This window comes from Variovorax nivicola (genome assembly GCF_051216475.1).
GTDB lineage: Bacteria > Pseudomonadota > Gammaproteobacteria > Burkholderiales > Burkholderiaceae_C > Variovorax.
In genome coordinates this window covers 612,033-838,379 of sequence record NZ_JBPJZK010000002.1, presented here as the reverse complement: position 1 = coordinate 838,379, position 226,347 = coordinate 612,033, and the positions used below count along the sequence as shown (strand labels likewise).

Genomic DNA, 226,347 nt, shown 5'->3' with positions numbered 1-226,347 from the left:
TTCGAGGTCATCTCCTCGGGCGCCTTCGTCACCAAGTACAAGCTGGTGGGCCATCGCGAGAACTTCGGCATCCTCGACTACACGCCCGCCGCCACCGACATCAAGCACTTCGACAAGCACGGGCTCGAGATGCACAACATCATCGACAACGCAACCTTCGAGCACCGCGAGGTGCGCTAGCGGCTCATTCCTGAAGAGCCATCACCCGCTGTATTCTTCGCCTTTCGAATCCGGCGCCTCGCGGGTTATCGGCATCCCGTTCCGCGAGCAGCACTTCCGAGAGAGAACGAAGCCCCTTGCCCCCAACCAAAGCCAGCGCTGCCGCCCCCCTCACCCGCCCCGCGACGATGGCCGACGTGGCCGCGCGCGTCGGCGTGTCGAAGATGACGGTGTCGCGCGCGCTCAACCGGGGCGCGAGCAGCGACCGCGTGACCTCCGAGGCGCTGCGCCAGCGCATCCTGCAGGCCTGCGAGGAGATGGGCTACGTCATCGACCAGACGGCGCGCACCTTCTCCAGCAAGCGTTCGGGCTTCATCGCGGTGCTGATTCCCTCGCTCAACAACTCCAATTTTTCAGAAACCGCGCAGGGCATCACCGCGGCAGTGGAAGCACGCGGCCTGCAACTGCTGCTGGGCTACACCGACTACCGCGTGGAAACCGAAGAGCGCCTGCTGCGCGCCATGCTCGCGCGCCGGCCCGAAGGCGTGATCCTCACGGGCGGCTCGCACACACCCGCCGCGCGCTCGATGCTGCAGGCCGCCGGCGTGCCGGTGGTCGAGACATGGGACCTGCCCGCCACACCCATCGAACACACGGTCGGCTTCTCGAATGCGGAGGCCGCCGCCGCGATGGTGCGGCACCTGCACGGCAAGGGCTACCGGCGCATCGCCTTCATCGGCGGCACGTCGAACCGCGACACGCGCGGCGCAGACCGGCAACGCGGCTACGCGGAGGCAATCCGCGAACTGGGCCTGCCCGACGGACGCGTCATCAGCTTCGGCCAGCCGCCGATCTCGATGGCCCAAGGCGGTGAGGCGGTGGTGCAACTGGTGCGGCAGTGGCCCGACGTGGATGCGGTGATCTGCGTGTCCGACCTGTCGGCCTTCGGCGCGCTGATGGAATGCCAGCGCCGCGGCTGGAACGTGCCGGGCCGCATCGCGATCGCAGGCTTCGGCGACTTCGAGGTGGCGCGCGCCTGCCATCCGCGCATCACCACCGTGGCGGTGGATTGCGTGGGCATCGGCAAGGCGGCGGGCGAACTGCTGCTGCGTGTGATCGACGGTGCGCGCGAAGGCCATCGGCCGCCTGCGGAGACGGTGATGATCCCGTTCCGCATCGAGCAGCGCGAAAGCTCCTAGTACCGGGTTCTTCCCGGGTCAGCGCACGCCGGCCATCAGCCGCGCCTCGCTGCACAGCCGCGCGCCGAAGTCCTCGCAGCGCACCTCGAACCCGTACGCCGCCGCCCGGCGCAGCGCGAAGGCAGTCACGTCGCGCAGGTAGGTGCGCTCCGGCCTGCGGCCGGCCGCGGTGCGGGCCTCGAAGTCGGCCTGGAAATCGCGCGCCCACTCCTCGTAGAGCCGGTAGCGGTCGCAACGGTTGCCGGGGCAGCCGGCCCGCGCCAGCGTCTGCGCGATGTCGACCAGCGGAACCGTGATTGGCATGTCGTGTCCTTCGCGCATGGCACGGGCTTCGTCAGAACTTGCCGAGCACGTTCAGGAACCACCCCTTGCTGCGGTAGCTCATGTCGGTGAGGTTGTCGGAGTAGTCGGTGAAGTTGTAGCCCACGCCCACCTTCAGGTTCTCGTTGACGTGGTAGTACGCGGCGGTGACCCAGCCGCTCTTGCGGTCCTTGAGTTCCTTGGCGCGCAGCGTGCGCCACTCGAGCATCCAGTCCCAGTTGCGCACCAGCTTCCAGTCGACGCGCAGCACGGCGAGTTCGGCCGAGCTCTTGAACCACGGCGACGAGTTGTCGCGGCTCGCGCGCAACTCGCCGCGGCGCCGGGCGTACTTGCCGCCGAGGGTCCAGCGCGGGTCGATGTCGTAGGTGGCGTCGATGGCGAAGACGTGGCTGCGCTGCTGGTAGTCGATGCCGGTGGTCGACACGGTGCCCAGGCTCGAGTCGACACCGCCGGACACCACCTGGCCCGGCGACGACAGGTCGTACAGGTAGGTGTACTTGAAGAGCAGGTTGAGCCGGTCGTTCAGCGCCGGGCGCAGCGCGTAGCCGAGCATGGCTTCGGTGTACTTGGCGGCGGCCAGCGTGCCGGTGGTGCTGTCGCTGTCGGCCCAGTTGAACTTGCCGACCCAGCGCGCGTCGTCGTCCACCTTCCAGCTGAATGAGTTCTTCACCAGCCAGCTGGTGCGCGTCTCGGCCGTGGTGCGGTCCTTGCGGTATTCGAGGCCGCCGCTGTACTTCATGCGCTCGCTCGAATAGCCGGTGGTGAAGGCCACGGCCTCGCGGCGCGTGGCACCCAGGGTCTCGGCGCCGATCCAGCCGTTTTCGAAGTTGACGCCGAAGGTCCAGCGCGTGTCGGGCGCGTACTGCACGCCGTAGGCATGCGTGAGGCCCGGCTGGGTGCCGGTGGCCTGGCGATGTTCGGTGAACATGGTCAGGCCGTCGCCCACACGGGAGCGCACGCCGGTCACGAGGCTGCCGCCGCGGCCGATGAGGTTCTCGTCGGTGCGGCCGGTGTCGGCCACGTAGGTCATGTAGAGGTTGGAGCGGTCGTCGTACTGGTAGTCGACGCCCGCCTTGCCGGCCAGTCCGCCGTCGCCGGTGGAGACCTCGCCGCGCAGCGCGAGCTTGTCGTTGACGCGGTAGCGCCCGCCGAAGCCCAGGCGGTCGTTCTCCAGCCGCGTGCCGGTGCGCCGCAGCGTCTTCTGCGCAAAGCCGTAGGCGCTCCAGCGGTCGCTGCCGGTGTATTCGAGCTGCACGGCCGCGTCGGCGCGCTCGCCCGACACCGCCTGCGTGGTCGGCAGCGACGGGCTGGTGATGAGCGCGTCGCCGGTCTTGTCGTCGTAGCGCAGGCCGAGGCCGAGCTTCCACTCGGGCGACAGGGTCAGGGCGTACTGCGCGTCGAGCACGCTGCTGTTGTAGCCGTCGCGCTCGTCGCGGCGGTCGGCCTTCAGGCGCAACTCGCCCGCCCCGCTCTGGCCCTTCTCGCCGAAGGGCACGGTGGCCTGCACGCCGGTCTGGCGCGTGGCGTTGCTCGCGTACTGGCCTGGCGCGGAGAAGCCCGCGTCGCGCGACTGCGCATAGGCGCTCACGCGCCCGCCGCCGCGAATGTCGAAGTCGCCCAGGTCGGCCTGCCCTTCGAGGCGCCATGCGTTGGCATTGCCGGTGGGTCCGTTGCCCAGCGTGTTGCCGATGGTGCCGTTGCGGCCGGTGAAGCTGAAGCCGCCGTCCAGCGAGTCGAGCTGGCTGGTGCCCGGGCCCTTGCTGCGCGCGAACTCGCCCTTGAAGTAGGTGTTCTCGGTCTTGCGCAGCGTGATGTCGGCGCCGGCCAGGCGCTGGTCGCCGCCGATCTGGTCCTGCCGCGACGCGGTCACGCCCACGCCCACGTGGTCGTTGGCCCACCACGACACACGGCCGCCCACGGCGAGCGTGTCGAGCGAGGAAGTCAGCGGCGTGTATTCGTAGTCCACCACCAGGTAGGTCGGCATGCCGGTGAAGCCGCCGGCGCGCACCAGCGAGCCGTCGTCCGACAGGCTGGGCAGCGGCGCCGACAGCAGCACGCGGCCCTGCAGGTAGTCGATCTCGTAGTCGGAACTCGGCACGAGCTGCGTGCGCTTGAGCACGAAGCCGGAGTCGCGGTCGCGGATTTCCAGCGTCACGCGCTCGGCGCCGCGCGTGATGTCCTGGTTGCGCAGGTAGTAGAGCGAGCCGCCGGTGCCGCGGAATTCCTCGCGCGCGGCCAGCGTACCGGGCTCGGCCGCGAAGGCGTCGACCTTCAGGCGCGCTTCGCCGAACGAAGTCGATTCCTCGCCCAGGTAGCGGCCATGAAAGCCGTAGAGCCCGCGGCTCACGCGGGTGAGTTCGGTGTCGCCGAAGTTGAGCTTGAAGTTGCCCCACATGGCCTGCGAGCGGCCGTCGTCCACGCGCAGGTAGAAGCGGCCCTGCGTGGGCGCGTCCTCGATGGTGGTGGAGTCGTCGCCGAAGGTGCTCCACGAATCCTCGGGGTCGAAGCGGCGGAACAGCGAAGTCGGGTCCTTGCGGTCGAGGTTGCGGAACAGTTCCTTCAGCGGGCGCTCTTCCGTGTCGACGCTGGCCGTGAGCGTCCAGCGGTCGTTGAGCTGGCCCTTGGCATAGCCGGCAATGCGGCCTTCGCTCCAGCCGCCACCGCCGTAGCGGTTCTTGTCGTTGGTCATGATCGCGGCCGGCCCGCTCACGCTGTTGCTGCCCACGGTGAGGTCGGCCTGGCCCACGAAGAACCAGTCGCTCGCGGGCAGTTCGAAGTCGCGGCGGTAGGCACGCGTGGCGCCCTGCGCGTCGGTGACGGCGATCTCGCCGGTCTGCACGCGGCGCGGCACCAGCTGCTGGAACACGAAGCGGCCGCTCTCGTCCACCGGCACCGCGAAGCCGAGCGCGCGCACGCTCTCGCCGGGGCGGATGGCTGCGCCGCTGGCGGTAACGGTGCCGGCGCTCAACGGAATGTTGGCGATGGCGATGTTGTTCTGGCCGTAGCCGCGCAGCAGCTCGCGCGCCGGGTCGGGCGGCGTGCCGGTCTCGGGCTTGTGGCGCTGGGCCAGCGTGAGCGAGAGGTCGTCGGTTTCGTCGAAGCGGCCCTGGCGGTCGTACACGCGCACGCGGTAGTACAGCTTGCCGCTCGCGCCTTCCGCGAGGCGGTTCAGCAGGCCTTCGGGCACCTGCCATTCGCCGCGCAATGCGGCGTCCAGCGGCACGGTCGCGACCAGGCGGCGCTGCATCACGTCGTTGGCGGTGAACACGCGCAGCTCCGCCTTGCTGGTGAACAGCAGGTAGTTGCTGTAGCCGGCAAAGCGCACGGTGTCGCCCGCCACCACGGTGGTGGGCCAGGCGCTGGCGCTCAGGCGGCGCGGCTGCGAGAGGTTGTCGTACTGCAGGCGCAGCTGGTTGCGCTCCAGCTGCACGTCGACGCAGCGCTGGCGGTCGGCACTCGTCGTGCCGTCGCCGGACGGGAGCTTGCCGTCGGCGGACAGCAGCTGGCCGTCCACGCTCAGGCGCAGCGGCGCGTCGTCGGTGCCGAAGGCGGTGAAGGTGCGGCACACGCCGGGGTCGGCCGGTGCGGGGGCCGGCGCGGCGATTGCATCGCGCCAGTACACGCGCACTTCCACGCGCCGGTTGGCAGCCCAGTTGCCGGGGTCGGCGGCGGGCGTGGCCACGGGTGCATCGGGGCCGCGCGACGTGGCGGAGGCCGCGGCCTCCGGCAGGCCCAGGCGCTGCGTAAGGTAGCGACCGGCCTGCTGCGCGCGGGCCAGACCCAGCGCGTGGTTGTCGGCGAAGCGCTCGCGCGACTTCGCGCTCAGGGGCTGCGTATCGGTGTGGCCGACGATCTCGAAACGCAGGCCGTCACGGCCCTTCACCTGGTCGGCGATGCGGTCGAGCTGCGCGCGGTCGGCGGGCAGCAGGCCGTCTGCGCCGGAATCGAAATGCGGCGTGCTGGTGTCGCTGCGTTCGGCGGGCCTGGTGGCGGACGATGCCGCCACGGCGACGGGCGCCGCACGCTCGTCGCCGAGCACGAAGGTGGCCTTGGGCAGCTCGCGCTCGCTGCTGCGCGGCAGGCGGCGCGCGCCGTCGATGTCCACAGCGCGCGGGTCGGCCGTGGCCTGGTCGAGCATGCGGCCGCGCACCGCGGTTTCCTGCGCGGCGGCCAGCCCCATGCTCAGGCAGGCGGCGGTCACGGCGCCTGCAAGGGCCATGCGCTTCGGAAGCGTCTTTCTTCTTCTCATGTTGGCTCGCTGGATCGGGTTCGGTGTCTGTGGGCGGGTCATGGCTTCGCCTCGTCCGAGGCGGCGGTGGCGGGCACCAGCTCGACCTCGATGTCCAGGTTGAAAAGCGGCGGCTCGTTGCGCCCGGCGCGTTGTTCGCCAAGCTGCTTCCAGCGCGCGAGCACCGCGGCCTTCACCGCGTCGGTGCGCTGGCGGCCCAGCGATGCGGGCTCGCCCGGCGCAGCCTTGTAGGCCAGCCGCAGCACCGCCGTCTTTTCGGCAAGCACGCTCACGGTGCGGTCGAGTTCGCCCGCGAAGCCGGCGCGCAGCGCGGCGGCGCCTTCGTCGAAGGCCGCGCCCTGCAGCGCGAGCCGCACCACGCGGTGCACGGTGGCGCCGAAGTTGATCTTCAGCACCTTGCCGCGCGTGGCGCGCTCGGCCGCCGGGTTCTCGCTGGTGGTGCGATAGCCCGAGGGCAGCGTGCGCTCGTCGAGCTTGAGCACCAGGTTGCTGCCGGTGCCTTCCTTCGGAATGGCGGCGCAGGCGATGTGGTAGCGGCCTTCGGTGTCGGTGGTGGCCAGCACGCCGTTGACCGTTGCGATGCGCACGTTGGCAAGGCCCGGTTCGCCGTCGTCCTGATAGCCGTTGGCGTTTTTGTCGTCGTAGACCTTGCCGATCACGTCGGTGCAGTCGAACAGCGCGTCGGGCACCACGCGCACGGTGGCGGTGGCAAGGTTCGACAGCGTGCGGCCGCCCACGCCCTGCAGTGCGACGACCTGGTTGACGAACTCGCCCTCGCCCACGCCGACCCCCACGCCCGCGACCATCAGGTATTCCTTGGTCTCGTTGGGCGCGAAGTTCTGGCCGGGCACGACGACCTGGCGGCCGTTGATCTGCGGCACCACCGGCAGCGCCACGCCGCCGGGCATCGTGCGCACGGTGAGCGAGCCCTGGATGTAGCGGAAGCCCGGCGGCAGCGTGTCGACCACGGCCACGCCCGGCACGGGGTTGCCGCGCGTGTTGCGCGCCGTGATGCGGTACGGCAGCAACTCGCCCTTCTTCACGGTGAGCTTCGAGGTCGTCTTGCGCAGCTCGATGAGCGTGGCGTCCGACGGGTCGAGCGGGATGTTGTTGGCCACCACGTGCTGGCCGCCGCCTCCCGGCACCTTGAACATCAGGTAGTAGCCCGCGCCGGTGACCAGCGCCGCGCCGGGGCTCACCACACAGGGGTTGGTCTGCGCGGGTGCCGGGCCGTTGGCGGGCGCCGAGCACGACTGCGTGCCCAGCGCGCCGGACGCGGCCGGGTACATCGACGACGGCAGGTAGGCGCCCGGCGGCGTGATGGCCAGGCGGTAGTCGCCGGCCGGTGCGCCCGGCAGCAGGAAGAAGTCGTAGTAACCGTTGGGGCCGGTCGTGTAGCTGTCGCGCCCGTCCAGCAGATGCTGCGCGGGGTCGAAGCCGGGCGGGCCGACCAGGCGCACCACGGCGCCCGGCACCGGCGTGCCGCTGACGCTGTCGTACACCACGCCGCCCGGGTCGTACGGCAGGTCCTGCTTCTGCACGTTGGCGCCTGCGTTCACGCGCACCTTGATGGTGAAGCGCGGGTCGCTCGCGGGGGGCGTGGGATACGGGCCGCCCGCGCCGTTCTGCGACGCATCGGTCGGCCACACGCCGCCCACGACGCGGCCGTCGGGCGAGCGGAAGCGCACGCGGTATTCGCCGGGCACGAGGTCGCCGAAGCGGTAGCTGCCATTGGCGCTGGTGGTCACGGTGTAGAGCACGGTGGCCGCGGTTTCCGCGCAGGCGTTGCCGCCGTCGGCGCAGCGCAGCAGCTCGACCGTCCAGCCTTCGCCCTGGCCTTCGCCCGACTCGCGGCTGCGGTTGTGGTTCTGGTCGAACCACACGGTGCCGGTGAGCGAGGCTGGCTGGTTGCTGTGCTCGTTGAAGTCATAGCCGGTGCCGTGCGCGTCCAGGCCGGTGAAGTTCACGCGGATCTGGTTCGGCCCCTGCGCGGTGCCGCCCAGCGTGCCGGGCACGGCGATGCCTTCGTCGTAGCCGGTGGGTTGCGTTTCGGTAACGGTGTAGCCGCCGCTACCGGGCAACGGCAGGCCGGGCAGTTCGTAGCGGCCGTTGGCGTCGGTGACGGCGGTGCGCGTCACAGGCTGGCCCGCGGCATCGGTGCCGGTGAGCGTGATGGTCACGCCCGGAATCGGCAAGTCCTGCGGCTCGCGCGTGCCGTTGCGGTTGGCGTCGTTGTAGACGGTGCCCGCCAGCGATGCGCCGCGTTCGCCGAAGTTGTAGTTGTCGCCGTTGCCGCCGCGGTACGCGATGGCGCCGATGACGTCGTTGCCCAGCGCGCCGCTGGCCGTGCCTTCGAGCGTGCCCACGGCGTCGAGGCCGTCGGCATACGTCACGGGCTGCGTCTCGCGGATGGTGTAGCCCGCGGCGTCGGCCGGCAGCAGGCCGGTGAAGACGTAGCGGCCGCTGGCGTCGGTGACCACGGTGGCGTTCACCACCAGGCCGCTGGCGGAGCGGCCGGTGATCGTGAGCGTCACGCCGGGAATGCCGACCTCGGTGGGCTGGCGCACGCCGTCGTTGTTGGTGTCGACGTACACCCAGCCGGCGATCTGACCGCCGCGCTCGCCGAAGTTGTAGTCGATGCCCAGGTCTTCCGACACCAGCGTGAGGCCGCCGAAGCGGTCGTTGGTGCCGCCGGGGTTGGCGGTGCCACGCGGCGCGCCGCCCACGGTGCCGAGCGACTCGGTGCCGTCGGCCACGCCGGCGGGTTGCGTCTCGTCGATCTGGTAGGTGCCGGGCGTGAGCGCGTCGACCAGGTAGCGGCCATCGGCAGCGGTCTGCACCGTGCGATCGACGGCGTTGCCCTGGAAGTCGGTGCCGGTCACGCGGATGGTGGTGCCGGCGATGCCGGGCTCGCCGCTGTCCTTGGTGCCGTTGGACGGCGCCACGTCGGCATACACGTAGCCCGAGAGGCTGGCGGGCTTCACGGCCGAGAAGTTGTTGCCGGCCGAGCCCGAGCCCACGGCGCCGAGCACGATGTTCTGGATGACGTTGGCGGTCGAGCCGTTGGGGCCGTTGGTCACGCCGGTCCCGCTGGTCGGCACGGCGCCGGGCGTGCTGCCCGCGCCGCTGACGTTGCCTGCGCGCGTGATGCCGGGCAGGTAGCCCGCCGGCCGCGTCTCGGTCACGGTGTAGCTGCCGGGCGCGAGGTTCGGAAAGCTGTAGTCGCCGCTGGCGTCAGTGGTGGTGGTGCGCGACACCGTCTGGCCGTTGACGTCAGTGCCCGTGAGCGTGATCGTCACGCCCGCCAGGCCCGGCTCGGTGGCCGGTGCGCCCTGCGCGCCGCTGCCGTCGCGGTCGTAGTACACGCGGCCCGAGATGCCGCCGGGCAGCAGCTCGCCGAACCAGTACTCGCCCTGCGTGAGCGGCACATTGGTGCCCGAGACGGTCACGCCCGTGATGACGTTGCCGCCGCCCTGCGGCGTGCCGGGTTGGCCGTTGTTGTTGGCCTTGCCCGGCGCATAGTTGGCCGGCTGCGTCTCGGTGATGGTGTAGCCGCCCGCACCCGACGGGGGCACGTTGCGGAACTCGTAGCCGCCGACCGTGCCGGTGGGCACAGCGAGGATGTTCACCGCATTGCCCGCGGCGTCTGTGCCCGTGAGGCGCAGTTCGACGTTCGGGATGCCGGTGTCGCCCGCCTGCGGCGTGCCGTCGTTGTTGGCGTCGACGAACACGCGCGTCGTGATGCGGGTGAGCAGCTCGCCGAAGTCATAGCCGGTGCCCGTGACGTTGGAGCGCAGCGCGATCGCGTCCACCACGTCGTTGCCCGCGGTGCCGCCTGCGGTGCCGGCCGCGTCGCTGCCGTCGGCGAAGGCCGCGGGCTGCGTTTCGGTCAGCTTGTAGCTGCCGGGCGTGAGGTTGTTGAAGGCGTAGTTGCCGGTGGTCGCGGCCGTGGTGGTGGTCAGCGACACCGGGTTGCCGAACATGTCGGTGCCGGTGAGCGCGACGGTCACGCCGGCGATGCCGGGGTCACCCGCGCTGGCGGCGCCGTTGTAGTCGGCGTCCTGGTACACGCGGCCGGCCAGGCTGGACAGGCGCACCTCGCCGAAGTTGTTGGCCGTGGAAGCGCCGCCCGTGCCGAGCACGATGTTGTCGATGCGGTTGGCATTGGAGCCGTTCGGGCCGTTGCTGGCGCCGGGCGGCACGGTACCCATCGTGCTGCCCACACCGCTGACGGTGCCAGCACGCGTGATGCCGGGCTGGTAGGCAGCGGGCTGGTCTTCCACCACGTTGTAGGTGCCTGCGGGCACGGTGAAGCCCCAGTTGCCGTTGGCGTCGGTGGTGGTCGTCATGGCGACCGCATTGCCCGCGCTGTCGGTGCCGTTCAGGCGGATGGTGACGCCGGCGATGTTGGGCTCGCCGCCGTCGATCAGGCCGTTGCCGTTCAGGTCTTCGTACACGCGGCCGGACAGCGCGCTGTTCTGCACCGTGACCTGGCCGTCGTTGAAATTGTTGCCGCCGTCCGGATCGGTGCCGCCGTTGGTGTCGCCCGAGCCGGTGGTGATGATGTGCGCGCGGTTCGTGAGCACGGTGCCGTTGGCTGGCGCTGCGCCGCTGAAGCGCACTGGAATGCGCACGGTGGCGGTGCCGTTGGCCGGCATCGAGGTAATGGCACAGCTCACGGCCGTGCCGCCGGCAGCGCCGGTGCAGGTGGGCGCGACGGGCGTGAAGGCACCGCCGGTGACGGTGAACACGGGCGTGCCCGTCAGCACCAGCGGCGCGGGCAGCGTGTCGGTGAAGCTGGTGGTCTCTGCGCTGTCGGGGCCGTTGTTGCGCAGCTGCACGAGCCAGTCGAAGGTCTGGGCAGACGACACGGTAGCCAGCGGCGTGGCGGTGCCGGTCGTGACGGCGGCCTTGGAAACCACCTGCACGTCGGCCTTGAAGCGGAAGGTGGTGTTCTCGGCCACCGCGTTGTTGCCCTGCACGGTGTCGAAGGCATTGCGCGTGGCGTCGAAGAAGTCGACCTTCGCGTTGTTCTGGAAGGTGCCGCGCGACGTGCCCCTGAGCACCACGCGGAACTGCAGCGAACTGAGCTCGCCGGTAGACGTGGGGCCCGTGCCGCCCAGCGTCGGGATGGTGAACACGATCTGCCCGCCGGCCGAGCCGATGGCCGCGCCGCCGGCCAGCGCGAAGCTGGTGCCCGTCGGGGCATTCGACGGGATGCTCACCGACACCAGCGTGGGCGGTGTCTCGCCGCCGGGGCCGGGCAACGGCAGCGTGTCGACCAGGCGCACGTCTTCCGCCGTCGACGCGCTGTTGTTCGACACGGTGATGGTGTAGCCCACGTCGTCGCCCACGTTCACCGGGTCGGCGTCGTCGCGCTTGGTGACGACCAGGTCGTACACCGGCGCGGTGACGGTCGCGGGCACGGCGGCGTCGTTGTTGGTGGTGAGCAGCTCGGGCGTGTCGGTGGCAACGTGCGCGCCGTTGGTCACAGCGGTGCCGTTGAGCGCGTACAGCGGCCGCACGCGCACCGTGACGGTCTGCTGCACGCTGCGGTTGAGCGAGTTCCAGCTGCACACGAGCTGGTTGTTGGTGGTGCCGGTGCCCGTGGGCTGCGTGGTGACCGGCGTCGTACCGCAAGTACCTCCGCCGGAGGCAACGGCCGTGAGGAACATCAGGTTGGCCGGCAACGTGTCGGTCACGCTCACGGCGTATGCACGGCTCAGGCTGTCCGGTACGTTCCGGTTGACGACGGTCAGCGTGTAGGTGAGCAGCTGGCCGACCGGCACCGTGGCCGGGCTGGCCGACTTGGTGACCGTCACGTCGGTGCGGGCCAGGAGGTAGGCGGTGGTGCTGCCGTCGTTGTTGGCCAGGTTCGGGTCGGCCGGTGTGACCGCCAGGGCATTCGCCGTGTTGTTGATTTCGAAGCCGTGGTCGGTGGCCGAGCGGCCGTCGCCGTAGTGCGACGCAACGACGCGTATCACCGGGCACAGCGGCAGCGCGCTGGTGGCGTCGGTGCTCGCGCGGCAGACCGGCAGTGTCGACAGCGTGCAGTTGGAGAGCGAAGCCTGGCCGAAGCCGCCGCCGTTGGCCGGCAGCGCGCAGGTGCCGGCGAAGGTGCCGCCGTTGGGCGTCTGCGTGACGTTGCCGGCGCCTATCACCTGCGCGAAGCTGTCGGTGATGACCACGTTCTGCGCTTCGGAAGGCCCGGTGTTGACCACCTCGATTTCCCACGTGACAGGCTGGCCCGCGATCTGGCGGTTGCCGGCGCTGTCGCCGATGCCCACCACGCGCTTGAGCACCTTCACGTCGGCGGCGGTGGCTGTGTCGTCCACGCCGGTGCCGAGGTTCACGCAGTCGTTGCCGGTGTTGGCGTCCGGGTCGGCGCCGAGCGTGGGCGCGCTCGCGGGCAGCGCCACGTTCACGCACATCCTGTTGACGATCTGGCCGCCGCCCGAGGGCAGCGCCGGAATGGTGGCGTTCACGATGATGTAGCCGCCGTTGCGCGCGCTGGCGCCGTTCGACAGGTCGACATCGATGTCGGTGGCGAGCGTGCGCGTGCAGGTCACGGTCGCGGGGCCGGGCACTGGCGTGGCGGGCGTGGGGACGACGGTGGTGCCGCCCTGGGTCACCGTGCAGGTGTAGCCGTCGCGCTGCGTGACGCTGTTGATCTGCACGCCGGCCGGCAGGTCGTCCACCAGCTGGATGGTGCTGCCTGCCAGCAGGCGCGTGCTGCCGAGGTTGGTGCTGCCGACCTGGTAGTCGAAGGCCTGGCCCAGCGGCACGTTGTTCTGCGGCCAGCCGCGTCGCTTGTCGGCGCGGAAGTCGGTGGCGGAGACCGCAACGTCGGCCGGCACGCTGCCGGTGGCGGAGTTGGCGATAGGGCCGGTCGCGCTCACGGTGGCCTGGTTGACGACGCCGGTGCCGGCGGACGAGGCGATCACGGGAACGAGGATGTCGCCGAGCGCCACGTTGGCGCCGCCGGTGCCGCCGATGTCGGTGCGCGTGCAGCTCACCGTCTGGCCGGCGACCGAGCAGGTCCAGCCGCCGCCCGCGGAGAACGGCTGGATCGTGAAGTTGGCCGGCAGCGTGTCGGTCAGCGTGACGCCCGTGGGAGCGGTGCCGCTGAAGCTCGGGCTCAGCCTGAAGTTGAAGCGCTGGCCCACCAGCAGCTGGCCGCCGTCATGGCTCTTGGCGAGCGCGAGCACGTAGCCCGCCGTCACGGTGGTGTTGGCGGTGGCGCTGTTGTTGGTGGAAACGCCGTCGCCGATCGAACCCGCCGGCGCCACGGCCGGCTGGTGCGTGATGGTGGAGCCCGCGCCCGCGGTGACCACGCCGTTGACGGTGAAGGTGCGCGTGTTGCTGCCCGCGGTGGCAGGCGTGGCCGGCACGTTGCAGGTCAGCTGGCTGCCGCTGATCGAGCAGCCCGAGGGCAGGCCGCTGCCCGAGACCGACAGGCCCGTGGGAATGGAATAGGTCAGCGTCGAGCCCGAGCTGGCGTCGGGGCCGTTGTTGGTGATCGTGAAGACGATCGGCACCGTGCTGCCGCTCGGCGCGGTGGCCGGCGCGCTGATGGCCACCGACACGTCGGCACCCTGGTTCACCGTGATGATCTTGGTTTCGCTCGAGCTCCCCCCACTGATCGCGGCGGTGACGCTCAGCGTGCCCTGGACGGTGGTGCGCAGCAGCACCTGGAAGTCGCGCAACTGGTTGGCGCCGAGCGTGATGCCCGAGCAGGTCAGCGTGCCCGGGCCGGCGGCGCCCACGACCACGTCGGCCGAGCAACTGCCCACGGGGACCGAGCCGGTGCCCATGTAGATCGCGTTCGCGGGGATCGTGTAGGTGAACGAGGCGCCCGGCGCGCCGATCGGCAGGCTGTCGGTCTCTGCGATGGTGACGGTACTGGTCACCGTGCCGCCGGCGGGAAGGATGTCGGGCGAATGAACCAGGCTCGACACCTGCGGCACGGCATGCGCGGCCGCGGCGAATAGCAGCCCCGCCAGAGGCGCGGCCACGCGCGCCAGGCAGCGGCGCAAGCGCGCGGCGTTGGAAAGCACGTCGCGGCGCGCCGACGCGTGCGACAGATTCGTTGGGGTCCTGAACATCCCGTCCCTCGTGATTGCTCTGATGGACCGGGCACCGTTTCTTTTGTCGCCGCTGCATGCGGCGGGGTGCTCCGGAAAGGGCGCGATTCTTGGACCCCACTCACCGGTGCACTTTTGGCATTCAGGACAAAAACTTTGCTGTTAATGACATTTGTTTACGAATGCAACATAATGTGAACTAAATCACACAGCGTTTCGGTGACGCACTCCTACGCTCGACGCCCATGTCTTATTGGTCGACCTCGCCGCCCCGGCGCGCGCACATCCTCGTCATAGACGACAACATCGAAGAGCTGCAGTTGCTGCTGGGAGCACTGCGCGAAGCGGGACACCGCATCAGCCTGGCGTTCGACGCCCTGGAGGGCTACCGCAGGGCGACTGCGCTGCAGCCTGACCTGGTGCTGCTGGACGTGCGCATGGGCGCCACCGACGGCTACGCGACCTGCCGGCTGCTGAAGGCCGACCGCGCGACGACACGCATCCCGGTGATCTTCGTGACCTCGTCGAGCTCGGTGCAAGAGCGGCTCACCGGCCTGCGCGAAGGCGCGGTCGACTACATCCTGAAGCCCTTCGAGCCCGCGGAAGTGCTGGCGCGCGTGGCTGTGCACCTTGCGCTGTCAAGCAGCCGGCAACAGGCGCAGGCCTGCATCGCGCAGGCCGAGAGCGCAGTGGAAAACGCGAAACGGGAACGCGGCGCCAGCACCCCGGGCGCCGACCACACCGACCGCGTGCTCGCGCAGGCCGTCGAACACCTGGTGCGCGCCGACCTGGCGAACGTGCCTGCCCTGCCCGAGCTGGCGGCGCGCGTGGGCACGCACGAAAAGCGGCTGTCGCGCGTGTTCCGCGAACAGACGGGCCGCACGGTGTTCGAGTTCGCGCGCGAGGCGCGCCTCGCCGAGGCGCAGCGGCTGCTCGCGGAGTCGGCGCTCAGCGTGGAAGAGGTCGCGCTGGCCGTGGGCTTCTCCAGCGCGGCCAACTTCTCGACCGCATTCCGCGAGCGCTTCGGCCGCACGCCTACGGCGTTTCGCCAGGCGCCTGGCACCTCGACTTCTCCGCCATCGGTGCCGTCGGCCTGATGCGGCGCTGAGAAGGCGGTGACCACCCCGGCCCTGCGCGGCATCCGCACGTTGCTGCTGTGCGCTGCCTTCTGGCTGGCGGGGTGGCCCGCGGCGCAGGCGGACATGCTGCGCGTCGACGACGCGACCCGCTGGCCGGTGGCACTCGACACGCACGTCGAGGTGTTCGAGGACACCAGCACGCAGTTGTCGCTCGACGAGGTCGATGCCTTGGAGAGCGGCGTGCCCGGCGGCTTCCAGCCCGGCAGCGCGGCGCGCATGCGGCCGGGCTTTTCGCGTTCGGCCTTCTGGCTGCGGCTCACGCTGGTGAACGACACCGGCGCGATCCAGCCGCTTCGGCTGGTGCTCGACGCCACGTGGCTGCAGCACGTTGATTTCCATGCGCGCCGCGAGCTGGCGGGCTGGGCCACGTGGACACATGAACAGGCCGGCGTGTCGGTGCCGTCGAAAGCCGCACGGGACCGCGAGCGCGTGCCGACGCTGTCCCTCGACCTGCGGCCCGGCGAGCAGGCGCATGTGCTGGTGCGGGTCCAGACGAACAGCAGCGTCAAGCTCGCGCCAGCGCTGTACTCGGCCGATGCCTGGCGCAAAGCAGAAAGCAGCCATGCGCTGCTCGACGGCCTGCTGATTGGCGGGCTGCTCGTGCTCTCCGTGTATTCGCTGGCGCTGTGGTTCATCTCGCGCGACCTCGCAACGGCACTGCAGAGCCTGGGCTTTGCGCTCGTGGCGCTCTACGAGGCCGCCTACCGCGGCCACGCACGGCTCGCGCTGTGGCCCGACAGCATCGAATGGAGCTACCGCGCGGCCGGTGTTACCGCGGGCTGCTGTGTGCTCTCGCTGATGTTCTACCTGTACGCGGTGTCGCGGCGCAGCCCGGTGCGCACACCTGGCCTGTTGCTGTTCGCGCTGCTCGCGGTGGCGCAATGCGTCGTGGTGCTGGGCACGCTGCTGGGGCCGTACGCGCCCTTCGCGCGGGCCGGCACGCTGAGCGCGCCGGTGGTGGTTCTCGCGCTGACCGCCGGCACTTTCATCTACATGCGGCGCGCCGGACCGGGCGGGCGGCTGGCCTTTCCGGTGATGAGCATCGTCACCGTCGGCGTGTGCCTGCGGCTCACCGAGCTCGCGATGCCGGCGCACGTGATCCCCGGCTTCGACGCCTATGCGCTGGGCTTCCCGGGCATGCTGGTCGGCCTGGTGGCGCTGGCGGCGTGGGCGCACCACCTGTCGCGGCAGCGGCGCGTCGCGCAGCGCACGCTGGTGCACTGGCAGGCCGAGGAACAGCAACGGCTGCAGGAAGAAGTGAAGCGCAAGACGCACGCACTGAATGCTGCGCTGGAGCAGGCCGAGCACCAGGCGCGCGAGCAGACGCAGCTGCTGGCCTACATCAGCCACGACCTGCGCGCGCCGCTGTCGACCATCATCGGCAACGCGCGCCTGCTGCATGGCGACAGCTCGCCGCCGCCCGAGCGGCTGCAGGCCATCGAGCGCAGCGTGGCCTACCAGCTCGCGCTGATCGACGACCTGCTCGACTACGCGAAGAGCGAGCTGCTGCCCTTCGCCTTCGAGCCCCGGCCGGTGCACCTGCGCGCGCTGATCGACGACGTGGCGCAGTACGCCGACACGCTCGCGCAACGGCAGCACAACCGGTTCGAGCTGGAAGTGCTGGGCGCGCTGCCGGTCGCGGTGTACCTCGACAGCAAGCGCTTCCAGCAGCTGCTGCTGAATCTTCTGTCGAATGCCGCGAAGTTCACGCGCGACGGCAAGATCGGCCTGCGCGTGCAGGCACGGCCGCGCGCGGACTCATGGCGCCTCAGGTTCGACGTGTGGGACAGCGGCATCGGCATCGACAAGGAAGAGCAGGCGCGCATCGTCCAGGCCATCGCGCAGGGCGCGCCGAGTGCCAACGGCCACGGGCTCGGGCTGGCGATCGCGCGACGCATCGTGCAGCACATGGGCGGGCGCCTGCTGCTGGAGAGCCACCGCAACCTGGGAACGCGTGTGCACTTCTCGGTGATCGTGAAGGACGCGCCCAAAGAATTGCTGCCCCTTGCCCCGAAGCCGCAACCGCCGCGCCCTGCACCACTGCACAGGCCGGGACGCCCGCCGGTGCCCGCAATCGCCCCGCTGCCCGCGGCGGTGCGCGAAGAACTCGAAATGCTCGCACGCGACGGCCGCTGGAGTGACCTGCACGAATGGGTCGACCGGCTCTCGGCCGACGCGCGCCACAGGGCGCTGGTCGACGCGGTGCGGCATGCGCTGGACATGCTGGACTTCGAACACATCCGCCTGCTGGCGCGCGCAACGCCGAACGCGAGTCAGTGACGCTGCGCGGCAGGCGTCTCCGGGAAACCCGTCAGGCCGCTACAGCCTCTGCGCCCGTATCCGCAAAATCGATCAGCACCTTCATCGCCTTCTGCCTGTCGCTCGCCAGCTCGAAGGCCTGCCGCGCCTGCAGCATCGGGAAGGTGTGCGTCACCACCGGCGACAGATCCACGCGCCCTTCGTTGATGAGCCGCACCGCGAGCGCGAACTCCGCATGGAAGCGGAACGAGCCGCAGATGCTGAGCTCCTTCGCCACCACCATGTTCTGCGGAATGCTCACGTCACCGCCCAGCCCCAGCTGCACAACCACGCCGCGCGGGCGCATCACCTCCAGCCCGTCGCGCAGCGCGCGCTCGTTGCCCGAGCATTCGAGCATCACGTCGAAGGTGCCCTTGTCGGCCGAGTAGCGCGACACCCAGGTCTTGTCCTGCGCGACGTTGATGACGTTGTCGGCGCCCATGGCACGCGCAATGGCCAGCGGCTCGTCGACCACGTCGGTAGCGGTGATCTCGGCCGCGCCATGCGCGCGCGCCGCCGCAATGGCCAGCACGCCGATGGGCCCGCAGCCCGACACCAGCACGCGCTTGCCCAGCAGCGGCCCGGCGCGCGACACGCCGTGCAGCCCCACCGAGAACGGCTCGGCCAGCGCGGCCAGCCGCAGCGGCACGTGCTCAGCCACCTTCACGCACTGCGTGGCCTCGCACAGCAGCATGTTGCGGAACGCGCCCTGCACGTGCGGCGTGCGCATGGCGCTGCCGTAGAAGCGCATGTCGAGGCACTGGTTGGGCAGGCCTTCGAGGCAGAACTTGCAGGCGCCGCAGGGGCGGCTCGGATTGATGGCTACCTTGTCGCCGATGCGCACGCTGTCGACGCCGGGCGCCACCGCCACCACGGTGCCGGCCACCTCGTGGCCCAGCACCATCGGCTCCTTGATGCGCACGGTGCCGAAGCCGCCGTTGTGAAAGTAATGCAGGTCGGAGCCGCAGATGCCGCCCATGCCGACCTTCACCAGCACCTGGCCGGGGCCGATTTCGCCGGCGTCCTGCTCGTCCAGACGCAGGTCGTCAGGAGCGTGGATCACGAGGCACATACAACGCAAACGCATGATTCTTTCCTTCGGGCAGTCAGGGCACGGGGGTAATGAGAAGCTGGCCCGCAAAGTGGGCCTCGAGGTTGCGGCGCACCAGCTCGCCCATGGCGCGGCGCGTCTGTTCGGTACCGCTGCCATGGTGCGGGGTCAGCACCACGTTGTCGAGCGCGGCAAAGCGCGGGTCGATGCGCGGCTCGTTGAGGAACACGTCGAGCGCCGCGCCGGCAATGCCGCGCGCCTCCAGCGCCTGCAGCAGCGCGCCTTCATCGACGGTGGTGCCGCGCGACACGTTCACGAGCCAGCCCTTGGGCCCCAGCGCCTGCAGCACCTCGGCATTGACGATGCCGCGCGTGGCCTCGCCGCCGGGCAGGATGACGATGAGCACGTCGCACCAGTCGGCCATGGCGCTCAGGCTGGCGAAGTGACGGTGCGGGCTGTCGGCCTTCGGCGTGCGGCTGAAATAGCCCAGCTCCACGTCGAAGCCCGAGAACCGCTTGGCGATGGTGCTGCCGATGCGGCCAAAGCCCGCGATGCCGATGCGCTGGCCGAAGACGCGCGTAGCCAGCGGCAGGCCTCCATCGGCCCACGCACCGCTGCGCACGAAAGCATCGCCCGCCGGAATGCGTCGCTGCACCGCCAGCGTGAGCCCCACGGCGAGGTCGGCCACGTCGCCGTTGAGCACGTCGGGCGTGTTGCTCACGCGGATGCCGCGCGCGCGGCAGGCGGCGAGGTCGATGGCGTCGGTGCCCACGCCATAGCAGGCGATCAGCTCCAGTTTGGGCAGCGCAGCGATCAGCTCGGCGCTCGCGCCCAGCTCGCCGCGCGTCGCGATCGCGCGGATGTTGGGCGCGTGCTCGGCGATGAAGGCCTGCCGGTCCGTCGCTTCCCAGAGGCGATGCAGCGTGTAGGCCGCCTGCATCGGCACCATGTCCCATTCCGGGTAGGTGCCGAGCATCAGCACGTGCGGGGATGAAGCGGTAGCGGTCAAGCGGGTGTCTCCTGCGAGTGGCGGTCAGGGTTCAATTTGATACCGGTAACTTTAATCGACGAAAGAAGATAACGCCAGCGAAGGTTTTACCCATTGACGAAACCAAAAGATACCGGTAACTTATCCATTAGTCACGATCCAGGAACTCCCCCTTGAAACTGTTCGATCTTTCCGGGCGCACCGCCCTCGTCACCGGCTCCAGCAAAGGCATCGGCTTTGCGCTGGCGACAGCGCTCGGCAACGCCGGCGCGCGCGTGGTGCTCAACGCACGCGATGCCGCATCGCTCACCGCCGCCCGCGACGCCCTGCGCGCCAAGGGCATCGCGGCCGAGGCCATGGCCTTCGACGTGACCGACGCCGCTGCGGTCGAGGCCGGCGTGGCCGCCATCGAGGCCGACATCGGCGCCATCGACATCCTCGTGAACAACGCCGGCATGCAGCACCGCGGCGCGTTCGCCGAATTCCCGATCGACGCGTGGCACAAGATCACCACCACCAACATCGACAGCGTGTTCCTGGTCGGCCGCTTCGTCGCGCAACGCATGATCGAGCGCAAGCGCGGCAAGATCATCAACGTGTGCTCGGTGCAAAGCGAGCTGGGCCGTCCGGGCATCGCACCTTACGCGGCCACCAAGGGCGCGGTGAAGATGCTCACCAAGGGCATGGCGATCGACCTCGGCAAATACGGCATCCAGGTCAACGGCCTCGGCCCGGGCTACTTCAAGACCGAACTCACGCAGGCGCTGGTGGCCGACGAAGCCTTCACCGCGTGGCTCTCGGGCCGCACGCCCGCCGGCCGCTGGGGCGACGTGGAAGAGCTGGGCGGCGCGGCCATCTTCCTGGCCTCGGATGCGTCGAGCTTCGTCAATGGCCACATCCTGTACGTGGATGGCGGCATCACCTCGAGCCTGTAGCACCGTGCAGCATCCAGAGCAGCCGCAACGCCTGAGCGTGGTGGTGATGGGCGTGTCGGGCACCGGCAAGAGCAGCGTGGCCGCCGGGCTGGCGCAGTTGTTCGGCCTGCCGTGGGTCGACGCCGACGACCTGCACATGCCCGAGGCCGTGGCCCGCATGCGCGCCGGCCTGCCGCTCGCCGACGAAGACCGCTGGCCCTGGCTCGACCGCGTTGGTGCAAGCCTTGCCGATTGCACGGCCGCGCCGCGCGGCGTGGTGGTGGCCTGCTCTGCCCTGCGGCGCGCCTACCGCGACCGGCTGCGCGCCGCGTCGCCCGAACTGCAATTCGTGTTTCTCGACGGGCCGCCCGCGCTCGTGCGGCAGCGAATGGAACAACGCACCGGGCACTACATGCCTGCAGCGCTGCTCGACAGCCAGCTGCAGACACTGGAAAAGCCCGAAGCCACCGAAGCCGACGTGCTGCGCGCCGACATCGACGTACCGGTGCCGCTCATCGTCGCCAACATAGGCGCGCGGCTCATTCAGCGCTCGAAGAACGCCTGCGTGAAAGTCTCCGCCTGACCGGCGCTTTCTTTGCCACCTTCTTTGCTGTCTTCTTCGACGCCGCCTTGCCATCGAGGTCCGCCAGCTCCCACACGCCACCGGCCGCCGACACCAGCGCATGCGCGCTGTTGATCAGCCCGATGTGCGAAAACGCCTGCGGAAAATTGCCGAGCTGCCGCTGCGCCACTGGGTCGTATTCCTCGGCAAACAGGCCCAGGTCGTTGCCCAGCGCCAGCAGGCGCTTGAACAGGGCCCGCGCCTTGCGCAGCTTGCCCATGGCCACGTACACGTTCGACAGCCAGAAGCTGCACGCGAGAAACGCTCCCTCCCCGCCTTCGAGGCCGTCCACGCCTTTTTCGGTGCGATAGCGGTACACCAGCCCATTGAAGATCAGCTCCTTTTCGATGCGCGCGATGGTGCCTTGCACGCGTGCGTCGTGAATCGGCAGAAAGCCGATCAGCGGCATCCACAGTAGCGCCGCATCCACCGTGTCGGCGCCGTAGTACTGCACGAATGAATTGCTCGCGGCGTCGTAGCCGCGCGCGCAGACCTCGGCGTGGATCTCGTCGCGCACCTCGCGCCAGCGCTCGACAGGGCCTTCGAGCCCGTACTCCGTCGCGCTCGCGATCATCCGGTCGAAGGCCAGCCAGCACATGATCTTGGAATGCACGAAGTGGCGCGGCTCGCCGCGCACTTCCCACAGGCTGCAGTCGGGCTCCTTCCACAGCACCATCAGGTGCTTCGCGATGGCGCGCTCCAGCGGCCACACCTTGTCCATGTCCGCCAGCCCGGCCTTGCGCGCCGCATGAAAGGCCGCGATGACCGAGCCGTACACATCGAGCTGCCGCTGCCCGTGCGCGCCATTGCCGATGCGCACCGGGCGGCTGTCTTCGTAGCCCGGCAGCCAGCCGAGCTCGAGCTCGGTGAGCGAGCGTTCGCCGTGCAGGCCGTACATCACCTGCAGCTCTTCGGGCGAACCGCCCACCGCGCGCATCAGCCACCAGCGCCAGGCGCTGGCTTCCTCTACATAGCCCGAACCGATCAGCGCGTAGAGCGTGAGCGCCGCGTCGCGCAGCCAGCAGAAGCGGTAGTCCCAGTTGCGCTCGCCGCCCGGCAGCTCGGGCAGCGAGGTGCTCGGCGCGGCGACGATGCCGCCGGTGGGCTCGTAGGTGAGCGCCTTGAGCGTGAGCAGCGAGCGCATCACCGGCTCGCGAAACTCGCCTTGGTAGCCGCAGCGACCGGTCCACGCGCTCCACTCGGCGACGGTGCGTGCCAGCAGCGCGCTGGCGTCGCGCGTTACCGGCGGCTTCAGGTGCGAGGGAAACCAGTCGAGGCTGAATGCGATGGCCTGCCCCGCGGACACGGTGAAGTCGGCAAAGCTCGCGAAGTTCTCGTTGGTCAGCGGCACGCCGGAGCTGATGCGCACCGAGTCCGGCCCGGCCGTGGCAAACACCGCGCCGTCCCGCCGCTCCATCCAGGGGCACCACCCGCCGTAGTTGAAGCGGATGCGGAACTCGGTGTGCATGGCGACCGTGCCGCGCACGCCCTGCACGATGCGCACCACCTCATGCGTGCCATCGAGCGCGGGGCGCGGCATGAAGTCGGTGACGATGGCCGTCCCCTGGGCCGTGCGGATCGTGGTTTCGAGCACCACGGTGCCGGGCAGATAGCGCCGCGTGACGCGCGCCTTGCGGTCTTTGGCGCGCATCGTCCAGTGGCCGTTGCGCTCATCGCCGAGCAGGCTGGCGAACATCGCGGCCGAATCGAAGCGCGGCAGGCACAGCCATTCGATGTCGCCGCCGCGATGCACCAGCGCCGCGCTGTGGGTCGAGCCGATGAGCGCGTAGTCGCCGATGGGGCGATCAGGGCGGTCGGGGCGGTCGGCGTGGAGCCGTGCAGAGGGTTGCTTGGGAGTCTTTGGCAAGGGCCCGAGCTTTGCCGCTCGAGCGGGCATGGCGCGCCAGCGATGGGCGCGGATGGCTGACGGACAACGCCTAATGGCGAACGGCGTGACCTCTAGAGCACATCCTTCAGCTTCGCCCGCAGCCTGCTGATCGCCTGGCTGTGCAACTGGCACACGCGCGACTGGCTCACCTCCAGGATCGCGCCGATCTCCCGCAGGTTCAGCTCTTCCTCGTAGTAGAGATTCAGCAGCAGCTGGTCGCGCTCCGGCAGCGCACCGATGGCGTCCACCAGCTGATGCCGGAAGCCGCTTTCCAGCAACTGCTCGAGCGGATCGTCGCTGCCGCGCCGGTCCTTGCGCGCATCTTGCGAATGGCTGTCGAGAAACGGGCTGTCCGGGTCGTCCTTGGAGAAGTCTTCGACGTACACCAACTGGCAGCCCTGGATCTCCTGCAGCAGCGACTGATACGCCTCCAGGTCCATCTTCAGCTCCTTGGCAATCTCCCCCTCAGTGGGAGAACGCCCGAGCTTGTGGCCCAGTGCCTGGATCGCCTTCTCGACGCCGCGCGCCGACTGGCGCAGGCCGCGCGAGCCCCAGTCGTTGGCGCGCAACTCGTCGAGCATGGCGCCGCGGATGCGCTGGCTGACGAAGGTCTCGAACTGCGCGCCGCGGTTGTCCTGGTAGCGGCTGGAGGCGTCCAGCAGGCCCAGCATGCCGGCCTGGATCAGGTCGTCCAGCTCCACGCTGGCCGGCAGCTTGGCCATCATCTGCAGCGCGATGCGGCGCACCAGCGGCTGGTGCTGCGCCAGCAGATGTGATTTCTCGATGGTTCCCTGTGCGGTGTACACGGCCGTCCTTCTTGGGTTGTCCGGGTCGGCGGGCTCAGGCCACGGCCTGCAGCGGCTCGACCGCGCGCCACGGCCAGCGGTCCATCTCGCCGGCAATGCGCCGGAAGTCGACAGCGGCATGGCTCGCGGGAAAGGCCTCGACGATGGTCTGCTTCAGGCGCCACGCGTCGGCAACGAGCGGGTCGAAGCGCACCCAGCCCGCGGGCTGCAACAGCAGCGCGAGATAGCGGCTGGCGGCATGCGCGAGGTTGCTCATGATCTGGCGCGCAGCCACCACATCGGCCGCGCCGTTGACCAGGAAGCGCATCTGCTTGAGGCCGTGCGCGTGGTGCAGCCGCTTGATGCCCGCATAGGCCGCGGTGATGGAGGCTGGGTGCGGCTGCAGCACCAGCAGCAGATCGTCCGCGCCCTGCGCGAGTGCCGACAGCCGGCCCTCGGCGTCGAAAGCCGCATCGACGATGACCACGCCGTCGTGCCAGAACTTGCGCGGGTCGATCGCGTCGTCCATCACACCGTCCACCACATCAGGCGGCGCGGGCAGCACGTGCACGCCGCAAGCTGCCTTGACATTGGCGCCGTCCAGCGTCAGGCGCTGGCTCACTACATCGGCCAGATTCCCCAGCGGATCGATGTCCCACACCTCGCAGGCCGAACCCACGGTCGGGCAATGCTCGTCCAGCAGCAGCACGTTGCGACCCTGCAGGGTCAGTGCCACACCGAGATTCATCGCGGCCGTGGTGCTCCCCGCGCCCTGCCCCAGGCCGGCGACGGCAACCACGCGCGCATGCGTCGGTGCGAGCATGCGCCGCAGTCCGTCGGCCTGATCCGCAACCAGCTTGTTCATTCCTGCGCCCTCAACCCAATCTCTCCAATTTCTCCGACTTCTCCAGCGCACGCGACGCCTGCACGGGAGCGGTCGACTCGGTGCCCAGCGCCTCCAGCAGCAGAAAGAGCTTGCCCACGCCCGCATACAGCGCACTGCCGCTCATGGCCCGACCGTTGCGCGCCGGGCGCCCCGTGAGCTGGCCCAGCAACGCGCGCGTGCGGTCGGCCCAATCGCCTTCGGCCTGCAGCAGACGCCACACGGTGGTGGTCATCTGCCCGGCGATCAGCAGCCGCTTCATGATGTCCGGATCGCCCAGCTCGCCGATGCCGCCGACCATCTGCACACCGTCGCGCAGCAGTCGGAAGCAGGGCTCGGCGTCGCTGGCCCAGCCCTGCCATTGCGCGAGCTGCTGCGTGGAAACGTCCATGCCGATGTTCGACAGCGCATGACCCTGCGCCAGCACGTTGCCGGTGCGCGCATCGACCACCCGCGTGGCGACGCAGCGCAGCGCGGGCATCGCATCGCGCCCGATGCCCGCCGCCATGGCGGCTGCGTTGAAGCGCAGCACCACGTCGGCATGCGCCTCGCTCCGCAACGCGGCCTTGCCGCGAAAGTGCACGGGCCGCTCCTCGCCGAATTCGAAGTCCATGCGCGCGAGCGTGTCGGGTGCGCCGGTGCGCACGTCGATCACCGCGGTGGAGCCCGGCGCGCGTGCCAACCAGCGCTGGCCCACGGCCTGCCACTGCACCATGGCCTCGATGCCGGGCAGCCTCGTCAGCAAGTGCACCAGCGGCTTGTGGCCGAAGTCCTGCTGGCGCAGCCACGGCACCTGGCGCGCGCCGGGCTTGCGCGCGGCGTCCTTCATGCCGCGCGTGGCGGCGGTCGACAGCCACTGGTTCGGCGCTGCCAGCGGCAGGCCCGTGCGGTCCGACAGCAGCAGGCTGCCATGGCATTCATAAGCGTCGCCGCCTTCGTTCGAGCGCAGCCCGACTTGGCCGCACAGCGCGAGCACATGGGTCTCGCAGCCGGCGGCCACTTCGCTGCGCGCGTGCACCATCAGGTCGTGCAGCACGGCCTTCTGGCCAGTGCCTTCGTCGCCGGCCTGGCGCCAGAGTGCGCGCGAACGCTCGAAGCCGATCTGCGCGCCGGCCAGCGCGCTCGCGGTGGTGGCGAGCTCTTGCGCGTCGTGCGCCATGGCGCGAATCAGGTTCTGGTACTTCAGCCGCAGGCGATCGGTCTCGCCCTGCGCCTGCACAACTTGCGCCGATGGGCCTGCGCCCGTTGGCTCTTCGTGCAGATCGTTTTCCGCGGGCACGAACAGCGGGCTGTGCTGGCGCGGCTGGAACACGCTGTCCACCAGCTGCGCGCGGTCGGCCTGCATCAGGTTCTCGGGCACCTTCTGGCCGCTGGAGATGTAGTGCACCGGCAGGCGGTGGCGAATCACGGTGTCGATCAGCGCGCCCGGATGCGTGGCCTCGTCGACCTTGGTGAAGATGCAGCCGGTGAGCTCGTTGCCGTGGCGGTAGGCGTGCACCACCTCGTTGAGCGTGTCGCCGTGGCTGGTGGCGTTGAGCAGCAGCAGCCGCTTCACGGGCCGCTGGCTCTGGCCCAGCATCGCGATCTGTTCCGATACGGCACGGTCGCGCTGGCTCATGCCGACGGTGTCTATCAACACCATGTGCTTGTCGCGCAGGTCCTGCAGCACCAGGTGCAGGTCGGCCGCATCCTTCACGGCGTACACCGGCACGTTGAGGATCTGGCCGTAGATGCGCAGCTGCTCGTAGGCGCCGATGCGGTAGCTGTCGGTGGTCACCAGCGCGAGCTTGTCGGCACCGAAGCGCATCACGCAGCGCGCGGCGAGCTTGGCGGTGGTGGTGGTCTTGCCTACGCCGGTCGGGCCCATCAGGGCATACACGCCGCCCTGCGCGAACAGCGCGTCTTCGTCTTCATGCACTGGCACGGCGCGGATCAGTTCCGAACGCACATAGGCCATGCCTTCGGCGTAGGTCTGGCCCGTGGGCATCTTCTCCAGCATGGCCTTCGACAGGCCCGCGCTGAAGCCCGCGCCGAGCAGCGTGCGCAGCAAGCGGCCGCGCACCGGGTCGCGGCGCTGCTTGTCGTTCCACACGACGCTGGCGAGTTGCTCTTCGATCATTCCGCGCATGGAGTGCAGTTCGGTGAGCACGCTGTCGGCGGGTGCGGGTACCGGGACCGGCGCCGCAGGCGCAGCCGGTGCGGCAGGCGCCGCGATCGCCACGGGCTTCGCGGGCGCATGTGCAGGCGCAGGTGCGGTGTCTTTCAACACTCCCTGCACTTCGCCTTCGACCATGGCGACGATTTCCACTCCCTCGGCCATCTGCCGATGCGTCAGCACGATGGCGTCGGCGCCCAGCGCCTCCCTCACCATCCTCAGGGCTTCGCGGCTGGTGGCCGCGACGAATTTGCGCGCGGTGGTGCGCACGTCGGTCTGCTTGGAATTCAACCTCGTCCTCCGATGGCGGTGGTGATCTTGATGGTGCGGGAGTCAGGAATCTCCGCATGCGAAAGCACTTTCAGCTGCGGCAGGCTGCGCCGCAGGAATCTCGACAGCAGCACGCGCAGCGCGTGCTGCACCACAAGCACCGGCGCCAGGCCCATCTGCTCCTGGCGCACGATTGCGGCCTGCGCCTGCCGCAGCAGGTTGTCGGCAATGCCCGGCTCGATGCCACTGCTGTTGGTAAGGGCCTGCTGCAGCACGCCGTCGAGCGAGCCGTCGAGGCCAATCACCTGCATTTCGGTGTCGCCCGGGAACAGCTGCTGCGTGATGGCGCGGCCCAGCGCCAGGCGCGTGAGCGTGGTCAGTTCGGTCGGGTCCTTGATGGTCGGCGCGTGCTCGGCCATCACATCGAGAATGGTGCGCATGTCGCGGATGGGCACCTCTTCGTCGAGCAGGTTCTGCAGCACCTTGTGCAGCGTGCTCAGCGACAGCACCTTGGGCACCAGGTCTTCCGTGAGCTTGGGCGCGGTCTTGGCGATCTGGTCGAGCAGTTGCTGCACTTCCTGGCGGCCCAGCAGTTCCGCAGCATGCGTCTGTATCAGGTGGTTCAGGTGCGTGGCCATCACCGTGCAGGCATCGACCACCGTGTAGCCCTGCACCTGCGCCTGCTGGCGCAGGCTGGCGTCGATCCACACCGCCGCGAGGCCGAAGGCCGGGTCGCGCGTGGGCGTGCCGGGCAGCGTGCCCGTCACCTGCCCCGGGTTGATGGCCATCCACTGGTTGGGGAAGGCCTCGCCGCGCCCGATCTCCACGTCCTTCAGGCTGATGACGTAGGTGTTGGGCTTGATCTCCAGGTTGTCGCGGATGTGCACCACCGGCACCAGGAAGCCGACTTCCTGCGCAATCTTCTTGCGAATGCTCTTGATGCGGCCCAGCAGCTCACCCTGCTGCGACTGGTCCACCAGCGGAATGAGGCGGTAGCCGACCTGCATGCCCAGCGGGTCGACCATTGCAACGTCGTCCCACGTCGCTTCTTCCATCTCGGCCGAGGGCGCGGGGTTCGCGGCCTGCGCTGCGGCGGCTGCCTTCTGCGCGGCTTCCTGCGGCTTGCGCAGCACCAGCCGGCGGCCCAGCCACACCAGGCCGCCCGCGATCAGCAGGAAGGCCAGGTTCGGCATGCCCGGGATCATGCCCAGCAGGCCGACGATGCCGGCCGTGAGAAACAGCACCTGCGGGTTGGAAAACAGCTGGCCCGTGAGCTGGCTGCCCACGTCTTCATCGGTGGTCACGCGCGACACGATCACGCCGGCGGCGGTGGAAATCACGAGCGCCGGAATCTGCGCCACCAGGCCGTCGCCGATGGCCAGCAGCGTGTAGGTCTTGCCGGCGGTGGAAAAGTCGAGCCCGTGCTGCAGCATGCCGACCACCAGCCCGCCGATGATGTTGATCACCATGATGAGCAGGCCCGCGATCGCGTCGCCGCGCACGAACTTGCTGGCGCCGTCCATCGAGCCGTAGAAGTCGGCCTCTTGCGCAACCTCGGTGCGGCGCTTGCGAGCCACGTCCTCGCCGATCAGGCCGGCGTTGAGGTCGGCGTCGATGGCCATCTGCTTGCCCGGCATCGCGTCGAGCATGAAGCGCGCGCCCACCTCGGCAATGCGCCCCGCGCCCTTGGTGATCACCATGAAGTTGATGAGCACGAGGATGATGAAGACCATCACGCCCACCGCGAAATTGCCGCCCACAAGGAAGTGCCCGAAGGCCTCGATCACCTTGCCCGCCGCATCGGGCCCGGTGTGGCCGTGCATCAGCACCACGCGCGTGGACGCCACGTTCAGCGACAGGCGCAGCAGCGTCGAGAACAGCAGCACGGCAGGGAAGGCCGCGAAGTCCAGCGCCTTCATCGTGTACATGCTCACCAGCAGCACCATCACCGACATGGCGATGTTGAAGGTGAACAGCAGGTCGAGCAGGAAGGGCGGCAGCGGCAGCACCATCATGCTCAGGATGAGGATGATGAGAATCGGCCCGGCCAACCCCTTGAACTGCGAGCCGGAGAACAGACGCGTCGGCAGACGCATCAGGTTTGTCATCGCGTTCATGCGGCTTCCACTGTGTATTGAAGGTCTTCGGGCACCGGCAGGTCGGTCGGCGTGCGCGGGGCGTCGCCGCCCTCGGTCTTCCAGCGCCTGAGCTGGTACACCCAGGCCAGCACCTCGGCCACCGCGGTGTACAGGCCCGCCGGGATCTCATCGCCCAGCTTCGTGTGCTTGTAGAGCGCACGCGTGAGCGGCGGCGCTTCGAGAATCGCAACCTTGTGCTCCATCGCCAGCTCGCGGATGCGCGCGGCCACCAGCTCGGTGCCCTTGGCCACCACGCGCGGCGCGCGCATGCCGCTGTCGGTGTACTTGAGCGCCACCGCAAAGTGCGTGGGGTTGGTCAGCACGATGTCTGCCTTGGGCACCTCGGCCATCATCCGGCGGCGTGCCATCTGCTGTTGCTGGCGGCGGATCGCTGCCTTGATGTGCGGATCGCCTTCGCTTTCCTTGTGCTCCTGGCGCAGGTCTTCGCGCGACATGCGCAGCTTGCGGTAGTAGCTCCAGAGCTGGAAGGGCACGTCGATCAGCGCCACGAGAAAGAGCGTGGCCGCGATCAGCGCGCAGTGCTTGGCCACCAGCACCATTGCATGCGGCAGAGCGTAGTGCGCGGGCTGCGCCATCAGGTCCATCAGCGCGCCGATGTCGCGCGACACCACCCACCACGCCACGCCGCCGATCAGCGCCGACTTGGCCAGCGCCTTGAACAGCTCGGCCAGCGACTGCGCAGAAAACATGCGGCCGATGCCGGCCAGCGGATTGAGCTTGCTGAAGTTCGGCCCCACCGATTTGGTGGAGAACAGCCAGCCGCCGAGCATCAGCGGCGCGACCACGGCGGCGACGATCATCATCGCGAACAGCGGGCCGATGGCCGTCAGCGTGTGCATCGCCATCAGCCCGGTCTGGGCCAGCATGTGCGAGGGATCGAAGGCGCTGGCGCGGTCGAACTGCAGGCCGCGGTGCAGCGCACCGCTCATGCTCGTGCCCAGCGACTCCCCTGCGAACCACAGCCCCGCGCATGCGGTGCCCAGCATGACGAAGGTGGTGAGCTCGCGCGAACGGGCTACGTTGCCTTCCTCGCGCGCCTTTTCCAGGCGTCGCTCGGAGGCGGGTTCCGTTTTTTCGAGATCGCTTTCCTCAGCCATTCATGCTCCGAACCAGCAGTGGCGAAGTACGCCTTGCTCATGACCAAATTATTGAATTCGGTCGTCCGGAACAATCTGCCGATAAGGGCCCTTATCGCCCTGCTATTCGGACAATAGGCAGGGCTTGGAAACTCAAAATCCGAGGCTCTCCAGCAGGTCGTCGACCTGCGCCTGGTCGGTCACCGCATCGGGGTTGCCGGGCTTGACCTGCGGGCCGTTCTGCAGGCTGTGCGCAGCCTCCTGGCGCTTCTCGGGCGCGGAGTTGTCGATCAGCACTTGGAGCAATTGCGTCTCGACGTCGTTGACCACTTCCATCATCTTCTTGATGACCTGGCCGGTCAGATCCTGGAAGTCTTGCGCCATCAGGATTTCCATCAGCTGCGAGTTGATCGCGCCGGCACGCTCCGGCACCTCGTTGAGGTAGCTGCGCGTGTCGAGCACGAGTTCGCGCGCATGGTCGAGCTCGATGGGGTTTTCGAACCACAGGTCCCAGCGCTTGCTGAGGCCCTTGGCATCGCTGGCCAGTGCTTCCTGCAGCGGCTGTGCAACGTCGATGGCGTTCAGTGCACGGTGCGCGGCACGCTCGGTGGTGGCGGCTACGTAGCTCAGGCGGTCGCGCGCATCCGGAATGGCTTGCGCGGCCTTGGCCACCTGCTTGTCGAGGCCCAGCTCGCGCAGGCCTTCGCGCAGCTGGCGCGTGAGCTGGCCGATGCGGCCCAGCAGTTCTTCGGCGGTGTTGGTGGGGTCCGCGGCCCCGGCAGCGTTCTGGCTCATGTCAGGCCGCTTCCTTGGCAAGCTTCTCGAAGATCTTGGTGATCTTCTCTTCGAGCGTGGCAGCGGTGAATGGCTTGACCACATAGCCGTTGGCGCCAGCCTGCGCGGCCGCCACGATGTTCTCTTTCTTCGCCTCGGCCGTGACCATCAGCACCGGCAGCTTTTTCAGCTCGGGGTCGGCGCGGATGGTCTGCAGCATGGTCAGGCCGTCCATGTTCGGCATGTTCCAGTCGGACACCACGAAGCCGAAGTTGCCGCCGCGCAGCTTCTCGATGCCGGCCGCGCCGTCTTCCGCCTCGTCGACGTTGAGGAACTCCAGTTCCTTCAGCAGGTTGCGCACGATGCGGCGCATGGTCGGGAAGTCGTCCACAACCAGGATTTTGATGCTCTTGTCGATCACGATATTTCCAACTCCAACAGGTCGTTTTTCAAACTCGGTTCGCACGTTCGCCGAACGTGCGAAGGTGCGCCATCACCCGGCGGCTCACTTCGCTCAGCGGAGACACATCGTCCACCGCGCCCAGTGCGATGGCTTCGCGCGGCATGCCGAAGACAACGCAGCTGGCTTCGTCCTGCGCCAGCGTGTGCGCCCCCGCGCGCTTCATGCGCAGCAGGCCTTCGGCGCCGTCCCTGCCCATGCCGGTCAGGATGATTCCGATGGCGTTCTTGCCCGCGTGCTTGGCCGCCGAATCGAACAGCACATCGATCGACGGCCGGTGGCGGTTCACCGGTGGCTCCTGGTCAAGGTGAGCCACGTAGTTGGCACCGCTGCGCGCCAGCGACAGGTGAAAGCCACCGGGCGCGATGTAGGCATAGCCAGGCAGCACGCGCTCGCCATGCTCGGCCTCTTTCACGTTGATACGGCACAGGCCGTCGAGCCGCTGCGCGAACGAGCGCGTGAAGCCGGCCGGCATGTGCTGCGCGATCATCACCGCGGGCGAATCGGGCGGCAGCGGCTGCAGCACTTCGCGGATGGCCTCGGTGCCACCGGTGGAGGCGCCGATGATGATGAGTTTTTCGGTGCTCAGCAGCGGGCTGCGCAGCAGCGATTCATGTGGCACGTCACTGCCGGGGCGCGGGGCTGCGGCATGCCGGCTGGGCAGCAGCCGCGCGCTCGCGGCCGTGCGGATCTTGCCGGCGATCAGTTCGGTGTAGTTGAGCAGGCCGTCGCGCACGCCCAGGCGAGGCTTGGTCACGAAGTCGATGGCGCCCAGCTCGAGCGCACGCAGCGCGATCTCCGACCCGCGCTCGGTCAGCGACGACACCATGACCACGGGCATGGGCCGCAGCCGCATGAGCTTTTCGAGAAACTCCAGCCCGTCCATACGCGGCATTTCCACGTCGAGCGTGAGCACGTCGGGGTTCGTGACCTTGATGAGGTCGCGCGCCACCAGCGGATCGGCCGCGGTACCCACCACGGTCATGTCGCTCTGGCTGTTGATGATCTCCGTCATCACGCTGCGGATCAGTGCCGAATCGTCGACACACAGCACCTTGATTTTTTTAATGCTCACGGGTTTCCCTTGGTTGCGGCAGCCGGCGCCGCGCGAAGGCCGGACAGCCTGCGCAGCAACTCGCCCTCTTCGTTCTGCACCTGCGCCACTTCTGTCTGCGCGCGCAGCTTGCGCACGATGGCTTTGCCGGTCGCCGGCACGAAGCACACGCGGCGCGCATGCGGCCCGCGCAGGTCTTGCGCGGCGACTTCGATGCGCTCGTTGCGCAGGTAGCGCAGCACGAAGTCGGCGTTGCGGTCGCCGATGTTGAGCGTGGTCATGTTGGCCAGCACCGCGCCGCCGCCGAAGACCTTGGCGCGCAGCCTGTCGCGGCGCGCGCCCGCGCGCACCAGTTCGCGGATCAGGGTGTCCATGGCGTAGGCGCCATAACGCATCGACTCGGAGGCGTCGCGCGTGCCGGTGCTGGCTGCTTCGCCGTCGTCGGGCAGCATGAAATGGTTCATGCCGGCCACGCCGGCTTCCCTGTCGTGCAGGCATGCGGCCACGCACGAGCCGAGCACCGTGCTCAGCACGGTGTTGCTCGAAGTCACGTAGTACTCGGAGGGCAACAGCTTCACGGCCATGAGGCCGACGTCGCGGTCGAAGTAGTGGTGGCTGGCCACCGAGTCCGGTGCGGCGGGGTTCGAGGCCATCATGGAACGCCCGTGGCACGCGCGCGCGCCAGCTCGTACACGGTCTGGCCCAACGGACGGAAGGCCTGGTTGACGAGCGACGCGTTCTCCGAATGCCCCGCGAACAGCAGGCCGTTCGGCTTGAGCAGCGGCGCAAAGCGATCGAGCACCTTCTTTTGCGTGGGCTTGTCGAAATAGATCATCACGTTGCGGCAGAAGATCGCGTCCACCGGCTCCTTCACCGCCCACGCGCTGTCGAGCAGGTTGAGCCGCGAGAACTTCACCAGCGCCGCCACCTCGGGGCGAATGCGCGCCTTGCCCGCGTTCGCCCCGGTGCCCTTGTTGAAGAAGCGCCGCAGCCGATCGGGCGCGAGCCTGCGCACCTGCTCGGCGGTGAACACGCCGGTGGCGGCCTTGGCCAGCACCGAGGTGTCGATGTCGGTGGCGATCACGCGCGACGAGCCCGCCTTGTCGCCCAGCGCCTCCATCAGCGTGATGGCAATCGAATAGGGCTCCTCGCCCGTCGAGGCCGCCGCGCACCACACGGTGACGGGCTGCTTCGCCTTGCGCACGTGCTCCGCCAGCGTGGGAAAGTGATGGGCCTCGCGGAAGAACGAGGTCAGGTTGGTGGTGAGCGAGTTGATGAACAACTGCCACTCCTCGCCGTCCTGCCGCCCTTCGAGCCAGTCGAGGTAGGTGGCGAAGTCGGGCACCTGGAGCTCCCTCAGCCGGCGCGAGAGCCGGCTGTACACCATCTGCCGCTTCTGCTCGCCCAGGGCGATGCCGGCGCGGCGGTGGATGAGGGTGCGGATCCGGGAGAAGTCGCTGTCGGTGAAAAGGAACTCGGTAGTCACGGCCATCCTGGAAGCTTGGCTTTCAATGTACATAGCGCTCGCCGTTTCCAATGGGCCAATCAGACACACAAATGCCTTGCACTTCCGGCCTCGCGCGCGTTCAGGGGCCGGCCGCGGCCGGGCTCGCGTCCTGCGCCCACACCAGTGCCGACAGCTGCGCCGCATTGACCTGGGCCGCGCTCAGGAACAGCGCTTCCGACAGGCGCGAAGCCTCTGCGTCGTCGAGCTCGCAGCTTTCGGCCAGCGCCACGAAGGGGCCGTACAGGCCGCCGCGCGAAAGAATGGCCTGCTGCACCGACTCGGTGAGCTGCACCTTGCGCAGCACGCCTTCCATCGACACGCCAAGCAGTTGGTCGAGCAGCGAGAACATGCCGGCCACGAACAGGTTGTCGGCCTCGCTGGCCGGCAGCATGCCCTGCCCCATCAGCTCGACGAAGCGCCCGCGCAGGATCGCCTTCTTCATCATGAAGGGCGAGCCACCCTTGTTGCTGGTGGCCAGCAGCAGCGACAGCCAGCGGTACAACGGCGAGTAGCCGAGCATGGCCACCGCATGGCGCAGCGAATGGATTTCCACCGCCATGCCGACGGAGGGCGAGTTGATATAGCGCAGCAGCCGGTAGGTAAGTGCGGCGTCGTGCTTGAGCGCGGCCTCGATGGCGCGCACGTCTTCGTTGCGCTGGAGCATCTGCATCAGCTGCACGATCAGCAGCGACTCGGGCTGCAGCGCGTCTTCGGTCTCGCGCACCGGCGGGTTGCGGAACGCGCCTTCGATGAACACGTTCACGCGGCGCCCGGCGCAGGCGTCGAATTCGTCCCAGTTCTCCACGCGCGAGGCGATCGGTTCGACCGTCGGATGGCCCAGCTCCGCGTCCCGGCGCAGCCGTGCCACGGTGTCGGCGTCGCGCGCAGCCACCTCGAAGTGGGTGACGATGGCGCGCAGCTCGGGGTCTTCGGGTAGCGCAGTGGCGCCGCACAGCATGAAGCCGAAACCCTGCTCGCGCAGGAACAGAAGGATGGAACGCATGTCCGCGTCCATCAGTTCGTCCACGCCCATGCACAGCACCATGTGCTGTGGCGGCAGCGATTGCAGCTCGCTCTGAAACAGCGCATCGACCGTCACGTCGACAAACACCAGCTGCGGCCCCAGCAGCCAGCCCGCGGGCGTGGGGTTGAGGTGCATGGCGAGCGTGTCCATCAGCGCCTTGACGCCAGCAGCTCCCGACACGCCGGAGCCCTCGCCGCCCGTCGCGCGCCAGGCCATGCGATAGCCCATAACGCGTCGCTGCGCGTCGAGCAGCATGGCGTAGGCCACGCGGCCTTCGGGTCCCGCGTCGGGCTGTGCCGGCAGGTCAGCGCCGGGATCGGGATTGGCCCCTGTGTCGCCGGAGGACCGCCGGAAGAAATCAAACCGCATTCAGCTGTCTCCGTGGGGTGTCAGAGCGATCAAAGCGCGATGGCGTCGGTGGCAGTCCTCCGGGCAGCGCCCGCCAACGCGGCCGTGCTCGCGGCCTGCGCGCGCTGGATGCGCGGCATGGCGCCCACGTCGATGATGAAGGCCACGCTGCCGTCGCCGAGGATGGTCGCGGCGGAAATGCCGGGCACCTTGCGGTAGTTGGTTTCCAGGTTCTTCACCACCACCTGGTGCTGCCCGAGCAGTTCGTCCACCAGCAGCGCGAAGCGGCTGTCGTCGGCCTGCACGATCACCAAAATACCCTGCGTGGGATGCGTCTGCGCGCCCGTCACGTCGAACACGCGGTGCAGCTCGATCAGCGGCAGGTACTCACCGCGCACGCGGATCACGTGGCCGTCGGCGGTAATGGAATGCAGGTGCTCCGGCAGCGGCTGCAGCGACTCGATGACGTAGCTCAGCGGGAGGATGTAGGCCTCGGTGCCCACCTTGACCGACATGCCGTTGAGGATGGCCAGCGTCAGCGGCAGCACGATGCGCGTGGTGGTGCCCTGCCCGCCGCGCGAATGGATCTCCACGTGGCCGCCCATCTCCTGGATGTTGCGCTTGACCACGTCCATGCCCACGCCGCGGCCCGAGATGTCGGTGACCTGCTCGGCGGTGGAGAAGCCGGGCGCGAAGATGAGCTGCCACACCTCTTCGTCGGGCATCGTCTCGCTGACCGGCATGCCCTGCTGCATGGCCTTGGCCAGGATGCGCTCGCGGTTGAGGCCGGCGCCGTCGTCGCTCACCTCGATCACGATGTTGCCACCGTGGTGCTGCGCCGACAGCAGCAACTGGCCAGTGGCGTCCTTGCCCTTGGCCAGGCGCACTTCGGGTGTCTCGATGCCGTGGTCGAGGCTATTGCGCACCAGGTGCGTGAGCGGGTCGACGATGCGCTCGATAAGGCCCTTGTCGAGCTCGGTTTCCTTGCCGTAGGTGTCCAGGCGAACCTGCTTGCCGAGCTTGGCGCTCACGTCGCGGATCACGCGCGGGAAGCGGCTGAATACATAGTCCATCGGCATCATGCGGATGGACATGACCGACTCCTGCAGGTCGCGCGCATTGCGCTCCAGGTGGCCGAGGCCGCTCAGGAAGCGCTCGTAGGCCACCGGGTCGAGCATGGTCGCGGCCTGCGTGAGCATCGACTGCGTGATGACGAGTTCGCCCACGAGGTTGATGAGCTGGTCGACTTTTTCGACATCGACGCGGATGGAGCTGGATTCCTTGGCGGCGGGCGCAGCAGCCGATGCCGCTGCCTGCGGCTTCGATGCCTCGGCGACTACAGCCGGTTCGGGCACTGGTGCGGCCACGGGTGCTGGCGCTTCGACCACGGCCGGAGCCTCTGCGGCGACAGCAGCGGCTTCATGCGTGATGTCGATCTGCGACTCGTCGATGACGAAGCAGCAGACCGCGACGATGTCATCGGGCGCGCAGGTGGTTTCCAGCAGCACGGTCAGCTGGTCGTTGCTGCGCGTGCGCGACAGCATCTTGCCGAGGTTGGCCAGCTCGCCCGCGAGCAGATCGCATTCGCTGTCGGACAGGCGTGCGAAGCGGATGCGCAGCGCGCCGCTGCCGCCAGACGCGGACGATGCGACTGGCGCTGCGGGCGCAGCCACAGGCGCAGGAGCGGGAGCAGGCGCCGGTGCAGACACATGCGCCACCGCGCTGTCGTCGCCGCTTTCCAGCGCGAGTTGCTGAAGCACGCCACAGATGTGCGCGACCATGTCCGGGTCCGGCTCCTTGCCGGCCTGGTAGGCAGTGAGTTGTTCTTGCAAGGCGTCCTTCGTTTCCAGGAATGCATCGATCATTCGGCCGTTCAGGCGCAGCTGCCCGTGGCGGGCGCGGTCCAGAAGCGACTCGAGAACGTGCGTGGTGTTGGTCAGTGCGACGAAACCGAAAGTCGCGGCGCCGCCCTTGATCGAGTGCGCCGCGCGGAAGATGGCGTTGAGCTGTTCGCTGTCGGGCGCCTCGACGTCGAGCTCCAGCAGCAGCTGCTCCATCTCCGCGAGCAACTCGACGGCTTCGACAAAAAAGGCTTGGGTGAATTGACTGAGGTCCATCTCTTGAGCTCTTGTTGTTTTGTTGTTACGGCGCCTTCGCGGCCGCCTTGCCGATGCGCGTGCCAGCAGGCTCGACGCTGTTCTCGCGCTCGATGCGCTCCTGCGTGCGGTGGTTGAGCAGGATGATGCTGATGCGCCGGTTGATGGGGTTGCGCGGGTCGGCCTTGTCCAGGTGCATGCTGTCGGCCAGGCCGATCACGCGCAGCACCTTGCCCTCGGTCATGCCGCCGGCCACGAGCTCGCGCCGCGAGGCGTTGGCGCGGTCGGACGACAGCTCCCAGTTGCCGTAAGAGCGGTCGTTGGTGTAGACGATGGCGTCGGTGTGGCCCGACAGCGTGATCTTGTTGGGCAGGCCGTTGAGCGCAGGCGCCAGCTCGCGCAGGATGGCGCGCATGTGCGGCACCACGCGGGCGCTGGCCAGCTCGAACATCGGGCGGTTCTCGGTGTCGACGATCTGCAGGCGCAGGCCCTCGGTGGTGATGTCGATCAGGATCTGCGAGCGGAACTGCTGGAACACCGGGCTCTTCTCGATCAGCTCGTCGAGCTTCTTCTTCATCTCGGCCAGGCGGCTCGCGTCGGCCTCTTCCTCGGCGTCGGCCTGCCTGACCTCGCCCTCGACGTGCATCACGTCGGCGCCGCCGCCGGGAATCATGCTGGTGCTCAGGCTGGACTTGTCGCCGCCCGACAGCGCCACGCGCAGCGGCATGCGGAAGTGCTCGGCAATGCCTTCGCGCTGCTTCGGGCTCGAGATGGAGAGCAGCCACATCACGAGGAAGAAAGCCATCATGGCGGTCATGAAGTCGGCATAGGCGATCTTCCAGCCACCGCCCGCATGGCCGCCGCCGCGCGCGCCCGCGTGCACGCGCTTGACGATGATCTGGGGCTTCGAGTCGCTCATGGCCGTGTGTGCGTCAGCGCGCCTTGACTTCGCGGACGTGGTTGTCCAGCTCGGTGAAAGACGGGCGCTCGGTAGAGAACAGCACCTTGCGGCCGAACTCCACCGCGAGCTGCGGCGCGTAGCCGTTGAGGTTGGCCAGCAGCGTGACCTTGGCGCACTGATAGATCTTCATGCCCTCTTCCACCTTCTGCTCGATCAGCGAGGCCAGCGGCGACACGAAGCCGTAGGCCAGCAGCACGCCGAGGAAGGTGCCCACCATCGCGTGCGCGATGAGCGCGCCCATCTCGGAGGGCGGCAGATTGGCCGAGCCGAGCGCGTGCACCACGCCCATCACGGCCGCGACGATGCCCAGCGCGGGCAGTGCGTCGCCCACGCGCGAGAGGCTGTGGCCGGGCACTGCGGCCTCGTGGCGGATGGTTTCGATCTCGTGGTCCATCAGCGCCTCGATCTCGTGCGCGTCGGTGTTGCCGCTGATGACCAGGCGCAGGTAGTCGCACAGGAAGACGGTGATGCCCTCGTGCGCCATGATGCTCGGGTAGCGCATGAAGATCTCGCTCTGAGCCGGGTCTTCGACGTCGGACTCCAGCTTCATCATCCCTTCCTTGCGGGCCTTGGCGAGCAGCTCGTACAGCAGCGCCATCAGGTCCATGTAGAGCTGGCGGTTGTGCTTCGAAGTGCGCAGCAGCAGCGGCAGCTCCTTGATGGTGGCCTTGATGGTCTTGCCGTTGTTGCCGGCAATGAATGCGCCCAGCGCGGAGCCGCCGATCATGAGCAACTCCACCGGCTGGAACAGGACGCCGAAGTGCCCGCCCATGAGGCCGTAGCCACCGAACACGGCACCTATCACTACGAGATATCCAGCCAGAACCAGCACGCGCTTCCCCTATCGCCCTGCGGCGTCGATTCAACAAACCCCAAGCCTCCGGACACCGGAGGCGGGGCACTTTTTTCCTAGACGGCGCCGCCGATGTCGAGCACCGGCGCCACGGCGACGAGCCCAACCCGGCGCACCTCGGACAGCTTTGGCTTGCGCGCCTTGCCCGCGCGCGAAGGCGGGCGGCACAGCACGCACACGTAGCCGTTCTTGTTGTCATGTGCATGGGCCACGAAGTGGCCGCCGCAGCGGCTGCAGGTGCTCAGCTGCAGCATGTCGCTGTCGAAGAAGCGCACCATGGTCTCGGCGCGGGTGAAATCGAGCACCACCTCGCCGCCTTGCGATTCGACCTGCTCGGTATAGAGGCGGTAGGCCTTGATGAGCGCGGGCAATTCGTTCTCATCGGCTTCGTCGAGCATGAAGCGGTAGATGTTGTAGAACATCGACGAGTGGATGTTGGCCAGCCACGTCATGTACCAGTCGGTAGAGAACGGCAGCAGGCCCTTGGGCGGAGAAACGCCCTTGAGTTCCTTGTAGAGGCGTATCAGGCGCTCCCGGCTCAGCTTGACGGCCGCCTCCAGGAACTGCAGCCGGGCGCCGAGACCGATCAGCTCGATCGCGAGCTGGACCTGCCGGACCTCGCCCAGAACGCTCTTGCTGCTCACGCCGCGCTCGCTCCGCGCATCGGCGCCTGGGCCTGCGCCTGTCGCGCGGCCATCAGGATCGACATATGCGCCTGCTGCAGCGCCGGCTCCTTGCCCTCGCCGACCACCGCGAACATCGGTCGGTCGTCCAGGCGGAAGCTGCACAGCAGGAAGTTGGAAGCGGCCAGCTTCACGATCTGGCTGAGCGACATGTTCGCCAGCAGATCGGCAAGCTCGCGCCCCACTCCCAGGCGGAACATGGCCTCGGCCCGATCCTGCTTGACCAGCTTCTGCGCCAGCAGCATATAGGCCAGATTTATCTCGCCGATTTCTCTCGAAATCACGCCGTTAGCGGTGATGTTGCAATTTTCCACGTCTGATCCCATTTCCGATTCAAAGCTCACTTCGTGCTCCTATCAATCGTGTATACATTATATACACAAAGTTTTACATGTTGAAGTGTTTTGTATGACAGGGGGCCAAAAAAAGTAGGAAGCGTCCGACAGAAACGCCACTTGTCCCCACGGAGAGTGAGGGTCATAGAGGTTACACAATCGCGTAACAAGTTGTTCCAGTCTCGATATTTCAGGCAGTAATTTATTCATCTGCGGCATCGAATTAATAAATACTATGGCCCTATTTCGATTTACTGATAAATCTCTTGCATGAATATTCGTATTCATGATTTGCCATTGATTTGTTGTTCAATTAGTCGCCTGCGCGACCTTCGAGGCCGTAGATCCATGCCATGACCTCGGCCACCGCGAGGTACAGCTGCGGCGGGATCTGCTGATCGAGATCAACCTGCATCAGCAGCTTCACGAGGTCGGCCGACGAATGCACGTACAGCCCGTTCTCGCGCGCCTCGCGCATGATCGATTCGGCCACCACGCCATAGCCCTTGGCCACGACAACCGGGGCACGTGTCTTGTCCGCATACGAGAGCGCGACGGCGCTGTTGCGGTTGTCGAGCACTTCGTTCATGCCGCCGCCTTCGCCATGACCTGCACTTGCTGCAGCTGCAAGCCCGCTGCGTCGAAGCGCTTCACGAGCCGGCCCGTGTCACCGCGCAAGCGCGCCATGGTGGAAGTCTCGCGCGCAAAGAGATGCGCCTGCACGGCGGCGCCGTCGAGGCTCAGGCGCAGGTCGACTTCGCCGAGCCGCGGCAGTGCCAGCGACACCGTGGTCGACCAGCGGCGCGTGCCCTCTTCTTCCACCGCGTTGCCATCGCGCGCATCGCGCTGCTGCGCCTGCTCTTCCTCGATGGACCAGCTCATCGGCACGTCGGGCCAGGCCTGGCCATTCCAGCGGAAGACTGCGCTGGCCAGCAGGTCGAGCTGCTGGTGCACGATCGTGACGGCTTGCGGATGGATCACTTCGGCGCCGCGCGATGCTGATGCGACAGCGGCGCTGTCGGCCTGGCGTGCGGATTCGCCGGCACGATGCGCAGGCATCGAGTCGAGCACGCCGCCGACCTGCGCGCTCTCGGGTTGGCGATAGGCCGCCTGCACGCGCGCGGCATCGTTCGAGGCGGCTTGCCCGGGAGCCTGGGCGGGGTCTTGTGCGGAGCGTGCAGCTTCTTGTGGCTGTGCATCGGTAGCGGGCGCCTGCGGCACGGGCGCATTCTCAACAGTGCGGAATGCATCGCCCTGTGGTACCGATACCACCATGGCTTGCACTAAGAGCGCCGGCGACACGCCGGACACCCCCACGGAGGTCACGGAGGCCGGCGCCTGCACAACCGTAGCCACGGCAGCAGCCGATGCCGCCACATCGGGCCTCGCAGCCACCGGCGCCGACCAGCGCGCCTGCGGCTCCTGCGTCATCTGCGCGAGCGTGCGGCCACCGGCCGCGAACTCCGCCAGATGCGATTCATAGAAGAGACCGCTGTCCGACACCGTCTGCGCCAGCGCACCGGCCAGCGCCGCGGCGCTCGCGGGCTGCGCGCGCGAAGGCAGCAGCGGCGCCGCGCCGCGCACCGGCCCCGGCTGCGCCTGCAGGTCGGCCAGCACCGCGCCGATGACGCGCGCCGCCACCGACAGCCGCGTGGCCACCGATGGCGCCGCACCCGCGCCCCCATGCGCCGCGCCGCCGGCTATCGCGCCCGGCAGTTGCCTGTCGAGCGCGGCATTGGAAGGCAGCCGCACGTCGTTGTCGACTCTGCCAACCGGCGCGGCCGGCCCCGGCGCGCCGATGACGGCCTCTGCCTTGATGCCCAGCACGTCGAGCCGCGGCGCCAGCCTTGCGGCCAGCAGCGCATCGAGTAGTCCGGCGAGTGCAGTCATGGTGCGGCTTCTTCGGCGTTTGTTCGGGCCGCGCTCAGTGCGGCGGCCCGTAGGCTCTGCCGAGGTTCTTCTGCTGGGTGAGGTACCCCATCCGGCCGATCAGGTCCTCGATCTGCGGCTTGATGAGGCCCGACACCTCGGCCTGGTCCGAGCGGATGCGTTCGAGCAAATCGAGCACGTGCTCGACCTGCATCGCATCCAGCGTCTCGAACGGCTCGATGGCGCGCAATCGCTCGACCATGGACGCGCAACGCTCTTCGAGCGCGGGGAGCCGGCCCCATTCCTTGGCGCGTGCCAGCACCAGCATCGATGCAATGCTGGTTGCCAGCTCCTCGTAGCAATGAACAACCTCACTCCGGAATGCCATGTTTTCCTGTCTCATTTTTGCGGTTGCATTTCAGCTGCGGGCCCGGTCGTCGATCTCCCGCCAGGCGGAAGCGATGTTCTCGAGCAGCCGGTCGGCCTCGTCCAGGGCCTGCGCGTCGTTGTGCAGGTTGGCGCGGAAGAGCCGCTGCACGATGTAGTCGTACAGCGCCGACAGGTTGCGCACGAGTTCGGCGCCGGCATCGCCGGCGGCCTGGGCGTCGAGCCCGGCCTTCAGGCCGTTGTCGACGATGCCGATGGCCTTGGAGATCGCGTTGCCCTTGGCTTCGATATCGCCGGCCGCCATGTGGTGGCGGGCCATGCCGATGGCGGTCTTCGCGCCATCGAAGAGCATCACGATGAGCTGGTGCGGCGACGCGCTCATCGCGGTCGTTTCCACACCGACGCGCGCATAAGCGCCGGCGCCGGTGCGCATGTTGTGGGGGGTGTACATCGGCTGGTGCTCCGTGCGTCTTCTGTGTGCCTGCTTACTTGCTGCTGTTCGTCATCGCTTCGAACTGCTGCGTGAGGTAAGTCTTCGTGTTGTTCATGCTGTTGATCAGCACGTCGAGCTGGTTGAACTGCTTGCGGTAGCGGTCGACCGTGGCGTCCACGCGCAGCTGCATCGCGTCGTACTGGTCGTCGAGCTGTTTGATCGTGGAGGTCACGCCGTCGCTGGCCACCTTCAGGGCGCCGGTGTTGAGGTCGTCCACCATCGCATCGATCTGCTTGCCGTAGCCGGCTGTGCTGCCGGTGGCGCTCGAGAAGAGGTTTGCCACGCCCTTCAGGTTGTCGGCGAGGGCCTTGTCGAGCTTGTCGGAATCCACGGCCAAGGTGCCGTCCTTCTGGAAGGCCACGCCGATCTCGGTGAGCACCTTCATGTCGTTGGTGCCGCCAGCCTGCGGCGTGGTGAGCGCCTGGCGGATGCGCGTCTGCAGGTTGCGCAGCGTGCTGTCGCCGACCAGCGCGGCAGCAGTGTTGGTGTCAGCGTCGTACGAAGTCAGCGTCTTGGCGGTGCTCTGAAGGCTGTTGTAGGCCTTCACGAAATCGTTGATCGCCGTCTTCACGCCGGCCGTGTTTTCCTTCATCGACAGGCCGGTCTTGCCGGTGTTCACCAGCGTCAGCGTGGCGCCCTGGATGGCTTCCTTCACGGTGTTGCTCGCGCTGGTGACGTCGATGCCGTTGACGTTGAGCTTGGCGTTCTGTGCCGCTGCCGTCTGCTTCAGGTTCTGCGTGCCGGCCGGGTCGTTGTTCAGCAGGTTCTGCAGCGCCGCGTCGCCGTCGACAGAGATGCGCATGCTCGACTTCTCGCCGGTCTGCGCGGAGGTCAGCACCAGGCGGTTGGGCGAACCGCTGCCGTCGTTCACGATGGTGGCCGTCACGCCGGCACTGGCGCTGTTGATCGCGTTGCGAATGCCTTCCAGCGTGTTGTTGGTCGGGTCGATGGTGATCGACTTCGCGGTCTGGCTCGCATCCGCGGTGAACGTGGCGCCGGTGTACTGGCCGGTCGTGGCGTTGAGCGTGCCGCCCGTGATGGCGCCGAAGTCGATGGTGATCTTGCCGTTGCCGATCGCGGTCTTGGTGTCGACCTGGCCCGCCGTGATGACGGTCTGCGCCTGCGCGAGCTGCGACACGTCGATGGTGTAGTTGCCGGCGGCGCTCACGTCCGTGGCGGATGCGGAAAGGATGCCGCTGACCGTCGGCGTGCCGGTCACGCTCTGGAACAGCGTCGGGTCACCCAGCTTCTTGGCGGCCGTCTGCAGCGTGCTGAGCGCGCTCTGGATCGTGCCGTAGGCGGACAACTTGCTCGTGTAGCTCTTGGCCTTCGCCTGCAGCGCCACCAGGGGCTGGCTCTCGGCAGTCTGGAGCTGCGTGAGCAAGGAGGCAAGGTCGAGGTTGGAGCCGACGCCGAGGCTGCTGATGGTTGCCATGTGAATGCTTTCCTGTCCTGTATTGAAAGTGCTGCTGCCGGAGATGAGGAACCGGATGCGGCCTCAGGCCGCGTGGTCCACCAGCAGGCCGTTGCCGTCGCTCATCAGCTTCGCGATGCGCACGACGTCTTCATTGGGAATCTGGCGGATGACCTCGCCGCTGGCGCGATCCACCACCTTGACGATGACCTTGTCGGTGTCCTTGTCGACCTCGAACTGCAGGCCGACCTCGCGCAGCGCGAACGCCTCGTTCACCTGGTGCACCGCCTGCTCGACCTGCACCGGCGTTGCGTCTTCCTTCGCGTCGGCCGCAGCGTCGCCCTTCGCACCGGCCACCAGGCCCCGCACGGCCGCGGCGCCGCCGACGAGCAGCTGCGTCCACTGGTTCTCCATCACGGGGGTAGCCGGCACGGGGTTCAACATCATTTCCACCTTGTTTTGCTGGTTCGCTGTCCTCTGCGGCCTCGCCCCAACCCACGGGGGCAGGGGCATGGCCGCAGAGGACAGCGCAGGCACCTCCGGCTTGCTCCGGGGACCTGCGCCAGCCGGACTCCACCCTTGCGGGAGGGGCCCGGCATTCCTTTGCTTCTGACTAACTAACTAGACCTCTTCGATCAACGCAGGAGCGACAGCACGCCTTGCGTGGTCTGGTTGGCTTGCGACAGCACCGAGGTACCAGCTTGTTGCAGGATCTGGGCGCGTGTCATGTTCGACACTTCGACGGCGTAGTCAGCGTCTTCGATGCGCGAACGCGACGAGGACAGGTTGGTCACCGTGGTGCCGAGGTTGGCGATCACCGAGTCGAAACGGTTCTGCACCGCACCCAGCGAGCTGCGCAGCTTGTCGACTTGCGACAGGGCGGCGTCCAGGGCCTTCAGCGGGTCGACGGTCGACTTTGCATCGCTGACGGCGTTGGTCGTCAGCTTGCCGGGCTTGGTCGAATCGGCGTACACGGTGCTGCCTTGCGAATCGGTCACCACGCCGTTGGCGTTCAGGTTGATCGATTCGGCGGCGGTCGTCGTCAGGCCGCTCACGCCCATGTAGGCGCCGGTCACGGCACCGCCGGCTGCAGCCACCGCGTAGGCAGCGGTAGCGCCACCGCCGTCGATGTCGATGGAACCTGCACCTGCGTTGATCTTGGCTGCGACCTGGTCGGCCGTGGCGCGCTCGCCGGCAACCGCGAAGGTGCTGGCGCCGGCAGCTGCCGTCACCACGGTGTACGAAGCGCCGGTCGCGCCGATGGTGATCGAGTCGCCAGTCGCGGCCATGCCGGTGGCTTGCTCGAGCACTGCCGACAGCGTGGCGGCGGAAGTCGCGCCAGCGCCCGTCTTGGTCAGGTTCTTCGAAGCGTCGAGGTACAGAGCCGAGCCGTCGGCAGCGTCGGTCATTGCACCGTTGCTGTCGATCTTGACGTCCATCGAACGGGTGCCGAGCTTGACCGTGGCGGTCACGCTGGTGCCGGCCGGCGGGGTCAGCGAAGCGAGCGTGTTGGCCTGGCTGCGGGTAGCTTCCGTGGCGGTGTAGCTCTTGGTCGCTGCGCTGTAGGTGTAGGTTGCGCCGCCGGTCATCGTGACCGTGCCGCCGTCCTGCATCTTGGCCAGCACGTCGTTGGCCGTGGCGCCGTTGGCGGCCGTGGTCAGCGTGCGGGTGTAGGGCGTGACGCCGTTGGACGTCGTGCCTGCGGCGAAGCCTGCGATCAGCAGGTCGGAAGCCGTGGCAGTCTTGTTCTTCGAACCGGTGTTGTTGACGTTGAAGCCGTCCAGACCGAGGGTCTTGGCGCTGATTTCTTGCAGGTCGATGTCGATGGTTTCGCCATCGTTCGCGCCGACTTGAACGGTCAGCTTGCCAGCGTCAGCCGACAGGACCTTCACGCCGTTGAACTGGGTCTGTTCCGACACGCGGTTGATTTCGTCCAGGCGCTGGCCGATTTCCGACTGGATGGAGTCCAGGTCGGTTGCCGAGTTCGTGCCCGTGGCGGCTTGCACCGACAGTTCGCGGATGCGTTGCAGGTTGTTGTTGACTTCGGTCAGCGCGCCTTCGGTCGTTTGAGCGATCGAGATACCGTCGTTGGCGTTGCGCGTTGCTTGCGTCAGGCCCTTGATGTTGGCCGTGAAGCGGTTGGCAATGGCTTGGCCGGCAGCGTCATCCTTGGCGCTGTTGATGCGCATGCCCGAAGACAGGCGCTCGATGGCGCTGTTCAACGCCGACTGCGACTTGTTGAGGTTGTTTTGCGTGACCAGCGAGAGGCTGTTCGTGTTGATGACTTGCGCCATGTTCGACTCCTGATTGAAAAAAGGTTGTGGACTCCGGCCTTCGGCCGTAACGCTGGACCCGCTTCCACTGTGAGACTCAAGCCATCGTTGACTTGGTTATCGGCGGGGTCTCACGAACCTTTAGGGCCACGTACAAAAAAGTTGCACAGGCGGCCCACGCCAGCAGCCCACACCCTCAGGCCTGCAGGTTCATCACTTCCTGATAGGCAGTCACCAGGCGGTTGCGCACCTGCAGCCCGGTCTGGAAGGCGACGTTGGCCTTCTGCAGGTCGACCATCACGTCGTTGAGCGCGACACCGGGCTTGCCCAGTTCGAACGACTCGGCCTGCGCATAGGCCTGCTGCTGCGCGCCGCTGATGTTGGCGAGCGAGCGCTGGAGCTCGGCTGCGAAACCGCCGGCTTCCACCGGCGTACCGGCAGCGGCCGCTGGCGCGATGCCCGTGTGCAGCGCGGTGGCGCGCATCTGCTGCAGGACCGATTCGATGGCACTGATCGACATGGGGGGACCCTCTTCCTTTGTTTGTCTGAACACTTCTGCGTGACTTGACATGGAGGGTCAAAAGCCCTCCTGCCTGCTTGCAGCGTATCAAGGGAAGACCCCGATTCAAGCGCGCAACTGAGGGCAAAAACCCCGGCTGTTCGGGCATTCGAATTCCGGGTGACTGTTGACAATCGTCGGCGAAACGAACAGGCCGCGGACGACTTCACGGGCCATCCGGAATGAAATCTCTACACCGAATCTCCTCTCTCACCATGGCAACGGCCACGACGAAAGTGCACCCATGAGTACGGCGGCGCCCGCGGGTGTCTTGCCTGCGGCCGGCGACGGCCAGCCCGCGCTACTGGACCGCATGCGCGCACAGCCCCGGCTGCCGCTGATCATCGGCGGCGCGGCCCTGGTGGCCGCCGCAGCCGCGTTCATGCTCTGGAGCCGCGCGCCCGACTACAAGGTGCTCTACACCAACGTGTCGGACCGCGACGGCGGCGCGATCATCGCGTCGCTGCAGCAGATGAACGTGCCTTACAAGTTCGCCGATGGCGGCGGCGCGATCCTGATCGCGGGCGACAAGGTGGCCGAGACGCGCCTGAAGCTCGCGGCGCAGGGCCTGCCCAAGGCCGGCGGCGTGGGCTTCGAACTGATGGACAACCAGAAGTTCGGCACCAGCCAGTTCGCCGAGCAGGTCAACTACCAGCGCGGGCTCGAAGGCGAGCTGGCGCGCTCCATCGAATCCATCGGCGCCATCGAGTCGGCCCGCGTGCACCTGGCGCTGCCCAAGCCGTCGCTCTTCGTGCGCGACCAGAAGAAGCCTTCGGCCTCGGTGGTGCTCGCGCTCGCACGCGGGCGCAGCATCGACGAGGGCCAGGTCAGCGCCATCGTGCACATGGTGTCCAGCAGCGTGCCTGACCTCGACGCCAAGAGCGTGACCGTGGTCGACCAGCGCGGCAACCTGCTGTCTTCAGCGCGCGGCGGCGACCGCGGGCTGGACGTGAGCCAGCTCAAGTACGCGCAGGAGATCGAGCAGGGCTACATCCGCCGCATCGAGGCGATCCTGCAGCCCATCGTGGGCACGAACAATGTGCGTGCGCAGGTGGCGGCCGACATCGACTTCTCGGTGGTCGAGCACACCGACGAGAAATACAAGCCCAACCAGGACCCGACGCAGGTCGCCATCCGCAGCCAGCAGAGCAGCGAATCGGCGCAGCACGGCGGCGGGCAGCCCGGCGGCGTGCCGGGCGCGCTGTCGAACCAGCCGCCGGTGAACCCGACCGCGCCCATCACCGGGCCACGTGCGCCGAACGCACCGGGCACGCCGCCCGCGCCGGGGACACCCGGCGCTCCGGGTGCACAGGGCGTGGCGGCCTCCACGGCCAGCACCGCCCCCACCGGCCCGAGCAGCACGCGCAAGGACACCACCACCAACTACGAGCTCGACCGCACCATCCGCCACGTGCAGCAGGCTGCCGGCGGCGTGAAGCGCCTGTCGGTCGCCGTGGTGGTGAACAACCGCGATGCGGTGGACGCGAGCGGCAAGAGCAGCCCCCGCGCGCTGACCCCGGCCGAGCTGGAGCAGATCCGCAACCTCGCGAAGGAAGCCATGGGCTTCAGCCAGGATCGCGGCGACTCGCTCAACGTGGTCAACAGCGCCTTCGCCCGCGATGCCGAAAGCGCCCCCGCGCCCGAGGTGCCGTTCTGGCGCGACCGCGAGAACATCGAACTCGGCAAGACGATGGGCCAGTACCTGCTGTATGCGCTGCTCGCACTCTTCGTCTGGCTGGCCGTGCTGCGCCCGCTGATGCGCAGGCACCTGGCCCCCGCGCCTGGGCCCGCGGCGTCCTCCGGCCCCGCCTTCGTGCCGGTCGCCGAACCAGACCCGAACGCGCCCTCCCCCGACGAAAGCCTGCGTGAACGCGAGGCCAACCGCCGCAAGGCCGACATGGAATACGCCCACCAGGCCGCCGACAAGGACCCGAAGCTGGTGTCCACACTGATCCAGCACTGGATGCACAACAATGAATAGCGAACAGGGAACCCGCAAGAGCGCCATCCTGCTGATGGCGCTGGGCGAAGACCGCGCCGCCGCCGCGCTGCACCAGCTGCCCACCTCCGAGGTGCAGGCGCTGGGCCTCGCGATGTCGAAGCTCAGCTCCGTCTCCAAGGACGAGCTGGCCGCAGTGCTCTCCGAATTCCGCCACGAAACCGAGCAGCTGTCGGCCCTGCACCTGGGCTCGACCAGCTACATCCGCGCCGTGCTGAAGAAGGCGCTGGGCGACGACCGCGCCAGCAACCTGCTCGAAGACATCCTGCAGCCCGACGAGCCGCACGGCGGCATCGAGCGGCTCAACGAGCTCGAGGCCGGCGAAGTGGCCGAGCTCATTCGCGACGAGCACCCGCAGATCCTGGCAACGCTGCTCGTGCACCTGGACCGCATGAAGGCATCGGAAGTGCTGGAGAAGCTGCCGGCGCGGCTGCGCCACGACGTGATCATGCGCGTGGCCACCTTCGGCGGCGTGCAGCCGTCGGCGCTGAACGAGCTGACCGACGTGCTCACCGAGATGCTCGCGGGCCAGGGTGTGCGCCGCAGCCGCCTGGGCGGCGTGCGCACCGCGGCCGAGATCGTCAACCTCATGAGCACCGGCGTGGAAGAAGAAGCCATCGCCCATGTGCGCGAGCAGGACGAGGCGCTGGCCCAGCGCATCGTCGACGAGATGTTCGTGTTCGAGAACCTGCTGGGCCTCGAAGACCGCAGCATCCAGCGCCTGCTCAAGGACATCGAGTCCGACTCGCTCATCATCGCGCTCAAGGGCGCGCCGATGGAGCTGCGCGACAAGTTCCTCAACAACATGTCGCAGCGCGCCGCCGAGACGCTGCGCGAAGACATGGAGCTGCGCGGACCCGTGCGCGTATCACAGGTCGAGACCGAGCAGAAGGCCATCCTGCAAGTCGCCCGCCGTCTGGCGGAGGCTGGCGAAATCGTGATCGCGGCGCCTGGCACCGATGACTTCGTCTGACACCAACGGCGCCTTCGGCGAGTCGCGCGAACGGCTTGCCGCCATCCATGCCGCCGCGCGCCATGCGGCGGCCGGACCGAAGCCCGCCCCATCGCCCACGCTTTCAGCCTGGGAGCGCTGGGAGATGGGCACCATCGACGGCAAGCCGCAAGCGCCCACCGGCCGCAACAAGGCCTCCGAACGCAACGGCGCGCCGCCGGCGCCCCCCGCACCAAAGATCGACCTTGCCGACATCGCGCGCATCCGCAGGGAAGCCCGCATCGACGGCGAAGCCGAGGGCCGCGCCGCCGGGCTTGCCGAAGGCCGCAAGGTCGGCCACACCGAAGGGCTGGCCACCGGCCTCGCGGCTGCCAGCGTGCATGCCGAGCGCCTGCGCGCGCTGGCCCAGTCGCTGCCCGACGCCTTGCGCCGCGCCGAAGAAGAACTTTCGCGCACCGTGCTCGCGCTCGCGCTCGACGTGGCCCGCCAGGTGGTGCACCGCACGCTGAAGGCCGAGCCCGAATGGGTGCTGCCCGTGGTGCGCGACCTGCTCAACACCGAGCCCGCGCTGCGCGGCGAACCGCGCCTGCTGCTGAACCCCGACGACGTGGCACTGGTGAAGAACAGCCTCGGCAACGAGATCGAAGCCGCCGGCTGGCAGGTGCGCGCCGACGACACCATCGCGCGTGGTGGCTGCCGCGTGCAGTCGGCCACCGGCGAACTCGACGGCACGGTCGGCACCCGCTGGAAGCGCGTGACCGCGGCGCTGCACGGCGACGCCGACGGACAGGCCGACTCGCTCTGACGCCCATGCAAACCACCGCCGACTCCAACGCCCATCTGCAAGCAGTGCGCGCCGCGCTGGAGAAAGCGCGCGCCAACGTCGCGCATTGCGAGACCACCATTGCCTCAGGCCGCCTCACGCGCGCCGTCGGGCTGGTGCTCGAGGCCGTGGGCTTGCAACTGCCCGTGGGCAGCGACTGTTTGATCGAACTGCCGCCCGGTCATCCGCAGCGCCACGCCGAAGCCGAGGTCGTGGGCTTCGCAGGCGACCGCCTGTTTTTGATGTCGCAGACCGAAGTGGCGGGCCTGGTGCCCGGAGCGCGCGTGTTCGCGCGGCCCGGTGCGGCGGAGCCCGATGCAGCCGGCATGGCCGGCAACGCACACACCAAACGCCTGCCAGTGGGCGAAGGCATGCTCGGCCGCGTGGTCGATGCGGCCGGCCGTCCGCTCGACGGGCTCGGCCCGCTCGACATTGCGCGCAAGGTGCCGCTGAGTTCGCCGCCAGTCAACCCGCTGTCGCGCGCGCCCATCGACTCGGTGCTCGACGTGGGCGTGCGCGCCATCAACGCGATGCTCACCGTCGGCCGCGGCCAGCGCATGGGCCTGTTCGCCGGCTCCGGCGTGGGCAAGAGCGTGCTGCTGGGCATGATGGCCCGCTACACCAGCGCCGAGGTCATCGTCGTCGGCCTGATCGGCGAACGCGGCCGCGAGGTGAAGGACTTCATCGAGAACACGCTGGGCGAAGAGGGCCTGGCCCGTGCGGTGGTGGTGGCCGCGCCCGCCGACAACTCGCCGCTGCTTCGCCTGCAGGGCGCGGCCTATGCGACCTGCCTGGCCGAATACTTCCGCGACCGCGGCAAGGACGTGCTGCTCATCATGGACTCGCTCACCCGCTACGCCATGGCGCAGCGCGAGATTGCGCTGGCTGTGGGCGAGCCACCCGCCACCAAGGGCTATCCGCCGTCGGTGTTCGCCAAGCTGCCAGCATTGGTGGAACGCGCGGGCAACGGCGCGCGCGACGCGCAGGGGCGCGGCGGCTCGATCACCGCCTTCTACACGGTGCTGTCCGAGGGCGACGACCAGCAGGACCCGATTGCCGACTCGGCGCGCGCGATTCTCGACGGCCACGTGGTGCTCTCGCGCACGCTGGCCGAGGCCGGGCACTACCCTGCCATCGACATCGAGGCCTCCATCAGCCGCGCAATGACCGCGCTGATTCCGTCTTCGCAATACGACTCGGTGCGCCGCTTCAAACAGATGCTCTCGCGCTACCAGCGCAACCGCGACCTGATCAGCGTGGGCGCATACGCGCCCGGGCACGACCTGCAGCTCGACCAGGCAATTGCGATGTACCCGCGCATCGAAGGCTTCCTGCAGCAGTCGATGGACGAACGCGCGGGCTACGCCGAGTCGATCGCGCACCTCGAAGGCCTGTTCGCGCCCGAGCAGCGCGCACCCACGACAACAACACCGCAGAGATTCACGAAATGACACGCAAGCTCCCTCTCGGCATGCTGATCGACCTGGCGCACACGCAGACCGACGACGCCGCACGGCGCCTGGGCGCGCTGCAGAACGCGCACCTCAACGCCAGCCAGAAGCTCGAACTGCTGCTGCAGTACCGGCAGGACTACCACGACCAGCTCGACGCATTGATGCGCGACGGCCTGCCCTCGTCGCAGTGGCGCAACTACCGCAACTTCCTGGGCACGCTGGACGGCGCCATCGATCAGCAGCGCGCCATCGCGGCGCAGACCGAGACCCGGCTCGACACCGGCCGCACCGACTGGCAGCAGCAAAAGCGCCGCCTGAGCTCTTTCGACACGCTGGCCGAGCGCGTGCGCATGCAGGAAATGATGGCCGAGGCCAAGCGCGAGCAGCGCGACAGCGACGAGCGCTCGGCGCGCAAGTTCTTCGACCGCACCTCGCACCCGACTCTTTGATCTCCACGCAGGAACCGACATGACTCCCATGATCACGCCCCCCGTCATGACGAACGCCACCAGCCAGCCTGCCGCGCAGGCCGGCGTGCGCGGCCGCAGCGCGGACGAAGACCAGGGCCGCAGCTTTGGCGCGGCGCTGGAGCGTTCGCGCGCGAACAACGGCAGCCATGGCGACGCGACGCCGAAGGACGACACGGCGGATGTCGCCGCCATCGACCGCAAGCCCGTGCGTAAGCCTGGCGCGGATGAAGACACGAAGAAAGAAGACGCGCTGCCCGCCGACCCGAACCTCGCCTTTCTCGCGACGGCGCACACGCCGCTGCACGCGCTGACGCTCGCGGGGCGCTCGGCGCAGCAGCAACAGGGTGAAGGCGCGACCGATGCCACCGCCGCAGCGGCGCCCGCCGGTGCGGCGGCAGACATTCCGCTGGACCCGGCCCTGCAGGCCGCTGCCGCGAAGACGCTTGGCGCCGATGTAGCCGTCGCCGATGCATCGGCCGCACCCGAAGCCGCCGTGGCCTCGAGAGATGCCGCGAAAGACGCCGCAGCGAAGCCGGCGACGCCCGCCCTGTCGGCCGCACCTCTCCAGGACAACGCCGCGCCGGCCGCCTCGCTGCACGAACTTGCCCGCGCCGCCATCGCGGCACAGACCATGGCTGTCGGCATCGCGAAGCCCGCGTCCGCTCCCGCCGGTTCGCCGATCGGCACCGCTGCGACCGGCCGCGCCACCGCATCGCGCGCCCCCGTGAGCGCCACCACCGCCGAGCAACTGGCCAGCGCCGCGCAGCAACCCGAGGCGGCCGACGACGCGCAAGCCAAGGCCGCGCCCATTGCGGCAGTAGCAGCCGCAGCCGCAACCTCTGGCAACGCAGACAACCAGCCACCCGTGGCACCCATCGCACTCCAGCAGCCCGCCGCGATAGCAACCGCTTCATCAGACAGCGCGAACGACACGGCCACCACGCGCGCGCCCGTGCACACCATCGCCCCCGAAGTCGGCAGCGACAAGTGGGCGCCAGCCCTCGGCCAGCAACTGGCGCGCATGAGCACCAGCGGCAATCACACGGCCGAGCTCAACCTGAACCCCGCCGGCCTGGGCCCGCTCAAGGTCACGCTGTCGATGGGTGACAACCAGGCGCAGGCCATGTTCGTATCGGCCCATGAAAGCGTGCGCAAGGCCATCGAGGCCGCGCTGCCGCAGCTGCGCAATTCGCTGTCGGAGCAGGGCATCACGCTGGGCCAGGCCTCGGTCGGCGCGGAAACCCGCCAGCCCTTCGGCAACGACGCCGCCTTCGCTCAGCAACAAAGCCAGCAACAGCAGCAGAACGCCGCGCGGCAGCAGGCGGCCTCCCCTTACCCCGGCACAGGCCGCGCCACGGCCAGCGCTCCGGTGGCGCCCCTCGCCGCCGTGCGCACGGGCGCCTCCAACAACGCAGCAGGGGTAGACACCTTCGCCTGAGGCCCGGCAACACATACACGCCCCCGCCCGCGACGGCGCCCTGTGCGGCGCCCCGCAATGAACGGATATGAAACGCCTTTGTGCGCTTGTTCGGCCGTTCGTCAGCGAGGGACTTCGCAAAGAATAGATCGGACAAGAAAAACCGCTTAACCATGGCTACCTCATCACCCGCCGCAACCGTCGCACCGGCCATCTCCGCAACGCTGGCCCCACGCCGCTCCTCGAAGCTGCTGATCGGAATCGTGATCGCCGTCGGCCTGATCGCTGCCGGCGGCGCGGCCGCGTATGTCTTTTTGCCCCGCTTCATGGGCGCCGCTTCCACCGAAACGGCCAAGGCGCCGACGCCCGAGAAACCCATCTTCCTCACGCTCGAGCCGCTGACCGTCAACCTGCAGTCGGAGGGCCGCGGCCGCTTCCTGCAGATCGGCATGGCGCTGCGCGTGCGCGACGAGCACACCAAGGCGCAGCTCGTCGAGTTCATGCCCGAAGTGCGCAGCCGCCTGCTGCTCCTGCTGTCGAACCGCGCACCCGAATCGGTGGTGTCGCCGGAAGACAAGGCCAAACTGGCCGAGGAGATCCGCAAGGCGCTGAGCACACCGCTCGCGCCGGACACGCCCGAGCTGGGCATCTCCAGCGTCTCTTTCAACACGTTCGTCGTGCAGTGACCACCTCTTCCTTCGGACAAGCGATCCATGGCGTATGAACAGGTGCTCTCCCAGGACGAGGTCGATGCGCTTCTGCAAGGCGTCACCGGCGGAGACCTCGACCAGGCGACCTCTCCCGCACCGCCGAAGGACGGCCTGCCGGCCTACGACCTCGGTGCGCCCGACCGAGTGGTGCGCAACCGCATGCACACGCTGGAGGTCATCAACGACCGCTTTGCGCGCGGCCTGCGCGCCGCGCTGCTGAACTTCATGCGCCGCAGCCCCGACATCTCGGTGGGGCCCGTGCAAATTCAGCAGTACGGCGAGTTCGTGCGGCACCTGCCGGTGCCCGCGAACATCAACATGATCCACATGAAGCCGCTGCGCGGCACCGCCCTCTTCGTGTTCGACCCGAAGCTGGTGTTTCTCGTGGTGGACAACCTGTTCGGCAGCGACGGGCGCTACCACGTACGCGTGGAAGGCCGCGACTTCACGCGCACCGAGCAGCGCATCATCAAGCGCCTGCTCGACCTGTCGCTGCAGTGCTATGGCGATGCATGGCAGCCGGTGTTCCCGCTCGACTTCGACTACGTGCGCGCCGAAATGCACGGCAAGCTCGCCAACATCGTCGCGCCCAACGAAGTGGTGATCAACACCACGCTGCAGATCGAGTTCGGCCCGGTGGGCGGCTTCCTGCACGTGTGCATTCCCTACTCGATGATCGAGCCGATCCGCGACCTGCTGTCCAACCCGATCCAGGACGAGGTCGAGGTAGACAAGCGCTGGGTCAAGCAGATGTCGCGCCAGATGCAGGCCGCCGACGTCGAGCTGGTGGCCGACTTCGTGACCATGCCCTCGACGCTGGGCGAAGTGATGAAGCTGCAGATCGGCGACGTCATTCCCATCGAGCTGCCCGAGACGGTCGTCGCCAAGGTCGGCGGCGTGCCGGTGATGGAGTGCGGCTACGGCACCTCCAACGAGCGCTATGCACTGCGCGTGCAACACATGATCTCCCACCAAGACAGCGATTTGAAGAACGACCATGACTGACAACACCTCTTCCGGCAGCAGCGACGCGGACGACTGGGCCAGCGCCCTGGCCGAGCAGACGGCCGCCTCGGCCCCTGCCGCCGCCGAACCCGCCCCCGCACCCACATTCGCGCCCGCCACCGCGCAGGTCTTTCAGCAGATCCAGGACGCGCCGGCCCCCGCGCACTCGTCCTCCACGCCGGTGGACATCGCGCGCGTGCTCGACGTACCGGTGCAGCTCACCGCCGAGATCGGCCGCACGCGCATCACCATCAAGAACCTGCTTCAGCTGTCGCAGGGCTCGGTGGTGGAGCTCGACGGCCTGGCCGGCCAGCCGCTGGACGTGCTGATCAACGGCTACCTCATTGCGCAAGGCGAAGTGGTGGTAGTGAACGAGAAGTACGGCATTCGCCTGACCGACATCGTCACGCCCTCCGAGCGCATGCAGAAGCTCGCGCGCGCATGAGCCTGCCAACAGTGCCAACGCCCGTTCACGACGTGGCTCCGGCCGCGGTCGGCGCATCGGGCCTGCTGCAGGCCGGCTTCGGCATGGCGGCGGTGATCGGCCTGATCTTCTTGTGCGCCTGGCTGGCGCGGCGCTTCGGCCTTCAGCGCCTGGGCAGCGGCCAGCTGGTGAAGGTGGTGTCGAGCGCCGCGGTCGGCCAGCGCGAGCGCGTGGTCGTGGTGGAAGTGGGCGGCACCTGGCTGGTGCTCGGCGTCACGCCGAGCCAGGTCAACACGCTGCACACGCTGCCGGCGCAGGCCCATGCGGCTACTACAGCACCCGCGTCGCCCTCGGTCGCGCCCACACCTGTCGAACTCTTTGCCCGCAAGCTGCGCGAAGCCCTCTCGGGCAAGCCGCACCGTCCCGCCCCATGAAGCACCCCGCATTGCGCCGCGGCATGCGCGCCGCGCTGCTGTTGCTCGCCGCCACGCTGCTGCCCGCCGTTGCATGGACGCAGGGCCTGCCCGGCATCACCAGCACGCCCGGCCCCGGCGGCAGCCAGACCTGGTCGCTGAGCGTGCAGACCATGGTGCTGCTGACCTCGCTCACCTTCTTGCCCGCGCTGCTGCTGTCGATGACCAGCTTCACGCGCATCCTCATCGTGCTGGGCCTGCTGCGCACCGCCATCGGCACGCAGACATCGCCGCCCAACCAGATTCTGGTGGGGCTGTCGCTGTTCCTCACCTTCTTCGTGATGGCGCCGGTGCTCGACAAGGCCTACACCGAGGCCTACCAGCCCTTCTCGGAAAACAAGATCAGCGCAGACAAGGCACTGGAGCGCGGCATTGCGCCCTTCAAGACCTTCATGCTCAAGCAGACCCGCGAGAACGACCTGGCCCTGTTCGCCCGGCTCGCCAAGGTGCCCGAGATGCAGGGCCCCGAAGACGTGCCGCTGCGCATACTGCTGCCGTCCTTCGTTATCAGCGAGCTGAAGACCGCGTTCCAGATCGGCTTCACCATCTTCATACCGTTTCTCATCATCGACCTCGTGGTGGCCAGCGTGCTGATGTCCATGGGCATGATGATGGTGCCGCCTGCTTCCATTGCGCTGCCCTTCAAGCTGATGCTCTTCGTGCTGGCCGACGGCTGGCAACTGCTGATAGGCGCGCTCGCACAAAGCTTCTACCTCTAGGTACGCAGAGATGACCCCCGAATCCGTCATGACCATGGGCTACCGGGCCATGGAAATCTCGCTGCTCATCGGTGCGCCGCTGCTGCTGGTGGCGCTGATCATCGGCCTGATCGTGAGCATCTTCCAGGCGGCCACGCAGATCAACGAAGCCACGCTGTCATTCATTCCCAAGCTGCTGGCCGTGTTTGCGACGCTGGTGATCGCAGGGCCGTGGATGTTGGACCGCATGCTCGACTACATCCGCGCGCTGTTCGCCGGCATTCCGCAGATGCTGGCGTGACGTGACTTGACGTGACCCCGTCGATCATCTCGGTCACCTCGGCCCAGCTCGAGGGCTGGATGGTGGCCTTTCTCTGGCCCTTTGTGCGCATGCTCGCACTGGTGAGCACCGCGCCGATCTTCGGCGAAGCATGGGTGCCACGGCCCGTGAAGGTGGCCATTGCCGCCATGCTGGCCTTCGTGATCTCGCCCACCATCGGGCCGTTGCCGGCGGTGCCGGTGGTGTCCGCCGGCGGCGTGTGGATCATCGTGCAGCAGGTGCTGATCGGCGTGGCCATGGGGTTCACCGTGCGGCTCGTGTTCACCGCCGTGCTGGCCGCTGGCGAATACATCGGGCTGCAAATGGGCTTGTCGTTCGCATCGTTCTTCGATCCGATGAGCCATGGCAGCACCATGGTGGTGTCGCGCCTGCTGAACATGCTGGCGATGCTGATCTTCCTGGCGCTGGACGGGCATCTGCTGATGGTGAATGCGCTGGCTGAGAGCTTTCACACGCTGCCGATTGCCGATGCGCCGCTGGCTTCTGGCGGGTGGATGTTTCTGGTGCTGGCCGGGGGCGACATCTTTGCCAGCGGGCTGATGCTGGCGCTGCCGCTGATTACCGCGCTGCTTACGCTGAACCTGGCGATGGGCATATTGAACCGGGCATCGCCGCAGTTCAGCATCTTTGCGGTGGGGTTCCCGCTGACGCTGCTGGCGGGGATTTTCATGATGCAGTTGTTGATGCCGAATCTGGGGGCGTTTCTGGAGCCGAGGTTTGGGGAGGCTGTGGGGAATATGTTGCGGGTTACGCAGGGGCTGCGGCCTTGATTCGAAGGTAATGCAAAGGCCCCGGATCGCATAAAGATCCAAACAGGTGCATCAAACTGATTAATCAGTTGGCATGAGATCTGCTTGATCAGATGCATGTCATCTTCCACCGACATCAGCGAGCGCATCGTCGAGGCGGTCCTCGCCAAGAAGCTCGCACCGGGCGCCCGCCTCGGAGAACAGCAACTGTGCGATCTCTTCGATGCACCGCGCGCGGTAGTGCGCGAGGCGCTCACCGCCTTGTCGGTCCGCGGCATGGTGAAGGCCAGCGCGCGTCGCGGGTGGTACCTGGTCGAGCTGTCCCAAGAGGAAGCCCAGGCCGCTTTCGACGCGCGCCTCGTGATCGAGACCGGCCTCATCCGGTGCAGCAAGCCTCCGGCCTCCAAGGCGCTGCAGCGGCTGCGCACGCACCTGAAGCGTCAGCGCGAAGCGGTCGAAGGCACCGATGTGGGAGCGCGCAGCTTCCTGCTGGGAGACTTTCACGTCTGCCTGGCCGAATGCCTGGGGAACAACGTGCTCGCAGCCACGGTTCGCGACCTCACCGCACGCACGATGCTGATCGCCTTGCGCTACCAGTCGGAGGACGAGGCTGTGCACTCCTTCAGCGAGCACAGCGCCATCGTCGAGGCGCTGGGAGCCGGCGACATGGCCCTGGCCGAACAGCGCGTCTTCGCCCACCTGTCGACCTGGCAACTCAAGCTGCGGGTGCCCGCTGACCAGACGCCCGACCCGTTGGCCGAACTGCGGCTCGCGCTCACGCCGCTGTCTGCGCCCCGATGAAGCATCCGTCGCCACGCGCCCCCGATTTCCCCGCCGACTTCTTCTCAACGCCCATGCCAACCTTGGAGCACACCATCATGTTCAGCAAACGCCACCTTTCCCTCGGCCTCGCAGCCGCTCTGACCTTTCTCGCCGCCGGCGCCTCGCACGCACAGAACGCGCTGGAGACGATCACGAAGAGCAAGACGGTCCGGATCGCGATTCCCACCGACTTTCCGCCCTACGGCTCGGTCGGACCGGACATGGCGCCCCAGGGGCTGGACGTCGAAGTCGCGCGGCTGATCGCCGGCAAGCTCGGCGCCAAGGTCGAATTGATTCCGGTCTCGACGGCGAACCGCATTCCTTATCTGCAGACCAAGAAGGCCGACCTCGTGATCTCCACGCTGGGCAAGAACCCGGAGCGCGAGAAGGTCATCGACTTCACGGTGGCCTACTCGCCCTTCTTCATCGCCGTGTTCGGCCCGAAGACGCTGTCCGTGAAAGCGCCGGCCGAGCTCGCGGGCAAGTCCATCTCCGTCACGCGCGGCTCCGTGGACGACGCGGAACTCACCAAGGTGGCGCCGGCCTCCGTGGAGTTGCGCCGCTTCGAGGACAACAACGCGACCATCTCGGCCTTTGTCGCCGGACAGACGCAGCTGGTGGCGACCAGCGCCCAGGTGGCGAGCACCATGATGGCGAAGAACCCGCAACTTGGGAGCGAGCTCAAGTTCGTGCTGAAGGATTCCCCGAACTTCGTCGGCGTGGCCAAGGGAGAGGACGCGCTGCGGCTCAAGGTCAACGAGATCTTGCTCGACGCGAGGAAGAGCGGCGAACTCGACAAGCTGGCTGTCAAGTGGCTGGGCCGCCCCGCCGGCGATTTGCCGCAGTAAGGCGCGCCTCGTATCTTCATCACGCCCACGACATGAACGAGCCATGGCGCCTCAGTGCAGCGCAGTTGACCGCCGGGTACGCAAAGCAGTTGTTCACGCCCCTCGACGCGCTGCAGGCGTGCCTGGCACGCACCGAGGTTTGCGAGCCGTCGCTCAACGCCTTCGTGGCACTCGACCGGGAAGGTGCGCGGCGCGCGGCGGCGTCCAGCGCGGCACGCTGGGCCACCGGCCGGCCGCTGGGCCCGCTCGACGGCGTACCGGTGAGCGTCAAGGACAACATGCACGTCGCGGGTTTTCCCACGTCGTGGGGAAGCAGGCTGCTGCAGGGCTTTGTCGCGTCGCACGACGAGCTGCCCGTGGCGCGCCTGCGCGCGGCAGGCGCCGTGCTGTTCGGCAAATCGAACCTGCCTGAATTCGCGATGCAGGGCTACACCTCCAACGCCCTGCACGGCACGACCCGGAACCCCTGGGACACCGCGCTGACGCCGGGCGGATCGTCGGGCGGTGCCGCGGCGGCGGTCGCGGCGGGCTTGGGGCCGCTGGCCCTGGCCACCGATGGCGGCGGCTCCATCCGCCGGCCTGCATCGCATTGCGGTCTTGTGGGATTCAAGCCTTCGCGCGGCCTCGTGCGCAGGGAACGCGGCTTGCCCGAGATATTCCTCGACTACGAAGTGGCCGGCGGAATCGGTCGCTGCGTGAAAGACGTACAGCATCTGACGTCGGCGATCGCGGGATCGCGCCTGGAGGCCGGCCAGCCCTCGCCGTCTCGCATTCTTTTCGTGCCCCGGTTCGGCACCCATGCCGTCGACCCCCGCATCGCCGCGTCGGTGCGTCGCGCGGCCGAGGGTTTCGCCGCGTTGGGGCATGCGGTGGACGAAGCGCAGCAGGTGAACTGGTCGGAGGCAATCAACGCGCTGTGGCTGACGCTTTCCAATGCAGGGCTCGCCTGGATGCTCCAGCGCGCATGGCAATGGCCCGAGTTCGGATTGCCCGAGGGCGTTCACCCGGATCTCTCACGCTGCGGCGCGGTCGCGCAGGCGAATTTCGACGCCGGCCTGAAGCTCGATGCATCCGGCCTGTTCGATGTACTGGCGGAAGTGCGTGAACTCGAGCGACAGATGGAAGTCGTCTTCGCCCGCTACGACTTCATCCTCACACCGGCGACGGCCGCCCTGCCCTGGCCCTGCGAGCAGAGCCACCCCGAGCGGATTGCGGACACGGAAGTCGGCCCGCGCGGGCATGCCGTCTTCACCGCCTTCGCCAATGCCGCGGGCTTGCCGGCCATTGCATTGCCAAGCGCGCATGCAAAGGGCCTGCCGACTGGCATTCAGTTGGTCGCACCGGTCGGCCACGATGCCGAATTGCTGGCATTGGCCATGCAGTATGAGGAGGCCTTTCCGTGGCTTGCGCTGTGGGATCAGGAAACTGAAAGACCGCATGCAGACAACGACAAGTTGGTGGCACGAAGGGCTCACTCAACGGGCTGAAAAAAGAGGAGGCCCCATCCGGCATTTGGGTTGGAACTGCGGGCAATAGGGGCATCCCGCTCCCCTCGATCGCAGATGTCTGCATGGCTATACTGCGCCCGTCATGTCAAAAACAGGCGTGATCGGGATTGGCGTCCCGCTGAAATCACTGCGACGAAAGCCGCAGTCACCCGCAGGGTCTGCGGCTTTGTCGTTCGTGCCTCCAGTTTTGGCGGCTCGATGGGCGGGCGCGAGCCCGGCCGGTTTCACGCAAGTGGTTTCCCGGTACGCCAACCCGTCGAGCCGCCGCCCTCAATTGGCGTTGAGTGCGTCGGTTTCAGCAAACCGAAACCCTTGGAGGCCATTCATGGCTGCATCCGCTCGCGCGTCCGCGCACGTTCACTCACTTCCCGAATCTTCTGAAGCCGCCAGCGTTGAATCGCTTGTGCTGCAGGCATGCGATGACATCGACAGCCTTCACGAGGTGCAGCACGCGTATGTCGGTCTCGAAAAGCTCATCGTTCCACAGGGAGCGAACGATACGGAAGAGGTTTATCCGACACGCACTGAACTCGGTGCGCTGGTGCGGGTGGTCAATGAGGAATTGCAGCGGCGGATCGCAGCAGCCGATACCACAATTCAATCGTTGCGTGCTGCCTTGAGCGAAGGCTGTGCGCAGTGAATTTTTTCAAGACTGTCGATGCTCAGCTACATCATTCCGATACGGTTCGAGAAAGCCCAAGAAGCTTAGGTCGGTGCCCACTAAACCAGCAGCAGCCCAACACATTAAGGTGATCGCTGTGCTCTATCGCCTCAGTCGGTAGTAGAGCCAGGCGGCTTCCATCAGCGTGACGAAGCCCAGACCCGCAATCAAAGGCACCCATGTCCCTTCGCGCAAAGAGAAGTAACCCGCCGCGCACGCGATACCCAAAGCCGCAATATGCGTGACGAAGGCAATCAACGGGTTATCAAATGGATTCCGGCGACGTGGTGTGCTGAACTTCATTTTGAACATCCGCATCTTGTACGTGGAACTTCAGGTAGGTGAGGCATCTTGTCCCCCAGAATACCTCGCAACACAGCTTCTGGATTGTCAGCACCACGGTCAATGTTGTTGAGCGCATCGCCCATCCCTGCAACGAGTCCGAGCGATATCCCTCCATAAGGTCCTGTTCTCGTGATGGTGCCTGTCGCACCCCCAGCAGAAAAACGGCCGGAGAGATAGGCCTTGTGATTCGACGCCCAATCTTTGGCGCCTTTGAATGCCTTTTTGGCTACTGCGGGATCGGCGAGTGCCAGTAAGGCCGCTCCAAAAATCTCCTCGTCCTCAGTCGCTCGCTGTTGCATGCATTCACCATCAAATCCTGCTCGCCTGTACATGTGCTTGCCAGCATTAGCCAATCCGCCAAAGTAGGAGCCAAAGCCCGAGGAGTAGTCAACCAGCCCCTGCGGCAGCGGGTCACCCAAGGCCCACAATCCAAGCGGATCGGTCAGTGCCAATGGATTTCCATCTACATATCCAAATCGATTCCACCCTCCATCGAGCCCGATCGGATCAGGCTGGCTGTACCGCCCCGTTCTACTGTCGTAGCTGCGGAAGTAGTTGTAGAACAGCCCCGACTCCTCATCCGCATACTGCCCCGGATACCTCAGGTTGAACTTCACCTCGGAGATGCTTGTGGTGCCCGGGTTCGGCGCTGTGTCGAGGTTGGCAAAGCGGTTCTTTGCTGTCGTGGGCTTGTCTTCCCCGAACGCGCTGTAGCCCCACTGCCAGACCGCCTGCCCGTCTACATTGGTCAACTTCCTCGGGGTGTTCAGGTGATCGCTGTGGATCGCGTAGGTGGTGCCATTGATCACCGCCGCAATCGGCATCGGCCCATTGCCCGTCGGCAGGTAGACGTACTGGCTCTGCCCCGCACTGTTCGTGCCCCCGCTGCCCACCTCCGCAATCAGCGTGCCCTGCTCGTCGTACACGTAGGCGTAGCCCAGTTGCTCGGCCTGCGTGGTGCTCGGGCTCCACAGCTTCGTGAAGAACGCGATCAGGCTCTGCATGAAGCCCGGGTCGGCTTCATCGCCCTGGCTGGGCGGGTACAGCGGCTCGGTCTTGAACACCCGCTGCCCCAGCGCGTTGTGCGCATAGCGCGTGGTCGGGCTGACATCGGTCGCACCCGTCGTCGCCGCGGCAAGCCGCCCTTCGGCGTCGTAGGTGTAGCTGCGCAGGCCATCCGTGAGCAGGTCGCCGTTGGCGTTGTAGCCGTAGGTGACGCTCGTGCTGCTCGCGCCGTTGATGGTCTGGGTGAAGCCCGTGAGCTGGTTGCTCGCCGAGCCCACCGTGTAGGTGCGACTGGTGCTCGTGCCATTGAGCGCCCGGGTGGTGCTGCTGCGGTTGCCGTTGGCGTCGTAGCCGAAGCCTGCGGTGTTGCCCGCGGCGTTGAAACTCACGATGCGCCCCACCGCGCTGTAGCCCACGCTCCAGGTGACGTTGGCATTGGCGATGGTGCTGTGGGTCGGGTCGGTGTCGCCGGGCTGGTAGAGGTTCTGCGTCAGGCTGGTGATGCGCCCGGCTGCGTCGTAGGCGTAGCTGCTGAACTCGGTGGCGGTCAGGCGGCCTGCGGTGTCGTAGCTGCGGCTGGCTGCGATGGACGGGCTCGCGAACGCCCAGCTCCACGCCGTGGGCTGGCCCAGCGGGTTCCAGGCGAGGCCGGTGACCAGCGGGTTGCCGTTCCAGTTCAGGCCCGTGAGACGGCCGGTGGCGTCGTAGACATGGGACAGGGTTCCGCCGTTGGGGTAGCCGATGCTCGCGAGCGCGCCGTTGGGGTTGTAGGCGTAGCTGACCTGCTGGATGCTTCCATTGATCAGGGTCTGCTTCTTGAGGGTGACGCGGCCGAAGGTGTCGCGGGTGTACTCGGTGGTGCCGCTGCGGTCGATGATCTCGGAGAGGTACCCCTTGCTGTTGGCCGTGAGGTCGTAGCGCAGGGTGGTGGTCTTGCCGTCGGCGAAGACCAGGCTTGTCGGACGACCCAAGGCATCGCGGGTGATGGTTGTCGCTTGGCCCAACGCATCGGTGATCTGGCTGGGCAGGCCGAGGTTGTCGTACTGGGTGCTGGCGGTGCCGACATCAGTGCTGCTCTCGACCGTCGCGTTCCCTTGGGCGTCGCGGGTATAGGCAGTGGCCACGCCCTTGAAGTCCTTGGCTTCGGTGACGGCGTCGAGGGCGTTGTATTTGAGAGTGGCTGTCGTGTTGGTCGCATCGGTCACGGTCTTGATGCGGCGCAGGCCATCGAGGCCGTAGTTGGTGTGCTGGCTCAGGCCATTGGTGATGCGGGTCAGTTCGCCGTTGACGTCGTAGGCGAAGGTGCTGGTCTGGTTCGGGCCTTCGGTCTTGGCGCTGAGACGGTTGATGTTGTTGATTGTGCGAGCTGCGTTCCACGCCACGTTGCCGGCGCTGTCCTTGATCTGCTCGGCAGTGCGGTTGCCCATGCCATCGAGGGTGTAGGAGCCCGATTCGCCTCGGTTGTTGCCCCAGCCTGTGAGGCGGTGGGCCGCGTCGTAGGTGTAGGTCAGCACGAGGCCAGTGGGCAGCGTGATGGTTTCGACGGTGCCGTAGGGCTTGTAGGTGAGGGTAGTGGTTTGGCCGCCGACGGTCTGGGTCAGCAAGCGATCTCGCAAGTCGTAGGTGTAGGTGGTGACGAGGCTGTTGGGGGCAGTGGTACTGACGACGCGATTGGCGGTGTCGTAGGTGTAGCTGGTGACGTGGCCCAGCGCATTCTTCGATGTGAGGACGTTGCCTCGGGTGTCGTAGGTGTAGCTCGTGGCTGCGCCGTTGGGCTCTGTCGCTGTGTCGACCAACTGCGATGTGTTGTAGGTCCGCTGCCAGAGTTGGGCTTTGTTGGTGGCTGTGTCTGTGATGGTCTTCGACAGAGTGTTGCCCAAGGCGTCGTAGGTGTACGCGGTAGTACGGCCGGACTCTGTGATCAGTACGGGGAGGCTGAACGTGGGATGCCACTGAGTGGTCACCGTCTGGGCATCGGGGGTGCCTGAAGCTTGGATCACGGTGGTGGGCAGTCGGCGAGTGCTGTCCCAGGTCGTGGTGGTGACGATGCCGTTGAAGTCAATTTCGCTGGCAATCAAACCATTGGCATCTTGTACACGGCTGGCGGCATCACCATTGCCTTCGCCCGAGGGCCGTGAGCCCGATGTGATAGCGAGTTTGCCCTTGGTTGTGCTGTAGCTGTAGCTGCGGCTCGTACCCAGGGGGTCGAGCACCGTTGCGAGACCTGCCGATGGATAGCTGACCTGATAGCTCTCGACGGTTCCTGCGAGCTGAGTGCTGATCGCACGGCCGGCGCTGTCGTATGCGAACGTGCCCCAGCGAACGCCAGCTTCATCGAAGATGCCTGTCAGGCCTTGGGGGATCGAGGTGTTCTCGTAGACGAAATTGCGGCCCTTGCCGTCGGGGTACAGGACCGAGGACAGGCGACCAGCAGTGTCGTAGGCGTACGCGATGAAACGTCCATCCGGTGTCGTGACGCTGGTCAGTTGGCCTGCGCCGTTGTACGCAAACGCGAGGGTACGCCCGAAGCCGTTCGTGACGGAAGCCAGTTGGCCAGCGCCGTTGTAGGTGTACGCGGTGACCCAGCCGTTGCGCTTCGCTTCGGTCTGCAGCTTGCCGGAGCCGTCGAAGTTGAAGGTGGTGTCGTCGTCGGCGCGGTGGTAGCTCCAAGCACCGGAGGGCAGTTGCGTCAACGTATCGGCGCTGTTGCTGGCGCTCCAGGTGGTGGTGCCTGCAGCCTTGCCAAAGGTCCGCACATAACCTTCGCCAGTGGTGATGGCCACAGCCACGGGGGCCGTGCTGGGCGTGGCGACCAGCTTGGCGCTGAAGTTGTGCGACCAGACTTGGCCAAGTGGGTTGCTAGCCCTGGTCGAATCGCTCGCCCAATTGCTGCGGTAGGTACGCGTGAAGGACAAGGCTTCAGGTCCGGGGTCGGACCAGTCGGTCTCGGATCTATATTTCTCTGCAGTCGCAGGAAGAATGGGATTGCGAGTGCTAGCACCGTCCGGAATCTTGCAAGACTGGCTTGCTGTAGGCTGAGGAGCAGCCGGAAGGCAGGACGTTTGAGAGCCATCCTCTTGAGCGCCGTCTTTGCACTTGCAGCCACCAGTTACAGCGGTGCTGTTTGCGGGACAGCCGTTCGTCACGGCCTGCATGGATAGCCATCCATTGAACATCCCGGTGGGAGCGTATGCAGGATGGACTACCCAAACGCGGCATTCAGACGTATCCCAGCGCGCTTCGCCAGAGACCCACCCGACAGCACGGGCACGAGTGTTCGCTAAATTCTGCGCAAAATCGTCAGCACACGCTTGCTGCTTCGTTGCCAAGATGGGGCCAACAGCACCATCCTGAGAAATTCGATAACCCAAGATAGGAACAGGAAAATCCGCTTGAGCACTGCTGCACCAAAAGGCCAAGACTATGGCCGCCAGTTGACAAACATAAGTAGTGCGGCTCGCGAATTCGCGAGGGATGGCAATCTCATTCAGCCGTCGTCCTCGGGAGATGACTCCAATGAGTGGTGCCTTCGCGACTGTCCTTTTGACCAGCGAAACTAGCTGATCGAGGCGCCGCAGCGTCTTCAATACCCGCATTGCACACTCTCCCTCGTTTTCCTTGTTGGTGCGCCCGAGCATCAATGGCCGATGGCCGTGATGATCACTATTTTTTGAACGATCAATCACCCCTCAGGTGACGCGCACTGCAACGCAGCGCGCTCCGTACAAGTTGTTTCAGGCTAGCTGAAAGGCCACATGCAGACAACGACAGATCGATGGCACGACGGGTTTAGTTGATGCGCTGAATGGGAAAGTACGCAGTAGCCAAGGCTTGCTGTTGTCGATGAGCGACTGCTCACAGGCAAGCGACCGTGTCGCCAAAATCCTGTCCGTATGGTCATGGCGATCGGCGCCGATGTTCCAAGAGGCGTTGGCATAGCGGCGCGAGGCGCCATGCATCCCAAGGTGATGAGACCATTTCCACTTTTTGGTCTAGCCTAAGGTCTAGACCAAGGTCGTCTGCGCCAGCAGGGTGAAGGAGCGAAGCGACGGAGTTACACAGAGATAGATCTCGACGATGAATCTCCAACACATTCGGGGTCAGAGTCGAATCGACCTCTTCGGGATCAGACCGCCGCCAGGCACGCCACCCCGCCTCCCACTACAAATAGTTAAACAACGAAATGCTATTCAACTTAGCAAACGTCATCTGCGTAGCCTGCAACGAAGACTGCCGCTGATAGAACTCCGCAATCGCGCTATACGGATCCAGGTCTTCAATGGAAGACAGATAAGACTCCTCCTGCAGCTTCCGATCCCCACCACCCGAGTCCAGCGCATCGATCTCGCTCTGCCTTGAGCCCACCGACGACAGCACGGTCAGCACGTTGTCGTGCGCGTTCGTCACCTTCACATTGGCTGTGGCCAGCGCGTTCTGCAGCTTCGCCTGCGCAGCCGCACCGCCGCCGCTCAGCGGCGTGCGCAGCGCACTCACCAGTTCGCCAATCGCAGCAAACACATCAGTGCCAGCGTTCTTCGCAGTAGACACGTCGAAGCTGTCGCCAGCCGCCGGCGTGCCGGTAATCTTGATCTGCACGCCGCCGAAGTTGATGGGCGTGTCCGCCGCGATCGGGCCGGTGGCTGCCACCACTGGCGGGGTGTCCTTGGTCGTCACCGTGTAGTCGGTGGCGGTGAAGGTGATGGTGAAGTCCTTGCCGTAGTTCGCCGCGGTGGCGTCGGTCACGCTGACAGAGCCGAACACGCCGGTGCCGGTGTTGCCTGCGGCGCCCGACGCCACATAGCCCGCGCCGCCCTGCACCGACTGGAAGACGCTGCGGCCGTCGTCCGATGTGGACATCTGGCGCGCCACGTCGACCTGCATCAGCCGCTGGCCCTGGTCGCCCACGTACTGCACGCCGCCGCTGGCCGTGGCCACGAAGGGCGGGGAGCCGCTCTTGAAGCCCGCGAACAGGTACTGGCCGTTGCCGTCGTCGGAGTTGGCGATGCCCACCAGCTGGTCGTAGCTGCTCTGGATGGTGGTGGCGAGCGAGGCGCGGTCGGCGTCCGACAGCGTGCCGTTGCCGGCCTGCACGGTGAGGGCCTTGATGTTCTGCAGGATCGAGGTCACCGAGTTGAGCGCGTTCTCTTCGGTGGAGAGCGAGCGCGACGCGCGCTGGCGGCTGGTGGCGTACTGCGAGATTTCCGACAGCGTCTGGCTGACGCCAAGCGCGCGTGCCGCGCCCACCGGGTCGTCGCCGGCCGTGAGGAACTTCGAGTTGGTAGCCAGCTGCTGCTGGACCCTGAACAGTTTCTGCTGCTGCTGGCCCATGGCCAGTACGTTCTGTTCGTAGAAGGATTGGGTGCTGATGCGCATCGCTTTGCCTTGTTGGATCTGCTGGACGTTGGGCAGGCTCAGCTGCCGATGCCGAGGATGGTGTCGAAGATGGTCGAGGCGGTCTGGATCACCTTCGCATTGGCCTGGTACATCTGCTGGAACATCAGCAGGTTGGCGGTTTCTTCGTCCTGGTTCACACCGGAGATGGCCTGCTGGCTGGCCTTGATCTGGCTGGTAACGCTGTCTTGCGTGGTGCCCGCCACCTTCACGGCCATGGCGCGGTTGCCGACCTCGCTCACGATCTGCGAGTAGGCGCCGTTGAAGGTGGCCGTGCCGCCGGCCATGGTGGTCTTGCGCTGCAGCGCGCCCAGCAGCAGCGCGTTGCTGCCGTCGGACACGCCCGAGGTGTTCTTGCCGATGGTGAAGGTGTCGCCCTGTGCGGGCGCGCCGGTCATGGCAACGGTGACGCCGTCGAAGCTCATCTTCGCGCCGGCGGTGTAGGGCACGGGCGTGCCGGCCGCGTAGCTGGTGCTGGTGCCATCGGCCAGCGTGACGGTCACGGCCGAGGTGGCCGGAAAGCCCGTGAGGTTGCCTGTGGTGGCGTCGTAGCTCAGCGTGACGGCGCCGCCCAGCGGCGTTGCGGGGTAGCTCGCATCCACCGTGGCTGCGCCCAGCGCGCCGGTGCCCTTGTTGCCGGCGGTGTTGCCGGTGACGATGGGCGATGCGGCGGCCACCTTGGCGGGGTCGAGCGTCAACACGTCGAGGTCGCGCGCACCGGTGCGCGTGGGCTGCACCAGGAACGAGTCGCCAGCCTGCGCGGTGCCGCTGGCGGCGGTGAGGCTCACGCCGTCGAACGTAATCGGGAAGGTGGTGAAGCTGCCCATCGACTGCTTGTCCGACAGGCGGGTGACCGAGTAGGTCAGCGTGCCGGCCACGTCGGTAACGCTCACGTTGTAGTCGCTGGTCGTGAGTTGCGACGCGTTCGAGAGCGTGCCGGTGAGCTCGAGGTTGCCCGTGTTCTTGGCGTTGGAGAGCACGCCCGGCACGGCCTGCGTGAAGAAGTCCTGGCCCAGCGCACCGTTCAGGTCCACGCCCAGCTTGTGCTGCGCGTTCACCTGGTCGGCCACGGACATGGCGAGCCGGCCGATGGCGTTCTGCGTGGGAATGAGCGTGTCGCGGCGAAAGCTCATGAGCCCGCCCAACACACCACCGGTGATGACGCCATCGGACAGCTCGGTCGTGTTGCCTGCAAAGCCCTGCAGAGCCACGGCCTTGCGCGACGGGTCGGCGGCGGAGTTCACCGCGGCCATGGTGGAGGCGTAGTCGCCCGTCACCAAAGACTGGCCGGTGGCGATGAACACGTTGTACTTGCCGTTGTCCTGCTGCAGCACCTTCACGTCGACCACCTGGCTCAGGTCGCTCACGAGCTGGTCGCGCTGGTCGAGCAGGTCGTTGGGCGGCTGGCCACCGGCCATGGCGCTGATCTGGCTGATCTGCTGGTTGAGGCTGGCGATCTTGCTGGCGTAGGTGTTGATCTGGTCCACGCTGCCGACGATCTGCTCGTTGACGGAGGAGTTCAGGTCCGACAGGTACTGGTCGGTCGCGCGGAACTTGCTGGCCAGCGCCTGCGCCGAGCTGATCATCTGCTGGCGCGCGGCCGGGTCGGCCGGTGTGTTGGCCACGCCCTGCACGCTGGTGAAAAAGCTCTGCATCAGCGGCGCGATGCCCGATGTCTTGTCGGCAAGCAGGGTGTCGATGCGGTTGATCTGCGTGCTGTTGGTGGCAAGCGCGGCCGAGGCCGACTGCGCAATGGAAAGCTGCGCCGTCAGGTAGCGGTCGTAGCTGCGCGAGACGGTCGTGACGTTGGCGCCCGAGCCGATGAAGCCCGAGCCGGTGCCGGTGGCGCCGCCGGTCGCGATCTCGGCCACCTGGCGGCTGTAGCCGGCGGTGTACACGTTGGCTGTGTTGTGGGCCGTGGTCATCAGCGCGGTGCGTGCAACGCCGAGGCCGCTCAGACCCGTGTAGAACAAACTTCCGGACATATGGCTTTACCTGTCGATGAGGTGTGTGAAATGGGGTGGCATCGCCTGGATGCCTCTGGGTCTATATCGGCAGCGCCGGCCGAAAGTTGAGGGTCGATCGGGTCAGAACTCGGTCCAGTCGCCCTTGGCGTCGTTGGCCATGGCGAGTTGGGGGGCTGCTGCGGGTCCGCGGCGGGTAGGCAAGGCCTTGGCGGGGCGCTTCGGTGCAGGCTTGGCGGGCTTCGGAATCGGCGTGATGCGCGTAAAGCCGGGGCGCGTGTTCGCGACTGCGTTGGCGTCGAGCTTGAAGACGCTGACTGCGTGCACGAGGCTGCCGGCTTGCTCTTGCAGCGACTGGGCGGCTGCTGAGGCTTCTTCGACGAGAGCGGCGTTCTGCTGCGTGACCTGGTCCATCTGCGTGATGGCCTGGTTGATCTGTTCGATGCCTGACGTTTGTTCCTGGCTAGCAGCGGTGATCTCGCCCATGATGTCCGTCACGCGCTTCACGCTGCCGACGATCTCTTCCATCGTACGGCCAGCCTCTGCGACCTGCTTGCTGCCCTCTTCGACCTTCTCGACCGAGTCGCCGATCAGCGTCTTGATTTCTTTGGCTGCTGCGGCCGAGCGTTGTGCGAGGCTGCGGACTTCCGATGCCACCACGGCAAAGCCACGGCCTTGTTCACCAGCACGTGCGGCTTCGACTGCCGCGTTCAGCGCGAGGATGTTTGTCTGGAAGGCGATGCCGTCGATCACACCGATGATGTCGACGATCTTCTTGGACGACGCATTGATCGAACCCATCGTGTCGACCACCTGGGAGACAACGCTGCCGCCCTTCACGGCCACTTCCGAAGCAGAGACTGCCAGTTGGTTCGCCTGACGCGCGTTGTCCGCGTTCTGCTTCACCGTCGAGGTCAGCTCTTCCATCGAAGCAGCCGTCTGCTCCAGCGAGCTCGCCTGCTCTTCGGTGCGCGAAGACAGATCCTGGTTCCCCGAAGCAATCTGCCCCGAAGCCGTCGCAATCGTCTCCGTGCCCGTGCGCACCTCACCAACCACCTTCGCCAGGCTCGCGTTCATCTCGCGCAGCGCATGCATCAGCTGCCCCGTCTCATCGCGGCTTTCCACCTCGATGTGCGTGCTCAGGTCACCGGCAGCCACCGTCTCGGCCACCACCACCGCATGCCCCAGCGGGCGCACGATGCCCAGCGTCAGGCGCCATGCAAACAATGCACCCAGCACCAGCGCGATGCCCGACAGCACCATCAGCGTGGTCTCGCCGGTCGAATGGGCGACCTCGATGCCTTGCGCCAGTGCGTCGATGCGGTCGCGCTGGTATGCCGCGAGCTTGGCCACGGCTTCCTCGTAGACGGTCAGCGCGGCCGCAAACTGGGTGTCGGCCATCTCCATGGCCTCTTCGTTCTTGCCCTCGGCCTTGAGCTTGTTGATCTTCCCGATGATCACCAGCACCTGCGCGCGCGGATCGGCCACGCCGGCATACAGCTTCTTTTCTTCCGGGGAGGTCAACAGCTCTTCGAGCTTCTTCTGCACCGGGTTGATCAGCGCCGACTTGTCGGCCCGCGCCTTCTCGAAGTACGCGACCACCTTGGGGTCGTTCGCCTTGGCCATCGCGAACGAGTTCGCAATGGCCGGCCCGAGCAGGTTGGACCACTGGTTGGCCAGTCGCTCCTTGACCAGCGCGTTCTGCATCACGTCTTCCGTGGCCTTGCCCACGCTCGCAAGGCGCATCACGCCGGTGGCGGCGATGACCAGCATCAGGAGCAGCACGACCGCGAAGCCGAGGCCCAGTCGGGTGCCGATTTTCAGGTTCTTCAGATTCATTTGGTTTGCTCCTTCGGACTCAGAATTCCGTCCAGTCGCCCTTCGCATCCCCAGCCATGGAAAGCTGTGGGGCGGCGGAGGATTCGCGGCGGGTGGGCAAGGCCTTGGCGGGACGCTTCGGCGTGGGTTTGGCGGGTTTCGGAATCGGCGTGATGCGGGTGAAGCCGGTGCGCTCGGCCGTGGCGCCCGCGCCGAGCTTGAAGATGCTGACGGACTGCACGAGGCTGCCGGCCTGCTCTTGCAGCGACTGGGCTGCTGCTGAAGCCTCTTCGACGAGTGCGGCGTTCTGTTGCGTGACCTGGTCCATCTGCGTGATGGCCTGGTTGATCTGCTCGATGCCGGAGGTTTGCTCCTGGCTCGCTGCTGTGATCTCGCCCATGATGTCCGTCACGCGGCGGACACTGCCGACGATTTCGTCCATCGTGCGGCCAGCCTCTGCAACCTGCTTGCTGCCCTCTTCGACCTTTTCGACCGAGTCGCCGATCAGGGTCTTGATTTCCTTGGCTGCAGCAGCGGAGCGTTGTGCGAGGCTGCGCACTTCCGAGGCCACCACTGCAAAGCCACGGCCCTGCTCGCCTGCACGGGCCGCTTCGACCGCTGCGTTCAAGGCGAGGATGTTGGTCTGGAACGCAATGCCGTCGATCACGCCGATGATGTCGACGATCTTTTTCGACGACGCATTGATCGAACCCATCGTGTCGACCACCTGCGACACGACGCTGCCGCCCTTCACCGCAACTTCCGAGGCAGACACAGCCAGCTGGTTCGCCTGCCGTGCGTTATCCGCGTTCTGCTTCACCGTCGAAGTCAGCTCTTCCATTGAAGCCGCCGTCTGCTCCAGCGAACTGGCCTGCTCTTCGGTACGCGAAGACAGATCCTGATTCCCCGAAGCAATCTGGCTCGAAGCCGTGGCAATGGTGTCGGTCCCCGTGCGCACTTCACTGACGATCTTCACGAGGCTGTCGTTCATGCCCTTCAGGGCCTCGAGCAGTTGCCCGGTTTCGTCCGTCGTCCGCGCCTCGATTCGGCTGGTCAGGTCGCCCGCGGCCACCGACTGCGCCACCTTCACGGCTTCGGCCAGTGGCCGCGCGACGATGCGTGCAATCCACAGCGCCAGCCCCAGGCCGAGCGCCATGCTGCCCAGCAGCAGGCCAAACACCCAGAGCCTGGCTCGCCCGTGCACCGCATCGGCCGTCTGGCCCGCGCGAAGGGCGCCCGCCAGGTTCACCTGCGTCAGCTTGTCCAGCGTCTCGTTCATTTCACGGCTCAGCTGCTGCGACTTGCCGCGGATCATGTTGCTCGCCTGGTCGGTGTCCTGCGTTTGCGAAATGGCGACGATCTTGTTGTGCTCGAGCGCGTACTGCGCCAGCAGCTTCTCGAACACCGGGTAGATCTCGCGCTCTTCGGGCTCCGAGATGAGCGCCGCGTATTCGGTGCGCTTTTTCTGCAGCACCGCCCACGAGGCGTCCATCGCCTTCTCGTATTCGGCCATCTCGGTGAACGAGCCCGACAGGGCGTGCGCCAGCTCCTGGGCGCGGTAGCCCGCCACCAGGGTCTTCAGCTCCAGCAGCGAGCGCGTGGCCGGCAGCCAGTTGGTCGAGAGGTCCGTGGACATCTGATGGACCTTGCCGAGCTGCACTACAGAAATCACGCCGAGGCAGGCCGTCAGCACAAGGACGGCGATGAACGACACAAGCAGCTTGGTCGCAATCTTGAGGTTGTAGAAAGACTTGATCATTTTTCAGGCCGTAAAGGCCAATACCGTGTGTTGCCGGCCTTCGCCGAGCTTGAAGATGCTGACGGCCTGCACGAGGCTGCCGGCCTGTTCCTGCAGCGACTGGGCTGCGGCCGAGGCTTCCTCGACCAGCGCCGCGTTCTGCTGCGTGACCTCGTCCATCTGCGTGATGGCCTGGTTGATCTGTTCGATGCCTGATGTCTGCTCGTGGCTCGCAGCGCTGATCTCTCCGATGATGTCGGTCACCCGCTTCACGCTGCCTACGATCTCTTCCATGGTTCTTCCGGCCTCGCCCACAAGGGCAGTGCCTGCGCCGACCTTGCCGACGGAGTCGTCGATCAGGCCCTTGATTTCCTTGGCCGCGGCAGCGGAGCGCTGCGCGAGGTTGCGCACTTCGGCGGCCACCACGGCGAAGCCCCTGCCCTGCTCGCCCGCACGCGCGGCTTCCACCGCGGCGTTGAGCGCCAGGATGTTGGTCTGGAAGGCGATGCCATCGATCACGCCGGTGATGTCCACGATCTTCTTCGACGAGGCATGGATCGAGGCCATGGTGTCCACCACCTGGCTGACCACATCGCCGCCCTTGAGCGCCACCTCGGAGGCCGACAGCGCCAGTTGGTTGGCCTGCCGCGCGTTGTCTGCGTTCTGCTTGACGGTGCTGGTGAGCTCCTCCATCGACGCAGCGGTCTGCTGCAGCGAGCTCGCCTGTTCCTCGGTGCGCGTCGAAAGGTTCTGGTTGCCGGCCGAGATCTGGCCCGAGGCGGTGGCGATGGCATCGGTGCCCTCGCGCACGCCGCCCACCACGCCGGCCAGGTTTTCTCGCATGCTCTCCACGGCGCGGGTGATCACGCCCATCTCGTCGCGGCGGTCCGAGGCCAGTTGCTTCGACAGGTCACCTTGGCCCAGCGCCTGCACATGCTCGCTCAGCAAGCCCAGTGGCCGCACGGTGCGGCGGATGAAGACGATCAACGCCGCCCCCAATACCAGAGCCGCCAGCGCAATGCAGGCGCCGATCCAGGCCATCTGGTGATAGAGCCCGGCGAGCACCTCCGAAGCGGGAAGCTCGGCTACCACCAGCCAGCCAGTCGCTTCGCTCCTGGCCACCGAGGCATAGCGCCGCTGCCCGTTCGCTGACGCAAGCACCGCCCGCGCGTCGTCGATCCACATCGCATCCGGAGCCGAGATCCGCGACAGCCAGGCGGCCGATTCGTCGCCCGGCAGAAGCTCGCTCAGCTTCTTGCCGGCCGCCACCGGATGAAAGACCAGCGTCGCCGCATCAGCGCCGCCGCTGGGGTTGACGATGTAGAGCCCACCGGTCTCGAAGATTCGCGTCTTGCCCACGGCTTCGCCGAAGGAAGCCTGCTGCCGGGAGATGTCCAGCCCGATGTAGAGCACCGCGACGACGCGGCCGGCCGCATCGCGCACCGGCTCATAGACCGTCATGTACGGGCGCCCGAACAGCATGACGCGGCCCACGAAGCGCTTGCCCTCGCGCAGCACCGGATAGGCTCCGCTCTTGCGGTCCAGCAGCGTGCCGACGGCCCGCTCGCCGCTCTCCTTCTTCACCGAGGTGGTGACGCGGCGGAAATCTTCGCCCTGCGCCACGAACACCGTGGCGTTGGCGCCGGGGAAATCGCGCGCGAAGGCATCCACCTCCGCGATGCGCGCGGCGTCGATGGGCGTGCCGTCGCTGGTCAATGTTCCTTGCGCCGCCCCGTCGAGAACGAGGCTGGACGCAAACTGGCGCCGGAAGACGCCGAAAGCGTTCTCCGCCGTGAGGCGCATGGTCTGGTCGAAGATGTCCAGCGAGCGGGCGATGGCCTCTGCCTTGGCGTTGGCGTACTGCGCGGCGCTGCGCTGCTGCTGCGAGGAAGCCAGCGCGTAGAAGACTGCCAGCACCAGCGTTACCACCAGGAGCATGCCCGCGACGGTGCCGAGGGTCATGGTGCGAGCCAGGGAGACGAAGGCGGGATCACGCCTCGCGGGGTTCGCAGTTTTCATAACTACAGAGGACCTATGGCTCAGAACTCGCGCCAGTCGCCGGCACCGGCCACCGCGAGCTGCGGCGTCGCTGGCAACGATGGCTTGATGCGCGCAGCCGGCTGCGTCCTGGCCTGCGCGCGGGGCGCAGCCTGCTGGCCTTCGCCGAGCTTGAAGATGCTGACGGCCTGCACGAGGGCGCCGGCTTGCTCTTGCAGTGATTGAGCTGCGGCCGAAGCCTCTTCGACCAGTGCGGCGTTCTGCTGCGTGACCTGGTCCATCTGCGTGATGGCCTGGTTGATCTGCTCGATGCCGGAGGTTTGCTCCTGGCTCGCTGCTGTGATCTCGCCCATGATGTCCGTCACGCGGCGGACACTGCCGACGATTTCGTCCATCGTGCGGCCAGCCTCTGCAACCTGCTTGCTGCCCTCTTCGACCTTTTCGACCGAGTCGCCGATCAGGGTCTTGATTTCCTTGGCGGCTGCGGCAGAGCGTTGTGCGAGGCTGCGGACTTCCGAAGCCACCACTGCGAAGCCACGGCCTTGTTCGCCGGCGCGTGCCGCTTCCACCGCCGCGTTCAGCGCGAGGATGTTGGTCTGGAAGGCAATGCCATCGATCACGCCGATGATGTCGACGATCTTCTTGGACGATGCATTGATCGAGCCCATCGTGTCGACCACTTGGGAGACAACACTGCCGCCCTTCACTGCAACTTCCGAAGCAGAAACAGCCAACTGGTTTGCCTGCCGCGCGTTATCCGCGTTCTGCTTCACCGTCGAGGTCAGCTCTTCCATCGAAGCCGCCGTCTGCTCCAGCGAGCTGGCCTGCTCTTCCGTGCGCGAAGACAGATCCTGATTCCCCGAAGCAATCTGCCCCGAAGCCGTCGCGATCGTCTCTGTGCCCGTGCGCACCTCGCCGACAACCTTTGCCAGGTTGGCATTCATGTTCTTCAGCGCCTGCATGAGCTGCCCCGCCTCATCGCGGCTTTCCACCTCGATGTGCGCGCTCAAATCGCCCGAGGCCACCGTCTCGGCCACCTGCACGGCCTGCGCCAGCGGGCGCACGATGCTGCGCGAGATGAAGAACGCGAAGATGCCGCCGCTGACCACCGTCAGCACCGTCAGTAGCAATTGCAGGTTGAAGCTGCGCGTGTTCGCCGCGTCGATGGCCTGGCTCATGTCGTCGATGGCCTTGCGTTCCATCGACAGCAGTTCGAATACGCGGGTTTCATAGGCCTTGGCGGCCGGCTGGAACAATTCCTTGAAGGCGCGCTCGGTGTCCACCGCATTGCCGCTGGCCTTGGCCTTGCTCACTTCGTCCTTGGCGGCCTGGTACTTCGCGCGCAGTTCGACGATGGACTTGTACGTCGCCTTTTCCTCGTCCGTCACCAGCAGCTTCTCGATCTTCGCCATGGTCTCGCTGCCCTTCTTCACGCTGTCGGAGATCACGTCGGCAAAAACGACCGGTAGGGCCTCGTCGGTCGTGCGGGCGATCATCGAGGTGCGGGCGATGGCCGAGTAGATGAGCACATACCAGTCGGAGATGAGCCGCTCCTTCGCGAGCGGGCTCTGCATCATGACCCGGGTGGCTTCCGCGTTGCTGCGCGCGGAGACCAGCGCGATGGCGGTCGAGATGATGGTCAGGCCCAGGACGATGGCGAAGGCCATGGCCAGCCGGTTGCCGATGCGGAGGTTGGAGAGGAATTTCATGGTGCAGGCGTTGAAATGTGAGGTTGTGGAACCGAACCAGGCCGTGCGGCCATGGCGCAAGGGTCAGGTGGTTGCGGCAGCTTCGACGAGGCCCATTTCTTCACTGGACATCAGCCGGTCGATGTCCACCAGGATCAGCATCCGCTCTTCCAGCGTGCCCAGCCCGATCAGGTAGTCGGCGTCCAGCACCGAGCCCATCTCCGGCGCAGGCTTGATCTGGTCGCCTGTGAGCGTGATCACGTCCGACACGCTGTCCACCACCATGCCCACCACGCGCCCTGCGATGTTCAGCACGATCACCACCGTGAACTGGTCGTACGTCGGGTCGCCCAGCTTGAACTTGATGCGCATGTCGATGATCGGAACGATGATCCCGCGCAGGTTCACCACGCCCTTGATGTATTCCGGTGCATTGGCGATGCGCGTCACCGCGTCGTAGCCGCGCAGCTCCTGCACCTTCTGGATGTCTATGCCGTATTCCTCTTCGCCGAGCTTGAAGGTCACGACCTCAAGACGGTTCACGCCGGCGGACGCAGGCGAAGCCGAGGTGGCTTGTTGCAGTGGATCTCTTGCCTTGTTCAGACTCATTGCTCTCTTCCTTCGATAACAGGGAACGGGTTCATCCTGTTATCGGCATCGGATCGCTGAACTTGAGTCCTTTTTTCTCAAAATTCGGTCCAATCGCCCTTGGCATTACCGGCCATGGCGAGTTGTGGCGCTGCTGCAGGTTCGCGTCGGGTAGGCAAGGCCTTGGCCGGGCGCTTCGGTGCGGGCTTGGCTGGCTTGGGGATCGGCGTGATGCGCGTGAAGCTGGGGCGCACGGTAGCCACGGCGTTGGCGTCGAGCTTGAAGACGCTCACAGCGCGCACGAGGCTGCTGGCCTGCTCCTGCAGCGATTGGGCGGCGGCCGAAGCCTCTTCGACCAGTGCAGCGTTCTGTTGCGTGACCTGGTCCATCTGCGTGATGGCCTGGTTGATCTGTTCGATGCCTGACGTTTGTTCCTGGCTCGCGGCGGTGATCTCACCCATGATGTCCGTCACGCGCTTCACGCTGCCTACGATCTCGTCCATCGTGCGGCCGGCCTCTTCCACCTGCTTGCTGCCTTCTTCGACCTTCTCGACCGAGTCGCCAATCAGGGTCTTGATTTCCTTGGCTGCAGCAGCCGAGCGCTGTGCAAGGCTGCGCACTTCGGATGCGACGACTGCAAAGCCACGGCCTTGTTCACCGGCGCGTGCCGCTTCCACCGCCGCGTTCAGCGCGAGGATGTTTGTCTGGAAGGCAATGCCGTCGATCACGCCGATGATGTCGACGATCTTCTTGGACGATGCATTGATCGAACCCATCGTGTCGACTACCTGGGAGACAACACTGCCGCCCTTCACCGCAACCTCGGAGGCAGACACAGCCAGCTGGTTCGCCTGCCGCGCGTTATCTGCATTCTGTTTGACGGTGCTGGTCAGTTCCTCCATCGAAGCAGCCGTCTGCTCCAGCGAACTCGCCTGCTCTTCGGTACGTGAAGACAGATCCTGATTCCCTGAGGCAATCTGGTTCGAAGCCGTCGCAATCGTGTCCGTGCCCGTGCGCACTTCGCCCACGATCTTCACCAGGCTCTCGTTCATCTCCTTGAGCGCGAGCATCAGCCGGCCGGTCTCGTCCTTCGACTGCACCTCGATGCGCGAGCTGATGTCGCCCGCCGCCACCTTCTCGGCCACTTGCACGGCTTCGCCGATCGGCCGGGTGATCGAACGCGTGATGAGCCATGCAATGGCGGCACCGAGCAGAACCGCAAGGCTGCCCAGCGCCAGCATCAGGTTGCGCGACCATGCGTAGCCCGCGCCGGCTTCCTCGTTGGCCTTCAGCGACAGCTTGTTTTCGTGCACGCCCAAGGCGTCGAGCTCTGCCAGCAGCGCCCGCGCGGCCGGCTGGAACTTCGAGATGAAAACTGCCGTCGCTTCCTCGTTCTTGTTCTGCAATGCGAATTCGGAGAGCTGGGCGCTCAGCGGCACGAGCACGGCCACTTTCTCGTCCACGCTCGCGAGCAGAGCCTTGCCCGCTGGCGTGATCATCATCTTGACCAGCACGGCACGGCTTTCGGTGAAGCGGTCACGCGCGGCGGCGACCTTCTTCGACTCTTCGCGCATGGCAGCGTCTTCGGACAGCAGGATCAGATTGCCGTCGAGGATGGCGATGTCGCGGACCGCGTCCAGCATCTTGTTGATCGAGGCCACCTTGACGTTGTTGCCGTTGACGATGCCGTTCAGCCGCGACTGGATGTCGGACATCGCAGTGAGGCCAAGGCCGGCGATGCCGGCCAGCAGCAGGAGCACGGTGGCAAAGCCCGCGCCAAGACGCGTGCCGATCTTGAGATTGATGAATGAGTTCATGGGGTGGGGAGCTTGTTTTCAGGAATCCTGGGCATTGACGTGCTGGAAGACTCTGTCGAGCCGGTCGGAGACCTTCGCGGCGTCGTGGGTCGAACGGGTGACCGAACTCGTGACGAGCCATACGACGACACCGCTGGTGAGCAATGCGGCCACGCCCAATGCGCACACCGTCAGGCGCGCCCATTCGTAGCCGGCGCCAGCCTTGAAGCCGAGGCTCAGCGAGACGGCCAGCAAGAGCAACAGAATGGCGAAGCCCACGCCGAGGCGCAGGGCAAGCCTGGGGCTGAGACGTGTGCGCATGGGTGCTTCAGACCGTCTCTACTTCTTCGACGTCAGCGTCGAGCTTGAAAGTGCTCACGGCGCGCACGAGGTTGTCGGCCTGCTCCTGCAACGATTGAGCGGCTGCCGAAGCCTCTTCGACCAGCGTGGCGTTCTGCTGCGTGACCTGGTCCATCTGCGTGATGGCCTGGTTGATCTGCTCGATGCCTGAGGTCTGCTCTTGGCTCGCGGCGGTGATCTCGCCCATGATGTCGGTCACGCGGCGCACGCTGCCCACGATTTCCTGCATCGTGCGGCCGGCTTCACCAACTTGCTTGCTGCCGGCCTCGACCTTTTCGACCGAGTCGCTGATGAGCGTCTTGATTTCCTTGGCCGCTGCTGCCGAACGCTGCGCCAGGTTTCGCACTTCGGACGCGACAACGGCAAAGCCCTTGCCCTGCTCGCCAGCGCGGGCGGCTTCGACCGCTGCGTTCAGCGCGAGGATGTTTGTCTGGAAGGCGATGCCGTCGATCACGCCAATGATGTCGACGATCTTCTTCGACGACGCATTGATCGAGCTCATGGTGTCGACCACTTGCGAGACGACGCTGCCGCCCTTCACTGCAACTTCCGAAGCGGAGACCGCAAGCTGGTTCGCTTGCCGCGCGTTGTCGGCGTTCTGCTTCACCGTCGAAGTCAACTCTTCCATCGAAGCGGCCGTCTGCTCCAGCGAACTAGCCTGCTCTTCAGTACGCGAAGACAGATCCTGATTGCCCGCCGCAATCTGCCGCGAGGCCACCGCGATCGAATCAGTCGAGGCCTTGATGCGCGTCACCAGATCGGTGAGCGTGTCTTCCATCTCGCCCATGCCGCGCAGCAGCCGGCCGAAGTCGCCTCCGCGCTCGGTCTCGAATTCCTGGCTCAGGTCGCCCGAGGCCACGGTCTCGGCGATCAGCAGCGCCTCGGCGATGGGCTGCACGATGCTGCGCGTCAGCAGCCACGCAATCACCGATCCGGCAACGACCGCGAAAGCAGCCAGCCCGACGAGCCAAGCCCGGCCCGACCGGTATTGCGTGCCGATGCCGGCAGCGGTCTTGTCGATCTCCTTCTGCTGGTGGCCCACCATGGCACGGATGCTCGCGTCGTAGCCGTCGAGCGCAGGCAGCAGCTGCGTGTCGGTCAGCTTCGCGGCCTCTTCCTTGCGGCCGTCGGCCTTGAGCTTGAGGATCTGGTTGCGCAGCTCGACGTAGTCGCCGCGCTTCTTCTTGATGTCGGCACTCAGCGCCAGCTCTTCCGGCGACTCCAGCATGGCCTCGAGCTTCTTCTGCGTTTCGGTGATGACGGCGCTGGTGGCCGTGATGTTCTTCTGCAGATATTCCTGCACAGCCGCGTCGTTACTCTTGAGCAGGGAGAAGGTGCGAACGCTGTTGGTGTTGGTGCCCAGCTGCCAGGCGGCTGCCAGCCGCTCCTTGGCCAGCGAATGCGCGGCCAGGCTCTCCGTCGCATCGCCCACGCCCTGCAGGCGCAGCACACCGATGGCCGCGGTGATGACCACCAGCGCCAGCACCAGTGCAAAGCCGGCACCCAGGCGCCGTCCGATCTTCCAGTCTTTCATGTGCGTCTCCTCGCGGGATCTCTGTGTCGTTGTTCTGATTGGCGTTGGCGTGCGCGCCCGGCCGTCAGGCGGCGATCTTTTCGACGAGACCCATCTCGTCGCTGGACATCAGCCGGTCGATGTCCACCAGGATCAGCATCCGCTCTTCCAGCGTGCCCAGCCCGATCAGGTAGTCGGCATCCAGCACCGAGCCCATCTCCGGCGCTGGCTTGATCTGGTCGCCTGTGAGCGTGATCACGTCCGACACGCTGTCCACCACCATGCCCACCACGCGCCCGCCGATGTTCAGCACGATCACCACCGTGAACTGGTCATACGTCGGGTCGCCCAGCTTGAACTTGATGCGCATGTCGATGATCGGCACGATGATTCCGCGCAGGTTCACCACGCCCTTGATGTATTCCGGTGCATTCGCAATGCGCGTCACCGCGTCGTAGCCGCGCAGCTCCTGCACCTTCTGGATGTCTATGCCGTATTCCTCTTCGCCGAGCTTGAAGGTCACGACCTCAAGACGGTTGCTTGCCAGGTTGTCTGTCATGGGAGTTCCTTGATGTGGTGGGCGCGAGCGCGGCTCAGCCGAATTTCTGCATGATGCGAACGAGCTTCTCGCCGTAGCGCGGATCGGTGGCGTAGCCCGCGCGCTGCAGGCCGTGCGCGGCCTCGGTCGGGTCGTCGGTGGCCAGCACGTTTGCGTAGCGCGGGTTGCGGGTAATGAAGCGTGCGTAGTCGGTGAAGGCTTCTTCGTACGAGCCGTAGGCGCGGAACTTGGCGCGCACCTTCTGCGGCTCGCCGTCGACGTATTCGGTGGTGGTGGTCTCGACCGTTGCGCCCTTCCAGCTTCGGTCTGCCTTGATGCCGAACAGGTTGAAGCTCTGCGTGCCGTCGTCGGCACGAATCTCTCGCTTGCCCCAGCCGGATTCGAGCGCGGCCTGCGCGAGGATGAGCGGTGCGGGCACACCGCTGGCCGTGCTGGCGGCCTGCGCGGAAGCACCCATGCGGCCCACGAAATCGTCGACCTGGCCTTGCAGCGATGCATTCGCACCAGCACCGGGTGCGCGGCGCTCGCTGTTGAATTGATAGACGCTGAGATCGGCACCCACGCGGGCAGTCGGCGCCGAGCCAATGGGAATGCCTGCGCGCGGACCGTACGGCAAACCGCCACGCGGTTCGAGCGACATGGGCTTGGTGCCGATCTCGGCGTCGGCATCCGCATCAGGCGTGCCTGACGGCATGCTGCGCCGCAGCTGCGCGAGCATGGCCTCGGCCAGCCCTACGCCGCGCCCCGAAAGGTTCTGCGTGAGCTGCTGGTCGAACATCGAGAGATAAACCTTCTGGTCCTGGCTTTCGAAGAGGCCACTGGAGGGCGTTGCCTCGCGCATGCTCTTGAGCACCATGTTCATGAACAGCGCCTCGAACTGCCGCGAGACCTGCTGCAGGCCTTCTTCAGGCGAGGCGCGCACGGTGCGGCGCAGGGCATCGACGCCCTGCACGTCGAGAGCAAAACGTTGGTCGAGCGCGCCGCTGCGGTCGGTGGCGGATACGGTCATCGCACCGGCCTCAGATGATTTCCAGCTCGGCGCTCAATGCACCGGCCGACTTCATGGCCTGGAGGATGGACACCAGGTCCTGCGGATTCGCACCCAGGCTGTTGAGGCCCTTGACCACGTCCGACAGCGATGCGCCACCGCGCACCATCTGGATCGCGCCGCCGCCCTGGTTCACCGATATCTGCGAGGTCTGCGCCACCACCGTGCTGCCGCCCGAGAGCGCCCCCGGCTGGCTGATGACCGGCTCGGTGTTGATGACCACCGACAGGTTACCGTGCGCAACGGCGCAGTCCTTCACGCGAACGGCCTGGTTCATCACCACCGACCCGGTACGCGCATTGACCACCACCCGTGCCCCGGCTTGCGTAGGCGTCACTTCAATATCTTCGAGCCGCGCGAGAAAACCCACGCGCTGCTGCGGCTCCGGCGCACGCACGCGAATCGACCGCGCATCGACCGCCTCCGCCGTGCCCGACCCGAACTGCCGGTTGATTGCATCGACCGCGCGCTGCGTGGTGCCGAAGTCCGACCGGTTGAGCTCGATGGAGAACGTGCCTTCCGCGCCCACCGGTGCTTCCACCGTGCGCTCCACCAGCGCCCCGGCGGGAATGCGCCCCGAGCTCAGCTGGTTGACCTGCACCTTGCTCCCGTTGGCCGCGGCACCCGCACCGCCGACCACCATGTTCCCCTGCGCCACTGCATAGGTCGCGCCATCGACACCCTTCAACGGCGTCATCAGCAGCGTGCCCCCGCGCAGACTCTTCGCATTGCCCATCGAAGACACCGTCACGTCGATGTTCTGCCCCGGCCGCGCAAACGAAGGCAGCGTGGCCGTGACCATCACCGCCGCCACGTTCTTCAGCTGCATGTTCACGCCCTGAGGGATCGTGATGCCCAGCTGCTGCAGCATGTTGTTCAGGCTCTGCGTGGTGAACGGCGTCTGCATCGTCTGGTCGCCAGTGCCGTCGAGCCCCACCATCAGCCCGTAGCCGATCAACGGGTTGTCCCGCACCCCCTGAATGCTCGCCAGCTCCTTCAGCCGCTCCGCATGCACAGGCGCAAAAAACAAAGACGCCACCATCCCAATCGCGGCGATGCGCAAGCGAGCCCGAACGTTCGGGGAATGCCGCGGAACCGGCTTCGCCGGGCCGCAGGCGTTGCCCCCTGCAAGGGGGGAGGAGTAGCGACACGAAGTGCGCGAAGCCTGGGGGTTTTTCATATTCAAAATGGCATGACGTTGAGGAAGATGCGCTGCATCCATCCCATGGTCTGCGCCTCGTCGATGTAGCCTTTGGCCGAGTACTCGATGCGCGCGTCAGCCACCAGCGTCGATGGCACTGTGTTGTTGCCCGAGACGGTGCGCGGGTTCACCACGCCGGAGAAGCGGATGTACTCCGTGCCCTGGTTGATGCCCATCTGCTTTTCGCCGCTCACCAGCAGGTTGCCGTTGCCCATCACGTCCGTCACCGTGACCGTGATCACGCCGTTGAAGGTGTTGTTGGCGTTGGCTCCGCCCTTGGCGTCGAGCTTGTTGGTGCCCGAGAGATTCGTGCCCTGCCCGTCGAGCAGGCCGCCAATGAGCTTCGGAATCGCGGAGAACACGCCCGTCGTGCTGCCCGTGCGGCTCGCATTCGCGCCGGAATTCTTGGTGGCGTTGACCTTCTCGCTGATGACGATGGTCAGGATGTCGCCGACGTTGCGCGGGCGGCGGTCTTCGAACAGCGCATTGGCGCCAGGGCCGTCCTGGAAGATTGCGCCGGGCGCGCGGCGCGGCTGCATTGCCGCGTAGTTGTCGGCGCGCGCGGTCATCGGCTGGTGCACCAGCGGCTCGCGCGGAATCTGCGCGCAGCCCGTGGCCAGCACCGCAGCGGCAAGAAGCAGCAGCGCCCTCGCGGCCGCGCCACTCCCACGAAGAAGACGCACACCCCGCAACATCACAGCTGGGCCAGGCGCTGCAGCATCTGGTCCGAAGTCTGGACCGCCTTGCTGTTGATTTCGTACGAACGCTGCGTCGCGATCATGTTGACCAGCTCTTCCACCACGTTCACGTTCGAGGCTTCGACGTAGCCTTGGCTCAGCACGCCAGCGCCGTCGATGCCGGGGTTCACCTGGTTGGGTGCGCCCGAGGCATCGGTTTCGGCATACAGGTTCTCGCCCTTGCTCTGCAGGCCCGTTGGGTTGACGAAAGTCGCGAGCTGCAGCTGGCCGACCTGCACGGTGTTCGTGCTGCCCGCTTGCACCACCGAGACGATGCCGTCGCGGCCCACGGTGATGCTGGTGGCGTTGGCCGGAATGGTGATGGCCGGCTGCACGGGGAAGCCGCTGGCGGTGACGAGCTGGCCGTCGCGGTCGGTCTGGAACGAGCCGTCGCGCGTGTACGAGGTGGTGCCGTCGGGCATCAGCACCTGGAAGAAGCCGCTGCCGTTGATGGCCACGTCGGTGGGCTTGTCGGTCTTGGTGAGGTTGCCCTGCGAGTGGATGCGCTCGGTAGCAACCACGTGCACGCCGGTGCCGACCTGCAGGCCCGAAGGCAGGCGGGTCTGGTCCGACGACTGGCCGCCGACCTGGCGCAGGTTCTGGTAGACCAGGTCTTCGAACACGGCGCGGCTGCGCTTGAAGCCGGTGGTCCCGACGTTGGCGAGGTTGTTGGAAACCACGTCGAGCTGCGTCTGCTGCGCGTCGAGGCCGGTCTTGGCGATGTAGAGGGAGCGAATCATTTTGTGAGGAGTCCTGCGGGTGTGTTGCGGGGCGGGCGGCTACGGATCGGCGGATTAGCCGTAGGCCAGCAGCTTGTTGGCGGCCTGCGCGTTGGTGTCGGCGGTCTGCAGCGACTTCATCTGCATCTCGAAGCTGCGTGCGTTGGCGATCATTGCCACCATGGCCTCGACCGGATTGACGTTGCTGCCCTCGACCACGCCGGTGACCAGCGTGACGGCCTCGTCGGCCTCGGCGGGCGGCTGGCCGGCGCGCATGCGGAACAGGCCGTCGTCGCCGCGTTCGAGATCGGCGACCGGCGGGTTGACCAGCTTGAGGCGGCCGACTTCGGCAATGCCCGTGAGCGTGGTCGAGGCCGCGTCGCGCGAACCCACCAGCCCGTTGGTGGCAATGCTCACGCTGGAGCCGGGCGGCACGGTCAGCGCGCCGTTGTCGCCCACCACCGGGCGCCCGCCCATGGTGGTGAGCTGGCCGTCGGCGCTGATCTGCAGGTTGCCCACGCGGGTGTAGGCCTCGCCGCCGTCGGCCGTCTGCACCACCAGCCAGCCCTCGCCGCTCACGGCCACGTCGAGCTCGCGGCCGGTTTCGGTCAGCGGGCCGTGGGTGAAGTCGGCGCCGGGCGTGGTGGCCGCCACGAAGGCGCGCGTGGGCGCCTCCTGGCCGACCACGGGCACCGCGCGGAAGTTGGCGATCTGCGCGCGGAAGCCCGGCGTCGAGACGTTCGCCATGTTGTTGGCAACCGAGGCCTGCTGTTCCATGACCTGCTTGGCGCCGCTCATGGCGACATACAACATTCGATCCACTGGGTGCTCCTGGTGTCAGTCGTTCTGCGTTGCTGTTGCCGCGTCAGCGGATGTTCATCAGCGTCTGCATGACCTGGTCCTGCGTCTTCACGGTCTGCGCATTGGCCTGGTAGTTGCGCTGCGCGACGATCAGGTTGACCAGCTCGGAGGTGAGGTCGACGTTGGACGACTCGAGCGCGCCCGACTGCAGCGCGCCGAGCTTGGTGCCTTCGCCCGGGGTGCCGGTGAGTGCGTTGCCCGAGGCCTGCGTTTCGGCCCACACGTTGTCGCCCTTGGGCTCCAGGCCGTTCGGGTTGGCGAACGACGACAGCACGATCTGGCCCAGCAGCTTGGTCTGTTCGTTGGAGAACTTGCCGGTGATGGTGCCGTCGGCGTTGATCGAGAACGAGGTGAGTTCGCCCGAACGGTAGCCGTCTTGTGCGAGCTTGCTCATGGCATTGGCCGCGCCGAACTGCGTGGTGCCCGAAAGGTCGACCGTGGCGCTCAGCGCCGCGGCGCCGTTGGTGAAGGTGATGGGGCCGATGTTCAGCTGGCCGTTGGCAGGCGCGGTCATCTTGCCGCTGGAGTCGAAGGTCAGCGTGGTGAGCGCGGCACCGGCGTTGAGCGCTGCGCCGTCGGAGGTGCCGTACACGCTCCAGGTGTTGGCGGGGGTGGCGCTCTTCACGAAGTACACGGACACGTCGTGCGGGTTGCCCAGCGAGTCGTAGATGGGACCGACGGCGTTCGAGTAGTTGAAGGTGTCGGAGTCGGCCGCGTTGAAAGGCGTCTTGGTGGGCGTGGTGAGGCGCGCATCGAGGTTGAACTCGGCGTTGATGCCGCTCGTGGCCTTGGGCGTCATGGCCGCGGTCGGGATCTGGATGGCCGCCGGCGTGCCGCCGCTGATGCCGCCGCTGGCGTTCACGCCGAAGCCGGTGAGGCGCAGGCCCGATGCGTTGACGATGTAGCCGTCCTTGTCGCGCGTGAACTGGCCGTTGCGCGAGTACATGACTTCGCCGCTGGGACTGCTCAGGCGGAAGAATCCGTCGCCGTTGAGGATGGCCACGTCCAGCGGACGGCTGCTCGACTGCGTCACGCCCTGCGTGAAGTTCTGCGTTACGCCCGACACCGATGCGCCCAGGCCGACGCGCGAGCCGGCGTACACGTCCTGGAAGGTGGCGGCGGCCGACTTGAAGCCGACGGTGCCCGAGTTGGCGATGTTGTTGCCGATGACGTCGAGGTTGGCTGCGGCCACGCCGAGTCCGCTGATGCCCTGGGAAAAAGCCATGTTGGTTCCTTGGTTCGATGCTGCGTTGAATGCGTTTTGAGGAAAAAGCTCAGAGGAACAGCCGCACGTCGGACAGGCTGATGTTGTTGCCCGTCATCAGTTCGAGCGAGACCCCGCTGGTGCCCTGCTTGACCGCGGCCACCTGCGAGAAGGTGAGCGCGGTGGCCTTCACGGCGGCGCTGCCGTTGGTGGCGTCTACGGTGAAGCGGTAGGAACCTGCGGGCACCACGGCGCCCGCGTCGTCCTTGCCGTCCCAGGTGACGGCGTTGACGCCTTCGGTCATGGAGCCGGCGCTGATGGTGCGCACGACCTTGCCGGTGCCGTCGACGATCTTGATATCGACGTCGGAGGCGGTGCCGGGCAGCTCAACGGCAAAGGCCTGCGAGGCGGGTTCCTTCCCATCTTCGGGAGCCTTGGTGGTGAGCGTGTCGCCCGGCGACAGCACGTTGTAGCCAATCAGCGAGGTGGCCTGCAGCAGCTGGTTGGAGCTGGTCTGGTTCACCAGGCCGGAGAGCGTGCCGTTGAGCTTCTCGATGCCGCTCACGGTGCTCATCTGCGCGAGCTGCGAGGTGAGCTCGGCGTTCTGCATCGGGTTGAGCGGGTCCTGGTTGTTCAGCTGCGTGACGAGCAGCTTGAGAAAGCGCTGCTCGCTGTCTTCGTTCGAGACGTTGCTGCTGGTCGCCGCGGAAGTGGCGTTCTGCCCGGTGATGGACGAGGTGTCGGAGATGGCCATGGCGTGGTGCCTGTTCTTTCCTGGTGAATCTGGGGAATCTGATGGGAGGTTTACTGGCCGATGGACAGCGTCTTGACCATCAGCGTCTTGGCCGTGTTGAGCACCTCGACGTTGGCCTGGTAGCTGCGCGAGGCGGAAATCATGTTGGTCATCTCTTCGACCACGTTGACGTTGGGCATTGCCACGTAGCCTTCGGCGTTGGCATGCGGGCTCTTCGGATCGAACACGAGCCGCGGCGGCGACTGGTCTTCGATGACGCCCGCGACCTTGACGCCGCCGATGTCCCCGGCGCCGTATGCCGATGGCTCGACCTGGAACACCACCTGCTTCGCGCGGTAGGGCATGCCGTCGGGGCCGGCCACGCTCTCGGCGTTGGCCATGTTGCTGGCGGTCACGTTCATGCGCTGCGATTGCGCGGTCATGGCGGAGCCCGCCACGTTGAAGATGTTCATGGAAGTGCTGTTGAAGGGCATGGTGGTGGCCGCCGCTCTTCTTTCTTGTTACTGCTGGATCGCCGAGAGCAGCGACTTGATCTTCGAGTTGATGACGGTGAGGTTGGACTCGTAGCGCAGCGCGTTGTCGGCAAAGGCGATGCGCTCGACGTCCATCTCGACGGTGTTGCCGTCGAGGCTCGACTGGTTGGGCACGCGGTAGAGCAGGTCTTTGTCGGACGCGGCCTGTGCCTGCCCTGCAAGGTGGCGCGACGAGGTGGTGGCCAGAGACACCGACTGCGCCGACGCTCGCCCGCGCTCGACGGCTTCGCTCAGGCGCGAGCCGAAGTCGAAGTCGCGCGCCTTGTAGTTGGGCGTGTCTGCATGGGCGATATTGGCCGCGAGCACCTCCTGGCGCTCTGCGCGGAGGTTGAGGGCTTCGCGGTTGAAACGAAGCGCCGCATCCAGCTTGTCGATCATCTTTTTTCCATCCGTTGTGGCGTCGCCAATGCGCAAGCGCAGCGACAGATGGAAAGCGAGTCTATGCATGCATCGCGTTTGCAATCGCCCGAACAAAGGGGGTTTTCGCCTGCTGCTCGCACCTTCGATCGGCGGGCGGATTTCTAGAATTTCCGGGCGGCGGCTTGCGTCCTCTTGTCATGACGCGCCGCTATACAAGCCCTTCTTTTGCACACACCGATGACCTTCTTCAAGCTTCGCAACCGCAGCCTCCCGGTACTGGTGGCCGTGGCGTGCACGGCGTCCGCGTTCGCCGCCGACACCAGCTCGACCGGCAGCGACGCCAACAAGGTCATCGAGAAATACCTGCAGGTGCAGACGGCAGGTTTGCCGGGCAAGGTGACGATCAACCTCGACGCACGCAGCACCTCCAACCTGCCCGCCTGCGATGCGCCCGAGGCCTTTCTGCCGCCGGGCGCGACGCCTTGGGGGCGCGTGTCGGTGGGCGTTCGCTGCCAGGCGGAACGGCCATGGACGCGCTTCGTGCAGGCGCACGTGGCGGTGGAAGGCAGCTACTTCGTTGCCGCGCGCGCCATCGATGCGGGCCGGCCGCTGGGCGCGGGCGACGTTACCGAGCGCACCGGCGACCTCACGCGGCTGCCGCGCTCGGTCATCACCAGCGCAGGCGAACTGGCTGGCGTGGTGACAGTCAACCGCGTGGCGCCGGGCGCGCCGCTGCGCAAGGAACTGGTACGCGGCGTTACCGTCATCCAGCAGGGACAGGCGGTGAAGGTCGTGGCGCAGGGCCAGGGCTTTGTCGTCAGCACCGAGGGCAAGGCCATGACCGGGGCCGTCGTCGGTGCCGTGGTGCAGGCCAAGACCCGCGACGGGCGGCTGGTCAGCGGCGTGGCGGACGAAGAGGGACAGATCCAGCTCGCCCAGTAAGCAGCTTCGTGCACGCCCTGCCTAAAGTTCTTGCCCAAGCTGCCGATATACGGGTCAGCCCCTGAGGAATCACCTTGAAAATCGATCAACCCGCCCCTTCGGCCACGCCCCCTCATCGCCCGACGCCAGCACCGGCCGCGGCTCCGGTGACCGGCGCCGACGCCACCCAGCGCCCCAAGGAAGCGGCGCCGGCTTCCGCGCACGTTCATTCGCTGCCCAGCGCCACGGGCACTGCCAGCGATTTCGACGCGGCCCGCGTGGCGGCGATCCGCGAAGACATCCGCGCCGGGCGCTACCAGATCCGCCCCGAACGCATCGCCGACGGCCTGCTGGCCAGCGTGCGCGACCTGCTGGACCCCAAGCTCGACCCGAACAGCGGCAAGGGCGGCAGCGAATGAAACCCACCCTGCTGACCCACCTGCGCACCGAGACTGCCTGCATCGAGGAATTCCTGTCGGTGCTGGACCGCGAGGCCCAGGCGATGTCGGACGGCGCATTCACCGACCTGGCGGCCATTGCCGGCCAGAAAACCGTGCTGCTCGACCGCATGGCCGAGCTGGACACGCAGCGCGAAGCCCAGCAGGCGGCGCTGGGCTTCGAGCCCGGCCGCGCGGGCGCCGATGCCGCCGCGGCAGCCGGCGGCCCGGACGCGGCGCAAGCCTGGGCGGCACTGCTCGAGCTGGCCGGGCAGGCAAGAAGCCACAACCTGCGCAACGGCTCGATGGTCTATGCGCATCTCGATTTCACACAACAGGCCCTGCACTTCCTGCAGGCCAGCGCGCAGCTGTTCTACGGACCGGACGGCGCGCGCAAGACACAGGCGGGCAGCGGCAACCGCCTCGCTGCAGGCTGATCGCCGTGCGGGCCGGGCTGCTGGTCATGCTGTGGCTGTGCGCCACCGCCCTGCATGGCGTGGCGAGCGCGGCGGACGGCGTACTCATCACGAACGTGGCGCCGGGCGTTCTGCCGGGCGACGCGGTCAACCTCGGCCAGCTGCAACAGGTGCCCGCGGCCCTGCGCGACGTGGAACGCATCGCGTATTCGGGTACAGCGATGGCCGTGGCCATGACGGCTGCATATGTGCCCACGCTCTACCCCGGCGAGAAGACGGTGGGCCTGGCCGTCGGCACCTACAAGGGCTACACGGCGGCGAGCCTCGGCTTCAAGACCCTGTCGGACGACGGGCAGATGGCCTGGGGCATGGCCGTCGCCAATGCAGGCCGGGACTGGGGCTTCAACGCCGGCATCGGCTGGAAGCTGCCGCGCGCGGGCAACCGCTGAGGCAGCCCTTCCACCCTCACCACCACCAACACACGGAAGCCTTCGACATCATGAACAACGACGCTCACGGCAGCTCGCGCCAAGTGGCCATGGTGGGTTGCGACGAGACCCAGGCGCAGGCATGGGGACAGCGGTTGAGCCTGATGGGCTGCACGCCGGTTTCCTTCGGCAGCAGCGACGACTTTCTGCGCGCGGTAACGCGCGGCACGCACGGCAGCCACTTCGGCCTGCTGCTGGTGGTGCTGAAGGACGAGGGCGCGTGGCCGGTGCTGACTTCGATGTGCAAGGCGCTGCGCCTGCCGATCTTCCTGGTCGCCAATGCGCTGCAGCGCGAGCTGCTGGCCGAGGTGCTGCTGGCGGCGGAGCCCGAAGCACAGGGCGCGAGCATCGATTTCGCGGTGCTGCCGGTCGACGACTTCGAGGTGGAGCTGCGCGTGCGCGAAGCGCTGCGGCGCAACGAGACGCTGCTGCATCCGCCATCAGTGAATGCGCTGTTCGGCGACTACCAGTTCATCGGCAGCCGCAAAGTGGTGGTGCACAAGGGCCAGGACATCCGCCTGAAGCCGCGCGAATTCGAGCTGGCGCTGCTGCTGTTTCGCAATACCGGCCGGCTGCTGGAGCGCGACTGGCTGCTGGGCTCGCTGTGGATGGACTCGCAGGTCGAGCGCAGGAGCCGGGTGCTCGACTGCTGCGTGGCGAACATCCGCCGCAAGCTGTCGCTGCACAAGGACAGCGAGTTCGTGCTGCACTCGGTGTACGGACGGGGCTACGAGCTTCGCCATGTGCCGGGCTCGCCGATTGCAGGCACCGTGGACGACTCGGGATTTCCGGATACGTCGAACGAACCGATCTGGCTGGGGGAAATCTCCCAGGCCCGGGCGTAGGAGCCTGTCAGGCCTGGGAGTCGCTCCCTCGGCGGCGCCGGGTCGTCCATTCGTCGACGAAATACCGGGCACGGAAGCGGACCCGCTCGAGCGCTGCTTCGCGCGAGGGCTGTTGCGTCAGTACGAATACACAGCGCTGCACCCGTCCCTGCCGGAGTTCGGCCTTGCCGGCATAGGTGCCTTCCAGGGTCTCTTTGAGGTCCAGCCGGCACGTCCAGCCTTCAGGGAGATTGAAGTCGGCGGGGTCTTGGGTCATGGCGTATCGAAGAATGGTTCTCCGGGGGCCGTTTGAAAATGTGACGATCGCCAGCCTCGAGGAACCGCCACCAATGGGCGGGTGCCTGAGCGACCTCTACCAACGCCAGCAGACCGTCAACCCGAGTATCGGCCGGCAACCTTAAGCCGAACTGAAGGCCGGAAAATAAGAACGCTGGCGTCATGGAACATCGCGCCACCCGAGCAAGAATTGCGAATGCAACAACTGCAGATCGACTCGCACCAAGTCCACCTATGGCACCTGTACGTCCCTGAACAGGGCGACGACGCCACCTGCGAAGAAAAGAGCATGGCCCTGCTGGCGCCCGAAGAGCGCGAAAGACACGGGCGCTTTCACTTCGCCCGGGACCGGCGCCGGTATCTCATGACGCGGGGGCTGATCCGCTCGCTTCTCTCCTGCTATGCGCCCGTCGCTCCCAAGGACTGGCAATTCGAGAACAACGCTTATGGGCGCCCGCGGATCGCCAATGCACTGCCGCAGGCGCAGCGCCTTCGCTTCAATATTTCGCACAGCGCCTCGCTCATCGTGGCGGCGCTGACGGTGGAGCGCGAAGTGGGCGTGGACGTCGAGCACACGGCAAGGGCTGCGCCGCTGGAGATTGCGGAGAACTTCTTCTCCGCCAGGGAGGCGAAGGCACTGCAGCAGCTTCCGGCCGGGCTTCAGCCTTCACGCTTCTGGGATCTCTGGACGCTCAAGGAAAGCTATATCAAGGCGCGCGGAATGGGGCTGTCTCTGCCGCTGGACCGGTTTTCCTTCAGTTTCGACGATGCCAATCGCGTGGCAATCGACTTCGAGGACGGCCTCGAAGATTCCGCGGCGCGCTGGCAGTTCTGGCAGCTTCAGCCGGACAACGCGCATGCCGTGGCCCTCTGTCTTGAGCGAACTCATCCGCAAGACGTGCAAATCCTGTGCTGGAAGGCAACGCCGTTGCTTGCGTCGTTCGGGGAATTCCAGGGCACGGTGACGCGCCGGTCAGCAGGCAGCTGACTACTTGCTGGCTGACTGACCGCGCTCCGCCTCGAAATCGGCCCGGTTCCACAGGCCGAAATACAGCACCTCAGACCACTGCAGACCAAGCGGGTGCTCCGTAGCACCGGTGCGTGTGCTGTCGCAGTCATCGTCCAGCCGCAGCCCGAAAAAGGCGTCGAGCGGGGCGGCGCACTTCTGCGTGGTCGCCTGTTTCAGCTGTCGCCCCGCCTCGGTGATGTCGGCCGGCAGGGCATCGATGGCGGCGCCCACGCGCAGGCATCGCGCGATCTCCAGCTCTACACAGGACCGCAGCGCCGCCTCATCTGACTCGGACATGGTGTCGAGTTCGATCGTCTCCAGCAGCAGGTAGCGGTCGCGATGGGCTTCGAGGAAGGCGATCGTCTCGTCGAGCCAGATGGGCAGATGCACCGATGCCGTAGACGCACTCGCTGGCTCAGCGGGGGCCGTTTCCGTCTGTGGCGAAACCAGCCGCTTGAGACGCCCGAGGAAAGACACCGGCTGCGCAGCAACGGCAGGTTGCGGCCCGGGCGCTGATGCTTGCGCCGCCAGCAGCGACCGCACGATGTCGATGAAACGCCGCACGCGCTCGAAGCCGGGATCGAAGCTGCTGCTGATCGCATGGAGCCTGACTTTGTGCTCCGGCTCGTCGTCGTCGAACCCGTCCGACACCAGCGATGCACACAGCTGCGGATCGCCCGACATCAGAAGCCGGTACATGAACGGCACGTCGTACGGCCATTCGGACAGGCCCGAAATTGTTTCCGGGCGATCGGCATATGAGCCGGGCCGGTTGCTGACGCTGTAGAGATAGGAACGGTTGGCCATCTGGAACTCCCGATTCGCGCGCCATTGTTCGGGCGCTATTGCCCGATTCTAGGAGGTGGGCCCGGCTGGATGACTATTCATAGGAAATCGTAGATTAAGAAGAAACTTCAACAAAATCAACGATGCACCAATAAGAGGCATCACTTTTTTATCGCTACTGATATCAAAATAGTGATTAAGAAAAATAACTACATTGAAAAAATAAAGCAACTGTGATAATCATTTAATTCATTAGTATTTTCATATTACTATTCATTAATAATGCTCGATATAAAATTTAAATCAATTCGACACAATGGCTCCAAAATGCAACACGACTAGTTGCAAATACCTGACTTCCTCCTAAGATTTATTTAGAAATAATGATTTCCAAGTGTTTCTTAAAGTGGAATGGCCTCACGACCATTCAGTAGTTTTCCAACGGATGGATGGGGCTCATGAACACAACTTATCGCTCGCTCTGGAACGAATCCCTTGGCGCCTGGGTAGCGGCGTCGGAACTCACTTGCGCACGCGGCAAGCGCAGTGGGAGTTGCGTGACGGCCGGAGCACTCACGCTGCCTCCGTCGCGGCGCCTGCGCTCGGGGATCATGACCGCGCTGCTGACCATGGGCGGGCTTGGAGGGGCCTCGCTGGCGCAGGCACAGGTGAACTGCACTGCTGCGCCGTACTACGTCTATAGCGGCAGCTCGACTTGCGCAGGTCAGCAGTCCCAAGCGACTATGGGCGGAGCCACAGCTATAGGCTTTAACGCCCTCAGTACGGGGCTGAATGCCACGACTCTCGGCTACGGCGCCATTGCCTCTGCGGTCAATGCTCTTTACCTGGGCGCGCGTACCGCTCCAGGAACCGGAGCGACCGGAGAGTCGTCGATTGCCATCGGTACGGATGTCGCCTCCACTGGAGCGGGGTCCATCGGTATCGGCGTGCAGTCGAAAGCAACTGGAAACGGTGTTGCCGTGGGTGCGTCAGCCGTTGCCTCGGCGACGGGCGTGGTCGCAGTGGGCGGTGGCGCCACGAGTTCGGCAGTCAATGGTGTGGCTGTTGGCTCCGGAGCCAGTGCCTCCGGAGTCAACTCCGTTTATCTAGGCGCACGCACCGCCCCGGCGACAGGTTCGCTAAGCGAGAGTTCGATCGGAATCGGTACGGACGTGACTGCGAGCGACACATACGCCACCGCCATCGGCTTCAACACGAAGGCGACCGGGCTGCGCAGCGTCGCCCTTGGATACCTCGCAAATGCGGCCGCATTGGATACCGTTGCGCAAGGTACCCGCAGCCAGGCAACTGCTCAGAACGCCATCGCCGTCGGCTTCCAGTCGGTCGCGACCCAGCTGAACTCGGTCTACATCGGCTCGCGCACCGCTGCGGGAACAGGAGCCACGGCAGTCGGCGCCATTGCCATCGGCACGGACGTGACAGCGTCCCAGGACAACGCCACCGCCGTAGGCTTCCAGAGCAAGGCGACCGCGGGCAGTTCGGTGGCTGTCGGCCCGAATGCGGCTGCCTCGGGCCCCGCCGCGATGGCACTGGGTTCCGGCACGATCGCAAGCAGCACCAATGCGGTCGCGCTTGGCGCTGCGGCCCAGGCCACAGCAGCCGGCAGTACCGCCTTGGGTACCTTCTCCACTGCCACGGGAGCGAACTCCACTGCGGTCGGCAACGCCACAGCCAGTGGCGACCGCGGATTCGCTGGCGGCCGTCTGGCCAATGCCGGCGGCGCGGATTCCGCAGCCATCGGCACGTCGGCCAACGCGGCCGGAACAAGCTCGGCAGCGCTCGGCAACCTAGCCAACGCTTCGGCTGATTTCTCGCTGGCCATGGGCAATCAAGCCCTCTCGAGCGGCGTCGGCTCGGTCGCGGCGGGGTCGGGAGCCAACGCCGCGGCCGACGGAACCGTGGCGATGGGCAACAACGCTGCTGCAACCGTCACACGCGCAACCGCACTCGGATTCGGCACAGCAGCGAGCGGCCAGAACGCCACCGCGGTGGGCGCACTCGCCAACGCGTCCGCAGCGCAGGCGGTCGCCATCGGCAACAGCGCCGCGGCCTCGGCGCTCAATGCAATCGCGATGGGCACCAACACCGTCGCCGACTCGGCAGACGCAGTCGCGATCGGCAACAGTTCCAAGGCCACCGGCGGCAAGGCGGTGGCCATCGGCTCGGGCAACGTCGCCAGCGGCAATGGCGCCGTGGCAATCGGCGACCCGAACACCGCCACCGGCAACGGCGCGATCGCGAACGGCCTGGACAACACCGCCACCGGCAACGGTTCGGTGGCGATGGGCAATACCAACATGGTCGGCGGCGGCGGCCAGGCTGTGAGCGTGGCCGGCACGCCGGCGCAGGGCGCAGTCGGCATCGGCTACCAGAACACCGTGGTCGGCCAGGGCAGCGTGGCCATCGGCAGCACCAGCAAGGCGCTGGCCGCGGGCGCGGTCGCGTTCGGCGATACGGCGGTGGCGAACAATGCTCGCGACGTGGCGCTGGGCTCGGGCTCCACGACGGACGTGGCGGTCGGCACGCCCAGCGCCGTGGTCGGCGGCACGACCTACAACTTTGCCGGCACCACGCCGACGAGCACGGTCAGCGTCGGCGCTTCGGGTGCGGAACGCACCATCACCAACGTGGCGGCCGGCAGGATTTCCGGCACTTCGACAGATGCCATCAACGGCTCTCAGCTGTTCGGCACGAACCAGCAGGTCACGAAGAACACGAACGACATCACCAACATCAACGCCGGCGCGGGCATCAAGTACTTCCACGCGAACTCGACCCTGCCCGATTCGCAAGCGGTGGGGACGGATTCCGTCGCCATCGGCCCGAACGCGGTAGCCAACAACGCCGGCGCCGTGGCGCTGGGCTCGGGCGCCACGACGGACGTGGCAGTCGGCACGGCCAGCGCCGTGATCGGCGGCACGACCTACAACTTTGCCGGCACGACACCGACCTCGACGGTGAGCGTCGGTGCAGTGGGTGCCGAGCGCACGATCACCAACGTGGCGGCTGGCAGGCTCTCCAACACGTCGACAGATGCGGTCAACGGCTCGCAGTTGAATGCAACGAATCTGCAGGTCACCAAGAACACGACCGACATCACCGTCCTTGGCAACACGATCAACGACATCAACACCGGCGCGGGCATCAAGTACTTCCACGCCAATTCGACGCTGGCCGACTCGCAGGCGCTGGGGACGAATTCGGTCGCCATCGGACCGAACGCGGTGGCCAACAACGCTGGCGACGTGGCGCTGGGCTCCGGCTCCACGACGGGCGTGGCAGTCGGCACGGCCAGCACGACCATCAACGGCACGACCTACAACTTTGCCGGCACTACACCGACGAGCACAGTCAGCGTCGGCGCGGTCGGCGCCGAACGCACGATCACCAACGTGGCGGCGGGCAGCATTTCCGGATCTTCGACCGATGCGATCAACGGCTCGCAGCTGTTCGCCACCAACCAGTCGATCGAGAACCTCAGCACCACCGTCACCGCCAACAAGACCAGGTACTACAGCGTCAACTCGACCGGTGGCGGCAACGAAGACAACCTTGGCGCGACAGGCGCCGATGCCATCGCGTCGGGCAAGGATGCCAGCGCAACCGTCGCGGGCGCGGTGGCCATCGGTTCAGGCTCCGTCTCCGACCGCGCAGTCGCAGGCAGCACCGGCAACATCCCCGCGGGCAGCTCTCTGATCCCCTTCAACACGACCGACCGCACGCTGCTTGGCGCCCTCTCGGTCGGCAGCGCCACCACCTACCGCCAGATCACCAACGTGGCCGACGGCACGCAGGCGCAGGACGCCGTCACAGTGCGCCAGCTCAGCGGCGCGCTGCAGTCCTTCGCGGTCACGCCGATCCAGTACTTCCACGCCAACTCCACCGCAGCCGACTCGCTGGCAATCGGCACGGAATCGGTGGCGGTCGGCCCGCAGACGGTGGTCAACGGCAACAACGGCGTGGGCATCGGCAATGGCGCCATCGTGCAGCAGAGCGCGCCGGGCGGCATAGCAATCGGCCAGGGTGCGACCTCGCACCTGGCCGACTCCATCGCGCTGGGCACGCAGTCGTCGGCCGCCGCGGTGCAGGGCGTGGCGCTGGGTGCGGGCACCAGCGTGACGCAAGCCGGCGGCGTGGCGCTGGGAGCCGGCTCGGTGGCTTCGACTGCTGCAGGCGTGGCGGGCTATGTGCCGCCCACCGCCACCGATGCGCAACGCATTGCCATCGGCGCGACCACCAGCACGCTGGCGGCCGTGTCGGTGGGCGACGCGGCCAACGGCCAGTTCCGGCAGGTCACCGGCGTGGCCGCGGGCACGGCCGACAGCGACGCGGTCAACGTCTCGCAACTGCGGGGCGTGCAAGGCCAGGTGGCAGTGATCGATCAGTCGACAGTCAAGTACGACACCAACGCAGACGGCACGACCAATTACAACAGCGTGACCATGGGCGGCAGCAACGCCACCGGCCCTGTCACCGTGCACAACGTGGCGCCGGGCGTGGCGGGCACCGATGCGGTCAACGTCAACCAGCTCAATGCGGTCAGCGGCGGCCTGAACAACCGCATCAATGCCCTCAGCGACCGCCTCGACGGAGTCGAGAAGAACGCCTATGCAGGCGTTGCCGCGGCCATGGCGCTGCAGATGCCCGGAAGCTACGTTCCGGGCAAGACGGTCATGCGCATCGGCGCGGGCTCCTTCAAGGGCCAGAGCGCGGTGGGCGTCAGTTTCCGGCGTACCTCCGAGAACAACGCCTGGAGCATCACCGGCGGCGTGGCCACCAGCCGTGCCGGCGTGGGCGCCACCGTGGGCGCGGAATGGGTCTTCAACTGATCGCCGTACGAATGAACTGGACGAACTCCATCATGAACAAGCTTCTTCAAGCCACGACCGCTTTCTCTGTTCTCGCAGCACTGCTGGCCGCTGGCTGTGCCAGCCCAAGCTACACCATCACGCCGGAGATGCAGGCCAGGGCTGCTTCGGAGAACCCGGCGCCGCCGAAGGACGACGACTTTCCCGCGCTGAGCTCGGCCAAATGGCAGCAAGGCGCCTTCCCGAGCATCGAGGCCCTGCGCGCCATGCGCACCGGCCTGGGCAAGGACCAGGTGCGCGAACTGCTGAGCTTTCCGCACTTCAGCGAAGGGCTGGGCGGCGTGCGCGAATGGAACTACATCTTCCACTTCCGCACGGGCGCTGGCCCGGAGTACATCACCTGCCAGTACATGGTTCGCTTCAATGCAGACGTGCTGACGAACGGGATGTATTGGAAGGGGCCGGGCTGCGCGGATGTGCTCAGGCCAGCGCCTGCTGCGGCAAGGCCCGTCGCGACCGTTCAGCCCGCCGTTGCTCCTGCAAAGACGACGCTCGGTGCCGACGGCCTCTTCCGCTTCGACGGCCGCTCGCTGACCGACTTGCTGCCTGAGGGGCGACGCAAGCTGGACGCCCTGGCAAGCGACATCAAAAGCAGCGGATCGGTGGACACGATCAGGGTCACTGGCCACACCGACCGGCTCGGCAGCAGCACCTACAACCAGGCGCTCTCGCTGGCGCGCGCCAACACCGTGCGCGACTACCTGGTGCAGGCCGGCGTGCCGGCGCAGAAGGTGCAGGTCGAAGGCAAGGGCGAATCGGAACCGAAGGTGCAATGCGCGCAGACAAGGCGAGCGGAGCTGATCGACTGCCTCGCCCCGAACCGCCGCGTCGAAATCGAGGTTTTCGCGCAGCGATGAACTCCGCGGCAAGCCTCATGAGCAGCTGTAGCTCGCGGCTGCCTTGATGTCCCCGCTGGAGTAGGCAGGCATCTTCGGATAGGCACACATGGCGCCCGTTACCGCCGCCGGGTTCGCGGAAGTGACGGGGCTGCTGATGACGATCTTGTCTGCTGGTGCAATGCCCTTCTCCACCCAATCCGTCAGGGACTGGTAGTTGACGTCTTCCGGATAGAGCGGGGGATTGGCTGCGACGTTCGCCGTTCCATTGGCCGGGAAGTGCCCCATGCCCGGGATTGTGTAGAGCCTGTAGAACTTCTGCACCTCGGCAACACCACCCATCTGCGTGGCAACCCGGGTGTAGTAGTTGATGACACCTGCATGGGGAATCACCTGATCGGAGGAGCCGACGACCGTGATGATCTTGCCGCCGCGATCGCGGAACTTGCTCAAGTCCGGGTTGTCGGTGCTGATCCTGGAAAACAGAGGTTCGAGCGCAAGCCCGCGGTTGATGCCGTTGTACAGGTCCGGATAGCTCAGGTCCCTCCAGCGATTGGCGCCGTTGCCGGTCGCGTTGACGAATGAAGAGCCGGCGCGGGTCGGGTCCTGCAGGAAAAGTGCGAGCTGGTCGAAGTGAAGGCCGTTCGTCGAAACGCTCGTCACTGTCAGGTTGGAGCCGCGAGGCCAGCCGAACCAGATCTGGTTTGCGCCAAGGGTCGGGCCCAGGCCGTTGTCCACCGAAGGCGACGGCACCGAGCCATCGGTCGTGGGGCCGTACCACATCTTGTTCACCGCCACGGCCTGCACCTGCGTCAGGCAACTCGCGGTGGCGTTCGTGCCCCCGGCGGATGTGCACAGCACCTGCGCGTCGGTCGTCGGGTCGTAGGCGCACTTCGATGGGTCGAGCAGATAGCCCAGGTGCTGCCCGCCGACCATGTCGCAGGCATTGATTGCGGCGGTCGACACCGACGTCCATTGGCCGGCAGTCAGGGGCACCCCGGCAAGATCGCGCTGGATGACAAGCTGGGGCCAGACCTGGCTCCCGGTGAACCGCACCCAGTTGATGGCGGGCGAACTCGCAATGATCCCGTCGAAGTCCTCCGGGTACAGCTGCGCCTGCTTCATGCCCTGGCGACCGCCGGTCGATCCTCCGTGCCAGTAGGTGTAGCTGGCCGGCGTGCCGTAGTAGGCCAGCGCAAGCGCTTTCGACTTGACGGTCATCTCGTGGATGCCGCGTTCGGAAAACTCGTTCCACCCCACTGTATTGATCGTTCCGTCGGGGTTCATCAGGAAGTTCGAGTTGCCGGCCGGGTGCCCCGTATCCGTGGTCGCGGCCACGGCGCCTTCGACGCCGGCCACGCTCCACGGCGCGGCAGTCGGCGCTGCGGCCACGCTGGTCAACGTGGCCTGCACGCCTCCGGCCGCGCCGGCGCCGCCGAGCATGTGCAGGCGCTTGTTCCAGTTTGCGACTGATGGCAACCACACTTCGATGCCGATGCCGCTGGTCGTCGAAGGTGCGTCTGCAGGCCCCGGATGCCCGGGCCCGACCATCAGCTTCACAAGACAGATGTCGTTGGCCGCGACAGGCGTGGCCGGTGTTGCAGTGCCCGACAGCAGGATCTGGTCGCCAGTCTTGAAGAGCTTGACCAGGAGAACCGATGTATTTGCATCGGGCTTGAACGCCGTCTTCATCGAATCGTCGCAACTCAGCTTGGCGGGCGTCGTGACTGTGTCTGGCGGCGTGCCGCTCCCTCCACTTGCCGGCGCTGCAGTCAAGCCCGCGACGCCGGAGCTGTTGCCGCCTCCTCCGCACGCCACCATGGCAAAAGAGGCTGCAAGCGCAGCCAGAGGGCCCCACGCGCGATTCCAATTTTTCTTCACTGATGTCTCCTGTTGGGTGTCCTGCATCGACAGGCGCCACGCATTACATCGGCGCGATGCCACTGCGTCTTGCACGATCGAGGCGCCATTGCAGGAACGACTCACGAAGACGGCTGTGGAGCGATGAAACAGGACTAGGGGAAACCCGCTCGGTTGCCGCGGCACAGTTCCATCCGGCGAAAGTAAGATGATTTTTCGGTCACACGCACGCGCCGAAGCACTGAATGCCCAACGAACTCGATAGATTGACGTTGCTTTCGTCCGAGCAGCTCAGCCGGTGGCAGGGCTTGCCTGTGAACTGGCTCTGTACGCCGGATGGCAGCTGGCGGCACAAGTTCACACCGGCGACCACGCACGTCTCGCTGCTCAGCAGCGGCACCATGGGCAGCCACCTCACCGCGCAGGGGCGCAGTGCCGACCTCGATATGGACACCGGGTCGTTGGCGATCTTCAACTCCGACATCGAGGTGAAGGTGAATCACCGCGGCGCCTACCGCGCACAGCGGATCCTGCTGGACCTCGACACCCGCGCGTTGATACGCCAGGGCTTTCTCGACGATGAGCTGGTGACCACGCCGCTGCAGCAGAGCCTGTATTTCCATGATCCCTCGCTGGCGTCGGTCATGCAGGCCATGGTGCGAGAGATAGGCCTTGGCTGCCCCAATGGCGCGCTGTTCGCCGAATCGCTGTCCGTCGGGGCTGCACTCCATCTCTGCCGGACTCGCGGTGTACGAGCGCCCTCCCTGGGCCAGGAGCGAGGCAAATTGAATGCCTGGCAATGGGCACGAATCGAAGAGCTGATTGCCCACGATCTGGCCAGCGATCTTTCGTTGTCGGCGCTGTCGTCCGCGGTCGGGCTGAGCAAGGCGCACTTCGTGCGGCTCTTTCGCAATGCGACCGGCACCTCGCCTCACCGCTATGTGCTGCAGCAGCGGGTGGAGCGCGCTCGCCAGTTGATCCAGTCGTCGGATGCCTCGCTCTTCGACATCGCGCTCGAAGCGGGCTTCGCGAACCAGGGCCACCTGACGCGCAGCTTTCAGAGCGTACACGGCGTCACGCCGGGCGCGGCAAGAAAGCACTCGAAGCGCAGGTAGTGCGCTGCCGTCAGGGTGCCGCGCACCCATTCATCAATACGAAGGAGGTATAAAAAAGCATCTCGAATGAGTATTTCCAGATATGGATTTGTCTCCCTAGGATGCGCCCACAACTATCAGGAGACGAGACATATGAAGAGGATCACCACTCTGGCTCTGCTATGGGCCGCCGGCTTGCAATGCACCACGGGCGCTGCGCTTGCACAGGGCGCGCCCTGGCCCCAACGAGCCATCAAGATCGTGACGCCAACGCCAGCCGGCGTCGGCTCCGACATCTTCGCGCGCAGCTATGCCGACCAGCTCTCGCGATTGCTGAAGGTGCCCGTGATCGTGGAGAACAAACCGGGCGCGCTGTCGACCATCGGCACTGATGCGGTGGCCAAGGCAACGCCCGACGGCTACACGGTGCTGTTCTCGACGAGCAATCCGTTCACGATGACGCCGTTCCTTCTTTCGAAGCTTCCCTACAACCCGAAGGAAGATCTTGTGCCGGTGACGCAGGCGCTCAAGGGCGGCCCCTTCATCGTGGCGAACAACGCGGTGCCCGCGCGCAACACGGAAGAACTGGTCGCACTGGCCAAGCGCCAGCCGGGGCATGTGAGCTTCGCGTCTTACGGCTCGGGCAGCACCTCGCACCTGGGCTTTGAACTGCTGCAGGAAGCAGCGTCCATCGAGATGCTGCACGTTCCCTACAAGCAGGGCGCCATGCCCGATGTGATCGGTGGACAGGTGATGCTGGGCTTCGAGCCCCCGATCTCGGCGCTGCCGAACATCAAGGCAGGCAGGGTGAAGGCACTGGCCTATACCGGCAGCCAGCGCAGCGCCGCACTGCCCGACGTGCCGACCGTTGCAGAGCGCTATCCCGGCTACGACGTGTCGACCTGGCTCGGCTTCTGGGTGCCCGCGCGCACGCCCGATGCCATCGTCGAGCAGTTGAACCGAGCGATCACCACCGTGACGCGCTCGCCGGAGATGGCGCGGCAGATTGCCGATGCCGGGCTGGAGCCGATGACGACGAATTCCGCCGACACCCGCACCATCATCGAACGCGAGGCCCAGACCATGGGCCGGCTGATCAAGGCCAAGGGCTTGCGCCTTGACTGACGGCGGGCCACGCGCCCGCCGCTTCCTTCCCGCTACTGCCTGAGATAGCTGCGCGCCCTTGGCGCGCTCCTTCGCGCACCTTCGTCCCCTGCCAAGAGCAAGGGCCGCGGGACGGCGCACGCCATTCTTAAAACCAGGAGACAAGAACCATGATCCGCCCCACCCTCTTGATCGCCGCGGGCTGCATCGGCCTGCACGGCCATGCGCTCGCGCAATCCAACGTGACCCTCTTCGGCACGGTCGACCTCAACGTCACCTCCGCCAAGTCAGGTGGCCGCTCGGTCACTTCCATGGACCAGGGCGGCAACATCTTCCCGAGCCGCCTCGGGTTTCGCGGCACCGAAGATCTCGGCGGCGGCCTCGCCGCGAGCTTCTGGCTCGAGGCAGCGACACTGCCCGACACGGGCGAGTTCCAGGGAGTCGGCTGGCAGCGGCGCTCCACCGTGAGCCTCTCGCACAACTCCTTCGGCGAGGTCCGCCTGGGCCGCGACTACACGCCGAGCTTCTGGAACATTTCGCAGTTCTCCCCTTTCGGCACGGTGGGCGTCGGCGGTTCGAGCAACATCGTCGAGGGCTGGCCCTTCGGCCTCGGCGGCGCGAGGACGCTGGTGCGCGCCAACAACTCGATCAGCTACTTTCTGCCACGCAACCTGGGCGGCTTCTATGGCCAGTTCATGGTGGCAATGCCGGAGGGCCAGGAGGGAACGAAATACTCCGGCGCACGGGTGGGCTATGCATCGGGCCCGATCGACATCGCGGCCAGCTACGGACAGACGCCGATCGAAGGCCAGCACTACCGCAGCGCCAGCCTCGGCGGCAGCTACGACTTCGGCGCCGCCAAGCTGTACGCGAACTACCTGATGCAGAAGGCCCCGCAGGACAAGCAGACCAATGTGATGCTGGGCGTCAGCGTGCCAGTGGGTGCGGGCGTCATCAAGGCATCGATCGCGCGCTCGGACCGCTCGGGACCCGGCATTGACGCCGACGACGCAACCCAACTGGCCGTCGGCTACGTCCACTGGCTCAGCAAGCGCACCGCGATCTACGGCACCTGGTCGAAGATCCGCAACCGGGGCAACGCAGCCTACGTGGTGACCGACGCGCTGACGGACCCGCAGGCGGGAGCAAATTCGCGTGGCTTCCAGGTCGGGATCTCGCACAACTTCTGAGGGCGAGTGTCGGGCGCTTGGCCTACGCGGCTGAGCGGGCCGTCGAGCCCAGCGAGGAAATCTCGAACATCCGCGTGAAGTCGCAGCACTCCTGCGAGAGCATCACGATCGACGAGATCAGCGTGCTGCGCTGGTCGCCCTTGTACATCGCGACGTACTTCATCACCGGCGGCGCGGGTGTGCAGGGTACGACCATCAATGACCCGTTGGCGACCATGGGCGCCAGGCATTTCTCCGGCATGCAGCCGATGCCCAGGCCCGATGCGGTGAGCCCCATCATGGCCACGAGGTTGTTGACGATGATGACGTCGGTCGGTTGAACACCCAGCGACTTCATCCAGCTGTTGTGCGCCGTGCCGGCGCCCGACTTGCTGCCCTGCAACAGCAGCCTGCGCGACGCCAGTTCATGCAGGCGAAAGGTCTTGCCCGGTTCGACGAACCCCGGCTTGCACATCCACACGCTGGAGAACTCGCCGACAACATGGCTCGGCAGATGCGCCTCGGCGAACACATCGGGGACCAGCACCAGGTCCAGTTCGTCCGTCAGGAGCTTTTCTTTCAGGTTGCCGCTCGCGTCGACATCGGGCTCGATCGTCACCTTGGGGTAGTAGCGCTGGATGGCCTCCACCAGCCGGTGCAGCCAGGTCATGGCGGTGAACTCGGTCACGCCGATGCGCACACGGCGCTCGATGACCTCGGGTTTGCCGATCTGGTCGATGGCGGCGTCTCTTTGTTCGAGCAGCTTCTTCGCCAGCACGAACATCTCTTCGCCCTTTTCCGTCAGGCGCGCCGTGCGTTGGGACCGGTCGAACAGTTCCAGGTCGAAGCCGGACTCCAGCTCGTGCACGCGTTTCGACACGGCAGATGTCGAGGTGTGCAATTTTTGGGCGGCCTGGGAGAAGCCGCCCAGTTGCACGACCCAATACAGGGCTTCCAACTGCTTGAAGGTCATCATGGTCAGCAAAAACCCTGGTTGGTTTCCTTTTTTTCCACTGATTCTTGCGAAATATTTCGCTTTTTGAAATTTTAGGCAACTTTCACAATCCCGCCATCGAATTGATGTTGAGGCGTTTGTCATGGTTGCTTCCAGTTTTGCCGTTCACCCGACGCCGGCCGTTGCACCGCAGGATGTGCTGGCCGCCTTCCAGGAAGTGGCCACGCCGCACATCAGCGACAACCTGCAGCGCCTGAGCGGCATCGTCGGCCTGCAGCGGTTCCACGGGCGCAGGAAGCTGGTGGGAACGGCGATCACGGTCAAGACCCGTCCCGGCGACAACCTGCTGATCTACAAGGCCCTGATGGATGCTTCCGCGGGCCACGTGCTGGTGGTCGACGGCGGTGGCGACACCACCAACGCGCTGGTGGGCGAACTCATCATGCTGTACGCGCAGCAGCGCGGCTGCACCGGCATCGTCATCGATGGCGCCATCCGCGATGCAGCGGCCTTCCGCGATGCCGACTTTCCCTGCTATGCGCGTGCCGCCATCCATCGGGGGCCCTACAAGAACGGGCCCGGCGCGGTCAACGTGCCGGTCTGCGTGGGCGGACAGATCGTGCAGCCCGGCGACATCGTGGTCGGCGACGACGATGGCATCGTGACCTTTCCCGCCTCCGAGGCACCGCGGCTGCTCGATGCCATCGCCCAGACCGCCAGGTTCGAGGCCGCCATCAAGGCCGAGATCGCCAACGGCAAGGCCGAGCAGTCATGGCTCACGAAGGCCTTCGCGCCGCACGGCCTCTGAATCCGTGAAGCGTACGGCGTCATTCCCCCATTCGACTTTCCCGGAGAGAACCCAGTGAGCATTCTGTTGGCCCAACGCCTCGGCGGCGTCAAACCCTCGCCCAGCATGGCCGCGAAGACGCGCGTCGATGCGATGCGCGCGATCGGCCGTCGCATCGTCGACTTCACCATCGGCGAGCCCGACTTCCCGACGCCGCGCCACATCGTCGAAGGCGGGGTGGCGGCCCTCATGGCCGGACACACCCGCTACACGGCATCCAACGGCACGCCGGCCCTGCGGCAAGCCATTGCCGACAAGCTTCAGCGCGAGAACGCGCTGTCGTACAAGCCCGAGAACATCGCGGTGGGCAACGGTGCGAAGCACATCATCTACAACGCCTTCGCGGCCACGCTGAACGAAGGCGACGAGGTGATCGTGCCCGCGCCGTACTGGGTGTCCTATCCGGACATGGTGGCGCTGCATGGCGGCACACCCGTCGTGGTGCCGAGCATCCAGGGCGAAGGCTTCAAGCTGATGCCGGCAGCCCTTGAAGCGGCCATCACGCCCCGCACGCGGTGGCTGGTGCTCAACACGCCCAACAACCCCACGGGCGCGGTCTACACCCGCGATGAACTGGCGGCGCTCGGCGAGGTCCTGAAGCGGCATCCGCAGGTCTGGCTGATGACCGACGAGATCTACGAGCACTTCGTCTACGACGGCGCCGAGCACCTTTCTCCATTGAACGTGACGCCCGAGCTGGCCGAGCGGACGCTGGTGATCAACGGCGTCTCCAAGGCCTATGCCATGACGGGCTGGCGCATCGGCTACGGCGCGGGACCGGCGGCGCTGATCAAGGCCATCACCATGCTGCTCTCCCAGAGCACGTCCTGCCCCAACTCCATGAGCCAGGCGGCCGCGGCGATTGCGCTCGATGGCCCACAGCAAACCGTGGCCGAGGCCGCGGCCCTGTTCGGGCAGCGCAGAAACCGCATGCTGCAGATGCTGCAGGCGCTGCCAGGATTCGAGTGCGCACCGCCGGACGGAGCGTTCTATGTGTTCCCCAGCGTAGCCGGATTGATCGGGCGCACCACGCCGGCGGGAAACGTTCTTTCTTCCGACATCGACGTCGTGCACTACCTGCTGGAACACGCCGGCGTGGCCGCGATCGACGGCACCTCCTATGGCATGCCCAACCATCTGCGCATGTCCTTCGCCACGGGGGTCGACGTGATCGACCAGGGCGGTCAACTGCTGCAAGCCGCATTGCGCGAACTGGCCTGACGTCTCATCGTTCCGTACAACCTTTTCCGGAGTAGATCCATGAAGAAGAGTGCATCGACCCTTATCGCCGGAGCCTGCCTGGCATTGCTGGCCAACCTGGCCTGCGCGGACCAGCTCGCCGACATCAAGGCCAAGGGCGTGTTCACCTGCGGCACCCTGGGGACGGCCGAGCCGTTCAGCTTTTCCAATACCCAGACGCGCGAGGTGGAAGGCTACGACGTGGACTTCTGCAAGGCACTGGCCAAGTCGCTGGGTGTCAAGCTGGAGCTGAAGCTCATCTCGGTGGCTGCACGCATCCCCGAACTGCAGCAGGGTCGTGTCGACGCCGTGATTGCCAACCTGGGATGGAGCGCCGAGCGTGCCGAGCAGATTGCCTTCAGCGACCAGTACTTCGCGAGCGAGCAGAAGGTCGCCGCGCGCAAGGACAGCGGCTTCACGACTCTCAAGGACCTTGCGGGCAAGCGCGTCAGCGCGGTCAAGGGCTCCAGCTCCGAGATGCTGGTGCGCAAGGTGATTCCGGGTGCGGCGACCGTTACTTTCCAGGACCCGCCCAGCGCCTTTCTCGCGATGCAGCAAGGCAAGGTGGAAGGGCTCGCCGCCTCCGAACTCAATCTCGCGAAGTTCCGCCAGCAATCCGAAAGCACCGTACCCATCGTCACGCTGGAGCCTTCGCTGATGCTGGAGCCGTGGGGCATCGGCATGCGAAAGGAAGAGGCAGGCTTCATCAAGCACGTGAACACCACGCTGCAGGCAATGGAAAAATCCGGCGAGGCGCAGCAGATCTTCAACAGGTGGCTGGGCACCGGAACCTCCTACAAGATGCAGCGCGCCTTCAGGATCGAGCAGATCAAGGGCTGATCACTGCCATGCAACGAGGCGCACGACGTGGGTAGCAAGATCGATTTCTCTGTACTGGCGCGAGGCGAATATCCGCAATGGATATGGCATGGCGTGCTCACGATGTTCGAGCTCACGCTGGCGGCATGGCTGTTTGCCCTGGTCCTGGGCACGGTGCTGGCCGTGGTGCGCATGGCGGACAACCGCGTGGCGAAGACTTTCGTCGCGAGCTACGTCGAGTACCACCAGAACGTGCCCATGCTCGTGCAGGTCTTCCTCTGGTACTTCGGCATGCCGGCGCTGCTGCCGCGTGCGGCGCAGCAATGGCTCAATGCCCACGACAGCGAGTTCCTGCTGGCGTTCATTTCCATCGGCCTGTGCATGGCGGCCTACGTCTCCGAAGGGCTGCGCGGCGGCATCCGGTCGATTCCCAAATCGCAGCTCGAAGCGGCGCGTGCCATCGGCCTTTCCTATCTGCAGGCGTCGCGCCTGGTGGTGATACCGCAGGCACTGCGCATCGCGCTGCCTACCCTGGTGAGCCACACGGTGCTGCTGTTCAAGAACACCAGCCTGGCCATGACCATCGGTGTTGCGGAACTGACCTATGCCACGCGGGAAATCGAGAGCCAGTCGTTCAAGACCGTGGAGGTGTACCTGCTGTCGACGGTGATCTACCTCGGCGTGTCCATCCTGATCATGACGGCGGGAGCGCGGCTGGAAAGCCGCTATCGCATTCCCGCGAGATAAGCCATGGACAGCATCTTTTCCATCCTGCGCGAGTACGGCACCCTGCTGCTGGTCGGCCAGTACCCGAACGGCCCGCTGGGCGGGCTGGCGATCACGCTGGTTCTCTCCGTGCTGGGCCTGTTGCTGGCCTTTCCCCTTGGCGTTGCGATTGCGCTGGCACGCATCAGCCCCTTCGGCTGGCTGCGCATGCCTGCCACGGCGGTGATCTACGTGGTGCGCGGCGTGCCGCTGCTCATGTTCATCTTCTGGGTCTATTTCTTCGTGCCCGTGCTGACCGGACGTATGGTCAGCGGCTTCACGACCATGGTGATCACGCTGGTGATCTACCAAGCGGCCTACTTGGCGGAGATCGTGCGCGCCGGCATCGAGGGGCTGCCCCACGGGCAGACCGAAGCGGCGCGAGCCGTGGGGCTGAGCTACGTGCAGACGATGGCGAAGGTCATCCTTCCGCAGGCGCTCTACAACATGGTGCCGGCGCTGGTCAGCCAGTTCGTCTCCACCATCAAGGAGACCTCGCTGGGCTACGTGATCAGCGTGAACGAAGTGACGTTCGCGGCCAACCAGATCAACAGCTCGCTGATGACGCAGCCGTTTCAGGTGTACTTCATCCTCGCGGCCATCTACTTCTGCCTGTGCTTCTCGCTGACGCGGCTGGCACGCTTCCTGGAGCGCCGCATTGCCGCGCGGCGCGAAGGCACCTTCCGGCCGGCGACGGGTTCCGCGCCCGCGGCGGCCGGGCCCATCGCACCCAAGCAAGCCGCATGAACATGTCTTCGAGCCCCACTCCTGCCCTCATCGCCTTCGACCTCGTGAACAAGTGGTATGGCGACTACCGCGCACTGAACGACATCAGCGCCGAGGTTCGCAAGGGAGAAGTCGTCGTCGTGTGCGGCCCTTCGGGGTCCGGCAAGTCGACGCTGATACGCACCGTGAACCGCCTGGAAAGCATCCAGAGCGGCACCATCCGCTTCGACGGCCAGGACGTGAACGCGCCATCGCTCGACATCAACAAATTTCGCAGCCATGTCGGCTTCGTGTTCCAGAGCTTCAACCTGTTCCCGCATCTGTCGGTGGCCCAGAACATCATGTTGGGGCCCGTGAACGTGCGCAAGCAGAAACGGGCGCAGGCCCGGGCTCGTGCGCTCGAACTTCTTGAACGCGTGGGCCTGGCTTCGAAAGCCGATGCATTTCCGGGCCAACTGTCGGGCGGCCAGCAGCAACGCGTTGCCATCGCCCGGGCCCTCGCGATGGACCCACCGGCCATGCTGTTCGACGAGCCGACGAGCGCGCTCGACCCCGAGATGGTCGGCGAGGTGCTGCAAGTGATGAAGTCGCTGGCACGCGACGGCATGACGATGATGTGCGTGACGCACGAAATGAACTTCGCGCGCGAAGTGGCGGACAGGGTCTGGTTCATGGACCAGGGCAGCCTGGTGGAAACAGGCCTGCCGGAGGCGTTCTTCTCGAAGCCACGCAGCGAACGGGCACAGAAGTTTCTCGCCGATCTGCGCTCGCACTAGCGCGGCGCCTGGGCCCCATCGCGTCTATCTCAGGGGCTTCCCGATGCGCGCCAGCGCGGGGCTGAAGTTGGATGTCCGGGCGCACATAGTCAAGCGCCTGCTGGCTGATGCCGAAGCCGCTGATCGTCAGTTCGCGCAAGACGGTCGTGCTGTTCGTCAGCATGACCTTGCACGGATGCCTACCGGTTGCCGGTGTGGGACGGCTTTTGAAAGTGGGGAATCAACCGAAACGCAGGGGCACAGAAACGGCCAGGGCCTTGATTCCGTGTAGGTTTCGGCGAGAAACAGGCAAAAAAATAGCCCCTTGCGGGGCCATTCTTGGAGAGGGAGGCGGCCGCATATCGGGTTGCAAGGCGCATGAATGCTGGCAAATCCGGGTTCGAATTTTCATTGATCCCCCCAAGGATGCCCCCAAACCTCTTCCACTGCCCCATCTCCCCGGCCGGGGGCTGGCAGTCCCACAACCCTGATACGCACCGCTCTATCGCTGTTGTTTTCCGGTTAGATTCCGGCAACTGCCGAAGAGCCCGTGTCAGCCGGCATGGACAACACCCCGACGCGATTGCCCTGCTGCGCAATATCATCGGGATTTAGAGTCCGGAGGCTCCGACAAGACGCGCGGCTCCTAAGGCTCCGCTGCGGGCACCGGCAGATCAGCGGGACGCCCCTCCACCGCCGCACGTGCCACGACCGGGTGACCAGTCGCGCTGACCCAGAACGGCAGGGCTTGGCCGCGGAGCCACAGGATCTGCTTCGACTTGCGCGAGAAGCCTGTGAAACAGCGCAATTCGTTGTCGTCGAGAAAGAGATGCGGCTGCGTCATGCCGCAGTATGGCGCTTCACTGAAAACCGTGATCCCAGCACGCGAGGCTCGCACAATCCGCGCCCATGGTGCGTCTAGCCTTCCCGCCTCCTGTGGACTTCATTGAGCTTCTACTGGACCTGCGCCGCGCGGGCATGAGCGGCACGCAGGTTTGCGCGGCATCTGGCCTCACGCGCGGCGCCATCGGGGAGTATCGACTCGGCCGCTGCCGCCCAGCCTTCAGCAAGGGGGAGACGCTCATCGCACTATGGTGTGCACGCACGGGGCGCTCTCGCGATGAGGTGCCGCGGCTCATTGGTCGCACGCTCTCGGCATCGAAAGTCGCTCGCGAAGAGCGTGGACCAGCGGATAGCTTCGCCTCATCTGGTTCCGCCCATGCGGCCCGCGAACTGACTGCAATCACACAGGTCTGGGGCAGCAAGCTAACTACCTCGTGACTCCCACTCAATGACCTCGGACAGCAGCCACTTCCCATCGGCATCAGGCTTGGGCAGTTCGCCGCGGCGCACGCGGTAGATGGTGGTGTGGCTGGTAGTGCCCAGCGATAGAGGCGTCGCGTAGGCCTTCGGCCGCGCTCTTCACGGCCTCAAGATGCGCAGACCGCCAAGATCAGCTGCATCGCGGATAACATGGGCCGACAATAATTGGGGGCAATCATGAAGACGGCAATCCACTCGCTGGAGGCTTTCGCACAGTTGCAGGAGGAGATCGACCGGCTGCCAGATGAAATGTCCCGCATCGATCGGCTGTGCGATGTCTACCTGAGCGCGGATGGTGTGCCGCCAGCAATGCTGCAGAGCGACCCGTTCGGCGAGCAGCACCTGGAGGCGTGCCGCAAGTTCCTGGCTTCGCTGTCCGGCGGAACCGGCTACGACGCCGCGAAGAACGAACGCTCCGACTTCCTCGATGGGTTCACTGAAGGCCACTACACCCCCTCGATATACCGCTACAACGACAGCCGCATGGTTGGCGACTCCCTGAGTGCGGCCGGCGCGATCATCACCGCCATGGATGTGCGGGCCGGCGATGCGGTGCTGGAGTACGGCGCGGGCGACGGGCAGATCTCACTGGCCCTGGCGCGCATGGGCTGCGATGTCTCGGTGATCGACATCGACGAGCGCTATCTGCGCATCATCGACCGTCAGGCCGCGGCCATGGGCATCAAGGTCAACACCGTGAAGGGGCTGTTTGGCGATGGCGTGCCCGGCAAGAAGTTCGACCGCGTGCTTTTCTATGAGGCCTTCCACCACAGCCTTGATCATGCCGCCACGCTCCTACGCCTGCGCGATGTGCTGAAGCCGGGCGGACGGCTGCTGCTGGCTGGAGAACCCATCATCGCCAAGGACAACTACTGGCGCAACATCGTGCCGTTCGCATGGGGGCCGCGGCTGGATGGGCTTTCCTTGCGCGCGATCCGGGCCTATGGCTGGTGCGAACTCGGCTTCCAGCGTGAGTATCTGATTGAGAAGATGATGCGCACTGGCTGGCTGGTGCAGTTCCGCAAATGTCCGGCGACGGATCGCGGTGATGTCTACACGTGCACCAGGGCACCAGAACTCATCAACATCGGCGACCCGTTGATCTTGGTCGAGTCCACGCGCGACGACGACGGCTGGCACGATGGAGAAGGTGCTACTCGCTGGACGCGCGGTCGGGCGTCCATAGGCCTTGACCAAACACAAGGCGCTTTCGCGATCGAGCTGAAGCTGCACAACTTCCTCCCGTTGACCCGACCTGTCACGGTGACGGCCGGTGACTTTTCGGATGCATTCGAACTTGCGCCGGGCGAGGCGCGCGAGGTGACGCTACCAATGCAGCGAAGCGCCGCGGTGCTCACGATCGACTGCGAGCCTATGGCCCTCTCGCAGGCCATTCCCGGGCACCACGAGGACCGTGTCGTCGGCGTCTCCGTGTCGACGCTACGCTATCGCTCACGCAGTTCCACCGGAGAATAAAGAAAGCCCCAGCCCGGAGACTGAGGTGATGTGGAAAGCTGATCTGCGACGTTGTGCAAACCAGCCATTGCCAATCGGCCGACGATGACTCGGTCGTATGATCAATCTATAGAAAGCGCAGGCGCGCGCAGGAACGTCACGAGGGCTATGAAGAACGCCGGCCTGATTTTTTGCGAGACTGTTTGTGATGCTCTCGATCCTGCAAATACCTGAACTTCGCAACTTCTTCCTGCGAGCGGACGTGCATGATGAAAAGTAAAGTCGCCCTTCGCGGGTGGCCTCCGGAGCGCAGACGACCACGCTTGCTCAGCTGTTGGGCGCAGGTCTGGCTGACTGCAATCCGGCAATCACAGCTTCGAGCCTCTTCCCGTCGAACTGCACTCCCCGACCGCTCGGCTTCCACACTCCGCTGCTGACCTCCACGAACCAGGCGCGGATGTCGACCACCTCGCGGCTTTCGTAGCGATCGCGAGTCACGCGGATCTCCGCAGTGCGCGATTTCTGAACGCGGGCGACGACCTCAGACACGCTTGCCTCCTGGGTACTTCGGCTTCGGCAACTTCTTGATTCGCGCCCCGGCATAGAGCAGCTTGTCCAAGCCCTCAACCATGCGGATGGAGCTCTGGGCCGCACGAAGATGTGAGCCTCGCCCAGCCCCTTCGCGCGACTGCTCGACCGCCTTGGCGACGCGCGGCGTGTTGGCCATCGCCTCGAGCTCGCGCTCCATCGCCTTGCGGATCTTGAGCATCCTCTGAATTTGGTACGGCGTCATATTCCCCTCGATCGGCCGCTTCGGCGCCTCTCCCATTCCCGGCAACAAATGGCCGCTACATTCGGTTGACATCACGAAACGACGTACTCGCCTGTTGCCACGATGCGCGAGCCGTTGGCCATCGGATAGAGGTTGTCGTAGGTGAGGATGCCGCCGACGGAACCGTTGAGCGTGAAAGAACATGTCTTGCCGCTTGTACTGATCTCTCGACCCGCGCCGACCGTAGAAAAAACCGTCGGGCGCGGCAAATTCACGTTCAACGCTCCCCCGCCGGTTCCGTTCGTGACGACCGTGACGTCGACTGCGACGCGACACGTATTGCCGTGGAGTGTTGATTGCCACCGAAAATTGACCCTCTAAACGCAGTAATTTCCGTCTAAGACTGACCCACGTAAAACTCTACCCTGCTCATTTTTAAAGCAGGGGATCCTAGGAGTGATAGACGTGGCGACATTGAGTGTCATCAGACGCTGGGCCCTGCGCGAGCAGATGTCCGTCCGCGAGATAGCCAGGCGTACAGGCCTGTCTCGCAACACCGTCAAGAAATACCTGCGAGCCGACGACGAAGAACCGCGCTACGCCAAGCGGGCGAGTTCCAGCAAGCTCGATCCCTATGCCGAGAAGCTCGCGACCTGGCTCGCTATCGAGGCCACCAAATCGCGGAAACATCGGCGCAATCTGCGGCAGATCCACACAAAGGAGAACATCAAGCACTTATCCACACCGTGAAGCCTTCAGGCTCACAAAGCGGGTGGATCAGTATTCAATGGAAATCTAGGGTCAGAGATCGGCGGAATCCAACACCTTGGGCTCTATGCATGCGAAGTGCCCCTTGATGCGCGGCTTCAGCGCATCAGATGGCTTCAGATCGCTGGCCGGGTTCCGCTCGACGATACCGTGCGCGATGCCGTATCTGAAGATCTGGCTGCAGGTCTGCCATGTGCGCTTAGCAATGTCCACAGCGCCGCGGGTCTCGATCTTCTTCGCGACTGCGAGCAGTTGCGGTGCAGTGATCGAGGCAATGGGCCTCTTGCCAAGATCGGGGAAAACGTCGGCCTGTAACCGGGTGAGCACATAGCCAGCATGGCGCTCGGACTTGCCAGCCTTCCAGTGCTCATGCCAGGCCCTAGCTACCGTCTCGAAGGTGTTGCCGACGCTAACGCGCGCGCTGAGCTTCGCGTCAGCCTTGGTCTGTGCCGGATCAGCGCCGCCCTTCAGCACCAGGCGCGCATCATCGCGAGCACGCCGGGCCTGCGCCAAGGTCACTTCGGGATAGATGCCGACGGCCAGCCGCTTCTCCTTGCCATTGAAGCGGTACTTCCAACGCCAGAGCTTGCTCCTCGTAGCGGTGACCTCGAGGTACAGGCCGCCGCCATCGGTGAAGCGTTGGTACGCGCGACCATCAGCGCACTTCGCGTTCTTGCAGGCGGTGTCTGTGAGCGGCATCTGGGGGCATTTCCAGGCGGGGTCCGCGCGAATCGCGGTCCATGCCCCCAACTGTGCCCCCGTTTTGAACCAGCTGTCAAAAGACGTTCCCGGACAACCGCACACAAAAAAGCCCCGTCTAGCGGGGCTTGGCTGCTGATTCTCGGCCGCTGGCGGCCTTATGCGGAATCATTCTTGGAGGAGAGGGAGGGATTCGAACCCTCGGTACTATCGCTAGTACGCCTGATTTCGAGTCAGGTACATTCGACCACTCTGCCACCTCTCCGGTGCTGTCGAGCCTGCGATTCTAGCAGACAAAAACGGGGCTTTTGAAGCCTCCTGCGATCAACCGCGCAGAACTTCGAGCCCGCCGAGGTACGGACGCAACGCCGCAGGCACGTTGATCGAGCCGTCCTCGTTCTGGTGGTTTTCCAGCACGGCGACCAGCGTGCGGCCCACCGCCAGGCCGGAGCCGTTGAGCGTGTGCACGAGTTCGTTCTTGCCCTGCGCGTTCTTGAAACGTGCCTGCAGGCGGCGCGCCTGGAAGGCCTCGCAGTTCGAGACGGAGCTGATCTCGCGATAGGTGTCCTGCGCCGGCAGCCAGACTTCGAGGTCGTAGGTCTTGCCGGCGGTAAAGCCCATGTCGCCGGTGCACAGCAACACGACGCGGTACGGCAGCTCCAGCGCCTGCAGCACGGCCTCGGCGTGGCCGGTCATCTGTTCGAGCGCGTCGTAGCTCTTCTCGGGGTGCACGATCTGCACCATCTCGACTTTGTCGAACTGGTGCTGGCGGATCATGCCGCGCGTGTCGCGGCCCGCGCTGCCGGCTTCGGAGCGGAAGCACGGCGTGTGGGCCGTGAGTTTGATCGGCAGTTGCGACTCGGCCACCACCTCGTCGCGCACGAAGTTGGTCAGCGGCACTTCGCTGGTGGGAATGAGGTACAGCGCCGAATGGTCGGGCGCGGGTTCGCCGTCCTGGCCGCCCTTCTTCGCGGCGAACAGGTCGCCCTCGAACTTGGGCAACTGACCGGTGCCGCTGAGCGTGGCAGCGTTGACGATGTAGGGCACGTAGCACTCGCTGTAGCCGTGCTTCTCGGTCTGGATGTCGAGCATGAACTGCGCAAGGGCGCGGTGCAGGCGGGCGATCGGCCCCTTCATGACGGTGAAGCGCGAGCCCGCGAGCTTGGCGCCCATTTCGAAGTCAAGGCCGAGCGGCGCGCCCAGGTCGACGTGGTCCTTCGGCGCAAAGGCCAGCGGCGTGGCATTGGCACCAGCGCCGCCTTGCGGGCTCCAGCGGCGCATTTCGACGTTGCCGGTCTCGTCCTCGCCGACCGGCACGCTGGCGTGCGGCAGGTTGGGCACGGCGAGCAGCAGCGCGTGCAGCTCGGGCTGGATCTCCTCGAGGCGCCCGGATTGCGATTCCTGCTCGGCCTTCAGCGCGTTGACTTCGGCCATCAGCGCATCGACCGACTCGCCCTTGGCCTTGAGCGGGCCGATCTGCTTGTTCAGCGTGTTGCGGCGCGCCTGGATTTCCTCGGTGCGGGTTTGCAGCGTCTTGCGCTCGGCCTCGAGCGCGGTGAACGCCGACACGTCGAGGTACGGCTGGTTCTTCTTGCGTTTTTCGAGGCCGGCCACAGCGGAGGCCAGGTCTTTGCGGAGCAGGGTGATGTCAAGCATGGGGTGATTTTAGGTGGGCGTAGCATCGCGGTCCCACTGACCCACCTCGAAGGGAAAAACGATGGAAGCCTATCTGACATTCAACGGCAATGCCGCCGAGGCGCTCGCGTTCTACGCCAAGGCGCTGGACGGCAAGGTCCTCTTCAGCATGACCTTCGGCGAAAGCCCCGCGGGCGCCCAGACGCCGGCCTCGTACAAGGACAAGATCATGCACGCCACGCTCGAGGCTCGCGGCCACAAGCTGATGGCCTCGGATGCCCCGCCCGAGTGGCCTTTCGAGGGCTACAAGGGCTTCTCTCTATCGGTGCAGGCAAACAACGTCGACGAAGGCAAGAAACTGTTCGATGCGCTGGCCGAAGGCGGCAAAGTGACGATGCCTTATGGCCCGCAGTTCTGGGCCACGGGTTTCGGGATGCTCACCGACAAATTCGGTGTGGCCTGGATGGTGAACTGCGAGAAGTGAGTTTTCAGGCGACCGTCGCAGGATCGACGTTCGCCCCGCAGACGATCAGGCACACCTTCTCGCCTTCGCGCGGCACGTAGGCGCCAGTCTGCAGCGCCGCCAGCGGCAGCGCGGCGGCCGGCTCCACCGCCAGCTTCAGCTCCTTCCAGAGCCATTGTTGGGCTGCGCGGATGGATTCGTCGGACAGCAGCAACGCGTCTTGCACCTGCTGCTGCGTGATCTCCCAGGAAATGGCACCGATGCGGCGCGCGCCGAGCGAGTCGGCCGCGATGCCGCCCACTTGCACGTCGACCGGCTCGCCGGCTTCGCGGGCACGGAACAACGTGGGCGCTTTCTCGGGCTCGAGCGCCACCACGCGGGCGCGCTTCTCGAACCAGCCGGCAAGGCCGCCGATCAGGCCGCCACCGCCCACGCTCACGAGCACCGAATCGGGCACGCCGCCCTGCTGCTCGATTTCGCGGCCCAGCGTGCCGGCGCCGGCCACCACTTCGGGCTGGTCGTAGGCGTGGGTGAGCAAGGCGCCGGATTCCTTCTGGCGCGTCAGGCAGGCGGCCAGCGCATCGGGGTACAGCTCGCCGACCACGACCACTTCAGCCCCCAGCGCACGCAGGCGCGCACGCTTGGCTTCGGGCGACACGCCCGGCAGGAACACCTGGCAAGGCACGCCCAGCGCGCGCGCAGCCGCCGCCGTGGCAATGCCTGCATTGCCACCCGAGGCCACGACCACGCCGCTTTGCGGAATGTCGTTGGCCAGCAGCCGGTTCATCATGCCGCGTGCCTTGAAGCTGCCGCTGACCTGCATGTGCTCGAGCTTGAGCCAGATCTCCACGCCCGGCACCGCGATGCCGAAGGCGCTTGCCGGCAGCTTCCACAGCGGGGTTTCGCGCAGGAAGTGGCCGGCGCGCTCGCTCAGCCTTCGGGTGGCGCTGTCTATTTCAGAGCGCCAGTCGGTTGTTTTCGTGTCGTTCAAGAGATGTGTCCTGGAGGCGGAATGTCGTCGAGCTTGAGGCCCTTGGGGAGCGGAAACTTGATGGTTTCCTCGATGCCGTCCATCTTGCGGACCGACACCGCGCCGAACGCGCGCACGCGGTCGATCACCTCGCGCACCAGCACTTCAGGGGCCGAAGCGCCGGCCGTGAGGCCGATGCGCGTCTTGCCCTCGAACCACTCGGGCTTGAGTTCTTCGGCCGAATCGACCATGTAGCTCTCGGTGCCCAGCCGCTGCGCCAGTTCGCGCAGCCGGTTGCTGTTGGAACTGGTGGGGCTGCCGACCACGATCACGAGGTCGACCTGCGGGCTCATGATCTTCACCGCGTCCTGGCGGTTCTGGGTGGCGTAGCAGATGTCCTGCTGCTTGGGCTCACGCACATCGGGAAAGCGCGCGCGCACCGCGGCGGCGATCTCGGCGGCGTCGTCCACGCTCAGCGTGGTCTGGGTGACTACCGCCAGCTTGGACGTCTGCGCCGGCGAGACCTTCGCCACGTCACCCACGTCCTCTACAAGATGGATGCCGCTCGACAGCTGGCCCATCGTGCCCTCGACCTCGGGGTGCCCCTTGTGGCCGATCATGATGAACTCGTAGCCCTCTTTCGCGAGCTTGGCCACCTCGACGTGCACCTTGGTCACCAGCGGGCAGGTGGCGTCGAAGATCTCGAAGCCGCGGTCGCGCGCCTCCTGCTCCACGGCCTTGCTCACGCCGTGCGCGCTGAACACCAGCGTGGCGCCGGGCGGCACGTCGGACAGCTCCTCGATGAAGATCGCGCCCTTGGCCTTGAGCTCGTTCACCACGTAGGTGTTGTGCACGATCTCGTGGCGCACATAGATCGGCGCGCCAAACTTCGCAATGGCGCGCTCGACGATCTCGATGGCGCGGTCGACACCCGCGCAGAAGCCGCGCGGCTCGGCCAGGATGACTTCTGAGATCTCGGAGTTCATAGCACCCCGATCAGCTTCACTTCGAAGGTGACGGGCTGGCCGGCCAGCGGATGGTTGAAGTCGAAGCGCACGCCGGTCTCGTTCGACTCGATCACCGCGCCAGCGTAGCTGCCGGTGCCGTCTGGCGTGGGGAACTGCACGACGTCGCCCGTGGCGTACTGCTCGTCGGGGTCGCCCATCTGCGCGAGCAGCTTCCTGGCCACCCACTGCTGCATGTCGGGGTTGCGCTCGCCGAAGGCCTCGCCGGCGGGCAGCTCGAAGGTGGCGTGCGTGCCCTCTTCCAGGCCCATCAGGCGCTGCTCCATGGCGGGAGAAAGCTCGCCGGTGCCGAGCGACAGGGTCGCGGGCTTGTCGGCGAAAGTATTGATGATGTCGCCCGCTGGGCCGGCCAGCCGGTAGTGCAGGGTCAGAAAGGAGCCAGAAGTCACGACTTGGGACATGGGGGCATCAGAGGTGGGCAAAGACAAGGTGGTGTCCCGATAAACTGGACCTCATTTTAAGGACCGGGGCTTCCACCCGGCTCCGCCAAGGTTTCACCCAGGGTTTCATGTCATTCAAGGATCTCCCCCTCGACGCCCGTCCCCGCGAAAAACTCATCTCGCGCGGGGCGTCCGCGCTGGCCGACGCCGAGCTGCTGGCCCTGCTGCTGCGCACCGGCGTGGCGGGCAAGAACGTGCTGCAACTGGCGCAGCAGCTGCTCGAACGCTTCGGCGGGCTCTCGGGGTTGCTGCACACCGGCGCCGAAGACCTCAAGGCCGTCAAGGGCATGGGCGGCAGCGCCAAGCGCTCCGAGCTGATCGCCGTGCTCGAACTGGCACGCCGCGCCATGGGCGAAAAGCTCAAGGAGCGTGCGGTGTTCGATTCGCCCGACGCAGTCAAGCAGTACCTTCAGCTGCACATCGGCTCGTGCTCCTATGAAGTTTTCGCGGTGGTGTTCCTCGACGTGCAGCACCGCATGATCGCGCTGGAAGAAATGTTCCGCGGCACGCTCACGCAGACCAGCGTCTACCCGCGCGAGGTCGTCACGCGCGCCATCCACCACCAGGCTGCGGCTGTGGTGCTGGCGCACAACCACCCGAGCGGCAACATCGAGCCCTCGCGCGCCGACGAGTCGCTCACGCAAACGCTGCGAGCCGCCCTGGCGCTGGTGGACGTGCGGGTGCTCGACCACATCATCGTGAGCCCCGGGCAGAGTTTCTCGATGGCCGAGAGGGGGCTGCTCTGATGGCCGCGCGCTCCCCCTCGCTCAAGAACCTCGCCGACCTCAAGCAGGTGCAGCGCGCGCTCGCCGAAACCCGCGAGCGCGAAGCCGCCGAGGCGGCCGCCAGGGCCGTGGCCGAACGCAAGCGTGCCGCCGAGAAAGACCTGTTCGCCCGCGCTATCGGCGCCACCGAACCATTGCGCCGCAAGGCCGCCGTGCCACTCGCGCCGGAGCCACCCGCACCCATCCCCGTGCAGCACCAGCTCGACGAGCAGCGCGTGCTGCGCGAGTCGCTCTCCGACGAGTTCGACGTGACCACGCTGCTCGACGTGGACGACGCCATGAGCTTCCGCCGCCCCGGCATCGGCACCGACGTGACGGCGCGGCTGCGCAAGGGCGACTGGGCGATCCAGGCGCAGGTCGACCTGCACGGGCTGCGCAGCGACGAGGCACGCGAGGCACTCGGCGGCTTCATCCGCAATGCCTACAAGCAGGGACTGCGCTGCGTGCGCGTGGTGCACGGCAAAGGGCTGGGTTCGCCAGGCAAGCAGCCGGTGCTGAAGACCAAGACCCAACGCTGGCTGATCCAGAAGAATGAAGTAATCGCCTTCGTGCAGGCCAAGCCTGCTGAAGGCGGGGCCGGCGCACTCGTCGTGCTGCTGGCGCCCGCGCGGCGCTGACCGCCTCGCGCCTTCCGCTTCCTCAGGCCAGCAGGTTCTTCAGCGGCACCGCCGCATCCGCCACCGCCGCCGCATCGGGGCTGCGCCCCGCTTCGAGCAGCTTGCGGCTCATCATGTGATCGACCGGCGCATTCACCGACTCGACGCACACGAGCTGTCCGTCGACATAGTGGAACAGCGAGAACGCGTCGGGCTTCGGCCCCGCGCGGCGCACGCTGCTCAGGCCCGGCGTGCCTTCGGCCGGCATCAGGCCGACCATCTGCAGGCGCATGCCGCCCTGATCGGACCAGAACCACGCGACCGCGTCATGCGTGCGCGCCGCGCCGGTCAGCGTGGCCACTGCCGTGCGCGCCTGGTCGTTGGCGTTCTGCACCGATTCGAGCCGCAGCGCGCGGCCCGCGCGGCGGTCGGGGAAGCGCGTGCAGTCGCCCACCGCGAGCACGTCGGCCGCGCTGGTCTGCATGTGGCCGTCGACCACGATGCCGTCCGCGCATTCGATGCCGGCCGCTTGCGCGAGCGCGGTCTCGGGCACCGCACCGATGCCGAGCAGCAGCAGATCGACAGGCTGCTTCACGCCGTTGACCTGCACCGACACCAGCCTGTCGCCTTCGACTTCGAACGCGCCGGTCTGTGCGCCGAGCACGATGTCGATGCCGGCCGCGCGGTGGGTGGCGAGCACGTGCGCCGACAGCTCGGGCGAGACGGCGCGCCCCAGCAGGCGCGGCGCGCTTTCGATGACCTGCACCGACTTGCCGAGCGCCTTGGCGGTGGCCGCCACTTCGAGCCCGATGAAGCCGCCGCCGAGCACCGTCACATGTTCGGCCGCCGCGAGACGCGTGCGCAGGCGATGCGCTTCATCGGCCGCGCGCAGGCTCGCGACGTTTTCCAGACCCGGCTTCAGGTCGGGCATCTGGCGCGCACGCGTGCCGGTAGCCAGCACCAGTTGCTGCCACGGCAGGATCGCGCCCGACCGCAGCGTGACGGTGTGCGCCTCGCGATCGATGGCCACTGCGGCATCGCCCAGGTGCAGCGTGATGCCCGCTTCGCGGTACCAGTCAGCGGCCTTGTGCGGCTGCGTGGTCTCCTCCACGCTCTTGAGGAAGGCCTTGGACAGCGGCGGGCGGTGATACGGCTCGCAGGCCTCCTCGCAGACCAGGTGCACGCGCGCGCCCTGCCCTGCTTCAGCAAGGCCGGCGCAGAGCTGGGCCGCGGCGTGGCCGCCGCCGATGATGACGATGGAATTCATGGAAGAAGCGTCTTTCGGAGTCGTTGTGTATTCGGACTGGCGGTCACTCACCGCGGTTGCGCATCCAGTCGGCGGTTTTGAAGAAGGAGTCGCGCAGACGTTCGCGCAGGTCTTCCGGCACGCCTGTCTCGCCCATGGCCTGGTCCATGCAAGCCAGCCACTGGTCGCGCTCCTTGATGCCGATGGTGTGGCCACCGATGCTCTGCGGCAGGTGGCGCGCACGCAGCATCGGATGGCCGAAGCGGTCGGTGTAATGCTGCGGGCCACCGAGCCAACCGCACAAAAACCAGAACAGGCGCTGGCGCGCGTTGTCGAGGCTGGCGCCGTGCACTGCGCGCAACTGCGCATAGGCGGGCTCGAGGTCCATCAGGTCGTAGAAGCGCTCGACCAGCGCCTCCACCTTCGGTTCGCCGCCGATCCAGTCGAACGGCGTGCCGGCGGGCGGCTTTTCTTGAATCTGCATGGGCGGGAGTATCCCTCCGGGTGCTTGCTAGAGCTGCACGAGGCCGGGAATGCCCACGTCGGGGTTCACGTCCGCGTCGTAGTCCACGCCCTCCACCGCGAAGCCGAAGAGTCGCAGGAACTCGGTCTTGTAACCCGCGAAATCGGTGAGCTCGTCGAGGTTGTCGCCGGTCACCTGCGGCCAGAGTTCCAGCACGCGGGCCTGCACCTGCGGTGCCAGCTCCTTGTAGTCCGCGCGCAGGCGGCCTTCCTCGTCGATGTGCGGCGCGCTGCCGTAGAGGCTTTCGGCAAAAAGCCCGTGCACCTGCTCGATGCAGCCCTCGTGCGTGCCCTGTGCCTTCATCACCTTGAACAGCAGCGACAGGTACAGCGGCATCATCGGAATGGCCGAGCTGGCTTGCGTGACGACCGCCTTCAGCACCGACACGCGCGCATCGCCGCCCTTGGCGGCCAACTGCGCGCGGATGCCCAGCACCTTCTGGTCCAGGTCTTTCTTGGCGGCGCCAATGGAGCCGTTCCAGTAGATGTCGTGCGTGATCTGCTCGCCCAGGTAGGTGAAGGCCGTGGTCTTAGCGCCGTCGGCCAGCACGCCGGCCTGCTGCAGCGCGTCGATCCACATCTGCCAGTCTTCGCCGCCCATCACGGCCACGGTGTTGTCGATTTCTTCCTGCGTGGCGGGCTCGAGCACCGTTTCCTTCACGGCCCCGCTGTCGGTGTCGAGGCCGCGCAGGTTCACCGACTTGCCGATGGGCTTGAGCACCGAGTTGAAGACCTGGCCGGTCTTCGGGTGCGTGCGCCTCGGCGCGGCCAGGCTGTAGACGACGAGGTCGACCTGGCCGAGGTCAGCGCGGATGGTGTCGATGACCTGCTGCTTCACCGCATCGGAAAAGCCGTCGCCATTGATGCTCTTCGCATAGTGGCCCTCGGCTGTCGCGGCGCTGTGGAAGGCTGCGGTGTTGTACCAGCCAGGCGAGCCTAGCTTGGTCTCGCTGCCCGGGCGTTCGAAGAACACGCCGAGCGTGTCGGCGCCGCTGCTGAAGGCGGCGGTGATGCGCGCGGCCAGCCCGTAGCCGGTCGATGCGCCGATCACCAGCACCTTCTTCGGGCCGCCCGCGATGGGCCCCTGGGCCTTGACGTAGTCGATCTGCTGCCGGACGTTGGCTTCGCAGCCGGTGGGATGGGTCGTGACGCAGATGAAGCCGCGCACGCGGGGTTTGATGATCATGAGGATCTCGCTGTATGAGATGCGGGAAGAAAACGGCGGGAGCGCGTTTTTGGCGCCGCGAATTTAACCCAGCCCGTAATAACCGCCTTCAGCTTGTCCATATGCATATGTCGATTGACGATTTAATAATCTGAGGTTTTATTGATATGGTTCGGCCCTGAATTTCCTTTAGGAGAGAGACAACCTATGCGCCACACCCTGCTCGCCGCGGCCGTCGCCGCTTCCACCTTCCTGCTCGGCACCGTCGCCCACGCCGACCAGCTGGCCGACATCAAGAAAAAGGGCGAACTGGTCGTCGGCGTGCTCGGCACCGACGAGCCCGCGACCTTCGTCGATCCGAAGACGCGCCAGATCGTCGGCTACGAAGTCGACCTGGTGAACGCCATCGCGAAGAAGATCGGCGTGAAGCCGGTGCTCAAGCAGATCGCGGTGGCCGCGCGCATTCCGGAACTGCAGCAGGGCCACGTCGACCTGGTGGCCGCCGGCCTCACGCACAACAAGGAGCGCGAGGCGCAGATCGACTTCTCGCTCACCACCTTCGTCACCGGCCAGAAGGCCATCGTGAAGAAGGACAGCGGCATCAGCGAAGTGCCGCAGCTCGCGGGCAAGAAGGTGCTGACGATTCGCGGCGGCACGCAGGAGCCCAACATCCGCAAGGCCGTGCCCAACGTCGAGGTCGTGACCTTCGACACGAGCCAGCAGGCCTTCCAGGCGCTGCAGCAGGGCAAAGGCGTGGGCTATGTAGACGACGAGGCCGCGCTGCTGCGCAGCTACGCCAAGCTGGGCCCGCAGAAGGCGCAGTACTTGGTGCTCAAGCAGAACCTGAGCACCGAGGCGCTGGCCATCGGCATCAAGAAGGGCGAGACCGGCCTGAAGGCCGTGGTGGACGACACGCTGCGCGAACTCGAGAAATCGGGCGAGGCGCAGAAGATCTTCATCAAGTGGTACGGCCCGACGACGGCTTCTGGCTTCCAGACGCGCGACTTCAAGCTCGACTCCGACAAGATCGACTGACCTTGTGTTTCTCCTTCCCCCTCTGGGGGAAGGCCGGGATGGGGGCACGCGGCCTCCATATAGGCGCCGCGCCCTAACAGGCGCCGTCGTGCCCCCACCCCAGCCCTCCCCCAGCGGGGGAGGGAGCGAATCCCCTTCGCGACGGTGATACTGTCGCCCCCCATGCCCCTGTTCGACTATTCCTTGCTGCTGACCGGCAAGTACCACGACATGCTCATCGCGGGCCTGCTGCTGTCGCTGCAGCTGCTCGCGGCTGCGCTGGTGCTGGCGCTGCCCATCGCGCTGGTGGTGGCGCTGCTGCGGCTGTCGCCCTTCGCGCCGCTGCGCTGGCTCGGCTTTGCGTACGTGGAGTCGATCCGCAACATCCCGCTGCTCGCGCACATGCTGTTCTGGTACTTCGGCGCACCCGAGCTGCTGCCCGAGGGCATCAAGCAATGGCTCTACGCGGGGCACATCGAGGCCTACAGCGCGGTGATTGCGCTGGCGCTGTACGCGGCGGCCTTCATGGCGGAAGACATCCGCAGCGGCATTCGCGCGATTCCTTCCGTGCAGTTCGAGGCCGGCCGCGCGATGGGCTTCAGCTATCTGGCCACGATGCGCCGCGTTGTGCTGCCCCAGGCGCTGCGCGTGACCATTCCGCCGCTCATCTCGCAGACGCTGAGCCTCTGGAAGAACACCTCCATCGCCACCGTGATCGGCGTGGCCGAGCTGATGTACCAGGCCGGCCAGGTCGAGAGCGCGACCTTCCGCAGCTTCGAGTCGTTCGCGTTCGCCAGTGCGGCGTACCTGACGGTGTCGCTCGCAATCACCGGGCTGGCCACCTGGTACCACCACCGGTATCCGGTGCGGACCATCTGAGGGCATTGACGCGATGCTCGAAATCATCAACGACTACTGGGTCTACTTCCTCATCGGGCAGTACCCCAACGGCCCCCTCGGCGGGCTCGTGCTCACGCTGCTGCTGGCATCTTGCGGCCTCGTGCTGGCATTGCCGCTGGGCATCGTGCTCGGGCTGGCGCGCGTGAGCCCGTGGCGCTGGCTGCGCTGGCCTGTCACGGGTTTCGTGTTCGTTGTGCGCGGGCTGCCGCTGCTGATGGTGATCTTCTGGGCCTACTTCTTCCTGCCCAGCGTCACCGGTGTGAAGACCGACCAGTTCACCACCATGCTGATCGCACTCGTGGTGTTCGACGCCGCCTACCTCGCCGAGATCGTGCGCGCCGGCATCCAAGGCCTGCCGCGCGGGCAGATGGAAACCGCCCGCGCGCTGGGCCTGGGCTACGGCCGCGCGATGCGGCTCGTGGTGCTGCCGCAGGCGCTGCGCAGCATGCTGCCCTCGCTGGTGAACCAGTTCGTCTCGACCATCAAGGAAACCTCGCTGGGCTACATCATCGGGCTGGCCGAGGTGTCGTTCATCGCGACGCAGATCAATACGCAGGTGTTCACCAAGCCCGCGCAGATCTACCTCATTCTGGGCGGCACGTACTTCATTCTCTGCTTCGGCCTGTCGCGCTTCGCCTACTGGCTGGAACGCCGGCTCGCGCGCCGCGGCATCTCTACAGCCACCGCCAAGGTGTCCGCATGATCGAACTCGAAAAAGTCAACAAGTGGTACGGCAGCTACCACGCGCTGGTCGACATCAGCGAGACCATCCACAAGGGCGAAGTCGTCGTGGTGTGCGGGCCCTCGGGCTCGGGCAAATCGACGCTGATCCGCACCTTCAACCGGCTGGAGCCGATCCAGTCGGGCCGCATCGTCGTCGACGGGCAGGACATCCATGCGCCGGGTCTCGACGTGGACGCCTTCCGCTCGCGCATCGGCTTCGTGTTCCAGCAGTTCAACCTGTTCCCGCACCTCACGGTGCTGCAGAACTGCACGATGGCGCCGATGCAGCTGCGCGGCCTCACGCGCAAGGAGGCCGACGAGCGCGCGATGGCGCTGCTGCACCGCGTGGGCCTGTCGAACAAGGCCAATGCGTGGCCGAGCGAACTGTCGGGCGGCCAGCAGCAGCGCGTGGCGATTGCACGCGCGCTCGCAATGCAGCCGCCGCTGATGCTGTTCGACGAACCCACCAGTGCGCTCGACCCGGAGATGGTCGGCGAGGTGCTGCTGGTGATGCGCGATCTCACGCGCGACGGCATGACGATGGTGTGCGTAACACACGAGATGGGCTTCGCACGCGAGGTGGCCGACCGCGTGCTGTTCATGGACGAAGGCAAGGTGCTGGAGCGCGCCACGCCGGACGACTTCTTCAACCGGCCACAGCATCCGCGCGCGCAGCAGTTCCTGTCCGACATCCGCTCCCCTTTTGCGAGAGACGCATGACCGACACCACCCTCCCCCTCATCGACGTTGCGCCGCTCGTGGCCGGCACGGCCGGGCGCGACGCCGTCGCCGCGCAGATCGGCGCCGCCTGCCGCGCACACGGCTTTTTCTACGTGACCGGCCACGGCGTCGACGCGTCGCTGGTGAAGCGGCTCGAAGACCTGAGCCACCGCTTCTTCGAACTGCCCGAAGAAACGAAGATGCAGTGGCGCATGGCCCTCGGCGGACGCGCATGGCGCGGCTTCTTCCCGCTGGGCGGCGAGCTGACCTCGGGCCGGGCCGACTGGAAGGAAGGCCTCTACCTCGGCACCGAGCTGCCCGCCACGCACCCGCTGGTGCAGGCGAAGACGCCGGTGCACGGGCCCAACCTGTTCCCCGATGTGCCGGGCTTTCGCGAGGCCATCCTCGAGTACATGGCGGCCGTCACGCAGCTCGGCCACCGGCTGATGGAAGGCATCGCGCTGAGCCTGGGCCTGGGCGCGGACTACTTCGCCGAGCGCTACACGGCCGACCCGCTGATCCTGTTCCGCCTCTTCAACTATCCGACGCAGGCTGTGCCCGAAGGCCTCGACGTGCAGTGGGGCGTGGGCGAGCACACCGACTACGGGCTGCTCACGATCCTGCACCAGGACCACATCGGCGGCCTCGCGGTGCACACGCCCGCCGGCTGGATCGACGCGCCGCCGGTGGCGGGTTCGTTCGTCTGCAACATCGGCGACATGCTCGACCGCATGACCGGCGGGCTCTACAAGTCGACGCCGCACCGCGTGAAGCGCAACACCTCGGGGCGCGACCGGCTGTCGTTTCCGCTGTTCTTCGATCCGAACTTCGAGGCGCGGGTACAGCGCATCGAAGGCCTCGCGGGCGCCGAGGCACGCGACGACAGCGCCGAGCGCTGGGACCGCGCCAACGTGCACGCCTTCAGCGGGCGCTACGGCGACTACCTGCTCGCGAAGGTGTCGAAGGTGTTCCCGCAGTTGCGCGACGAAGTGCTCTGAGCGGCCGGCGAAGGCTCGTCGAGGAAGGCGTCTTCCCAGCGCTCGATTTCGGCATCGGGGTCGGAAATGGGCACGAGCTTGTCGCTGCGGCAATAGAAGGTCCAGCCCTCGAACAGCACGTCGTAGTACGTGCCGGGCAGGTAGCGCTCGCTCGGCGCCTCGTAGGGCTGCGAGACCACTTCCACGATCCGGCCCACCGCACGCTCTGTGAAGGGCGACGCCAGGCAGCTGTCGACCACATGGCAGAGCGTGCCGATCTTGATCATGAGAGCCTTGTCGCGGCCTCGGCGGGAAACCAGCGCGGCAGGTGCGGCACCGCTTCGTGCAGCGACTCGAGCACATGGAAGGCCCGCTCGACGATGGATGCGGGCGGGTGCTTGAGGTCGGGCACGACCACGACCCGCATGCCCGCAGCCAGCGCCGCCTTGGCGCCGTTCTCGCTGTCCTCGAAGGCGATGCATTCAGCCGGGTCCACGCCCAGCCGTTCGGCCGCGAGCAGGTAGAGCGCCGGATCGGGCTTGGCGCGCGCAACTTCGTCGCCGCCCGCAAAGGCCGAGAAATGGTGCAGCACGCCCAAGCTGCCAAGGCAGGCCTGGATCTGCCCGCTGGTCGATGACGAGGCCACGGCGCAGCGCGTGCCGCGTTCGCGCAGCGCGCTCAGGAATTCGGCCGCGCCGGGCTTGATGGGAAACAGCGGCTCACCGTCCGAGCGCTCCAGCTGCAGGCGCTGGCGAACATGGGCCACGGCGTGGTTGTAGGCATCCGCACCGCCCAGCAGCGACGCGAGGATGTGTTCAGACTCGGTCATGGCCAGCCCGACGACCTGCAGGTACTGGCTATGCGAAAGCTCGATGTCGAGCGTGCGGGCGGCCTCGATCCAGGCGGCCATGATGGGGCGTTCCGAATCGATCAGCAGCCCGTCCATGTCGAAAATTGCGGCGGCGAACATCGGGGCATCCTAATGAAAAAGGGGCCGAAGCGGCCCCTTTTGAAAGAAACGGCGGCAGTTGTTGCTGCCTTGCCTGCTGGTCAGTCCCGCGCCAGTGCCCGGTTCAGCGCCAGCGCGGCCAGCGTGGCGATGGCACCCGACAGCAGGTAGATGCTGACGTAGGCCAGGCCGAAGTGGGCCGACAGGCCAAGGGCGACCAGCGGCGCGAACGCCGCACCGATCAGCCAAGCCAGGTCGGCCGTGAGCGCCGCGCCGACGTAGCGGTACTTGGGCGCGAAGTTCGAGGTCACGGCGCCGGCCGCCTGGCCGTACGACAGGCCCAGAATCACGAAGCCCAGCAGAATGAAGATGTCCTGCCCAACGCGGCCGCCATCGAGCAGCGTGGGGGCAAAACCACTGAAAGCCGCGATCACTGCAGCCAGGCCGCCCAGCGTGAAACGGCGGCCGATGCGGTCGGCCAGCAGGCCCGAGGCCACGATGCCGGCGGCGCCGAGCACCGCGCCGATCATCTGCACGATCAGGAATTCGGTGACCGACTGGTCGGAATACAGCGTAATCCACGACAGCGGGAACACTGTGATCAGGTGGAACAGCGCGTAGCTGGCCAGCGCGGCGAAGGCGCCGATCAGCAGGTTGGCGCCCTGCGTACGGACCAGCTCGCTCACGCTGGTGGGCTCCAGTTCACGCTCTTCGAGCAGGCGCGAATATTCGTCGGTGGCCACCAGGCGCAGGCGGGCGAACAGCGCCACCACGTTGATCGCGAAGGCCACGTAGAAGCTGTAGCGCCAGCCCCAGTCGAGGAAGTCCTCCGACGGCAGGCTCGAATACAGGTAAGCGAACAGCGCGCTGGCAATGAAGAAGCCGATGGGCGCGCCCAACTGGCCCAGCATGGCGTACCAGCCGCGGCGGTTGGCGGGCGCATTCAGCGCCAGCAGCGACGGCAGGCCGTCCCAGGAAGCGCCCAGCGCCAGGCCCTGGCCGAAGCGGAACACCGACAGCAGCACGATCGCCGTGAAGCCCAGGCTCGCATAGCCCGGCAGGAAGGCGATGCCGGCGGTGGAGGTGCCCAGCACGAAAAGCGCCGACGTGAGCTTGGCCTCCCGCCCGAATCGTCGCTGGATGACCATCGAGATGACAGTTCCGAACGGACGCGCGATGAAGGCGAAGGAGAAGATCAGGAACGAATAGAGGACGCCCTCGAGGTGCTGCTCGAACGGAAAGAAGACCGCCGGAAACACCAGCACCGAGGCGATGCCGTAGACGAAGAAGTCGAAATATTCGGAGGCGCGGCCGATGATCACGCCGACCGCGATCTCGCCGGGGGCGATGTGCGAGTGGTCGTCGCCCTGCCGGGCGCCGCCGTGCTCGGGCGAGTTCGGCAGCGGCTGTGCGCCTTGCGGACTGATGCTGGACGTCGTCATTGCTTGCTGTAATTCAGGTGTCACGCCGCGGCGCGACACCATAAGACCATGGAGATCCCAGAGCGTCGCACCGAATCACATTTACCGCCATAGGACAAAACGTCCAATAGGCGAAACCCGTCTTCAGGCGTAGATTGTGGGGTCTTTTTGCGTCGCCCCTGCACCTCTTTTCCTTCGGCATGCACATCCTCAAGAACCTTCGCCGATCACTCCTGCTGCTTTCCGCCATGCTCCTGGCGGGCTGCAACACGGTGCTGATGAACCCATCCGGCGACATCGCCAATCAGCAGGGACGCCTCATCGTCGTCTCCACCGTGCTGATGTTGATCATCATCATCCCGGTGATCGCCCTGACCATCTTCTTTGCCTGGCGCTATCGCCAGTCGAACAAAGAGGCCACCTACAGCCCCGACTGGGACCACTCGACCCAGCTCGAACTGGCGATCTGGGCGGCGCCGCTGCTCATCATCATCGCGCTGGGCGCCATCACCTGGATCAGCACCCACGTGCTCGACCCCTACCAGCCGCTGCGCCGCCTCGACGCCCAGCGTCCCATCCCCGCGGACACCAAGCCGCTGGTGGTCGAAGTGGTGGCGCTCGACTGGAAGTGGCTCTTCATCTACCCAGAGCAGGGCATCGCCACGGTGAACGAGCTGGCGGCCCCGGTGGACCGCCCGATCAGCTTCAAGATCACGGCCTCCTCGGTCATGAACTCGTTCTTCATCCCCGCGCTGGCTGGCCAGATCTACGCCATGCCGGGCATGGAAACCAAGCTGCACGCGGTGATCAACAAGCCGGGCGAGTTCGAAGGCTTCTCCGCCAACTACAGCGGCGCCGGCTTCTCGGGCATGCGCTTCAAGTTCCACGGCCTGAGCAACGGCGACTTCGACCAGTGGGTCCAGAAGGTCAAGGCCGGCAAGGACGGCGAACTCACGCGCGATCTCTACAAGAAGCTCGAAGTGCCGAGCGAACGCGAGCCCGTGCGCCACTACGCCGCCGTGGACCCTGCCCTGTACGACGCCATCCTCAACCTGTGCGTGGACCGCAACAAGATGTGCATGAAGGAAATGATGGCCATCGACGCCGACGGCGGCATGGGCAAGCCCGGCGCCTTCAACGTTGCCACCAAGCAAGCCTGGGAGATCGACTCTCTCGATACGCCCAAGCGCAAGTACGTCACCGCGATGTGCACCACCGAAGAATAAGATGTTGCAGAACCTAGACCTGACGAAGCTCGTCTTCGGCCGCCTCACCTGGGAGGCGATTCCCTACCACGAGCCGATCCTGCTCGCGACCTTTGCGGGCGTGGTGCTGGGCGGCATCGCCGTCCTCGGCGCACTGACCTACTTCAAGCTGTGGGGCATGCTGTGGCGCGACTGGATCACCAGCATCGACCACAAGAAGATCGGCATCATGTACATCATCCTGGGCCTGGTGATGCTGCTGCGCGGCTTTGCCGACGCGCTGATGATGCGGGCCCAGCAGGCAATGGCCTTCGGCGACAACGCCGGCTTCCTCCCGCCGCACCACTACGACCAGGTCTTCACCGCCCACGGCGTGATCATGATCTTCTTCGTGGCGATGCCGCTGGTCACGGGCCTCATGAACTTCGTGGTGCCGCTGCAGATCGGCGCGCGCGACGTGGCCTTCCCGTTCCTGAACAACTTCAGCTTCTGGATGACCACCTTCGGCGCCGGCCTCGTGATGGCGTCGCTGTTCGTCGGCGAGTTCGCCAAGACCGGCTGGCTGGCCTACCCGCCGCTGTCGGGCATTCTCTTCAGCCCCGACGTGGGGGTCGACTACTACATATGGTCATTGCAGATAGCGGGGGTCGGAACCTTGCTCTCTGGCGTGAACCTGCTGGCGACCATCGTGAAGATGCGCGCGCCCGGCATGACGATGATGAAGATGCCCGTGTTCACCTGGACCGCGCTCTGCACCAACGTTCTGATCGTTGCAGCCTTCCCGGTGCTGACCGCCGTGCTGGCCCTGCTGTCGCTCGACCGCTATGTCGGCACCAACTTCTTCACGAACGACCTCGGCGGCAACGCCATGATGTACGTGAACCTGATCTGGATCTGGGGCCACCCCGAGGTGTACATCCTGATCCTGCCGGCCTTCGGCATCTTCTCGGAAGTGGTCTCCACCTTCTCCGGCAAGCGCCTCTTCGGCTACGCCTCGATGGTGTACGCCACGGTCGTGATCACCATCCTGTCGTACCTCGTCTGGCTGCACCACTTCTTCACCATGGGCTCCGGCGCCAGCGTGAACTCGTTCTTCGGCATCACGACGATGATCATCTCGATCCCGACGGGCGCGAAGATCTTCAACTGGCTCTTCACCATGTACCGCGGCCGAATCCGTTTCGAGCTGCCCATGATGTGGACCATCGGCTTCATGATCACCTTCGTGATCGGCGGCATGACCGGCGTGCTGCTGGCCGTTCCCCCGGCCGACTTCGTGCTGCACAACAGCCTGTTCCTGATCGCCCACTTCCACAACGTGATCATCGGCGGCGTGCTGTTCGGCATGCTGGCGGGCATCACCTACTGGTTCCCGAAGGCCTTCGGCTACAAGCTCGACCCGTTCTGGGGCAAGTGCTCGTTCTGGTTCTGGATCGTCGGCTTCTGGTTCGCCTTCATGCCGCTGTACATCCTGGGCCTGATGGGCGTCACCCGCCGCATGAACCACTTCCAGGACATGTCGCTGCAGATCTGGTTCCAGGTTGCCGCCTTCGGCGCCGTGCTGATCGCGCTGGGCATCGCCTCGTTCATCATCCAGCTGGTGGTGAGCTTCATTCGCCGCGAATCGCTGCGCGACACCACGGGCGACCCGTGGAACGGCCGCACGCTCGAATGGTCGACTTCGTCGCCTCCGCCGGCCTACAACTTCGCGTTCACGCCGCGCGTGCATGACAACGACGCCTGGTCCGACATGAAGGCCCGCGGCTACCAGCGTCCGCTGGAAGGCTTCAGCCCGATCCACATGCCCAAGAACACGGCCGCCGGCTTCATCATCGCGGCTCTGGCCGCAGTGGGTGGCTTCGCAATGATCTGGCAGATGTGGCTGGTGGCCGGCATCGGCTTCGTCGCCATGCTCGCCGCCGTGATCATCCACACGTTCAACTACAAGCGCGACTATCACATCCCCACGGAAGAAGTCGTCAGCACCGAAGACGCGCGCACGCGCCTGCTAGCTGCCCATGTCTAACACCACCGCTCTTTCCGCCGGCAGCGCCGGCCATGCGTCGAACGCGCCTGCGTTCGAGGTCTTCAACGTCCGCAACGAAGACCACCACCCCGAGAACGGCACGCTGCTGGGCTTCTGGCTCTACCTGATGAGCGACTGCCTGGTCTTCGCCTGCCTGTTCGCGGTGTACGGCGTGCTGGGCCGCAGCTACGCGGCCGGCCCCTCGGGCGCCGACCTGTTCGACCTGCCGCTGGTGGCAATCAACACCTCGCTGCTGCTGCTGTCGTCCATCACGTACGGCTTCGCGGTGCTCGAGATGCAGAAGCGCCGCATGGGCGCCGTGCTGGTCTGGCTGGCCATTACCGGCCTGCTGGGCGCGGGCTTCATCGGCCTGGAGCTGTACGAGTTCGCGCACCTGATCCACGAAGGCGCGGGCCCGCAGCGCAGCGCCTTCCTGTCGTCGTTCTTCGCGCTGGTGGGCACCCACGGCCTGCACGTGACCTTCGGCATCGTGTGGCTCATCGTGCTGATGATCCAGCTGCCCAAGCACGGCTTCACCGCCGCCAACCGCCGCCGCCTGATGTGCCTGTCGATGTTCTGGCACTTTCTGGACGTGGTCTGGATCGGCGTCTTCACCTTCGTGTACCTGATGGGATCGCTGCAATGAGCGCGCACACCGAAACCGCCGGCCACGGCGCACATGGCCATGACAGCCACGACGATGGCCCGGTGAGCCACAGCACCTTCAAGGGCTACATGACCGGCTTCGTGCTGGCCGTGATCCTCACCGCCATTCCGTTCTGGCTCGTGATGAGCAAGGTCTTCGACAAGCCCAACACCACCGCCCTCGTCATCCTGGCCTTCGCCGTGGTGCAGATCGTGGTGCACATGGTGTACTTCCTGCACATGGACGCCAAGTCCGAAGGCGGCTGGAACATGCTGGCGCTGATCTTCACGCTTGTGCTCGTGGTCATCACGCTGGCCGGTTCGCTGTGGGTCATGTACCACATGAACACCAACATGATGCCGCACTCGATGCACGACATGAAGAACATGCCCTGATGGCGGCAGCGGTCCGCCAGCGGTCCACCGCCGCGCGGGTGGCGCTGGCGGTCTGCGGCGCCCTCGCCTTTGCCGGCTTCTTCGCGCTCGGCACCTGGCAGGTCGAGCGCAGGGCCTGGAAGCTCGATCTCATCGCCCGCGTCGACCAGCGCGTGCATGCCCCGGCCAGCACGGCCCCCGGGCGAAACGAATGGCCCACGGTCAACGCGGCCAACGACGAATACCGGCATGTCCGCCTTGCCGGCACTTTCCTCCACGACAAAGAAACGCTGGTGCAGGCCAGCACCAAGCTCGGCGCAGGCTTCTGGGTGCTGACCCCGCTGCGCAGCAGCGCCGACGGGACCGTGGTGCTGGTCAATCGCGGGTTCGTACCGCCTGAAGCGCAGAAACGCTCGGCCCGCACCGCGCCCGAGCCGCAGGGCGAGACCACCGTGGCCGGCCTGCTGCGCCTCACAGAGCCCAAGGGCGGCTTCCTGCGCAAGAACGATCCGGCCGCCGATCGCTGGTTCTCGCGCGACGTGCAGGCCATTGCCGCGGCGCGCGGCCTGAACAACGTCGCGCCCTACTTCGTCGACGCCGAGGCCGCACCCGCGCAGGCCACCGCCACCATCGACACCCCCGCGTGGCCCGCCGCCGGCCTGACGGTCATCGCCTTTCCCAACAGCCACCTCGTCTACGCCCTGACGTGGTATGGCCTCGCCCTGATGGTGCTGGTCGCGGCCTGGTTCGTGCGGCGCAGCGGCGAAAATGCGGCCCATGCCGAAGCCCGCCCCGCCCAAGATGCTCGCCGCGACGACTGACACCGCCGCGGTCGCGGGCGAACTGCACGCCCCCCGCGCCGGTGTCGCGAGCCTCGACAACGCCACCGGCCACCAGAACATGCAGCAGCTGATCCAGCTGCGCTGGTTCGCCGTGGTCGGGCAGGTGGTCACCATCCTGGTGGTGCACTACGGCTTCGCGATCCGGCTGCCGCTGGACCACATGCTGCAGGTGCTGACCTGCCTCGCGCTCTTCAACATGGTGAGCCTGCTGCGTTCGCGCAGCCACCGGCGCGTGACCAACGGCGAGCTGTTCCTCGCACTGCTGGTCGACGTGGCCACGCTCACGGCGCAGCTCTACCTGAGCGGCGGCGCGACCAACCCCTTCGTGTTTTTGTTCCTGCTGCAGGTGACGCTGGGCGCGGTGCTGCTGAAGCCCTGGTCGACCTGGACCATCGTGGTCATCACCAGCATCTGCTTCGCCGGGCTGGCGCTGTTCTCGCGCCCGCTCGCGCTGCCGCTGGACCACAACCGCGGCCTGTGGAGCCCCTACATCCAGGGCATGCTGGTGTGCTTCGCGCTGAACGCGGCGCTGCTCGTGACCTTCATCACCCGCATCGGCCGCAACCTGCGCGCGCGCGACGCCCGGCTGGCCGACCTGCGCCAGCGCGCCTCTGAAGAAGAACACATCGTGCGCATGGGCCTGCTGGCTTCTGGCGCGGCGCACGAGCTGGGCACGCCGCTGGCCACGCTGGCGGTGATCCTGGGCGACTGGCGCCGGCTGCCGCACTTCAGCTCCGACCCCGAACTGCTGACCGAGGTGGCCGAGATGGAGCTGCAGATCCAGCGCTGCAAGAGCATCGTGAGCGGCATCCTGCTGTCGGCCGGCGAGGCGCGCGGCGAGTCGTCCGAAGAAACCACCGTCAGCACCTTCCTCGACGACCTGATCGAAGAGTGGCGCACCACCCGCCCCGTGGAAGACTTCGAGTACGACAACCGCTTTGGCCGGGACCTGCCCATGGTCTCCGACTCGGCCCTCAAGCAGATGATCTGCAACGTGCTCGACAATGCGCTGGAGGCGTCGCCGCACTGGCTGCGCCTCGAGGCGGCGCACGACGCCGACGCGCTGACGATCACGGTCACGGACGCAGGCCCCGGCTTCCTGCCGGCCATCCTGAAGGAGTTCGGCAAACCCTACCAGTCGAGCAAGGGCCGCCCCGGCGGCGGGCTGGGGCTGTTCCTGGTCGTGAACGTGGCGCGCACGGTCGGCGGCCGCGTCGCGGCGGCCAACCGACCCGAGGGCGGTGCCATCGTGAAGATCACGCTGCCGCTCGCGGCCATCGTGCTCGAGGAAGAAGAGACGGAAGTGGATGACGACGAGGACGATGCGGAAGCCGTCGCCGCCAGCAGGACCATCGGAATGGAAGCCAATGAGCGAAACAGAAGCTGAGCAGCGCCAGTTGCTGATCGTCGAGGACGACGATGCCTTCGCGCGCGCGCTCGGCCGCTCCTTCGAACGCCGCGGCTATGCCGTGACGCAGGCGGGCAACCTCGCGGAAGTCGAGGCCCTGCTGGCCACTTCGTCGCCCGGCTACGCGGTGGTCGACCTCAAGCTCAACGGCGAGGCCTCGGGCCTGTCCGCGGTGCAGATGCTGCACCGGCACAACCCCAAGATGCTGATCGTGGTGCTGACGGGCTTCGCCAGCATCGCCACCGCCGTGGAAGCCATCAAGCTCGGCGCCTGCCACTACCTGGCCAAGCCGTCGAACACCGACGACATCGAGGCCGCCTTCGGCCGCGCCGCCGGCACCACCGAGGTCGAGCTGACCAACCGCTCGACCTCGATCAAAACGCTCGAATGGGAGCGCATCCACGAGACGCTGGCCGAAACCGGCTTCAACATCTCGGAGACCGCGCGCAGGCTCGGCATGCACCGGCGTACGCTGGCGCGCAAGCTGGGCAAGCAGCAGGTCAAGTAGGCAACCACTACATCTCTTCATCTGCATGAGGTTCCGATGACAGCAGTTCCTTCCCAGACGCAACCCTCGCAGCGCACCTCCGTCCTGGCGGCCCGCGACCAGACGGCGATGGAAGAACTCTTCAATGCCCTGAGCCACGGCCTGGGCCTGGCGCTGGCCATCGCCGCGCTGCCGATCCTGGTCTACAACGCGGTGCAGAAGGGGCAGGCCGCAGGCGTGGTCGGCGCCTGTCTTTTCGCGGGCACGGCCATCGTGCTGTACCTGATCTCCACGCTGTACCACGCGCTGCCGATGGGCCGGGCCAAGGCCTGGTTCAACCGGCTGGACCACGCGGCCATCTACCTTTTCATCGCGGGCAGCTACATGCCCTTCCTGTTCGGCGTGCTGCGCGGCCCGCTGGGCTGGACGCTGTTCGGCGCCATCTGCGCGGCGGCGGTGCTGGGCGTGAGCGCCAAGCTGTTCAACCGGCTGCAGCATCCGCTGTGGTCGACCGGGCTTTATGTGGCGATGGGCTGGATGGCGCTGATGGCTGCCGTGCCGCTGTATGAGCGCATGTCATCGGCCGGCCTGGGTTGGCTCGTGGCCGGTGGGCTCTTCTATACGGCGGGTGCGGTGGTCTTCCTGTTCGACAACAAGGTGCGCTTCGCGCATTCAGTGTGGCATCTGTTCGTGCTCGCCGGCAGCACCTGCCATTTCTTCGCCGTGCTCTGGCACTCGCACGGCTGAGCGTCTTGTTCAGTAATGCGGAGGTAGCTCGTCGCGCGGGTTGCGTGCGGCTCCGTCCTGCATCGCGTTCTGGCTCTGTTCCTTCAACTGCGTGACCTGCAGGATCAGCCGGTCGATCTGTTGCTGCTGGCGGTAGATCGTCATGTTCAGCTGGTCGAGCAGGTCTTCGGCGTAGCTCGACTTGATCTCGAGCTCTGTCACGCGTTCCGCGAGGTCGTGGGGTGGGTTTTCCATGCCGCTATTGGACAGGAAGACCGACCCACCTTTTATGACGCCTACCTTAGCTTCTTCTTAGCGACGCACCTTCGCTTCGAGCAGGTCACCCATGCCGATGCGTTTGGCGAACTCGATGCGCACTCGCTCCGACACCTCGAACACCTCCGTCGCGCCGTCGCCCACGAAGTCGATCAGCGAGCGCATCGGTCGCGTGCCGGCGGGCAGGCCCACGATGCGCACGATTTCGTCGGCCACGGCCTGCGGGTCGGCGTTGTCGGGCGTCAGCGCCGAGAGGCGTTCGCCGATCTGGTCCATCACGCCGTCGTAGCGGCTGTAGGCGGCGGCAGTCGCGGCATCGGCCGGCTTGCCCGCGCTCGGGAAGTGGTCGGTGCCCCGGGTGAAGGCGCCCGGCACGACGATGGAAGTCTCGATGCCGAAGCGTGCGATCTCGTAGGCCAGCGTGACGGCCAGCGAATCCATCGCCGCCTTGGCCGCACCGTAAGGGCCCATGAACGGCGGGAAGCCGCCCTTGGTGGTGGTACTGCTGATCCACAGCATCAGCCCCGACTCCTGCCTGCGCAGGTACGGCAGCACCGCGCGGTTCACGCGCTGCGCGCCGAGCACGTTGGTGTCGAACACCTTCACGATCTCTTCGGGCGTGAAGGCCTCCGTCGGGCCGACCACGAGATGGCCGGCGTTCTGCATCACCACGTCGAGGTGGCCCTGCTCGCGCACGATGGTCGCGGCGGCGGCATCGGCCGAATCCTGCGAGAGCACGTCGAGTTCGAGCGGGTGCAGCTGAAGCCCTTTGGCCGCGGCCAGCGCGCGCAGCTCGGTGGCGCGGCCGTTGTTGCGCCCCGCGATGTCGCGCATCGAGGCGTAGACGATGTGACCCGCTTCGGCGAGGGACTGAGCGGTGAGCTTGCCGATGCCGGTGCCTGCACCGGTGACGAGGATGACGGATTGCATGATGGAACTCCTGGAATGAATGAATGGAATGCGAGGGATCGGGGACGCGTCGTCTTCAATGCACGCGGCGTTGCAGCGCATGGGCCGCCCACGCCGCGACCGATCCGAGCGCGGCCGCGCCGCCCAACGTGCCGAACAGCGAGAGCGAAGGCGGCTGGTGAATCGCGAAGAAGGCGATCAGGCCGAGGAAGTAGCACAGCAGGTTGTTGAGACGCGGCACGCTGCGCATCGACACCACGACGAGCGCGACGACCAGCACCACCAACGGCAGCGCCACGGCGCCCACGACAGGGGCCAGTGCGCCGATGGCCACGGCTGCCGCCTTGCCGATCAGCACGCCGAGGCTCACGCAGACGAGGTTGAACAGGCCGTCGCGCGCCGTGACGCCGCGCGTGTAGAAGGCCACCCAGCCGACGAACATCGCCCATACGGGCAGTTCGAGAACAAGGGCCACCGCCGAGGCGGCAGCGGCAACCACCGCAGCGGCCAGCGTGAAGGCCGAGTACGCCAGGCTGAAGAAGCGCGGGGCGGCAGCGGACGGAGTCGGTTGGCTCATGATGATTTCTCCTTGAGCGGTTCGATGCGAGCTCAGGCCACGCCGCCGTTGGCGCGCAGGACCTGGCCGTTGACCCAGCCCGCATCGGGACCGGCGAGGAAGGCCACCACCGAAGCGATGTCCTCTGGCTGGCCGAGGCGCTGCAGCGGCGGCATCTTGGCGAAGGTCTGGATCTGTTCTTCGGTCTTGCCGTCGAGGAACAGCGAGGTGGCGATCGGGCCCGGCGCCACGGCGTTCACCGTGATGTTGCGGCCGCGCAGCTCCTTGGCGAACACATGCGTGAAGGCCTCGACCGCCGCCTTGGTGGCGTTGTAGATCGCATAGCCGGGCATGTTCAGCGCGAGCGTGGTGCTCGAGAAGTTGACGACGCGCCCGCCCTCGTTGAGGCGCGTGGCGGCTTCGCGCAGCGTGTTGAAGGTGCCGCGCACATTGATGTCGAAGGTCTGGTCGTAGAGCGCGTCGGTGTGCTCGGCCAGCGGCACGGTCTTGAGCACGCCGGCGTTGTTGACGAGCACGTCGACCTTGCCAAGCTGCGCCTCGACGGCGTCGAACATGGCGCGCACTTCATCGGCATTGGCCACGTCGGCCTTGACCGCGAAGGCTTTGCCGCCGGCGGCCTGCAGTTCGGCGACGAGGGCGTCGGCCTGCGCCGGGCTCGACGCGTAGTTGACGGCGACCGCGAAGCCGTCCTTGGCGAGGCGCCGTGCGATGGCAGCGCCGATGCCGCGCGATGCGCCGGTGACGAGGGCGACTTTGGAGTTGGAGGGCTGGTTCATGGCTGTTTCCTTTGCAGTGGTGGGTTGGTGAGACGGATGATCGATCGTTCCAATAAAAAGATAATCAGCCTCAAATCGCCATTACCATTCCATTTACTTCAACAATAGCCTCAGGGACTGCTCATGGACCGCTTCCAGGAAATGCTGGCCTTCGTGCGCATCGCCGAGCGCCAGAGCTTCACGCAGGCGTCCGAAGACCTGCAGATTCCGCGCGCCACCGTTACCAACCTGATCAAGCGCGTGGAGCAGCGCCTGGGCACCCGGCTGCTGGAGCGCACCACCCGCACCGTGCGCCTCACGCAGGACGGCGAGGCCTACTACCGCCGCTGCGTGCGGCTGCTGGCCGACGTGGAAGAGGCCGAGGGCCTGTTCCGCGACGAGGCGCCCAAGGGCCTGCTGCGCGTGAACCTGCAGGGCACGCTGGCACGGCATTTCGTGGTGCCCGCGCTGCCGGCCTTCCTGGCGCGATATCCCGACCTGGAACTGCACATCGGCGAGGACGACCGGCTGGTGGACCTGGTGCGCGAAGGCGTCGATTGCGTGCTGCGCGCGGGCACGCTGCAAGACTCATCGATGGTCGGGCGGCGCGTGGCGCTGCTGCCGCAGGTCACAGTCGCGAGCCCGGCCTACCTGGCGCAGCACGGCGAGCCCGGGAGCGTGGAAGCACTGTCGGCGCACCGCGCCATCCACTACATCTCCAGCGCAACGGGCAAGGCAGTGCCGCTCGAATTCACGGTCGACGGTCGGGTGACGCCCGTGCAGCTCGGCGGCATCGTCTCGGTGACGGGCGCCGACCTGTACACCGGCTCGGCCGTCGCGGGCCTGGGGCTGGTGCAGGTGCCGCGCTATCGTGTGGCCACGGAGCTGGCAGACGGGCGGCTGAAGGTGCTGCTTTCTGGGTTCGCGCCGCCGCCGATGCCAGTTTCGGTGCTCTATGCGCAGAACCGGCAGCTGTCGTCGCGCGTGCGCGTGTTCACGCAGTGGCTGCGGGACATCTTCGAGGCGGCTGAAAGGGCCTGAGCGGGTTTCAGCCGGCCGTCGCCACAGCGCCGGCCTCGGCATGCGTCTCGCCGCGCAGGAACGCGAACACCACGAACGCCGTCATCACCGTCACGCCGGCCAGCACGCACAGCAAGGTGCCGAACGCTGCGCCATAGGCATGCAACAGCGCCACGCGGTCCATGCCGGGCAGCAGGGCCAGCGCCTGAGACAAATCCCCGGTCGTGACGCGCTGCGCCGCCTGCGATACGGCGGCAGCATGCCCCAGCTGCATCGCCACCAGCGCCGTCAATCCAGCTCCGACCAACGCCAGCGCAATTCCCTCCCCGGCTACCCGCACGGTGTTGAAGATGCCCGACGCCATGCCCGCCCGCTCGCGCGGCACCACGCTCACGGCCAGCCCGTCCATCAGGCCCCACGGCAGACCAATGCCCGCGCCGATCAGCAGCAGCGGCCACACGATGTCGTGCAGCGGTGTCCCCGGCGCACAGCGGCTGAGCCAGAACAGCCCGACCGCACACACCAGCAGCCCCACGGCCGAGATCACGCCCGCCGAGAACCGGTGCGCGAGCGATGCCGCCAGCGTCGGCACGACGAGGATCGGCCCCGAGAGCGCGAACATGAAAGTCCCAGCCTCGATCGCGCTGCGCCCTTCGAGTCCAATGAAGCGGATCGGCAGCACCACCAGCAGCACGACAAAACCGTAGGCCGGCGCCGCAGCCAACAGCTGCACGCCCACGAAGCGCGGAAAGCGGAACAGCGACAGGTCGAGCATCGGATGCGCCACGCGCCGCTCGATGGCGATGAAGGCCGCCCCCATCAGCGCCGCGCCCGCCAGCGCGCAAAGCACCCACGGGCTGCCCCAGCCACTGTCGGGCGCCTGCAGCACGCCCAGCGTCAGCAAGCTCAGCGCGGCGGTGAAGGTAACGGTGCCCGGCATGTCGAGCCCCATGGCGTCCGGATTGCGCGACTCGCGCATGCTCGGCGCGGCGATGCACAGCGCCACGAGGCTGACCGCGCCGGGGCTCAGCATCACCGCCTGCCAGCCGAAGCTTTCGGCGAGCCAGCCCGAGAGGATGGAACCGCACGACAGCCCCACGCCGAACGAGGTGCCGATCAGGCTGAAGGCCCGCGTGCGCGCCGCGCCGTCGAACACCTGCGCAAGCGCGGCCGTGCCCGCCGCGAAGGCCGCGGCCGAGCCCAGCCCCTGCAGAGCCCGCGCAAGATCGAAAGCGACGATGCCGGGGGCCAGCGTCAGCAGCGAACTGCTCAGCGCCACCACCGCAAGCCCGAGCAAGAACACGCGCTTGCGCCCATAGGCATCGGCCAGCGCCCCGGCGGCCATCAGCGTGGCGCCGAAGCTCAGCATGAAGGCGTTGGTCACCCAGTTGAGCTGCACCGGGCTGCCGCCCAGCGCATCGCGGATCGCGGGCAGCACCACCGCCGGGCCGGTAAAGCTCAGCGGCATGCCCAGCGCCGCCAGGCAGACGGCGGCCAGCAGCCAGTTCTTGTTGTGGAAAGACGTGGACATCGAAGGCTTTCACGCGGAAGGAAGGAAGGAAGGAAGGAAGGAAGGAAGCCACAGAAGATAGAAAGGAATCAATGGAATGAAAATGGCGCCATTGATCCTCGCACTCCCAACCCAGGGTTGTTAATCCATGGACAGCTTCAGCGGACTCGAATCCTTCGTGCGCGCGGCCGACCTGCTGAGCTTTGCCAAGGCCGGCCGGCTGCTGGGCATATCGGCCTCGGCGGTGGGCAAGAACGTCGCGCGGCTCGAACAGCAGCTCGGCGTGCGCCTCTTCAACCGCACCACGCGCCACACACGGCTGACGCAGGAAGGCGCGCTCTTCCACGAGCGCTGCCGCCGCATCCTCGACGAACTAGACGACGCGCGCGCCATGATGCAAGACGCCGTCGCCGCCCCGCGCGGCCGCCTGCGCGTGAGCCTGCCGACCATCGGCTACCGCTTTTTGCTGCCGATCCTGCCGGACTTCAAGGCGCGCTACCCCGAGATCGAGCTCGACCTCGACTTCAACGACCGGCTGGTCGACGTGATCGCCGAGGGCGTCGATGTGGCGATCCGCAGCGGCGATCTGGTCGATTCGCAACTGGTGGCGCGGCGGCTCGGCCCATTCCAGTTCGTGCTGGTGGCCTCACCGGCTTATCTAGAACGCCACGGCGTGCCGCAGGTGTCGGCCGACCTGATACAGCACGCCTGCCTGCGCTACAAGTTCGTGACCGGCGGCAAGGTCGAGGAATGGGACCTGCCCGGCTTGCCCGCCCAACTGCCACCCGGCCTGCTGTGCAACAACATGGAAGCCATGCTGGGCGCCGCCGTCGCCGGCCTCGGCGTGGCCTACATGCCCGACTTCCTGGCGCGCGATTCGCTGTGCCGCGGCGAGCTCCAGCGCGTGCTGGCCACGCACCTCGTGCGACAGGGGCAGTTCTCGGCACTGTGGCCGTCGAGCCGGCAGCTGTCGCCGAAGGTGCGTGCGTTTGTGGACTTTGCGGGGGAGCGGATGTTCAGGGACGAAGGTATGGCGCCGTAGCACAAGAGACGGACCGGACTGAATTCAGACCATAATGAGTCCGATCGACACCAACATCAAGGTGAGCAACATGAATTTCTCCACGCAAGTCAAACCCATCAGCTATCTCAAGAGCCACGCCGCGGACATCGTGAAGACCCTTTCCGACACCCGCGAGCCGCTGCTCATCACACAGAACGGCGAAGCCAAACTCGTGGTGATGGATGTCCGCTCCTACGAAGAGCACGAAGCCACTCTCGCACTTCTCAAAGTCCTGGCGCTCGGCAACCGCGAAATCGAGCAGGGCCAGTTCCGATCTGCAACCGACGTGTTCGCCGATCTGGACCAAGAAGACGAGCAATGAAGGTTGTGTTCCTGCGGTCCGCCGAAGCCGACCTGAAAGATCTGAAGCGCTACGTCATCAAGAACTTCGGCACGGACACTTGGGCGACCAGCTACGAGAAGATCAAGAAATCCGTCGCGATGATCGAAGCGCATCCACAGGCAGGCAGGATTCCCGAGGAGCTCGAAAACCTGAACACGGCCCAATACAGGCAAGTCATCTCGGGCATGAATCGCATCATTTACGAAGTGAGAGCGGACACCGCCTACATCCACGTTGTCTGCGACACACGAAGAGATTTGAAAGGCCTGCTCATGCGGCGCTTGGTCGGCGCCGTTTGAGATCTGGCGTGCCTGCTAGGCGACTTGCGCCGGTTGGCGCTCTGCCTTTTCGTTCATGGCACTGGTCGGCGCTTCGGAGCGTTCAACGCGTGCTTCCTGCACCACCGGCTTCGCGGGCTCGCTGGCCATCCGGCTCAACGCCAGCGCCGCCTGCAGCGGGAACAGCGTGGCCGCATCCCCCTGCGCCGCATTGCTCACCGTCGTACCCGTGGTCTCGTCGAGGCTGGCCGTGCGCACAGCGTCGAGCCGGTGCGTCGGCACCATGAACGGCGAGTGCGTGGTGTAGATGATCTGGTTGCCGAAGTCTTTCTCGAAGTGCGCCAGCAGATCGGCCTGCGAGTGGGGGTGCAAGTGCAGCCCGGGTTCGTCAAGCAGCAGCACGGCGTCTTCCGCACGTCCGCCCTTCGTGTCAGCGAAGAACGCGATGTAGAACGAGAAGAACCACTGGAAGCCGCGGCTGCGCTCGTCGAGGTTCACTTCCACGTCGTAGGCGCTGTTCGGGTCGGACACCAGCGTGTCGAGGTACTGGCCGTCAAGGTTGAAGCGCACCTTCAACGGGCGGTCCTTCCACAGGCGGCGGATCTCTGCCGTCACCACCGAGCCGGCGCGGTTGGCCAGCTGGTTGCGCGTGGCCTGATCGTTCTTTTCGAGCAGGTTCTGCAACTGCTGCGGGTCGAGCCCCGCGACCTTGCACAGCTTGCCGAAGCTCTGCTGCTCGGGCGTGAGCTGGCCCCAGCCCTGGCGCCCCAGGTACTCGGCGATGTTCTGGCGGCCGGGCAGCGCCGGGTATTCGTCGACGTAGACGAAGCGCGGCAGCTTCCCAATCACCCAGGCCTGCGCGCGGGCGAGCGCCGGCGTGTCGTTGGAGATGGACAGGGCCATGTCTTCCAGCTCGGCCAGCATCTGCTCCTGCTTGTCGCTGAGCTCGGCGCCCGCCACGGCCAGCGCCTTGCGCAGGGCCTGTGCCGCCTTGACCGCGCCCGCCGACCACTTGATGTAGTCGGGGCTCATGATCATCGCGGCGTCGAAGGTGTCGGCTTCCTGCTCGAGCGTTACCTTCGCTTCCTCGGCGACTTTTTCTGCAGCGGCCTTCACGGCCGGCACGATCTTGCGGACCTTGCCCTTGATGTCGCTCACGTCGAGCGACAGCGCCGTGAGCCCTTCGAGCCCGGCCCAGCGTGCAGTGCCATAGCCGCGGGCCGCGGTGACGTGGCGCACGCCTGCCGCGCGCGGCAGGATCTCGACGAGCTCGGCCTGCTCGCTCTCGTCCAGGCTCCAGCGCGTGAAGACGACCGGGGTGTCGCCGGTGCACTCTTCCAGGCGACGGTGGCGGGGAAAGTCCTTGATGGGGCTGAGTTCGGCCAGGCCCTCGGCGGGGTTCAGGCTATGAAGTGCGCGCAGCAGGTTCGATTTACCGCTGTCATTTCGACCGAGGATCGCCGTGATCTGTGTGGAGTCGATGAGGCCGCTGTCGTTGATCGAGCGAAAGTTGGTGATCTGGAATGACGCCAAGCGCATGTAGAAAGGTTCTTCTGAATTGAATACGGGGTCGGGGAATGTATTGCATTCCACGACCCCGTCCGGCCCGAACCCGAAGAAAAAGATGGCTACTCGGCAGCGCGCCGCAGCGTGTCGACCACCGGGCGGCGCAGCACGTCGCGCAGGCCCCACCATCCCGCGCCCAGTGCCAGCACCGCGCCGGCCAGCGCGCCCGCCACCGGCACGATGGGCGAGGCGGTCCAGGTGAACTCGAACACAAAGCGCGCCAGGGCCCAGCCGATCACCGAAGCCACAATGCTCGCGAGAAAGCCCGCGAGCAGCCCCACGCCCACCAGCTCGGCGCGCTGCACCTGCCGCAGCAGGCTGGCGCGCGCGCCCACCGCGCGCATCACCGCGAACTCGCGCGCCCGTTCCTCGCGCGTGGCCGTCACCGCCGCGAACAGCACAACAAGCCCGGCCGCGAGCGTGAAGCCGAACAGGAACTCGACCGCCCGTATCACCTGATCGAGCACGCGCTGCAGCTGGTTGATGGTGGCGCTCATGTCGACGTTGGTCACGTTCGGGTAGCTGCGCACCAGTGCGTTGTCGAAGCCCCGGGTCTCGGGCGCGCGGAAGGCGCCCATGTAGGTGGTGGGCACGTCGGCCAGCGAGGCCACCGTGTACATCACGAAGAAATTGGCGTGCATCGAGCCCCAGTCGACCTTGCGCAGCGAGGTGATGCGCGCCTCGTTCTGCATGCCGCCGATGTCGAAGCGCAGCATGTCGCCGAGTTTCAGGCCCAGCGTCTCGGCCAGGCCCTCTTCCACGCTCACCTCGCCCTGCGCATCGGGCGTCCACTTGCCCGCGGTGATGGTGTTGTGCGCGGGCGCATCCACGCTGTTGCTGAGGTTGAACTCGCGGTCCACCAGGCGCTTGGCGCGGTCTTCGGCGTAGTCGTCGGGCGTCACGGGCTTGTCGTTGATGGCGATCAGACGGCCGCGGATCATCGGGTACCAGTCGAACTTGCCCACGCCCGCGTCGCGCAGCGACTTCTGGAAGGCATCGCTCTGGTCGGGCATGACGTTGATGACGAAGCGGTTCGGCGCATCGGGCGGCGTGGCCTGGCGCCAGCTCGCGACGAGGTCGGTGCGCAGCAGCACCAGCAGCACCAGCGCCAGCAGGCCGACCGACAGCGCGCTGACCTGCACCACCGCATAGGCCGGCCGCGCCGAAATCTGCCGCGTGGCCAGCACCAGCCATCGCGGCGCAGTCGTTTCGTTGACGCTGCGGCGCAGCACCTTCACCGCCAGCCAGCTCAGCAGCGCAAACACCGCCACCGCACCCGCGAAGCCGCCGACCGCGATCAGCCCCAGCTTGATGTCGCTGCTCGCCGCCATCAGCAGCGCCGCAAAGCCCGCAACGCCAACGCCCAGCACCGCGAGCGACGCGGGCTTGAGCCCGCCCACGTCGCGCCGGATCACGCGCAGCGGCGGCACGCGGGCCAGTTGCAGCACCGGCGGCAGGCCGAAGGCGAACAGCAGCGTGAGCCCCATGCCGAGCCCGAAAGCGACAGGCCACAAGGTGGCCGCGGGCAGCGCGGTTTCGACCAGCCCCGCCAGCAGCAGCACGAACACGTAGTGCACCGCGAAGCCGATGGCCACGCCCAGCCCGCTGGCCACGATGCCGATCACCGCAAACTCGAAGGAATAAGCTACGGCGATGGTGCGCTGGCTCTGGCCCAGCACCCGCAGCATTGCGCAGTCGTCGAGATGGCTGGCCGCGAAGCCGCGCGCGGCCAGCGCCACCGCCACGGCCGACAGCAGCGCCGCGAGCAGCGCGACCAGGCTCAGGAATTTCTCTGCGCGGTCCAGCGTCTGGCGCATCTCGGGGCGGCCGCCTTCGAAGGAATCGAGCCGCACGCCACGCAGCTCGCCCTTCTTGATGGTGGCGTCGGCCCAGTCACTGAAGCGCTTCACCGCCGCATCGCTGCCCGCCACCGCATAGCGATAGCCAACGCGGCTGGCCGGCTGCACGAGCCCGGTGCGCGGCACGTCGGCCTGGTTGAGCATCACGCGTGGCGAGAAGCTCATGAAGCCGGCGCCGCGGTCGGGTTCCAGCGTGATGACGCGGCCGACGCGCAGGCCGGTGTCGCCCAGCAGCATCGTGTCGCCGACCTTGAGCGCGAGCGAGTCGAGCAGCGAGGCATCGACCCACACCTCGCCCGGCGGCGGGATGTCGCGCGTGACGGCACCCGGCCCGTCGATGGTGGTGGAGGTCTGCAGGCTGCCGCGCAGTGGGTAACCAGCGGCCACGGCCTTCAACGCCACCAGCTTGCTGGCGCCGCCCTGCGCGTCCCCGGCCCGCGCCATGGTCGGAAAGCCGTAGGTGCCGCTGCCTTGCAGGCCCAGCGATTTCGCCTGCGCCACGAAGGCCTCGGGCGTCGGGTTGTCGCTGACGATCACCGCGTCGCCGCCCAGCAGCTGGCGCGCATCGCGCTTCAGCCCGCCCTGCAGGCGATCGGCAAAGAAGCCGACAGCCGTGAGCGCGGCCACGGCCAGCACCACGGCAACGATCAACAGGCGCAGTTCGCCGGCGCGCAGGTCGCGCCAGAGCGTGCGCCAACCCAGGCGGAGGGAGGCATTCATGGCGCGAACAATAGCCGACGCCCAGGGGCGCGGCTGGATTCAAGGGTTATTGCGCCCTTTCGGCCCTTGATCCCGACAGGATGCTGTCGCATGATGCGACAAACGTATCCCGTTTGTCGCAAACCGGGCACTCCCGGCAAGCGAAGAACGAGGCATAAAAACAGCCCGTTTTCAGACCCGTCCTTCCCCAAGGAGTGTCGATGCCACGATGCCAGCGCTTGCAGATCGTCGGCCTGTGCCTTGTCGCAGGCGTGCTGGCGAGTGCCTGCGATCCCAAGGTTCCCACGGTCCCCACGCCGAAGGCCGACGGCGGCACGGCGAGCCCGACGGGCATCAAGCCTGCCGAGTCCGGCGACAAGGTCGAATCCTCCACTTCCCACAAGGGCCCGTCCGAAGGCGGCGCAGCCATCGGCGGCATGAGCGGCCCGGGCGGTGGCGGCTCTTCCGGCGGCGCTGCGCCCGCGCCGAGCGGTGGCGACGGCACTGCGGCGCCCAAGTAGCGCGGCCCACCTGATTCATTCAATCAAGTTTCCCGGCAAAAAAGAAGATCACGATGAAACACCCCACTTCACCGCTGCAGGAGGTCACGTCATGGACATGAACCGCCGGCAATTCTTCCGCGTCAGCAGCGCGGGGCTGGTCGGCTCCAGCATCGTGGCGCTCGGCTTCTCGCCGACCGCCGCGCTGGCCGAGGCCCGCAACTTCAAGCTCGCGCGCACCACCGAGACCCGCAACACCTGCCCGTACTGCTCGGTGGGCTGCGGGCTCATCATGTACAGCCTGGGCGACAAGGCGAAGAACGTGGTGTCCGACATCCTCCACATCGAGGGCGATGCCGACCACCCCGTGAACCGCGGCACGCTGTGCCCCAAGGGCGCGGGCCTGCTCGACTTCGTGCACAGCCCCATGCGGCTGAAGTACCCCGAGGTGCGCGAAGCCGGCAGCACCGAGTGGAAGCGCATCGGCTGGAACGAGGCGCTCGACCGCATCGCCAAGCTGCTCAAGGCCGACCGCGACGCCAACTTCCAGACCACCAACGCCGAAGGCAAGACCGTGAACCGCTGGACCAGCAGCGGCATGCTCTGCGCCTCGGCCTCGTCCAACGAAACCGGATACATCACGCACAAGGCATTCCGCTCGACCGGAATGCTGGTGTTCGACAACCAGGCACGCGTTTGACACGGACCTACGGTGGCCAGTCTGGCCCCGACGTTCGGCAGAGGCGCGATGACCAACCATTGGCAGGACATCCAGAACGCGGATGTCGTGCTCATCATGGGCGGCAATGCCGCGGAGGCGCATCCGTGCGGCTTCAAGTGGGTCATCGAGGCCAAGAAGCAGAACAAGGCGCGCCTTGTCGTGGTCGACCCGCGCTTCACGCGCTCGGCCGCCATGGCCGACTACTACGCACCAGTGCGCGCGGGCTCGGACATCGCGTTCCTGGCGGGCGTCATCAACTACCTGCTGGGCAACGACAAGATCCAGACCGAGTACGTGCGCAACTACACCAACGCGCCGTTCATCGTCGGGCCTGACTACAAGTTCGAGGACGGCCTGTTCAGCGGCTACAACGCCGAGAAGCGCAACTACGACCCCAAGTCGTGGGGCTACGCGCTCGACGAGCAGGGCATGGCCAAGGTCGACATGACCATGCAGGACCCGCAATGCGTGCTGCAGGTGATGAAGCGGCACTATTCGCGCTACACGCCCGAGCTGGTGAGCCGCATCACCGGCACGCCGCAGGACAAGTTCCTGAAGGTGTGCGAGTACATCGCGAGCACCAGCACCTCCACGCGCACCATGACCATCATGTATGCGCTGGGCTGGACGCAGCACAGCCAGGGCTCGCAGATGATCCGCACCGGCGCCATCGTGCAGCTGCTGCTGGGCAACATCGGCGTACCCGGCGGAGGCATGAACGCGCTGCGCGGCCACAGCAACATCCAGGGCCTGACCGACCTGGGGCTGCTGTCGAACTCGCTGCCCGGCTACATGTCGCTGGCGCGTGACAGCGAGCAGACGCTGGACGTCTACTACAAGACCCGCGCGCTGAAACCGCTGCGCCCCAACCAGATGAGCTACTGGCAGAACTACCCGAAGTTCTTCGTCAGCATGCAGAAGGCGTGGTGGGGCAACGCGGCCACGGCGGAGAACGAGTGGGCCTTCCACTATCTGCCGAAGATCGACAAGCTCTACGACATCCTGCAGGCCTTCGAGCTCATGAACCTGGGCAAGCTCAACGGCTACATCTGCCAGGGCTTCAACCCGGTGGGCTCGTTCCCGGACAAGAAGAAGATCGTCGACGGGCTGTCCAAGCTCAAGTTCCTCGTCACCATCGATCCGCTGATGACCGAGACCAGCGAGTTCTGGCGCAACTTCGGCGAGTTCAACGACGTCAAGACCACCGACATCCAGACCACGGTGTTCCGCCTGCCTTCCACCTGCTTTGCGGAGGAAGACGGCTCGCTCACCAACTCCAGCCGCTGGCTGCAGTGGCACTGGAAGGGCGCGGAGCCGCCGGGCGAGGCCAAGGGCGACATCGAGATCATCGCGGGCATCTTCAACCGCATTCGCACGGCCTACGCGAAGGACGGCGGCGCGTATCCCGACCCGATCGTCAACCTCACCTGGCTCTACAAGATTCCGCATTCGCCTTCCGCGCAGGAGCTGGCGATGGAATACAACGGCCGTGCGCTGACCGACCTGCTCGACCCGAAGGACCCGACCAAGCCGCCAACGGCCAAGGCCGGCGAGCAGCTCTCGGGCTTCGGACTGCTGCGCGACGACGGCAGCACCGCCAGCGGCTGCTGGATCTACAGCGGCGCATGGACGCAGGCCGGCAACCAGATGGCCCGGCGCGACAACGCCGACCCGTACGGCATCGGCATGGTGCAGAACTGGGCGTGGGCCTGGCCCGCGAACAGGCGCATTCTGTACAACGGCGCCTCGACTGATCCGACTACCGGCAAGCCGTGGATCGCCAAGCGCGGCCTCATCGCATGGAACGGCAAGCAGTGGACCGGCGCCGACGTTCCCGACATCCGGCCCGACGCGAACCCGACGGAAGCCGACGCGGTGCGCCCGTTCATCATGACGGCCGAGGGCGTGGCCCGGCTCTTCGCACCGACGGGCATGGCCGAAGGACCACTGCCCGAGCACTACGAGCCCTTCGAGTCACCACTGGTCAACAACCTGATGCACCCGAACAACGAGAAGGCGCGCGCCAACCCCGCGGCACGCATCTTCAAGGGCGACCTCGAGCGTCTCGGTGTGCCGAAGGACTTCCCGTACGTGGCAACCAGCTACCGGCTCACCGAGCACTTCCACTACTGGACCAAGAACGTGCGCACCTCGGCCATCATCCAGCCGCAGCAGTTCGTCGAGATCGGCGAGGAGCTGGCCAAGGAGAAGGGCATCGCCAATGGCGACATGGTGAAGGTGTCGAGCAAGCGCGGCTTCATCAAGGCCGTGGCGCTGGTCACCAAGCGCATCGTCGGGCTGCAGGTCGATGGCCGCACGGTGCACACGGTGGGGTTGCCGAACCACTGGGGCTTCGTCGGCGTGGCCAAGCCTGGATATCTGGTGAACACGCTGACGCCGTTCGTGGGCGATGCGAATACGCAGACCCCAGAGTACAAGTCGTTCACCGTGAACATCGAAAAGGCCTGAGCGATGTCCTCACTTCAAACCCTCGACATCGCCGCCCGCTCGGCCACGACCACGCCGTCGCCCGACATCCGCAGCCGCCCGCAGGTGCAGCAGGTGGCCAAGCTGATCGACGTGTCGACCTGCATCGGCTGCAAGGCCTGCCAGGTCGCGTGCATGCAGTGGAACGACCTGCGCGACGACGTGGGCACCATGCACGGCACCTACGACAACCCGGTCGATCTCACGCCTTCCTCATGGACGGTGATGAAGTTCTCCGAGGTGGAACCCGAGGCCGGCAAGCTCGAATGGCTGATCCGCAAGGACGGCTGCATGCACTGCGACGACCCAGGCTGCCTGAAGTCGTGTCCGGCGCCGGGTGCCATCGTCAAGTACAGCAATGGCATCGTCGACTTCATCAGCGAGCATTGCGTGGGCTGCGGCAACTGCGTTACCGGTTGCCCATTCGATGTGCCGCGTATCAGCAAGGCCGACAACAAGGCCTACAAATGCTCGCTGTGCTCCGACCGCGTGGGCGTGGGCCTGGAGCCGGCCTGCGTGAAGGCCTGCCCCACAGGCGCCCTGCATTTCGGCACCAAGGAAGACATGCACGAGTACGCCTCGGAGCGCATCGTCGACCTGAAGGAGCGCGGCTTTGCCAACGCCGGCGTGTACGACCCGGCCGGCGTGGGCGGCACGCACGTGATGTACGTGCTGCAGCACGCCGACCGGCCGGGCCTGTATGCCGACCTGCCGAAAGACCCGCACATCAGCCCGCTGGTGTCGCTGTGGAAGGGCGTTGCCAAGCCGCTCGCGATGGTCGCCATGATCGGCGCGGTGGTGGGCAGCTTCTTCCACTACATGAAGACCGGCCCCATCGAGCCCAAGGACGAGCACCCCGATGCCGACCGCGACGGCAAGCCCGACGACGTGGTGGTGATCGAAGAGCCGCCCACCTCGCCATCCACCGCACCCCGCGCATGAGGAGAAGAACGCGATGACACGCTACTACCTTCGCCGCTACCGCGACGCCACGCGCATGAACCACTGGTTCGTCGCGATCATGTTCTTCGCGGCCGCGCTCTCGGGCCTGGCCTTCTTCCACCCGAGCCTGTTCTTTTTGAGCACGCTGTTCGGCGGCGGGCCATGGACGCGCATCCTGCATCCGTTCATGGGCCTGCTGATGGTGCTGGGCTTCGTCTTCCTGTTCTTCACGATGTGGCGCGAGAACATCCTCGACCGCGGCGACCGCGAGTGGATCGCCAACGCCCCGAAGATGCTCAAGGGCGACAAGTCATCCATGCCGCCGGTGGGCAAGTACAACGCCGGGCAGAAGCTGGTGTTCTGGGCCTTCGGCGTCAGCCTGCTGCTGTTGCTGGTGACGGGCTTCATGTTCTGGAGCCCGTGGTTCGTCGGCTTCTTCCCGATCCTCCTGCGGCGCATCGCGGTGGTGGTGCATTCGGTGTCGGCCGTGGTGCTGATTCTTTCGGTCATCACGCACATCTACGCGGCCATCTGGGTCAAGGGCACGTTGCGCGCCATGACGCGCGGCACCGTCACGGAAGGCTGGGCCAAGCTCAACCATCCCCTGTGGCATCGCAAAATGACGCGAGGTGAGTGATACTGCCCCGATGACGAGTTCCACCGGCAGCCCCCCGCCGATCCGGACCACGCGCATCCTCGATCCCGAACAGATCGCGATGCAGGCCGGACGGCAGATGCCGTTCCTGCGCCTGCCGGTTCGGTCTCTCGCGTTCTCCGACCGGCAATTGCGGCTGCGCCAGCTCGCGGCTTCGCATCCGATGCGCGAGTACCTGATCTTCATCGCCGATCTTGCGCAGGCGCAGCACCAGGTGCTGCAGGACTACGCACCAGTCACGCTGCCCGAATCCGATTCGCTCGAAGCCGCATCAAAGGTGCTGAAGCCGCCGATGCCCGCTTTCGGCTGGACACGCGATCCGGTCTGGCAGCAGGAGCTTCGCCGTCTGCTCGGCCTCTTCCGCGTACGGCTGCCCGAAGGCCCCGCGCGCGACACGCTCGACCGCGTGATGGCCGCCGACGATGCATGGATCAACGAGCAGGCCGACCGGCTCTCGCGCCGCATCATGTTCGGGCTCGACCTCGCTGCCGCGCCGTTGATTGCCGCGGGGCTGCAGGCCTACTGGACGCAGCTAGTGCTGCAGGTGGCGGAGCGCGAAGGCGAGAACATCTTCGGCCGCACCGACCCCGGCAACGAATGCCCCTGCTGCGGCAGTGCACCCACCGTGAGCATCACGCGCATCGGCGCCGACGAAGCGGGCTTCCGCTACCTGCACTGCTCGCTGTGCAGTACCGAGTGGCACTACGTGCGCATCAAGTGCACGCATTGCGAAAGCACCAAGGGCATCCATTTCGAATCGCTTTCTCCGCAGCCTGGCGTGGAACTGCCGGCCACCGGCGCACGCGAAGGCGCGGTGAAGGCCGAGTGCTGCGACAGCTGCGGCCACTACCTCAAGCAGATCGCGATGGAGAAAGACCCCGAGGTCGAACCCGTCGCCGACGACCTCGCCAGCGTCACGCTCGACCTGCTCGTGTCCGAAGCCGGCCACCAGCGCAGCGGCCACAACCTGATGCTGCTGTTCGGCGACCCCGAAGTTCCCGACGACGGCGGAGGCGGCTGATGGCAGCGCCCGAAGAGTCCGTGGTCCACGGCTCGACGGCAAGGCCCCAGGATCTGCCTTCTGTCGATCAACTGCTGCGCCTCGCCGTGCCGGGCGCATTGCTGGCCGAGCACGGCCACACGCTGGTGGTGAAAGAGGCACGCGCACTACTCGAAGGGCTTCGCGCGCAGGCTGTGGCAGGCAAGCTGATGGCCACAGAGGTACAGCACGACGCACTCGGCGATGCGCTCGCCGCGCGCATCCAGGCCCGCCTCGCACCGCGCATGCGCGCCGTGTTGAACCTCACCGGCACCGTCATTCACACCAACCTCGGCCGCGCGCTGCTGGCCGACTCGGCGCTGCAGCGGCTGCTCGCGGTGATGACATCGCCCAACAACCTCGAATACGACCTCGCCACTGGCAGCCGCGGCGACCGCGACTCGCTGGTGGAAGAGCTGCTGTGCAGCATCACCGGCGCCGAGGCGGCCACGGTGGTCAACAACAACGCGGCGGCCGTGCTGCTCACCATCGCGGCACTGGCGCGCGAGCGCGAAGTGATCGTCTCGCGCGGTGAACTCGTCGAGATCGGCGGCGCCTTCCGCATGCCCGACGTGATGGCCAGCGCGGGCGCGCGCATGGTCGAGGTCGGCACCACCAACCGCACGCATCCGCAGGACTACGAGCGCGCCATCAACGAACACACCGCGCTGGTGATGAAGGTGCACACCAGCAACTACGCCGTGCAGGGCTTCACCGCCGCCGTCGACGAAGCCACGCTCGCCGACATCGCGCATGCGCGCGGCGTGCCGCTGGCGACCGACTTGGGCAGCGGCTCGCTGGTCGACCTCGCGCACTACGGCTTGCCGCGCGAGCCGCTGCCGCAGGAGATGCTCGCGGCCGGCTGCGACGTAGTGACCTTCTCGGGCGACAAGCTGCTGGGCGGGCCGCAGGCCGGCCTCATCGTCGGCAGCAAGGCTGCGGTGGGCCGCATCCGCAAGTTCCCGATGAAGCGCGCGCTGCGCATGAGCAAGCTGCCGCTGGCGGCGCTCGAAGCCACGCTGTCGCTGTACCTGCGGCCCGAGCGTCTTGCGCAAGACCTGCCGACGCTGCGGTTGCTCACGCGGCCCGCCGATGCGATTCGCGAGATAGCCGAGAGCTTGAAGGCGCCGGTGCAGGCGGCCGTCTCTCCTCGCTTCACCGTCGAAGTCGTGCCGCTGCTCGGGCAGATCGGCTCCGGCTCGCTACCGGTCGAACGCCTGCCCTCGGCCGGACTGGCGCTCGCGCCGGCCGGCACGTCGAAAAAGGGCCTCGGCACTGCGCTCGACGCCCTTGCCACCGCGCTGCGTAGCCTGCCGCTGCCCGTGATCGGCCGCATAGCCGAAGACCGCCTGCTGCTCGACCTGCGCTGCCTCGAAGACAGCGCGCCCTTCACCTCTCAGCTCGGCGCTCTGCACGAGCGACTGCAGTAGATCGACTCCCTCAACCCACCCTCAGGAGAAAGCGATGAACCCCCTCGAAGTGCTCGCCGGTATCGAAACGCAAACGCTGCAGCCCTCGGCCCAGCGCACGGACAGCGAGGGACGATTTCCACGAGAGACGATCCAGGCGATGGGCCAGGCCGGCCTGCTCGGCCTTGTCTCGGCCAAATCGGTCGGCGGCCAGGGCCTGGGCCTGAAGGAAGCCGCGCAGGTGGTGTCACGCATCGCGCAGACTTGCCCGTCTACCGCGATGGTCGTGTGCATGCACTACTGCGCCACGGCAGTGCTCGAACAGTTCGGCCCCGAAGCCACGCGCCGCGCGATTGCCGAGGGCAAGCACCTGAGCACGCTGGCTTTTTCCGAGGCCGATTCGCGCAGCCACTTCTGGGCGCCCACCGGCACTGCCCGCGCAGATGGCGCGAACGTGGTGCTCGACGCGCGCAAGAGCTGGGTCACTTCCGCCTTCGAAGCCGACAGCTACGTGTGGTCGAGCAAGCCGCTCGCGGCCGAAGGCGCCAGCACGTTGTGGCTGGTCGATGCGAAGTCCGACGGCCTGAGCCAGCCCGGCCGCTTCGACGGACTGGGCCTGCGCGGCAACGCCTCCACGCCGATCACCGCGAAGGACGTGCGCATCGCGGCCAGCGCCCGGCTCGGCGAGGACGGCAAGGGCTTCGACACCATGATGGGCGTGGTGCTGCCGTGGTTCTCGGTGCTCAGCGCCGCCTGCTCGACGGGCCTGATGGAAGGCGCCCTGAGCCGCGCCATCGGCCACGTGAGCCAGACGAAGCACGTGCACCTCGATTCGTCGCTGGCCGATCTGCCGACCATCCGCGCCTACCTCGCGCGTGCGCGCATCAAGACCGACATGGTGCAAACGCTGCTCGACGACACGGTGGCCGCCATCGGCGCGGGCCGCCCCGACACCATGCTGCGCGTGCTCGAAGTGAAGGCTGCCGCCGCCGAAACCGCGCTCGAAGTCACCGACATCGCCATGCGCGTATGCGGCGGCGCGGCCTTCCGCAAGGAGGCGGGCATCGAGCGGCTGTTCCGCGACGCGCGCGCCTCCAGCGTGATGGCACCGACCTCCGACGTGCTGTACGACTTCATCGGCAAGGCCATCACCGGCCTGCCCTTGTTCTGAAGGAATCGTCCCATGCCGGAACCGACACTGATCATGGGCGCCGTAGCCTACGCGCCCAAGGTCGTCACCATCTGGGAAGGCTTCAAGGCCTTCTTCGTGAAGAACGGACTGCCCTTCGACTACGTGCTGTATTCGAACTACGAAAGCCAGGTCGAGGCGCAGTTCGACGGCACGCTGCACCTGGCGTGGAATTCGCCGCTGGCCTGGGCGCGCGCCGAGCGCATCGCGCGCAGCCGTGGCCAGCAGGTGCAAGCCGTGGCCATGCGCGACACCGATTGCGACCTGCGCTCGGCCATCGTCGTGCGCGCCGACAGCCCGGTGCAGTCGCTGGCCGACCTGCGCGGCAAGACCATCGGGCTGGGCGCGCTCGATTCGCCGCAGGCCACGCTGATTCCACTCGACCACTTGCGCACCGAGGGCCTGGTGAAGTCGCGCGATTTCCAGGTGCGGTATTTCGACGTGCTCGGCGGCAAGCACGGCGACCACATCGGCGGCGAGCGCGATGCGGCCATCGCGCTGATGGCCGGCCAGATCGACGCCTGCTGCCTGATCGACGGCAACCACCTGGCCTTCGGCCTCGACGGCACGCTGCCTTCAGGCAGCACGCGCGTGCTGGCGCGCACCGGTGCGTACGACCACTGCAACTTCACCACCAGCCCCGGCGCACCGGCCGCGTTGATCGACCGCTTCGTCTCGCTGCTGATGGCGATGCGCTGGGACGACCCGCAGGTGCGCCCGCTGCTCGAACTCGAAGGCCTGCGCGAGTGGCGCGCCGGCCGCACCAGCGGCTACGCGCTGCTCGAGCGCGCGGTGGACGACGAACACTTCTACGACGGCGATGGCCGCATCACCAACCCCGACTATCGATATTGAGTCGCTGGGCCTCGATCAGGGTGCCCTGCTGCTCATTCGCCGCGCGCTGGCCGAACGGCCGGTGGGTGGCGAGCTGCGCGTGCGCGGGCAATCGCCGGACTGGCGGATGCACCTGGAAGCGTGGTGCCGCAGCCAGGGGCATCCGCTGCGCTTCGAGACGGCGGAGCAGGCCACTGTCACGCGCGGCCCGCATGCCGAAGGCCGCTGGCTCGGCGCGCAATCGACCGGTGCCGCGCAGGGCGACGCCAACGGCTCGCCCGCCGAAGACGCCGCGCCCGGCTGGGGCCTGGCGGCGCGCGGCGCCACGGTGGAGGCCGGCAGCCCGCCCTTCTTCTTCGCCCTGCACCGCCGCGACGAAGTGTGGGCCGCAACGGCGGGCGAGCTCTACCGGCAGGCAGCAGCAGCCCAATGGGACCCGGGCACAGCCATCGACTGGGACGCGCCCTTCGATCTGCCACCCGCCGTGGAGGCAGCAGTCGTGCAGGTGATGACCTACCTCATCGAGAACGAGAACGCCGCGCTGCTGGTGCCGGCGCGCCACCTGGGCCAGATCCATCCGCACTTCCGCGAAGTGCTGCAACTGCTGGCGCTGCAATGCGCCGACGAGGCGCGGCACGTCGAAGTCTTCACGCGCCGCGCCACGTTGCGCGGCCATGAACCGGCCCTGTCGACGGCCGGTGGGCAAGCCTCGCTGCGCACGCTGTTCGATGCGCCGGATTTTTCCGTCGCCACCTTCCTGCTGGCCGTGCTCGGCGAGGGCAGCTTCGTGAACCTGCTCAACTTCCTGCACGCGCACGCGCCCGATCCGGTGACGCGGCAGATCGCACGGCTGACGGCGCGCGACGAGGCACGCCACGTCGCCTTCGGCATGGCGCACCTCGAATACCGGCTCTCGGTGCAGCCCGACTACCAGGCGCGGCTGCGCAACGCCATCGAGGTGCGCTACGACACGCTGGCCAGCACGGCGGGCCTCAATGAGGAAGTGTTCGACGCGTTGGTGCTGCTGGCCGCGGGCGAGTTGTCGCCGTCCGCCGTCGCACGCGGCCACACGGCCGTGCAGCAACTGCAACGCGACATGGCAGCCGGACGGCGTTCGCGTCTCGCACGGCTGGGCTTCGACCGCGACGAGGCGCAGCGGCTGTCCGAGCTGCACACCCGCAACTTCATGTGACGACACGCCCACGATGATCATCGGCACTGCAGGCCACATCGACCACGGCAAGACCACGCTGGTGCGCGCGCTCACCGGCGTCGACACCGACCGGCTGCCCGAGGAGAAGCGGCGCGGCATTTCCATCGAGCTGGGCTATGCGTACCTGCATGCGCCCGATGGCGTGTCGCTCGGCTTCGTCGACGTGCCGGGCCACGAGCGCCTGCTGCACACCATGCTGGCCGGCGCGACCGGCATCGACCATGCACTGCTGGTGGTGGCCGCCGACGACGGCGTGATGCCGCAGACGCGCGAGCACCTGGCCGTGGTGGCGTTGCTGGGCGTGCGCGAGGCGACTGTGGCCGTCACCAAGATCGACCGCATCGACGAGGCCGTGCGCGAAGCGCGGCTTGCCGAGGTGCGTGCGGACATCGCCGCGCTGCTGGCGCCCACGCCACTCGCACAGGCGCCCATGCTCGCGGTGTCGGCGACGACCGGCGAAGGCATCGACGCGCTGCGGGAACGGCTGCTCGACGTGGCGCGCCAGGAGCGCACGCGCGAAGACGACCTGGCGTTTCGCCTCGCGGTCGATCGTGCCTTCACGCTGTCGGGCGTCGGCACCGTGGTCACCGGCACGGTCTTCAGCGGCACGGTGCGCATCGGCGACGAACTGCGCGTGGTGCCTGGCGATCGCACGGTGCGCGTGCGCGGCATCCATGCGCAGAACCAGAAGACCGAATCGGCTCGTGCGGGCCAACGCTGTGCGCTGGCATTAGCTGGCGTCACCAAGGACGAGATGCATCGCGGCGACTGGGTCTGCGCACCGAGCATCGCGCTCGCCACGGATCGCATCGACGTGCTCCTCACGCTGTGGCCCGACGAAGCCAAGCCACTGCGCTCGGGTGCGACGGTGCACGCGCACCTCGGCGCGAGCGACGTGATGGCGTCGGTCGCGCTGCTCGACCGTGATGCGCTCGCGCCCGGCGAGACGGCGTTTGCTCAATTGGTGCTGAGGGAAGCAGTCGGCACATGGCATGGCGACCGCGGCGTGCTGCGCGATGCCTCGGCCACGCGCACCGTGGCCGGCGTGCGCGTGCTCGACCCGTTCGCACCGGTGCGCTACCGCCGCACGCCCGAGCGCCTGCGCACGCTGGCGGCCTGGGCCATCGACGATCGCACGGCGCGCGTGGCCGCGCTGCTGCACAACGCGCCGTTGGGCGTCGACACCGCGCGAATAGCGCGCGTTCTCTCGCTGGCCGATGAAGCCGCGCTGTCGCTGCCCGGCGATGCGGTGCGCATCGACCACACGGCCATCGCGCAGACGCATCTGGACATGCTCGAAGAGCAGATTGCTGGGCGCCTCGCGGACTTTCATCGCACCGCGCCCGACGAGGTCGGTCCTGATGCACGCCGCCTCAAGCGACTGGCCGGGCCGCGCACGGACGACTCGCTCTGGCGCCATGCGCTCGATGCGCTGGTCGCGCGTGGTGCGCTGGTGCGCAGCGGCACCTGGCTGCATCTGCCGGACCATGCGGCGCGCCTTGGCGAAGCCGAACAGAAGCTCGCGCAGAAGTTGTTGCCCAGGCTGGCCGATGGCGGCTTCGATCCGCCGTGGGTGCGCGATCTCGCCAAGGACTGCGCGGTGAGCGAACCGATGGTGCGACAGACGCTCGCGAGTCTTGCGCGGCGTGGCGAGGTCTTTCAGGCTGTGAAGGACTTGTACTATCCGCTGGCAACTGTCGAGCGGTTGGCGGTGATGGCACGTGATTGCCTCGATGGCCCGGAAGGACTGCAGGCCGCGAGTTTTCGCGATGCGACTGGGTTGGGGCGCAAGCGCGCGATCCAGTTGCTCGAATTTTTTGACCGTGTGGGCTATACGCGGCGCGTGAAGGACACGCATCTGCTGCGGCCCGATACGTCGTTGTTCGGGGCAGGGCCGTGAACAACGAAACCAGTCATGGGAGGGGATCGTCCCTGGTGGGGCGGCTGGGCTTCAAACCCAGTGGGTGGCGCCAGTCGTCGCCGGGAAGGTTCGACTCCTTCCCCCTTCCGCCGTTTCTGTCTTGCTCCTTCCCCCTCTGGGGGAAGGCTGGGATGGGGGCAAGCGGCACTGGCTTTTCCTCGGCGCTTCATCGACCGCCGCGTGCCCCCACCCCTGCCCTCCCCCAGAGGGGGAGGGAGAAATACGGGGAGCTACGGCACCACGCGCAGCGAGGGCTCGCCAGCCTCGACACGGCCGATGATCGCCGCTTGCGCAAAGCCTTCATCGCGGAAGATCTTCAGCACGGCATCGACCGCTTCAGGCGCGCAGCTCACGAGCAGGCCGCCCGAGGTCTGCGGGTCGCTCAGCAAGTTCTGCGTGGTGGCATGCAATCCGGCGGCGAGTTCGACTTCGGCGCCGTAGCCTGCCCAGTTGCGCCCCGAAGCGCCGGTGACGAAGCCTTCGGCCGCCATCGCCAGCACGTTCTCCAGCAGCGGCACCTTCGACCATTCGACCACCGCCGTGAGCCCCGCGCCGCGCGCCAGTTCGAGCGTGTGGCCAGCCAGTCCGAAGCCGGTGACATCGGTCAGCGCATGCACGCCGTCGAGGGCCGACAGCGCGATGCCGGGTGTGTTGAGCTTCGTCGTGCTTTCGATCAGCTGGCGGTAGCCGGTCTCGGAGAGCTGCTCTTTCTTGAGCGCGGCCGACAGCACGCCAACGCCCAGCGGCTTGCCCAGCACCAGCACGTCACCCGCCTTCGCATCGGCATTGCGCCGCACGTGGTCGGGGTGCACGAGGCCCATTGCGACGAGGCCGTAGATCGGCTCGACCGAATCGATGGTGTGGCCGCCGGCAATCGGGATGCCGGCCGCGCGGCACACATCCTGCCCGCCGCGCACGATCTCGGCGATGACTTCCACCGGCAGCTGGTTGATTGGCATGGCCACCAGCGCCAGCGCCATGATCGGCCGCCCGCCCATCGCGTACACGTCGCTGATCGCGTTGGTCGCGGCGATGCGGCCGAACTCGTAGGGATCGTCCACGATGGGCATGAAGAAGTCGGTGGTCGCAATCAGCGCCTGCTGGTCGTTGAGCCTGTAGACCGCCGCGTCGTCTGCGGTCTCGATGCCCACCATGAGCTCGGGCGGGATCAGCCCACCCGCATGGTTCTTGAGGATCTGCGACAGCACGCCAGGCGCGATCTTGCAGCCGCAGCCGCCGCCATGCGAAAAACTCGTGAGGCGCAAAGGCGCGAGCGGGTTCATGAGCGTTGGGTTCATGGGCCGATTATCGAATCGGGCCCAGTTTCTACAATCCCGTCCTTTCCTATCCCGCACGTCCTCGAGGCACATCCATGAAGAAGACTCTCACCCAGGTGGCGCTCGCGCTGGCCTTTTCCGCCGCAAGCTTCGGCGCCTTGGCCCAGGGCGTGCTGCGCGTCTCGGCCATTCCCGACGAGGCGCCCACCGAGCTGCAGCGCAAGTTCACGCCGCTGGGCGACTACCTGAAGAAGGAAACCGGCATGGACGTGCAGTTCACGCCCGTGACCGACTACGCCGCCGTGGTCGAGGGCCTGGCCACCAACAAGATCGACCTGGCCTGGCTCGGCGGCTTCACCTTCGTGCAGGCGCGCATCCGCACCAACGGCGGCGCCGTGCCGATCGTGCAGCGTGCGGAAGACGAGGTGTTCACCAGCAAGTTCATCGTGTCGGTCGACAGCACCGCCAAGACGCTGGCCGACCTGAAGGGCAAGACCTTCGCCTTCGGCGCGCCCTCGTCCACCTCGGGCAGCCTGATGCCGCGCTACTTTTTGCTGCAGGCCGGCATCAACCCCGAGAAGGACTTCAAGACGGTCGCGTTCTCGGGCGCACACGATGCCACGGTGGCCTTCGTGGCCGCATCGCGCGCGGAAGCGGGCGTGCTCAACGCATCGGTGTGGGACAAGCTGGTCGAGTCGAAGAACCCCAATGCCGCCAAGGTGCGCGTACTGGCGACCACGCCGACCTACTACGACTACAACTGGACGGTGCGCCCTGGCCTCGACCCGGCCGTTACCAAGAAGCTGACCGACGCGTTCCTGAAGCTCGATCCGGCGAACCCGGCGGACAAGGAAATCATGGCGCTGCAGCGTGCGAGCAAGTTCATTCCGACCAAGTCGTCGAACTACGACGGGATCGAGACTGCGGGGAAGTCGGCGGGCTTGATCAAGTGAGCCTGCGCGGATGAGTTTTTCGCTGGAAGGCGTGGGTGTCGTGCACCCCAACGGCCAGCGCGCGCTGGCCGGTGTGACGCTGGCCGCGCGCGACGGCGAACGCATCGCCGTCATCGGGCCCTCGGGCGCCGGCAAGACCACGCTGCTGCGCGTGCTTGGCGCGGCGCTGCGGCCCACGGAAGGCGAAGTTCAGGCCTTGGGCGCCAGGCCGTGGCAGTTGCGGGCCGCGGCGCTGAAGAAGCTGCGCGCCCGCATCGGCACCGTGCACCAGTCGCCGCCTATCGCGCCGCGCCTGCGCGTGGTTACCGCCGTGCTCGCGGGCCGGCTCGGCGAGTGGTCTACGCTGCGCGCGCTGGGCTCGCTCTTTCATCCCTCTGACATTGCCGGGGCGCACGAAGTACTGTCGCGCCTGTCGCTGGAAGACCGTCTGTTCGACCGCTGCGATCGCCTCTCCGGCGGCCAGCTGCAACGCGTGGGCATCGCGCGGGCCCTGTACCAGCGCCCCGCCCTGCTGCTGGCCGACGAGCCCGTGTCCGCGCTCGACCCCACGCTGGCCGATGCCGCCATCGGCCAGCTTGTCGCACAAAGCGAATCGACAGGCGCCACGCTGATGGCCTCGCTGCATGCGGTAGACCTCGCGCTGCGCTGGTTCCCGCGCATCGTCGGCATGCGCAACGGACAGGTAATGTTCGACCTGCCCGCCGCGCAGGTGACGGCCACGATGCTCGACGCGCTCTATGCGAGCGAAGGCGGCATCGCAACGCAGCGGCCGCAACCTGCAAGTGCGGCAATGGAAGCGGCCTTCCATCGGCCGGACTGTCCTTGACGAGCACCGCCATCACCCACCGCGACCCGCAAGCCACGCGGCGGCTGGCCGGATGCATCGCCGCGCTGGTCATCGCATGGCCGATGCTGGCGCTGTCCGAATTCAAGCCGTGGGCGCTGTTCGCCGGCGGCAATCTCGCAGTCATCGGCGGCTTCCTGGCCGGCTTCTTTCCGCCCGACGGCTCGCCCGCTTTTCTCGCTTTGCTCTTCAAGGCCACGCTCGAAACACTGGCCATGGCCACGGCCGGCATCGCGCTGGCGTTGCTGATCGGCGCGCCGCTGGGCTTCGTGACGACGCGCGCGCTCTCCATCTCGCGCATCGGCCCGGGCCCCGGCCGCGTGCAGGCGGGCATCGTGCGGCAGGCCGCGCGCTGGCTGCTGATGGTGCTGCGCGCCATTCCCGAAATCGTCTGGGCGCTGCTCTTCGTGCGCGCGCTTGGGCTCGGCCCTGCTGCTGGCGTGCTGGCGCTGGCCATCACCTACGGCGGCATGCTGGGCAAGGTCTACGCCGAGATCCTCGAATCGACCGATACGCGGCCCGCGCGCGCCCTGCTCGAAAGCGGCAGCGGCCGGTTTGCGGCGCTTTGCTACGGGCTGCTGCCGAACACGGCGCAGGAGCTGGCCTCGTACACCGTGTACCGCTGGGAATGCGCGGTGCGTGCGTCGGTGGTGATGGGCTTCGTTGGCGCAGGCGGGCTGGGGCAGCTGATGGACCAGTCGATGAAGATGCTCAACGGCGGCGAGGCGAGCAGCATCCTTTTGGTGTTCCTGGCACTGGTGTTGCTGGCCGATGTGCTGAGCAATGCGTTGCGGAGGCTGCTGGCATGACGACGCTGCCCCCGCGCCCGCCGCCGTGCTGGCGATGCCGCATTGCGCTGCTGCTGATCGGCGTGGCGGTGATTGCGAGCTTTGTCTACCTGGGCATCGACTACCGCGCGCTGGGCTCATCGGAGTCGCTGCGGCTCATGGGCAAGTTCATCGCCGAGTTCCTCCCGCCCGACGTATCGCCCGACTTTCTCGCCAAGGTCGGAAATGGCGCGTTGCAGACGCTCGCCGTGTCCGCGCTCGGCACGGTGCTGGCGGCCATAGCGGGCGCAGTACTCGCACTGCCCGCCTCGGGCCGTGCAGGCTGGCTGCCGCGCCATGCGGCCCGTTTCGTTCTCAACTTCCTGCGCAGCGTGCCCGAGCTCGTATGGGCCGCGCTGATGGTGCTGGCCGCCGGCATCGGCCCGTTCGCTGGCGCGCTGGCGCTGTCGCTGCACACCACGGGCGTGCTGGGGCGCCTCTTCGCCGAGGCATTGGAAAACTCCCCGCGTGAACCCGAACACGCGCTGACGCTCTCGGGCGCCAACCCCGTCACCGCCTTCAGCTACGCCAGCCTGCCCATCGTGCTGCCGCAGTGGGTGGCCTACGCGCTCTACCGCTGGGAGATGAACATCCGCATGGCCGCAGTGCTGGGCTTCGTGGGCGGCGGCGGGCTGGGGCAACTGCTGTACTTCCACCTGTCGATCTTCCAGCAGCAGCAGGCGATGACGGTGCTGATCGCGATGTTCGTGCTGGTGACCTTCGTCGACTTTGCAAGCGCTCGCTTGCGCCGTGGCCTCGGGCCTGCGTACGCCTGACAATCGGGGGCATGAGGTTCCTGCCATGAGTCATCGCCAGCCCGTGCGGGTCGGCGACCGCCACGCCTTCGACACGCTGATCGATGCCCGTTCCCCGGCCGAGTTCGCGCTCGACCACATTCCCGGCGCCATCAATTGCCCCGTGCTCGATGACGAGGAGCGCCGCATCGTCGGCACCGTCTACGTGCAGACCGGCGCCTTCGAGGCACGGCGCATCGGCGGCGCGATGGTCGCGGCGAACATCGCGAAGCATCTGCACGAGACGCTGGCCGACCGGCCCGAGAACTGGAAGCCGCTGGTCTACTGCTGGCGCGGCGGTATGCGCAGCGGCTCGATGGTCACCTGGCTGCGCCTCGTAGGCTGGGACGCGCAACAGCTCGCAGGCGGCTACAAGAGCTTTCGCCGGCACGTGATCTCGCAGATCGACACGCTGACCCCGAAGTTGGACCTGCGCGTGATCTGCGGCGCCACCGGCAGCGCAAAGACGCGCGTGCTGCATGCGCTGGCCGCGCGCGGCGCACAGGTGCTCGACCTGGAAGACTTCGCCAGCCACAAGGGCTCGCTGCTCGGCTCGCTACCGGGCGTGCCGCAGCCTTCGCAGAAGCACTTCGAGACGCTCATCGCAGCGGTGCTCGAAACCGTCGATCTCTCGCGGCCGCTGTATGTCGAGGGCGAGAGTATCCGCATCGGGCGGCTGTCGCTGCCGTTGTCGCTGGTGGCGCGGATGCGAGCGGCGCAGTGCATCGAGGTGGCCGCCACGCGCGAGGCGCGGCTGGCTTATCTGCTGCGCGACTACGCCTACCTGGGCGACGACCGCGAGGCACTGGCCGACAAGATGGGCGTGCTGAAGGAAATGCAGGGGAAGGAAACGGTCGCGCGATGGCAGCAGTGGGCGCGCGAAGCCGATCTGCCGCATCTGTTTGCGGAGCTGATGGCGTTGCATTACGACCCGCATTACCAGAAGTCACAGGAGCTGCACTTTCGGGCGTGGGGGCAGCGCCGGAGCGTGAATGCGGTTGATCTGTCGGATCAGGGGATTGAGGCTGTGGCTGAGGCGGTGTTGGGGCTGGGGTGAGCGGCCGATTTGGCGTTACTGAGGCCTGGCGCGCCAGTAATCAGAACAACGGCGAGCCGCCCGGCAGATGAAGCCAAGACCCCCGACTGACGCGCTGAGTTCGATCATCTGCATGCAGCTTGAGCTTCCAAAGACCAATATCGGTCTCATTTCCGCGCCGATCGATCTGCATGATCAAAACGCTGCTCCATAGCACAGAAAAACCTGTCAAAAAGGGGCCAATCGTTTTCCTACTATGGCGACCTTGACAAGTTTAATTCCTATTCGGCAATTATTTTCAGACACCAACCCCACTCACATCTATTGATCAATTTTCCGAAACATGATTCAAATCAATCTCCAAATACGTTTCGATGCACGGCTTCATTTGAAGAAATTCTTTCCACTTCAATAAAATTACCTTCATTGACCCCAGAGAAATCATCATCGAGAAATCATCGTCGTACAGAGAGAAAATTTTAACATTTTCAGATGAAAAATCAGCCCCCCAAGCGTCACGCGCATAGTGAAAATGCTCAATTTCCTTTTTTTCCAAGAGCGACAATTTTCTTAACCCCTCTTCCGCCCAAGAAATGGAATAAAAATAAAAGTTGCCACCATCATCCGTCAAATAATTAGCCAGAGACTCATCTGACTCTTTCTCAGTATCGATACAACTGCAGGCAGGCCTGAGAATGCCATCCTTGTATGCCTCAGAAACATACCAATAAAATTTTAATTTCATTTTTTATTACCGTTTAGGATAAACAGTTACCTTCGGTGATAAGTAACCTTCAACCCTAACACCACTTGGTGTAGTACCTTGCCACTTGCCAGGGCTTCCATGAACTGGTGTTCTATTTGTGTAGGCCGAGTCCACTTCAACCTTGATTCTGTCGGCGGTCCACGCGTCTGGAAACATCGTAGATGTACCTGGTGGGTTCCCATTTGTTTTTGGTAAAAAATGCCCCGGCCTTGAAGGATCGGGCACTTCGATGCGGGCAGTGTAGACACCTTGTGCATTTGGTGCAGATGCCGTCCCTGGAATCACTCGAACCTCATTTGTTGCAGTTGAATGCCCACCAACAATATCTCCATTCGGTTTTATTTCTGCGCGAAGAATGTGACCATCAAAATCAATTGGTGCAGTGACCTTTCCTACACCCAAAGACGCTTTCGTGTTTCCATCCAGCGGCCCGACGAAATCGGGCTCCAAGACGCGTCCAACATATGACTTAATTAGTCCGACGTCCACCCCAGGGGTTTCTTTTGCATTCGAATTATTGGCGGCCACCGCAGTTGGCGATGTATGCTGCGCCGCATTTATCGCATTCGCGTCGCCGTACTTCATTCCTGCACTGCTGTAGGAACTGCTCGCCGTACCGTCAACCGCCGAAACCTCTACCTTGCCTCCACCAGGGGCATATACCTTCGGGTCATACCATTTAGTGTCGCCATTCTTTCCCTGGTACGCGGTAACGTTCTTTCCGTCTGCGTCCTTGAAGGTATAGAGAAGCCGTCCGTCTGGCGTCGTCTTCCCGGTCGCTACCGCCTCTTTAGGCAACGAGCTCCAGCAATCGTTGTGAACCCAGACCCCCTGATCTCCTGATTCCCCACTGATGAAGTACGTGTGGAAGTCGGCAACGGTCAGGTTGTGCGCCTGCAGCGGCTCTTTCTTCCGCTTGAGTCCCGAAACCTCGAGCCAGCGCCCCTCGCTACCAAGCAGGCGATACCCAATCTTCAGATTGCTTGCATCAACCCACTGTGCATAAGCGATAGGCCCCCTGTAGTCGTGCCCCTCGGACGCCTTGGGGAGCACAGTCCCGGCCTCGGCACCCGGTACCTGCGCAAAAAACGGATGGATGGCATTCGAAACGATGACCTGCCCAGCGCCCGATGCATCCTTCACGCTGACGTAGACCGTTTCCTTGTACGGATTGCTGTAGCGCGCTAGTACTGCCTTGTAGGCCAACGCTCCACTGCGCTCGTCGCGCGCATAGACGCTGTCACCGACTTGTATGTCCTTGATCTGTGTGTAGCCAACACTTGTCTTGACCAGCATGTCCCCGCGGAACGAGCAAGTGACGCTGCCCGCGCGTCGGCTGTTCGTGGGATTGGCATTGGCTGGAGGGGTATCACCTGCCCCCTTGAGGTCACTCGTCTGTGCAGAAACCTTGGGCCGGCCTTCGCCACTCGCACTTGCCTCCCCCGTTCCCGAACGCATGCCACGCGTGGGCGTCGTCAATGCGCCACCCTCGCTAGGCAGCCCGGTCAACAACGCCTCTCCCGTCTCGCCGACCGCCCTGTCTGCCAATTTGCTGCCATCGCCCGGTCGCGCCAGCCCGGAAGTGAACACGGTCTGGGACACACCAAGATTGGCCGCACTGATTGCGAAACCCTCTTGCACGGCTTGACCTTGCTGCCTCAGTTCCCGCCCTGTGTCCAGCAACTGTTGAACTTGTTCAGGCGTCTTTCGGGCAAGGTGCGGATCTGTTCCTGCGTCGGCATAGGCAACGTAGGCCCCGCGAACGCCGGGCACGATCCCGCTTGCATTGCGATTGGTGATCCGGTTGTACAAGTCCGATGTCTGCCCCAATACACCAGCGTTGACCGTGTGATCGGTGTATGACAATGTGCCCCGAGCATCGAAGAGGCCGCCACCGCCGACATCCAACGACCCGGTGCTCTGCGCCACCTGCCGCAGGAAGGCCGCAGCCTTCGGGTTGTCCGCAATGCGCTTGGCCCAAGCACTGTCGATCTGGCGCAGGCTTTGTTCGGTCAGCTCGGTCGTTGCCTGCTCCACGGGAATGCCGCGCTTTGCGGCATAGGCCTGCGCATTGCCACGAATCAGCTGAGCCTCTGCCGGGTGCAACTGCCGGTTGTTGAAGTCTTCGTTGAACCCCGCTGCAGCCCCTGCCACTCCTCCACCTGCGGCGCCGAATCCCGCCGCCAGACCCGCACCAACCGCCCCCTTCACCGCATCGGGCAGATTGCGGGTCAAGTCATCGATGACCGGAGCTGCAGCCGACGCCAACGCCGCACCAGTTGCGCCTTGAAGATTGCCCGCAAGCCCACCGACCACGGCGTGCGCCCACGCGCGTGAAGCACCGCCTTCCTTCCAGCTTTCGTAGTTCTGCTTCTCCGCAGCGAGGGTGCCACTCGCATTCGCCAGATCGGTACTCGCTTGCGCCTTCTGGTCGTCACTTGCACTCGGGTCGTTCAAGACCTTCTGCGCCTGCGAGGCCTTCAATTGCGCCAGTTCGTATTTACCGGTCTGCTTGCTCGCATAGTCCCCCACGGCCTTGCTAGCCACCGGGCCGAAGGCCTGCGTAATCTGTGTCTGCGCCTGCACATCACCAACAAGCTTCTCGGTATCCCACTTCTTTGTCAGCGCATTCGTGCTGTCCACGCCGGTGCGCACGCTCTGGTCGCCCGCGATGCCGCTGATGCCGGCCTTGGTCACACTCGATTGCTTGCCCGATTCGCTGCCCACGCCCGCGCTACCGCCCGAGCCCACCTTGAAGTCCGAGCCCGGAATGGGCTTCTTGTCCGGGCCCTTGGGTTGCTGGCCCGAGACGCTCACGCCCAGGCTCGCACCGCTGGCCTTGTAGCTGTCGAAGTTCTGGACGTCGCTGGTGGTCAGGCTGGCGGATTTGAAGGTGTTTCTCGCGTTGTCCACCGCCGCCTGCGTGCTCTCGATCACCGCGCCCTTGAGGTCGGTGCTGCCCTTCACGTCGACATCGAAACCACCGTCGCCCGCCTTGATGCCCGACTGCTCCTTCACGCTCGCATAGTTGCCACCGGCCTTGGCGTTGCTTGCGCTCACGCCCACGCTCCACACGCCCACCCCAACGCTCAGGGAGCCACCCAAGCTCTGCTGCTTGCTGGCCGACGTGCCGGTGTCTTGCAGGCTTTCGATCTTCAGGTCGCCGCCCACCTTGGCGGTCACTCGGTCGGCTTCGATCACCCCGCCTTTGATCGCCATGTCGCCGCCGCTCGCAAGGTTCACCTTGTTGCCGGCGCTCAAGTGGCTGTTGGTGTAGGTCGAATCGGTGCCATCCGATTTGCCCCTGCTGCCGTTCGCCCCGATGTTGAACAGCAGGCCGTTGGTGCCGAAGCTCACGCCCACGCTGCCGCCACTGCCCTTGTTGGTGCTGTGCTGCTCGCTGGTGTTCTGGGCGGCAAGGATGTCGATGCGGTTGTCCGCCACGAGGGTCGCGGTGTCGCGCGCGACGATGTCGCTGCCTTGCACCAGAATGTTGCTGTCCTTGCCGCCACCGAGCGCGAGCAGGTTGACGTTCTTGCCCTCGACACGGCTGCCGGCCGCGGTGTCGCTGGTTTCGGTGCGGTTGCTCTTGTTCTGGCTGCCGCCGAGGCTGATCGACAGGTTGATGCCCATGGACTGCACCGGGTCGGCAACGTTGGCCATGGCATCGGCTACGCCTTTGGCCTCTGCGGCGATGGAGGCAGCCCCCAGCGCCTGCATGCGACCGTTGCCGGTTCGCTGCATGGCCTTGGCCGTGTTGCCGATGCTTTGCACTGCGCTGATGGCGGGGGCAGTCAGCGCAATGGTCAAGCCGCCGGTTTTCTGCTTCTGCTCGGTCTCTGTCCGGCTGGTTTCGCGCGCCTCGCGGATCGCGATGCTCTTCGCGGCGATGGTCACATCCCCTTCAGGAGCAACCACATCGCTGCCGACCTGCGTGTACCGATTGCCGGCGATGAGCGTCGTATTGCCGCCGATGCTGCCCACGGTGCTGCGCACTGCGCTGGTGTTCTCGCTTCGGGTGTCGGTGCTCTGGCTGCGGCTGCCGATGGTGAAGCCGAAGCCGCCCGAGCCCATGAGCCCGGATTTGCCGGTGCCTCGGTAGCTGCTTTCGGAGCGGGAGTCCTGGGCAGCCTCGACGGTGAGATCGCGCCTGGCGACGATGATCGTGTTCTTGTCGGCAATGACCTCGCTGCCCGACACAGTGACATCCCGTCCCGATATGGTGACGTTGCGCCCGCCCAGCGTGCTGCCGATAGCCGTGTCTTCGCGCAAGCTGTCCCGCTGGGTGGCGGTCTTGCTGGAGAGAAAGCCCTTCGTCTTGCCTTCGCTCGCGGAATCCGAGGCGACAGTGGCGCGAGCGGCTTCAATGCTTACGTTGCCTTCCTTGGCTTTCAGCGCCAGATCGCCCTGGGCATCGATGGCCGAGCCGCGGATGCGGATGCCGTTTTGGGCGTCCAGGGTCACGTCGCCGCCGCCAACAATCTGGCTGCCGACCTCCCGGCTGCTGGACTGACTGTTGAAGTTGCGCGGGCTGGTGCCTCGCTCCTGATGCTCTTCTTCCTTGACCGTCGAGACGGTGATGTCTCGCCCGGCCTTCAGCAGCGTCTTGCTGTCCGTGCCGGTGTTGGCGACGATGGCGCCCGCGAGGCGGAGGTCCCGCCCGGCCGAAGCCACAAGGGTGCCTCCCGGATTGCTCACATAGACCCCGGCCACGCGGTCGATGTTGGTCCTGCTGGCGAGCGCTCCGCCCTGTGTGCTGGTGGTTGTCTCGATGTTGATGTCGCGGCCGGCCGTCAAGGCAGCGACGTCGCCAGCCGTGATGCTTCCTCCGATGTTGTTGAGGTCGGTCCTGGCGTGAATGGCCAGGTCGCCGCCCGCGATGTGTCCGCCGAGGTTGTTTACGTTGTCCTTGTCGATCCTGACCAGCGTGCGCCCGGCGATGGTGCCTGTATTCATGAGGTTGCCGTCGCCCTTGATGACGGTGGCGTCGGCGCTCAGCAGCGCGCCCGAACCGTCGATGTCGCCAGGCCGCACTCGCACGTACAGCTGCGGCGCCAGCACATTCCGAGTGCTTCCGTCTGGCAGCGTCACTGTCTGTTCCACCAGCCAAACGATGTCGCTGGTGAGCTGGGCCATCTGGGCCTCCGACAGGCCAATGCCGGGGCGCAAGCCGTACTGCCTGGCAAAGGTAGCCCCGTTGTTCATGAGTGCCGTGTACTGCTCTTCGTCGCTGTAGTAGCCGTCCAGGTAGCGATAGCCCGTGAGCTGGGCCACCTGCTCGCGAATGAGCTTCTGCTCGTAGAAGCCGTCGCCCAGGCGCTTGAGCGTGTTGTTGGGGTCGAGGCCAAGGCCGCTGAGCAGGTAGTCGCTGCTGAGCCAGTTGCGGTAGTTGGCAAAGCGCGGGTCGGTCTCGACAAGATAGCCTTGCGGGCCGCCATTCAGGTTGAACAGGCTGGCCCGTGGGATATCAACGCGAGGGGCGCTGGTGCGCACGACCATCGGGATGGCTTGGCTGGCACCGACGCCGGGGTTGCTGCGGCCGCCGGTTTTCACGACCGCACCGACGTTGGCCGGCACTTCGACGATGGTGACATTGCCGTTGCCGCCGTTCGCTCCGCTCGCGGGCTTACCTGCGTCGTAACCCCGGGTGGCGTTGAGGCCGCCGGTTTTCTCGTAGGTACCGACGTCCTTGCTCACTCTCGACACGGGTTCGATGATGTCGGGTTCCCGTTTGGTGGCGCGCCAATGCACGATGGAACCCGTCTGCGTCGTGACCTCGCCTTGCAATGCCTCGTTCCTGATGCCGGGCGCCGTCAGCACGCCGCCGGCTGTGATCCGGCTGTCACGGTTCAGCCCACCACCGTTGAGGGCCATGTCCCTGCCAGCGACGATGGCTGCGGGATCGGCATCGATGGCCGTGTCGGTCGTCGTGGCGACAGTTTTGTCCCACAGGCCCCAGACATGGCCGTTGGCGGGCCTCCAGCTGCCGTCGGGGTTGCGTATCGCGAGGTTGGGCTTGCCCGGTGTGTAGGCAACATCTTCCGGCTTGAAGTGGCCGATGCCTTCCACGCCGATGGTTCTGGAGAACTGCCTGGTCGTCGTCTGCGGCCCGAGCTTGATGTGCGTGTCGAGGTTGTCGATCTGTCCCATCGAGATGGTCATGCCGCCCAACGACTCGATGCGCGCGCTCAGGTTGTTCAGGACACCGCCGCTCGTCGTTGCTTCGCGGTTCCTGTCGAGCTTGCCGCCGATGCTCATGGCCTTGGTGCCCACGCCGCCGCTGAAGATCAGCGCGTGCTCGCGGTTGCTGACGGTGCCGGCGCCGATGTTCAGCGTCTCGCGCGCCGCGATGGTCCCGGCCCTGGTCACGCCGCCGACAGTCTCGGCGTAGTTGTCGAGCGTGCCGGCCGCGACAGACACGGCGCTGCCGTAGATGCGGCCCGTGCCGACGTTGTTCAGCGCGCCTGAGTCGATTTGCGTCGATCCCTGGCTGTCGATCAAGCCTCTATTGGTCAACGTTGTCGCGGCATTGACGATGGTGTCGCCGCCCGACATCTCAGCGCCTGCGGTGTTGTCGACACTGCTTCCGACCACCGTGAGCGTTCGCCCCGCCAGCAGCTTCGTGTTGTTCGTGAACTTGCCGGCGGTGACGTAGCTCAGGTTGCCATTGACGCCGATGCTTGCGTTGTTCGTGACGTCCTGCACAAGTGCAATGCCCAGGTCGTTGGCGGAAATGATCTGACCATCGCCGCTGAAAGACTTTGCGTTCAGGAACACGCCGCCTGTGCCGCTGCGCTTCTTGCCGTCTGCACCGAGCGCGGCGGGCTGGCCGCCCATGAGTACACCATCGGTGTTCGTGAAGGCCTGGGTATCGGCCGTCAAAGCTCCCTTCGATCCGATGGAGCCCGCCACATTCTTGACGTCGCCCGCCTTCAGGTCGAGCGTGCCGCCGCTCACGATGCCTCCGGCCAGGTCTGCGGGTTGGGTCCGGTAGCCGGCCGCATTGGTGTTGGTCAGGATCTGGCTGTTCGTGTCGATGTGCAGCGAACCGCCCGACTGGATCAAGCCTGCATCGTTGTTCAGTGCTCCCGACCTGAGAACGACCGCTTCCGTCGCGGCCATGGTACCTTTGGCGCTGTTGTCCAGTTCGCCTCCGCGGGTGTTGATCGACAGCGAAGTTCCGAAGACCTTGCCGCCCCGATTGCTCAACGAACCGGCATCGATGGTGATCTGCTTCGCGACGGTTCGGCCGTTGTCTTGTGCGAAGCCATCGCTCAGGTCGACAACCAGTGCGCCATTGCCGGTGATCTGGCCGCCCACTCCGTTGTAGCTGCCGCCCGTCATGCGCAAGGTGCCTGCACCCGCATGCTCGATCTTGCCGCCCACGCTGCTGAGCGTGGCCGCACTCAGGCTCAAATCGTGGCTGTTGCCGGCGATGCGCCCGCCATCGTTGTTCAAGGTGCCGGAGACGGCCACGGTGGTCGCATCGGCCCCCGTCTGCAAGATCTCGCCGCCATGGGTGTTGGCGATGTTCGAGGCCTGCAGGTGGAGCCAGCCGGCATTGAGCGCACCGGCGTCGTTGACCAGGGTCTGGCCTGCCCGGGCGTTGGCGACGATGCTCAGGGTGCCCGGCGTCACGACCTTGGCCTTGTCGCTGGTGCTCACGTCGCCCCGCGTTGCCGTGACGGCGATGTTCGCTGCGCTGGTCTGGCTCTTCGATAGGTCGACGCTTGCGCCTTGCAATATTGCATTGCCGGCGGCGACGTTGGTTCCATTCGCAGCCAACATGCCTGACGCCGTGACGCTCAGATCGCCTGCGCTGCCCAGCTTGCCGTCGTTCTGCACGCCTGCACCGAGTGTGCTGGCACCGCTCGATGCCAGACTGCCAACCGTGACAACGGTATCGCGGCCCGCAGTGATGCGGCCGTCATTGACAAGCGCACCGGCGACGGCGAGCCCGGCGTCGTTGCCCGCACGGATCGTCCCGCTGGTGCCAAGCGTTCCCGCTCTCACGGAAAGGTCCACCCCAGCGCCGATGGCACCGTCTGCATTGGTCAGTTGATTGGCGACATCGAGTTGCACACCCGCGTTGACCGACTGAATGCTGCCCTTGGTGTTGTCCAGTGCGCCAGCGCCGAGCTTCAGGCCCTCATTCGCGACCAGCGTACCGGCGCTGTTGTTCACGGCTTGTGTCACCTTGGCCGTCAATCGACCAGCGGCCGTGATGGTGCCGCGCGTGTTGTCGGCCTTCCCTCCGACCGCGAGGCTCGCATCGCTGCCGCTGGTGAGCGTGCCATCCACGTTGATCAGATCGCCGTCCGTGGCGATGTGCAGGCTACCCGCATTCAGCTTGCCGCCTGTGTTGTCGAACCGGCCAATGTTTGCACCGAAGCTCTGGCTGACATTGAGCGTGCCGCCGGCGTTGCTGAAGCTGGCGCCGGACACGGCCATGGTGGCCACGTTGAGCGTTCCGCCCGCGTTGTCGATCTGTGGAGTCTTGAGCGTAATTGGGCCGCCTGCGTAGATGCGCCCGCCGTCGTTCTGGATCGTGCCGGCAGCGGCGATGGTGCCGGGAGATGGAGGAACAGAAGACGGCAGCGGCGATGCGCCACCGCTGGCTGCACCTGCACTCGGATTGGACGGATTCGAGGTAGCGGAGCCAGCAGACGTGCCGCCGGCGCTTGCCGTACCGCCTGCTTCGGCTGGCGACATCAATGGCTCCACACCGATCACACCGCCGTTCGTGTTGCTCAACACCGGCGAATCGATCGTGAGGCCGGCCACGCTGGTCTGCCGGATGGTGCCGCCTCGGTTGTCGATGTTCGCGCTGCTGTTGAGCTCGACCCGCAGCCCTTCGAGCATTCCTGTGTTTTCCAGCCGCCCTTGCACCGTCACTACAAGACCGCCTGCCCCCGCGCCGACGCTGCCCGCATTGCGCACGCCGAGCCCCGCCTCGGTGCCGACGAGAGTGATTTTCTGGGCGTACATGCCACCCAGCGCGGCAACATCGAGTGCGAAGGCCGGTGCGGGCCCGGTGCCTGCAGTGGGCGTGACACTGCCGTGATCGGCGCTGACGTTGTTGGCACCCGTGACCACCTTGAGCTCGCTCGCCCAGATGCCAGCGTTGACCTGCACGGCCCGCGCAAGGATCGCCGCGTAGTCCGTCTTGCTGACATCGAGCCCCGCACCGTCGATACCGACGGTGCCGTTGCGTACGAGGAAACTGTCGAGTCCACCCGACGCGTTGAGCTGCGGCACGCCTGTGGTCAGCGTTGCCCGAGATGCGTTGATGAATCCGCCGCCATTCACGGAGATGCCCGCCGGGTTGGCAATGATCACCTCTGCGCGCGGCCCACCCACTTCGATATACCCGCGCAACTGCGTCGGGTTGCCGCCATTGATTTCATTGAGGATGACACGCGCAGAGCCCCTGGCCAGCCACGGGTTGCCCTGAACGATTCCGCCGAGCTGCGTCTGCACATTCACGCGGCTGTTGTTCAGGATGGCGCCATTGCGCATCACGTCGAACTGGTTGTAGACGTTGCGGCTCACGCCCGCGGCCGAAGGCGTCTGGATGTTGACGAGCGGCACGCCGTTGGGTGCCACCAGCACGGTCGGTCGAAGATTGCCCGGGACGTTGGGCGCATCGACTATTTGCGCACGAACGGCTCCCGCAACCAGCACACCAAAGAGCGCAACCGCGGTCGTTGTCCTTCCGGGGGCCCCGGGCGTGCCTTTGGAGGCGCCCTTGCCAATGCTGGCCGCCGTTTCCTGAACCACCATGCGCATGCCGCGCGCGACGTTGAAGATGATCCGGTAAAGATGCTTGTTCATTTTTTTCTCCCTGATGGCTCGGAAACTCAAACTCGAATCGAGGCCGGCGATGACCGTCGCAATACGGTCACCCCGGCCCCGAAATCACGATCTCAGGCGCAGCGGAATTTCGCGACGCCCATGTACCGCGCGCCGGAAGGAAGCGTTGCCGCATAGCCCACCGCAATCGCATAGGCACCGCTGCCGTGATCACCCAGCGTGATGCCGGCGCCCGCGCCAGCGCTCAGGAAGCTGCCGGTAACCGCCGTGCTGGAAGGCGACTTGACCTTGGTGTCGAAATTCACCGCTCCGACGGCATCGCCGACTATCACCTTCACGGCTCCTGCGACGACTGCACCCTCGCTGCCAAATACCAAGGTGGAGGACCCGGTTGCAGCACCGCTGTTGGATGCGGCCCCACTGCCGCCACCCGCGTACGTGGGACTGGTGAAAACGCCCGCGTCGCAGGTGGTGTTTCCGCTTGCAGGCAGAGCCTTCAGCTCGTTCAGGGCAACGTAGTGGTACGCGCGGTTGTCTGCTCCCGTCAGGGTCTCCGAGCCCGAGCTGCGCGTGACCGTGCCGGCGACCCAACGGCCAATCGCGAAGTTCGCATCGCCGTTGATTTCCTTCGTCGCACTCGATCCCGTCAGCGTGTTGTCGTTCAGACGGGGCATCGCACCGCTGGCTGCCTGCTCGCTTTGCGACAGGACACCGAACGACTGAGCGCCGACACCGAGCAGCAGATAGCGCGCGCGCTCACCGCGAGCGAACGGCGCCGATACAGAGCCTGAGTCCGCGCTTGCGGAAGCCGGGTCAGTGGGCCCCGCCGCCCCCGATGCGGCACCGAGCGGAGCAACGGCCATCGGCGCGCCACCGCCGCCGCCGCTGCCGCTGCCTCCACCGCACGCGTGAAGCAGGCCGAGTGACAGCAATGAGAGCGAAAGGAAAATCTTGTTCTTCATGAATTTTTATGTGATCTGTTGATTGGATTTGCGGGGTGTGATGTCGGTCTTTCTCTGGTGGTGCTTCCTCCTCAAAAACTGAAGTTGAGGTTGAATCCCGTCGTTACCTTGGCCGTGCGATATCCCTCGGGCTTGCTGATCGGCGCGCCCATGAAGACGTCGTAGTTCAGCCCCTTCCATGCCCCGCGCACGCCGACCACACCGCCTGCTAGGTGATTGCCCAACAGCCACTCGACCGACTTGCCGCCCACGTGGCCGTAGTCGATGCCTGTATAGAGTTCGGCCCCGCTCTGCCCTACGGCCCAGCCGATGTCGTGGCGCAGCAGCCAGCCGCGCTCGCCGAGCAGGCTGGTCTCGCCATCGAAACCGCGCACGGTGTAGCGCCCGCCAATGCCGAAGCGGTCCTGTGACGTGAGCTGGGTCTGGTTCCACTGCGCACGCCACTGGCCTGCGTAGCGCAACTTCTGCTCGCCGAACGTGAAAGGCACGTTGAGGCTCACATCAGCCGTCATGAGCCGAAAGCGGCTGGTGCCTTCGTCGAAAGCCTCCTCGGGTGCTCGCTTGGCACCGAAGGCACCAGTGCCCTGGCGGAACGCGAAAGTGCCATCCAACGTGGCCTCGCCGATGAACTCCTTGTGGCTCAGGCTGGCCTCCCAGCCGCCAACCACGCGGTGCTGGTTCTCGATCTGGGTGTCGTCGATGAAGCTACGCGACTCGCGCCGCAAGGCGCGGATCGAAAGCGTGGTCTTGCGGCGCTGGTCGCGATAGATGAGACGCGAGAGTCTGACTTCGGCGTTGTTGGCCTTGCCGGCGTAGATGTAGTCCTGGGTCAGCCCGGCCACGGTCTGCTGGTACTGGCTGCTCGATGCGGTGAAACCCAGCAGCCAGTAGCCCCAGGGCAGCGAGTAGTGGACGGTCTGGCCCTCGGTGCCGCGGCGCGGGTTGCCCAGGACGTGTCCGTCGATGCTGTGGTTGGCGTTGACGTAGAAAAGGTCGTTGAGGCCGAAGAGGTTGTCGACTGAGGCTGTGGCACAGGTCTGGTACTTGCCGGTGGCTTCGGTGCCGCTGTCGTCTAGGCTCAGGGTGCCGCGCAGCATGCGGGCTTGCGTGTACTTGACGACGAGGTCGCTGTCACCGGGGCGGGCATCGGGCGCAGTCGAGGGCTCGATCTTGATGTCGGCTTCGGCGGTGGGCGCACGCTTGAGGTTCTCCAGGCCTTGCTCGATATCGCGCAGGTTGAGCAGATCGCCAGCGCGGGCAGGGATCGCGCCCAGGAGCAGGAGACGGTTGCTGCCGAAGCGGATGCTCGAATCGGATGTGGCGCGGATGGCGGCGATGCGGCCCGGAATCAGAGTGAATGTCAGGGTGCCGGTAGCCAGATCCTGCGGCGCAGCCAGCACGCGGGTGGTGACGAAGCCCCTGGCGATGACGGCTTGCTGGAGGCGAGCCATGACGATGTTGACGCCCTGCGTGCCCAGGCAGCGGCCGAGGGGGTTGTCGTTCGCCTCGAGTCCTGCTGCGGCATCCAGTGCCCACTGGAAATCTGCCGAGCGCTCACCCGAAAGCACGAGACGGTCAATACGAAAGCATGGGGACTCTGCCTCGAGCACACGGCCTGATTCGATCTTCGGCGCCTCCTGCAGACGACTGTCGACCGACTTCTCTTGCTGCTCACGCAAGGTACGCTCACGCTCCTGCTGACGCAGTTGCTCGACGAAGGGATCGGGAGCCGAAGGGTTGGCTTGCGCGAAGGCGCCTGACGATGCGGCCAGCAGCAGGCAGACAACAGGCACGGCGCGCAGCAATTGCGGCGCGCGAAAGCGTGGAGAAGGGAGCATGAAAATCCGAACTAATGCAACGAGGAATACGCTGCGGGCGCGGATTTTCATGCGGCGTTTAGCTGCACATATGTGGCCAAACGTGACTTAGAGAATTCTTGAAATTTCCGTTAGATATGCAACACCGTTGCATTGGTTTTCGGCATTGAAATTAACAAGAATCGGTCACTTGTTATCAATGTCGTGCGGCCGAGCGCTCACGGCTGCCAATCACATTCACCCTATCGCGACTCGCGAAGCTTCAATTACCCTTGCGTTGCCCATCGGCATAAAGCACACCGCGCGGCGCGCGGCACAGCCCCCAGAAACGCAGTCCGCTGAGCTCGGCCATGCGCACGCCCATCGCCGTGGGCGCAGAGATGGTCGCCATCGCCGCGATGCCGAGGCGCGCGCACTTGCGCACCAACTCATGGCTGCCCCGGCTGGACATCAGCACGAAGCCCGGCTCTTCGAGGCGCCCCGCCAGCGCGAGCTTGCCGAGCAGCTTGTCGAGCGCGTTGTGGCGGCCGACGTCTTCCATCAGGTCGGTGAGTTCGCCTTCGACCGTGGCCCATGCAGCGGCATGGATCGCACCGGCTTCGGCGTTGAGGATCTGGCGCGGCGACATGGCTGCGAAGGCGCGCAGCACTGTCGCCAGGTCGACCCGTTCGATCCAGTCGCGTTGCGGCACGCGCTGCGGCGAGAGATCGAGCCCCGCGAAGCTCTCGACGCCGCATACGCCGCAGCCAGTACGGCCGGCAAGGCTGCGGCGGCGGTCTTTCAGGCGTTCGAAGCTGCGGGTGGAAATTTCAAGCTGCACCTCGATGCCTGGCATGCCTTCGGGCAAACCGGCATCGGAGGCATCGACCGTCTGCACTTCGATGCCTCGGCAATCGGCGGCGGTGTCGAGGATGCCTTCGCTCAGCGCGAAGCCGAGCGCAAAGGGTTCGAGGTCTTGTGGCGTAGCCATCATTACGGCGTGCGAGACGCCGTTGAACACCAGCGCCACCGGCACCTCAGCCGCCAGGGTGTCGTCGCGCACCACTCCTTCGGGCCCAACGCCGCGCTCGCCGAAGACGTGCACGGCATGCCGCGAGAGCGGCGGCAGGGTGTCTTCGGAATCGGCGGCGAGGTCTGGCTGCGACATGGTGGCTCCGGGTGGGCCTGCCATTGTCGGCTCAGTCGCCCACTTCGTCTTCAGGGGGCAGCGTTTGCACCTGCGCCCGTCCGGGCTCCTGGAGGTGTGCGACCCAGCGGCCATCTTGCTGCTCCACGCGCACCCAGCCGGGGCCGCGCACGCCGCCGATGGCCGCATCGCCCATCAACGTGAGGCGGCGCATCAGCACGCTTGCACCCTGCCCGAGCCGCTTGCCAAGGCGCGGCAGCGAAACGCCAGCGTCGTCCGGCGCCTGCGCGAGCATGCGCAGGATTGCCACAGAAAGGTTGTCCTGGAGCAAGGCGCTCATCCGATTGCCTCCGCAGCGGCCCAGTGGCTCATCATGCAGCCACCATCCCGTCCGCCTGGTCCTCCGCCAGCTTCTGGATCGGTAGCTCGTGCGGCACCAGCACCACGGGAATCGACTTGGAGGTCGGCGTGCCGGCGTTCTCTGCCACCGCCGACAGCGGCACCAGCGGATTGGTCTCGGGGTAGTAGGCCGCGATGTTGCCGCGCGGGATGTCGTAGGCCACCAGCTTGAAGCGGTCGGCGCGGCGCTCCTGGCCGTCGTTCCACACGGTCTGGATGTCGACCCAGTCACCGTCCTTCATGCCGAGCTTGTGGATGTCTTCCTTGTTGATGAACACCACGCGGCGCTGGCCGAACACGCCGCGGTAGCGGTCGTCCATGCCGTAGATGGTGGTGTTGTACTGGTCGTGCGAACGCGTGGTCAGCAGCGTGAAGACGATGGTGTCGCCCTTCTTCGCGAAGCGCGCGCGGGCGCGGTGCGAAGGGGTGTCCAGCGGCACGGCGTGCGTGAAGAACACGGCTTTCTTCGACGCGGTGTTCCACACGCGCTCGCTCGCGGTGTTGCGCAGGCGAAAGCCGCCGGGGTGCGCCACGCGCGTGTTGAAGTCCTTGAAGTCGTCGAACACAGCTTCGATCTTGTCGCGGATGCGTGCGTAGTCTTCAATGAGCCACAGCCACGGCGTCTTGCTGCGCCCGCCGATGGTGGTGGCCGCGAGCCGCGCGACGATGGCCGGCTCCGACAGCAGGTGCTGCGACGCAGGCGGGTTGATGCCCATCGAGATGTGCACCATGCTCATCGAGTCTTCCACCGTCACGCCCTGCGGGCCGGCGGCTTGCATGTCGATCTCGGTGCGGCCCAGGCAGGGCAGGATGATTGCCTCGCGCCCGTGGACCACATGGCTGCGGTTGAGCTTGGTGGTCACGTGCACCGTCAGCTCGCACTGCTGCAGCGCCTTCCAGGTCTGGTAGGTGTCGGGCGTGGCGGCCGCGAAGTTACCGCCGAGCGCGAAGAACACCTTGCCCTTGCCTTCGAGCATGAGACGAATGGCCTCGACCGTGTCGACGCCGTTCTGCCGCGGCGGCTCGAAGTCGAACACCTTCTGCAGGCGGTCGAGCAGCGCCACCGGCGGCTTTTCCCAGATGCCCATGGTGCGGTCGCCCTGCACGTTGCTGTGGCCGCGCACCGGGCAGGCGCCCGCGCCTTCGCGGCCCATGTGGCCGCACAGCATGAGCCAGTTGCCGATCATCTGAATGGTGGCCACTGAATGCTGGTGCTGCGTGATGCCCATGCCCCAGCAGGCGATGACCCGTTTGGCACCCAGGTACACGTCGGCCGCGGCGCGGATCTGCGCTTCGCTCAGGCCCGACTCCTGCACCAGGATGTCCCACGACTCGGCGCGCAGATCAGCTGCCAGCGCCTCGAAGCCGGTGGTGTGTGTGGCGATGAATTCATGGTCGAGCACCGAAGCCTCGCCGCGCGCCACCGCTTCGTCTTCGCGCTCGATGACGTGCTTCATCATCCCCTTGATGACGGAGAAGTCGCCGCCCACGCGCAGCTGGAAGTAGTGCGTGCTGATGGGCGTGGAGCCCATGGTCGCCATCTCGAGCTTGTCCTGAGGGTCGGCAAAGCGCTCCAGGCCGCGCTCGCGCAGCGGGTTGAAGCTCACGATGCGCGCGCCGCGCTTGGAAGCCGCGCGCAGCTCGCCGAGCATGCGTGGGTGGTTGGTGCCGGGGTTCTGGCCGAAGATGAAGATCGCGTCGGCCTTCTCGAAGTCGTCGAGCGTGACAGTGCCCTTGCCCACGCCAAACTGCGGACGCATGCCGCTGCCGCTGGGCTCGTGGCACATGTTCGAGCAGTCGGGAAAATTGTTGGTGCCGTACTCGCGCACGAACAGCTGATAGAGAAAGGCCGCCTCGTTGCTCGCGCGGCCCGAGGTGTAGAAGATGGCCTGGTTCGGGTCGGGCAGCGCATTCAGGTGGCCGGCGATGCGCGTGAAGGCGTCGTCCCATTCGATCGGCACGTACTTGTCGCTGGCCGCGTCGTAGGCCATCGGGTGCGTGAGGCGGCCCTGGTCTTCGAGCCAGAAGTCGCTTTGCGCGGCGAGTTCAGCCACGGTGTGCTTGGCGAACAGCTCGGGGCCAGCGCGGCGCGCGGTGGCTTCGGCGGCCACGGCCTTGACGCCGTTCTCGCAAAACTCGAAGGTCGAGGCGTGGTTGCGGTCGGGCCAGGCGCAGCCGGGGCAGTCGAAACCATCGGGCTGGTTGGCCGAGAGCAGCGTCTTCGCGCCCTTGATGGGAATGTCCTGCCGCAGCAGCGCGGTCGTTACGCTGCGCAGCGCGCCCCAACCTCCCGCAGGGCCCTTGTAAAACTCGATCTTCTGCTCACTGCTCATGCCGGCGAGTGTTCGCCGTGGGCCTGCGGAGCGTCAAATTGAATCGGGACATGCGGCGATTCAAAAAGGAAATGAAGCGGGGTCTCAGGCGCCTCGCGTGTCCTGCATCAGCAACCCGCGCAACTTGCTGCGAAGCGGTGTCTCTTCGACAGCCTGCACGCCAGCGATATCGCGCAACGCGAAGTCGCGGCTTTCGGCGTTGTGCAGGTCGATCTCGCGCACCACCTGCCCGTCCTTGTAGACAAAGGCCACGTCGGCCAGTGCCAGCACGTCCTCGATGTCGTGCGTGATCATCAGCACCGGAATGCCCCACTGCCTGCGCACCTGCGCGAGTTCGTTGCGCAGCTCCGTGCGCAGCATGGGGTTGAGCGCAGCAAAGGGCTCGTCGAGCAGCAGCACCTGCGGCTCGCAAGCCAATGCGCGCGCAAGCGCCACGCGCTGCTGCTGGCCGCCCGACAGGTTTTGCGGCCGGCTGTCGGCCAGCGCCGCGAGGCCGAAGCTCTCGAGCAGGGCCTGCACGCGTTCGGCGTCTTTCGCGGCCGGCTTGCGGCGGTGCCATGCGGTCAGCCCGAAGGCCACGTTCTCGCGCACGCTCAGGTGCGGGAACAGCGCGTAGTCCTGGAACAGGTAGCCGATGCGCCGCGCCGGCGCGGGCACGTCGATGCCCTGGGCCGAGTCGTACAGCGTACGGCCGTCGAGCCGCACGTGGCCCGACGAAGGATGCAGCAGGCCGGCAATGGCCTGCAAAGTCAGCGACTTGCCCGCGCCCGAGGGGCCGTAGAGCGCGGCAAAGGGCACGTCCGTCGCGAAACGCACCGCCAGAGCGAAGCGCCGGCGGCCATCGGCCACCGTGAGCTTCAGATCGACATCGATCATGGCTTGCCGAATCCGTAGCGCGTGAGCACTTCCTGCGCGGCGGGCGTCGAGAGGAAGGCGATGAAGTCGCCGGCCAGGGCCTTCTGCTTGCTCTCGGCGACCACGGCGATGGGATAGGTCACGGGCGTGTGGCCGGTGGGCGTGAAGGCGATCTTCACCTTGTCGCCGGCCACGGCCGCGTCGGTGCGGTAGACGAAACCGGCCTCGACCTCGCCGCGGCTCACGTAGTCGAGCACCTGGCGCACGCTGTCGGCCTGCACGAACTTGGGTTCGAGCGTGGTCCAGAGGTTGGCGTTGTCCAGCACCTGCTTGGTGTAGCGGCCGACCGGCACGGTGGCGACCTTGCCGACGGCGATCTTCTTCACGTTGGCGCCGCCCAGGTCCTGCAGCGACTTGATGCCCACGCCCTCCTTGGCCGGCTCGATGAGCACCAGGCTGTTGGTGACGAAGTCTTTTCGCGTGGCGGCATCGATGGCCTTCTGCTCGACGCCGCGGTTCATCGTTTCCTGGTCAGCGCTGGCGAACACGTCCACCGGCGCGCCCTGGCCGATCTGCTGCAGCAGCACGCCCGAGGCCGCGAAATTGAAGCGCACCGTGGCACCCGCCTTGGCAGCCTCGAACTTGGGGCCGATTTCCTTGAACGCGTCGGTCAGACTGGCAGCGGCGGACACGGTGATCTGCTGCGCGCCCGCAACCAGCGGCAGGGCAAGTGCAAGAACCAACGACAGAAGGCGAAACGGACGCATGGACAACTCCAGATTGTTGAAACGAAATCAGCGAAGCGAGAAGAAGCGGTTCGACAGCACCAGCACCGTGATCGACAGCAGCGAAGTCACGATGACCAGCAGCAGCGCGAGGTCGTCATGCCCGGCCTGCACCGCGTCATAAATGGCCATCGACAGCGTCTGGGTCTGCTTGGGGATGGAGCCGGCCACCATCAGCGACGCGCCGAACTCGCCCATGGCGCGCGCGAACGCGAGCAGCGTGCCGGCCAGGATGCCGGGCCACGCCAGCGGCAGTGTGACGCGCAGGAAAACCGAAAACGGCGACTGCCGCAGCGTGCTGGCCGCGGCCTCGAGCGAGCGGTCGACGCCCGAGAACGCCGCGCTGGCCGACTTGAGCACCAGCGGCAGCGCCACCACGGCCGAGGCCACCACGGCGCCGTGCCAGCTGAAGATGATGGTGTAGTCGAGGTGCTCGCGCAGCCACGCGCCCAGCGGGCTGCGGCGCCCGGCCGCCACCAGAATCGCGTAGCCGATCACCGTGGGCGGCAGCACCAGCGGCAACATGAACACGGCTTCGAGCACGGTGGCGCCGAAGAACTTCTTGCGAGCGAACACCCAGCCCAGCGCCACGCCGACGATCAGTGCCAGCAGGGTCGCCACGGCGGCGACCTTGAGCGACAGCACCAGCGGAAACCAGTCGGTCGAAGCGATGAGCGAATTCGTCGTGTTCATGAAAATACGGCGCGATTGTTACACGATGAGCCCTAAGGTTCTCACGGGGGTGCGCAAATCGATGAGTCTTCATATACTGCGATATACAGCGTAGGAGACAACCCGCCCATGCGCCCTTCTGCCCACGACACCGTCGTCCGTTCAATTTCCGGGCGGCCGGAGCTTCGCCACCACGTGACGCAGGTGCAGGAGTGGCGCATCGAACGCACCATGGATGCCGACGGCTTCGTGCTGTCCATCACCAGTCCCGATGGCGCGAGCCAGTCTTTCTTCGTGGCGACGACCGATGCCGGCGACATCGGCGAGGTGCTGCGCCGCCAGGCGGCGTGGGCCGACCACCGGGAGCAGTGACGCGCATGTGGCGGCACATGACGGGTGCGGAGCGCATCCTTGAAGTTTTGCTGACGCGGCGCTCGGTGTCGCCGCGTCGCCTGCAGCCGCCCGGCCCCAACCCCGATGAACTCGACGCGATCCTCCAGGCCGGCCTGCGCGCGCCCGACCATGGCGGCCTGCATCCGTGGCGCGTGATCGAGTTCCGCCCGCAGAAGCGCGAGGCGCTGGCCTGGTGCTTCGAGCAGGAAAAACTGCGGCGCGATCCATTGGCCAGCCCCGCCGACCTGAAGCGCGCACGCGAACATGCCACGCGGCCGCCGCTGCTGCTGGGCTTCGTGGTGTCGCCGCGCGAGCGCAGCAAGATCCCGGCGCGCGAGCAATGGCTGAGCGCGGGTGCCGCACTCGGCAACCTGCTGAGCGCCGCGCACCAGTTGGGCTACGGCGCCATCGTGCTGAGCGGCGAACGCTGCTTCGACGAGACGCTGGCGCAGCAGGTGGGCGTGCTGCCGGGCGAATACCTCGCGGGCTTCATCAGCATCGGCAGCATCGGCGAAGCACCGCCGCAGGCGCGCGAGGTGCTGTCGCAGAGCGTGTGGTCGTGCTGGCAAGGCTGGCAGGACCCACCGGAAAACACCCCGCCCGATCAGCCCATCCTGCCGTCGGAGCGGGTGCGCGGCAGCTGATCGAGCCTGGCGCCGAACCAGCCGATGCGGTCGGTCTCGCGCACGTCGAACTTCGGCACGTAGGGCTTGATGTCGAGTACGGGCGTGCCGTCCATCATGTCGTTGCCGCTGAAGTGCAGCGTCGTGCCCTCCACCGAGGTGAGCCGCACGATCGACAGGCCCAGCCGGTTCGGCCGCGCGGGCGCGCGCGTGGCGAAGACGCCGTGCGATGCGTTGTCCAGAAAGGGCACCACCTCCAGCCGCTCGTGCGCGCACTGATGCAGATGGGTGACGAGGATCAGGTAGTCGAAGCCTTCGATGTCGCGCAGGCCGGGCGCGAACTCGGCGAACACTTCGACGCGCCCGGTTTCTTCGGGCGCACCGGCGGTCTGGATCGGCATGCCGGTGGTCTCCGTGAAACGGCTGCGCACCAGGCCGATCGGGCGGCAGACGACATCGGCGGCGGCCTCGGAGCTCATGGCGCCAGCAGGCGCGTCAGCGCGCGGATGTCGGCCGCCGTGGCGAGGCGCGCCGCGTTCTCGATGGCCCGATAGTGCTTGACGATTTCCTCGCCCACCGGCGTCAGCGCCGTGCCGCCACCGCGCGAGCCGCCGGCGGCGGTGTTCACGGCCGGCGAGGCCAGCGACTGGTTCATCTCGTCGATCAGCATCCACGCCCGGCGATACGACATGCCCAGCAACCGGGCGGCCGCCGAGATCGAGCCGGTCTCGGCCACAGCTTCGAGCACGGCGATCTTGCCGGGGCCGATGGCGATGGTGTCGTCCCGGTAGACGCGCAGACGGAACTGGACTTTGGATTTCATGTTGGCGCCAAGCGTAAACCAATGCGGGCCGCCATTGTCCGCCTGCGGTGGGCTGCCGGCGCTATGCAAGAATGAATACGACGCTACCCGCCCCGGGGAAACGAGGAGTTCCAGTGAAAGACCGCACCCTGTTCCTGTTGTCCCTGTTGACCGTGCTCGCGGGTTGTGCCGGCGGCAGCCCACAGGCAGGCGCCATGACGCCGCACGCTACGGCCGTCACCAACGAAAGCATCTCGCCCTCCTTCACCGTCTCGGGCACCGTCGGCAAGCGCGCCACCTTCGACCTCGCTGCCCTGCAGGCCCTGCCCGCCGTCACGCAGACGGCCGGCGGCAACACCTACACCGGCGTGAGCCTGTGGGCCCTTCTGAACGATGCGTCGGTCGGCCTCAAGCCGGACACCGCGGTGCGCAACCCGGTGCTCTCGATGTATGCGGTGGTGGTCGGCAGCGACGGCTACCGCGCGGTGGTCTCGCTTGCGGAGATCGCACCTGAGTCCGGCAACCGCGTTGCGCTGGTTGCCTACAGCCTGAACGGCGCACCGCTGGGTCGCAACGGCATGGCCCGGCTGGTGGTGGCCGGCGATGTGAAGCCGGGCCGTTCGGTGGCCCGGCTGGCCGCGATCGAAGTGTTCGCGGCGCAGCCTTCGGGCCGCTGATCGCTCGGAGGATCAGCCGAAGAATTTGGCCGCGCTGATCAGGGTCTTGTAGACGCCCCAGGCCAGCGGAATACCCACCGCCACCCACGCCAGCGCCACAACGGCAGGGCTCACCGTGTCGGCACGGCCCGAGCCGCGGCCCACTTCGGCCGCCGAGGCCTTCTCGTGCGCCAGCTTCTTCTCAACGGCCAGTTCGTCGTCGGTCATGAAGTGCTTGTCGGCCACCGGACGCACCAGCAGGTTGGCGATGAAGCCGATCACCAGCATGCCCACGAGGATGTACATGGTCTGGTTGTAGACCTGCTCGCGCGGCAGGCCCAGGCCCAGCTGGTACTCGCGCATGTAGTTCACGACCACCGGGCCGAGGATGCCGGCCGTGGCCCACGCCGTGAGCAGGCGGCCATGGATGGCGCCCACGAACTGCGTGCCGAACAGGTCGGCCAGGTAGGCCGGCACCGTGGCGAAGCCGCCGCCGTACATCGACACGATCACGCAGCAGGCGCCCACGAACAGCAGCTTGCTGCCCGCGCCGGCTGACGATGGGATGCTCGCGTACAGGATGCCGCCGAGCACGAAGAACACCGTGTAGGTGAGCTTGCGGCCCAGCTTGTCCGACAGGCTGGCCCACACGAAGCGCCCGCCGATGTTGAACAGCGACAGCAGCGCCGTGAAGCCGCCCGCCACCACCGCGATGGCCGCGAGCTGTGTCTTGTCGAGCTGGCCATACTTGGCCGGCAGGTCGATCAGCGCGCCGCCGAACACTTCCTGCAGCATGGGCGAGGCCATGCCGATCACGCCGATGCCCGCGCTCACGTTCATGCACAGCACCAGCCACACGAGCCAGAACTGCGGAATGCCCCAGACCTTTTTCACGTGCACGTGGCGCTGCGTGATCATGGTGTTGGTGGTCTGCGCCGGGGGCGGCGTCCAGCCTTCGGGCTTCCAGCCCGAGGGCGGCACGCGGTAGCCCAGTGCGCCGGCCATCATGAAGACAAAGTAGCCCAGCGCCATGACGACGAAGGTCTGCATCACGCCCACGTCGGTGGCCGTGGAAAAGCGCTTCATCAGGTCGACCGCCAGCGGCGAGCCGATCATCGCGCCGCCGCCGAAGCCCATGATGGCCATGCCGGTTGCCATGCCGCGGCGGTCGGGGAACCACTTGATCAGCGTGCTCACCGGCGAGATGTAGCCCAGCCCCAGGCCGATGCCACCGATCACGCCCGAGCCGAGGATCATCAGCCAGAACTGGTGCAGGTGGATGCCCACCGCCGACAGCAGCATGCCGCCGCACCAGCACAGCGCCGACACCACGCCGGCCTTGCGCGGGCCCGCGCGTTCGAGCCAGCCGCCCCACAGGGCCGCAGAGCAGCCCAGGAAGACGAAGAACAGGGTGTACATCCAGCCGAGCGTGGCCACGCGCCAGTCGCAGTTGGTGGCGAAGAGCTCGGCGAAGAAGCTCATGTCCTTGGCGCAGGCCTGTGCGCCGGTGCCGGCGGTGCCGAGCGCCTTCGACAGCGGCAGCCAGAACACCGAGAAGCCGTACGCCATGCCGATGCACAAATGAATGGCCAATGCAGCCGGCGGCACCAGCCAGCGATTGAAGCCGGGGCCGGCGATGATGCGTTCTTTTTCCAGGAAGCCGGGTTGCGTCTGCGCCCCTCCTCCAACGATGCGTTCTCCATCGAGAACGCCTGCAGATGAACCTGCCATATTTCTCCTTGTTCGCCGGATGTGTAAGTTATTGCTAATCCGGGTCGCGGAGTGTGAGCTAACGGTTAAATCGCCGTCAAATTCGATCAGGGCATGGCCTGATTCAATAACTAAATGATTAGGCCTTTGGTTCCTGTCATTCGCCGAGCGTGCCGCTGTGTTGCTGCAACTGCTCCTGCCACTCGGGCGTCTGCAGGAAGACCAGCGCCGCCTCGAGCGCGCGAGAGGCGCGCACGCCGTCCTGTGTCATGAAGCCGATGGGCGTGCGCACGTCCGGCGCCATCAGCGGCAGCGCCTCCAGCTCGCGGTGGCTGCGCACGGCTGCGACCATGCCGCCGGGCAGCACGCTGTTGACCGTGCCCGCGCTCACCGCCAGCGCCAGCGTGAGCACAGAATTGGTCTCGATGGCGGGCATCACAGGCACGCCGGCCTCGCGCAGCGCCTGGTCGACGATGGCGCGGTTGTGCATGTCAGACGTGAGCAGGCACAGCGGCAGCTTGCCAGCCTCGGCCCATGAGATGGGCTCGCCGATGTGCAAGTCGTCGGTCGAAGCCTTCTTCGCACGGCGCAGCAGGAAGTAGTGCTCGATGCTCTGCGGCCAGGCCGTGAGCTTGATGCCCGGCAGGTGCATGCGCTCGGTGTAGCCGAGCGCGAGATCGATCGACAGGCTTTCGAGCCCCGTCTCCAGGTCCTGCGAGCTCATCGACAGCACGGCCGGCACGATGCCCGGGTGCCGCTGTTGCAGCATGGCCGCGAAGCGCGAGAGCATCGGGATGGCTGTGGGCACGGCCGCCATGCGCAGGCGGCCGTGCGGGTTGTCCACGTCGCTGCGTAGCTCCTGCAGCAGCACTTCGTTGTCGCGCAGCATGCGCTGTGCTGTGGCCAGCACTCGTTCGCCCTCGTGGGTGAGGCCGACATACACGCGGGCGCGCTTGACGATGACGACGCCGAACTCGGTCTCCAGCGCACGCAGCGCATTCGACAGCGCGGGCTGCGTGATGTGGCAGGCCTGAGCCGCGCGGCCGAAGTGCTTGTGCTCGTTCAGCGCTACCAAGTAGCGCATCGAGGCGAGCAGGTTCATTGGCGTGGCTCCGCCGTTTGTTCGGGGCGCGTGCGAATGACACCGGGGCACGCTGCTGGTGTGCGGCCGATCAACCCGTGCTCTGAACGATCACGTCGATGGTGTGCTCTGCGCAGCGAAATAAAGGAGGAGGCCGAAGGCCGGGGGACATTCGCGGAGCAGAGCACGCCGTCGGCGTGATCGCTCCCCGAACAAAGCGCGTCACGCATCCCTACGTATTCTTGCTGATCGAGATCGTCGGAAACTTCGCCGAAAAGTCCTTGGCCTTTTCAGCAATGCCAACAGCCACGCGACGTGCAACCGCTCTGTAGATGCCAGCAACGTCGCCTTCCGGGTCAGACACCACAGTCGGCGCCCCACTGTCGGCTTGCAGCCGGATCTTGATGTCCAGCGGCAGCGCGCCGAGGTATTCCATCTGGTACTCGGCCGCCATCTTCTTGCCGCCGTCCGCGCCGAAGATGTGTTCGGCATGGCCGCAGTTCGAGCAGATGTGCACCGCCATGTTCTCGACGATGCCGAGGATCGGCACGCCGACCTTCTCGAACATCTTGATGCCCTTCTTGGCGTCGAGCAGCGCGATGTCCTGCGGCGTGGTGACGATCACCGCGCCCGTCATCGGCACGCGCTGGCTCAGCGTGAGCTGGATGTCGCCGGTGCCCGGAGGCATGTCGACGATGAGGTAGTCGAGGTCTTTCCAGTTGGTCTGGCGCAGCAGTTGCTCCAGCGCCTGCGTGGCCATGGGGCCGCGCCAGATCATGGCCTGGTCCTGGTCGACCAGGAAGCCAATGGACATGACCTGCACGCCGTGGCGCTCCATGGGCTCCATGGTCTTGCCGTCGGCGCTGTCGGGGCGGCCTTCTATGCCCATCATCATGGGCTGGCTCGGGCCGTAGATGTCGGCGTCGAGCAGGCCGACCGTGGCCCCCTCGGACGCCAGCGCCAGCGCCAGGTTGGCCGCCGTGGTGCTCTTGCCCACGCCGCCCTTGCCGGAGGCCACCGCGATGATGTTCTTCACGTTGGGCATCAGCTGCACGCCGCGCTGCACCGCATGGCTGATGACCTTGGTGACGATGTTGACCGACACGTTCTCCACGCCCGGCACCGCCTTGGCGGCCGCCACCAGAGCCTTGCGGATGGCTGCGTGCTGGCTCTTCGCCGGGTAGCCGAGTTCGAGATCGAACGAGACGTCGCCCTCCGAGATCTGGAGGTTTTTGAGCGACCGGGTCGCCACGAACTGCTTGCCGGTGTTAGGGTCTGCGACGGCCTTGAGCGCGTCCATGAGCCCATCTGGGGTGAGTGCCATTGATCAAACTCCTGAATGGCGGGTAGTCTAGTGCGCTCTCCAAGCCAGCATCGAACAGCTTCCCAATAACCAAAAATGCCAGAGACAAGCCCCGTCGCCACCGGCCTCCTGCTCACCGGGGGCGGCGCCCGGGCTGCCTACCAGGTGGGCGTGCTGGAGGCCATTGCCGAAATACGGCACTCCGTCGGCCCCGCCGCCGGCACGGGCAACCTCTTTCACGTCATCACCGGCACTTCGGCCGGCGCCATCAACGCAGCCGTGCTGGCCTGCGGCTGCGACAACTTCGACCGCGTGGTGGCACACATCGCCGAGGTCTGGGGCCAGTTCCGCGCCGAGCAGGTGTACCGCGCCGACTCGCTCTCGGTGATCGGCAGCGGCGCGCGCTGGCGCATGCTGCTCGGGCTCGGGCGCTTCGCGGCCAACTGGATGCGCATCAAGCCGAAGTCGCTGCTCGACAACACGCCGCTGGCCGAGCTGCTGCAGCGCATGGTGCCGCTCGACCGGCTGCCGCAGCTCATGAAGGAAGGCCACCTGCAGGCGCTGGCCGTGACCGCGTCGAGCTACAGCTCTGGCGAGCACGTCACCTTCTTCGAGGCGGCCGTGCCGATGGAGCCGTGGGTGCGCTCGCAGCGGCTGTCGGTGCGCGACCGCATCACGCATGCGCACCTGCTGGCGTCGTCGGCCATTCCCTTCGTGTTTCCGGCCACGGCCCTGCCGATGCAGGGCCACACCGAGTACTTCGGCGACGGCTCGATGCGCCAGTCGGCGCCCATCGCAGCGGCCATCCATCTCGGCGCACAGCGCATCGTGGTGATCGGCGCGGGCCGCATGCACGAGCCGCGCGACACCGACGCGCCCAACACCCACAGCGGCTATCCGACGATGGCGCAGATCGCGGGCCATGCGCTGTCGAGCATTTTTCTCGATGCGCTGGCGGTGGACATCGAGCGGCTGCGCCGCATCAACCACACGCTGGGGCTGATTCCCGAAGAGGCACGCGCGGCGAGCGCGCTGCGTCCGCTCGACCTGCTGGTGATCTCGCCGTCGGAGCGCCTCGACGTGATCGCGGCGCGCCACGTCGACGCCCTGCCCGGCGCGGTGCGGCACCTGCTGGGCGGCTCGAAGGTGGCCGCCGACGTGAAGGGCGGCGCGCTAGCGAGCTACCTGCTGTTCGAGTCGAGCTACACGCGCGAGCTGATGGCGCTGGGGCGCGCCGATGCGATGAAGCAGCGCGACGAGGTGCTGCGCTTCTTCGGCTGGGACGTGGCCTGAGGGGTCTGGCCGCTTAGGTGGCGGCCTGCTCGACCATGCCCTCTCGCGCCAGCCATTGCCGCTGTGCCGCGACGACCTCCTCGCCCGAACGACCCGTCAGCGCGCGGTACACGCCGGGCGCGGTCGCGCCTTCGGTGCTGATCAGCAACACGCGTGCGTCGGGGCCAAGCCCGGCGACATCGCGCGCGACGGGGTCGGCCGCCAGTGCATGCAGCGCCGCCAGGCCGGCCGCACCGGATTCACCGCTCAGCACGGGCACGTCTCCCGCCTCGCCGCTTGCGAGCGTGCGCATCGCCTGCTCGGCCTGCGCATCGGTCACGGTCATGAAGATGTCCACGGCCGGTTGAAGAAAGCGCCATGCGAGCGGCGAGGTCTCGCCGCAGGCCAGCCCCGCCATCACCGAGTCGACCGAGCCCGTTGCGCGGTCGGGCCGACCGCTGCGCGCGCTTTGCAGCAGGCAGTCGGCCTGCTCGGGCTCCACCACGATGAAGGTTGGTCGCGTCGCGCCGTAGCGCTCCCAGAAATGGCTGACGACGCCCGCGGCCAGCCCGCCCACGCCGCCCTGCACGATGACGTGGGTGAACGGGCACTGCGCGCCGGCTGCAACGTCTTCGAGCAATTCGTCGGCCAGGATGCCGTAGCCCTGCATCACGTCGCGCGGCACTTCTTCGTAGCCGTCGTAGGAGGTGTCCGAGACCACCTCCCAGCCATTGACGCGGGCAAGGCGCGCGGCCTCTTCTACCGACTCGTCGTAGTTGCCGGCGATGCGCACGATCTCCGCGCCGAGCGCGGCAATCGGCGTTTCGCGCTCCTCGCTGACCTGCGCATGCAGCACGCTGACGCAGCGGCAGCCGATGCTCTGCGCAGCCGCGGCGAGCGCGCGGCCGTGGTTGCCATCTGTGGCGCTGACGACCACGAAGTCGCGCAGCGATGCCGCGTGGGTGCCCGCAAGAAGATCGGCGGGCGTCCAGCCGCGGTCGGGCCAGCGGCGCAGCACGAGCCGCAGCAGCGCAATGGGCGCGCCCAGCACCTTGAAGCTGCCGAGTGCCGAGCGCTTCGATTCGTCCTTGACGCTCAGCTGGCCGATGCCGAGCTGTGTTGCAAGCTTCGGCAGCGACCATGCCGGTGTAGGGCGCGGCGCAAGCCGGTTCCAGTGCGACAGCCACTGTCGGCTCTCTTGGCCGCGCGCGATGTTCATCACCTCACTCAAAGATTCGTCGTACGCGCTGCGCCGCGCCTGGGGGTTGGTGAACAGCATGCCGGTCAGCCTCTGGTTTCGGTGTGTAGTGGAAGGCGCAGGCGGACGATCTCCGCGAAATAGCGGGCGCCCGTCGCGAGCACTTCGTCGTTGAAGTCGTAGCTGCCGTTGTGCAGCGGCGTGCCGCCCGGCTCGCCTTCGGCGCCGTTGCCCAGGAACACGAAAGCGCCGGGCACGGCTTTCAGGAACGCGCCGAAGTCTTCCGAAATCATCATCGGCGCCACGTTGGCATCGACGTTCTCCGCGCCAACGATGGCCGTGGCGGCGGCAACCGCCGTGGGCACGCATTCGGCCCAGTTCACGGTGGGCGCGAACTCGTGCGTGTAGCTGAAATCGCATTCGGCGCCATGCATGCGGCAAATGCCTTCGCTGATCTCGCGCATGCGCTTGGCCAGCATTTGCTGCACCGCCGGGTCGTAACTGCGCGTGTCGCCCTTGATGACGACGTTCGACGGAATCGCATTGCGGATGCCATCGGTGATGAACTCCGTGCACGAAACCACCGCCTGCGCGCCCGGGTCGAGCGTGCGCGAAACGATGCTCTGCAGCGCCAGCACGATCTGCGCGCCGATAACGATCGGGTCGATGCCCATGTGCGGCCGCGCGGCATGCGTGCCGCGGCCCTTCACATGGATCACGAAGTTGTCTTCGCTCGCCATGAGGCCGCCCACGCGCGTGGCGATGGTGCCCGCGCGCATGCCGGGCATGTTGTGCAGGCCGTAGATCTCGTCGACCGGAAAGCGCTCGAACAGGCCGTCGTCCATCATCGCCTTCGCGCCGCGGCCGTGCTCCTCTGCCGGCTGGAAGATGAAGCGCACGGTGCCGTCGAAGTCCTGCCGCTCGCGCAGCAGTTGCGCCGCGCCGAGGATGATCGACATGTGGCCGTCGTGGCCGCAGGCGTGCATCTTGCCGGGCGTGCCTGAGGCGTAGGCGCGGTCGGTGGGCAGCTCTGTAATGTTGAGCGCGTCCATCTCGGCGCGCAGGCCGATCACGCCCTTGCCGCTGCCCACCTTCAGGTTGGCTACGAGGCCGGTGCCGCCGATGCCCGTGTGCACCTCGAGGCCCAGCGCCTTCAGCACCCGGGTGACGAAAGCCGAGGTTTTTGCTTCCTCGAAGCCGGTTTCAGGAATGGCGTGCAGCTGCCGCCGCCAGCCGGTGAGCGTTTCGCGCAGGGGTGCATCGGTGAGATTCATGGCGAGATGCTATTGACAATGCGGCGGTACAGGCGCGCAAAATCATCGCCTTCGACGCAACGTTTTTGCGTTACCTCCCCCGCTTTCATGACGCCACTCGACGCCCTCGACCTACGACTGCTGGAGCTGATCCAGGCGGACAGCCGCATGCCGCAGAGCGAACTGGGCGAGCGCGTGCACCTGTCGACCGCGGCCGTCAACCGGCGACTGAAGCGCATGCGCGACGAGGGCGTCATCCAACGCTACGGCGCGGTGCTGTCGCCCGCCGCGCTGGGCCACCCGCTGACCATCGTGGCGGAGGTGGAAACGGAGAGCGAGCAGATCGAACTGCTCGACGCAATGAAGCAGAGCTTCAGGGACTGCCCGCAGGTGCAGCAGTGCTACTACGTGACGGGCGAGTGGGACTTCATCCTCGTCTTCGTGGTGCGCGACATGGCGCAGTACACGGCACTGACGCGGCGGCTTTTCTTCCAGAGCAACAACGTCAGGCGCTTTCGCACGCTGGTCACGATGGATGCGGTGAAGCTCAGCCTTGATGTACCTGTTGCCTCGGGCTGATCGCAGCCCTTGCCGGCATCAGCATCGACCGCAACAGCAGCGCCATCACGCAGACGATGGGCCCCAGCGCCAGCAGCCGGCCGGGCTCGAACGCCAGCCCAGCCGCCGCGCCAACCGCACAGCCGATCTTGATCCAAGATGCGACCGCATCCCACCCGCGCCGGTGAGTCGCGGCAAACCCGATCAGCGCGACCCAGCCGAATAGCCCGCCGAACACAGAGAAGCCCCAGCTCAGCAGGTAATACGCCGTGTCCATGTCCCGGAACGCGAGCGCCGTACCCAGGCCGCGCCAGGTGTGCAGCCAGCCGTCGAAAAGGAAGAAGCCGGTGGCCGACGCGGCCCACCAGAAAAACGCATAGAGGCTCGCGATGCCCGCCAGGACGGCGAGACACGCGAGTGCACGCCGGGTGATGTCGTCGAAGGGCATGTGGGCGCGCCACGCTGCGGTGTGTCCGATGGGTCCGTTGTCCATGGCCGGTGCTCCATTGATGTGTGCAATGGGGGCCGAAGTTAGACACCGAGTGTGCGGGCCGCATGAAGCCCGCGTGAAGTGGTGTTACACGGCCAGCGCGCGCCGGATCGCCTCTTCGACAGGACTGGCCCGCCCACCGGCTGGCGATGCCGGCTCCATGACCAAAGACTCCGCGGGCAGCAACGGCGGCTGCGCCATGAAGCGCGGCTGCGTGCCGCGGTGCGGCTGAGCCGAATGCACGAGGAACGGATGGCACAGGTACACCGTGCCCGCCGCGCCAGTGGCAAGCACCTCGGGCCGTGCCTGCGATTCGGCGAAACCGTTGCGCGCAAGCTCCCGCAGCGACAGGCCTTCTTCGCCCGCTGGCGCGAGCATGCGGGCGATGTCGGCGTGCGAGCCCGCGCGAATGCGCGTCGGGGCGTCGTCCTCACCCACATCCGAGAACAGGAACAACATCAGCAGCGCGCGGCCCTTCGAGCGGATGTTCGCGCGCCAGGCCATGAAGTCGGGGTTCTCCAGCCCGAAGCTCACGTCGATGTGCCAGCCGGCATCGCCCGGGTCGTCGGGCGATGGAAAGCGTATGGGAAAGGTCCCCATCGCGCGACACGGCTCCCAGCGGCCCGGACCGACGAGCAGGTCGAAGGCGCGGTGCAGAAGCGGCGTGTTCGCGGCCTCGACGAAAGGCAGCTGCGCGTACATGCCAAGGCGGATGACCGGCCGGGTCCATGTCGACGGGTCGGCGGCGTCGCAACCCGTGTCGCGCCACAGGATGGCGCGCGCCGCATCTGCCAGCTCGCGCGGAAAGGCGTTGTCAATGCGCAGGAATCCGTCGCGGATGAAGGCTTGCGCGCTGGCGTCGTCGAATGCGTTGTCGGGCATGGGGCGAGGCGAACGAATGTCTATTGGAAGAGCCGATCAACCCTCTTCGGAAATCCCCAGCTCGGAACACACACGCCCGAGCAGCGCCTTCAGCGAGGCCACTTCGGCTTCGAGCCGCGCCACATTGGCTTTCAGCGCCGCGACCTCGCCCAGCGACACGTCGTGCGTGGCATAAGGCACATCGGACGGCCCAGCCACCTCTTCCGCCGGCGCACCGCTCAGCAGATGCGCCCAGCGGCTCTCGCGCGCGCCGGGCAGGCGCGCCAGCTTCACCACCAGCGCACCCGCCGGCCGTTCCGCGAGTTCATTCAGAAAGCCTTCGACCGACGAGATGTCGGCGAAGTTGTGCATGCGGTCGCAGGCGATGCGCAGTTCGCCCGCCGTTTGCGGACCGCGCAGCATCAGCACGGTGAGCAGGATGACCGACTGCGACGGGATGCGCAGCACGCGGTCGATGTTGTGCTCGTAGCGAAAGGCGCGCCCGCCGCTGGTCTCGGCGACGAGGCTGTATCCCTTCAGGCTGTCGATGGCGGCCTGCACCTGCGACTCGGCGAGTTCGAGCACGGGGCTGCGGCTGGTCTTCTGGTTGCAGCCCGACACCAGCGAATTGAGCGTGAGCGGGTAGCTGTCGGGTACGGTGCGCTGCTTTTCGGCCAGCACGCCGAGGACACGGGTTTCGAGAAGGGACAGAACGGGCAGCGGTGTGGTGGACATGGCTCGGGGATCGATGATGAAACGCAGAAGGCAGGCAAGCGCCGCACTCAGGGCGACGCGACGCCAAGGATAGGCCCCAGCTCTCGCACGAAGTCGCTTCTATGCAGCGCCGTCGAATGCAGTGCCGAGACCGTGCCGTCGAGGTACAGCGCGTCCCGGCAGTGGAGCACATCGCGGAAGTAGAGCGCGAACTCGTAGAAATTCACCGGCGTCTCGCTGATGACGAAGATCGCCGTGTGACCGATCACGCCGACGCCGTTGCGGATCTTGCGCGAATCGGAATGGGGAATGAAGGCGGGGTGCACGACGCCGCGGCGCAGCAGCAGCGGGCCCGACTGCGTGGCGAGGCGCACGCCCTTCGACAGCGCCGGGTATTCCGACGACTCGACCACGCGCGGCCCTGTGTCCGACACGAGGAATACGCCGTTGGGCTTGAGGAAGAAATTGCCGGCACCCTCGGCCAGGTTGAGCGGCGCCTCTTCGCGACCGTTGCGCATCAGCAGGCCGACCGGGGAAAAGTCCTCGTGGTACATGCCGGCGTTCACCGCGAAACCCAGTTGGCGGTGACGCTCCTTCAGCCAGGCATCGAGCCGGTCGAAGCGCTTGAACGGCACACCTGCGTCGTCGCGCAGGAACAGCTCGAGCCGCTCGGTGCGCAGGTCGACCTTCACACGGTGAAGCGCGGGTCGGCCGCCGCGAAGCCTGCGAACAGCAGGGCCCCCAGGAGCAGCAGAAGCCTTCTCATGCAGCGCCCGCGAGCCCCGCCCTGGTCAACCGCCGTTGATGCGGCCGACCAGCGCCTTCGTGAACGCCTCCGTGCCCGCCGTGCCGCCCAGATCGCCCGTGCGCACCTTGTCGATGTTCAGCGTCTCGTCGATGGCCGTGCGCAGGCGCGTGGCCAGTTCGGGCAGCTTCACGTGGTCGAGCATCAGCGCGGCGGCCAGCAGCAGCGCGGTGGGGTTGGCGATGCCCTTGCCGGCGATGTCGGGTGCGGAGCCATGCACCGCCTCGAAGATCGCAGCATCGGCGCCGATGTTGGCGCCGGGCGCCATGCCCAAGCCGCCGACCAGGCCCGCCACGAGGTCGGACAGGATGTCGCCGAACAGGTTGGTGGTGACCAGCATGTCGAACTGCCAGGGGTTGAGCACCAGCTTCATCGCGCAGGCGTCGATGATGACCGTGTCGAGCTCGAACTTGCCCTTGTATTTCTTCTCGTAGAGGTCGAGGCCGGTCTCCAGGAAGATGCCCGTGAGCGCCTTCATGATGTTGGCCTTGTGCACGATCGTGACCTTCTTGCGGCCCGTGGCCACTGCCGTCTCGAAGGCGTATTCGAGCAGGCGGCGGCTGCCCTGGCGGGTGTTGATGCCAGTGGCCATGGCCACGGCGTGCGGGTCGCCGTCGATGGGCACGTAGTGCTCATGGCCGATGTAAAGGCCTTCGAGGTTCTCGCGCACGACCACCAGGTCGATCTTGTCGAAGCGCCCGCCGGGAATGATGGTGCGCGCCGGGCGCAGGTTGGCGTACAGCTGGAATTCCTCGCGCAGCCGCACGTTCGACGAGCGGTAGCCGCCGCCCGAAGGCGTCTCCAGCGGGCCTTTCAGGGCCAGGCGGGTGCGGCGGATGCTGTCCAGCGTGGCCTGCGGCAGCGGATCGCCCGACGCCTTGACGCCGCCGAGGCCGGCGATCTGCGTGTCCCAGGTGAAAGGCGCCTTCAGCGCATCGAGCGCGGCCAGCGTGGCGTCGACGATTTCGGGGCCAATGCCATCGCCGGGAATCAGGGTTGCGGGAATGGAGGGGATGGTCATCGGCTGCTTCTCGCTTTCTGTATCGGGGGCTGGAGCATACGTCGCGTGCGAGACAGTGCCGAGCGCCCCCACGCTCAAGGCACCTTCTGCTTGAGGTGTTTGTGGTACGCGAAGGTGCCGATGACGCCCTGCAGGTAGAAGTAGAAGAAGACCACCGCCATGAACAGGCCGATTCCGTTGGCGTGGCCCTGCTGGATGAGGACGATCTTGGCCCAGACGAAATACGCCAGCATCAGCACCGCGCAGATGCGACTCTTCTTGTAGATGCCGAAGGTGAAGCCGAGGATCAGCGCGACGTCGATGAGCTGGTACGCGCCGATGCCGAGCATGCTCGTGCCCAAGATGGCGATCAGCACGAAGATCACGGTGACCGCCGCCGAGATCAGGCCAGCGATCCAGGCACTGCGGATTTTCTTGAGGATGGCATCGGGCACGTCAGGCGCGGCGACGGGCATCAGCACTTCCGTGCCGGGCGGGGCGAAACGATCGTCGGACATGGTCCTCTTCCTCCCTGGATATTGGTGTGGGCGCCACTTTATCGGCCGGGCAATTCCTCGTCCACCAGCGTGGCGCGCCCCACGACACGGCCGGGCACGAGCAGCGCACCGGGCGCGATCACCGCATTGGCGCCGATGCGCGCCCCATCGCCTATCAGCGCACCGAACTTCTCGCAGCCGGTGCCCTGCAGCGCCCCGCCCTCGCCGCTTCTCACAAAGATTTCCTTGTCGGCCCGCTCGTTGCGGTGGTTGCAGATGATGCTGCCGGCTTCCATGTTGACGCCCGCGCCCAGCACCGAGTCGCCGACGAAGTTGAAATGCGCGAGCGCCGTGCCCGCGAAGACAAAGGACGATTTCAGCTCGGTGCCCGGCCCGATGGTGCATCGGGCGTCGACCCAGTTGCCGCCCCGCAGGTAGGCGCCAGCGGCCACGAAACAGTCCGGACCGACGATCAGCGGACCCTTGAGCACCGCGCCCGCTTCGACCCGGGCGCTACGGTGAACGGCGACTTCGCCCTCGATGACGTAGTCGTCGGCCGGCAGCCCGGCCAGCAGCTGGCGCACGATTTCAGGGGCTTGCGGCGGTAGTTCCCAAGGCAGCGAGGCGGCCCATGGCGCCAAGGGAGAAGAGGTGAATCCGGCGATGTAGGCGGCGAGTTCGATGGCATGCGTCATGGGGTCGATGCTGCCACCGAACACAGCCCGGGACGCCGCCACCTAAAATGCCCGGTTCCCGTCAGTCAGTCCAGTCAGCCACTCCCGAAAGCGCCCTTCCCGATGTCCGCCCCGCGCAAGCTCTTCGTCACCACCGCCCTGCCGTATGCCAACGGCAAGTTCCATATCGGCCACATGATGGAATACATCCAGGCCGACATCTGGGTGCGGAACCAGCGAATGAATGGCGCCGACGTCAACTTCGTGTGCGCCGACGACGCGCACGGCGCGGCCATCACCATTGCGGCCGACAAGGCCGGCGTGACGCCGCAGGCCTTCGTGGCCGAGATCGCCGCGGGCCGCAAGCCGTATCTCGACGGCTACTACATCTCCTTCGACAACTGGCACTCGACCGACGCGCCCGAGAACCACCAGCTGGCGCAGGACATCTACCGCGACCTGCGCGCCAACGGTCTGATTGCCACCAAGAGCGTCGAGCAGTTCTACGACCCTGCAAAGGGCATGTTCCTGGCCGACCGCTTCATCAAGGGCGAGTGCCCCAACTGCCATTCGAAGGACCAGTACGGCGACAACTGCGAGGTTTGCGGCGCCGTGTACGCACCCACCGAGCTGATCAACCCCTACTCGGCCCTGTCCGGTGCCAAGCCCGAGCTGCGCAGCTCCGAACACTTCTTCTTCAAGCTGTCGGACCCGCGCTGCGAGGCCTACCTGAAGGAATGGACCGCCGCCGCGGGCCACGTGCAGCCCGAGGTGCAGAACAAGATCCGCGAGTGGCTCTACAAGGACGACGAAGGCAAGGGCGGCCTCGGCGACTGGGACATCAGCCGCGACGCGCCCTACTTCGGCATCGAGATCCCCGATGCGCCTGGCAAGTACTTCTACGTGTGGCTCGACGCACCCGTGGGCTACCTGGCCTCGCTGAAGAACCTGCTCGACAAGCGCTGCATCGAACTCGGCGGCGACGGCATCTCGTACACCGAGTACATGGCCGACCCCGACCTGGAGCAGGTGCACTTCATCGGCAAGGACATCATCACCTTCCACACGCTGTTCTGGCCCGCGATGCTGCACTTCAGCGGCCGCAAGGCGCCCGACGCGGTGTACGTGCACGGCCACCTCACGGTGAGCGGCGAGAAGATGAGCAAGAGCCGCGGCACCGGCATCGACCCGCTCAAGTACCTGTCGATCGGGCTCGACCCCGAATGGCTGCGCTACTACATCGCCGCCAAGCTCAACGGCCGCAACGAGGACATCGACTTCAACCCCGAAGACTTCGTCGCACGCGTCAACAGCGACCTCGTGGGCAAGTACATCAACATCGCGAGCCGCGCCGCGGGCTTCATTGGCAAGCGCTTCGAAGGCAAGCTGGGCGAGGTGTCGGCCGACGGCGACGCGCTGCTGTTCGCGCTGCGCGATGCGGCCCCGCAGCTGCATTCGCTCTACGACGGTCGCGACTACGCCCGCGCGCTGCGCGAGGTGATGGCGCTGGCCGACAAGGTGAACGAATACGTCGACCAGAACAAGCCCTGGGAACTGGCAAAGAAGGAAGGCGCCGAGGCGCGGCTGCACGATGTGTGCACCGTGTGCATCGAGGCCTTCCGCCTGCTCACGCTGTACCTGAAGCCGGTGCTGCCGGCGCTGGCCGTGAACGTCGAGGCCTTCCTGAAGATCGAGCCACTGGTCTGGACAGACGCCGCGCAGTCGCTGCCTCCGGGCCACGCCATCGGCGAATACAAGCACCTGATGCAGCGTGCCGACGCCAAGCTGGTCGACAAGCTGTTCGACGCACCCGAGCCCGCACCGGCTGCGACTGCCGCCGTCTCGGAAGAAGCGCTGCCGGGCGGCGAAGCCATCGCGCCCACCATCACCATCGACGACTTCGCGAAGATCGACCTGCGCATCGCGAAGATCGTGGCCTGCGAGAAGGTCGAGGGATCAACCAAGCTGCTGCGCCTGACGCTCGACGCCGGCGAGGGCAAGACGCGTAACGTGTTCAGCGGCATCGCCTCGGCCTACGAACCCGAGCAGCTCGTGGGCAAGCTCACGGTGCTGGTCGCCAACCTCGCGCCACGCAAGATGAAGTTCGGCGTCAGCGAAGGCATGGTGCTGGCGGCGAGCCATGGCGACGAAAAAGCCCACCCGGGCATCCACGTGCTCGAACCCTGGCCGGGCGCAACGCCGGGCATGCGGGTTCGCTGACCGGCACGACAGAACACGAGAAGCAAAGACCACCGCATGACCACGCTGCATCGCGCCCTTCTGCTGCTGTCGCTGTCAGCCCTGCTGAGCGGCTGCGCCGTGGTGTCGGTGGCGAGCACCGCCGTGAGCGTGGGCGCCGGCGCAGTCGGCCTCGCAGCCGACGCTGCCATCGGCACCGTGCGCATCACCGGCAAGGCCGTGGGCGCGGCAGCCGATGCGGTGATTCCCGACAGCCAGTAAGCAAGCAGACGCTCAGTCCGCGAGGCCCAGCCGGGCCACATGCGGCGGCGTGTGCGACGCCTTTTCCTTGCGCACGAACGCAGACCTCAGCCCCGCGTGCGGTTCGCGAGCGTCGAAGAAATTGCGGCGCATGTGGGTCAGTTCTTCGTCGCGGTAGCGCTGCAGCGGCTTCACCGACTCGTCCTGTTCGCGCATTGCCTTCTTCCGCGCGATGCGCCCGGGCAGGTCCGGCGAGGCGGCCAACTGCGCGGCGAGCCGGAGCACTTCGTCGCCCAGTTCCTCCGGCGCGGCCTGCAGCACGCGCTGCGCCATGCCGAGCTCGACCGCGCGCTTTGCGCTCACCGGCAGCGTCGACTGCGTGAGCCGCTGCGCCTCGCTCTCGCCCACTCGGCGCGGCAGGATGTAGGTCCAGTATTCGGAGCCGTAGAGGCCCATCAGCCTGTAGTGCGGGTTGAGCACGGCGCCGTCGCGGCACCACACCTCGTCGGCCGCCAGCGCGAGCATCACGCCGCCGGCCGCGGCATTGCCGCCGAGCGCCGACACGGTGAGGCGGTCGGTGGTGGTCAGCACCGCTTCGACCAGGTCGTTCATCGCGTGGATGTTGGCCCACGATTCCTCGGCGGGGTCATCGGCCGCCTCGATCACGTTGAGATGGATGCCGTTCGAGAAAAAGTCGCGCAGGCCGCCGAGCACCAGGACCGAGGTCTGGCGGGTGCAGGCGAAGCGGTAGGCCTCCAGCAGCCGGCGGCACTGCGTGGCGCTCATCGCGCCGCCGGGAAACGAGAAATTCAGCACGCCGACTGCGCCATGCTCGCTGTAGCGCATGTCTGACCAGGTGCGGCGCCCTGCCGGCAACTGCAGCGGCGCCGGCACCTCGGGCACTTCGAAAGGCAGCAGCTCGCCGAGTGCCTGCACGGCCGGCAGCTTGTAGCTGGGCAGCCGTGAGCCGGGCTCGCGCCAGGGCCGCAGTTGCGCGATCCACACCGCACCGTCGACAGTGGCTCGGCAGATGGCGCCGGCGCGGGTGGCGATCAGCTCGCCGGGCCTGTTGCCGCGCAGTTCGTCTTCGGAATGGCCGCCGTGCAGGTACCACTGCATGCCCAGCAGTTCGTCGAGCACGCCGGGCTGCGAATCGGCCGCACGCAGCTGGCGCAGCACAAACTCGGTCGTGTCGGTCGCCCAGTCGATGCGGCGCTGGGCCTGCTTCATGAAAGGCCGCCAGCCGGCGGCCAGGGCGGCGGCCTTCTGCTTGCGGGGCTTGTGCTTGCCCGAGGCGAAACGCTCTACCGCGAGCAGCACCGCGTCGAGCACGGCGTCGGCCACCTCGCCGCGGTAGAGGTCGCTCTTGCCGGCCAGCGGCGGCACCTTCAGCGGCGACCATGCCCAGACATCGCCCGCGTCCATCTCGGCCACGGCCTCGAGCACGGTGACGCCCCAGCTTTCGACGCCGCCCTGCAGCGTCCAGTCGAGCGACGAGGGCCCCCGGTCGCCCGGCGGGCCGGGATGCACGATCAGGCAGGTGTGGGCGCTCCAGATGTCCTGGGGAATGGCGCTGGTCAGCATCGGCGCCACGATGAGCTGGGGCGAATGCATCCGCACGGCTTCGCGCAGGGCTTCGTCGTTGCCGAGAGCCAGTTCCACCCCCACGGTGTGGCCGCGATCCTGGAGTTCGGCGAGAACCCGTTGCGTCAGGCTGTTGAACGCGCTTGCGACAAGCAGGATGTGCATCGGATGGACCCCGGTAATGTCAGTGACGAAATGTCAATGAATGTCAAAAATGTATCGAGATCCTTTGTTTCGGATAAGTTGAGCGAAAGTTCGCATCGGCATGACTCACCGCTTGCGCGGCCTGCTGCACGGCCGGGGGGCAGTCCACAATGAACGACACATGCACTCTCCGCTGAACCTCACCCGCTTCCGCCCACGCCTGATGGACGCGCTCGCGGGATACGACCGCGAGCGCTTCTTCAAGGACCTGGGCGCGGGCGCCACGGTCGGCATCGTGGCGCTGCCGCTGGCCATGGCCTTCGCCATCGCCTCGGGGCTCAAGCCCGAGGCGGGCATCTGGACGGCGATCATCGCGGGCTTCCTGATCTCGCTGCTGGGCGGCTCGGCGGTGCAGATCGGCGGGCCGGCGGGGGCGTTCATCGTGATCGTCTACGGCATCGTCGAGCGCTACGGCGTGGCGAACCTGCTGATCTCCACTGCCTGCGCGGGCGTGCTGCTGTTCATGGCGGGGCTGTTCGGGCTGGGGCGGCTGGTGCGCTTCGTGCCGCTGTCGATCGTGGTGGGCTTCACCAACGGCATCGCGGTGCTGATATTGCTGTCGCAGCTGAAAGACCTGCTCGGGCTGACGGTGGCGAAGATGCCGGCCGACGTGTTCTCGCAGCTGCACGCGATGGCGCTGCAGATCGGCACCTTCAATCCCTATGCCTTCGGGCTCGGCATCGCCTGCGTGGCCGGGCTGCTGCTGTGGCCGCTGCTGCTGAGTGGTGACTCGAAGGTGGGCACAGCGGTGCTGCGCGTTGCTGGCCGCGTGGCGCGCACGCGTGCCGTGCAGGTGGGCTCGCGCATGCCGGGGCCCATCGTGGCGCTGGTCACGCTCACGCTGGTGTCATGGGGCTTCGAGCTGCCGGTGGAAACCATCGGCACGCGCTTCGGCGGTATTCCCGAAGGCGTGCCGGCTTTTGCGCTGCCCGATTTTTCATGGGAGACGGTGAAGCAGCTCGTGACGCCCACGCTGACCATCGCGCTGCTCGGCGCCATCGAATCGCTGCTGTGCGCGCGCGTGTCCGACCAGCTCAGCGGCCAGCCGCGCCACGACCCCAACCAGGAGCTGATGGCGCAGGGCATTGCGAACGTCGTCACGCCCTTCTTCGGCGGCATGCCGGCCACCGGCACCATCGCACGCACCGTCACCAACATCCGTTCGGGCGGCACCTCGCCGATCGCGGGCATCGTGCATGCGATCACGCTGCTGGCCGTGGTGCTGCTGGCCGCGCCGCTCGCGCGCCACGTGCCGCTCGCGGTGCTGGCGGGCATCCTGGTGTTCGTGGGCCTGAACATGGGCGAATGGCGCGAGTTCACGCCCACGCAGCTGCGGCATTTCAGCCGGCACTACCGGCTGCTGATGCTGGGCACCTTCTTCCTCACGGTGGTGTTCGACCTGACGGTCGCCGTGCAGGTGGGCATCGTGCTGGCCTGCGCCCTCTTCATCCGGCGCATGAGCGGGCTGTTCAGCGTCGAACTGGTCACGCTGCAGCCGCCGGTGCTCACCTACAGGCTCTACGGCGCGCTGTTCTTCGGCGCGGCGGCCAAGCTCGACGAGGCGGTGAATGCCGCAGAGCGCGCGCCGCGCGGCATGACGCTGGTGCTGGACGCCACGCACCTCATTTACCTCGACGCCACCGGTGTCGATGCGCTGCGGCAGTTGCACCGGGCGGTGCTGGCGCGCGACGGGTTGTTGCGCATCGAGTCGTTGCAGCCGCAGCCGCTCGAGGTGCTGGTGCGTTCGGGCTTTGCCGAGGAATTAACGACGGGCCAGCCCGGCGCGTCACACGGCGCGTAGCCGCCATGGAGGCTACGGGGCTTCGGTGCCCCGGTCAGGCGAAGAGCCGCTGCGCACCACGCGCTGGTCGTCGTTCAGCGTGGCGGTGAAGACCATGGCCGAGTTCGGCGGCTGCACCCAGCGCCATTCCCATTCGGTCTCGCGCTTGAGCGCATAGGGCGTGACCTTGGCGGGCTTGCCCAGCATCTTGCGCAGGTCTTCCATCATCATGCCGGGCTGCACTTTGGCGAAGTTCTCGGGCGTGAGCACCTGGCGCAGCGCGCTCATCTTGCCGTCGGTACCGATGGTGATCATGTAGTTCTTCTGGCCGGCCGGCTGGCGGTTGTACTCGAACACGCGGCCGCCGTTGGGAGCATCCCAGACGTTCTCGGGCTGGCCGAAACGGGCCCGCACGTCGGCCTCGGTGGAGACGCCTTCTTCAAGCTCGGAGATGTTCTTCGAGTCGCATCCCACGAGAGCCATCACCGCCGCCAGAAACCCTGTTGCCATGCCGATCTGCCATCCTCGCCGTTGCTTCATGCCGTCCCCGGTAAAATTCGCGTCATAAAGGTCCAGTCTATGTCCATCTTCCGCCGCCCCCACTACACCTCCGAGATCACGAACTTCATCGAGGAGATGAAAGAAAAGAAGCCAACGCTGGAAGCCGAACAGCGCGCCGGCCGCGCCCTCCTCTGGGACAAGCACCTCGACCGCAGCCTCCTCGAGGAGTACAGCGAAGCCCGCGTGCCGATGCAGCCGTACGTCTACCAGACCCAGGCCAAGTAATTCCCCGATGCCGAATTGGCAGCACGCTCCCGTCCGCATTGCGCTGGTCGCTATTGAAACGATAGCAACAGCCCGATGAAGAGCGACGAGGACAACGGCACGCTGGTGGTCGACATGCCCGACGTGGTCGACCAGGTCGCGCTCGCGAGGCTCTATGGCGAGCCGCTGTTCGCGATGCCGAAGGACCTGTACATCCCGCCCGAGGCGCTGCAGGTGTTCCTGGAGGCCTTCGAAGGCCCGCTGGACTTGCTGCTCTACCTGATTCGCAAGCAGAACTTCAACATCCTCGACATCCCGATGGCGGGGCTCACGCGGCAGTACCTGAGCTACGTCGACGAGATCCGCCAGACCAATCTCGAACTCGCGGCCGAGTACCTGCTGATGGCCGCGATGCTGATCGAGATCAAGTCGCGCATGCTGCTGCCGCCCAAGAAGGTGGCCGACGGCGAAGAGGCCGAAGACCCGCGCGCCGAGCTCGTGCGCCGCCTGCTCGAGTACGAGCAGACCAAGCTGCAGGCCGCAGCCCTCAGCGCCACGCCCACGTACGGCCGCGACTTCTGGAAGGCGCAGGTCTACATCGAGCAGTCTCTGAAGCCGCGCTTCCCCGACGTGGACGTGGTCGAGCTGCGCGACGCGTGGGCCGACATCATGAAGCGCGCCAAGCTCGTGCAGCACCATAAGATCTCGCGCGAAGAGCTCAACGTGCGCGAGCACATGAGCATCGTGCTGCGCCACCTGCAAGGGCAGCGCTTCGTCGAATTCGAGAAGCTGTTCGACGTGTCGCGCGGTACGCCCGTGCTCATCGTCACCTTCATCGCGATGCTGGAGCTCGCGAAGGAAACGCTGATCGAAATCACGCAGGCGGAAGCCTTTGCTCCCATCTACGTCCGGCTGGCCTACTCGCCCGCCTGACCCAACCGGTTGATACGCCAGTGACTCCCGCCGTGCGCGACTTCGACGTCCTCATCGTCGGCAGCGGCCTGGCCGGCCTTTCGGCCGCGCTGCACCTGGCGCCCACGCACCGCGTGGCCGTGCTGACCAAGCGCGCGCTGAACGACGGCTCCAGCGCCTGGGCGCAGGGTGGCATCGCGGCGGTGCTGGCGGCGGGCGACAGCTTCGACGCGCACGTCGAAGACACGCTGGTGGCCGGCGCCGGCCTGTGCGACCCCGAGGCCACGCGCTTCGTGGTCGAGCACGCACCCGAGGCCATCGGCTGGCTGCGCGAACTGGGTGTGCCCTTCTCGGAAGAGTCCGAGGAGGCTGGCGGCGGCCTGCACCTGACGCGCGAAGGCGGCCACAGCCAGCGCCGCATCGTGCACGTGACCGACGCCACCGGCGCGGCCGTGCAGCAGGTGCTGATCGAGCGGGTGCGGCGCACGCCTAACATCGCGCTGTTCGAGCACCACACGCTGGTCGACCTGATCACCGGCCCCAAGATCGGGCTGGAAGACCCCGCCTGCCTGGGCCTCTACGCACTCGACGACGAGACCGACGAGGTGCTGGCCTTCCGCGCCCCGCACACCATCCTAGCCACGGGCGGTGCCGGCAAGGTGTACCTGTACACCACCAACCCCGACACCGCCACCGGCGACGGCATTGCCGCCGCGTGGCGCGCGGGCTGCCGGGTGTCGAACATGGAGTTCATCCAGTTCCACCCGACCTGCCTGTATCACCCGCACGCCAAGTCTTTCCTGATCAGCGAGGCGGTGCGCGGCGAAGGCGGGCTGCTCAAATTGCCCGATGGCACGCGCTTCATGCCGAAGCACGACGAGCGTGCCGAGCTCGCACCGCGCGACGTGGTAGCCCGCGCCATCGACTTCGAGATGAAGAAGCACGGCCTCGACTGCGTGCACCTCGACATCTCGCACCAGCCGGCCGCGTTCCTGAAGGAACACTTCCCCAACATCCTCGCGCGCTGCCTGGAGCTGGGCATCGACATCACGCGCGAGCCCATCCCCGTGGTGCCGGCCGCGCACTACACCTGCGGCGGCGTGCTCAGCGACCTGAGCGGGCGCACCGACATCCCGGGCCTCTACGCCATCGGCGAGACCGCCTGCACCGGCCTGCACGGCGCCAACCGCCTGGCCAGCAACTCGCTGGTCGAGTGCATGGTGTTCGCACGCGCCGCTGCCGGCGCTATCGCCACGGCGCCGGTGCGCGAGCGCGCCGAGCTGCCCGCCTGGGACGACAGCCGCGTCACCGACGCCGACGAGGCCGTGGTCATCTCCCACAACTGGGACGAGCTGCGCCGCTTCATGTGGGACTACGTCGGCATCGTGCGCACCAACAAGCGCCTGGAGCGCGCGAGCCATCGCATCGCGCTGCTGCAGGCCGAGATCCAGGAGTTCTATGCGAACTTCCACGTCACGCGCGACCTGCTCGAGCTGCGCAACCTGGTGCAGGTGGCCGAGCTGATCGTTCGTTCCGCGCAGGCCCGCCACGAGAGCCGTGGCCTGCATTTCAGCCGCGACTATCCTTCGCTCGCCGAGCCCACCGCACCCACGGTGCTGGTGCCGCCGGACGACCGCTAGCCCTACCCGCTTCGTTTTCTTCACTCAAGGATGCCCGGCCACCGACGCCCGCAGGGAGAAACCCAACCATGTCGAACACCACGCCCACCACCATGACCGAAGCGCCTCCGGCCTCGCCCTACGGCACGCTGCCGCCGGCCTCCCCGCCCGCATCGCGCAAGCCCGTGAGCCTGCCGCGCCTGGCCGACATGCACGCGCGCGGCGAGAAGATCGCCATGCTCACGGCCTACGACGCCACCTTCGCAGCCATGGCCGATGCCGCGGGCATCGACTGCCTGCTGGTCGGCGATTCGCTCGGCATGGTCTGCCAGGGCCTGAACAGCACCGTGGGCGTGAGCCTGGACACCATGCGCTATCACACCGACAGCGTCTCGCGCGGCCTGCGCCGCGTGCAAGGCACGACCTGGCTGATTGCCGACCTGCCCTTCGGCAGCTACCAGGAATCGCGCGAACAGGCGCTGCGCAGCGCCACGGTGCTGATGCAGGCCGGCGCGCACATGGTCAAGCTCGAAGGCGGCGGCTGGACCACTGAAACCGTGCGCTTCCTGGTCGAGCGCGGCATTCCGGTGTGCGCGCACCTCGGCCTGACGCCGCAGACGGTGCATGCGCTGGGCGGCTACCGCGTGCAGGGCAAGGGCGACGCCGCCGGCGCGCTGCTGAAGCAGCAGGCCCACGCGCTGCAGGACGCGGGCGCCGCGATGCTGGTGCTCGAGATGGTGCCGGCCGCGCTGGCCGCCGAGCTCACGGCCGAGCTGAAGCACTGCGCCACCATCGGCATCGGCGCCGGCAAAGCCACCGCCGGGCAGGTGCTGGTGTTGCACGACATGCTGGGCATCAACCTCGGGAAGATGCCGAAGTTCGTGCGCAACTTCATGGCCGATGCGCCGGGCGTGCTGCCCGCGCTCAAGGCCTACGTTCAGGCCGTCAAGGACGGCAGCTTCCCCGACGACCGACTCCACGCCTGGTAAGGAAGGAAACCCCTCATGCACATCGCACACACCATCGCCGAACTGCGCGACCACCTGGCCGCCTTCAAGCGCCCCGCCTTCGTCCCCACCATGGGCAACCTGCACGACGGGCACCTGGCCCTGGTGAAGCAGGCGAAACCGCTGGGCGACGTGACGGTGGCAAGCATCTTCGTGAACCGCCTGCAGTTCCTGCCGCACGAAGACTTCGACACCTACCCGCGCACCTGGGACAGCGACTGCGAGAAGCTGCGCACCGCCGGCTGCGATGTGCTGTTCGCGCCGGATGAGAAGGCGCTCTACCCCGAGCCGCAGACCTGCAAGGTGCACCCCGACCCGGCGCTGGCCGACATCCTCGAGGGGCATTTCCGCCCGGGCTTCTTCATCGGCGTGTGCACGGTGGTGATGAAGCTCTTCCAGTGCGTGCAGCCGCGCGTGGCCGTGTTCGGCAAGAAGGACTACCAGCAGTTGATGATGATCCGGCACATGGTGCGGCAGTTCGCGCTGCCCATCGAGATCGTGGGCGGCGAGACCTTCCGCGCCGACGACGGCCTCGCGCTGTCGTCGCGCAACGGCTACCTGAGCGAGAGCGAACGCGCCGAGGCCGTGCAGCTGTCGAAGGCGCTGAAGGCAATGGCCGAGGCGGTGCGCGCGGGCGAGCGCGACCTGGCCGCCATTGAGGCACGGGCCATGCAGACGCTGGCGCAGCGTGGCTGGCAGCCGGACTATCTTGTGCTGCGGCGCCGTGCCGACCTGCAGGCACCGGCCGCGGGTGAACCACTCGTGGCGCTGGCCGCGGCGCGCCTGGGCACCACGCGGTTGATCGACAACCTCGAGATCGAGGCACCGGCCTCATGACTTACAGCGTCAAAGAAATCTTCTACACCCTGCAAGGCGAAGGCGGCCAGGCCGGCATGCCGGCCGTGTTCTGCCGCTTCGCGGGCTGCAACCTCTGGACGGGCCGCGAGGAAGATCGAGCCTCCGCCATCTGCCGCTTCTGCGACACCGACTTCGTGGGCACCGACGGCACGCTGGGCGGCAAGTTCAAGACCGCCGACCTGCTCGCCGACACCATCGCCGCGCAATGGCCGGCCGCAGATGCCGACCATCGCCTCGTGGTGCTGACCGGCGGCGAGCCGCTGCTGCAGGTGGACGCGGCCCTGGTCGACGCGCTGCACGCGCGGCGCTTCCGCATCGCGGTCGAAAGCAACGGCACGGTCGAGGCGCCCGAGGGCATCGACTGGCTGTGCATCAGCCCCAAGGCTGGCGCGCCATGGGTGCAGCAGCGCGGTCAGGAGCTGAAGCTGGTGTGGCCGCAGACCGAATTCGACCTCGACACGATGGCGCGCACGGGCGAGTTCACGCACCGCTTCCTGCAGCCGATGGACGGGCCCGACCGGGTCGCGAACACCGAGCTTTGCATTGCCGAATGCATGAAGCAGCCGGTTTGGCGCCTGAGCGTGCAGACCCACAAGATCACCGGGATCCGCTGAGACGGCGGCCCTTTTCCCCCAGAGTTTCTTTTTTGACGATGCGATTCACCATCAGCCAACGCTTTTTCTTCGACGCCGCTCACACGCTGAAGCGAGAGATCGAAGTCGAAGGCAGCCGCCGTATCCACGGCCATACGTACCACGCGGAGGTGTGGCTCGCGGGGGAGCGCGATCCCGTGGCGGGGATGGTGATTGATCTGGGGTTGCTGCGTCGGCGGCTGGAGGACGTGCGCGAGCAGCTCGATCATCACCTGCTCGACGACGTAGCCGGACTGCATCCGCCGACGCTGGAGAACCTGTGCGTGTTCATTGCGGATGCGCTGCCGGACTTGCGGCCGTCGCTGGCCCGCGTGCGTGTGTGGCGCGAGGCGCTGGGCGACTCCTGCACCGTGGACTTCTAGGTCTTGCTCCCTCTCCCGCTTGCGGGAGAGGGTTGGGGTGAGGGTGAACGGCATCAACGGCCGCGCAATGTTGTGAGGCCCTCCCCCTCACCCTAGCCCTCTCCCGCAAGCGGGAGAGGGAACAACGCTTCAGGCCGCGCCGATGCCTGCTACCAGGCTACCCGGCGCCTGCCCGTTCTTCAGCCCGGCCGTAAACGCCAGCATCCGATCGATCGGCACGCGCGCCCGCAGCCCCAGCACCGGATCGACATGGATCTCGCCCACACCCGTTTCCAGCGCATTGGCCAGCTCCACCAGCCCATTCATCGCCATCCACGGGCAATGCGCGCAGCTCTTGCAGGTACCGCCATTGCCGGCCGTGGGCGCCTCGATGAAGACTTTGCCCGGGTTCAGCGTGCGCAGCTTGTGCAGCATGCCGCTGTCGGTGGCAACGATGAATTCACTGGCGTCCATGCGCTGCGCCGCGCTCAGGATGGCCGAGGTGGAACCCACCGCATCCGCCAGCGCGATCACGTCGGACGGCGACTCAGGGTGCACCAGTACCTTCGCCTTCGGGTGCTCCTTCATGAGCAGTTCGAGCTCCAGCGCCTTGAACTCGTCGTGCACGATGCAGGCGCCGTTCCAGCTGACCATGTCCGCGCCGGTCTGGCGCTGGATGTAGTCGCCCAGGTGGCGGTCAGGGCCCCAAAGAATCTTTTGCCCCGCCGCGTGCAGCGCGTTCACCACGTCGAGCGCGCAGCTTGACGTGACCAGCCAGTCGGCGCGCGCCTTCACGGCAGCGCTGGTGTTGGCGTAGACGACCACGGTGCGGTCGGGGTGCTGGTCGCAGAAGGCGCTGAACTGTTCGACCGGGCAGCCCAGGTCGAGCGAGCAGTTCGCGTCGAGGTCGGGCATCAGCACGCGCTTTTCGGGCGAGAGGATCTTCGAGGTCTCGCCCATGAAGCGCACGCCCGACACCACCAGCGTCTGCGCGGCGTGGTCGCGGCCGAAGCGCGCCATTTCGAGCGAATCGCTCACGATTCCGCCGGTTTCCTCGGCGAGGTCCTGCAGGTCGGGGTGCACGTAGAAGTGCGACACCATCACCGCGTTGCGCTCGCGCAGCAGGCGGCGAATGCGCTCCTTCAGCGCGATGCGCTCGTCGGGCGAAGGCTCGGCCGGCACGCGGGCCCAGGCGTGGCGCGTGTCGCAGACGGCGCCGGCCTTTGCGGCGGGCTGCTCGTAGTCGACATCGATGACCGGAGACGACATGGGCGGATCAGCCTTCCTGGAAACGCATCGAGTAGTCGATGGCTTTGACATCCTTGGTCAATGCGCCGACCGAAATACGGTCCACACCGGTTTCGGCCAGGGCGCGCAGACCGTCCAGTGTGACGCCACCGGATATCTCCAGCACGGCCTTGCGGTCTTCGCTGGCTTCGTCGTTGATGCGCACGGCCTCGCGCAGCGTGGGCAGGTCCATGTTGTCGAGCAGCACCATGCGCGCGCCGGCTTCCAGCGCTTCGCGCAGCTGGGCCAAGGTTTCGACCTCGACCTCGACGAAGGCGGCTTGCGAGGCCACCGGCGCCACTGCGCGCAGGGCCGCAGCCACGCCGCCGGCCGCGGCAATGTGGTTTTCCTTGATGAGCACGGCGTCGTAGAGGCCGATGCGGTGGTTCAGGCCGCCGCCGGTGCGCACCGCGTACTTCTGCGCGAGGCGCAGGCCCGGAATGGTCTTGCGGGTGTCGACGATGCGGGCGCGCGTGCCGCGCACGGCGTCGGCGTAGAGGGCGGTCTTGGTGGCGACCGCGCTCAGCAACTGCAGGAAATTGAGCGAGGTGCGCTCGGCCGTCAGCAGCGCGCGGGCGGCACCTTTGATTTCGAGCACGGTCTGGTCGGCCGCGCAGCGTTCGCCTTCGGCGCACAGCCAGTGGATGCGCACTTGCGGATCGAGCTGCCGCAGCGTGGCCTCGACCCAGGGTGCGCCGCATACGACGGCGGATTCGCGCGCCAGCACACGGGCGCGGGCACGGCGGGCGGGATCGACCAGCGACGCGGTGAGGTCGCCGTCGGCGACGTCTTCCTGCAATGCGCGGGCGGCATCGGACAGGGCCAGCGCGGCCACGGCCGACGCTGAAAAATCAAAGCGAAGGCTCATGGCTCTTTGTCTCTGCGTCTTTTTTATTAAGAGGAATGGCGAGGGGAAGCCGCGGCACCGGGCGGCACGGATTCCGGTACCGGGTCGCGGCCCGTCAGGGCGGCCACCGCGTCTTGCGGGCTCACGCGGCCGTCGAGCAGCGCGACCACGCCTTCGGCGATTGGCATCTCGATGCCGAGGCCGCGAGCGCGCTGCACCACGGTGCGGGCGCAGTACACGCCTTCGGCCACATGGCCCAGCGAATCGACGGCCTGCGCCAGCGTGCGGCCCTGCGCCAGCAGCAGCCCGACCTTGCGGTTGCGCGACAGGTCGCCGGTGGAAGTCAGCACCAGGTCGCCGAGGCCCGAAAGGCCCATGAAGGTTTCGGCGCGGGCACCCAGCGCGAGGCCGAAGCGCGTCATTTCGGCGAGGCCGCGGGTGATGAGCGCCGCGCGGGCGTTGAGCCCGAGCGCGAGGCCGTCGCACAGACCGGTGGCGATGGCCAGCACGTTCTTCACCGCGCCGCCCACTTCCACGCCCACGATGTCCTCGTTGGCGTAGACGCGCAGCGCGGGGCCGTGGAAGGCGTCGACCAGCGTGTCGCGCACGGCGGCATGCGGGCTGGCGGCCACCAGCGCGGTTGGGCGCCCTTCGGCGACCTCCTGCGCGAAGCTGGGGCCGCTGAGCACGCCCGCTCTCAAATCAGGAGCAACCTGCGCCCAGATTTCGTGGGCGAGCAGGCCAAAGGATGCGGGGGAGGTGTCGAGCGCGGGCTCGACTCCCTTGCACAGCCACGCAACCGCGGCAGTGGTGCCGCGCAGTGCGATGAGCTGTTCGCGCAGGGCGGCCATGGGGGTGGCCACGATGACGAGGTCGGCGCCGGCCTGCGCCTGGCCGATGTCGCCCGAGCGCACGGCGAGCGAGGCCGGCAGTGCCAGCCCGGGCAGGTAGCGGGTGTTTTCGCGCGCGGCCGACATGGCGTCGGCCTGGGCGGCATCGCGCGCCCAGAGCGTGACCTCGTGGCGAGCCGCCGCGTTGACAGCGACTGCCGTGCCCCAGGCACCGGCGCCATGAACGCAGATCTTCATCGGCGTTGGCGGCATTGACGGCGTTGGGCCGTGCTTACTGCGCCAGGGTCGGCGCAGCCTGGCCGGCGGCCTGCGCCTGCTGCTGCTCGTACATCGCCTGGAAGTTGATTTCGGCGAGGTGCACGGGCGGGAAGCCACCGCGCTGGATCACGTCGGCGACATTGCCGCGCAGGTACGGGTAGACGATCTGCGGGCAGGCGATGCCGAGGATGGCGCCCATCTGCTCTTCCGGCAGGTGACGGATTTCGAAGATGCCGGCCTGCTTGGCTTCGACCAGGAACACGGTCTTGTCGCCGATCTTGGTCTGCACGGTGGCCGACACGGTGATCTCGAAGATGCCGTCGGTCACGGGCTGGGCGTCCACACCGAGCTGGATGTCGACGGTGGGCTGCTCTTGTTCCAGCAGGATCGCGGGCGAATTGGGTTGTTCGAGCGACAGGTCCTTGAGGTAGACGCGCTGGATCTGGAAAACGGGATCTTGGGCTTGCTGGTCGGCCATGGCTGAACTTTCGAGGATCAAAACAATGCCCGCCGGGGAGAGGTTCCCGCAGCGGGCTGCAGATGGATGAGCGGACGATTATCGCCCGGCGACCGCGCCACTTCCGTGACGCCGGTTGCTTTGTGTTTCAGGCGCTCTGCAGCAGCGGAACGAGGCCACCGCGGCTGTCGAGTGCCATCAGGTCGTCGCAGCCGCCCACGTGGGTGTCGCCGATGAAGATCTGCGGCACCGTGCGGCGCTGGGTGACTTCCATCATGGTGTTGCGGGCCTGGGGGTCGGTGTCGATGCGGATCTCTTCGATCTGCTCGACGCCCTTGGACTTCAGGATTTGCTTCGCACGCGTGCAGTAGGGGCAAACGGCGGTGGTGTACATCTTGACTGCTTGCATACGCTCTATCTCGGGGAGATTTCAGGCCTTTTCAACGGGCAGGTTAGCGTCTTTCCAGGCTTTCAGCCCGCCGGCCACGGCTTGGGCCTGCTCGTAGCCCAGCTTCTTGGCCATGGCCACGGCGCGCTGGGCGCGGGCGCCGGTGGCGCACACCAGCAGCAGCGGCACGGTCTTGTTCTTGACCGCGCCGGTGAGCTTTTCCTCGAGCTGGTTCAGGGGAATGTTCTTGGCGCCGATCATGTGGCCGGTGGCGAATTCTTCCGCCTCGCGCACGTCGACCAGCACCGCGCGCTCGCGGTTGATGAGCTGCACGGCACCCTGCGCCGTGAGCGTTCCGCCGCCCGCCCCCCGCACCAGCGGCCAGGCCAGCATGGCTCCCGAGCTGAGCGCGATCAGGATCAGCATCCAGTTCGCGGTGACGAATTCGATCAATTTCACGGGGGTTCCTTGAATGGCAAACCGGGGATTTTAGAATGCGAGGTTTCGCAAGCGCAGCCAAAGGCCTCCCACATGCACAAACTGGTATTGATCCGTCACGGCGAATCCACCTGGAATCTAGAAAACCGCTTCACCGGATGGACCGACGTCGACCTGACCGAGACCGGCGTGGAGCAGGCCAAACAGGCCGGCCGACTGCTCAAGGCCGAAGGTTACGACTTCGACGTCGCCTACACGAGCGTGCTCAAGCGCGCCACCCGCACCCTGTGGCACACGCTCGACGAACTCGACCGCACCTGGCTGCCCGTGGTCCATTCCTGGCGCCTCAACGAGCGCCACTACGGCGGCCTGCAGGGCCTGAACAAGGCCGAAACCGCCAAGAAATACGGCGACGAGCAGGTGCTGGTCTGGCGCCGCAGCTACGGCACCCCGCCCCCGCCGCTGGAAGCCGACGATCCGCGCAGCGAGCGCGGCGACGTACGCTACGCCAAGCTGCCGCCCGAACAGATTCCGCTGACCGAGTGCCTGAAGGACACGGTGGCGCGCGTGCTGCCCTTCTGGAACGAATCGATGGCGCCCGCCATCCGCACCGGGCGCCGCCTGGTCGTGGCGGCCCATGGCAACTCGATCCGGGCGCTGGTGAAGTACCTCGACGGCATCTCGGACGACGCCATCGTCGGCTTGAACATCCCGAACGGCATTCCGCTGGTCTACGAGCTCGACGACGACCTCAAGCCCCTGCGCCACTACTATCTCGGCGATGCCGCAGCCGCCGAAAAGGCAGCCGCAGCGGTGGCATCGCAAGGCAAGGGCTGAAAAGACCGGTAAAGACCGCCCTAAAAGCCCCCGTCCGGCGCTCCACCCGTGGAACCCCGGCAAACAAATTGCTTCCAAGCTGTGTATATTGGTTCGACAGCCGCCGACAAGGACAACCACTCATGATGGGCCAGAAACTGAAGATCACCGGCTGGGTCGCCGCCGGCGCCGTAGCAGGCGTCCTGACCACCGTCTCGTTGCAGACAGTCGCACGCGGTTCGCTTGCGCCACTGCCGCTCGAGGAATTGCAGCAGCTCGCTGCCGTCTTTGGCATGGTCAAGAGCGACTACGTCGAGCCGGTCGACGAGAAAAAGCTCATCTCCGACGCCATTTCAGGCATGGTTGCCGGCCTCGACCCGCATTCCCAGTACTTCGACAAGAAGTCCTTCAAGGAATTCAGGGAAGGCACCACCGGCCGCTTCGTCGGCGTGGGTATCGAGATTTCGCAGGAAGACGGCCTCATCAAGGTCGTCTCGCCCATCGAAGGCTCCCCTGCTTTCCGCGCCGGCCTGAAGCCCAATGACCTGATCACCAAGATCGACGACACCGCCGTGCGCGGCCTGTCGCTGAACGAGGCGGTCAAGCGCATGCGCGGCGAAGCCAACACCAAGGTGCTGCTGACCATCTTCCGCAAGGACGAGAGCCGCACCTTCCCCGTGACGATCACGCGCGAAGAAATCCGCACGCAGTCGGTCCGCGGCAAGATGATGGAGCCCGGCTACGGCTGGATCCGCCTGTCGCAGTTCCAGGAACGCACCGTCGACGACTTCGTCAAGAAGATCGACGACCTGTACAAGGAAGACCCGAACCTCAAGGGCTTGGTGCTCGACCTGCGCAACGACCCGGGCGGCCTGCTCGACGCGGCGGTGGCGGTGTCGTCGGCCTTCCTGCCCGAGAACGTCACGGTGGTCACCACCGACGGCCAGCTGGCCGAAAGCAAGTCGGTCTACAAGGCGGCACCGGAGTTCTACCAGCGCCGTTCGGGCAGCGACCCGCTGCGCAGCCTGCCGGCCGCGCTCAAGAGCGTGCCGCTGGTGGTGCTGGTGAACGAAGGCTCGGCTTCGGCCAGCGAAATCGTGGCCGGCGCATTGCAAGACCACAAGCGCGCGACCATCATGGGCAGCCAGACCTTCGGCAAGGGCTCGGTGCAGACGGTGCGCCCGCTCGGCCCGGACACCGGCCTGAAGATCACCACGGCGCGTTACTACACGCCTAGCGGCACCTCGATCCAGGCCAAGGGCATCGTGCCCAACGTGCTGATCGACGAAAGCGCCGAAGGCAGCCCGTTTGCCGCCCTGCGCATGCGCGAGGCCGACCTCGAGAAGCACCTGGCCAGCGGCCAGGGCCCTGAAGTCAAGGACCCGGAACGCGAAAAGGCCCGCGACGAAGCCCGCAAGCGCCTCGAGGAAGAAGCCAAGAAGCCGCCGCAGGACCGCAAAGTGCCCGAGTTCGGTACCGACAAGGACTTTCCGCTGGTGCAGGCGCTCAACCGCCTGAAGGGCCAGCCGGTGCTGGTCAGCAAGACGCAGGTCATCGTCGACAACAAGGAAGAGAAGAAAGAGAACTGAGAGCCGGTGGCGCATGGAAGATAGCCAGCTGCTGCGCTATTCGCGCCACATCCTCCTGGAGGAATTCGGCATCGACGGGCAAGAGCGCGTCAGTGCCGGACGGGTTCTCGTCATAGGCGCTGGCGGGCTGGGTTCGCCGGTGGCCCTGTACCTTGCGGCAGCGGGTGTCGGCCACATCGTGCTGGTCGACGACGACGACGTCGACCTCACCAATCTCCAGCGCCAGGTCGCCCACACCCACGCGCGTGTGGGCCTTGCCAAGGTCGAATCCGCCGCGCAGGCCATGCGCGACATCAACCCCGACATCGCCATCGAAACCCACGCCCTGCGCGCCGACGAGGCGCTGCTGTCGCGCCTGGTCACACAGGCCGACGTGGTGGTCGACTGCTGCGACAACTTCGCCACCCGGCAGGCCGTCAACCGCGCCTGCGTGGCCCACGGCAAGCCGCTGGTGGCGGGTGCGGCAATCCGTTTCGACGGTCAGCTGAGCGTCTACGACACCCGCGATGCCGCCTCGCCCTGCTATGCCTGCCTGTTCCCGCCCGATGCGGATTTCGAGGAAACGCGCTGTGCAGTGCTCGGAGTGTTCGGCCCCGTGGTCGGAACCATCGGCACGCTGCAGGCCAGCGAGGCATTGAAGCTGCTGGCTGGCATCGGCCCGTCGCTGGCGGGCAAGCTCTTGATGTTCGACGGGCGCAGCACCTCTTTCGACACGCTGCGCGTGGCGCGCGACCCGCACTGCAGCGTCTGCGCGCAGCGCCCCGCCCTCCCCCTCTAAGGCTGCTTTGCCCCTTTTGCGCGGGCGGCGCCGTTGGCCGCCGCACCGGCCGTGGGCTTGTTGGCCTGTGCCAGCACGCCCTTGCAATCGGAATCCACGCCCGGGCCGGGCTCGATGGTCGCGGCCAGCGCCAGCAGCGGATTGATGGCGCCCAGCGCCAACGCGGCCAGCCCGCGCCCGG

Annotated in this window: 206 protein-coding genes, 2 tRNA genes and 1 pseudogene (2 of these 209 running past the window's edge); 96 read left to right on the top strand and 113 right to left on the bottom strand. The window is 66.5% G+C overall.

The annotated features are described in order from the left end of the window. Both ACSFBF_RS12540 and ACSFBF_RS12535 read left to right on the top strand, forming a co-directional pair. Positions 1–180, top strand: partial view of an alkaline phosphatase D family protein gene (locus tag ACSFBF_RS12540; protein ID WP_435467312.1) — the end only. It extends 732 nt beyond the left edge of the window; only the last 180 of its 912 coding nucleotides appear in the window; its start codon lies beyond the left edge, outside the window; the stop codon is at positions 178–180. A gap of 167 nt (positions 181–347) precedes the next feature. After that, positions 348–1,358, top strand: coding sequence for a LacI family DNA-binding transcriptional regulator (locus tag ACSFBF_RS12535; RefSeq protein WP_093077247.1), 1,011 nt, complete (start codon positions 348–350; stop codon positions 1,356–1,358). 18 nt (positions 1,359–1,376) lie between these two features. Here the strand turns inward: ACSFBF_RS12535 and ACSFBF_RS12530 are convergent, their stop codons facing one another. From ACSFBF_RS12530 to ACSFBF_RS12520, 3 genes are read right to left on the bottom strand one after another with little or no spacing between them, the layout of a single operon-like run. Further along, complete coding sequence (locus ACSFBF_RS12530) at positions 1,377–1,661, bottom strand: hypothetical protein (protein ID WP_435467310.1); 285 nt, start codon at positions 1,659–1,661, stop codon at positions 1,377–1,379. Positions 1,662–1,692: 31 nt separating this feature from the next. Then, complete coding sequence (locus ACSFBF_RS12525; RefSeq protein ID WP_435467308.1) at positions 1,693–5,970, bottom strand: OmpA family protein; 4,278 nt, start codon at positions 5,968–5,970, stop codon at positions 1,693–1,695. Beyond that, the gene (locus ACSFBF_RS12520) at positions 5,967–14,033 is read right to left on the bottom strand and encodes an SdrD B-like domain-containing protein (RefSeq protein WP_435467306.1); all 8,067 of its coding nucleotides are present in this window, start codon (positions 14,031–14,033) and stop codon (positions 5,967–5,969) included. Before ACSFBF_RS12520 ends, ACSFBF_RS12525 begins: the two co-directional genes overlap by 4 nt. Before the next feature lie 224 nt (positions 14,034–14,257). On the opposite strand from ACSFBF_RS12520, the gene ACSFBF_RS12515 reads away from it, so the two are divergent. Continuing rightward, a complete protein-coding gene (locus ACSFBF_RS12515; RefSeq protein WP_435467304.1) occupies positions 14,258–15,109 on the top strand; it encodes a helix-turn-helix domain-containing protein in 852 nt (283 codons plus the stop codon). An 18-nt stretch (positions 15,110–15,127) separates the two neighbouring features. Beyond that, the gene (locus tag ACSFBF_RS12510) at positions 15,128–17,431 is read left to right on the top strand and encodes a sensor histidine kinase (RefSeq protein WP_435467302.1); all 2,304 of its coding nucleotides are present in this window, start codon (positions 15,128–15,130) and stop codon (positions 17,429–17,431) included. 31 nt (positions 17,432–17,462) lie between these two features. On the opposite strand, the gene ACSFBF_RS12505 is transcribed toward ACSFBF_RS12510, so the two are convergent. Continuing rightward, positions 17,463–18,536, bottom strand: a complete 1,074-nt coding sequence (locus tag ACSFBF_RS12505; protein WP_435467300.1) for an L-idonate 5-dehydrogenase — start codon at positions 18,534–18,536, stop codon at positions 17,463–17,465. Between the two features lie 19 nt (positions 18,537–18,555). Next, positions 18,556–19,509: a 2-hydroxyacid dehydrogenase gene (locus ACSFBF_RS12500; RefSeq protein WP_435467298.1), complete on the bottom strand. Its 954-nt coding sequence runs from the start codon at positions 19,507–19,509 to the stop codon at positions 18,556–18,558. Positions 19,510–19,661: 152 nt separating this feature from the next. Here ACSFBF_RS12500 and ACSFBF_RS12495 point away from each other — a divergent pair, with 152 nt between their 5' ends. Beyond that, positions 19,662–20,423 (top strand): SDR family oxidoreductase, encoded by a 762-nt coding sequence (locus ACSFBF_RS12495; protein ID WP_435467296.1) that lies wholly within the window; start codon positions 19,662–19,664, stop codon positions 20,421–20,423. 4 nt (positions 20,424–20,427) lie between these two features. Further along, positions 20,428–20,985 carry a gluconokinase gene (locus ACSFBF_RS12490; RefSeq protein ID WP_435467294.1) on the top strand — a complete coding sequence of 186 codons (558 nt, stop codon included), beginning with the start codon at positions 20,428–20,430 and terminating at the stop codon, positions 20,983–20,985. Here ACSFBF_RS12490 and ACSFBF_RS12485 read toward each other — a convergent pair. The 25 genes from ACSFBF_RS12485 to fliE form a co-directional block, all read right to left on the bottom strand. Continuing rightward, positions 20,942–22,891 carry a glycoside hydrolase family 15 protein gene (locus ACSFBF_RS12485; RefSeq protein WP_435467292.1) on the bottom strand — a complete coding sequence of 650 codons (1,950 nt, stop codon included), beginning with the start codon at positions 22,889–22,891 and terminating at the stop codon, positions 20,942–20,944. The two genes, ACSFBF_RS12490 and ACSFBF_RS12485, sit on opposite strands and share 44 nt — an antisense overlap. A gap of 92 nt (positions 22,892–22,983) precedes the next feature. Continuing rightward, positions 22,984–23,718: an RNA polymerase sigma factor FliA gene (locus ACSFBF_RS12480; protein WP_435467290.1), complete on the bottom strand. Its 735-nt coding sequence runs from the start codon at positions 23,716–23,718 to the stop codon at positions 22,984–22,986. A gap of 34 nt (positions 23,719–23,752) precedes the next feature. After that, positions 23,753–24,562, bottom strand: a complete 810-nt coding sequence (locus ACSFBF_RS12475; protein WP_435467288.1) for a MinD/ParA family ATP-binding protein — start codon at positions 24,560–24,562, stop codon at positions 23,753–23,755. A gap of 10 nt (positions 24,563–24,572) precedes the next feature. After that, on the bottom strand, positions 24,573–27,026 hold the full coding sequence (flhF, locus tag ACSFBF_RS12470) for a flagellar biosynthesis GTPase FlhF (protein ID WP_435467286.1): 2,454 nt from the start codon (positions 27,024–27,026) through the stop codon (positions 24,573–24,575). Next, positions 27,023–29,122, bottom strand: coding sequence for a flagellar biosynthesis protein FlhA (flhA, locus tag ACSFBF_RS12465; protein ID WP_435467284.1), 2,100 nt, complete (start codon positions 29,120–29,122; stop codon positions 27,023–27,025). The genes flhF and flhA overlap by 4 nt, the downstream gene beginning before the upstream one ends. Further along, positions 29,119–30,261, bottom strand: a complete 1,143-nt coding sequence (flhB, locus tag ACSFBF_RS12460) for a flagellar biosynthesis protein FlhB (RefSeq protein WP_435467282.1) — start codon at positions 30,259–30,261, stop codon at positions 29,119–29,121. The genes flhA and flhB overlap by 4 nt, the downstream gene beginning before the upstream one ends. Positions 30,262–30,393: 132 nt before the next feature. Then, entirely contained in the window at positions 30,394–31,035 is a 642-nt protein-coding gene (cheZ, locus tag ACSFBF_RS12455) for a protein phosphatase CheZ (RefSeq protein WP_093058575.1), read from the bottom strand. A gap of 1 nt (position 31,036) precedes the next feature. Then, positions 31,037–31,432: a chemotaxis response regulator CheY gene (gene cheY, locus ACSFBF_RS12450; protein ID WP_172839779.1), complete on the bottom strand. Its 396-nt coding sequence runs from the start codon at positions 31,430–31,432 to the stop codon at positions 31,037–31,039. 31 nt (positions 31,433–31,463) lie between these two features. After that, positions 31,464–32,543: a protein-glutamate methylesterase/protein-glutamine glutaminase gene (locus tag ACSFBF_RS12445; protein WP_435467427.1), complete on the bottom strand. Its 1,080-nt coding sequence runs from the start codon at positions 32,541–32,543 to the stop codon at positions 31,464–31,466. A 2-nt stretch (positions 32,544–32,545) separates the two neighbouring features. Next, a complete protein-coding gene (gene cheD / locus ACSFBF_RS12440; RefSeq protein ID WP_435467279.1) occupies positions 32,546–33,184 on the bottom strand; it encodes a chemoreceptor glutamine deamidase CheD in 639 nt (212 codons plus the stop codon). Next, positions 33,181–34,020, bottom strand: coding sequence for a CheR family methyltransferase (locus ACSFBF_RS12435; protein WP_435467277.1), 840 nt, complete (start codon positions 34,018–34,020; stop codon positions 33,181–33,183). The genes cheD and ACSFBF_RS12435 overlap by 4 nt, the downstream gene beginning before the upstream one ends. Before the next feature lie 94 nt (positions 34,021–34,114). Then, complete coding sequence (locus ACSFBF_RS12430) at positions 34,115–35,428, bottom strand: EAL and HDOD domain-containing protein (RefSeq protein ID WP_435467275.1); 1,314 nt, start codon at positions 35,426–35,428, stop codon at positions 34,115–34,117. A gap of 29 nt (positions 35,429–35,457) precedes the next feature. Continuing rightward, positions 35,458–37,524, bottom strand: a complete 2,067-nt coding sequence (cheA, locus tag ACSFBF_RS12425; RefSeq protein ID WP_435467273.1) for a chemotaxis protein CheA — start codon at positions 37,522–37,524, stop codon at positions 35,458–35,460. A 25-nt stretch (positions 37,525–37,549) separates the two neighbouring features. After that, a complete protein-coding gene (gene motB / locus ACSFBF_RS12420; RefSeq protein WP_435467271.1) occupies positions 37,550–38,422 on the bottom strand; it encodes a flagellar motor protein MotB in 873 nt (290 codons plus the stop codon). Positions 38,423–38,435: 13 nt separating this feature from the next. Next, the gene (gene motA, locus ACSFBF_RS12415) at positions 38,436–39,296 is read right to left on the bottom strand and encodes a flagellar motor stator protein MotA (protein WP_354337755.1); all 861 of its coding nucleotides are present in this window, start codon (positions 39,294–39,296) and stop codon (positions 38,436–38,438) included. A 77-nt stretch (positions 39,297–39,373) separates the two neighbouring features. Beyond that, entirely contained in the window at positions 39,374–39,961 is a 588-nt protein-coding gene (flhC, locus tag ACSFBF_RS12410; RefSeq protein ID WP_435467269.1) for a flagellar transcriptional regulator FlhC, read from the bottom strand. After that, positions 39,958–40,344: a flagellar transcriptional regulator FlhD gene (gene flhD / locus ACSFBF_RS12405; RefSeq protein ID WP_435467267.1), complete on the bottom strand. Its 387-nt coding sequence runs from the start codon at positions 40,342–40,344 to the stop codon at positions 39,958–39,960. Before flhD ends, flhC begins: the two co-directional genes overlap by 4 nt. Positions 40,345–40,648: 304 nt before the next feature. Continuing rightward, complete coding sequence (locus ACSFBF_RS12400) at positions 40,649–40,924, bottom strand: EscU/YscU/HrcU family type III secretion system export apparatus switch protein (protein WP_093077277.1); 276 nt, start codon at positions 40,922–40,924, stop codon at positions 40,649–40,651. Next, positions 40,921–42,225 (bottom strand): flagellar hook-length control protein FliK, encoded by a 1,305-nt coding sequence (gene fliK, locus ACSFBF_RS12395; RefSeq protein WP_435467264.1) that lies wholly within the window; start codon positions 42,223–42,225, stop codon positions 40,921–40,923. Before fliK ends, ACSFBF_RS12400 begins: the two co-directional genes overlap by 4 nt. Before the next feature lie 34 nt (positions 42,226–42,259). Next, positions 42,260–42,592, bottom strand: coding sequence for a flagellar protein FliT (locus ACSFBF_RS12390; protein ID WP_435467262.1), 333 nt, complete (start codon positions 42,590–42,592; stop codon positions 42,260–42,262). A 30-nt stretch (positions 42,593–42,622) separates the two neighbouring features. Then, positions 42,623–43,042: a flagellar export chaperone FliS gene (gene fliS / locus ACSFBF_RS12385; protein WP_435467260.1), complete on the bottom strand. Its 420-nt coding sequence runs from the start codon at positions 43,040–43,042 to the stop codon at positions 42,623–42,625. Between the two features lie 34 nt (positions 43,043–43,076). Beyond that, complete coding sequence (gene fliD / locus ACSFBF_RS12380; protein WP_435467258.1) at positions 43,077–44,519, bottom strand: flagellar filament capping protein FliD; 1,443 nt, start codon at positions 44,517–44,519, stop codon at positions 43,077–43,079. 63 nt (positions 44,520–44,582) lie between these two features. Beyond that, positions 44,583–44,945 (bottom strand): flagellar protein FlaG, encoded by a 363-nt coding sequence (locus ACSFBF_RS12375; RefSeq protein WP_435467256.1) that lies wholly within the window; start codon positions 44,943–44,945, stop codon positions 44,583–44,585. A gap of 188 nt (positions 44,946–45,133) precedes the next feature. Continuing rightward, entirely contained in the window at positions 45,134–46,792 is a 1,659-nt protein-coding gene (locus ACSFBF_RS12370) for a FliC/FljB family flagellin (protein ID WP_435467254.1), read from the bottom strand. A 175-nt stretch (positions 46,793–46,967) separates the two neighbouring features. Next, positions 46,968–47,291 carry a flagellar hook-basal body complex protein FliE gene (gene fliE, locus ACSFBF_RS12365; protein ID WP_435467252.1) on the bottom strand — a complete coding sequence of 108 codons (324 nt, stop codon included), beginning with the start codon at positions 47,289–47,291 and terminating at the stop codon, positions 46,968–46,970. Positions 47,292–47,574: 283 nt separating this feature from the next. Here fliE and fliF point away from each other — a divergent pair, with 283 nt between their 5' ends. The 17 genes from fliF to ACSFBF_RS12280 all read left to right on the top strand — a co-directional run bounded on the left by fliF (position 47,575) and on the right by ACSFBF_RS12280 (position 62,662). Then, a complete protein-coding gene (gene fliF / locus ACSFBF_RS12360; protein WP_435467250.1) occupies positions 47,575–49,311 on the top strand; it encodes a flagellar basal-body MS-ring/collar protein FliF in 1,737 nt (578 codons plus the stop codon). Further along, the gene (gene fliG, locus ACSFBF_RS12355) at positions 49,304–50,302 is read left to right on the top strand and encodes a flagellar motor switch protein FliG (protein ID WP_435467248.1); all 999 of its coding nucleotides are present in this window, start codon (positions 49,304–49,306) and stop codon (positions 50,300–50,302) included. Before fliF ends, fliG begins: the two co-directional genes overlap by 8 nt. Beyond that, positions 50,289–51,086: a flagellar assembly protein FliH gene (fliH, locus tag ACSFBF_RS12350; protein WP_435467246.1), complete on the top strand. Its 798-nt coding sequence runs from the start codon at positions 50,289–50,291 to the stop codon at positions 51,084–51,086. Before fliG ends, fliH begins: the two co-directional genes overlap by 14 nt. A gap of 5 nt (positions 51,087–51,091) precedes the next feature. Continuing rightward, complete coding sequence (gene fliI, locus ACSFBF_RS12345; protein ID WP_435467244.1) at positions 51,092–52,555, top strand: flagellar protein export ATPase FliI; 1,464 nt, start codon at positions 51,092–51,094, stop codon at positions 52,553–52,555. Continuing rightward, complete coding sequence (gene fliJ / locus ACSFBF_RS12340) at positions 52,552–53,007, top strand: flagellar export protein FliJ (RefSeq protein ID WP_435467242.1); 456 nt, start codon at positions 52,552–52,554, stop codon at positions 53,005–53,007. Before fliI ends, fliJ begins: the two co-directional genes overlap by 4 nt. A gap of 28 nt (positions 53,008–53,035) precedes the next feature. Then, entirely contained in the window at positions 53,036–54,466 is a 1,431-nt protein-coding gene (locus tag ACSFBF_RS12335) for a flagellar hook-length control protein FliK (protein WP_435467240.1), read from the top strand. Positions 54,467–54,618: 152 nt separating this feature from the next. After that, positions 54,619–55,131, top strand: coding sequence for a flagellar basal body-associated protein FliL (gene fliL / locus ACSFBF_RS12330; RefSeq protein ID WP_435467238.1), 513 nt, complete (start codon positions 54,619–54,621; stop codon positions 55,129–55,131). 27 nt (positions 55,132–55,158) lie between these two features. Continuing rightward, positions 55,159–56,160: a flagellar motor switch protein FliM gene (gene fliM, locus ACSFBF_RS12325; RefSeq protein ID WP_435467236.1), complete on the top strand. Its 1,002-nt coding sequence runs from the start codon at positions 55,159–55,161 to the stop codon at positions 56,158–56,160. After that, positions 56,153–56,605 carry a flagellar motor switch protein FliN gene (gene fliN, locus ACSFBF_RS12320; protein ID WP_435467234.1) on the top strand — a complete coding sequence of 151 codons (453 nt, stop codon included), beginning with the start codon at positions 56,153–56,155 and terminating at the stop codon, positions 56,603–56,605. Before fliM ends, fliN begins: the two co-directional genes overlap by 8 nt. Further along, positions 56,602–57,018, top strand: coding sequence for a flagellar biosynthetic protein FliO (gene fliO / locus ACSFBF_RS12315; RefSeq protein ID WP_435467232.1), 417 nt, complete (start codon positions 56,602–56,604; stop codon positions 57,016–57,018). Before fliN ends, fliO begins: the two co-directional genes overlap by 4 nt. Further along, on the top strand, positions 57,015–57,776 hold the full coding sequence (fliP, locus tag ACSFBF_RS12310; protein ID WP_435467230.1) for a flagellar type III secretion system pore protein FliP: 762 nt from the start codon (positions 57,015–57,017) through the stop codon (positions 57,774–57,776). Before fliO ends, fliP begins: the two co-directional genes overlap by 4 nt. Positions 57,777–57,786: 10 nt before the next feature. Then, positions 57,787–58,056 (top strand): flagellar biosynthesis protein FliQ, encoded by a 270-nt coding sequence (fliQ, locus tag ACSFBF_RS12305; protein WP_435467228.1) that lies wholly within the window; start codon positions 57,787–57,789, stop codon positions 58,054–58,056. 23 nt (positions 58,057–58,079) lie between these two features. After that, on the top strand, positions 58,080–58,865 hold the full coding sequence (gene fliR / locus ACSFBF_RS12300) for a flagellar biosynthetic protein FliR (RefSeq protein WP_354337762.1): 786 nt from the start codon (positions 58,080–58,082) through the stop codon (positions 58,863–58,865). Positions 58,866–58,961: 96 nt separating this feature from the next. Then, positions 58,962–59,645, top strand: a complete 684-nt coding sequence (locus tag ACSFBF_RS12295; protein WP_435467226.1) for a GntR family transcriptional regulator — start codon at positions 58,962–58,964, stop codon at positions 59,643–59,645. A 77-nt stretch (positions 59,646–59,722) separates the two neighbouring features. Continuing rightward, positions 59,723–60,514 carry a transporter substrate-binding domain-containing protein gene (locus ACSFBF_RS12290; protein ID WP_435467224.1) on the top strand — a complete coding sequence of 264 codons (792 nt, stop codon included), beginning with the start codon at positions 59,723–59,725 and terminating at the stop codon, positions 60,512–60,514. Between the two features lie 32 nt (positions 60,515–60,546). Continuing rightward, positions 60,547–62,001: an amidase gene (locus ACSFBF_RS12285; protein ID WP_435467222.1), complete on the top strand. Its 1,455-nt coding sequence runs from the start codon at positions 60,547–60,549 to the stop codon at positions 61,999–62,001. Positions 62,002–62,347: 346 nt separating this feature from the next. Next, positions 62,348–62,662, top strand: coding sequence for a hypothetical protein (locus tag ACSFBF_RS12280; RefSeq protein ID WP_435467220.1), 315 nt, complete (start codon positions 62,348–62,350; stop codon positions 62,660–62,662). A gap of 123 nt (positions 62,663–62,785) precedes the next feature. On the opposite strand, the gene ACSFBF_RS12275 is transcribed toward ACSFBF_RS12280, so the two are convergent. The 22 genes from ACSFBF_RS12275 to flgB all read right to left on the bottom strand — a co-directional run bounded on the left by ACSFBF_RS12275 (position 62,786) and on the right by flgB (position 90,881). Beyond that, entirely contained in the window at positions 62,786–62,986 is a 201-nt protein-coding gene (locus ACSFBF_RS12275) for a hypothetical protein (protein ID WP_435467218.1), read from the bottom strand. Further along, complete coding sequence (locus ACSFBF_RS12270) at positions 62,983–67,188, bottom strand: RHS repeat-associated core domain-containing protein (protein ID WP_435467216.1); 4,206 nt, start codon at positions 67,186–67,188, stop codon at positions 62,983–62,985. Before ACSFBF_RS12270 ends, ACSFBF_RS12275 begins: the two co-directional genes overlap by 4 nt. Before the next feature lie 1,006 nt (positions 67,189–68,194). Then, positions 68,195–69,406: a flagellar hook-associated protein FlgL gene (gene flgL / locus ACSFBF_RS12265; protein WP_435467214.1), complete on the bottom strand. Its 1,212-nt coding sequence runs from the start codon at positions 69,404–69,406 to the stop codon at positions 68,195–68,197. Between the two features lie 38 nt (positions 69,407–69,444). After that, positions 69,445–71,409: a flagellar hook-associated protein FlgK gene (gene flgK / locus ACSFBF_RS12260; RefSeq protein WP_435467212.1), complete on the bottom strand. Its 1,965-nt coding sequence runs from the start codon at positions 71,407–71,409 to the stop codon at positions 69,445–69,447. A gap of 102 nt (positions 71,410–71,511) precedes the next feature. Beyond that, entirely contained in the window at positions 71,512–73,227 is a 1,716-nt protein-coding gene (locus ACSFBF_RS12255) for a methyl-accepting chemotaxis protein (RefSeq protein WP_435467210.1), read from the bottom strand. Positions 73,228–73,246: 19 nt separating this feature from the next. Continuing rightward, positions 73,247–74,962, bottom strand: coding sequence for a methyl-accepting chemotaxis protein (locus ACSFBF_RS12250; RefSeq protein WP_435467425.1), 1,716 nt, complete (start codon positions 74,960–74,962; stop codon positions 73,247–73,249). Between the two features lie 6 nt (positions 74,963–74,968). After that, a complete protein-coding gene (locus tag ACSFBF_RS12245; RefSeq protein ID WP_435467208.1) occupies positions 74,969–76,906 on the bottom strand; it encodes a methyl-accepting chemotaxis protein in 1,938 nt (645 codons plus the stop codon). 77 nt (positions 76,907–76,983) lie between these two features. After that, positions 76,984–78,651, bottom strand: a complete 1,668-nt coding sequence (locus ACSFBF_RS12240; protein ID WP_435467206.1) for a methyl-accepting chemotaxis protein — start codon at positions 78,649–78,651, stop codon at positions 76,984–76,986. A gap of 63 nt (positions 78,652–78,714) precedes the next feature. Next, positions 78,715–79,239, bottom strand: a complete 525-nt coding sequence (locus ACSFBF_RS12235; RefSeq protein WP_435467204.1) for a chemotaxis protein CheW — start codon at positions 79,237–79,239, stop codon at positions 78,715–78,717. 77 nt (positions 79,240–79,316) lie between these two features. Next, entirely contained in the window at positions 79,317–81,035 is a 1,719-nt protein-coding gene (locus tag ACSFBF_RS12230) for a methyl-accepting chemotaxis protein (protein ID WP_435467202.1), read from the bottom strand. Between the two features lie 18 nt (positions 81,036–81,053). Then, the gene (locus ACSFBF_RS12225) at positions 81,054–81,335 is read right to left on the bottom strand and encodes a hypothetical protein (protein ID WP_435467200.1); all 282 of its coding nucleotides are present in this window, start codon (positions 81,333–81,335) and stop codon (positions 81,054–81,056) included. A gap of 7 nt (positions 81,336–81,342) precedes the next feature. Continuing rightward, the gene (locus ACSFBF_RS12220) at positions 81,343–82,908 is read right to left on the bottom strand and encodes a methyl-accepting chemotaxis protein (protein ID WP_435467198.1); all 1,566 of its coding nucleotides are present in this window, start codon (positions 82,906–82,908) and stop codon (positions 81,343–81,345) included. 64 nt (positions 82,909–82,972) lie between these two features. After that, complete coding sequence (locus ACSFBF_RS12215; protein WP_435467196.1) at positions 82,973–83,446, bottom strand: chemotaxis protein CheW; 474 nt, start codon at positions 83,444–83,446, stop codon at positions 82,973–82,975. A gap of 34 nt (positions 83,447–83,480) precedes the next feature. After that, entirely contained in the window at positions 83,481–84,455 is a 975-nt protein-coding gene (gene flgJ / locus ACSFBF_RS12210; RefSeq protein ID WP_435467194.1) for a flagellar assembly peptidoglycan hydrolase FlgJ, read from the bottom strand. Between the two features lie 10 nt (positions 84,456–84,465). Further along, positions 84,466–85,536: a flagellar basal body P-ring protein FlgI gene (locus ACSFBF_RS12205; RefSeq protein WP_435467192.1), complete on the bottom strand. Its 1,071-nt coding sequence runs from the start codon at positions 85,534–85,536 to the stop codon at positions 84,466–84,468. Between the two features lie 140 nt (positions 85,537–85,676). Beyond that, positions 85,677–86,390, bottom strand: a complete 714-nt coding sequence (locus ACSFBF_RS12200) for a flagellar basal body L-ring protein FlgH (RefSeq protein ID WP_371127402.1) — start codon at positions 86,388–86,390, stop codon at positions 85,677–85,679. Further along, positions 86,390–87,172 (bottom strand): flagellar basal-body rod protein FlgG, encoded by a 783-nt coding sequence (flgG, locus tag ACSFBF_RS12195; protein ID WP_093077317.1) that lies wholly within the window; start codon positions 87,170–87,172, stop codon positions 86,390–86,392. Before flgG ends, ACSFBF_RS12200 begins: the two co-directional genes overlap by 1 nt. Before the next feature lie 54 nt (positions 87,173–87,226). Beyond that, complete coding sequence (gene flgF / locus ACSFBF_RS12190) at positions 87,227–87,973, bottom strand: flagellar basal-body rod protein FlgF (protein ID WP_435467190.1); 747 nt, start codon at positions 87,971–87,973, stop codon at positions 87,227–87,229. Between the two features lie 43 nt (positions 87,974–88,016). After that, a complete protein-coding gene (gene flgE, locus ACSFBF_RS12185; protein ID WP_435467188.1) occupies positions 88,017–89,237 on the bottom strand; it encodes a flagellar hook protein FlgE in 1,221 nt (406 codons plus the stop codon). Positions 89,238–89,286: 49 nt separating this feature from the next. Then, a complete protein-coding gene (locus ACSFBF_RS12180; RefSeq protein ID WP_435467186.1) occupies positions 89,287–89,970 on the bottom strand; it encodes a flagellar hook assembly protein FlgD in 684 nt (227 codons plus the stop codon). Between the two features lie 50 nt (positions 89,971–90,020). Next, on the bottom strand, positions 90,021–90,422 hold the full coding sequence (gene flgC, locus ACSFBF_RS12175; protein WP_256216791.1) for a flagellar basal body rod protein FlgC: 402 nt from the start codon (positions 90,420–90,422) through the stop codon (positions 90,021–90,023). Between the two features lie 48 nt (positions 90,423–90,470). Continuing rightward, positions 90,471–90,881, bottom strand: coding sequence for a flagellar basal body rod protein FlgB (flgB, locus tag ACSFBF_RS12170; protein ID WP_093057952.1), 411 nt, complete (start codon positions 90,879–90,881; stop codon positions 90,471–90,473). A gap of 219 nt (positions 90,882–91,100) precedes the next feature. Between flgB and flgA the strand changes: the two genes are divergently transcribed. The 5 genes from flgA (at position 91,101) to ACSFBF_RS12145 (ending at position 93,970) form a co-directional block, all read left to right on the top strand. Continuing rightward, complete coding sequence (flgA, locus tag ACSFBF_RS12165; RefSeq protein WP_435467183.1) at positions 91,101–91,805, top strand: flagellar basal body P-ring formation chaperone FlgA; 705 nt, start codon at positions 91,101–91,103, stop codon at positions 91,803–91,805. Between the two features lie 74 nt (positions 91,806–91,879). Then, a complete protein-coding gene (gene flgM, locus ACSFBF_RS12160; RefSeq protein ID WP_435467181.1) occupies positions 91,880–92,203 on the top strand; it encodes a flagellar biosynthesis anti-sigma factor FlgM in 324 nt (107 codons plus the stop codon). After that, positions 92,200–92,658, top strand: coding sequence for a flagella synthesis protein FlgN (locus tag ACSFBF_RS12155; protein ID WP_435467179.1), 459 nt, complete (start codon positions 92,200–92,202; stop codon positions 92,656–92,658). The genes flgM and ACSFBF_RS12155 overlap by 4 nt, the downstream gene beginning before the upstream one ends. 5 nt (positions 92,659–92,663) lie before the next feature. Then, entirely contained in the window at positions 92,664–93,086 is a 423-nt protein-coding gene (locus tag ACSFBF_RS12150) for a YadA-like family protein (RefSeq protein WP_435467177.1), read from the top strand. Between the two features lie 50 nt (positions 93,087–93,136). Next, a complete protein-coding gene (locus ACSFBF_RS12145; RefSeq protein ID WP_435467175.1) occupies positions 93,137–93,970 on the top strand; it encodes a winged helix-turn-helix domain-containing protein in 834 nt (277 codons plus the stop codon). A 7-nt stretch (positions 93,971–93,977) separates the two neighbouring features. Here ACSFBF_RS12145 and ACSFBF_RS12140 read toward each other — a convergent pair whose 3' ends face one another. Further along, the gene (locus ACSFBF_RS12140) at positions 93,978–94,226 is read right to left on the bottom strand and encodes a hypothetical protein (RefSeq protein ID WP_435467173.1); all 249 of its coding nucleotides are present in this window, start codon (positions 94,224–94,226) and stop codon (positions 93,978–93,980) included. Between the two features lie 216 nt (positions 94,227–94,442). Between ACSFBF_RS12140 and ACSFBF_RS12135 the strand changes: the two genes are divergently transcribed. Continuing rightward, complete coding sequence (locus ACSFBF_RS12135; RefSeq protein ID WP_435467171.1) at positions 94,443–95,234, top strand: 4'-phosphopantetheinyl transferase family protein; 792 nt, start codon at positions 94,443–94,445, stop codon at positions 95,232–95,234. Here the strand turns inward: ACSFBF_RS12135 and ACSFBF_RS12130 are convergent, their stop codons facing one another. Next, entirely contained in the window at positions 95,235–96,062 is an 828-nt protein-coding gene (locus ACSFBF_RS12130; RefSeq protein WP_435467169.1) for a DUF7822 domain-containing protein, read from the bottom strand. A gap of 437 nt (positions 96,063–96,499) precedes the next feature. On the opposite strand from ACSFBF_RS12130, the gene ACSFBF_RS12125 reads away from it, so the two are divergent. Together ACSFBF_RS12125 and ACSFBF_RS12120 are read left to right on the top strand one after the other, a co-directional pair. Continuing rightward, the gene (locus ACSFBF_RS12125) at positions 96,500–100,891 is read left to right on the top strand and encodes an ESPR-type extended signal peptide-containing protein (protein ID WP_435467167.1); all 4,392 of its coding nucleotides are present in this window, start codon (positions 96,500–96,502) and stop codon (positions 100,889–100,891) included. Between the two features lie 32 nt (positions 100,892–100,923). After that, the gene (locus ACSFBF_RS12120; protein ID WP_435467165.1) at positions 100,924–101,787 is read left to right on the top strand and encodes an outer membrane protein assembly factor BamE; all 864 of its coding nucleotides are present in this window, start codon (positions 100,924–100,926) and stop codon (positions 101,785–101,787) included. Positions 101,788–101,802: 15 nt separating this feature from the next. Here ACSFBF_RS12120 and ACSFBF_RS12115 read toward each other — a convergent pair whose 3' ends face one another. After that, entirely contained in the window at positions 101,803–103,647 is a 1,845-nt protein-coding gene (locus ACSFBF_RS12115; protein ID WP_435467163.1) for a tannase/feruloyl esterase family alpha/beta hydrolase, read from the bottom strand. Positions 103,648–103,871: 224 nt separating this feature from the next. Between ACSFBF_RS12115 and ACSFBF_RS12110 the strand changes: the two genes are divergently transcribed. The 3 genes from ACSFBF_RS12110 to ACSFBF_RS12100 all read left to right on the top strand — a co-directional run bounded on the left by ACSFBF_RS12110 (position 103,872) and on the right by ACSFBF_RS12100 (position 107,014). Next, entirely contained in the window at positions 103,872–104,741 is an 870-nt protein-coding gene (locus ACSFBF_RS12110; protein WP_435467161.1) for a helix-turn-helix domain-containing protein, read from the top strand. Between the two features lie 132 nt (positions 104,742–104,873). Then, positions 104,874–105,845, top strand: coding sequence for a Bug family tripartite tricarboxylate transporter substrate binding protein (locus ACSFBF_RS12105; RefSeq protein WP_435467159.1), 972 nt, complete (start codon positions 104,874–104,876; stop codon positions 105,843–105,845). Positions 105,846–105,994: 149 nt separating this feature from the next. Then, positions 105,995–107,014, top strand: a complete 1,020-nt coding sequence (locus ACSFBF_RS12100; RefSeq protein ID WP_435467157.1) for a porin — start codon at positions 105,995–105,997, stop codon at positions 107,012–107,014. Positions 107,015–107,036: 22 nt separating this feature from the next. Here the strand turns inward: ACSFBF_RS12100 and ACSFBF_RS12095 are convergent, their stop codons facing one another. Next, positions 107,037–107,966, bottom strand: coding sequence for a LysR family transcriptional regulator (locus ACSFBF_RS12095; RefSeq protein ID WP_435467422.1), 930 nt, complete (start codon positions 107,964–107,966; stop codon positions 107,037–107,039). A gap of 124 nt (positions 107,967–108,090) precedes the next feature. Here ACSFBF_RS12095 and ACSFBF_RS12090 point away from each other — a divergent pair, with 124 nt between their 5' ends. From ACSFBF_RS12090 to ACSFBF_RS12065, 6 genes are read left to right on the top strand one after another with little or no spacing between them, the layout of a single operon-like run. Beyond that, positions 108,091–108,756, top strand: a complete 666-nt coding sequence (locus ACSFBF_RS12090) for an RraA family protein (RefSeq protein WP_435467155.1) — start codon at positions 108,091–108,093, stop codon at positions 108,754–108,756. Between the two features lie 54 nt (positions 108,757–108,810). Then, positions 108,811–110,016, top strand: a complete 1,206-nt coding sequence (locus ACSFBF_RS12085) for a pyridoxal phosphate-dependent aminotransferase (protein WP_435467153.1) — start codon at positions 108,811–108,813, stop codon at positions 110,014–110,016. A 39-nt stretch (positions 110,017–110,055) separates the two neighbouring features. After that, complete coding sequence (locus ACSFBF_RS12080) at positions 110,056–110,874, top strand: ABC transporter substrate-binding protein (protein ID WP_435467151.1); 819 nt, start codon at positions 110,056–110,058, stop codon at positions 110,872–110,874. 27 nt (positions 110,875–110,901) lie between these two features. Next, positions 110,902–111,600, top strand: coding sequence for an amino acid ABC transporter permease (locus ACSFBF_RS12075; RefSeq protein WP_435467149.1), 699 nt, complete (start codon positions 110,902–110,904; stop codon positions 111,598–111,600). Between the two features lie 3 nt (positions 111,601–111,603). Then, a complete protein-coding gene (locus tag ACSFBF_RS12070) occupies positions 111,604–112,365 on the top strand; it encodes an amino acid ABC transporter permease (protein ID WP_435467147.1) in 762 nt (253 codons plus the stop codon). Between the two features lie 2 nt (positions 112,366–112,367). Next, positions 112,368–113,120 carry an amino acid ABC transporter ATP-binding protein gene (locus tag ACSFBF_RS12065; protein ID WP_435467420.1) on the top strand — a complete coding sequence of 251 codons (753 nt, stop codon included), beginning with the start codon at positions 112,368–112,370 and terminating at the stop codon, positions 113,118–113,120. 625 nt (positions 113,121–113,745) lie between these two features. Here ACSFBF_RS12065 and ACSFBF_RS12060 read toward each other — a convergent pair. Further along, entirely contained in the window at positions 113,746–113,943 is a 198-nt protein-coding gene (locus ACSFBF_RS12060; RefSeq protein WP_435467145.1) for a DUF4224 domain-containing protein, read from the bottom strand. Between the two features lie 656 nt (positions 113,944–114,599). Between ACSFBF_RS12060 and ACSFBF_RS12055 the strand changes: the two genes are divergently transcribed. Beyond that, positions 114,600–115,898, top strand: coding sequence for a class I SAM-dependent methyltransferase (locus ACSFBF_RS12055; RefSeq protein ID WP_435467143.1), 1,299 nt, complete (start codon positions 114,600–114,602; stop codon positions 115,896–115,898). Between the two features lie 306 nt (positions 115,899–116,204). Here the strand turns inward: ACSFBF_RS12055 and ACSFBF_RS12050 are convergent, their stop codons facing one another. From ACSFBF_RS12050 to ACSFBF_RS12040, 3 genes are all read right to left on the bottom strand, one after another. Next, the gene (locus ACSFBF_RS12050; RefSeq protein WP_435467141.1) at positions 116,205–116,426 is read right to left on the bottom strand and encodes a PC4/YdbC family ssDNA-binding protein; all 222 of its coding nucleotides are present in this window, start codon (positions 116,424–116,426) and stop codon (positions 116,205–116,207) included. Next, the gene (locus ACSFBF_RS12045; RefSeq protein ID WP_435467139.1) at positions 116,419–116,646 is read right to left on the bottom strand and encodes a hypothetical protein; all 228 of its coding nucleotides are present in this window, start codon (positions 116,644–116,646) and stop codon (positions 116,419–116,421) included. Before ACSFBF_RS12045 ends, ACSFBF_RS12050 begins: the two co-directional genes overlap by 8 nt. A 95-nt stretch (positions 116,647–116,741) precedes the next feature. Further along, positions 116,742–116,924: a hypothetical protein gene (locus tag ACSFBF_RS12040; protein WP_435467138.1), complete on the bottom strand. Its 183-nt coding sequence runs from the start codon at positions 116,922–116,924 to the stop codon at positions 116,742–116,744. 181 nt (positions 116,925–117,105) lie between these two features. On the opposite strand from ACSFBF_RS12040, the pseudogene ACSFBF_RS12035 reads away from it, so the two are divergent. Beyond that, positions 117,106–117,363 (top strand): annotated as a pseudogene (locus ACSFBF_RS12035) (helix-turn-helix domain-containing protein); the annotation flags it as partial. Between the two features lie 87 nt (positions 117,364–117,450). On the opposite strand, the gene ACSFBF_RS12030 reads toward ACSFBF_RS12035, so the two are convergent. The 3 genes from ACSFBF_RS12030 to serS form a co-directional block, all read right to left on the bottom strand. Beyond that, the gene (locus ACSFBF_RS12030) at positions 117,451–118,116 is read right to left on the bottom strand and encodes a tyrosine-type recombinase/integrase (RefSeq protein ID WP_435467136.1); all 666 of its coding nucleotides are present in this window, start codon (positions 118,114–118,116) and stop codon (positions 117,451–117,453) included. 175 nt (positions 118,117–118,291) lie between these two features. Further along, a tRNA-Ser gene (locus ACSFBF_RS12025) sits at positions 118,292–118,381 on the bottom strand. Between the two features lie 59 nt (positions 118,382–118,440). Next, positions 118,441–119,772 carry a serine--tRNA ligase gene (gene serS, locus ACSFBF_RS12020; protein ID WP_435467133.1) on the bottom strand — a complete coding sequence of 444 codons (1,332 nt, stop codon included), beginning with the start codon at positions 119,770–119,772 and terminating at the stop codon, positions 118,441–118,443. 61 nt (positions 119,773–119,833) lie between these two features. On the opposite strand from serS, the gene ACSFBF_RS12015 reads away from it, so the two are divergent. After that, the gene (locus ACSFBF_RS12015; protein ID WP_435467131.1) at positions 119,834–120,235 is read left to right on the top strand and encodes a VOC family protein; all 402 of its coding nucleotides are present in this window, start codon (positions 119,834–119,836) and stop codon (positions 120,233–120,235) included. A gap of 4 nt (positions 120,236–120,239) precedes the next feature. Here ACSFBF_RS12015 and ACSFBF_RS12010 read toward each other — a convergent pair whose 3' ends face one another. The 3 genes from ACSFBF_RS12010 to ACSFBF_RS12000 are packed head-to-tail and all read right to left on the bottom strand — an operon-like array spanning position 120,240 to position 122,610. Beyond that, the gene (locus ACSFBF_RS12010; protein WP_435467129.1) at positions 120,240–121,205 is read right to left on the bottom strand and encodes a threonine/serine dehydratase; all 966 of its coding nucleotides are present in this window, start codon (positions 121,203–121,205) and stop codon (positions 120,240–120,242) included. Further along, a complete protein-coding gene (gene ispH, locus ACSFBF_RS12005) occupies positions 121,202–122,170 on the bottom strand; it encodes a 4-hydroxy-3-methylbut-2-enyl diphosphate reductase (protein ID WP_435467127.1) in 969 nt (322 codons plus the stop codon). The genes ACSFBF_RS12010 and ispH overlap by 4 nt, the downstream gene beginning before the upstream one ends. Next, positions 122,167–122,610: an FKBP-type peptidyl-prolyl cis-trans isomerase gene (locus ACSFBF_RS12000; protein WP_435467125.1), complete on the bottom strand. Its 444-nt coding sequence runs from the start codon at positions 122,608–122,610 to the stop codon at positions 122,167–122,169. Before ACSFBF_RS12000 ends, ispH begins: the two co-directional genes overlap by 4 nt. Before the next feature lie 107 nt (positions 122,611–122,717). Between ACSFBF_RS12000 and radC the strand changes: the two genes are divergently transcribed. Together radC and ACSFBF_RS11990 are read left to right on the top strand one after the other, a co-directional pair. After that, on the top strand, positions 122,718–123,395 hold the full coding sequence (gene radC, locus ACSFBF_RS11995) for a RadC family protein (RefSeq protein WP_435467123.1): 678 nt from the start codon (positions 122,718–122,720) through the stop codon (positions 123,393–123,395). After that, positions 123,395–124,051: a Smr/MutS family protein gene (locus ACSFBF_RS11990; RefSeq protein ID WP_435467121.1), complete on the top strand. Its 657-nt coding sequence runs from the start codon at positions 123,395–123,397 to the stop codon at positions 124,049–124,051. The genes radC and ACSFBF_RS11990 overlap by 1 nt, the downstream gene beginning before the upstream one ends. A 22-nt stretch (positions 124,052–124,073) precedes the next feature. Here the strand turns inward: ACSFBF_RS11990 and ACSFBF_RS11985 are convergent, their stop codons facing one another. Genes ACSFBF_RS11985 through fabV form a run of 3 tightly spaced genes read right to left on the bottom strand, consistent with a single transcriptional unit; the run spans position 124,074 to position 126,984 of the window. After that, a complete protein-coding gene (locus ACSFBF_RS11985; protein WP_435467119.1) occupies positions 124,074–125,297 on the bottom strand; it encodes an NAD(P)/FAD-dependent oxidoreductase in 1,224 nt (407 codons plus the stop codon). 43 nt (positions 125,298–125,340) lie between these two features. After that, on the bottom strand, positions 125,341–125,760 hold the full coding sequence (locus tag ACSFBF_RS11980; RefSeq protein ID WP_435467117.1) for a group II truncated hemoglobin: 420 nt from the start codon (positions 125,758–125,760) through the stop codon (positions 125,341–125,343). A 27-nt stretch (positions 125,761–125,787) separates the two neighbouring features. Then, on the bottom strand, positions 125,788–126,984 hold the full coding sequence (gene fabV / locus ACSFBF_RS11975; protein ID WP_435467115.1) for an enoyl-ACP reductase FabV: 1,197 nt from the start codon (positions 126,982–126,984) through the stop codon (positions 125,788–125,790). A 186-nt stretch (positions 126,985–127,170) separates the two neighbouring features. Here fabV and ACSFBF_RS11970 point away from each other — a divergent pair, with 186 nt between their 5' ends. From ACSFBF_RS11970 to ACSFBF_RS11950, 5 genes are all read left to right on the top strand, one after another. Beyond that, positions 127,171–127,998 carry an ABC transporter substrate-binding protein gene (locus tag ACSFBF_RS11970; protein WP_435467113.1) on the top strand — a complete coding sequence of 276 codons (828 nt, stop codon included), beginning with the start codon at positions 127,171–127,173 and terminating at the stop codon, positions 127,996–127,998. 162 nt (positions 127,999–128,160) lie between these two features. Continuing rightward, positions 128,161–128,856 (top strand): amino acid ABC transporter permease, encoded by a 696-nt coding sequence (locus ACSFBF_RS11965; protein ID WP_435467111.1) that lies wholly within the window; start codon positions 128,161–128,163, stop codon positions 128,854–128,856. 13 nt (positions 128,857–128,869) lie between these two features. Next, positions 128,870–129,580 carry an amino acid ABC transporter permease gene (locus tag ACSFBF_RS11960; protein WP_435467109.1) on the top strand — a complete coding sequence of 237 codons (711 nt, stop codon included), beginning with the start codon at positions 128,870–128,872 and terminating at the stop codon, positions 129,578–129,580. Further along, positions 129,577–130,320 (top strand): amino acid ABC transporter ATP-binding protein, encoded by a 744-nt coding sequence (locus ACSFBF_RS11955; RefSeq protein WP_435467107.1) that lies wholly within the window; start codon positions 129,577–129,579, stop codon positions 130,318–130,320. Before ACSFBF_RS11960 ends, ACSFBF_RS11955 begins: the two co-directional genes overlap by 4 nt. Then, positions 130,317–131,318: an isopenicillin N synthase family dioxygenase gene (locus tag ACSFBF_RS11950; RefSeq protein ID WP_435467105.1), complete on the top strand. Its 1,002-nt coding sequence runs from the start codon at positions 130,317–130,319 to the stop codon at positions 131,316–131,318. Before ACSFBF_RS11955 ends, ACSFBF_RS11950 begins: the two co-directional genes overlap by 4 nt. Here ACSFBF_RS11950 and ACSFBF_RS11945 read toward each other — a convergent pair. From ACSFBF_RS11945 to ACSFBF_RS11935, 3 genes are all read right to left on the bottom strand, one after another. Beyond that, positions 131,261–131,584, bottom strand: a complete 324-nt coding sequence (locus ACSFBF_RS11945) for a hypothetical protein (RefSeq protein WP_435467103.1) — start codon at positions 131,582–131,584, stop codon at positions 131,261–131,263. The two genes, ACSFBF_RS11950 and ACSFBF_RS11945, sit on opposite strands and share 58 nt — an antisense overlap. Then, complete coding sequence (locus ACSFBF_RS11940) at positions 131,581–132,267, bottom strand: HAD family hydrolase (RefSeq protein ID WP_435467101.1); 687 nt, start codon at positions 132,265–132,267, stop codon at positions 131,581–131,583. Before ACSFBF_RS11940 ends, ACSFBF_RS11945 begins: the two co-directional genes overlap by 4 nt. 80 nt (positions 132,268–132,347) lie before the next feature. Further along, positions 132,348–133,688: an MFS transporter gene (locus ACSFBF_RS11935; RefSeq protein ID WP_435467099.1), complete on the bottom strand. Its 1,341-nt coding sequence runs from the start codon at positions 133,686–133,688 to the stop codon at positions 132,348–132,350. A gap of 179 nt (positions 133,689–133,867) precedes the next feature. On the opposite strand from ACSFBF_RS11935, the gene cyoA reads away from it, so the two are divergent. From cyoA to trhA, 8 genes are read left to right on the top strand one after another with little or no spacing between them, the layout of a single operon-like run. Next, positions 133,868–134,893 (top strand): ubiquinol oxidase subunit II, encoded by a 1,026-nt coding sequence (cyoA, locus tag ACSFBF_RS11930; protein ID WP_435467097.1) that lies wholly within the window; start codon positions 133,868–133,870, stop codon positions 134,891–134,893. 1 nt (position 134,894) lies between these two features. Continuing rightward, complete coding sequence (gene cyoB, locus ACSFBF_RS11925; protein ID WP_435467095.1) at positions 134,895–136,898, top strand: cytochrome o ubiquinol oxidase subunit I; 2,004 nt, start codon at positions 134,895–134,897, stop codon at positions 136,896–136,898. After that, the gene (cyoC, locus tag ACSFBF_RS11920) at positions 136,891–137,544 is read left to right on the top strand and encodes a cytochrome o ubiquinol oxidase subunit III (protein WP_435467093.1); all 654 of its coding nucleotides are present in this window, start codon (positions 136,891–136,893) and stop codon (positions 137,542–137,544) included. The genes cyoB and cyoC overlap by 8 nt, the downstream gene beginning before the upstream one ends. Further along, entirely contained in the window at positions 137,541–137,939 is a 399-nt protein-coding gene (gene cyoD / locus ACSFBF_RS11915) for a cytochrome o ubiquinol oxidase subunit IV (protein ID WP_435467091.1), read from the top strand. The genes cyoC and cyoD overlap by 4 nt, the downstream gene beginning before the upstream one ends. After that, positions 137,939–138,739 (top strand): SURF1 family protein, encoded by an 801-nt coding sequence (locus ACSFBF_RS11910; protein WP_435467089.1) that lies wholly within the window; start codon positions 137,939–137,941, stop codon positions 138,737–138,739. The genes cyoD and ACSFBF_RS11910 overlap by 1 nt, the downstream gene beginning before the upstream one ends. Beyond that, positions 138,696–140,147 (top strand): ATP-binding protein, encoded by a 1,452-nt coding sequence (locus tag ACSFBF_RS11905; RefSeq protein ID WP_435467087.1) that lies wholly within the window; start codon positions 138,696–138,698, stop codon positions 140,145–140,147. Before ACSFBF_RS11910 ends, ACSFBF_RS11905 begins: the two co-directional genes overlap by 44 nt. Further along, on the top strand, positions 140,128–140,676 hold the full coding sequence (locus ACSFBF_RS11900) for a response regulator transcription factor (protein WP_435467085.1): 549 nt from the start codon (positions 140,128–140,130) through the stop codon (positions 140,674–140,676). Before ACSFBF_RS11905 ends, ACSFBF_RS11900 begins: the two co-directional genes overlap by 20 nt. A gap of 36 nt (positions 140,677–140,712) precedes the next feature. Beyond that, positions 140,713–141,402: a PAQR family membrane homeostasis protein TrhA gene (gene trhA, locus ACSFBF_RS11895; RefSeq protein WP_435467083.1), complete on the top strand. Its 690-nt coding sequence runs from the start codon at positions 140,713–140,715 to the stop codon at positions 141,400–141,402. Between the two features lie 9 nt (positions 141,403–141,411). Here the strand turns inward: trhA and ACSFBF_RS11890 are convergent, their stop codons facing one another. From ACSFBF_RS11890 to ACSFBF_RS11875, 4 genes are read right to left on the bottom strand one after another with little or no spacing between them, the layout of a single operon-like run. Beyond that, the gene (locus tag ACSFBF_RS11890; RefSeq protein ID WP_093057985.1) at positions 141,412–141,636 is read right to left on the bottom strand and encodes a SlyX family protein; all 225 of its coding nucleotides are present in this window, start codon (positions 141,634–141,636) and stop codon (positions 141,412–141,414) included. Positions 141,637–141,693: 57 nt separating this feature from the next. Further along, entirely contained in the window at positions 141,694–142,587 is an 894-nt protein-coding gene (locus ACSFBF_RS11885) for an SDR family oxidoreductase (RefSeq protein WP_435467081.1), read from the bottom strand. A 55-nt stretch (positions 142,588–142,642) separates the two neighbouring features. Continuing rightward, complete coding sequence (locus tag ACSFBF_RS11880; protein ID WP_435467079.1) at positions 142,643–143,143, bottom strand: DUF1097 domain-containing protein; 501 nt, start codon at positions 143,141–143,143, stop codon at positions 142,643–142,645. Positions 143,144–143,175: 32 nt separating this feature from the next. Then, a complete protein-coding gene (locus ACSFBF_RS11875; RefSeq protein WP_435467077.1) occupies positions 143,176–143,919 on the bottom strand; it encodes an SDR family oxidoreductase in 744 nt (247 codons plus the stop codon). A gap of 123 nt (positions 143,920–144,042) precedes the next feature. On the opposite strand from ACSFBF_RS11875, the gene ACSFBF_RS11870 reads away from it, so the two are divergent. Continuing rightward, a complete protein-coding gene (locus tag ACSFBF_RS11870; protein ID WP_435467075.1) occupies positions 144,043–144,939 on the top strand; it encodes a LysR family transcriptional regulator in 897 nt (298 codons plus the stop codon). A gap of 7 nt (positions 144,940–144,946) precedes the next feature. On the opposite strand, the gene ACSFBF_RS11865 is transcribed toward ACSFBF_RS11870, so the two are convergent. Further along, positions 144,947–146,449: an MFS transporter gene (locus tag ACSFBF_RS11865; RefSeq protein WP_435467073.1), complete on the bottom strand. Its 1,503-nt coding sequence runs from the start codon at positions 146,447–146,449 to the stop codon at positions 144,947–144,949. Positions 146,450–146,576: 127 nt separating this feature from the next. Here ACSFBF_RS11865 and ACSFBF_RS11860 point away from each other — a divergent pair, with 127 nt between their 5' ends. The 3 genes from ACSFBF_RS11860 to ACSFBF_RS11850 all read left to right on the top strand — a co-directional run bounded on the left by ACSFBF_RS11860 (position 146,577) and on the right by ACSFBF_RS11850 (position 148,133). Further along, the gene (locus ACSFBF_RS11860) at positions 146,577–147,470 is read left to right on the top strand and encodes a LysR family transcriptional regulator (RefSeq protein ID WP_435467071.1); all 894 of its coding nucleotides are present in this window, start codon (positions 146,577–146,579) and stop codon (positions 147,468–147,470) included. A 70-nt stretch (positions 147,471–147,540) separates the two neighbouring features. After that, positions 147,541–147,813 carry a type II toxin-antitoxin system Phd/YefM family antitoxin gene (locus ACSFBF_RS11855; RefSeq protein ID WP_435467418.1) on the top strand — a complete coding sequence of 91 codons (273 nt, stop codon included), beginning with the start codon at positions 147,541–147,543 and terminating at the stop codon, positions 147,811–147,813. Beyond that, positions 147,810–148,133 carry a type II toxin-antitoxin system RelE/ParE family toxin gene (locus tag ACSFBF_RS11850; RefSeq protein ID WP_435467069.1) on the top strand — a complete coding sequence of 108 codons (324 nt, stop codon included), beginning with the start codon at positions 147,810–147,812 and terminating at the stop codon, positions 148,131–148,133. The genes ACSFBF_RS11855 and ACSFBF_RS11850 overlap by 4 nt, the downstream gene beginning before the upstream one ends. Positions 148,134–148,148: 15 nt before the next feature. On the opposite strand, the gene ACSFBF_RS11845 is transcribed toward ACSFBF_RS11850, so the two are convergent. Next, complete coding sequence (locus tag ACSFBF_RS11845; RefSeq protein WP_435467067.1) at positions 148,149–149,651, bottom strand: AAA family ATPase; 1,503 nt, start codon at positions 149,649–149,651, stop codon at positions 148,149–148,151. 89 nt (positions 149,652–149,740) lie between these two features. Beyond that, positions 149,741–152,257, bottom strand: a complete 2,517-nt coding sequence (locus ACSFBF_RS11840; RefSeq protein ID WP_435467065.1) for an ABC transporter permease — start codon at positions 152,255–152,257, stop codon at positions 149,741–149,743. Between the two features lie 200 nt (positions 152,258–152,457). On the opposite strand from ACSFBF_RS11840, the gene ACSFBF_RS11835 reads away from it, so the two are divergent. The 11 genes from ACSFBF_RS11835 (at position 152,458) to ACSFBF_RS11785 (ending at position 165,235) form a co-directional block, all read left to right on the top strand. Next, positions 152,458–152,757 (top strand): hypothetical protein, encoded by a 300-nt coding sequence (locus ACSFBF_RS11835; protein WP_435467063.1) that lies wholly within the window; start codon positions 152,458–152,460, stop codon positions 152,755–152,757. A gap of 91 nt (positions 152,758–152,848) precedes the next feature. After that, complete coding sequence (gene fdnG / locus ACSFBF_RS11830) at positions 152,849–155,926, top strand: formate dehydrogenase-N subunit alpha (RefSeq protein WP_435467061.1); 3,078 nt, start codon at positions 152,849–152,851, stop codon at positions 155,924–155,926. A gap of 3 nt (positions 155,927–155,929) precedes the next feature. Beyond that, positions 155,930–156,886, top strand: a complete 957-nt coding sequence (gene fdxH, locus ACSFBF_RS11825) for a formate dehydrogenase subunit beta (RefSeq protein WP_435467058.1) — start codon at positions 155,930–155,932, stop codon at positions 156,884–156,886. Between the two features lie 13 nt (positions 156,887–156,899). After that, complete coding sequence (locus ACSFBF_RS11820) at positions 156,900–157,523, top strand: formate dehydrogenase subunit gamma (protein WP_435459401.1); 624 nt, start codon at positions 156,900–156,902, stop codon at positions 157,521–157,523. A gap of 10 nt (positions 157,524–157,533) precedes the next feature. Continuing rightward, the gene (gene fdhE, locus ACSFBF_RS11815) at positions 157,534–158,562 is read left to right on the top strand and encodes a formate dehydrogenase accessory protein FdhE (protein WP_435467056.1); all 1,029 of its coding nucleotides are present in this window, start codon (positions 157,534–157,536) and stop codon (positions 158,560–158,562) included. Further along, positions 158,562–160,010, top strand: a complete 1,449-nt coding sequence (gene selA / locus ACSFBF_RS11810) for an L-seryl-tRNA(Sec) selenium transferase (protein WP_435467054.1) — start codon at positions 158,562–158,564, stop codon at positions 160,008–160,010. Before fdhE ends, selA begins: the two co-directional genes overlap by 1 nt. Positions 160,011–160,044: 34 nt before the next feature. Beyond that, entirely contained in the window at positions 160,045–161,160 is a 1,116-nt protein-coding gene (locus ACSFBF_RS11805; RefSeq protein WP_435467052.1) for an acyl-CoA dehydrogenase family protein, read from the top strand. Positions 161,161–161,172: 12 nt separating this feature from the next. Further along, positions 161,173–162,033, top strand: a complete 861-nt coding sequence (locus tag ACSFBF_RS11800) for a phosphate/phosphite/phosphonate ABC transporter substrate-binding protein (protein WP_435467050.1) — start codon at positions 161,173–161,175, stop codon at positions 162,031–162,033. Then, positions 161,999–163,204, top strand: a complete 1,206-nt coding sequence (locus ACSFBF_RS11795) for a ferritin-like domain-containing protein (RefSeq protein ID WP_435467048.1) — start codon at positions 161,999–162,001, stop codon at positions 163,202–163,204. The genes ACSFBF_RS11800 and ACSFBF_RS11795 overlap by 35 nt, the downstream gene beginning before the upstream one ends. A 13-nt stretch (positions 163,205–163,217) precedes the next feature. After that, complete coding sequence (gene selB / locus ACSFBF_RS11790; RefSeq protein WP_435467046.1) at positions 163,218–165,125, top strand: selenocysteine-specific translation elongation factor; 1,908 nt, start codon at positions 163,218–163,220, stop codon at positions 165,123–165,125. Positions 165,126–165,142: 17 nt separating this feature from the next. Next, positions 165,143–165,235: transfer RNA gene (locus tag ACSFBF_RS11785), tRNA-Sec, on the top strand. 141 nt (positions 165,236–165,376) lie between these two features. Here ACSFBF_RS11785 and selD read toward each other — a convergent pair. Further along, positions 165,377–166,444: a selenide, water dikinase SelD gene (gene selD / locus ACSFBF_RS11780; RefSeq protein ID WP_435467044.1), complete on the bottom strand. Its 1,068-nt coding sequence runs from the start codon at positions 166,442–166,444 to the stop codon at positions 165,377–165,379. Between the two features lie 74 nt (positions 166,445–166,518). Between selD and ACSFBF_RS11775 the strand changes: the two genes are divergently transcribed. From ACSFBF_RS11775 to mnmH, 5 genes are read left to right on the top strand one after another with little or no spacing between them, the layout of a single operon-like run. After that, a complete protein-coding gene (locus tag ACSFBF_RS11775) occupies positions 166,519–167,376 on the top strand; it encodes a putative selenate ABC transporter substrate-binding protein (protein WP_435467042.1) in 858 nt (285 codons plus the stop codon). Between the two features lie 10 nt (positions 167,377–167,386). Next, positions 167,387–168,202 (top strand): phosphonate ABC transporter ATP-binding protein, encoded by an 816-nt coding sequence (locus ACSFBF_RS11770; protein WP_435467040.1) that lies wholly within the window; start codon positions 167,387–167,389, stop codon positions 168,200–168,202. Further along, on the top strand, positions 168,199–169,029 hold the full coding sequence (locus ACSFBF_RS11765; protein ID WP_435467038.1) for a PhnE/PtxC family ABC transporter permease: 831 nt from the start codon (positions 168,199–168,201) through the stop codon (positions 169,027–169,029). The genes ACSFBF_RS11770 and ACSFBF_RS11765 overlap by 4 nt, the downstream gene beginning before the upstream one ends. Beyond that, positions 169,026–169,823, top strand: coding sequence for a phosphonate ABC transporter, permease protein PhnE (gene phnE / locus ACSFBF_RS11760; protein ID WP_435467036.1), 798 nt, complete (start codon positions 169,026–169,028; stop codon positions 169,821–169,823). Before ACSFBF_RS11765 ends, phnE begins: the two co-directional genes overlap by 4 nt. A 25-nt stretch (positions 169,824–169,848) precedes the next feature. Continuing rightward, entirely contained in the window at positions 169,849–170,898 is a 1,050-nt protein-coding gene (gene mnmH / locus ACSFBF_RS11755; RefSeq protein ID WP_435467034.1) for a tRNA 2-selenouridine(34) synthase MnmH, read from the top strand. 307 nt (positions 170,899–171,205) lie between these two features. Here mnmH and ACSFBF_RS11750 read toward each other — a convergent pair whose 3' ends face one another. The 10 genes from ACSFBF_RS11750 to modB all read right to left on the bottom strand — a co-directional run bounded on the left by ACSFBF_RS11750 (position 171,206) and on the right by modB (position 190,426). Continuing rightward, the gene (locus ACSFBF_RS11750; protein ID WP_435467032.1) at positions 171,206–171,622 is read right to left on the bottom strand and encodes a hypothetical protein; all 417 of its coding nucleotides are present in this window, start codon (positions 171,620–171,622) and stop codon (positions 171,206–171,208) included. Positions 171,623–171,628: 6 nt separating this feature from the next. After that, positions 171,629–181,477 (bottom strand): hemagglutinin repeat-containing protein, encoded by a 9,849-nt coding sequence (locus ACSFBF_RS11745; RefSeq protein ID WP_435467030.1) that lies wholly within the window; start codon positions 181,475–181,477, stop codon positions 171,629–171,631. Between the two features lie 92 nt (positions 181,478–181,569). Further along, positions 181,570–182,418 carry a hypothetical protein gene (locus tag ACSFBF_RS11740; protein ID WP_435467028.1) on the bottom strand — a complete coding sequence of 283 codons (849 nt, stop codon included), beginning with the start codon at positions 182,416–182,418 and terminating at the stop codon, positions 181,570–181,572. Positions 182,419–182,489: 71 nt separating this feature from the next. Beyond that, positions 182,490–184,256 (bottom strand): ShlB/FhaC/HecB family hemolysin secretion/activation protein, encoded by a 1,767-nt coding sequence (locus ACSFBF_RS11735; protein ID WP_435467026.1) that lies wholly within the window; start codon positions 184,254–184,256, stop codon positions 182,490–182,492. Between the two features lie 241 nt (positions 184,257–184,497). After that, positions 184,498–185,382, bottom strand: coding sequence for a formate dehydrogenase accessory sulfurtransferase FdhD (gene fdhD / locus ACSFBF_RS11730; RefSeq protein ID WP_435467024.1), 885 nt, complete (start codon positions 185,380–185,382; stop codon positions 184,498–184,500). Positions 185,383–185,413: 31 nt separating this feature from the next. Then, positions 185,414–185,701, bottom strand: coding sequence for a hypothetical protein (locus ACSFBF_RS11725; protein WP_435467022.1), 288 nt, complete (start codon positions 185,699–185,701; stop codon positions 185,414–185,416). A 31-nt stretch (positions 185,702–185,732) separates the two neighbouring features. Continuing rightward, positions 185,733–188,093: an FdhF/YdeP family oxidoreductase gene (locus ACSFBF_RS11720; protein WP_435467020.1), complete on the bottom strand. Its 2,361-nt coding sequence runs from the start codon at positions 188,091–188,093 to the stop codon at positions 185,733–185,735. 84 nt (positions 188,094–188,177) lie between these two features. Then, positions 188,178–188,969 carry an ABC transporter ATP-binding protein gene (locus ACSFBF_RS11715; RefSeq protein ID WP_435467018.1) on the bottom strand — a complete coding sequence of 264 codons (792 nt, stop codon included), beginning with the start codon at positions 188,967–188,969 and terminating at the stop codon, positions 188,178–188,180. Next, positions 188,966–189,715: a molybdate ABC transporter substrate-binding protein gene (gene modA, locus ACSFBF_RS11710; RefSeq protein ID WP_435467016.1), complete on the bottom strand. Its 750-nt coding sequence runs from the start codon at positions 189,713–189,715 to the stop codon at positions 188,966–188,968. Before modA ends, ACSFBF_RS11715 begins: the two co-directional genes overlap by 4 nt. A gap of 27 nt (positions 189,716–189,742) precedes the next feature. Continuing rightward, complete coding sequence (gene modB / locus ACSFBF_RS11705; protein WP_093058013.1) at positions 189,743–190,426, bottom strand: molybdate ABC transporter permease subunit; 684 nt, start codon at positions 190,424–190,426, stop codon at positions 189,743–189,745. Between the two features lie 108 nt (positions 190,427–190,534). On the opposite strand from modB, the gene ACSFBF_RS11700 reads away from it, so the two are divergent. Together ACSFBF_RS11700 and ACSFBF_RS11695 are read left to right on the top strand one after the other, a co-directional pair. Next, positions 190,535–190,777: a hypothetical protein gene (locus ACSFBF_RS11700; RefSeq protein WP_435467014.1), complete on the top strand. Its 243-nt coding sequence runs from the start codon at positions 190,535–190,537 to the stop codon at positions 190,775–190,777. A gap of 5 nt (positions 190,778–190,782) precedes the next feature. Further along, positions 190,783–191,442 carry a nitroreductase family protein gene (locus tag ACSFBF_RS11695; protein WP_435467012.1) on the top strand — a complete coding sequence of 220 codons (660 nt, stop codon included), beginning with the start codon at positions 190,783–190,785 and terminating at the stop codon, positions 191,440–191,442. On the opposite strand, the gene tsaA is transcribed toward ACSFBF_RS11695, so the two are convergent. Together tsaA and ACSFBF_RS11685 are read right to left on the bottom strand one after the other, a co-directional pair. Continuing rightward, positions 191,403–191,900, bottom strand: a complete 498-nt coding sequence (gene tsaA, locus ACSFBF_RS11690) for a tRNA (N6-threonylcarbamoyladenosine(37)-N6)-methyltransferase TrmO (RefSeq protein ID WP_435467010.1) — start codon at positions 191,898–191,900, stop codon at positions 191,403–191,405. The genes ACSFBF_RS11695 and tsaA overlap by 40 nt on opposite strands. Next, positions 191,897–192,244, bottom strand: a complete 348-nt coding sequence (locus ACSFBF_RS11685) for a winged helix-turn-helix domain-containing protein (RefSeq protein WP_093058016.1) — start codon at positions 192,242–192,244, stop codon at positions 191,897–191,899. Before ACSFBF_RS11685 ends, tsaA begins: the two co-directional genes overlap by 4 nt. Positions 192,245–192,357: 113 nt before the next feature. Here ACSFBF_RS11685 and ACSFBF_RS11680 point away from each other — a divergent pair, with 113 nt between their 5' ends. Beyond that, entirely contained in the window at positions 192,358–192,900 is a 543-nt protein-coding gene (locus ACSFBF_RS11680; protein WP_435467007.1) for a hypothetical protein, read from the top strand. 12 nt (positions 192,901–192,912) lie between these two features. Here the strand turns inward: ACSFBF_RS11680 and ACSFBF_RS11675 are convergent, their stop codons facing one another. The 3 genes from ACSFBF_RS11675 to apbC all read right to left on the bottom strand — a co-directional run bounded on the left by ACSFBF_RS11675 (position 192,913) and on the right by apbC (position 196,994). Next, positions 192,913–194,610, bottom strand: a complete 1,698-nt coding sequence (locus ACSFBF_RS11675) for an OFA family MFS transporter (protein WP_435467005.1) — start codon at positions 194,608–194,610, stop codon at positions 192,913–192,915. A gap of 136 nt (positions 194,611–194,746) precedes the next feature. Continuing rightward, entirely contained in the window at positions 194,747–195,691 is a 945-nt protein-coding gene (locus ACSFBF_RS11670; RefSeq protein WP_435467004.1) for a LysR family transcriptional regulator, read from the bottom strand. A 211-nt stretch (positions 195,692–195,902) separates the two neighbouring features. Then, complete coding sequence (gene apbC / locus ACSFBF_RS11665; RefSeq protein ID WP_435467002.1) at positions 195,903–196,994, bottom strand: iron-sulfur cluster carrier protein ApbC; 1,092 nt, start codon at positions 196,992–196,994, stop codon at positions 195,903–195,905. Positions 196,995–197,069: 75 nt separating this feature from the next. On the opposite strand from apbC, the gene ACSFBF_RS11660 reads away from it, so the two are divergent. Beyond that, positions 197,070–198,266 (top strand): patatin-like phospholipase family protein, encoded by a 1,197-nt coding sequence (locus ACSFBF_RS11660; RefSeq protein WP_435467000.1) that lies wholly within the window; start codon positions 197,070–197,072, stop codon positions 198,264–198,266. A gap of 13 nt (positions 198,267–198,279) precedes the next feature. Here ACSFBF_RS11660 and ACSFBF_RS11655 read toward each other — a convergent pair whose 3' ends face one another. Further along, positions 198,280–199,524, bottom strand: a complete 1,245-nt coding sequence (locus ACSFBF_RS11655) for a diaminopropionate ammonia-lyase (RefSeq protein ID WP_435466998.1) — start codon at positions 199,522–199,524, stop codon at positions 198,280–198,282. A gap of 5 nt (positions 199,525–199,529) precedes the next feature. Next, positions 199,530–200,717 carry a M20 aminoacylase family protein gene (locus ACSFBF_RS11650; RefSeq protein WP_435466996.1) on the bottom strand — a complete coding sequence of 396 codons (1,188 nt, stop codon included), beginning with the start codon at positions 200,715–200,717 and terminating at the stop codon, positions 199,530–199,532. Positions 200,718–200,804: 87 nt separating this feature from the next. On the opposite strand from ACSFBF_RS11650, the gene ACSFBF_RS11645 reads away from it, so the two are divergent. Next, positions 200,805–201,275: an Lrp/AsnC family transcriptional regulator gene (locus tag ACSFBF_RS11645; RefSeq protein ID WP_435466994.1), complete on the top strand. Its 471-nt coding sequence runs from the start codon at positions 200,805–200,807 to the stop codon at positions 201,273–201,275. Here the strand turns inward: ACSFBF_RS11645 and ACSFBF_RS11640 are convergent. From ACSFBF_RS11640 to ACSFBF_RS11610, 7 genes are all read right to left on the bottom strand, one after another. Next, on the bottom strand, positions 201,244–201,747 hold the full coding sequence (locus ACSFBF_RS11640; RefSeq protein ID WP_435466992.1) for a hypothetical protein: 504 nt from the start codon (positions 201,745–201,747) through the stop codon (positions 201,244–201,246). The two genes, ACSFBF_RS11645 and ACSFBF_RS11640, sit on opposite strands and share 32 nt — an antisense overlap. A gap of 84 nt (positions 201,748–201,831) precedes the next feature. After that, entirely contained in the window at positions 201,832–202,626 is a 795-nt protein-coding gene (locus tag ACSFBF_RS11635; RefSeq protein WP_435466989.1) for a phytanoyl-CoA dioxygenase family protein, read from the bottom strand. Between the two features lie 36 nt (positions 202,627–202,662). Beyond that, a complete protein-coding gene (locus ACSFBF_RS11630) occupies positions 202,663–203,340 on the bottom strand; it encodes a YceH family protein (RefSeq protein ID WP_435466987.1) in 678 nt (225 codons plus the stop codon). Positions 203,341–203,387: 47 nt separating this feature from the next. After that, entirely contained in the window at positions 203,388–204,011 is a 624-nt protein-coding gene (locus tag ACSFBF_RS11625) for a phosphodiester glycosidase family protein (RefSeq protein WP_435466985.1), read from the bottom strand. A 99-nt stretch (positions 204,012–204,110) separates the two neighbouring features. Next, entirely contained in the window at positions 204,111–205,145 is a 1,035-nt protein-coding gene (locus ACSFBF_RS11620) for an isocitrate/isopropylmalate dehydrogenase family protein (RefSeq protein ID WP_435466983.1), read from the bottom strand. 74 nt (positions 205,146–205,219) lie between these two features. Next, a complete protein-coding gene (locus ACSFBF_RS11615; RefSeq protein ID WP_435466981.1) occupies positions 205,220–205,642 on the bottom strand; it encodes a hypothetical protein in 423 nt (140 codons plus the stop codon). Positions 205,643–205,680: 38 nt separating this feature from the next. After that, the gene (locus ACSFBF_RS11610) at positions 205,681–206,316 is read right to left on the bottom strand and encodes an LbetaH domain-containing protein (protein WP_435466979.1); all 636 of its coding nucleotides are present in this window, start codon (positions 206,314–206,316) and stop codon (positions 205,681–205,683) included. A gap of 102 nt (positions 206,317–206,418) precedes the next feature. Here ACSFBF_RS11610 and metG point away from each other — a divergent pair, with 102 nt between their 5' ends. Both metG and ACSFBF_RS11600 read left to right on the top strand, forming a co-directional pair. After that, positions 206,419–208,515, top strand: a complete 2,097-nt coding sequence (gene metG, locus ACSFBF_RS11605) for a methionine--tRNA ligase (RefSeq protein ID WP_435466977.1) — start codon at positions 206,419–206,421, stop codon at positions 208,513–208,515. Positions 208,516–208,551: 36 nt separating this feature from the next. Beyond that, entirely contained in the window at positions 208,552–208,755 is a 204-nt protein-coding gene (locus ACSFBF_RS11600; protein WP_435466975.1) for a hypothetical protein, read from the top strand. Positions 208,756–208,767: 12 nt separating this feature from the next. Here the strand turns inward: ACSFBF_RS11600 and ACSFBF_RS11595 are convergent, their stop codons facing one another. Next, positions 208,768–210,483: an enoyl-CoA hydratase-related protein gene (locus ACSFBF_RS11595; protein ID WP_435466973.1), complete on the bottom strand. Its 1,716-nt coding sequence runs from the start codon at positions 210,481–210,483 to the stop codon at positions 208,768–208,770. Between the two features lie 160 nt (positions 210,484–210,643). On the opposite strand from ACSFBF_RS11595, the gene ACSFBF_RS11590 reads away from it, so the two are divergent. Next, a complete protein-coding gene (locus ACSFBF_RS11590; protein WP_435466972.1) occupies positions 210,644–212,323 on the top strand; it encodes a SulP family inorganic anion transporter in 1,680 nt (559 codons plus the stop codon). A 12-nt stretch (positions 212,324–212,335) separates the two neighbouring features. Here ACSFBF_RS11590 and ACSFBF_RS11585 read toward each other — a convergent pair whose 3' ends face one another. Beyond that, positions 212,336–212,812, bottom strand: a complete 477-nt coding sequence (locus ACSFBF_RS11585; protein ID WP_435466971.1) for an outer membrane protein assembly factor BamE — start codon at positions 212,810–212,812, stop codon at positions 212,336–212,338. 69 nt (positions 212,813–212,881) lie between these two features. Between ACSFBF_RS11585 and ACSFBF_RS11580 the strand changes: the two genes are divergently transcribed. The 7 genes from ACSFBF_RS11580 (at position 212,882) to ACSFBF_RS11550 (ending at position 218,478) form a co-directional block, all read left to right on the top strand. Next, the gene (locus ACSFBF_RS11580) at positions 212,882–213,088 is read left to right on the top strand and encodes a DUF3460 family protein (RefSeq protein WP_093058036.1); all 207 of its coding nucleotides are present in this window, start codon (positions 212,882–212,884) and stop codon (positions 213,086–213,088) included. A gap of 75 nt (positions 213,089–213,163) precedes the next feature. Beyond that, the gene (locus ACSFBF_RS11575) at positions 213,164–214,000 is read left to right on the top strand and encodes a segregation and condensation protein A (protein ID WP_093058037.1); all 837 of its coding nucleotides are present in this window, start codon (positions 213,164–213,166) and stop codon (positions 213,998–214,000) included. Between the two features lie 32 nt (positions 214,001–214,032). Beyond that, positions 214,033–215,619 (top strand): L-aspartate oxidase, encoded by a 1,587-nt coding sequence (gene nadB / locus ACSFBF_RS11570; protein WP_435467416.1) that lies wholly within the window; start codon positions 214,033–214,035, stop codon positions 215,617–215,619. A gap of 68 nt (positions 215,620–215,687) precedes the next feature. Next, positions 215,688–216,587 (top strand): 3-methyl-2-oxobutanoate hydroxymethyltransferase, encoded by a 900-nt coding sequence (panB, locus tag ACSFBF_RS11565; RefSeq protein ID WP_435466968.1) that lies wholly within the window; start codon positions 215,688–215,690, stop codon positions 216,585–216,587. 15 nt (positions 216,588–216,602) lie between these two features. After that, complete coding sequence (gene panC, locus ACSFBF_RS11560) at positions 216,603–217,442, top strand: pantoate--beta-alanine ligase (RefSeq protein ID WP_435466966.1); 840 nt, start codon at positions 216,603–216,605, stop codon at positions 217,440–217,442. Beyond that, complete coding sequence (gene queE / locus ACSFBF_RS11555; RefSeq protein ID WP_435466964.1) at positions 217,439–218,077, top strand: 7-carboxy-7-deazaguanine synthase; 639 nt, start codon at positions 217,439–217,441, stop codon at positions 218,075–218,077. Before panC ends, queE begins: the two co-directional genes overlap by 4 nt. 38 nt (positions 218,078–218,115) lie before the next feature. After that, positions 218,116–218,478 carry a 6-carboxytetrahydropterin synthase gene (locus tag ACSFBF_RS11550; protein WP_435466962.1) on the top strand — a complete coding sequence of 121 codons (363 nt, stop codon included), beginning with the start codon at positions 218,116–218,118 and terminating at the stop codon, positions 218,476–218,478. Positions 218,479–218,607: 129 nt separating this feature from the next. Here the strand turns inward: ACSFBF_RS11550 and nadA are convergent, their stop codons facing one another. The 6 genes from nadA to ACSFBF_RS11520 all read right to left on the bottom strand — a co-directional run bounded on the left by nadA (position 218,608) and on the right by ACSFBF_RS11520 (position 222,971). Beyond that, a complete protein-coding gene (gene nadA, locus ACSFBF_RS11545; protein ID WP_435466960.1) occupies positions 218,608–219,726 on the bottom strand; it encodes a quinolinate synthase NadA in 1,119 nt (372 codons plus the stop codon). Positions 219,727–219,733: 7 nt separating this feature from the next. Further along, positions 219,734–220,612: a carboxylating nicotinate-nucleotide diphosphorylase gene (gene nadC / locus ACSFBF_RS11540; RefSeq protein WP_435466958.1), complete on the bottom strand. Its 879-nt coding sequence runs from the start codon at positions 220,610–220,612 to the stop codon at positions 219,734–219,736. Between the two features lie 26 nt (positions 220,613–220,638). Continuing rightward, a complete protein-coding gene (locus tag ACSFBF_RS11535) occupies positions 220,639–221,679 on the bottom strand; it encodes an NAD(P)H-dependent glycerol-3-phosphate dehydrogenase (protein ID WP_435466956.1) in 1,041 nt (346 codons plus the stop codon). Between the two features lie 34 nt (positions 221,680–221,713). Further along, positions 221,714–222,178, bottom strand: coding sequence for a protein-export chaperone SecB (gene secB, locus ACSFBF_RS11530; protein WP_093058046.1), 465 nt, complete (start codon positions 222,176–222,178; stop codon positions 221,714–221,716). A gap of 127 nt (positions 222,179–222,305) precedes the next feature. After that, complete coding sequence (grxC, locus tag ACSFBF_RS11525) at positions 222,306–222,566, bottom strand: glutaredoxin 3 (RefSeq protein WP_435466954.1); 261 nt, start codon at positions 222,564–222,566, stop codon at positions 222,306–222,308. 21 nt (positions 222,567–222,587) lie between these two features. Beyond that, positions 222,588–222,971, bottom strand: a complete 384-nt coding sequence (locus ACSFBF_RS11520) for a rhodanese-like domain-containing protein (protein WP_371127403.1) — start codon at positions 222,969–222,971, stop codon at positions 222,588–222,590. 105 nt (positions 222,972–223,076) lie between these two features. Between ACSFBF_RS11520 and gpmA the strand changes: the two genes are divergently transcribed. From gpmA to ACSFBF_RS11505, 3 genes are all read left to right on the top strand, one after another. After that, on the top strand, positions 223,077–223,820 hold the full coding sequence (gene gpmA, locus ACSFBF_RS11515) for a 2,3-diphosphoglycerate-dependent phosphoglycerate mutase (RefSeq protein WP_435466952.1): 744 nt from the start codon (positions 223,077–223,079) through the stop codon (positions 223,818–223,820). 125 nt (positions 223,821–223,945) lie between these two features. Next, positions 223,946–225,388 (top strand): S41 family peptidase, encoded by a 1,443-nt coding sequence (locus ACSFBF_RS11510; protein WP_258355242.1) that lies wholly within the window; start codon positions 223,946–223,948, stop codon positions 225,386–225,388. 13 nt (positions 225,389–225,401) lie between these two features. Continuing rightward, the gene (locus ACSFBF_RS11505; RefSeq protein WP_435466950.1) at positions 225,402–226,166 is read left to right on the top strand and encodes a HesA/MoeB/ThiF family protein; all 765 of its coding nucleotides are present in this window, start codon (positions 225,402–225,404) and stop codon (positions 226,164–226,166) included. Here the strand turns inward: ACSFBF_RS11505 and ACSFBF_RS11500 are convergent. Then, positions 226,163–226,347, bottom strand: the end of a protein-coding gene (locus ACSFBF_RS11500) for an AsmA family protein (protein ID WP_435466948.1). Its footprint extends 1,834 nt past the window's final position; the window shows 185 of its 2,019 coding nt (coding positions 1,835–2,019); the start codon falls outside the window, past its right edge; its stop codon occupies positions 226,163–226,165. The genes ACSFBF_RS11505 and ACSFBF_RS11500 overlap by 4 nt on opposite strands.

Coding starts and splice junctions, on each gene's coding strand:
- ACSFBF_RS12535 (WP_093077247.1), top strand. CDS start 348: ATGGCCGACGTGGCCGCGCGCGTCGGCGTGTCGAAGATGACGGTGTCG.
- ACSFBF_RS12530 (WP_435467310.1), bottom strand. CDS start 1,661: ATGCCAATCACGGTTCCGCTGGTCGACATCGCGCAGACGCTGGCGCGG.
- ACSFBF_RS12525 (WP_435467308.1), bottom strand. CDS start 5,970: ATGACCCGCCCACAGACACCGAACCCGATCCAGCGAGCCAACATGAGA.
- ACSFBF_RS12520 (WP_435467306.1), bottom strand. CDS start 14,033: ATGTTCAGGACCCCAACGAATCTGTCGCACGCGTCGGCGCGCCGCGAC.
- ACSFBF_RS12515 (WP_435467304.1), top strand. CDS start 14,258: ATGTCTTATTGGTCGACCTCGCCGCCCCGGCGCGCGCACATCCTCGTC.
- ACSFBF_RS12505 (WP_435467300.1), bottom strand. CDS start 18,536: ATGCGTTTGCGTTGTATGTGCCTCGTGATCCACGCTCCTGACGACCTG.
- ACSFBF_RS12475 (WP_435467288.1), bottom strand. CDS start 24,562: ATGAACAAGCTGGTTGCGGATCAGGCCGACGGACTGCGGCGCATGCTC.
- flhA (WP_435467284.1), bottom strand. CDS start 29,122: ATGAACGCGATGACAAACCTGATGCGTCTGCCGACGCGTCTGTTCTCC.
- flhB (WP_435467282.1), bottom strand. CDS start 30,261: ATGGCTGAGGAAAGCGATCTCGAAAAAACGGAACCCGCCTCCGAGCGA.
- cheZ (WP_093058575.1), bottom strand. CDS start 31,035: ATGAGCCAGAACGCTGCCGGGGCCGCGGACCCCACCAACACCGCCGAA.
- cheD (WP_435467279.1), bottom strand. CDS start 33,184: ATGATGGCCTCGAACCCCGCCGCACCGGACTCGGTGGCCAGCCACCAC.
- ACSFBF_RS12435 (WP_435467277.1), bottom strand. CDS start 34,020: ATGGCCGTGACTACCGAGTTCCTTTTCACCGACAGCGACTTCTCCCGG.
- ACSFBF_RS12430 (WP_435467275.1), bottom strand. CDS start 35,428: ATGCGGTTTGATTTCTTCCGGCGGTCCTCCGGCGACACAGGGGCCAAT.
- cheA (WP_435467273.1), bottom strand. CDS start 37,524: ATGGACCTCAGTCAATTCACCCAAGCCTTTTTTGTCGAAGCCGTCGAG.
- motB (WP_435467271.1), bottom strand. CDS start 38,422: ATGAGCGACTCGAAGCCCCAGATCATCGTCAAGCGCGTGCACGCGGGC.
- ACSFBF_RS12400 (WP_093077277.1), bottom strand. CDS start 40,924: ATGAACGAAGTGCTCGACAACCGCAACAGCGCCGTCGCGCTCTCGTAT.
- fliK (WP_435467264.1), bottom strand. CDS start 42,225: ATGACTGCACTCGCCGGACTACTCGATGCGCTGCTGGCCGCAAGGCTG.
- ACSFBF_RS12390 (WP_435467262.1), bottom strand. CDS start 42,592: ATGGCATTCCGGAGTGAGGTTGTTCATTGCTACGAGGAGCTGGCAACC.
- fliS (WP_435467260.1), bottom strand. CDS start 43,042: ATGTACACCCCCCACAACATGCGCACCGGCGCCGGCGCTTATGCGCGC.
- fliD (WP_435467258.1), bottom strand. CDS start 44,519: ATGGCAACCATCAGCAGCCTCGGCGTCGGCTCCAACCTCGACCTTGCC.
- ACSFBF_RS12375 (WP_435467256.1), bottom strand. CDS start 44,945: ATGATGTTGAACCCCGTGCCGGCTACCCCCGTGATGGAGAACCAGTGG.
- ACSFBF_RS12370 (WP_435467254.1), bottom strand. CDS start 46,792: ATGGCGCAAGTCATCAACACGAACAGCCTCTCGCTGGTCACGCAAAAC.
- fliE (WP_435467252.1), bottom strand. CDS start 47,291: ATGTCGATCAGTGCCATCGAATCGGTCCTGCAGCAGATGCGCGCCACC.
- fliF (WP_435467250.1), top strand. CDS start 47,575: ATGAGTACGGCGGCGCCCGCGGGTGTCTTGCCTGCGGCCGGCGACGGC.
- fliG (WP_435467248.1), top strand. CDS start 49,304: ATGAATAGCGAACAGGGAACCCGCAAGAGCGCCATCCTGCTGATGGCG.
- fliH (WP_435467246.1), top strand. CDS start 50,289: ATGACTTCGTCTGACACCAACGGCGCCTTCGGCGAGTCGCGCGAACGG.
- fliI (WP_435467244.1), top strand. CDS start 51,092: ATGCAAACCACCGCCGACTCCAACGCCCATCTGCAAGCAGTGCGCGCC.
- fliJ (WP_435467242.1), top strand. CDS start 52,552: ATGACACGCAAGCTCCCTCTCGGCATGCTGATCGACCTGGCGCACACG.
- ACSFBF_RS12335 (WP_435467240.1), top strand. CDS start 53,036: ATGATCACGCCCCCCGTCATGACGAACGCCACCAGCCAGCCTGCCGCG.
- fliL (WP_435467238.1), top strand. CDS start 54,619: ATGGCTACCTCATCACCCGCCGCAACCGTCGCACCGGCCATCTCCGCA.
- fliM (WP_435467236.1), top strand. CDS start 55,159: ATGGCGTATGAACAGGTGCTCTCCCAGGACGAGGTCGATGCGCTTCTG.
- fliN (WP_435467234.1), top strand. CDS start 56,153: ATGACTGACAACACCTCTTCCGGCAGCAGCGACGCGGACGACTGGGCC.
- fliO (WP_435467232.1), top strand. CDS start 56,602: ATGAGCCTGCCAACAGTGCCAACGCCCGTTCACGACGTGGCTCCGGCC.
- fliP (WP_435467230.1), top strand. CDS start 57,015: ATGAAGCACCCCGCATTGCGCCGCGGCATGCGCGCCGCGCTGCTGTTG.
- fliQ (WP_435467228.1), top strand. CDS start 57,787: ATGACCCCCGAATCCGTCATGACCATGGGCTACCGGGCCATGGAAATC.
- ACSFBF_RS12295 (WP_435467226.1), top strand. CDS start 58,962: ATGTCATCTTCCACCGACATCAGCGAGCGCATCGTCGAGGCGGTCCTC.
- ACSFBF_RS12290 (WP_435467224.1), top strand. CDS start 59,723: ATGTTCAGCAAACGCCACCTTTCCCTCGGCCTCGCAGCCGCTCTGACC.
- ACSFBF_RS12285 (WP_435467222.1), top strand. CDS start 60,547: ATGAACGAGCCATGGCGCCTCAGTGCAGCGCAGTTGACCGCCGGGTAC.
- ACSFBF_RS12280 (WP_435467220.1), top strand. CDS start 62,348: ATGGCTGCATCCGCTCGCGCGTCCGCGCACGTTCACTCACTTCCCGAA.
- ACSFBF_RS12275 (WP_435467218.1), bottom strand. CDS start 62,986: ATGAAGTTCAGCACACCACGTCGCCGGAATCCATTTGATAACCCGTTG.
- ACSFBF_RS12270 (WP_435467216.1), bottom strand. CDS start 67,188: ATGCAGGCCGTGACGAACGGCTGTCCCGCAAACAGCACCGCTGTAACT.
- flgL (WP_435467214.1), bottom strand. CDS start 69,406: ATGCGCATCAGCACCCAATCCTTCTACGAACAGAACGTACTGGCCATG.
- flgK (WP_435467212.1), bottom strand. CDS start 71,409: ATGTCCGGAAGTTTGTTCTACACGGGTCTGAGCGGCCTCGGCGTTGCA.
- ACSFBF_RS12255 (WP_435467210.1), bottom strand. CDS start 73,227: ATGAATCTGAAGAACCTGAAAATCGGCACCCGACTGGGCCTCGGCTTC.
- ACSFBF_RS12245 (WP_435467208.1), bottom strand. CDS start 76,906: ATGACCCTCGGCACCGTCGCGGGCATGCTCCTGGTGGTAACGCTGGTG.
- ACSFBF_RS12240 (WP_435467206.1), bottom strand. CDS start 78,651: ATGAAATTCCTCTCCAACCTCCGCATCGGCAACCGGCTGGCCATGGCC.
- ACSFBF_RS12235 (WP_435467204.1), bottom strand. CDS start 79,239: ATGAGTCTGAACAAGGCAAGAGATCCACTGCAACAAGCCACCTCGGCT.
- ACSFBF_RS12230 (WP_435467202.1), bottom strand. CDS start 81,035: ATGAACTCATTCATCAATCTCAAGATCGGCACGCGTCTTGGCGCGGGC.
- ACSFBF_RS12225 (WP_435467200.1), bottom strand. CDS start 81,335: ATGCGCACACGTCTCAGCCCCAGGCTTGCCCTGCGCCTCGGCGTGGGC.
- ACSFBF_RS12220 (WP_435467198.1), bottom strand. CDS start 82,908: ATGAAAGACTGGAAGATCGGACGGCGCCTGGGTGCCGGCTTTGCACTG.
- ACSFBF_RS12215 (WP_435467196.1), bottom strand. CDS start 83,446: ATGACAGACAACCTGGCAAGCAACCGTCTTGAGGTCGTGACCTTCAAG.
- flgJ (WP_435467194.1), bottom strand. CDS start 84,455: ATGACCGTATCCGCCACCGACCGCAGCGGCGCGCTCGACCAACGTTTT.
- ACSFBF_RS12205 (WP_435467192.1), bottom strand. CDS start 85,536: ATGGTGGCGTCTTTGTTTTTTGCGCCTGTGCATGCGGAGCGGCTGAAG.
- ACSFBF_RS12200 (WP_371127402.1), bottom strand. CDS start 86,390: ATGTTGCGGGGTGTGCGTCTTCTTCGTGGGAGTGGCGCGGCCGCGAGG.
- flgG (WP_093077317.1), bottom strand. CDS start 87,172: ATGATTCGCTCCCTCTACATCGCCAAGACCGGCCTCGACGCGCAGCAG.
- flgE (WP_435467188.1), bottom strand. CDS start 89,237: ATGGCTTTTTCCCAGGGCATCAGCGGACTCGGCGTGGCCGCAGCCAAC.
- ACSFBF_RS12180 (WP_435467186.1), bottom strand. CDS start 89,970: ATGGCCATCTCCGACACCTCGTCCATCACCGGGCAGAACGCCACTTCC.
- flgC (WP_256216791.1), bottom strand. CDS start 90,422: ATGAACATCTTCAACGTGGCGGGCTCCGCCATGACCGCGCAATCGCAG.
- flgB (WP_093057952.1), bottom strand. CDS start 90,881: ATGATCGACAAGCTGGATGCGGCGCTTCGTTTCAACCGCGAAGCCCTC.
- flgA (WP_435467183.1), top strand. CDS start 91,101: ATGACCTTCTTCAAGCTTCGCAACCGCAGCCTCCCGGTACTGGTGGCC.
- ACSFBF_RS12155 (WP_435467179.1), top strand. CDS start 92,200: ATGAAACCCACCCTGCTGACCCACCTGCGCACCGAGACTGCCTGCATC.
- ACSFBF_RS12145 (WP_435467175.1), top strand. CDS start 93,137: ATGAACAACGACGCTCACGGCAGCTCGCGCCAAGTGGCCATGGTGGGT.
- ACSFBF_RS12140 (WP_435467173.1), bottom strand. CDS start 94,226: ATGACCCAAGACCCCGCCGACTTCAATCTCCCTGAAGGCTGGACGTGC.
- ACSFBF_RS12135 (WP_435467171.1), top strand. CDS start 94,443: ATGCAACAACTGCAGATCGACTCGCACCAAGTCCACCTATGGCACCTG.
- ACSFBF_RS12130 (WP_435467169.1), bottom strand. CDS start 96,062: ATGGCCAACCGTTCCTATCTCTACAGCGTCAGCAACCGGCCCGGCTCA.
- ACSFBF_RS12125 (WP_435467167.1), top strand. CDS start 96,500: ATGAACACAACTTATCGCTCGCTCTGGAACGAATCCCTTGGCGCCTGG.
- ACSFBF_RS12120 (WP_435467165.1), top strand. CDS start 100,924: ATGAACAAGCTTCTTCAAGCCACGACCGCTTTCTCTGTTCTCGCAGCA.
- ACSFBF_RS12110 (WP_435467161.1), top strand. CDS start 103,872: ATGCCCAACGAACTCGATAGATTGACGTTGCTTTCGTCCGAGCAGCTC.
- ACSFBF_RS12105 (WP_435467159.1), top strand. CDS start 104,874: ATGAAGAGGATCACCACTCTGGCTCTGCTATGGGCCGCCGGCTTGCAA.
- ACSFBF_RS12100 (WP_435467157.1), top strand. CDS start 105,995: ATGATCCGCCCCACCCTCTTGATCGCCGCGGGCTGCATCGGCCTGCAC.
- ACSFBF_RS12095 (WP_435467422.1), bottom strand. CDS start 107,966: ATGACCTTCAAGCAGTTGGAAGCCCTGTATTGGGTCGTGCAACTGGGC.
- ACSFBF_RS12090 (WP_435467155.1), top strand. CDS start 108,091: ATGGTTGCTTCCAGTTTTGCCGTTCACCCGACGCCGGCCGTTGCACCG.
- ACSFBF_RS12080 (WP_435467151.1), top strand. CDS start 110,056: ATGAAGAAGAGTGCATCGACCCTTATCGCCGGAGCCTGCCTGGCATTG.
- ACSFBF_RS12070 (WP_435467147.1), top strand. CDS start 111,604: ATGGACAGCATCTTTTCCATCCTGCGCGAGTACGGCACCCTGCTGCTG.
- ACSFBF_RS12065 (WP_435467420.1), top strand. CDS start 112,368: ATGTCTTCGAGCCCCACTCCTGCCCTCATCGCCTTCGACCTCGTGAAC.
- ACSFBF_RS12060 (WP_435467145.1), bottom strand. CDS start 113,943: ATGACGCAGCCGCATCTCTTTCTCGACGACAACGAATTGCGCTGTTTC.
- ACSFBF_RS12055 (WP_435467143.1), top strand. CDS start 114,600: ATGAAGACGGCAATCCACTCGCTGGAGGCTTTCGCACAGTTGCAGGAG.
- ACSFBF_RS12045 (WP_435467139.1), bottom strand. CDS start 116,646: ATGCTCAAGATCCGCAAGGCGATGGAGCGCGAGCTCGAGGCGATGGCC.
- ACSFBF_RS12030 (WP_435467136.1), bottom strand. CDS start 118,116: ATGCCGCTCACAGACACCGCCTGCAAGAACGCGAAGTGCGCTGATGGT.
- serS (WP_435467133.1), bottom strand. CDS start 119,772: ATGCTTGACATCACCCTGCTCCGCAAAGACCTGGCCTCCGCTGTGGCC.
- ACSFBF_RS12015 (WP_435467131.1), top strand. CDS start 119,834: ATGGAAGCCTATCTGACATTCAACGGCAATGCCGCCGAGGCGCTCGCG.
- ispH (WP_435467127.1), bottom strand. CDS start 122,170: ATGAACTCCGAGATCTCAGAAGTCATCCTGGCCGAGCCGCGCGGCTTC.
- ACSFBF_RS12000 (WP_435467125.1), bottom strand. CDS start 122,610: ATGTCCCAAGTCGTGACTTCTGGCTCCTTTCTGACCCTGCACTACCGG.
- radC (WP_435467123.1), top strand. CDS start 122,718: ATGTCATTCAAGGATCTCCCCCTCGACGCCCGTCCCCGCGAAAAACTC.
- ACSFBF_RS11990 (WP_435467121.1), top strand. CDS start 123,395: ATGGCCGCGCGCTCCCCCTCGCTCAAGAACCTCGCCGACCTCAAGCAG.
- ACSFBF_RS11985 (WP_435467119.1), bottom strand. CDS start 125,297: ATGAATTCCATCGTCATCATCGGCGGCGGCCACGCCGCGGCCCAGCTC.
- ACSFBF_RS11980 (WP_435467117.1), bottom strand. CDS start 125,760: ATGCAGATTCAAGAAAAGCCGCCCGCCGGCACGCCGTTCGACTGGATC.
- fabV (WP_435467115.1), bottom strand. CDS start 126,984: ATGATCATCAAACCCCGCGTGCGCGGCTTCATCTGCGTCACGACCCAT.
- ACSFBF_RS11970 (WP_435467113.1), top strand. CDS start 127,171: ATGCGCCACACCCTGCTCGCCGCGGCCGTCGCCGCTTCCACCTTCCTG.
- ACSFBF_RS11965 (WP_435467111.1), top strand. CDS start 128,161: ATGCCCCTGTTCGACTATTCCTTGCTGCTGACCGGCAAGTACCACGAC.
- ACSFBF_RS11960 (WP_435467109.1), top strand. CDS start 128,870: ATGCTCGAAATCATCAACGACTACTGGGTCTACTTCCTCATCGGGCAG.
- ACSFBF_RS11955 (WP_435467107.1), top strand. CDS start 129,577: ATGATCGAACTCGAAAAAGTCAACAAGTGGTACGGCAGCTACCACGCG.
- ACSFBF_RS11950 (WP_435467105.1), top strand. CDS start 130,317: ATGACCGACACCACCCTCCCCCTCATCGACGTTGCGCCGCTCGTGGCC.
- ACSFBF_RS11945 (WP_435467103.1), bottom strand. CDS start 131,584: ATGATCAAGATCGGCACGCTCTGCCATGTGGTCGACAGCTGCCTGGCG.
- ACSFBF_RS11940 (WP_435467101.1), bottom strand. CDS start 132,267: ATGTTCGCCGCCGCAATTTTCGACATGGACGGGCTGCTGATCGATTCG.
- ACSFBF_RS11935 (WP_435467099.1), bottom strand. CDS start 133,688: ATGACGACGTCCAGCATCAGTCCGCAAGGCGCACAGCCGCTGCCGAAC.
- cyoA (WP_435467097.1), top strand. CDS start 133,868: ATGCACATCCTCAAGAACCTTCGCCGATCACTCCTGCTGCTTTCCGCC.
- cyoB (WP_435467095.1), top strand. CDS start 134,895: ATGTTGCAGAACCTAGACCTGACGAAGCTCGTCTTCGGCCGCCTCACC.
- cyoC (WP_435467093.1), top strand. CDS start 136,891: ATGTCTAACACCACCGCTCTTTCCGCCGGCAGCGCCGGCCATGCGTCG.
- cyoD (WP_435467091.1), top strand. CDS start 137,541: ATGAGCGCGCACACCGAAACCGCCGGCCACGGCGCACATGGCCATGAC.
- ACSFBF_RS11910 (WP_435467089.1), top strand. CDS start 137,939: ATGGCGGCAGCGGTCCGCCAGCGGTCCACCGCCGCGCGGGTGGCGCTG.
- ACSFBF_RS11905 (WP_435467087.1), top strand. CDS start 138,696: ATGCCGAAGCCCGCCCCGCCCAAGATGCTCGCCGCGACGACTGACACC.
- ACSFBF_RS11900 (WP_435467085.1), top strand. CDS start 140,128: ATGAGCGAAACAGAAGCTGAGCAGCGCCAGTTGCTGATCGTCGAGGAC.
- trhA (WP_435467083.1), top strand. CDS start 140,713: ATGACAGCAGTTCCTTCCCAGACGCAACCCTCGCAGCGCACCTCCGTC.
- ACSFBF_RS11890 (WP_093057985.1), bottom strand. CDS start 141,636: ATGGAAAACCCACCCCACGACCTCGCGGAACGCGTGACAGAGCTCGAG.
- ACSFBF_RS11885 (WP_435467081.1), bottom strand. CDS start 142,587: ATGCAATCCGTCATCCTCGTCACCGGTGCAGGCACCGGCATCGGCAAG.
- ACSFBF_RS11880 (WP_435467079.1), bottom strand. CDS start 143,143: ATGAGCCAACCGACTCCGTCCGCTGCCGCCCCGCGCTTCTTCAGCCTG.
- ACSFBF_RS11875 (WP_435467077.1), bottom strand. CDS start 143,919: ATGAACCAGCCCTCCAACTCCAAAGTCGCCCTCGTCACCGGCGCATCG.
- ACSFBF_RS11870 (WP_435467075.1), top strand. CDS start 144,043: ATGGACCGCTTCCAGGAAATGCTGGCCTTCGTGCGCATCGCCGAGCGC.
- ACSFBF_RS11865 (WP_435467073.1), bottom strand. CDS start 146,449: ATGTCCACGTCTTTCCACAACAAGAACTGGCTGCTGGCCGCCGTCTGC.
- ACSFBF_RS11860 (WP_435467071.1), top strand. CDS start 146,577: ATGGACAGCTTCAGCGGACTCGAATCCTTCGTGCGCGCGGCCGACCTG.
- ACSFBF_RS11855 (WP_435467418.1), top strand. CDS start 147,541: ATGAATTTCTCCACGCAAGTCAAACCCATCAGCTATCTCAAGAGCCAC.
- ACSFBF_RS11850 (WP_435467069.1), top strand. CDS start 147,810: ATGAAGGTTGTGTTCCTGCGGTCCGCCGAAGCCGACCTGAAAGATCTG.
- ACSFBF_RS11845 (WP_435467067.1), bottom strand. CDS start 149,651: ATGCGCTTGGCGTCATTCCAGATCACCAACTTTCGCTCGATCAACGAC.
- ACSFBF_RS11840 (WP_435467065.1), bottom strand. CDS start 152,257: ATGAATGCCTCCCTCCGCCTGGGTTGGCGCACGCTCTGGCGCGACCTG.
- ACSFBF_RS11835 (WP_435467063.1), top strand. CDS start 152,458: ATGCCACGATGCCAGCGCTTGCAGATCGTCGGCCTGTGCCTTGTCGCA.
- fdxH (WP_435467058.1), top strand. CDS start 155,930: ATGTCCTCACTTCAAACCCTCGACATCGCCGCCCGCTCGGCCACGACC.
- ACSFBF_RS11820 (WP_435459401.1), top strand. CDS start 156,900: ATGACACGCTACTACCTTCGCCGCTACCGCGACGCCACGCGCATGAAC.
- fdhE (WP_435467056.1), top strand. CDS start 157,534: ATGACGAGTTCCACCGGCAGCCCCCCGCCGATCCGGACCACGCGCATC.
- selA (WP_435467054.1), top strand. CDS start 158,562: ATGGCAGCGCCCGAAGAGTCCGTGGTCCACGGCTCGACGGCAAGGCCC.
- ACSFBF_RS11805 (WP_435467052.1), top strand. CDS start 160,045: ATGAACCCCCTCGAAGTGCTCGCCGGTATCGAAACGCAAACGCTGCAG.
- ACSFBF_RS11800 (WP_435467050.1), top strand. CDS start 161,173: ATGCCGGAACCGACACTGATCATGGGCGCCGTAGCCTACGCGCCCAAG.
- ACSFBF_RS11795 (WP_435467048.1), top strand. CDS start 161,999: ATGGCCGCATCACCAACCCCGACTATCGATATTGAGTCGCTGGGCCTC.
- selB (WP_435467046.1), top strand. CDS start 163,218: ATGATCATCGGCACTGCAGGCCACATCGACCACGGCAAGACCACGCTG.
- selD (WP_435467044.1), bottom strand. CDS start 166,444: ATGAACCCAACGCTCATGAACCCGCTCGCGCCTTTGCGCCTCACGAGT.
- ACSFBF_RS11775 (WP_435467042.1), top strand. CDS start 166,519: ATGAAGAAGACTCTCACCCAGGTGGCGCTCGCGCTGGCCTTTTCCGCC.
- ACSFBF_RS11770 (WP_435467040.1), top strand. CDS start 167,387: ATGAGTTTTTCGCTGGAAGGCGTGGGTGTCGTGCACCCCAACGGCCAG.
- phnE (WP_435467036.1), top strand. CDS start 169,026: ATGACGACGCTGCCCCCGCGCCCGCCGCCGTGCTGGCGATGCCGCATT.
- mnmH (WP_435467034.1), top strand. CDS start 169,849: ATGAGTCATCGCCAGCCCGTGCGGGTCGGCGACCGCCACGCCTTCGAC.
- ACSFBF_RS11750 (WP_435467032.1), bottom strand. CDS start 171,622: ATGAAATTAAAATTTTATTGGTATGTTTCTGAGGCATACAAGGATGGC.
- ACSFBF_RS11745 (WP_435467030.1), bottom strand. CDS start 181,477: ATGAACAAGCATCTTTACCGGATCATCTTCAACGTCGCGCGCGGCATG.
- ACSFBF_RS11740 (WP_435467028.1), bottom strand. CDS start 182,418: ATGAAGAACAAGATTTTCCTTTCGCTCTCATTGCTGTCACTCGGCCTG.
- ACSFBF_RS11735 (WP_435467026.1), bottom strand. CDS start 184,256: ATGCTCCCTTCTCCACGCTTTCGCGCGCCGCAATTGCTGCGCGCCGTG.
- fdhD (WP_435467024.1), bottom strand. CDS start 185,382: ATGTCGCAGCCAGACCTCGCCGCCGATTCCGAAGACACCCTGCCGCCG.
- ACSFBF_RS11725 (WP_435467022.1), bottom strand. CDS start 185,701: ATGAGCGCCTTGCTCCAGGACAACCTTTCTGTGGCAATCCTGCGCATG.
- ACSFBF_RS11720 (WP_435467020.1), bottom strand. CDS start 188,093: ATGAGCAGTGAGCAGAAGATCGAGTTTTACAAGGGCCCTGCGGGAGGT.
- ACSFBF_RS11715 (WP_435467018.1), bottom strand. CDS start 188,969: ATGATCGATGTCGATCTGAAGCTCACGGTGGCCGATGGCCGCCGGCGC.
- modA (WP_435467016.1), bottom strand. CDS start 189,715: ATGCGTCCGTTTCGCCTTCTGTCGTTGGTTCTTGCACTTGCCCTGCCG.
- modB (WP_093058013.1), bottom strand. CDS start 190,426: ATGAACACGACGAATTCGCTCATCGCTTCGACCGACTGGTTTCCGCTG.
- ACSFBF_RS11700 (WP_435467014.1), top strand. CDS start 190,535: ATGCGCCCTTCTGCCCACGACACCGTCGTCCGTTCAATTTCCGGGCGG.
- ACSFBF_RS11695 (WP_435467012.1), top strand. CDS start 190,783: ATGTGGCGGCACATGACGGGTGCGGAGCGCATCCTTGAAGTTTTGCTG.
- tsaA (WP_435467010.1), bottom strand. CDS start 191,900: ATGAGCTCCGAGGCCGCCGCCGATGTCGTCTGCCGCCCGATCGGCCTG.
- ACSFBF_RS11685 (WP_093058016.1), bottom strand. CDS start 192,244: ATGAAATCCAAAGTCCAGTTCCGTCTGCGCGTCTACCGGGACGACACC.
- ACSFBF_RS11675 (WP_435467005.1), bottom strand. CDS start 194,610: ATGGCAGGTTCATCTGCAGGCGTTCTCGATGGAGAACGCATCGTTGGA.
- ACSFBF_RS11670 (WP_435467004.1), bottom strand. CDS start 195,691: ATGAACCTGCTCGCCTCGATGCGCTACTTGGTAGCGCTGAACGAGCAC.
- apbC (WP_435467002.1), bottom strand. CDS start 196,994: ATGGCACTCACCCCAGATGGGCTCATGGACGCGCTCAAGGCCGTCGCA.
- ACSFBF_RS11660 (WP_435467000.1), top strand. CDS start 197,070: ATGCCAGAGACAAGCCCCGTCGCCACCGGCCTCCTGCTCACCGGGGGC.
- ACSFBF_RS11655 (WP_435466998.1), bottom strand. CDS start 199,524: ATGCTGTTCACCAACCCCCAGGCGCGGCGCAGCGCGTACGACGAATCT.
- ACSFBF_RS11650 (WP_435466996.1), bottom strand. CDS start 200,717: ATGAATCTCACCGATGCACCCCTGCGCGAAACGCTCACCGGCTGGCGG.
- ACSFBF_RS11645 (WP_435466994.1), top strand. CDS start 200,805: ATGACGCCACTCGACGCCCTCGACCTACGACTGCTGGAGCTGATCCAG.
- ACSFBF_RS11640 (WP_435466992.1), bottom strand. CDS start 201,747: ATGGACAACGGACCCATCGGACACACCGCAGCGTGGCGCGCCCACATG.
- ACSFBF_RS11635 (WP_435466989.1), bottom strand. CDS start 202,626: ATGCCCGACAACGCATTCGACGACGCCAGCGCGCAAGCCTTCATCCGC.
- ACSFBF_RS11630 (WP_435466987.1), bottom strand. CDS start 203,340: ATGTCCACCACACCGCTGCCCGTTCTGTCCCTTCTCGAAACCCGTGTC.
- ACSFBF_RS11620 (WP_435466983.1), bottom strand. CDS start 205,145: ATGACCATCCCCTCCATTCCCGCAACCCTGATTCCCGGCGATGGCATT.
- ACSFBF_RS11615 (WP_435466981.1), bottom strand. CDS start 205,642: ATGTCCGACGATCGTTTCGCCCCGCCCGGCACGGAAGTGCTGATGCCC.
- ACSFBF_RS11610 (WP_435466979.1), bottom strand. CDS start 206,316: ATGACGCATGCCATCGAACTCGCCGCCTACATCGCCGGATTCACCTCT.
- metG (WP_435466977.1), top strand. CDS start 206,419: ATGTCCGCCCCGCGCAAGCTCTTCGTCACCACCGCCCTGCCGTATGCC.
- ACSFBF_RS11600 (WP_435466975.1), top strand. CDS start 208,552: ATGACCACGCTGCATCGCGCCCTTCTGCTGCTGTCGCTGTCAGCCCTG.
- ACSFBF_RS11595 (WP_435466973.1), bottom strand. CDS start 210,483: ATGCACATCCTGCTTGTCGCAAGCGCGTTCAACAGCCTGACGCAACGG.
- ACSFBF_RS11590 (WP_435466972.1), top strand. CDS start 210,644: ATGCACTCTCCGCTGAACCTCACCCGCTTCCGCCCACGCCTGATGGAC.
- ACSFBF_RS11585 (WP_435466971.1), bottom strand. CDS start 212,812: ATGGCAACAGGGTTTCTGGCGGCGGTGATGGCTCTCGTGGGATGCGAC.
- ACSFBF_RS11580 (WP_093058036.1), top strand. CDS start 212,882: ATGTCCATCTTCCGCCGCCCCCACTACACCTCCGAGATCACGAACTTC.
- ACSFBF_RS11575 (WP_093058037.1), top strand. CDS start 213,164: ATGAAGAGCGACGAGGACAACGGCACGCTGGTGGTCGACATGCCCGAC.
- panB (WP_435466968.1), top strand. CDS start 215,688: ATGTCGAACACCACGCCCACCACCATGACCGAAGCGCCTCCGGCCTCG.
- panC (WP_435466966.1), top strand. CDS start 216,603: ATGCACATCGCACACACCATCGCCGAACTGCGCGACCACCTGGCCGCC.
- queE (WP_435466964.1), top strand. CDS start 217,439: ATGACTTACAGCGTCAAAGAAATCTTCTACACCCTGCAAGGCGAAGGC.
- ACSFBF_RS11550 (WP_435466962.1), top strand. CDS start 218,116: ATGCGATTCACCATCAGCCAACGCTTTTTCTTCGACGCCGCTCACACG.
- nadA (WP_435466960.1), bottom strand. CDS start 219,726: ATGTCGTCTCCGGTCATCGATGTCGACTACGAGCAGCCCGCCGCAAAG.
- nadC (WP_435466958.1), bottom strand. CDS start 220,612: ATGAGCCTTCGCTTTGATTTTTCAGCGTCGGCCGTGGCCGCGCTGGCC.
- ACSFBF_RS11535 (WP_435466956.1), bottom strand. CDS start 221,679: ATGAAGATCTGCGTTCATGGCGCCGGTGCCTGGGGCACGGCAGTCGCT.
- secB (WP_093058046.1), bottom strand. CDS start 222,178: ATGGCCGACCAGCAAGCCCAAGATCCCGTTTTCCAGATCCAGCGCGTC.
- grxC (WP_435466954.1), bottom strand. CDS start 222,566: ATGCAAGCAGTCAAGATGTACACCACCGCCGTTTGCCCCTACTGCACG.
- ACSFBF_RS11520 (WP_371127403.1), bottom strand. CDS start 222,971: ATGCTGATCCTGATCGCGCTCAGCTCGGGAGCCATGCTGGCCTGGCCG.
- gpmA (WP_435466952.1), top strand. CDS start 223,077: ATGCACAAACTGGTATTGATCCGTCACGGCGAATCCACCTGGAATCTA.
- ACSFBF_RS11510 (WP_258355242.1), top strand. CDS start 223,946: ATGGGCCAGAAACTGAAGATCACCGGCTGGGTCGCCGCCGGCGCCGTA.
- ACSFBF_RS11505 (WP_435466950.1), top strand. CDS start 225,402: ATGGAAGATAGCCAGCTGCTGCGCTATTCGCGCCACATCCTCCTGGAG.